Raw genomic sequence first — 222,433 nt, 5'->3', positions numbered from 1 at the left:
CCGAAACCACCGAAGGGCAGGAGGCCACCCTGGTCTGGTCCGGTGAACTCGGCCTGTCCGCGATCATCGTCGACGACCTGCCCGCCCTCGGCGACAACGAGGACTACCAGCTCTGGTACATCGGTGAGGGCGGACCGGTCTCCGCCGGCACGTTCGACTCCGATGGCTCCGGCCCCGTCTGGCGGGTGCTCGACGGCACCTTGAACGCCGGCGACGCCGTCGGTGTCACCGTCGAACCCGCCGGCGGCTCCGACCAGCCCACCACCGACCCGATCGTGGCCATCCAGAGCTAGACGGCGCTGCACGGCATGCCGACTTGCCGCAAAGTGCCCCTTCCGCCGCGCTGAAGGGGGACTTCGGCGGAACTCGCGGGCGGCGCGCATCCCGACTTGCCGCAAAGTTCCCCTTCCGCCGCGCTGAAGGGGCACTTTGGCTGAACTCGACGGCTGGCCCTGCCGTGAGTTGACAATTGAGGCCCCCATTGACCGCTCGAAGCGGCGCCAACTGGCAACTCGATGTCGGGCCCGGGCTGAGTTGCCAGTTCGGGCCCGCTCAGCGGGCCGTATGGGGCGCAACCTGGCAACTCGCGGGCGCGCAGCTGCATCGGCCGGGGCGGGCTCCGGGATGCGCCGGGCGGGGTGGGTAGGCTCGGTGCATGACCCTGCCTTTCACGCTGCTCATCGACCCGGAGCCCGCCGACTCCACCCGCACCGACTTCGTGGAGACGTTCCACGAGATCGACTCCGGCGCCCCGGCGCTGCGGGTGGCCGAGCTCAGCACCCAGCGCGGTGACGGCATCTTCGAGACCCTGAGCGTGGTCGACGGGCACCCGCAGGAGGTTGAGCCGCACATCAGCCGGCTCGTCAACTCGGCCCAGATCTGCGACCTGCCGGTGCCGAACCCGGCCCAGTGGCGGGCCGCGATCGCGTATGCGGTCGCCCGCATCCCGGGCGAGGGTGAGCTGGCGCTGAAATTCGTGCTCAGCCGCGGCGTCGAGCACGGCCCCGCGCCCACCGCGTGGCTGCACGCCACCAAGGCCGCCGATTTCACCGCGGTGCGGGAGAACGGCATCAAGGTGATCACGCTCGACCGCGGCTACCCGCGCGGCGTCGCCGAGCAGGCGCCGTGGCTGCTGATGGGCGCCAAGACCCTCAGCTACGCCATCAACATGGCCGCCCTGCGCGAGGCGAAGCGCCGTGGCGCCGACGACACCATCTTCCTCACCCACGACGGCTACGTCATGGAGGGCCCCACGTCGAGCGTGATCGTGCGCATCGACGGCCGCTACGTCACCCCGGCGCCGAGTGGCGCCATCCTGCACGGCACCACCCAGCAGAGCGTGTTCGAGTACCTCGAGGCGCACGGGGAGAGTGTCGAGTACCGCGACGTCACGATCGACGAGCTGCGGGCGGCGGATGCGGCCTGGCTGGTGTCCAGCGTGCGCCTCGCGGTCGCTGTGACCGCGCTGGACGGCGTGGAGTTCCCCCACGACGACGAGCTCACCCTCACCTTGAACGCGTCCCTGCTGGCCCGCACCGGCGCTTAAACGCCCGCGAGCCGTGAGCTGAGCACGTTTCCGGGCGTCCGGAAGGGGGCTCTGCTCACGGCTCGCGAGAGGCGCGCGTGCGGGGTTCAGCCGAAGCGGCCGGAGACGTAGTCCTCGGTGGCCTGCACGGTGGGGTTGGAGAAGATGGTGGTGGTGTCGTCGTACTCGATCAGCTTGCCCGGCTTGCCGGTGCCCGCGATGTTGAAGAACGCGGTGCGGTCGGAGACGCGGGAGGCCTGCTGCATGTTGTGCGTGACGATGACGATCGTGTAGTCCACCTTCATCTCCTCGATGAGGTCCTCGATCGCGAGGGTGGAGATCGGGTCCAGCGCCGAGCAGGGCTCGTCCATCAGGATCACGTCGGGTTGCACCGCGATTGCGCGGGCGATGCAGAGGCGCTGCTGCTGGCCGCCGGAGAGGCTGGAGCCGGGCTTGTCGAGACGGTCCTTGACCTCGTTCCAGAGGTTGGCGCCGCTGAGCGACTTCTCGATCAGGGCGTCGGCGTCGCTCTTGGCCATCCGCTTGTTGTTCAGCTTCACGCCGGCGAGCACGTTGTCGCCGATCGACATGGTGGGGAACGGGTTGGGGCGCTGGAACACCATGCCCACCTGGCGGCGCACGAGCACCGGGTCGACGCCGGGACCGTAGAGGTTGTTGCCGTCGATGAGCACCTCACCGTCGACGTGGGCGCCGGGGATGACCTCGTGCATGCGGTTGAGGGTGCGCAGGAACGTGGACTTGCCGCAGCCGGAGGGGCCGATCAGCGCGGTCACGGTGCGCGGTTCGATGGTCAGTGACACACCCTCGACGGCGAGGAATTTGCTGTAGTAGACGTCGAGGTCGTTGACTTCAATGCGCTTGGACATGTGTTCCTTCGAATCTGAGAATCAGGAGAGGCTGAGGTGGTGGCGGCGTCAGCGGCCGAGTTTGGGGGAGAAGGTGCGAGCGACGAGGCGGGCCACCAGGTTCAGCAGCATGACGATCACGATCAGGGTGAGCGCTCCGGCCCAGGCCCGGTCGATGTACGCCTGCGAGTCGGCGCCCTGGCTGGCGTACTGGTTGTACACGAACACCGGCAGGGTCATCATCCGCTCGCTGAACAGGTCGTAGTTCATGCTGGCGGTGAAGCCGGCGACGATCAACAGCGGCGCGGTCTCGCCGATCACGCGGGAGATCGAGATCATGATGCCCGTGACGATGCCGGCCAGCGACGTGGGCAGCACCACCTTCACGATGGTCAGCCACTTGGGCACACCGAGCGCGTAGGCGGCCTCGCGCAGCTCGTTGGGCACCAGCTTGAGCATCTCCTCGCTGGAGCGCACCACGACGGGGATCATCAGGACCGACAGCGCCACCGACCCGCCGAAGCCGAACCGGATGCCCGGGTCGTTGAACAGGAGCGAGAACAGCGCGTAGGCGAACAGGCCGGCCACGATCGAGGGGATGCCGGTCATCACGTCGACGAAGAAGGTGATTCCGCGGGCGAGCCGGCCGCGGCCGTATTCGGTGAGGTAGATCGCGGTGAGCAGGCCGATCGGCACCGAGATGATGGTGGCGAGCCCGGTGACGAAGAGGGTGCCCACGATCGCGTGCAGCGCCCCGCCGCCGGCGCCGACGACGTTGCGCTGGGATTCGGTGAAGAAGCTCGGGGTGAGGAACGCCGGCAGCCCGTTGACGATGGTGGTGCCGACGAGGGAGATCAGCGGGATCAGGGCCACGACGAAGGCGATGGTGACCAGGGCGGTGACCAGGCGGTCCTTGGCCCGGCGGATGCCTTCGACGAAGTAGGAGAACAGGAACAGGGCGATGCAGTACAGCACGGTGCCGAAGAACAGGGTGCCGGCCCAGTTGAAGGTCTCGGTGGCGCCGGCGAGGAAAATCACGACGAAGAAGGCGCCCGTGACGATCCAGCTGGCGGCGAGCACCATCATGGGCGAGTTCTTGGGCAGCTTGCCGGCGGTGAGGGAGTTGGTGACGGGAGTCGCGACAGTCATGGTGCTCATCAATTCGCTCCAGAGAAGGCCTTGCGGCGGTTGATGATCACGCGGGCGATCATGTTGACGATCAGCGTGATGACGAAGAGCACGAGGCCGGTGGCGAGCAGGATGTTGACCCCCACGCCGTGTGCCTCGGGGAAGTTTAGGGCGATGTTCGCGGCGATGGTGTTCGAGTTCTGCGAGGTGAGCAGCTGGAAGATCACCTCGGGGTTGGGGGAGAGCACCATGGCAACGGCCATGGTCTCACCGAGTGCCCGGCCGAGGCCCAGCATGGCGGCGGAGATGATCCCGGCGCGGCCGAACGGCAGCACGGCCATGGTGATCATTTCCCAGCGGGTGGCGCCGAGGGCCAGGGAGGCTTCCTCGTAGAGCACCGGGGTCTGCAGGAAGATCTCCCGGCAGATGGCGGTGATGATCGGCAGCACCATCACGGCCAGCACGATGGCGACGGTGAGGATGGTGCGGCCGGTGCCGGAGACGGGGCCGGCGAAGAGCGGGAACCAGCCGAACCACTCGACGAGGTTGGCGTAGAACGGCTGCACCAGGGGGGCGAGGACGCCGATGCCCCAGAGGCCGAACACCACGGACGGCACGGCGGCGAGCAGGTCGATGAGGTAGCCCAGGCCCTGCGCCAGCTTGCGGGGCGCGTAGTGCGAGATGAACAGCGCGACGGCGATGGCCACCGGCACGGCCATCAGGAGGGCCAGGAAGGCCGACCAGACGGTGCCGAAGGCGAGCGGCGCCACGTAGGACCAGAAGTTGGAGAAGTCTCCCTTGAAGGCATCCGCCGGCGCCACGAAGGCGGGGATGCTCTGCACGAACAGGAACAGGGCCACGGCGGCCAGTACGGCCAGGATCAGGCTGCCTGCCACCACCGTTGCGGTGGAGAAGATGCGGTCGCCCGGTCGTTCCTTGGCCTTGATCGCAATACGGTCAACTGCGGTCGTCATTCCGAGCGTCTCCCTGGAGGGGTGAGGTGATACCGGTAAGGGTGGATCGTGAGCCGGACCCCAAGCCTCAGTGTGCCCGACCGGGCGACCGCGTGCAACGCGATCGCCCTGCCGGGCAGTGTTACTGAAGCCGGAAGCTCAGCGGGTGTTGAGTTACTTGACGGTCTCGAGGACCGCGGCGACCTTGGACTGCAGGTCGGCGGACAGCGGAGCGGCACCGGCGGAGGTCGCGGCCTCTTCCTGGCCGGCCTCGCTGGCCATGTAGCTGACGTACTCCTTGACGAGGGCGCCCTGTTCGGCGTCGGCGTACTCGGTGCAGACCAGCGCGTAGCTCACGAGCACGAGCGGGTAGTGCGTCGCGTCGGTGGTGAGGCGGTCCAGCTTGATGGCCAGGTCGTTGTCCTCGCGGCCTTCGACCAGCGGCGAACCGTCGACGACGGCGGCAGCTGCTTCGGCGGTGTACTCGACGAACTCGTCGCCGACCTTGATCTTGGCGACTCCGAGGTCACCGGCGCGGGAGGCGTCGGCGTAGCCGATGGTGCCGGTGCCGTTGGTGACGGCGTCGACGACACCGGAGGTGCCCTGGGCGCCCTCACCGGTCTGGTACGGGAACGGGTCGGCCGGCTTCTCGGTCCACACGTCGGGTGCGGCCTGGAAGAGGTAGTCGGCGAAGTTCTTGGTGGTGCCGGAGTCGTCCGAGCGGTGCACGGCGGTGATCGCGGTGGCGGGCAGGTCGGCGTCCTCGTTCAACGCGGCGATGGCCGGGTCGTTCCAGGTGGTGATGGCGCCGGTGAAGATCTTCGCGAGGGTGTCGGCATCCAGGTTGAGGTCGGTGACGCCCTCGACGTTGAAGATGACGGCGATCGGGGAGATGTAGACCGGCAGGTCGACGGCGGTGGTGTCGGGGGCGCAGGCGGCGAACGTGCCGGCCAGCTCCTCGTCGCTCAGGTAGGAGTCCGAACCGGCGAAGTCGGTGCCGCCGGCGATGAAGGTCTCGCGACCGGCGCCGGAGCCCGACGGGTCGTAGTTGATGGTGACGTCGGGGTTGGCGATCTGGAAGGCGGAGATCCAGGCTTCCTGGGCGGAGCCCTGCGAGGAAGCGCCGGCGGCGTTGATCGTGCCGGAGAGGGTGCTTTCCTCGGCGCCGTCGGTGGGCGTGCTGGCGCCACCTTCGTTGGACGCGCAGGAGGAGAGAACGAGTGCTGCGGCAATGGCAATGACCGCCGGGCGGCCAAAACGCATGAGATTCACAAGGATCCTTTTCAGGTCGAATACAGGGAATGCGATCACAGGAGAATCCTGCAAACAAAGGCCGGTGCTGGCCCTTGAGAGACGCTAATCTCTGCGGTTAACGACACTCCCTCTCCCGGGTGAACGGGAGGTAAACGGAATCCGACGGCTCGGCCTCAACGACAACGCCCGCAACCGGGTCGGGTTGCGGGCGATCGAGTCGGTGGGTGGGACCGGCCTACACGCGCGGCGGGTGGCTCTCGATGGCCAGGATGCCGGCGCTCGGGTTGTCGCTGGAGAGGTGCACGACCGAGAACCCGCTGGGCGCGAGAGCGGCGGCGTTGGAGAGCTGGTGCGTCACCGGGGAGCCGGTGGCCAGGGCGATCTCCCGCAGGATGTCCGGCAGGACCGGTCCGTGGCTGCACAGCACCGCGGTCTTGCGGGCACGGATGCGCTTGCCGACGTTGTGCCGCACGTCGGAGGTGCCCTCTTCCCAGGCGTCCTGGCTGATCAGGTCGGTGCGCTTGAACGCCACACCGGTCGCCGCCGCCAGCGGTGCCACGGTGGTGACGCAGCGGGTGGCGGTGCTGGTGAAGATGCGTTGCGGCTGCCACGCGCTCACGGTGCCCACCAGGGCGGCGGCCTGCGCGACCCCGCGTTCGCTGAGCGGACGGGTGGCGTCGGGGCCGGACCAGTCGTTGGGCGCGGTGGCCTTGGCGTGCCGCAGCGCGATGATCGCGAAGGTGCGGGTGATGCCCTGCCCCACGAGACCCGCGAAGGCGTCGATGATCTCCACGTCCGGGGCGTAGCTGAGGTACGTCCTGGCCTTCTTGATGGTGACCCATTCCAGGGCCGCGACCTCGCCGTTGGGCACGAAGGTGGAGTGCAGGATGTGCTCCGGCAGCACCTCGGCCGCCCAGTAGTGCACGACCTTCAGCTTGCCGTTCGGCATCGGGTACTCGGAGACCCCGAGCGGAACCCCGAGCGCGATCGCCAGCCCGGTCTCCTCCTCGATCTCCCGCACCGCGGTGACCGGTAGCGTCTCGCCGGGGTCGACCTTGCCCTTGGGGATGGTGATGTCGCCGTGCACGGTGCGGTGGATCAGCAGCACGTGCATCTTGCCGTCGATCAGCCGCCAGCAGACCGCGCCGGCAGCGTAGACGATGCCAGGGTCACTCATCGGCGGCTCACCGGGCGCTTCCGCTGCCCGATCTGCTGCATCAGACGGTTCTGCATGTCGTCCAGCGGCTTGCCGTCCACGTCGAGGTGGTGACGCGTCCATTCGCCGGTGCCGTCCAGCCACCACGACGAGGTGCGTTCGTCCATCGCCCGGGTGAAGAGGGCGTCGACCTCGTTGAGGTGCCGCGGGTCCACCAGGCGCACCAGCGCCTCCACCCGGCGGTCGAGGTTGCGGTGCATCATGTCGGCGCTGCCGATGAACACCTGCGTCTCGCCGAGGGTGTGGAAGCAGAAGATCCGGGAGTGCTCGAGGTACCGGCCCAGGATCGACCGCACCCGGATGTTCTCGCTCAGGCCGGGCACGCCGGGCTTGAGGCTGCAGATGCCGCGCACCCACACGTCCACCGGCACGCCGGCCTGGCTGGCCCGGTAGAGCGCGTCGATGATGTCCTCGTCGACCATCGAGTTGACCTTGATCCGGATGCCCGCGGGCTTGCCGGCGGCCGCGTTGGCGGTCTCGTCGGCGATCCGCTTGAGCAGGGCCTTCCGCAGGTGCAGCGGGGCCACCAGCAGGCGTTTGAACTTCTTCTCGATGGCGTAGCCGGAGAGCTCGTTGAACAGCCGGGTGAGGTCCTTGCCGACCTGGTCATCCGCCGTCAGCAGGCCCATGTCTTCGTAGATCCGGCTGGTCTTGGGGTTGTAGTTGCCGGTGCCGATGTGGCTGTAGTGCCGCAGCACGCCCTTCTCGTAGCGCACCACGAGGGCGAGCTTGCAGTGGGTCTTGAGCCCGACGAGCCCGTAGACCACGTGCACGCCGGCCTTCTCCAGCTTGCGCGCCCAGGAGATGTTGGCCTGCTCGTCGAAGCGGGCCTTGATCTCCACCAGCGCGAGCACCTGCTTGCCGGATTCCGCGGCGGCGATGAGCGCCTCCACGATCGGGCTGTCACCGGAGGTGCGGTACAGGGTCTGCTTGATGGCGAGCACGTTCGGGTCCGCCGCGGCCTGCTCGAGGAACGCCTGCACACTGGTCGCGAACGATTCGTAGGGGTGGTGCAGCAGCACGTCGCCCCGGCCGATGGCCCGGAAGATGTCGGGTTCCTCGTTGGGTTCGCCGGTGAGCAGCTGCGCCGCGGTGGTGGGAACGTGCTTGGTGTAGTGCAGGTCGGGGCGGTCGATGCGCAGGTCGAACAGTCCGCCGAGGTCCAGCGGGGCGGGCAGGCGGTAGACCTCCTGCTCGGTGACGTCGAGTTCACGCACGAGCAGGCCCAGGGTCACCTCGTCCATGTCCTCGGTGACCTCGAGGCGGATGGGCGGGCCGAACCGGCGACGCAGCAGCTCCTTCTCGAGCGCCTTGATCAGGTTCTCGGTGTCGTCTTCCTCGATCACGACGTCCTCGTTGCGGGTGACCCGGAACACGTGGTGTTCGAGGATGTCCATGCCGGGGAAGAGGTCCTCGAGGTGGTTGGCGATGAGGTCCTCGAGGGTGATGAAGCGCACCTTGTCGACGGATTCGGTGCGGTCCACGCGCACGAAGCGCGGCAGCATCGAGGGCACCTTGAGCCGGGCGAATTCCTGCTTGCCGGTCTTGGAGCTGTGCAGCCGCACCGCCAGGTTGAGCGAGAGGCCGGAGATGTAGGGGAACGGGTGCGCCGGGTCGACGGCCAACGGCATCAGCACCGGGAAGATCTGGTTGGAGAAGTAGCCGCGCAACGACCGGCGGTCCACGTCGGAGAGGCTGTCCCAGGTGACGATGTCGACGCCGTGCTCGGCCAGGGCGGGGCGCACCAGCTCCTGGAAGGCGTGCGCGTGCCGGTCCTGCAGTACGTGGGCGGCCTTGGAGATGTCGGTGAGCACATCGTGCGGGGCCCGGCCGACATTGGTGGGCACGGCGAGGCCGGTGAGGATGCGGCGCTTGAGGCCGGCGACGCGCACCATGAAGAACTCGTCGAGGTTGCTGGCGAAGATTGCCAGGAAGTTCGCCCGCTCGAGCACCGGCAGGGCCGGGTCTTCGGCAAGTTCGAGTACCCGCTGGTTGAAGGCGAGCCAGCTCAGCTCGCGATCGAGGTACCGCTCGCTCGGTAGTGCGGGATCGTTTTTGCCGATCTGAGGGTCAAAATCGTCGTCGAGTTCGCTCTCGAGCCCTGAGGTGCCTGGGATGTTGTCGCCGTCCATCTGTCCATCTTGACACCCGGCGCCGAGCGGGCGCGACGATCACGGTGAACGGAACGTTAACGAGGGCTGCGGTGGTACTGCACATCGACCGTGCGGTCGGTGAATCCGAGGCTGCGGTAGAGGCCGACCGGGCCGGTGCTCTCGGCCTCCACGTACAGCTCGACGGCCGTGCAACCCCGTTCGCGGAGGCGCCCCAGGCCGGCCAGCATGAGGGCGCGGCCGAGGCCGGCGCCGGCCGCATCCGGGTGCACGCCGAGCACGTAGATCTCGCCGGTGGTGGAGCCGGGTTCGACCTTGAGCCAGTTGTAGCCGAGGACCGGCCCGGGCGCGGCGTCCGAGGTCGATCGGGCCAGGAGCAGGTCGCCGGCGTCGAACCAGGGTTCGTCCTGCCGGGCGGCGAGGTCGGCGTCGGTGATGGCGCCCTGTTCCGGGTGCTCGGCGAAAACGAGGGCGTTCAACCGCACCCACTCGGCGGCATCGCCGGGGTCGGTCGTGGTCGCCGGGCGGAACGGGGTGATGGCCACACCGTCCGGCAGCGCGGGGGAGTCGTCGGCGTCGGTGAGCGGCCGGTCCAGCTGCAGCAGGGTGCGGGCGGCGCTGAAGCCGAACCGGTCGGCGAGGGCCCGCGCGCCGGGGTGGTCGCCGTGCGCCCAGGCGGTGAGGTCGCCGGACATGCCGCCCTCGTCCTCGAACAGGCGGCGGAGCGCGGCGGTGGCGTGGCCGCGCCGGCGGTAGCGCGGGTGCATGACCAGGTCGACCTGGCCGCGGCCGAAGATCGCGGCGCCGACGGCGTCTTCGCCCTCGAGCAACAGCTGCGGCTGGCGGTGGCCGCTGCGCACGTCGAGCATGGCCTGTTCGTTGAACGGGCGGTAGCCGTCGGTGTGCGCGGCCGCGTCGGCGACGTCGTGGAACCGGGCCGCGAAGGCGGCGTCGGCCAGGTCAGGCGCCGACAGAGTGAGCGACACGCTCGCCGTCCTCTTCGTACACGTTGAACCGGTAGCCGACGTTGCGCACGGTGCCGATCAGGGATTCCTGGTCGCCGAGCTTGGCGCGCAGGCGCCGCACGTGCACGTCGACGGTGCGGGTGCCACCGAAGTAGTCGTAGCCCCAGACCTCGCTGAGCAGCTGCTCACGGGTGAACACCCGCGACGGGTGCGCGGCCAGGAAGCGCAGCAGCTCGAACTCCTTGTAGGTGAGATCGAGCGGCTTGCCGTGCACCTTGGCTGAGTAGCTGGCCTCGTCGATGACGACACCGGCGGCGCGGATGGTGGGGGAGGGTTCGTTGTGCGGAGTGCGGCCGGCGGCGAGTCGGATGCGCGCATCCACCTCGGCGGGACCGGCCGTGTTGAGCACAACATCGTCGACCCCCCAGTCCGGGCTGACGGCCGTGAGGCCGCCCTCGGTGATCACCAGAAGCAACGGAACGCTGCTCCCGGTGGTGCGCAGGATCTGGCAGAGCGACTTGGCGCCCATCAGGTTCGATCGCGCGTCGACCAGGATCAGGTCGGAATCGGGCGCGGTGATGAGCTGATCCGGCTGCGCCGGAATGAGTCGTGTGCTGTGTGACAGCAACGCCAGGGCTGGGAGAACTTCGTCGTTCACCGCCGAGGTCAGGATCAACAGCTGCGCCACGCAGGTCCTCCAAGTATCTTGCGACTCATACTAGCGTGCCACGGAATGCGACTCTGGCGTGCAGAATGGGTCTGTGAGCTGGAAGCGTTTGAGTGTTGTGATGATTTGGCTGGTCGCCGCGGTCTGTGCGGTACTGACCGGCGTGCTCGTCGCCCCGGAAAATCGGCTGGTGTGGACCAGCCTGTCCCTGGCCGGATGCACGATCCTCACCCTCGCAGCCCAACTGTCCACGGGGCAGAAAGAGGGATACGTGAGCCGGGTCACGCAGAGCTTGGTCGGCGCCGTTCTCGTGCTTGCCGCCGCGACCGGCATTTTCGCCGTGATCGGCCTTGCATAACGGTTCGGCGTTTCGGCCGCGCGGCGCGCGCCAGCGGCTAGAGTTGGGGCATGTCAACGCTCGCACTTGAAATCCTGTTCCTGGGCCTCCTCGCGCTGGCCAGCCTGTCGATCGCCTGGGTTTCCGGCGTTGTGCTGTTCAAGCTGTTCCGGGGCCAGCGGTAACCGAAGTGTACGAACTCCCGGTCGGCTTGCCGTCCGAGCTCGTTCCCTTGTCGTGGCTGCTCGGCGTCTGGGAAGGCTCGGGGATCCTCGACTACACCGTCGGCGGCACCACCGTCACCCGCGAATTCGGTCACCGCATCAGCTTCAGCCATGACGGCCTGCAGCACCTGAACTACAGCTCGTACACCTGGCTGGAGCCCGAGGCCGGCGACGCCGCCGCCTCTTCAACTCCCGCCGCATCCGCCGAGGGTGCCGCCGCCGGTGCGAGCACAGCCGCCGGTGCGGCCATCCCGCTGATGACCGAGACGGGCTACTGGCGGCTCAGCCGCCCGCAACAGGCCGGCGACCCTGGTCCCGGCCTGCTGCCCGGTGTCGGCGCCGCCCCGTTCCAGAGCGCCGAAGCCGTGGAGACCCTGCGGAACGCCGACGGCGGGTTCGACATCGAGGTGAGCCTGGTGCATCCGGGCGGCATCATCGAGCTCTACCTCGGCCAGGTGAAGGGCCCCCGCATCGACCTGGCCACCGACGCCATCGTGCGCACGAGCGGCGCCAAGCCGTACGCGGCCGCGACCCGGCTGTACGGCCTCGTCGACAAGCACCTGCTCTGGGCCTGGGATATCGCCGCCCTCGGCGAGGACCTGCGCACACACGCCTCCGGCAGGCTCAGCCGCGTGGCCTGACCGGCACCACCCCGACCAGCCGCACCCGGCTGAGGCCGAACACCAGGGCCCCGGCGGCGAGCACGGCGACGGCGATCAGCACCACGTAGCCCGACACCGCGCCATACCCGGTCACCGGGTTGAGGAACGGGTACGGCACCCAGCCATCCGTCGCCCCGCGCAGGAGCACCACGGCGCACCACAGCGTCGGGTAGATCAGCACCAGCCACAGCCGGCCCCACCGATGGCGGTCCCGGTCGGCGAAGACGAGCCAGTCGAGCAGGCAATAGACCGGGAACACGACGTGCAGCACGGTGTTCGCCCAGGCCAGGTCGACGCCGCCGGCCAGCCCAGCCAGCAGGGTGTTGTAGACGAGTCCGACGACGACCAGGTACGCCGTCGTCGCCGCCCGAGCCAGCTCCAGCCAGTCCGGGACCGCCCGGCCGAGCAGCACCAGCACCGCCGTGGCGAGGAGGACACCTGCCGCGAGCAGGTTGCTCTGGATGGTGAAGAAGCCGAAGAAGTTGAACGGGTTGATCGTGGCGCGGGCCGCGGTGGAGAAGAAGGTGGCGGCCACCGCGATCACGGTGAGCGCCCCGGCCGTGAGGCGGAGCGCGGCAGGCAGGGTGGCGGGAACAGTCATCGGTGACTCCTCGTCGGGGCGGGCAGCCGGCCTGGCGGGAATACCGGGTGCCCGGCAGGCCGTTGGGTTAGCATATGGGCCGGAGTTCCGGTTGTCGACTGCCCGGTCTTCGCGGCAGCGTTCCCGGAGCTTCCTTGAAGGAGAGCGCAATGACCAGCAGCACCGAACCACTCGTTCCGGCCGCCGCATCGCCCCTGCTCGAACTCGACGGTGCCGTGGAGGCCCTGGGCATCGACGCCGGCGTCGCCGCCCACTACGGGAGCCCGAACTCCGAACAGCGCAAGCTCCTCGCCGGCACGGCCATCGTCGACCTCTCCCACCGCGGGGTGCTGTCCATCTCCGGGCCCGACCGGCTCACCTGGCTGAACTCGATGTCCAGCCAGGAACTGCGCGGCCTCACCCCGGGCCAGTCCACCGAGACTCTGCTGCTCGACCCGGCCGGCCACCTCGAATACGCCATCGCCCTCGTCGACGACGGCGTCGAAAGCTGGCTGCTCGTCGAAGCCGCCGAACTGCCCGGCCTGCAGACCTTCCTCGACCGGATGCGCTTCACCCTGCGGGTGCAGGTCGTCGACCACACCCTCGCCTACGCCACCATCGGCACCATGGCCGCGGACCCCGCCGCCGTCGCGCTCGCCCCGGCCGCGCCCAACGGGGTGCCGCTGGTCTGGAACGACCCGTGGAACGCCGTCGCGCCCGGCGGCTGGCAGTACGCCACCACCGCCGGCCACCCCGGCGCCGGATGGCGGTGGACCGAGGTGCTGATCGACCGGTCGGCGCTGCCCACCCTGCGGGACACCGTCGCCGCCGGCACCGTGACCGCAGCCGGCCTGCTCGCCCTCGAAGCGTTGCGCATCGCCGCCTGGCGCCCGCGCGGCGCCCTCGACGCCGACGAGCGCACCATCCCGCACGAACTGGACTGGCTGCGCACCGCGGTGCACCTGAACAAGGGTTGCTACCGCGGCCAGGAGACCGTCGCCAAGGTGCACAACCTCGGCCACCCGCCGCGCCGGTTGGTGCTGCTGCACCTGGACGGTTCGGAGTCGGTGCTGCCCGCCCACGGCGACGAGGTACAGGGCGACCGGTTCGTGGCGAACGCGGAACCGGAACGCCGCACCGTCGGCACTATCACCTCCAGCGCCATCCACTACGAACTCGGACCGATCGCGCTCGCCGTCGTCAAGCGCACAGTGCCGGGAACGGTGACCCTGCACGTGCTCTCCCAGGGCCTGTCGATCACCGCCAGCCAGGAGGTCATCGTGCCGGAGTCGGCCGGGTCCGTCGCCGAGATCCCGCGGCTGCCGCGGCTGGGTGTGCGGGCGCCGCGCGGCTGAATCCCAGCCGGTCACAGGCATCCGCGGGACTTTCGTCACGCCCGCGGGTGCGGCAGGCCCACGCGCGCCTCGCTAGAGTTGGACCATGTCTGCTCCTTATACCCTCATCCTTCTCCGCCACGGCAACAGCACCTGGAACCAGCAAAACCTCTTCACCGGTTGGGTGGATGTGCGTCTGAGCGACCAGGGCCGGGCCGAGGCGCTGCGCGCCGGCGAGCTGCTGGCCGAGTCCGGCCTGCTGCCGGACATCCTGCACACCTCGCGCCTCACCCGCGCAATCCAGACCGCCGACATCGCCCTCGAAGAGGCCGACCGCCTGTGGATCGACGTCAAGCGCTCCTGGCGCCTCAACGAGCGCCACTACGGCGCCCTGCAGGGCCTGGACAAGGCCGAGACCCTCGCCAAGTACGGCCCCGAGCAGTTCCAGACCTGGCGCCGCTCGTTCGACGTGCCGCCGCCCCTGCTCGACGACACCTCCGAGTGGACCCAGGTGGGCGACGCCCGCTACGCCGACCTCGGCGACGAGGTGCCCCGCACCGAGAGCCTCAAGGACGTCATCGCCCGGATGCTGCCGTACTGGGAGTCCGACATCGCCGCCGACCTCCGCACCGGCAAGACCGTGCTCGTCACCGCACACGGCAACTCGCTGCGCGCGCTGGTCAAGCACCTCGACGGCATCTCCGACGCCGACATCGCCGAGCTGAACATCCCCACCGGCATCCCGCTGGTCTACCGCCTCGACGAGGACCTCAAGCCGATCGGTGCGGGCGAGTACCTCGACCCCGCCGCCGCTGCCGCCGGCGCCGCCGCCGTCGCGGCCCAGGGCAAGAAGTAACCCCAGCCCCACAAGGAAAAGCCCCCGTCTCCGACGGGGGCTTTTCTCGTTGATCGAGCGTGTCGAGATCCCCGTGCGGGGTCTCGACACGCTCGACCGGCGGTACTGGTTCGGGCGTTAGACCTCGATCGATGACGGCTGGTGCCAGTCGCCGGTGCCCAGGTACTGCACCTTCTTCGCGATCGACACCGCGTGGTCGGCGAACCGCTCGTGGTACCGGCTGGCGAGGGTCGCGTCGACGGTGTCCGCCGCCTGGCCCTTCCAGGTCTCGCCGAGCACGGCGTCGAACACGCTCAGGTGCAGCGCATCCACCTTGTCATCCTCGTTGCGGATGGCCTCGGCCAGCTTCATGTCCTCGGTGGTGAGCAGCTCGGCGAGCATGTTCGCGATCTTCACGTCGAGGGCGCCCATCTGGGCGAACGTGGGCCGCAGGCTCTTGGGGATCACCTTGTCGGGGAACCGGTACCTGGCCAGCTGGGAGATGTGCGTGGACATGTCACCCATCCGCTCCAGCGACGCGCTGATGCGCAGCGCGCTCACCACGATGCGCAGGTCCCGCGCCACCGGCTGCTGCCGGGCGAGGATGGTGATGGCCAGCTCGTCCAGCTCGACCGTGAGCGCGTCGATCTTGTCGTCGTCGGCGATGACCTCTTCGGCCAGCGCGACATCCGACTTATTGAAAGCCTTGGTGGCCTTCTCGATGGAGATGGCCACGAGGCGGGCGATCTCGGCGAGACGATCCTGCACCTCGGCAAGCTCCTGCTGAAATACTTCACGCATGTATCTGTGGTCCTTCCTGGTCGCGCCAAAGCGCGCGAACGCATGAGGCCCGCCTGGCCCCCACCAATACTGGCGAGCGGAGGTTAACGGCAGGTGCCCTGCGATTGAACAGTTCCTAAAGTAGCGTGTGCCCACCCTTGCCGCGCCGAACCGGCCATGGGATAGTCACTAATCTGGTCAAATGGAATCGACCTGGCTCGTGTTGCTGTCCCTGGCACTGGGCCTCGCTGTTGGCGGAGGGTTCGTGACCTTGCTCTATGTGGCGGAGCGGCACGGCAAACGGGCCGCCGAGGTGGTCAACCCGGCGGTGCCCGACGGTATCGACCAGGTGCTCGACGCCCTGGAAAGCGCCGGACTGGTGCTGGACCCGTCGAACAACGTGATCAAGACGTCCCCGGGCGCCGTGAGCATGGGACTGGTGGTCAACCAGCAACTCGCCCACCCTGAACTGCTCGACCTGGCCCGCGGCGTGCGGCGCACCGGCGACGCGGTGTCGGAGGACCTCGTCCTCTCCCGCGGTCCGTTCGGCGACGCGAGCATGCACCTGCGGGTGCGACTGGCCCGGCTCGGCTCCCGGTACGTGCTGCTGCTGGCCGAGGACCGCACCGAGGCGTTCCGGCTCGACGAGGTGCGCCGGGACTTCGTCGCCAACATCAGCCACGAACTCAAGACCCCGATCGCCGCCGTCGGCCTGCTCGCCGAGGCCCTCGGCCACGCCGCCGACGAACCCGTGCAGGTGCGCCGGTTCGCCGACCGCCTCACCACCGAGGCCGGTCGTCTGGCCCGGCTCACTCAGGAGATCATCGAACTGTCCCGGCTGCAGGCCCAGGATGCGCTCCGCGAGCCCGAACTGCTCTACATCGACGACATCGTCAGCGCCGGCGTCGACCAGAACCGGGTCGTGGCGGAGGCCGACCGCATCACCATCGCGGTAGGCCGGAAGTCCCGGGCGCGGGTCTACGGCGACGAGCGGCTGCTCGTCATGGCCGTGCACAACCTCGTCGCCAACGCCGTGCACTATTCGGCGCCGGGCTCCAGGGTGGGCGTCGGTGCCCGCGTCACCGACGGCGTGGTCGAGATCACCGTCACCGACCAGGGCGTCGGCATCCCCGAGGGCGACCTCGACCGCATCTTCGAACGGTTCTTCCGCGTCGACCAGGCTCGCGCCCGCAACACCGGCGGCACCGGTCTCGGCCTGTCCATCGTCAAGCACGTCGTGCAGATCCACGGCGGGGACATCCGGGTCTGGTCCCAGCCCGGCAGCGGCTCCACCTTCACCATTCGCCTGCCAGAGGCGAGCCAACCCGCGTTAGCGGCGACAGGAGACACCCCATGACCCGAATCCTTCTGGTTGAAGACGAGCAGGCGCTCAGCGAACCGTTGAGCTTCCTGCTCGAGCGGGAGGGCTACGAGGTAGCCGTGGCCGAGGACGGTCCGGGCGCCCTCGCCGAATTCGACCGTGCCGGCGCCGACCTGATCCTGCTCGACCTCATGCTGCCGGGCATCCCCGGCACCGAGGTGTGCCGGGAGATCCGCACCCGCTCGTCGGTGCCGATCATCATGCTCACGGCCAAGGACTCCGAGGTCGACATCGTGGTGGGGCTCGAGCTGGGCGCCGACGACTACGTCACCAAGCCGTACTCCACCCGGGAACTGCTCGCCCGCATCCGCGCCGTCTCGCGCCGGCACACCGAACCGGTCGAAGAGGATGACGGTGTGCTCACCGCGGGTACCGTGAGGATGGACATCGAACGGCACACCGTGTCGGTGTCCGGCGATGTGGTGAACATGCCCCTGAAGGAGTTCGAACTGCTGGAGTTCCTGCTGCGCAACGCCGGCCGGGTGCTCACCCGGGGCCAGCTGATCGACCGCGTCTGGGGCAGCGACTACTTCGGCGACACCAAAACGCTCGACGTGCACATCAAGCGCATCCGCTCACGCATCGAAGCGACCCCGTCCGAACCGACCATGCTCGTCACCGTGCGCGGCCTGGGCTACCGCTTCGAGGCCTGACCGGCGCACCCGCCCAGATACGCGAAATGCCCCTTGAGCGAAAGCCAAGGGGCATTGTGCGTGAAGCGACGCCGTTACGGTGCGGTGGTGGCTTCCGGGGTCGCGGTGGGAGCGGGCGTTTCCGTCGGCTCAGCGGTGGCCGCGGTGGTGGGCGTCGGCTTCTCGGTGGGCACCAGGGTGGAGTACTGCGACAGGGTGCCGTCGAGCACGGGCACCAGCAGCTCGGTGCCGGTGTAGTCGCCGTACTGGAAGAACACCGGGAACAGGGAGCCCGCAGCGACGTCGCCCTCGACGAGCACGCTGTCGCCGCCCTCGACGCCGATCTCGCCGGTCGAATTCGCGTCGATGGTCACGGTGGTGTCGACCTTGTCGTCGACGCCCTCGTACTGCACGAGCAGGTCGATGTCTTCATCGCTCGAGTTCACCACGTGCACGAGCAGGTTGGCGGTCTCGCCGTTCGCGGTGAGGAGCATGGCGTTGCGGATGGCCAGATCGCCGACGTTGCCGCTGACGCCGTCGCTGGCGTCGTAGTGGATCGTCGTCGCCTGGGGAGCGGACAGGTTGCAGCCCGTCGTTCCCAGCAGGATGCCGGCCGCCACAACGACGGTTGCCATGGTTCGCGCTCTCACAAGACCTCCACAAGAGTTCAGCGTTCAGCCGAAGTGGCGTGAACGCTGCAGATTTGGCTTGAGTTTACCTTACGGATTGAACCGGCCCGGGCGCGTCCGGGGGAGAGCCGTGATACCGCGCCGGAAGGGTGCCGGGGAGGGGTGGTATCATAGACGTTGCTGAAGGGATTTCAATACATGTTATTTGAAGTTGGCGAAACAGTCGTCTATCCCCACCACGGCGCTGCGACGATCACCGAGGTGAAAACTCGCATCATCAAGGGTGAAGAGAAACTCTATTTGAAGCTGAACGTCACCCAGGGTGACCTCACGATCGAAGTCCCGGCCGAGAACGTCGACCTGGTCGGAGTGCGTGATGTCATCGGCCAGGACGGCCTCGACAAGGTCTTCGAGGTACTCCGGGCGCCGTTCACCGAGGAACCTACCAACTGGTCACGGCGGTACAAGGCCAACCTGGAGAAACTGGCCAGTGGCGACGTGATCAAGGTGTCGGAGGTCGTTCGCGACCTGTGGCGCCGAGACCAGGACCGTGGCCTCTCGGCCGGGGAGAAGCGGATGCTCGCGAAGGCGCGGCAAATCCTCATCTCCGAACTGGCCTTGGCCGAAAAAACCGACGAGGACCGGGCATCGAGCGTGCTCGACGAGGTGCTCGCCTCATAACAACTCCTGTTCATGCGGCAGGCGGCGCCCAACGGCGCCGCCTTTCGCATGTTCACGGTCTCCGCTCCACCCCTTTCCAGCCCTCTTTCCACCCCGCTTCACCGCGCCCCACCAGATAGCCTCCAGACATGACTGAAATCCCGGTTCCCGCCGTCGCGGTCATCGTCGTCGCCGCCGGCAGCGGCAGCCGGCTCGGCCGCGACCAACCCAAGGCGTTCGTACCTCTGGGCGGCCGCGCCATCCTCGACCACGCCCTCACCGGCGTCTTCGGCCTGGCCGAGGCCGCGCAGGTCATCGTCGTGGCCCCCGACGCCCAGCTCGCCGAGGCCCGCACCATCGCCGGTCGTGTCGCCGGCACCGCCGACGGCTACCTCGATGTCGTCGCCGGGGGAGCCACCAGGCAGGACTCCGTGGCCCGCGGTCTCGCGCAGGTGCGCGCCGGGGTGAGTGTCGTGCTCGTGCACGACGCCGCCAGGGCGCTCACCCCGGCCGGCCTGATCGATGCCGTCGTCGCCGCCGTGCGCCGGACCGGCCACGGCATCGTGCCCGGCCTGCCCGTGGTTGACACGATCAAGAGCGTCGACGCCACCGGCACGATCCTCGGCACTGTCGACAGGTCGCTGCTGGCCGCGGTGCAGACCCCGCAGGGCTTCCCCCGCGACATGCTCGACGCCGCGTTCGCCTGGGCCGCCACCCTGCCGGCCACGGATGCCGCCGGCCGGGACCTCACCGACGACGCCGCCCTCGTTGCCGCGGCCGGCAACCCCGTCACCGTCATCCCCGGCGACCCGCTGGCGTTCAAGGTCACCACCGCCTGGGACCTGCGCCGGGCCGAACTCCTGCTCGGCGACACCGCACCCACCGCCGTACCCAGCGCCACCGCCGAGCCGCGCGTCGGCACCGGCGTCGACGTGCACGCGTTCGACGACACGAGCGCGCTCTGGCTGGCCGGTCTGCACTGGCCGGGGGAGCGCGGCCTGTCCGGGCACAGCGACGGCGACGCCGCCGTGCACGCCATCTGCGATGCTCTGCTCGCCGCTGCCGGGTTGGGCGACATCGGCCAGGTCTTCGGCACCGCCGACCCACGGCTCACCGACGCCCACGGCGAGGTGTTCCTCACCGAGACCCTGCGGCTGCTGACCGAGGCCGGCTACCGGGTCGGCAACGTGTCCGTGCAGATCATCGGCAACCGCCCCAAGCTCGCCCCGCGACGCCTCGAAGCACAGGAACTGCTCACCGGCATCCTGCGTGCACCGGTATCGGTGTCGGCCACCACCACCGACGCGCTGGGCTTCACCGGGCGCGGCGAGGGCATCGCCGCACTGGCCACCGCCGTCATCCACCCGAGCATCCGACCGGGCCTCGCCTAAACTGAACCAGTGAGCATGCGACTATACGACTCGAAGGCCCAGGCCCTTCGCGATTTCCTGCCGATCGTTCCGGGCAAGGTGGGAATCTACGTCTGCGGACCCACGGTGCAGTCGTCCCCTCACATCGGCCACCTGCGCAGCGCCCTGGTCTACGACCAGCTGCGCCGCTGGCTCAGCTACCGCGGCAACGACGTCACCTTCGTGCGCAACGTCACCGACATCGACGACAAGATCCTGATCAACGCGCAGGGCACCACCGAAGAGTGGTGGGCGCTGGCCTACCGCTACGAACTCGAGTTCACCGCCGGCTACCAGAAGCTGGGCATCCTCGCGCCCACCTATGAACCGCGGGCCACCGCGAGCGTGCACGAGATGCAGGACATCGTCGTGCGTCTGATCGACAACGGGCACGCCTACCCGGCCGAGGACGGCTCCGGCGACGTCTACTTCGACACCCGCAGCTGGCCCACCTACGGCGAACTCACCCGGCAGAACCCCGACAACATGGAAGCCGCCGCCGACGCCGACCCGCGCGGCAAGCGCGACCCGCGCGACTTCGCCCTGTGGAAGGGCCACAAGGAGGGCGAACCCGCCTCCGCCGCCTGGCGGTCCCCCTGGGGCGCCGGCCGGCCCGGCTGGCACATCGAGTGCTCCGCCATGGCCGCCCGCTACCTCGGCCCGCAGTTCGACATCCACGGCGGCGGCCTCGACCTGCGCTTCCCGCACCACGAGAACGAACTCGCGCAGTCCACCGCCGCCGGCGACGGTTTCGCGAACTTCTGGGTGCACAACGGCCTGGTCAACACCAACGGCCAGAAGATGTCCAAGTCGCTGGGCAACTCGGTGTACGCCGCGGAGCTGCTCGACCAGGCCCGTGCCATCGTCGTGCGCTACTACCTGGGTGCGGCGCACTACCGGTCCACCCTCGATTTCCATGAGGGCTCCCTCGCCGAGGCCGAAGCCGCCCTCGAACGCATCGAAAGCTTCCTCGACCGCGCCGACCGGCGCCTCGCCGACACCCGGTTCGCCGGGTCCGGGGTCGAGATCGTGCCGGATGACTTCGCCACGGCCATGGACGACGACCTCGCGGTACCGCAGGCGCTCGGCGTGCTGCACGAAACCGTGCGTGCGGGCAACGCCGCCCTCGACGCCGAAGACCTGCATGCCGCCGCGGCCGCCCGCGGCCAGGTGCTCGCCATGAGCGAGGTGCTCGGCATCAACCCGCTGTCACCGGGCTGGGCCGTGTCCACGGACGAACCCGCCATGGTGGCACTCACCGCCCTCGTCGAGCGCCTGCTCGACGACCGCGAGACCGCAAGGACCAGCCGCGACTACGCGGCCGCAGACCGTATCCGGGACGAGCTCGTCGCCGCCGGCATAACCATCGAAGACACCCCGTCGGGTGCACATTGGAGTTTTGACTGATGAAGAACACAGATCGCAAATCGCGCACCGGCGCGGTGCGCAAGGGCAGCAGGGGACCCCAGGTCGGCTCCGGCGGACAGGGTCGCCAGGCCCTCGAGGGCAAGAAGCCCACCCCCAAGGCCGAAGACCGTCCGTACCACCCCGCAGGCAAGGCCAAGGCTGCCAAGGACCGCTTCGCCGCGGCCGGCGGCGGCCGCAGCCGCGCGCCCGGCGGCTCCGGCTCCGGCGCCCCGCGCACCGGCCGCAACACCGGCACCGGCAACACCGGCGGCGGCGGTTCGTCCACCCGCAAGGCCAAGTCGGATGCCGAGTTCGAGGTCGTCACCGGCCGCAACTCGGTGCTCGAGGCGCTGCGCGCCAAGATCCCCGCATCCGCGCTGTACGTGGCCACCCGCATCGAAATGGATGACCGGGTCAAGGAAGTCCTCAAGCTCGCGACGACCCGCAACATCCCGGTGCTCGAGGTCATGCGCCCCGAGATCGACCGGCTCTCCGGTAAGGACGCCGTGCACCAGGGCCTCGCGCTCAAGGTGCCCGCGTACGAGTACGCGCACCCGATCGAGCTGCTCGACCTCACCATCAGCCGCGGCCACAAGCCGCTGTTCGTGGCGCTGGACGGCATCACCGACCCCCGCAACCTCGGTGCGATCATCCGTTCCACCGCCGCGTTCGGCGGCCACGGCATCATCGTGCCGCAGCGTCGCTCCGTGGGCGTCACCGCCTCCGCCTGGAAGACGTCGGCCGGTGCGGCCGCCCGCCTGCCCGTCGCGATGGCGAGCAACCTCACCCAGACGCTCAAGTTGCTCAAGGAGCGCGGCGTGCTCGTGATCGGCCTCGACGGCGGCGGCGACACCGAGCTGCCCGAGCTGGGCATCGGCTACGCCGAGCGCCCGATCGTCGTGGTTGTCGGCAGCGAGGGCAAGGGGCTGTCCCGCCTCGTCACCGAGACCTGCGACGCCATCGTGTCGATCCCGATCAACGCGAACACCGAGTCGCTGAACGCCGGAATCGCCGCCGGTGTGACGCTGTACGAGATTTCGAAGCTGCGGGCTGTTGCGGCTGCTGCCAAGGCGGCCACGAAGGCTGCGCAGGGATAGGTTTCCCTGCAACGCGTAAGTCACGGCGCGGATCGTTCCTGAGGGGAGGGTCTGCGCCGTTTCTTGTTGGGGCGGGGCTGTGGGCAGGCTCAGGGCCTGCTGATTATGGGATGCGGATGCCCGGGTGAGTGCCGCGGGTTTCCGTTGCAGAGGCTCCGGCGGTGCCGCTCCGTGGGGCGGGCCGGGTGAGTTGCCACGTGGGGCCCACTGCCGTGCCCTGAAGGGGCCTCAACTGGCAAGTCGTCGCCGGCGCCGATGGTGAGTTGCCAGTTGACGGCCATTGCGGCGCGCTGAGAGGGCCTCAACTGCCATCTCGCGTGGAGGAGCTTCCGCGAGTTGCCGCAAAGTGCCCCTTGCGGGCGTGCGAAGGGGGAACTTGGCGGAAGTGGGTGCATCCGGTTTTCGCGAGAACGCTCAAAGTGCCCCTTCAGCTCGGCTGAAGGGGCACTTTGCGGCACGTCAGGGGCGGCGGGTCAAACGTTGAGGCGCCAGTCGTCCACGTCGGCGTCCGCGGCGTCGATGTCCTCGTCGTCGAGCTCCGGCACGTCGATCGGCGTGGTCGGCGGGTCGATGACGGTGGCCTCGTCGCGGCGGTGACGGAGCACATCCTGCACATAGGAGGTGACGGCCTCGGCCAGGGGGATGTCCCGGTTGGCGTTCTGAGCCATGAACCAGCGGTGGTCGAGCAGCTGGTGGAAGACCTCGGCCGGCTCGAGCTTGCCCTTGAGCTCACGGGGGATCGCGCGCACCACGGGCTCGAAGACGCGCATCAGCCACTCGTGCGCCATCATCTCCTCATCGGCATCCGGGTTACCGTATGCGACGCCGTAGGAATCCAGGTCGTTGAGCAGGCGACGGGCCTGGTTTTCCTCGGCGTCCAGGCCCGCCAGGCGCAGCAGGCGGCGCTGGTGGTGACCGGCATCCACGACCTTGGGCTGGATGCGCACGGTCGTGCCGTTCTCGTCGGTCTTGATCGCGAGTTCCTCGATGTCGAAGCCGAGGTTGTTGAGGCGTTCGACGCGCTCGGTGATGCGCCACCGCTCACTGCTCGCGAAGGACTCGGAGCCGGTGAGCTCCTTCCAGAGCAGCCGGTAGGCGGCGACGATTCCGTTGCTCACGTTGATCGGGTCCAGCTCGTCGGCCACGCGGCCGCCGGCCTCGAGGTCCATCAGCTCGCCGGCGATGTTGACCCGGGCGATCTCGAGGTCGTTCTCGCGCTGGCCGTTGGAGAGGCCACCGGGGTAGAGCTGCCCGGTCTCGGCGTCGACGAGGTAGGCGGCGAAGGCGCCGGCGTCGCGTCGGAAGAGGGTGTTCGACAGCGACACGTCGCCCCAGAACAGGCCCACCATGTGCACCCGCACCAGCAGCAACGCCAGGGCGTCGACGAGGCGGGTGGCGGTGTCGGGCCGCAGGGCCTGCGAGTAGAGCGCCCGGTAGGGCAGCGAGAACTTGAGGTGCCGGGTGACCAGCACGGAGTTGAGCGGGTCGCCGTCTTCGTCGGTGCGGTTCGTGATCACGGCGAGCGGTTCGACGCAGGGGATCTCCAGGCCCTGCAGGGTACGGAGCATGTCGTACTCCCGCTTGGCCATCTCGCTGGTGGTCTCCTTGATGGCGACAACGCGGCCGCTCAGGTGCGCGAACCGCACGAGGTGGCGGGAGAGGCCCTTAGGCAGCGAGGCGATGTTCTCGTTCGGCCAGGCGTCGAGCGGAACGTTCCAGGGAAGGTCGAGCAGGGCCGGATCGGCCGTGGCGGAGGTGATGTTCAGGGAGCCGCTCATGTGGAGCCTAACTGTCGGCAGGGCAGCGAAGCCCCGCGGGTGGCCTCGGCCGGTAGCAGCCGGTGAGACGCGGATGTGCAGCGGCGCCGCCCAGAGGGAACTGGCGCCGATATGACAAACTCGACCGCCGAAAAGTACCGGCGGTCGAGTTTATCGGTGTGGAACCTAGTCGCTGACGGCGCCGCCGAGACGCGCGCCGGACTCGGCGTCGAACACGTGCAGGTGGTTCGGCGTCGGGGTCAGGTAGACGGTGTCGCCCGCGGACGGGTGCGAGCGGCCGTCGACGCGAGCGACGATGTCGGTGCGCTTGCCTTCGACGGTGGAGTGGCCGTACAGGTAACCGTCGGCGCCGAGCTCCTCGACCAGGTCGACGTCGACCGCGAGGCCTTCGCCCTGCGTGGTCGAGAGGTGGATGTCCTCCGGGCGAACGCCGATGGTGACCTTCGAGCCGGTGGCGCCGGCGAGGGTGTCGCGGGCGACGGGGACGGTTGCGGTACCGAACTTGATGCCACCGTCGACGGCGTCGGCCAGGAACAGGTTCATGGCCGGGCTGCCGATGAAGCCGGCAACGAAGACGTTGTTCGGCTTGGCGTACAGGTCCCGCGGGGTGCCGACCTGCTGCAGGACGCCATCCTTGAGCACGGCGATGCGGTCACCCATGGTGAGCGCCTCGGTCTGGTCGTGCGTGACGTAGACCGTGGTGACGCCCAGGCGACGCTGCAGCGACGCGATCTGGGTGCGGGTCTGAACGCGCAGCTTGGCGTCGAGGTTCGACAGCGGCTCGTCCATGAGGAACACCTGGGGCTGACGCACGATGGCACGACCCATGGCAACACGCTGACGCTGGCCACCGGAGAGGGCCTTCGGCTTGCGGCTGAGGTAGGGCTCGAGGTCGAGCAGCTTGGCGGCTTCGAGAACGCGGGTGGCGCGCTCGTCCTTGTTGACGCCGGCGATCTTGAGCGCGAAGCCCATGTTCTCGGCGACGGTCATGTGCGGGTACAGCGCGTAGTTCTGGAAGACCATCGCGATGTCGCGGTCCTTCGGGGGAACGTCGGTGACGTTGCGCTCACCAATGAAGATGTCGCCGTCGTTGACCTCTTCGAGGCCGGCGAGCATGCGCAGCGAGGTGGACTTTCCACAGCCGGACGGACCGACCAGGACGAGGAATTCACCATCGGCGACCGAAAGGTCGAGGTGATCGACTGCGGGGCGAGTGGAGCCCGGGTACAGACGGGTGGCCTTGTCAAAGGTTACTGAAGCCATTATTTCGTTATTCTCCTTCACCGGCAGGTACGTGCCGGACGATCCGTTGTGATGGGATTTATGCGTCCGGCTGGCGTAAGCACCAGCGCAAGACCTTCCTAGTATGGCACGCCGCGGAAGGGAAGCGCTGAGGCGCCCTCAGCGACGGCAGTGGACCGCCGGTGAGTCGGCAGTGAGGCGGCTGTGCTCCCGGTTGGTCATTTCCCAGACTCGGGTCCTAATATTTGGAGAGCTACCGCGCATTCCGCGAGCGCACCCCTCAACTCGGAGCGATCATCCATGACAACTGGCGGCCCAGGCGACTCTCGTCCCGCGAAGAACAAGCGACGTGACGCCGCACGCACCAAGGCCGCGAAGCTTCGAGTGGAGCAGAAGAAGCGGGACCGCCGCAACCGGGTATTCCTCCAGGGCGGCATCGCAGTCCTGGCGATCGCCGCGGTCACGGCCATCGTCCTGATCATCGTGAACTCCGTACAGCCCGCCGGCCCCGGCCCGAAGAACATGGCCAGTGACGGCCTGCTCCTCGGCGCCGGCCTCACCGCGGTCACCACCACCGCGCTGCAGCCCGACGACGACCCGATACCCTCCACCCCGGATGCGTCCGGCGCCGTCGCCGACATCCGGGTCTACCTCGACTACCTCTGCCCGTTCTGCGGCGAGTTCGAGAACACCAACAGCGACCAGATGTCGCAGTGGGTCGAGTCAGGGGCAGCCACCCTGGAGATCCACCCGATTTCCATCCTCACCAGCAAGTCGGCCGGAACCCAGTACTCGCTGCGCGCGGCCAACGCCGCCGCCTGCGTGGCGAACACGGCGCCGGAGAGCTTCTTAGCGGTCAACTCGGCCCTGTTCGCCGACCAGCCCGTCGAGGGCACCGCCGGACTCAGCGACACCGAGCTCAAGGCCCTGGTGAAGAAGGCGGGCGTCACGACCGGGCTCTCGTCGATCAACGAGTGCATCGACGACACCACCTTCAAGTCCTGGGTGAAGGCTGCCACCGACCGGGCGCTCAGCGGTCCCATCCCGAACTCCTCGCTCAAGGCGATCACCGGCACCCCCACCGTGCTCGTGAACGGCAAGCAGTACGTCGGAGCGCTGGATGATCCCAAGGAATTCGCCGCCTTCGTGCTGCAGGCCGCGAGCGAAACCTACTCCACCGCCACCCCGGCGCCCGTCGGATAGGATGAATGCTCGAGGCGGCTCGTTCGCCTCATGCCGGCCTGGCGCAATTGGTAGCGCACCACTCTTGTAAAGTGGGGGTTACGGGTTCAAGTCCCGTGGCCGGCCCCCTGAATCACGGCCGATCGCCCTGTCGTCTACAGCGAGGAGACAGCGTGACCGCGCTGCACGAATCGAATGAGCTCACCGACCGCACCGCCGTTTCGGATGCGGATGCCGCCCATCTCCTGCACGCCATCCGGGTCGCGCGCACGTCGCGCGAGGGCGGCAACCACCCGTTCGGCGCCATCCTCATCACCGTGGACGGCCGGGTCCTGGAGGCCGAGAACAGCGTCGTGACCACCGGTGACCCGACCGGACATGCCGAACTCAACCTCGTGCGGGCCTCCGGCACCACGTTGACGCGGGACGAGTTGACGGCGAGCACCCTGTACACGAGCACCGAACCGTGCGCGATGTGCTCCGGCGCCATCTACTGGGCTGGGATCGGCCGGGTGGTCTATGCCCTCCCCGAGGAGGCGCTGGCCGCGCTGGTGCCGTCCCAGGACGGTGCTCCCACCATGGACCTGCCCTGCCGGGAGGTGTTCGCGCGCGGCGGCACCCCGGTGATCGTGGCCGGCCCCGCGCTCCTCGACGAGGCGGCCGACGTGCACGCCGGGTTCTGGGACGCGCGGAACTGACGCCAGAGCTGGCGCTAGCGCCGGCTCACGCGGCCGGATGGGCCGGCACCGGCCGCTCCAACAGGCGGCTCAGTCGCCGGCCGGGCGCCTCCGGCAACCGGGCGGTCAGCACGTACGCGACCACCACCGCCACGATCACGAGCGGCATCACCGCGAATGCGTCGCTGGTGAGCAATACGGTCGCCAGCAGCACGCTGGTGAGCGGCAACCGCAGCATCGAGACGCTCATCGCGCCGATGCCCACCCCCACGGCGGGCACCAGTTCCATCCCGGGCAGGTGTGCGGCCGCGACGCCGATGGCCGCGCCGATGAACATGGCCGGAAACACCGGCCCGCCGCGGAACGCGCTCAGGGAGAGCCCGTAGGCCAGTGCTTTGCAGGCTACGAGCAGTACGACCGCGCCCACCGGCCAGGCCGCCCCGCCGCTGATCAGGGCGGGCATCGCGGACTGGCCGGAGAACAGCACCTGCGCGCTGTCCTCCCCGGTGACCATCGTGAAGCCGATGGCCAGGGCGGCGATGACCAGGCCGAGCAGCGGCGTGACGAGCAGCCGGTGCGTGTGCACCGCGGGGCGCACCACCCGGGCCACGGCGTTGATACCCCAGGTCAGCAGGGGGCAGGCGAGCCCGAGCAGCAGAGCCCAGCCGAACATGGCCAGCGTGGGGGTGGAGAACGCGGGCAGGTTGGGGAGCGCCAACGAGAACGTGCCCAGACCGGTCCAGGAATCCAGTCCGACGAACACCAACGAGCCGATGCCCGCCGCCAGCAGGCCGGGGAGCAGACCGATGCCCAGCATCGCACCGCCCAGCCCGGAGGCCTCCATCAGGAGGAACGCCCCGAGGAGAGGGGAGCCCAGCAGGGTGCTGACCGCGGCGAAGCTCCCCGCCGCCGCGATCACCCCGACCGCCGTGGGCGGCGAATCCTTCTTCACGAGCCGGATCGCCACCGCGCCCAGGCCGCCGCCGAGCGCGATGAGCGGAGCCTCCGGGCCGAGCACCGCGCCCAGCGCCAGGGTGGCAAGGGCGGCCAGGGCCACGCCGGGCAGGTCAGCGGGCTGCGGGAATCCACCTGCCTTGAATCCCTCCGACGGCGAGTGCCCGCTTGTGCCCGGCAGGGAGCGGATGCACACCGCCACCAGGAACCCCGACAGCGCGAGCAACGGCAGCGGCCACCAGAGCGGCGCCCCGTCGAACCCCAGGATGCGGGGCAGGTCGGTGTACAGATACTCCTGCAGCCAGTCGACCAGCGCCAGGAAGCCGTAGGCGATGGCCGAGACCGGGATGCCGATCAGCCCGGCCAGGAGCAGGATCCGCAGGTACCCGCGGGAGCGGATGACGGCTATGGGGTCGTGGGCGGGCTTCGGCTGTTCGGGCGGATCGGGGAGCGAGTGCATGTCGCGGTCCTCTTCGGTCCGGCGGACGGGTGGGCTGTGCAGCCCACGGTGGCCCGGTGAAAGCCGCGACGCAAGGCCGAACGGCTCTGTGCGCCGACACCTGACCGGCTATTCTGTTGTTTGTGGTTACAGACAACAAAACATCCCCAGTTCCCGTTCGCTCCGAATTCGACAAGATGGTGGCGGGGGAGTGGTACCGCTATCGCAACGGACCGGAGCTCGCCGACCTGACGACGAGTACGCAGCGCACCTGCCGGCAGATCACCGCGCTCTACGACGACGACCAGGCCGCCGCGCACGCCCTGTTCGTCGACCTGCTCGGAAGCGTCGGCGACGGCGTGGACTTCCGCCCGCCGATGTACTTGGACTACGGCTCCCGGCTGCACGTGGGCGAGAATACCTTCATCAACGCCGACTTCCTCACCCTGGGCGGAGGGGAGATCACCATCGGCGCGAACGTGCTCGTGGGCCCGAGCGCCCGCCTGTACACCCCCAGCCACGCCCTCGACATCGACGAACGCCGGGCCGGCTACGAACGGGTGTCCCCGATCACCATCGAGGACGACGTCTGGCTGGGCGGCAACGTGGTCGTCTGCCCCGGGGTGACCATCGGTGCGGGCAGCATCATCGGCGCCGGTTCGGTCGTGACCCGCGATGTGCCGCCCGGCGTCATCGCGACCGGCAACCCGGCCAGGGTCATCCGCGCCATCGGCCCGGACGACCGGATGGCCGGCCCGGACGACGGCAGGGCAAGCAGCTAGAGCACCCCAACGACCGCGCCTAGTGGTGGGGGACAATCGTGGCGCTCGCGTTCTGACCGCACCCGCCGGCACCGAGCGTACGCTGGAGCGATGACCACAACACCCCAGCACGCCCTGCCGTCCGGATTCAGCGCCAGTTCCACGGCGACGGAGGTACTCACGGGCATCGACCTGACCGGGAAGGCCGCCATCGTCACCGGCGGCTACTCGGGCCTGGGCATCGAGGCCGTCGCGGCGCTGACGGCCGCCGGCGCCCAGGTGATCGTCCCGGCCCGGCGCCCCGAGGTGGCGTGGGCCGCCCTGGACGCCCGTGGCCTGAACGCGGTGGAGGTCGAGACCCTGGACCTCGCCGACCTGGTCAGCGTGCGCGCCTTCGCCGAGCACTTCCTCGCCACCGGGAAGAGCCTCGACATCCTGATCAACAACGCGGCCATCATGGCCGCCCCGGAGGCCCGGGTCGGGGACGGCTGGGAGTCCCAGTTCGCCACGAACCACCTCGGCCACTACGTGCTCACCAACCTGCTCTGGCCGGCGCTCGTGGCCGACGGCGGTGCGCGCGTCGTGGCGCTGTCCTCCACCGGGCACAAGCTCAGCGGCATCCGCTTCGACGACCCGCAGTTCACCACCGGCTACGACAAGTGGCAGGCCTACGGGCAGGCCAAGACCGCCAACAGCCTGTTCGCGGTACAGCTGGATGCCCGCGGCGCCGACCACGGCGTGCGGGCATTCGCCGTGCATCCCGGCGGCATCATGACCGAGCTCCAGCGGCACCTGCCGCGGGAGGAGATGATCGCCGCAGGTTGGATGACCGAGGACGGCGTGGTCAACGCTCAGTTCAAGTCAGCGGAGCAGGGCGCCGCCACGTCGGTCTGGGCGGCGACGTCGGCCCAGCTGGACGGGATGGGCGGCGTGTACTGCGAGGACTGCGACATCGCCGAACCCACCGTGGCCGGCAGCGACACGGCGCGGGTGCGCGGCGTCAATGCGCACGCCGTCGATCCGGATGCGGCGGCCCGGCTCTGGGCGCTTTCCGCCGAACTCACCGGAGTGAACGCGTTCGCCTGACCCGCGAGCCCACGCAACTGTTCCCCATGCGGACTTCTGCACCCGGTGTGCCGGGACCAGTTGTCCGCACGGGGAACAGTTGGGGAGGGGTTACTCGCCCGGGGTGAAGTTGAGCGAGATCGAGTTCATGCAGTAGCGGTCCCCGGTGGGGGTGCCGAAACCGTCATCGAACACGTGGCCGAGGTGCGAGCCGCAGGCGGCACAGCGCACCTCGGTGCGCACGACACCGAGCGAACGGTCCTCGATGAGCTCGACGGCCTCGGGGCGCACCGACTCGTAGAAGCTCGGCCAGCCGCAGCCGGAGTCGAACTTCGTGCCGCTCTTGAACAGCTCGGCGTTGCAGGCGCCGCAGGTGTACACACCCGAGCGGCCCTCATCGAGGAGTTCGCCGGTCCAGGCGCGTTCGGTGGCCGCGCCGCGCAGCACGGCGTACTGCTCGGCGGAAAGCTCGGCCTTCCATTCGGCGTCAGACTTGGTGACCTCGTAGTCCATGGTGCGTCCTTTCGTCGTTCTTGTGCGGCAGGCGACTGCCTCCAGCTTAAACTCGCCCGGCACCCGGGGCATTCCCGGTTGCCGGGCATTGCACAGCCGATTCCCACTCTCGACCGTAGTGGGCGGTCCTCGCGACAGGCGGGCCCGGTCAGGGAAAACCCAGTCCCCGGCAAATAGGATGACGCGTATGGCGACCAGCGGGCACACCGAGAGCGAGCGGGAAGACGGCGCTGCTCGCGCCCTCGGCCCCCGCGACGAGGCCGTGCTCGCCTTCGAACGGCGGTGGTGGTCACAGCCCGGCGCCAAGGAGCAGGCCATCCGCTCCGAATTCGGTCTCTCGGCCGCCCGGTACTATCAAGTGCTGGGTGCCCTGCTCGACTCCCCGCTTGCCCTCGCCCACGATCCCATGCTGGTCAAACGCCTGCAGCGGATGCGTGACGCCAGGGCAGAGGCCCGGTCGCAGCGAGCCATCCGCCCCATCGAGTAACCAACCGAGGATCGAACCGAACTGACGATGCCCACTTCGTACCCGAAAGACCGCTTCGACGACCTCCCGCACCACCTCGACCGCGTGGGGGCGCACCGGGCTCCGGCGAAGAAGGGCCGCCGATGGGTGGCGTTCTGGTGGGCCCTGGCCGCCACTGCCGTGCTCATCGCAATCGGTGCCGTCGGCCTGACGGTGCTGAACAACCGGCTCAATTTCACGATCCCCGGCATCGACGCGATCAGCGAGAGTGCCGAGCCCACCGTCGAGCCGGTCCCGACCGCTGAACCCACCACTGACCCCAGTGCGAGTGTCACGGTCCTCAACGGCACCGCGGGAGCCGGGGTTGCCCGCTCGGTGGGAGACCTGCTCGGCGCGGCCGGCTGGTCCGTGGCCACCACGAGCAACGCCGACACCGAGGACGTCGTCACGACGACCGTGTACTACGCGGATGCCGCCCAGGAGGGCGCTGCCCGGGGTGTGGCGCTGCTGCTGCCGGGTTCGGCCATCCAGCTGGCCGACACCTTCGCGGGCTCTGGCGCCACCCTGACCGTTGTCGTGGGAACCGACTACGTGATGCCGGTGGGCTGACCTGCCCACACGCCGTGTTTCGTAGTGGGAACGCGGCCCCCAGTCAACCCCCTATTGAACTTCGTAGACCTAACTAATATCTGCAGTGGTCGCTCATTTTGTGCCGAGTGCTCTCAACCGGAGAGCGCTCTATTGCATACAGTGGACGCAGCTTCTGCGCCAGGCCCGGTAACACCAACGGGTGAGTGCCGTACTACAACACTGCATTAGGGGAGTTTCACATGGCGAACGGAACCGTCAAATGGTTCAACGCTGAAAAAGGTTTCGGCTTCATCACTGTTGATGGAGGTGGGCAGGACGTCTTCGTCCACTACTCCGCCATCGACATGCACGGCTACAAGGTTCTCGAAGAGGGACAGCACGTCATCTTCGAACTCGGTACCGGAGCCAAGGGCCCGCAGGCCGAGTCGGTTCGCCCGGCTTAGAGATCACGCGTCGAACAACTACATAACGCAAGGTGTCAGTCACGCCACCACCGCGCCCGCCAGGCAGACATACCGGGCGGTCGCGGTGCGTGGCGTGACTGCGTTAACGATCCGCTTCCGTCGGCGCGCGCAGGCCGCCCGCTGACTGGGAGACCCTCCCGTTCACTTGCACTCTCGACCCCAGAGTGCCAGAATCGATTTGGCACTCTGCTCTTACGAGTGCTAACCCATCATCGTTTTGGTAACGTCCGGGAGGGACGAGAAACACATATGGCAAAGATCATTGCTTTCAATGAAGAGGCCCGTCGCGGCCTTGAGCGCGGCCTCAACATCCTCGCTGACACGGTCAAGGTGACCCTCGGCCCGCGCGGACGCAACGTCGTGCTGGAGAAGAAGTGGGGCGCCCCCACGATCACCAACGACGGCGTGTCCATCGCCAAGGAGATCGAGCTCGACGACCCGTACGAGAAGATCGGTGCTGAGCTCGTCAAGGAGGTCGCCAAGAAGACCGACGACGTCGCCGGCGACGGTACCACCACCGCCACCGTCCTCGCCCAGGCCCTGGTTCGCGAAGGCCTGCGCAACGTCGCAGCCGGCGCCGACCCGATCAGCCTCAAGCGCGGCATCGAGAAGGCCACCGCAGCGGTCATCGCCGAGCTCATCTCCAGCGCCAAGGAGATCGAGACCAAGGAAGAGATCGCAGCCACGGCTTCCATCTCCGCCGGCGACGCCGAGATCGGCGCCATCATCGCCGAGGCCATCGACAAGGTCGGCAAGGAAGGTGTTGTCACCGTCGAGGAGTCGAACACCTTCGGCACCGAGCTGGAGCTCACCGAGGGCATGCGCTTCGACAAGGGTTTCCTGTCGGCATACTTCGTCACCGACCCCGACCGTCAGGAAGCGGTCTTCGAAGACCCCTACATCCTGATCGTCAACTCCAAGGTCTCCAACATCAAGGACCTGCTGCCGATCGTCGACAAGGTCATCCAGAGCGGCAAGCAGCTGCTCATCATTGCCGAGGACGTCGACGGCGAGGCCCTGGCCACGCTCGTTGTGAACAAGATCCGTGGCATCTTCAAGTCGGTTGCCGTCAAGGCTCCCGGTTTCGGTGACCGTCGCAAGGCGCAGCTGCAGGACATCGCCATCCTCACCGGTGGCCAGGTCATCTCCGAGGAGGTCGGCCTCAAGCTCGAGAACGTCACCCTCGACCTGCTCGGTAACGCCCGCAAGGTCGTCATCACCAAGGACGAGACCACCATCGTCGAGGGTGCCGGCGACGCCGAGGCCATCGCCGGTCGCGTGCAGCAGATCCGCAACGAGATCGAGAACACCGACTCGGACTACGACCGTGAGAAGCTCCAGGAGCGTCTCGCCAAGCTCGCCGGTGGCGTTGCCGTCATCAAGGCCGGCGCCGCGACGGAGGTTGAGCTCAAGGAGCGCAAGCACCGCATCGAGGACGCCGTTCGTAACGCGAAGGCAGCCGTGGAAGAGGGCATCGTCGCCGGTGGTGGCGTGGCCCTCATCCAGGCCGGCAAGACCGCATTCGAGAGCAAGGCAATCCTTGACCTCGTCGGCGACGAGGCAACGGGCGCGAACATCGTGCGCGTCGCCATCGACGCTCCGCTGAAGCAGATCGCCCTCAACGCCGGCATGGAGCCGGGCGTTGTCGCTGACAAGGTGCGCAACCTGCCCGTCGGATTCGGCCTCAACGCCGCGACCGGTGAGTACGTTGACATGATCGCTGCCGGCATCAATGACCCGGTGAAGGTCACCCGCTCCGCGCTGCTGAACGCATCGTCGATCGCCGGACTGTTCCTCACCACCGAGGCCGTTGTCGCCGACAAGCCCGAGAAGAACCCGGCCCCGGCCGGCGACCCCTCCGGTGGCATGGACTTCTAAGTCCAACCAGCAGCACCCGCACTACCTGCACTGACAGCTGGGCGTCTCCCTCGGGAGGCGCCCAGCTTTGTCGTATCCGGGCGACGGATGCCGGCGACGGCTACCGGGAGAACAGCCGGGCGTTGGCCTGCTCCACGTCGGCGTACTGCTGGCCGGCCTGCCCGAGCGCCTGGCCCAGCACATCCGCGCTCTGCTCCACGTGCTGCTGGGTCGTGCGCCAAGCCGAGACCGCCGCCTGGAACTGCGCGGATGCCTGCCCGGTCCACGAGCCCTCCAGCCCGGTGAGCTGCCCGAGCAGGGTGGCGACCTCCGCCTGGATGCGTCCCATGGTGGCGCGCGCCGCCCCGGTGGTGGTGATCAGCGCGTCGCTGTCTACCTGGAATTGGGTCATCGACTTCTCCCTTCGCTTGCGGCGTGCCGGTCGGACGCCCGCAGGCGACGCTACGGCGTCGGGGGAGCACCGGACGGCCCATCGTGCCCGGTGGGGAGAACCGGCCGCCCACCGGCCTGGGGAGGACGGGAGAGCCTGCGTCAGCGGGTCCGGCGCCGGGTCAGCCGCGGGTCAGGCGAGGCTGGAGGGGCCCAGCGCCTGCGGCGCTGCCGCGGAGTCGGCCAGTGGGAACCACACCCGGAAGGTGGCTCCGCCGCCCGGGGTCTCCAGCACCTCGACCGAGCCATTGTGGCTGGCCACGATGGATGCCACGATCGCCAGGCCCAGGCCGCTGCCGCCGGTTTCCCGCGCGCGGGAGGTGTCGGCGCGCCAGAAGCGCTGGAAGATCTTGTCCCGAATCTGCGGCGGAATGCCCTCGCCGTGGTCGATGACGGAGATCGAGGCGCGCTGGTTGCGGCGGTCGACGGCCACATCGAGTTCTACCGGGCTGTCGGCCGGGCTGAACCGGAGGGCGTTGCCCATCAGGTTCGTGATGACCTGGCGCACCTTGTTCTCCTCGGCCATGATCACGGCGTCGAGGGCCGGGGGCCCCAGCAGCGGCTCGGCGGCGGCGTCGGCGTCGAGGGCCGGCGCATCCGCACGCCGGGTCCGGCGCGGACGCAGCCGGGCCAGGGTGGCGCGGGCGTTGGCGACCGAGCCCGTTGTGGACCCGGACGGGTCCGGCTTGGTGACGGCGGGCTTCGCGGCGGCGGCGGCGGCCTTGGCGGCGGCGGCCACGGCCCTGGCCGTGGGAGCGGGCGCGGACGGGAGCGCCGGCGGCACCGGTGCGGGGCTGAGGACCTCACCGGTGGAGTGCGCCAGGTCGATCGGCGGCTCCCGGTCGGTGTCATCGAATTCGGCCAGGTGGCTGGTGAGCACCGTCACCCGGCGGCCGGGGGAGGAGGCCATGGCGTCCAGTGCGGCGTCCTGGGCGAGGGGAACCAGGTCGACCCGGGTGAGGGCGAGTGGCTTGGTCTCGTCGAGCCGGGCCAGTTCGAGCAGGTCCTCGACCAGGCCGCCCATGCGGATGGCTTCCTTCTCGATGCGCTGCATGGCCTGGGCGACCTCTTCGGGAGTCTGCAGCGCCCCCATCCGGTAGAGCTCGGCGTAGCCGCGCACCGACACGAGCGGGGTGCGCAGCTCGTGGCTGGCGTCGCCCACGAACCGGCGCATCTGGTCGATCGTGCGGGCGCGGTCCTTGAACGCCCGGTCGATCCGGCTGAGCATGGTGTTGAGCGAGCGGTTGAGCCGGCCGACCTCGGTATTGGGCGTGGCCCCGCCCAGGCGCTGGCTGAAGTCGCCGTCGGCGATGGCCGCGGCGGTGCGTTCGGCCTCACGCAGCGGCGCGAAGGTCGTGGTGACGAGCAGACGGGTGAGCATGGCGCCCACGACGACAACGCCGACACCGAAGCCGAGGAAGATGCTGAGGTACGTGTTGACGGTGTTCTGGGTCGGCTGCATCGACACTGCCATCAGCAGGGTGCCGTAGGTGCCGGTGGAGTTGATGGTGAACGGCACCGCGACGGCGTGGTATTCGGTGTCGCCATCCGCGTTGGAGAGTTTCTGCACCGCGCCGTCCAGCAGGATCACGCTGTGCAGGTCCAGCGGCATGGTGACCTCTGGCAGGGTGGCGCGCGGGCGGTCCCGCCAGGTGCGGTTCTTGAGCACGCCGTTCTGGTCGTAGACCGCGACGAAGTAGTCCGAGTCCGCTCGGATACGGCCGTCGTCGGCCGAGTTGAGGTACGTCAGCCCGTTGGTCTGCGCCTCGGTCTGCAGGCTGGCATCCACCTGCTGCACCACGTAGTTGCGCAGGATGACCATGGTGCCCACGCCGGAAACGAGCAGGCCGAGCGTGAGCATCAGCACGGTCACACCGGTGATCTTGGAGCGGAGCGAAATCCGGCTCCATCGGTCCATCAGGGCCACATGCATGGGTTCAGTCTAGGAAGTGAAACTGTGTGTCTACGCCTTCGCGGCCTTGAGCATGTACCCGAAGCCGCGCTTGGTCTGGATCAGCGGTTCGCTGGAGTGCATGTCGACCTTGCGGCGGAGGTAGGAGATGTAGGACTCCACGATGCCGGCGTCGCCGTTGAAGTCGTACTCCCAGACGTGGTCGAGGATCTGCGCCTTGGAGAGCACCCGGTTGGGGTTGAGCATCAGGTAGCGCAGCAGCTTGAACTCGGTGGGGCTGAGCTCGATGGGCTGGTCGCCGACGAGCACCTCGTGGGTGTCCTGGTCCATGGTGAGCTCACCGGCGCGGATGACCGCGTCTTCGTCGGCGTGCATCGTGCGGCGCAGAATGGCCTTGATCCGGGCCACGATCTCGTCAAGGCTGAACGGCTTGGTGACGTAGTCGTCGCCGCCGACGGTGAGGCCGGTGATCTTGTCCTCGGTGTCGTCCTTCGCGGTGAGGAAGAGGATCGGAGCGGTGTAGCCGGCCGACCGGAGGCGCTTGGTGACGCCGAAACCGTTCATGTCCGGCAGCATGACGTCCAGGATGATGAGGTCGGGCTCTTCTTCCAGGACAGCGGAAATCGCCTGGGCACCGTTGCCGACGGCACGCACGGCGAAGCCGGCGAAGCGGAGGCTGGTGGTGAGGAGATCCCTGATGTTGGGTTCGTCGTCAACGATAAGGATGCGGGGGCCGTCAGTCATGCACCCAGTATCTGCGCGTTAGCTGGTGCTTTCCTGAGAGCGGGCGGTGCGCAAGCAGATGAAGGCTGGGTAACCCTTCCGGTGCGGGCCGGATGCCGATACCGTCATCCCTGACAGGTCGTGCGGGACAGAAACCGGGGCGAGGGGTAGCCATGGTCGAGCGGGGAAATACGGAGCCGGCTCACCCCGGCGCACAGGGGGACGAGCCAGTCGTCATCGTGGGCGCCGGCCTGGCCGGTGCGCGGGCGGCGGAGGCCGTGCGCGCCGGCTCGACCGGTCGGGTGGTCCTCATCGGGGAGGAGATCGACGCACCGTACATCCGCCCGCCGTTGTCGAAGGAGTACCTGGCCGGCACCGCTGACCGTGACGTGGTGGATGTGCATCCGCTCGGCTGGTACGCCGACCAGGGGATCGAACGCATTGCCGGGCACCGCGCCGCCGTGCTGGACCGCGGGGCCCACCGGGTGACCCTCGACGACGGCCGCAGCCTGCGCTACTCGCGGCTGCTGCTGGCGACGGGGGCTTCGCCGCGGCCGTTTCCCGGCCCGGGGGCGAGCCTGCCCGGTGTGCACTACCTGCGCAGCATCGGCGACTCGACCCGGTTGCGGGCCGCGCTGTCACCGGGCGGACGTCGGGTGGTGGTCATCGGCACCGGCTGGATCGGGATGGAGGTCGCCGCCGCGGCCCGCGGGTACGGCAACGAGGTAATCGTGCTCGGCCGCGGCGCCGTGCCGCTGGCCTCCGCGATCGGCCCGGAGCTCGGCGCGGTGTTCGAGCGGTTGCACCGCGATCACGGGGTGCACGTGGGTAACCACACCGAGGTGGCGGAGCTGGAGGGGGAGACCCGCAGCGGCGGCACCCGGGTGACCGGGGTGCGGCTGACCGATCGCACCCTGGTACGGGCCGACCTGGTGGTAGTGGGCCTGGGGGCCACGCCGAACACGCAGCTGGCGCTCGGATCCGGGCTCGCCGTGGACAACGGCATCGCCGTGTCGGCGACGTTCGCCACGAGCGACCCCGACGTCTTCGCCGTCGGCGACGTCGCGAACGTCTATCACCCGCGGCTCGGGCACCGGCTGCGGGTGGAGCACTGGGCCAACGCCGACACCGCCGGCGCCGCGGCCGGCCGGGCGGTGCTGGGCGACAGCACGGAGTACGACGCGATCCCGTACTTCTACACCGACCAGTTCGACCTGGGGATGGAGTACTCGGGATTCGGCGACCTCGCCGGCGGGGCGGAGGTCGTGTTCCGCGGCGACCGGGCCGGACGTTCGTTCGTGGCCTTCTGGCTCGCCGGTGGGCAGGTGGTCGCCGGCATGAACGTGAACGTGTGGGACGTGAACGAGACCGTGCAACGTCTCATCCGTTCGGGCGTGCGGGTGGAGGCGAAACGGCTCGCGGATGAGACCATAGCCTTGGAAGACCTGCTCGCCCCGTCGCCGGGGTAGGTCTGGCAGAACTGCCCGCCGCCCGCGCGGCGTGGCCCAGCACGAGGAGTCAGATGCCCCGCTCGACCGCCGCCTCCGGGGTCATCCTGCCCCGGCTGGACACGCCGCTTCGCCGCATCAACGGGCGGGACTTCGACTTCGCCCGCGAGGTGGCGGTGATGGCGGTCATCAACCGCACCCCGGACTCGTTCTACGACCGCGGTGCCACCTTCGCCCTCGACGCGGCCGTCGCCGCCGCCCGCCAGGCCGTTGTCGACGGCGCCGACTGGGTCGACATCGGCGGGGCCAAGTTCGCCCCTGGGCCGGCGATTCCGGTGGCGGAGGAGATCGACCGGGTGGTGCCGGTGGTTGAGGCACTGCAGGGGGCGGGAGTGGTGATCTCGGTGGACACCTTCGACCCCGACGTGGCCAGGGCCAGCATCCGCGCCGGCGCCCACGTCATCAACGACACCACCGGCGTGCACGACCCGCGGATGGCGGAGGTCGTCGCCGACAGCGACGCCACGCTGGTGATCACCCACAGCCTGGCCCGGCCGCGGACGCCCTACCCCGCCCCGCAGTACGACGACGTCGTCGGCGAGGTCGCCACGTTCCTGCTGGCCCGGGTGGACCGGGCGGTCGCGCACGGGATGCCCGCCGACCGGCTGGTCATCGACCCCGGCCACGACCTGAATAAGAACACCCGGCACTCCCTCGAGCTCACCCGCCGGCTGGGCGAGATCACCACGCTGGGGCTGCCGACCCTGGTGGCGGTGTCGAACAAGGACTTCATCGGCGAGACCCTCGACCGGGAGCGGGACCAGCGGGTGGAGGGCACCCTCGCCGCGGCTGTCTTCTGCATCATGCAGGGCGCCCGGATCGTGCGGGTGCACAACGTGCCGGCCGCCGTCGACGCCGTGCGCATGGTCGAGGCCATCCTCGGCTTCCGCGAGCCCGCCTACCTGCGCCACAACCTCACCTGATGACCACCGACACCGGCGCGCCGGACCCCGCCGAGGTGCTCGACCGCTACCGGGTCGCCGACCGGAGCAGGCCGCACCTGCGGGTGAACTTCGTCAGCAGCCTTGACGGGGCGGCCACCCACGACGGCCTGAGCGGCGGGCTCGGCGACGACGCCGACCGACTCGTCTTCGACACCCTGCGGATGCTCACCGATGTGATCCTGGTCGGCGCCGGCACGGTGCGCGCCGAGGGGTACGGCGGCATCCGCTTCACCGACACCGCGGTGGCGTGGCGGTTGGCCAACGGCCTGCCGGAGCACCCGCCGGTGGCGATCGTGTCCGGCCGGCTCGACCTCGACCCGGTGCATCCGGTGTTCACCCGGGCGGCCACCCGTCCGCTCGTGGTCACTCACGCGCAGGCGCCGGCCGAGCGGCGCGCGGCGCTCGCCGCGGTGGCCGACGTGTTGGTGTGCGGGGACGCAGCCGTGGACCACGCGCTGATGGTGCGCACCCTGACGCAGCGCGGGTACCGGCAGGTGCTCTGCGAGGGCGGCCCCAGCCTGTTCGGCTCGCTGCTGGCCGCGGACGCCGTGGACGAGCTCTGCCTCACCCTGTCCCCGCTGCTCGAGTCCGGCCGGGCGCCGCGGATCGCCGCCGGCGACTCGGCGACCCCGCGCCGGATGCGCCTGGCCCACGCGCTCCCCGCCGGGGACACCCTGCTTCTGCGCTACCTGCGCGCCCCCGAGCCGTGAGTTCGGCACCGAAAATCCGGGATTTTCGGGTTCAGGTCACCGCTCGCGCGCCGGTTAGGGCGTGGGCGTCGAGAATTGTGTAGGAGTACCCCTGTTCGGCCAGGAACCTCTGGCGGTTTTGGGCGAAGTCCTGGTCGACCGTGTCCCGGGCCACGAGGGTGTAGAAGCTGGCGGTGAGGCCCGATTCCTTGGGGCGGAGCAGGCGGCCGAGGCGCTGGGCCTCTTCCTGGCGGGAGCCGTAGGAGCCGGAGACCTGGATGGCGACGGACGCCTCGGGCAGGTCGATGGAGAAATTCGCCACCTTCGACACCACGAGCAGGTTCTCCTCGCCCACCCGGAACGCCTGGTACAGCCGTTCGCGTTCGTCGACCGGGGTCGCCCCGGTGAGCTTGGGCGCCTGCAGCGCCTCGGCGAGCTCGTCGATCTGGTCGAGGTACTGGCCGATGACGAGGATGCGTTCGTCCGGGTGCATCGCGACCAGCTGCCGGACCACGTCGAGCTTGGCCGGCGCGGTGGCGGCCATCCGGTAGCGCTCGTCGTCGGGCGCGGCGGCGTAGCTGAGCCGCTCGGACTGGGGCAGGTCGATGCGCACCTCGAAGCAGGCGGCGGGGGAGATGAAGCCCTGGGCCTCGATCTCCTTCCACGGGGCGTCGAACCTTTTCGGACCGATCAGGCTGAACACGTCGCCCTCCCGGCCGTCTTCGCGCACCAGGGTGGCGGTGAGGCCGAGCCGGCGGCGGGCCTGCAGTTCGGCGGTGAGCTTGAACACCGGGGCGGGCAGCAGGTGTACCTCGTCGTAGATCACCAGGCCCCAGTCCATCGCGTCGAGCAGCTCCAGGTGCGCGTACTCGCCCTTCCGCTTGGCCGTGAGGATCTGGTACGTCGCGATGGTGACGGGCTTGACCTCTTTGACCTGGCCGGAGTACTCGCCGATCTCCTCCGCGGTGAGGGTGGTGCGCTTGAGCAGCTCGTCGCGCCATTGCCGTGCCGAGACCGTGTTGGTGACCAGGATCAGGGTGTTCGTCTTCGCGGTGGCCATCGCCCCGGCGCCGACGAGGGTCTTGCCGGCCCCGCAGGGCAGCACGACGACACCGGACCCGGCGTCGAAGAAGTTCGACACGGCCTTGTTCTGGTAGTCGCGCAGCGCCCAGCCGTCCTCGAGCAACGCGATGTCGTGCGGGGTGCCCGGGGTGTACCCGGCGAGGTCCTCCGCCGGCCAGCCGAGTTTGACCAGTTCCTGCTTGAGTTGTCCGCGCGCCCACGGCGCCACCAGGAACGAGTCCGGGGTGGGCTGGCCGATCAAGAGCGGCGCGATGCGGCGCGCGGCGGCCACCTCCGTGAGCACCGGCGCGTCGAGGCTGCGGAGGATCAGCTGGCCCTCGGCGTCCCGGTCGATGACCAGCCGGCCGTACCGGCCGACGGTCTCCTCCAGGTCGACGGTGACCGTCTGCGGGATCGCGAATTTGGAGTACTTCTCGAGCGTCGCCAGCATGTTCGCCGCATCATGTCCGGCGGCGCGAGCGTTCCACAGTCCGAGGCGGGTGATGCGGTAGGTGTGGATGTGCTCCGGCGCGCGTTCCAGCTCGGCGAAAACGGCCAGGTCGTGCCGGGCATCCTCGGCGAGAGGGTGCGCGACTTCGAGCAGAACCGTGCGGTCACTTTGGACGATCAGCGGGCCATCGGACATAAGCGTCAATGGTACGCCGGTGGGCCGCCGCTCTCAGCACCCGCGTTCCGGGGGTACGGCACGGTCACGGGGCGGGGGTGATGCTCACCACGCTGGAGAGCGGCAGGGTGCGTTCGATGTCCGCGTGCCGGTCCCGCGCCCGGAAGCGGCCGTTGCCGACGCTGGCCGGTTCGAGCACGTAGTCGATGACATCACCGCCGGGCATCTGCACGCTCACCAGCACGGTCTGACGGTGCTTGATCGCGGAATCGAGCTGCCGCGCAAGCCAGGCGTGGGCGGCCTTGGCCTCGCCCCCGTCGGTGGCGCGCAGCGTTTCCACGAGCGCGATGGCGGGGTCGGGCACCTCGACGCGAGTAGTCGTGCTGAAAGCGTGCCGGCGCGGGTGCACGATCGCGCCGTCGGCGTTCTCCGCGGCGACGGGGTAGCGGGCGTCGGTGAGGGCCCAGAACACCGTGTCCGCCGGCAGCGGGCTGGTCAACCGGGTCGCGGTGACCTGCCGCAATGCCAGTTGGGCGAAGGTCTGGTCGACCGCGATGGCGTCCAGAAGGGCCGTGTCGGACGAGGTGACGTAACTCGCCCCGGCCGGATCGCCGGGGTGCACGCTGCCCACCCGCACCCGGCCGTACCGGTCGGCGGCGTCGCGGATGAGGTAGTCCACCGGCTGCGGAACGCCGGTGACGGAGATCGACGCAAGGAAGGCCAGCAGGGAATCAGCGTCCTCGCCGATGGCCAGGGCGCGGTTCACCGACGCGCCGCTGAGCCGGTAGGTCGAGGCCAGTTCGCGGCTCTCGACATCCGCGAAGGTGCGCAGCCGCGCATCGATCCACGGTGACAGCGGTCCGGGGGCGACGATGGAGAGGTCGTGCTGGAGGTACACGGTGGCCACCTCGGCCGGCAGGGAGGCCGCGATGGTGGCCACGGCGGCATCGATGTCGCCGACCAGCACGGATGCGCCGGCCGCGCTTGTCGTCTGGCGGGCGGTGATCCCGATCAGTTCGGCGTCCCGGGCGAAGACGGCGATCCGTTCGTCCATCCAGGCGCCCCCGGCGGGGTAGAGCCAGGCGACGAAGCGGTGCATGGCGTCGCCCCAGGCAACCCCGGGGCGTTCCGCGAGGATCTGGCGGACGTCGGCGGGGAGGGCGCCGAGCCAGGACTCGGCCAGGACGGCCCAGCGGGCCGCCGCGCCGCCCACCAGCCACGCCTCACCGGCGGGGGACTCGCCCCAGTATCCGCCGCTGAGCACCACCAGGTCCGCCCGGGCGGCGACACTCACGATCGGGGCGACCTCGTCGACGTCGATGCCCATCACCATGGCCAACCGCTTGGTGTCGGGCAGGCCGAGGCCGCCGCGGCTGAGTTCGCGGGCGGGTTCCCGGCCCAGCTCGGCGAGCAGCTCGGCGATCGAGGACACCGCGCCGAACGCCCGCTCCGCGGCCAGCCGTTCGGTGAACCGGCTGTCGGTGGCCGACAGCGGGGCGAGCGGGGTGGGCGCCGGAACGCCGGCCAGCTCGGCGGCGCTGGGCAAGCCGCGCTCGGGCCAGCCGCGCAGCTGCGCGGTGACCGGGTCGTACGGCTGTACGGTGCCGTCCGCCGCGCGGACCAGCATCAGCTCGTCGAGGCGGTCGACGCGGGCCTGGATGTCGGCGGTGCCCTGGGTGTCGTGCCCGAGTTCGGCGAGGCCCTCAACCAACTCGGCGAGCGTGGGCGCACCGAGATCGCCCGCGACCGCGAGCACGGCGAGGGTGCTGCGGTCCAGGCGGGACAGGGTGGATTCGAGCGCATCCGGGTCGAGGAGCGCCTCGGCGAGGTCGAAGAAGTCGTGGATGCCGTGCGCGGAGATCCCACGGAGGCCGATCGTGCGGCGCAGTGCTGCGTCGTCCAGTGCGCGGAGGCGGGAGGCGAGCGTCAGCATCGGGGCTACTCCTGCTTCTGACGAGCCTCGCGTGCGCGGCGGAGTGCGCTGACGATCATCAGGGCGATGACCAGCAGGAAACCGATGGGGAGTCCGAACAGGGGCAGGGTGAGCACGGCCGGCCAGACTCCCTTGCTGAACCCGTCGTTGTCGCCGACACCGGCGGCGGTGCCGAGGATCACGGCGAGGAAGGCGAGGATCGACAGCCCGACGACGCCCGCAACCATGTACGCCAGGATCTTCTCGAGCCGGCCGGAGTCGTGTGGAGTTTGAGTGGTCACAGTCCAAGGATACGGGGCACGGTCAGCTACAACGGAATAAGCTGTGTCTGGTTGGCACGCATTCTGCGCGCCCCAAAATCACAGCGAGGTTCAGATGCCCACCGGCAAAGTCAAGTTCTACGACGAGGAGAAGGGTTTTGGCTTCATCAGTTCCGATGACGGCCACGAAGTCTTCCTGCACGCATCTGCGGTGCCCGCCGGCGTGACGGTGAAGGCGGGGATGAAACTCGAGTTCGGCATCGCCGATGGCAAGCGTGGCGCCCAGGCACTGTCTGTGCGGGTGCTCGAGGCTCCGCCGAGCCTGGCCAAGCTCAGCCGCAAGCCGGCCGACGACATGGCAATCATCGTCGAAGACCTGGTGAAGCTGCTCGACGGCATCGGTGCGAGCCTGCGCCGCGGCCGCTACCCCGACAGCTCGCACAGCAAGAAGATCGCGGCGATGCTGCGCAAGGTTGCCGAGGAACTGGATGCTTGATCCGTTCGATCCCACCCCGCCGAAGGCGCCGCCGGTCGAGAAGGTCCCCACCGAGCACGTCAACGCCGAGCCCGCCGTGGATGACGCTGCCGTCGACGCTGCCGCGGCCGACGAGCCGAGCCTGACCGGCCCGACCCCGGATGCCCCGGCCGCGACGGGCGAGCCCGTCGCCGAGGTGGATGACGACGAGGTCTGGGAGGCCGACGAGGTGCTCGCCGCCGCGACCGACCAGGCCAGGAGCGCACTCGAACTGATCACCCCGGCCGACACCATCGGCGAACCGCTCGGTTACATCGTCGAGGGCGAGCACGTGCTGTCGCTGCTCTTCGACTGCCTGATGACCGGGTACCCGGGCTGGCGCTGGACGGTCAGCCTGTCCAGGGTCGACGGCGACGCCGAGCCGCAGGTGCTCGAGACCGAGCTCACGCCCGGTGACGAGTCCCTGCTCGCTCCGGAGTGGGTGCCGTGGAGCGACCGGCTCGCCGACGCCAAGGTCGCCGAGGAACTGGCCGCCGTTGCTCTGTCGGACGATGACGACTACGACGACGACGAAGACGACGAGGAACGCGACGAGGACGAGGACGGCGAAGGGGACGACGCCGAAGACACTGACGACGCCGACGACGAGAGCGCCGAATCCGATGACGTCGCCGACGACGGCGTCGACGTTCTCGACGGCATCGACTTCGACGAGGCGCTCAGCGCCTCCGAATCGGCGGCCGAGCCGCTAACGGCGCCGGAGCAGGACGAAACCGAGACCGGCCAGGCCGAGTCCGAGACCGATGACGGCGCACCACAGCCACCAGTCCAGGCCCGCGGCATGCAGTTCAGCTCGGAACACGACAGCGCACACCAGGGCGACTAGCCACCCGACCGAACCCGCTGCCACCGCCTTCAACGCATTCGCGCGGGCGGGCAGCGGGTCTGGCCGGCGTTCGTCGTCCTTCAGCCAGAGCCGCATGGGGTGAGGTTATCCCAGGTTGGCGACGACGTACTCGATGGACGACACGAGCTTGCGGACATCCGCCGGCTCGATCGCGGTGAACGTCGCGACGCGCAGCTGGTTGCGGCCGAGCTTGCGGTACGGCTCGGTGTCGACGATGCCGTTGGCGCGCAGCACCTTGGCGATCGCGGCGGCGTCGATGCTGTCATCGAAGTCGATCGTGGCGACGACCTGCGAGCGGTGGCTCGGGTCGGTCACGAACGGGGTCGCGTAGTCGACGGTCGCTGCCCAGTCGTAGAGGACCGACGACGACTCCGTGGTGCGGGCGGATGCCCATGCCAGTCCGCCGTTGCCGTTGATCCAGTCGAGCTGGTTCTCCATCAGCAGCAGCGTGGACACGGCCGGCGTGTTCAGCGTCTGGTTGAGGCGGGAGTTGTCGATGGCGTTCTTCAGGCTGAGGAACTCCGGGATGTACCGGCCGCTGGCCGCGATGCGCTCGACCCGCTCGATGGCAGCGGGGGAGAACAGCGCCAACCAGATGCCGCCATCCGAGGCGAGGTTCTTCTGCGGGGCGAAGTAGTAGACATCCGCCTGGTCGGCCTCGAAGTCGATGCCGGCGGCGGCGCTGGTGGCGTCGATGACGGTGAGTGCACCGGCGTCGCCCTGCACCCGGGTGACCGGGGCCATGACACCGGTTGAGGTCTCGTTCTGCGGCCAGGCGTACACGTCGATGCCCTCGGTGGGAACGGCGGTGGCTCGCGAGCCCGGTGCGGACTTGATCACGTCGGGGGCGGTGAGGAACGGGGCGGCGGCCGCGGCGGCGAACTTGCCGCCGAACTCACCGAAGACGAGGTTCTGCGCGCGGGTTTCGATGAGCGAGAACGCGGCGGCGTCCCAGAACGCGGTCGACCCGCCGTTGCCCATGATCAGCTCGTATCCGGCCGGGGCGCGGAACAGGTCGGTCAGGCCGGTGCGCACACGCCCGACCAGGTTCTTCACCGGGGCCTGGCGGTGGGAGGTGCCGAGGATGCTGGCGCCGGAACCGGAGAGGTAGTCGAGCTGCTCCTGGCGGATCTTGGACGGGCCGCAGCCGAAACGTCCGTCTGCGGGCAGCAATTCAGTGGGGATCTGTATGTCCGGCATAACAGGATTCTAGTTGGCCGGGCCGCACGGGTAGTGTTGTGGCGTTGCACATATGGCCGAGCGGGAGGCTGCGGATGACTGACCTTATCGACACGACCGAAATGTATCTCCGCACGATCCTCGATCTGGAGGAGGAGAACATCGTTCCGCTCCGCGCCCGGATCTCGGAGCGGCTGGGCCACTCCGGTCCGACGGTGTCGCAGACCGTCGCGCGGATGGAGCGCGATGGCCTCGTGGTCGTCTCCGGCGACCGCCACCTCGAACTCACCCTCACGGGGCGCAGCAAGGCCGTGCACGTGATGCGCAAGCACCGCCTCGCCGAGCGGCTGCTCAGCGACGTGATCGGCCTGGAGTGGGAGTTCGTCCACGACGAAGCCTGCCGCTGGGAGCACGTGATGAGCGAGCAGGTGGAGCGCAAGATCCTCGAAATCCTCGGTCACCCCACCGAATCCCCGTACGGCAACCCGATCCCCGGCCTCGACGAACTGGGCGACTCGCCCGCGGTCGCGTTCATGGCCGGGGTGACCAACCTGCTTGACGTCGTGGCGGCGTCGCCGGAACCGGTGAGCGCGGTCATCCGTCGCATGGGCGAGCCCGTGCAGTTCGACCCCGAACTCCTGGCCCAGCTCAAGCAGTCCGGCGTGCTGCCGGGCAACACCGGCGTGTTCTCCGCCGTCGGCTCCTACGTGCTGGTGCGCGTGGACGGCTTCGGCGACGGCCTTGAACTGCCCAACGAGGTCGCCGGCCACATTTTCGTCACCACGCCCCCCGTCGGGGTGTGACGTACCCCCCAGATGTCTGGGGAAATTCACAGATTCGTTACCCATTCGTTAGATTTAGCGTTTTTGGGGTGACAAACGGGATCTCGTCACGTAGCGTCAAACCTGCCCACAGGTCAGAGATCGATCGACGGGCCCGCGCAAGACGTCTCTGCCAACCCGTCTCTTGTTGCGGTAATTTCACGCGGTCACCCGCATCGGACGGGGCAACTACCTAGTGTTGCCGAGGCGCCGGAGGTTAACTTTTGGCTGCATTAGGTAGAAGACTGTCCACTCGCGGTCGGCGTTCCACCGCCCTCGCGATTCGCCCCGCGTCCGCCGACCCGATGCGCGCGACGCAAACAGAGGTTCGCCCCCGCGTCGTGATGCCCCCGGGCACCCCGCCCAAACGCCCGGCGCGCCGCAGCCCGGTCGGCAGCATGGTGATGATGACCCTCGCCGCCGGACTCGTCGCGACGATGGCGCTGCCCGCCTACGCCTTCGCCCCGTCGGACGGCGAGGAGGGCTTCGCGGCCACCGAAGCCACCCAGCTCACCAAGGCCGGCGCCCAGAATGTGGCCGTCGACAACACCGCTGCCACCGTGACCGTGGCCGAGGACGGCTTCTCCTCCACACCGCAGGCCGATATCGATGCCGCGGAGGCCGCCGAAGCCGCTGCGGCGGCAGAAGCCGCCCGGGTGGCCGCCGCCGCCTCGATGACGAGCTACGCGGCCTCCTACTCCGGCCCGTCCGCCGCCGAGTACCTGGCCAGCCCGGCGCATCCGAACTTCGACCTCGCGTCGGTGTACAACGTGGCCCTGCAATACCAGGGGGTGCCGTACGTGTACGGCGGTGCCACCCCGGCCGGGTTCGACTGCTCCGGGTTCGTGATGTACGTCTACGCCCAGTTCGGCATCTCCCTGCCGCACTCCTCCACCGGACAGGGCGCCGCCGGCACCCGGATCTCCCTCGCCGACGCCCAGCCCGGCGACCTGGTGATCATGGACGGCCACGACGGCTTCTACGCCGGCAACGGCAACATCCTGCACGCCCCCTATGAAGGAGCGGCCGTGCGCGTTCAGCCGCTCTGGACCAGCGACTACTACATCGTGCGATTGGGTATCTGAGACCGGCGGTAGCCGGTTTTGGCCGTCCCCGGTAAACACTGGGTAACGCCTAGCACAAATGGTGCGCCACGTTTCGCGGCGCACCATTTTGTGGGTTAACCTGATGCCCTGATGTTCTACGGGATTTTGGGAGAGCCAATGCAGAAGCTACGCACGATCCACACCATGGATGTGCGCGGACACTTCGCGCTGCGGCACAGCAGTCAAATCTGTCTGGGAGTCGTGTGCCCCGAGCACACTGAAGCCCGCGGGGCGTTGTCATGATGACAACGCCCTTTTTGTTTGCCCGCATCTCCTCCCCGCGCACATCAGGAAGCAGTTCGAATGGCTGGAAGCCGTCCAGCCTTTTTCGAAAGGGAGCGCATGCGCACATTGGTCCTCAACGCCGGGTATGAACCCCTCGCGGTCGTTTCGTTCAAGCGTGCACTCGTGCTCGTCATGAACCAGAAGGCAACCATCATCCAAGCCGACCAGGGCCATCCGGTGTGGGCGGCGACGGGGTCGTGGGAGCGGCCCAGCGTCATCCTGCTCACCCGGTACGTGCGGCTGCCGCGCTCCCGCACGGTGCCGGTGAGCCGCCGGGGCGTGCTGCGGCGCGACGAGCACCGCTGCTGCTACTGCGGCAAGACCGCCAGCACCATCGACCACGTGCAGCCCCGGTCGCGGGGTGGCCGCGACACCTGGGACAACCTGGTGGCCTGCTGCCTGCGGTGCAACAACCTCAAGAGCGACCGCACGCCCGCCGAGATGGGCTGGGCCATGCATATCAACCCGCGGATGCCGCAGGGAACGACCTGGGTCATGAGCGGGGTGGAACGGCCGCTGCCGCAGTGGGACGAGTTCCTCGCCCCGGACGCGCAGAGCGCGGCGTGACCGGATGGTCACACCAATGTCGCGCCAATGTCACAAAAACGTAACGCTCAATGCGACAGGAGCGACCCGCATCCGTTAAGGTTGTGAAGTCCCCTCCCGGTTTTGGCCGTCAAAAGGAATATCTGTGACTTTTTCCGGCCCAGCCGGCTCGCCCGAGGGCGACGGCGCGCTTCCCACGCGCCGCGAGCTGCGCGCACGACGCGACGCCGAAGCGCTCGCCGCCGGATCCGTGACCCCGGTACCCGAGTCATCGGTACCCGAGTCGTCGGTAGCCGAGTCGTCGGTAGCCGTGCCTGTGCCGCCGGTGCAGATCGTTTCCGCGGCCCAGGTCCTGGCCGTCGTCGTCGAAACCGCACAGCCCGCGGCCGTGCCGTCGCCGGCCCGCCGGGCTCCCGTGCGTCCCGCCCGCGCCTACGCGCGCGCCACGCCGCCGCCCGTCGCTCCCCGGCCGCGCGCGACCGGTCGAATCCGGGCCGCCCGCAAACCGATGGCGAAGCTCCTGACCCTCGTGGCGATCCCCGCGATCTTCCTCACCACTGCGCTGCCCTCCTACGCCTTCGCACCCCAGGGCAGCATTGCCGTGGTCAGCGGCGCGACCGCCGAAGAGGCCCAGCGGGTCACCGTGGCGGCCGCGGCCGCGGCCGTGACCATCTCCGCCGACGGCTTCAGCGCCACCAGCCAGGCCGAGCTTGACGAGGCCGAGGCGGCCCTGCAGGCGGAGCTCGCCCAGAAGGCCGCCGCGGCCGCAGGCTTCGCCGTGTACGGCATCCGTGCCGAGGGCGACGACTACCCGTGGATGGGTGCGGCGACGGAATCGCAGGGCGGCGGGCTCTCCCCGCTCGGTTACTACTACCGCGAGTGCGTGGACTTTGTGGCGTGGCGCCTGAACCGCGACGCCGGCGCCTCCGGCAGCCCGTGGAAGTGGACTTGGGGCAACCTGACCCCCGGCGGCGGCAACGGCTCCGCCTGGGCCGGCAACTGGGCGGCCCAGGGCCGACCGACCGGCAAGACCCCCGTCGTGGGCGCCGTCGCCACCTTCAGCTACAACCACGTGGCCTACGTGCAGTCGGTGCCCGGCGACGGCACCGTCGTGCTCGAGGAGTACAACTGGATGGGTTCGCACGCGTACCACACGCGCACGATCCCGATCAGCGAGGTCAAGCTCTTCCTCTACCCGCCGACCTAGTCGGTCCCGGTCCTCCGCGACCTGCCCCGTTCCGGACGACTTGCCCCGGTGCGCCGGGGCAGCTCGACCGCATGGGGGCAACTCGGCGCCCCGTGGACCGGATTGCGGCTAAACTTTCCCGGTCAGCCTCTGTAGCTCAATGGAAGAGCAGTTCCGTCCTAAGGAAAGGGTTGGGGGTTCGAGTCCCTCCAGGGGCACCACTGGCCGCGATCGGCCGCGCGGGTTGGTAGCGTCGAGGGATGAAGACTACGCGGTGGGCGATCCTGGGACCGGGCGATATCGGCGGCTGGTTCGCGCGGGCGTTACCCGGCTCGGCGCATGGCGTGCTGCACGCCGTCGGCAGCACTAATCCCGCCCGGGCGGCCGCCTTCGCCGCCGAGCATGGCGCGGAGGTCACCGGGATCTACGAGGAGATTCTCGCCCGGGACGACGTCGACGCCGTCTACATCGCGACCGTGAACACCACCCACGCGCAGCTGGCCATCGCGGCGCTGGACGCCGGCAAGGCCGTCCTGTGCGAGAAGCCGGTCACCATGACGGCCGCCGGACTGGAGCAGATCCTGCAGCGGGCCGAGGCGGCCGGGCTGCCGTTCGTGGAGGCGTACAAGCACCGGTTCGGACCGTTCGCCCGGGCCTTGGACTCCGCCGTCGCCGATCCCAAGCTGGTCGGACCGCTGCACCTGGAGGCGTCGTTCGGATTCGCCGCCGGGCAGCGAACCGGGCGCCTGTTCGACCCTGAGCTGGCCGGAGGCGCGATCCTCGACGTCGGCGGCTACCCCGTCGCGCTGGCCGTCGGCCTGGCCGCGGCCGCGGGCCTCGACCTCGCCGAGCTCACCGTGACCGGTGTCACGGGCACCATCGGGGACACCGGCGTCGACGAGCAGGCCCGCGCGACGATCACGGCTGCGGGCTTCACCGCCGCTGTGGCCTGCGCCATCACCGTGGAGCTGCCGCGCTCCGGCTCGGTCACCGGCGGCAACGCGACCCTCGAACTGCCCAACGCGTTCGGCGGCCGGGATGCGTCGGCGGACTCCTTCATCCTGCACGCGGACGGCCGCGACATCGAGATCGAGCTACCGACCGTGGACCCGTTCGCCGCGGAGGCCGATGCCGTGTCACTGGCCCTCGCGGAGGGGCGCACCGAAGCGCCCGAGGTGCCGTGGGAGCACAGCCGCACCGTGGTGCGCCTGCTCGAGGAGTGGCGCGCCGGCCTCGACGGCTAAACGCTGCCGCCCGGTCGGCACCGGTCGGTCGGCGCGGCACGCGGGTGCCGCGCCGTTTCGCGGGCGGCGCGCCACCCGCGAAACGGCGCCACACCCGCGCTTCGGCGCGGCTGGGCGAGGGTCACCGGAACTGGGTGAGCTTGAGGACCAGGTACTGGTCCCTGACCCGGTCCAGTTCGCGGCGGGCCTCGATCGTCTCCGGGGCGAAGACGGGTCGGTTGCGGCGCCGTGCCTTCACGGGCCGGCGGCCCCAGTGGATGAGTGCCACGCCGAGGTGCATCGCGGCGCGGTCGAGCACGCCGACGCGGCGCACGGGGTGCGCCTCGGGGCCGCGCTCGGGTTGGGGTGGGTGGTCGTGACGGCCCGGAGTGGGCGCCAGTTGGGTATTCATGGTGGTGATTCCTTTGACATGGTCGCGAAACCGGGCGCACCAGAAGGCGCGGCCGGGGTCGCCGAATGAGAGATGGCCGCGGAGGCGGCGAGAAAGCGACGCGCGGGACGCGCGCGCTTACGGGGTGAATGACACCGGTCGCGAGCACACGAGTGCGGATGCGGCCTGGTCGGGCTTCGAGAGCGTCACCACCGTCTGGACCGGTGGGTTACCTACTGGCCGATCAGGCGGTGAAGACGCCGACGAAGCCGGCGGCGGTGCGGAATGCGAATGCAATCTTCTGAGTAATCACGCTGGGCTCCTTTCGTCTGTGGCGTAGGCATCACCGTAGTGGGGATCACAGTCGGTGCGCAAGACCCCAATTTTGCCTGTTCCGCGGAGGGGACGGGCTGGGTACCCTCGAAATATGTGTCGGAACATTCATCAGCTTCACAATTTCGAACCGGCCGCCACCGACGATGAGGTGTACGCGGCGTCGCTGCAGTTCGTGCGCAAGATCAGCGGATCCACCAAACCGTCGAAGGCCAATGAAGAGGCCTTCAACCGTGCGGTCGAGGAAATCGCCCACATCTCCAGGCACCTGCTGGAGGACCTGGTCACGTCCGCTCCGCCGAAGAACCGCGAGGTGGAGGCGGAGAAGGCCAAGGAGCGCTCGGCCAAACGGTTCGCGGCAGCCTGAGCGCAGCGCCTCGGCGGGCGCGGGTCAGGAGTCCTGCAGTTCCCGCGGCACGGTGATCGCGTCGACCAGTGCGCCGTTCCGCCACACCGTGATCTCGACGGGTTTGTCGATGGCGGTCTCCACCATCAGCTGCTGCACGGCCGTGGCGGTGACGACCGGCTGACCGGCGAGCTCCACCACGATGTCACCACGCAGCAACCCCGCCTCGGCGGCTGGGCTGCCCGGGGACACCCCGGCGACCTGCAGCCCGGTGGGGGAGCCGATCCGGGCCGCGAGCGCCGGCGGCAGCGGCACCTGCGCGCCGGCGATGCCCAGCCAGGCGCGGCGCATCCGCCCGGTGGTCATCAGCGCGGTGATGATCTCCCGGGTGGTCGCGTTGATCGGCACGGCCATGCCGACCCCGATGCCGGCCAGGGCGGTGTTCACGCCCACCATCCGGCCGGAACTGTCGGCGAGGACACCGCCGCTGTTGCCCGGGTTGAGGGCGGCGTCGGTCTGGATCACCTCGTCGATGACCCGGCCGGACCGGGTCGGCAGGGAGCGGCCGAGCGCCGACACGATGCCGGCGGTGACGCTGCCGGCCAGCCCGAGCGGGTTGCCGAGCGCCACCACCACCTGGCCGACGCGGAGTTTCGCGGCGTCGCCGAGCGGCACCGGATGCGGCGTGGCCCCGCGGGCGTGCAGCACGGCGAGGTCGGAGAGCGGGTCGCGGCCGACCACATCCACCCGGGTGCTGGTGCCGTCGGCGAACCCGACGTCGGCGCTCTCGGCCCCGTCGACCACGTGGGCGCTGGTGAGGAGGAAGCCGTCGGGCGTGATCACGCTCGCGCTGCCCGCGCCCTGGCCGCGGCGGCTCTGCACGGTGACGCTGGCCACGCTCGGCAGTACGCCGGCGGCCACCGCCATGACGGTACGCGAGTAGGCGTCGAGGAGCCCGTCGTCATCCTTCTCCGGAACATCGTTCATGGCACCAGAGCGTACGTCCGTCGACGCCGGTTGTGAGCCCCGTTCGCTGCCAGCAGACGGGCGCGTCACCGCGGGGTCTCGCGGCCCGCGTCGAGTGCGACGGCACGGGTTGCTACGCGTGCCGCGGGGACGAACTGGTGCCGCCGGGAGGAACTCGTGCCGCGGGTCAGCGGCGCCGGCGGCGGGTGCCGAAGATGCCCGTGACGATGCCGGTGAGGATGGTTTTCGTGGCGGGGGAGCCCAGCACTTCCTCGAGCACCGTCTTCTGCGGCCGGGCACGAGTGCGGGTGCGGGACCCGGTATCGGCCTGTCGCCGGAGCCGTTCGTAGTCGGCCTGCGCCTTCTTCTGGGCCTTGGCCTGTTGCGCATCCGCTGAGGCCTGCTGCTTGGCGAGTTCGGCGTCGGCCTTGGCCTGTTCGACCGCCCGCTGTTCGGCTTCGGCGACCCGGGTGGCCGCCTCCAACCGGGTGGCCAGCATCTCCCGGGCGGAGTCCCGGTCGACCGCCGCTCCGTAGCGTGCCAGCAGCGGTGACGCCGCGATCGTGGCCTCGATCTGCTCGGCCGGCGTGGGCGCCATCGACCCCAGCGGGGCCCGCAGCCGGGTCCAGGCCACGGGGCTGGGCGCACCCTTCTCGTTCATGACCGTGACCACGGCCTCGCCGATGCCGAGCCCGGTGAGCACCTCCGCGAGGTCGTAACCGGAGGTGGGGAACGTCGACACCGTCGCCCGCAACGCCTTGGCGTCATCCGGGGTGAACGCCCGCAGCTGGTGCTGCACCCGGGAGCCGAGCTGGGCGAGCACGTCACCGGGCACGTCCTTCGGCGTCTGGGTGACGAAGAAGATGCCCACCCCCTTCGAGCGGATGAGCCGCACGGTCTGGGTGATCGCGGCCAGGAAGTCCTTGGACGCGTCCCGGAACAGCAGATGCGCCTCGTCGAAGAAGAACACCAGCTTGGGCTTGTCGAGGTCGCCCACCTCCGGCAGGTCGTTGAACAGGTCGGCGAGCAGCCACATCAGGAAGGTGGAGTACAGCGCCGGCCGGTCCTGCACGCCGGGCACTTCGAGCAGGCTGACCAGCCCGCGGCCGTCGGCGGTGACGGAGAGGAACTCGGCGGTGTCGATCTCGGGCTCACCGAAGAAGACGTCGGCGCCCTGATCGGCGAAGGTGATCAGTTCCCGCAGGATGACCCCGACGGTGGCGCTGGACAGCCCGCCAAGGCCGGTGAGTTCGGCCTTGCCGGCGTCGCTGATCAGGTAGCCAAGCACCGCGCGCAGGTCGGTGAGGTCGAGCAACGGCAGACCGGCCTCGTCGGCGTAGTGGAACACCAGGCCGAGGCTGGACTCCTGGGTGTCGTTGAGCCCGAGCACCTTGCTGAGCAGCAGTGGACCGAACCCCGCCACCGTCGCCCGGATCGGGATGCCGTGGCCGATGCCGCCGAGGGAGAAGAACTCGGTGGGCGACGCGGCGCCGGCCCAATCCTGGCCGAGGGCCGTCGTGCGGGCGAGCAGCTTCTCGCTGGAGGTGCCGGCGGTGGCGATGCCGGACAGGTCGCCCTTGATGTCCGCGGCGAACACCGGCACACCGTGCGCCGACAACTGCTCGGCGAGCACCTGCAGGGTCTTGGTCTTGCCGGTGCCGGTCGCGCCGGCGACGAGGCCGTGCCGGTTGGTCATGGCCAGCGGGATGCGGACCTGCACGTCGGGGCGTGCGTCGCCGTTGACGAGGGCGCCCAGTTCCAGCGCCGGCCCGTCGAACGCGTAGCCGGACCGGATCGCCGCGACCTGGCCGTCATCCAGGGGACCGGCGGGCGGGGCGAACGGTTCGGCTGCTGCTTCGGCTGTGGCCGGCGCAGCGTCGGGTGCAGGGGCTTCTGCGGCGGCAGCGGAGGCCGCCTGCGCGTCCTGCTCCGCCTGACGCAGCTGGGCCTCCGCGTCCGCCGCGTCGGCCTGGGCGCGGGCTGCCGCGGCCCTGGCCGCATCCGCTTTCGCCTTGAGCTGGCTAACCGCATCGACTGCATCGCTGGGAGTCATGGCGGTATCCTAGCCGCCGCCCTGCGACGGGCGCGGGGCCTACGACGGGCGGGATCGGTCGGCGGTGTCGAGCGCGTCGGCGGCGTCCCTGGCGTCCCGGGCGCGGCCCCTGGCGTCCGCCACCGCGGCCTCGGCCCTTGCCCGGTCGTCGGCCAGGGCGCTGTCGTCGTCGGTGACGGCCGCGAGGGCCGCCTCTGCAGTGTCCAGCTGGTCACGAAGCTCCGCGATCTCCGCTTCGAGGCTGGCCCGGCGCAGCTCGAGCCGATGGGCCCGACGCTCCAGGGCGTCGAGTTCCTCGGTAGCGGCCTCGGCCTCGCGCTCCAGGCGGTCCGCGTCCCGTCGGGCCTCCTTGCGCCGGCGGACGTCGGCGAGGTGCACCGGGTCCGGTGGTGTGGAGGTGCCGGATGCGCCGGCGCTTGCCCGAACGGGCCAGGACTCCGGGTCCGGCACCGCGACGGCCCCGGCCAGGTCGACGGGTTCGTACCCTACGGAGCGCAGCGCCTTGACCAGCATCCCGCTGGCGACCGCGGTCGCCGCCGCCGGATCCGACGTCCCGGCCTGCAGGGTCTGTTCGACCTCGCCGAGCACGGCCGCGGTGGGCGGATGGCCGAGTTCGGCGGCGAGGTCGGCGCCGGCCCGGGCGAGCGCGGCGACGGCGCCCCGGCGCTCGCCGCCGAGGCTCCGGAGCGCCTCGCGGTCGAGCTGCTCCTGCGCGGTGCGCATCCGCTCGCCGAGGTCGAGGAGCGCGGAGAGGTCGTCGGTGTTCTCCCGGGCGAGGAGGTTCACCAGCCAGGCGGCGGGGGAGGGCTTCCGCAGCGCAGCGACCTGCTTGGCGAGCAGGGCATCCGAGCCCTTCAGCTCTTGCGCCCGGGTGTTGCGTGCGGCCGTGAAGTCCACTGGTTGCAAGCCGTAGAGCTCCCGGGCGACATCGGCAAGGGTGAGCACCATGGGACCATCCTCGCCCGCACCGGCGCCGGCCGCCAACATTCCGGCGTCGTGTCGGATGCGCCCCGGCCGGCCGGGGACGACACAGCGGCACAGCACCGCCGAAAGATTAGGTTAGGCTGCCCTTATGTCCCGAACCTCGGCGGATTCCCGCACCACCCGTCTCCTGACCGCTCTCGCCGCCTCAACGGCCACCATCGCCCTCCTCGCCGGCTGCACCAGCGCGGCCGCCGACAGCGACACCGCCGCCGGCCGCACCGTCGACACCATCCTCGGTGAAGTCACCGTGCCGGAACAGATCGATTCCGTCGTCGTGATCGAGGGCCGCCGGGACCTCGACATTGCCCTCGCCCTCGACCTCCCTGTCGTCGGCTTCCCGACCGAGGAGGAGGGCGCGCTGGAGCTGGAATCGCCGCTGGCGGATGCCCGCGCCGCCGTTGAGGCCACCGGCGCCACCGGCCTGTTCCTGGCCGACGAGATCAACATCGAGGCCATCGCTGCGGCAGCGCCGAGCCTGATCATCAGCCGCTCCGACGACGTCGAACCGATCTTCGAGGAGCTCAGCGCCATCGCGCCGGTGCTCGCGATCGGCGAACAGGACGTCTCCACCTGGCAGGACGACCTGCTGCTGGTCGGTGAGGCCACCGGCACCACCGACACCGCCGAAGCCCTCATCGCCGACTACGAGGCGCGCGTCGCCGAGGTCGCCACCACCTACGCCGACGTGGTAGCGATCAAGCTCGTCGTGCCGCTGGGTACCGACGCCGACGGCTCGCAGGTGCGCCCCAACCGCCTGCTCTCCACCGTGCTGCAGGATGTCGGGGCCCAGCCGAGCGCCGCGTTCGCCGAATCGATCGAGACCGGCGACGGTGTCGAGTACGGCCCGGAGCAGCTGCTGGATGCGCACCGCGACGCCGACGGCATCATCGCCCTGGTCAACGTGGCCGACGAGTGGGCCGCCACTCAGGCCAACCCGCTCTGGACCCAGCTGCCCGCCGTCGCCGCCGGTCACGTCGTGCGTTCCGACAAGTCCACGCACGAGGGCGGCCCGATCACGGCCATGCACGCCCTCGACGTCGTCGAAGCGCTCTACGCCACCTTCTAACCCGCCCCCGCACCAACTCTCTCCACAGGCACCTTCTGACCAGCACTAGCATGACCACGACGAGCACCCGGGCGCCGAGCATCCGCCGGGTGCTCGTCGTCGGCGTGCTCGCGTTGCTGGCCGTCGCGGCGGCCGCGGCGCTGAGCATCTTCGTGGGCACCCGGCAGTTCGACCCGGCCACGGTACTCGGCGCGCTCGCCGGCACGGCGGGTGAGGAGGCGCACGCGATCATCCTCGGCCAGCGGGTGCCGCGCACCGTGCTCGGCATCGTCGGCGGTGCCGCGCTGGCCGTGGGCGGCGCGCTGGTGCAGGCGCACACCCGCAACCCGCTCGCCGACCCTGGGCTGCTCGGCGTCACCGCCGGGTCGGCGCTGGCCGTGGTGCTGGCGATCTCGCTGCTGGGCGTCACCACGCCGCTGGGCTACCTGTGGTTCGCCTTCGCGGGCGCACTGCTGGGCACGGTGCTGGTAGCCGTGTTCGGTTCGGTCGCCACCCGGCGACGGGATGCCGGCCCCGCGTCGCTCGTGCTGGCCGGCGCCGCGGTCTCCGCCCTGCTCGGCGCCGTGACCGGGGTCATCCTGCTGCTGGACACCGCCACCCTCGACGTCTACCGGTTCTGGACCGTCGGCTCCCTCGCCGGCGGCCGGGGCGCCGAGGCGCTCGGGGTGGTGTGGCCGTTCCTGGTGCTGGGCCTGCTGCTGGCCCTCGTGCAGGCGCCCGCCCTCAACGCGCTCGCCCTCGGCGCCGACATCGCCCAGAGCCTCGGCCGCAACGTGGCCGGCACCCGGATGCTCGGCCTCGCCGCGGTTGTGCTCCTGGTCGGCGGGGCGGTGGCGTGCATCGGCTCGCTGGGCTTCGTGGGGCTGGTGGCCCCGCACCTGGTGCGCCGGTTCTGCCGGGACGACCAGCGGGCGCTGCTGCCGCTCGCGGCGGCCGCGGGCGCCCTGCTGGTGCTGGTCGCCGACATCATCGGCCGGGTCGTCGTGGCGCCCAACGAGATCCCCGTCGGCATCACCCTCGGTGTCCTCGGCGGCCCGGCATTCCTGATCCTCGTGGTCCGGTCCGCGCGGCGCCGCCGGCCCGCCCGCTCGCGGGGCCGCGCGCCCGCCCCGCGGGGCGCCGCCTCGTGAGCGTGCTCCGGTTCGGCCCGGTCTCGGCGCGGGTGCGGCCACGCGCCGCGGTCGTGACCCTGGCCGCTCTCGTCCTCGCGGTCGGCGTCACCATCGTGTCGCTGGGCATCGGCGACCTCGGCCTCACCCCGACCCGGGTGCTGCAGGTGCTCCTCGGCGGCGGCACCGCCGGGGAGGAGCTCATCGTGACCAACCTCCGCCTGCCGCGGGCCGCGCTGGCGCTCGTGGTGGGAGCCGCACTGGGGATCTCGGGCGCGATCGTGCAGACCACCGCCCGTAACGCCCTGGCCAGCCCCGACCTGCTCGGCATCACCTCGGGAGCCAGCGCCGGAGCGGTGGCCGTGATCGTGCTCGGCGGCAGCAGCGGTCAGGCGGCCGGGCTGCTCCGCGCGGTGGGGGTGCCCGCCGCGGCCGTGCTGGGCGGGCTGGTGGCAGCCGGAGTCGTCGCGCTCATCCTCCGGGTTGTCGACGCGAACGGTGTGCAGCCGCTGCTGGTCGGCGTCGGCGTCTCCGCCTTCTTCGGCGGGCTGGTGAGTTGGATGATGATCGCCGCGAGCATCGACGACGCCGCCCGCGCCAACGTCTGGCTCACCGGCTCGCTCAACAACCGCTCCTGGCCCGAACTCGCCGCCGCAGGAACGGTGACCGTCCTGGGCCTGGTCGCCCTGGTGCCGCTCGCACCCCGCCTGGCCACGCTCTCCCTCGGCCCGGAGACTGCGCGGTCCCTGGGGCTCCGCCCGCTGCCGGTCGTCACCGGCCTGCTGCTGATCTCGGTGGTCATGGTCTCCGCCGCCACCGCGGTCGCCGGCCCGGTCGCGTTCGTCGCCCTGGTCGCCCCGCACCTCGCCCGGATGGCCAGCCGGTCACCGACGTCCCCGCTGCTCGCCTCCGCCGTGATCGGGGCGCTCCTCGTGGTGGCCGGCGACCTCGTCGCCCGCACCCTGCTCGCCCCGATCATCCTGCCCGTCGGCGCGGTCACCGCCGCCGTCGGTGCCCCGTTCCTGCTCTGGCTGCTCGTGCGCGGCAGAAAGGCCTCCGCCTGATGACCGACCCCTCCACCGACCCGGCCAGCAGCGCCGCCACCGGCCCCGCCGGGAACGAATTCGTCGTCGAGGGGTTGAGCGTGCTCTACGGCGAGCGGGTCGCCGTAGACGCGGTCAGCACCGTGTTGCCGGCCGGCAGGATCACGGCCGTGATCGGCCCGAACGGCTGCGGCAAGTCCACCCTGCTGCGCGCCCTCGCCGGCCTCGTGCGACCCGACCGGGGCCGGATCTCGCTCGGCGGCACCGACATCGGCCGGATCCGCACCAAGGAGTATGCCCGCCGGGTGGCCGTTCTGCCGCAGTCCCCGGTCGCCCCCGACGGCCTCACCGTGGCCGACCTGGTCTCCCGGGGCCGCGACCCGTACCGGCGCTGGTACGACCAGTGGTCCCGAGCCGACGAATCCCTCGTGCACGACACCCTGCGCGCCACCGGGCTCGAACTCCTCGCCGACCGGCCCCTGGACAGCCTGTCCGGCGGGCAACGCCAACGCGCCTGGATCGCGATGGCCGTCGCCCAACGCACCGGCGTGCTGCTGCTGGACGAACCGACCAGCTTCCTCGATGTGGCGCATCAGCTCGAGGTGCTCGCCCTGGTCGAGGAGCTGCACGCGACCCTCGGCGTCACCGTGGTGATGGTGCTGCACGAACTCAGCCTCGCCGCCAAGCACGCCGACCACCTCGTGGCGATGAAGGACGGCCGGATCATCACCTCGGGGACCCCCGCCGAGGTCGTCACCGGCGCCGTGCTGGCAGAGGTGTTCGGGATCGAAGCCGACATCCTGACCGACCGGCAGACCGGCCGGCCGATCGTGATCCCGACCGGTCTGAGCCAACCGACACCGCAGGGGCAGCGCGTCAGCTGATGCGCACCCCGGAGGCCTTGAGCTCGAGCTGGGCCAGGGCCCGCATCACTTCGGGGTCGCCCCGCCGCCAGGCGGACACGGGGTCGGCGTCGACCGCGGCAAGCACCGTCAGCTTCTGGTTCGTCAGCGCACGCAACGCGAGCATGTCCACCGTGACCCCCGTGATGACCAGCCGGCGGGTCGTGCCCGCCCGGCGGGAGAACCGCAGGCGGGGCACGAGCCAGAACACCAGGATCGTCGCGACCGGAACGACGGCGATACCCCACCCCAGGCCGACGGCGAGATTGAGCACCGCCTCCTGCTGGCTGCGGCCGGCGGCCTCCAGGCTCTCGCCGACTCCGCCGGCGGCGTCGAACGGCCCGCTGATGCCGCCGCCGATCAATGGAACACCACCGAGGGTGTCGCCGATGTCACTCATCGTGCTGGAGAAGTCAGACCCGGCGGACTGCATCTGCACACCGAACCGGGCAAGGTCGATCACCAGCGAGTAGACGAACGCCCCCAGCGCGATCCACGCAGCGATGGCGGCGATCGCGAACACGTCGACCGCGATCTGGCGGGAGCGGTGCGCGGCGAAGTCGGAGTAAATCTGCATGCTTCACTATCGCGTAACCAGCCTGCGCCCGCGGACACCCGTCAGGAGAGCAGGTGGCTGGCCTGTTCGCCACTGAGGTGCAGGAGGTCGTACTGCCCCTCGAGGAGCGGAGCGACGCGCCGGCCGCGCCGCGCCTGCACCCGGGAATGACCGAGGTAGCCGACGGTCCAGCCGGCCACCCCGATCACCCCGAGCGGGATCGACACGAGCACCAGCCCGGCCTGCAGGCTGAACACCGAACCGGCCACGAAGGCGCAGCCGAGGATCCCGGCGGTGAGGGACACGACCAGTGCCGCCCGGCCGACGGAGCGCTCGAGTGCCGCGATCGTGGTCAACGCGGCTTCACCACGGTGCTCGTGCACCATCCTGGCCGGGCGGCGGGCGGGCGCCGTCGTGCAGGCGGACGGTCCGGCACTACTCCAGCCGCAGTACGCGCGGCGGTCCGCGGCTGGGAGGATGGTCACGTGACCCCCCAGACCCACCAGATCCGCGGCCCGCGCGCGCCGCTGTGGTCCCGGGGCGGCTCGGCCCTCGAGACCGTGACGACGGTCATCATGGTGGTGGCGATCCTCGTCGAGGCGGTCCTGGTCGTCCAGGCCGGTTTCCCGCTCGGCGGCGTCCTCGCCCTCCTCACGATCGCCGCGAGTGTCGGACTGATCGGGCGGTACCCCTACCTGGCCCTCGGCCTCGTCGCCGCGGCCCCGCTCATCGCCGCCGTGCTGGGTTGGGCGCCGATCTCCAACTGGACGATCGCGTGCTTCGCCGCTTTTCTCCTGGCGCTCCGTGGCCTGTCGGGGTTGCTGACCGGCGCCGTCATCGCCGCGGCGAACCTGGCGTCGGTGTGGCTCGTGTCCGGCACGGTGGACCCGACCGTGAACCCGGAGACCTCCGTGGCCGCCTTCGCCGCCGTCGCGACCGCCGCGGCGGGCAGCGCGGTGCGGGAGTCCCGGCGGTACTGGCAGGAACTGGAACGCCGCACCACCGACGCCATCGCCACCCGCGAGGCCGCGGTGGACCGCAGCGTCGCCGAGGAACGGCTGCGCATCGCCCGGGACCTGCACGACAGCATCGGCCACGAGATCGCGGTGGTGAACATGCACCTGGGGTCGGCCGAGGTGCACCTGCCGGCCGAAGCGGATGCCAGCCGGGCCGACCTCGCCGCGGCGCAACGCAGCGTGAAGGCCGTGCTGCGGGAGACGCAGCAGATCCTGCGGGTGCTACGGGTCGGCAGCGACGCCGACCTCCTGGCGCCGACGCCCGAGCACGGCCGGATTCCCGAACTCGTCGAGTCCTACCGACTGGCCGGCCTCGAAATCGAGGCCACCCTGCCCGACCTGACCCGTCCGCTGGATCCGCAGGTGAGCGCGGCCGCGTACCGCATCACCCAGGAAGCCCTGACCAACGCGCACAAGCACGGCACCGGTGTCATCTCCCTCCGTGTTGACGTCGACGACGACGGGGCCGTGGGCATCGAAGTGGTGAACATGCACCGCCCCGGCGTGGTCGACCCGACCGCGGTGGGCGGCGGGCACGGCCTCGTCGGCATGCAGGAACGGGCAGCCTCCACCGGCGGCCGGGTCGAGGTGAAGAGCGACCATAGCTTGTTCTGGATGACGGCGACCTTGCCGTCCAACGGAGGGAACGCATGATCCGGGTGATGATCGTCGACGATCAGGAGATGATCCGGGCCGGCCTGCACACCATGATCGATGCGCATCCGGACCTGTCGGTGGTGGCGGAGGTCGGCGACGGCCTCGCGGCGCTCGGGCTGCTGGAGTACACCGCGGTGGATGTGGTGCTGCTGGACATCCGCATGCCCGGGATCGACGGGGTGGAGACCACCCGCCGCATCCGCGCCGCGCACCCCGCCGGTACCGTGCGGATCCTGATCCTGACCACCTTCGAGCAGGACGAGTACGTGCTGAACGCCCTCCGTGCCGGGGCCGACGGGTTCCTCGGCAAGGGCGCCAGCCGGACCGAGCTCACCGACGGGATCCTGGCCGTGGCCGGCGGCGATCACGCTCTGTCCCCGGCCGCGATGAACGCGCTGGTGGACCACGTCGCCCTGCCGGTGACACCGCCGAGCGACCCGGCCGCCGTGGCCCGGTTCGACGGGCTCACCCAGCGGGAGCGGGAGGTGGTGGCGCTGATCGTCGAGGGCCTGGACAACGCCGACATCGCCGCGCGGATCTTCGTCTCCCCGTTCACCGTGAAGACCCACGCCAACCGGGCGATGATGAAGTCCGGCACCCAGAACCGGGCCCAGCTGGTGTCCCTGGCCGTGCAGGCCGGCATCCGCCCGTAGCGCCGCCAGACGGCGGGGCGCGGGAGGTTACGCGTTGCGGGGAGCGCGACTAGCCTGTGTGCCAGTGGGGCTGACCGGGCGACACGAACGACGGAGGATCTGATGGCGACGGATGGTCGGGGCCGCGTGATCGTGCGGGACGGCTCCTGGGGGTTCTTCTTCCTGCTGGCCTATATCGGGGCCGCGGTCTACTTCATCTCGGTCTCGGACGGCTCGTTCTGGGGCGTCATCCTCGGGCTGCTGCAGGCGATCGTGTGGCCGGCCTACGTGACCTACGAGACGCTGCTGCTGCTTCTCGGCGGCTGAGCGCCGGCTTGGCGCCCGTGTCGCTCAGGCGGCGTGGCCGGCCTGGGCGGTCTGGGCGGTCTGCGCCGCCCAGAGGGCGATGCTGTCGCGGGAGTGCGCGGGAGCGCGGTCGACGGTGACGGGCAGGTCCGCCGGTCCGTGCGCCCCGGCGGGCACGGCCACGACGGTTGCCGTCATGACGATGGGGCGGAGCGCCCGGTGGGCGGGAATGGTGCGCAGGATGGTGGTCATCTGGAATCCTCTCGGCCGAGCGGCACCCGAGCGCTCGAGCGAGGTCGGTGATTCCATGGTCGCGGCCGGGCCGCCCGGGAGCATCCTCCGGACGGATGAACCCGCCTACTGCGTTCGGCGTAGGTTGTGCGCCGGGAGTCAGCTCGAGGTCAGCCGCGGGACTGCAGGAAGACCATCACCAGGGTGCCCGCGCCGTAGAGGAGCAGTTTGCCGCGGTAGCCGGCCCACCAGGCGCGGGGCGGCGGCTGCTCGTCGTCGGCGGGGGCGGCATCCGGGTCGTCGAGGTCGTCGGGGGAGCGTGATTCGGTCGAACGGGCGCCGGACGGTTCGGCGCGGCCGGCGGGCGCGGCGGGCAGCGGTCGGCCGCCGAGGCGCTCGAACGGCCGGGCGATGAACTCCGGAATCATGATCCGGTCGAACTCGTCCCGTGGTTCGTCGTCGTTCTTCTTGTTTCGCATCCGCATTTTCTCCCCTGCTCTCGATTGTAGGGAATAACCTGAACTCCCGGTTGCTGCACGCCTGTGCGGCAGCGCCGCCCGACCCGAAAAAAGCGATGATCAGCCACGACACCTTCAGCCGCCGCATCCGTGACCAGCTGGCGGCGGCCGGGGCCGTCGCCCCGATCGCGTCGGCACCGGCCCCCCCCCCCCCCCCCCCCCCCCCCCCGCGGTGGCGTCCGCCGGGACCCGGCCGGCGGCATGGGCCGCCGACCCGATCCAGTCCGACGCGAAGATCCTGGAGAACACCGGGCACGGCTGGGACGAGTGGGCCGACCTGATCGCGGCCGGCCCCGGCCGGGACGCCGGGCACACCGCCATCGCCGCCTGGGTGCACGCCGAACACGGCCTGACGGGCTGGTGGGCGCAGGGCGTCACCGTGGGCTACGAACGCATCGCCGGCCTGCGGCTGCCCGGCCAGATGCCCGACGGCACCTTCAGCGTGAGCCGCACCCGGGTGCTGGCCCTGCCGGCGGAGCCGCTGCGCGCGGCCCTGCTGGACGAACTCTGCCGCGCCGACGTGTTCCCCGGCATCGACACCGTGTTGCGGTCCAAGCCGGCGGCCAAGGCGCTGCGCTTCGCGGCATCCGTTGCCGGCGCCCCGCTGGGTTCGCTGCTGGTGTCGACCGACCCGGTGCCCGACGGCCGGTTGCGGGTGGGTGTGACCCACGACAAGCTGCCGGGGTTCGACGAGGGCGAACGGTGGAAGGCCTTCTGGGGCGCGTGGCTGGATGCGGTAGCCCTAGCCGCCGAGACCGCCGGACCCGCACTCTCCGCCTGAGCGGCATAACTCCTGCAATTTTCGCCGGAGGATGCGGCGTGCCCGGTGTTTCCGGGCCGGCCGGCGGTGCCGGGGAAAAATAGCAGGAGTTGTGCTCAGCGGCGGCCGGGTGGGGCGCGGCTAGGGCAGCAGGCGGGCGAGGGTGGCCACCGCGCCCTCGAACAGCTCGGGGCGGGCGCGGGAGTAGTTGAGCCGGAAGAAGGACCCGGTGGGTTCGGCCGGGAACCAGTCGCCGCCGGGGGAGAAGAGCACACCCTCCGCGCGGCTCCGCCGGGCCAGGTCGGCCACGTCCACCCCGTCAATGGTACGCACCCAGAGGTTCAGCCCGCCGCGGGGCACCAGCTCCAACGCATCCGCGCCCAGCTGGCCGCGCACCTGCCGGGCCATTTCGTCACGGCGGCCGCGCAGCGACCCGCGCAACCGGGTGAGGTGGCCGCGCCAGCCCGGGTCGGTGAGCACGTCGACAGCGGCGGCCTGCAGGATCCCGCTCACGTAGAGGTCGTCAACGGTGCGGTCCACCTGGATGCGCACTAGAGCGGGACCGCGGGCCACGACGGCGGCCACCCGGATCGCGGGGGAGAGGCTCTTGGTGAGCGACCGCACATAGACGATGTGACCATCCGCGTCGTCGGCGGCGAGCGTGGCCACGTCGGCCTCGATACCGAAGTCGTGCGCCCAGTCGTCCTCGACCAGGTAGACCCCGCGCGCCTTGATGACGGCGCTGATGGCGCTGCGCTCGGCGCTCGACCACAGCGCCCCGGTGGGGTTGGCGAAGTGCGGTTGGGCGTAGAACAGCCGCGCCCCGCTCGCGCCGAGGGCGTCGTCGAGGTCGGCCGCGGTGGGCGCCGCCGCGCCCCGGGCGATCGGCACGATCCGCAGGCCCGCCTGCCGGGCGGCCGCCATGGCGCCCCAGTAGGTGGGCGATTCCATCACGATCGCGTCGCCGGGAACCGCCAGCGCCCGGAAGATCGACGACAGGGCGCTCTGTCCACCCGGGGTGATGACCACGTCATCGGCGGCCGGTGGGGCCGCTGCGGATGCGCCGGCCGGGGCGAGCTCCGCCGCGAACCAGCTGCGTAACTCCGGCAGCCCGGAGATGGGCGCACGCTCGACGGCCGTGCCGGTGCGCGCTGCCCGGACCAGGGCGCTCCGCACCAACCGGGTGGGCAGCAGATCCTCGGCGGGGTAGCCGGAGTGCAGGGCGATCACGCCGGGCCCGGCGCTCGCCATGGCGGTGCCGATGGCGTCAGCGCCGGTGCGGGCGGCGCCGAGGGCGGTGGTCTGCCAGCCGAAATCGGCGCGGTGCACGGCGTGCGGCCGGGCCACGAAGCTGCCCGCGCCCGGCCGGGTTTCCACGAGGCCCTCGAGCACCAGCCGTTGCAGGGCGCGCTGCACGGTAAGCGGGCTGGCGGCGTGTTCGAGCACCAGGGCGCGGGTGGAGGGCAACCGTTCCCCGACCGGCCGGGAGGCGACAAGGTCGCGCAGCCGGCGTTCGATGGCGAGGTGGGCGGATTCGCCGTCGACCGCGCCGGTCAGGCCGGTCGGGCCGGTGGACGTGGCGTTGGCTCGGGTGCTATCCTCTTCCATGAAAATACAGAATAGCGCTATCGCTACGCCGCCGCCAGCGCTATCCGGCCCGGCTGCCGTCGCTCCGGCGGTCGCACGAGCCTCGGCGGGCACTCCGCACGGCTCGGCCGCCGCCGGCCTGGTCTTCGGCCTGCTCGGCGTGCTGGCGTTCTCCTTCACCCTGCCGCTGACCCGCGTGGCCGTGGCGCAGCTCGACCCGCTCTTCGTCGGCGCCGGGCGGGCCGTGGTGGCCGGCGTGCTCGCGATCGTCGTGCTCGCGGTGTTGCGCCAGCGGTTTCCGCGCGGGCGGCAGTGGCTGCGGCTGGCCGTGGTGGGCGCCGGCGTCATCGCGGGGTTCCCGATCCTCACCTCGTTCGCGCTGCAGACCGTGCCGGCCGCACACGGCGCCGTCGTGATCGGGTTACTGCCCGCCGCCACGGCCGTGGTCGCGGTGCTGCGGGCGAGGGAACGGCCGTCCATGCGGTTCTGGCTGGCCAGCGGCCTCGGCGTGGCCGCCGTGATCGGCTTCGTGGCGCTCACCGCCGGCGGCCTGAGCAGCCTGCACCCGGCCGACCTGCTCCTGGTGGGCGCGGTGGCGCTCGCGGCGATCGGCTACGGCGAGGGCGCGCTGCTCTCCCGCGAGCTCGGCTCCTGGCAGACCATCTGCTGGGCGTTGATCGTGGCGCTGCCGGTGATGCTGCCCCTCATGCTGGTCGGGCTCGGCGCCGGCCGGCCCGAAGCGGATGCGCCGGCCTGGCTCGCGTTCGCCTACCTCGCCGGGGTGAGCATGTTCCTCGGCTTCTTCGCCTGGTACCGGGGCCTGGCCATCGGGCCGATCGCCCGGGTGAGCCAGATCCAGCTCGTGCAACCGGTGCTCACGATCGTCTGGGCAACCCTGCTCCTCGGCGAGCGGCTGGACCTGATCGTGCTGGTCGGCGCCCTCGCCGTGATCCTCTGCGCGGCCACCGCCGTGCGCGCCCGCATCCGCTGACCGGGCCCACAACCATCGGGTGATGCATAACTCCTGCAATTCGTCCGGCCGGGGTCGGCCCGCCCACGGAATCCTGCGGCCGCAGCGGCGGCGTGCCGAATTCTGCAGGAGTTGTGCACGGCGCAGCGCGGGAGGGGGACGGGCGAGCGGGGGAGGGGGAGAATGGCGGGGTGTGACGCGCGTTCACCCGCTGGTTACCTAATGGTTCTACGCTGGCGCCGTCGCGGTTTGTCGCGAAACCGGACAGGAGCGTGCGTGACCCCGATCCACCCAGAGCCCAGCAAGCGCTCCGTCGATTCCCTCGCCGAGACCGTCACCACGGCAGCGGCAACCGCTGCAGCGGCAACCGCTGCAGCGGCCGCATCCGCCCCGGCGCCGGGCAGTGCGACCGCACCCGGGCATGAGCAGGGTGTGCTGGATGCCGGCGGCCTGGTGCACCCGGAGCGCACCCTGGTCGACATCCTGCTCGCCACCGCCGAGGAGTACCCCACCGCGCTCGCGCTCGAAGACGCGGCCGGAGCGCTGAGCTACCGCCGGCTGGTGCGCCTGGTCAACGACCAGGCCGCCCAGCTGAGCCGGGCCGGTGTGCGCCGCGGCGACACCGTGGGGATCCGCATCCCGTCCGGCACCCGCGAGCTCTACCTCTCCATCCTCGCGACCCTGCGGGTGGGCGCCGCCTACGTGCCCGTCGACGCCGACGACCCGGAGGAACGCGCCCGGCTGGTGTTCGGCGAGGCCGCCGTGGTGGGTGTCATCGGCGCCGGCGGGGTCTTCGCCGTGCGCGCCGGCCTGGACGCCGGGGTGCTGGCCGAACGCCCGCTGCCGCCCGAGGAGGACCCCTCGCTCGCCCACTGGGCCGAGCCGATGCCGAGCCCCGACGACGACGCCTGGATCATCTTCACCTCCGGCTCCACCGGCGTGCCCAAGGGCGTTGCCGTCACGCACCGCTCCGCGGCCGCGTTCGTCGACGCCGAGGCCGGCCTGTTCCTGGCCAGCGACCCCATCATCCCCGGCGACCGGGTGCTGGCCGGGCTGTCGGTGGCATTCGACGCCTCCTGCGAGGAGATGTGGCTGGCCTGGCGGAACGGCGCCTGCCTGGTGCCCGCTCCCCGCTCCCTGGTGCGCAGCGGCGCCGACCTCGGCCCCTGGCTGATCGCGCACGGCATCACCGTGGTCTCCACCGTGCCCACCCTCGCCGGGCTCTGGCCCGAGGAGGCGCTGGAGAACGTGCGCCTGGTGATCTTCGGCGGTGAGGCCTGCCCGCCCGAGCTGGCCGCCCGCATCAGCGCCCGCGGCCGCGAGGTCTGGAACACGTACGGCCCCACCGAGGCCACCGTCGTGGCCTGCGGCGCCCTGCTCGACGGCAGCGACCCGGTGCGCATCGGCCTGCCGCTGGACGGCTGGCGGCTCGCCGTGGTCGACCCGGCCGGGCAGCGGGTGGCCGCCGGCGAAACCGGCGAACTCATCATCGGCGGCGTGGGCCTGGCCCGCTACCTCGACCCCGCCCAGGATGCGGTGAAATACGCCCCGCACGCCGGCCTCGGCTGGCAGCGCGCCTACCGCAGCGGCGACCTCGTGCGGTTCGACCCGGCCGGGCTCGTGTTCGTGGGCCGCGCCGACGACCAGATCAAGCTCGGCGGCCGGCGCATCGAACTCGGCGAGATCGACGCCGCCATGCAGGCCCTGCCCGGCGTGGCCGGTGCCGCCGCCGTGGTGCAGACCACCCCGGCCGGCAACCAGGTGCTGGTGGGCTACCTCGCCCTCACCGACACGGCAGCCACCGGGTTCGACCTTCCCGCCGCCTCCGACGCGCTCCGCACCGCGCTGCCCGCCGCGCTCGTGCCGCTGCTCACCGTCGTCGACACCATCCCCACCCGCACCTCCGGCAAGGTCGACCGCGGCGCCCTGCCCTGGCCGCTGCCGAGCCTGGCCGGCGGCGACAGCGGCGGCGCGGATGCCCTCAACGGCACGGCCGCCTGGCTCGCCGGGCACTGGGCTGCGATCCTCGGCGTGCCCGTCGTCGACGGCGACAGCGACTTCTTCGCCTACGGCGGCGGGTCGCTCTCCGCCGCGCAGTTCGTCTCCGCGATCCGCGAGCGCTACCCCGACACCCGGATCAGCGACATCTACGACCACCCCCGCATCGGCTCGCTGGCCGACGAACTCGACAGCCGCATCCCGCCCGTGGCCCGCCGCAGCCGGCAGGTGCTGCCCACCCCGGCGAGGTCAGGGCTGGTGCAGAGCCTGCTGGGCGTGCCCCTGCACCTGCTCGTGGGTGCCCGCTGGCTGGTCTACCTGATGGCGGCCAACAACGTCCTCGCCGCCGCCGGCGCATCCTTCGCCCCGACGGTGTCGTGGTGGTGGGTGCTGGCCGGATTCATCCTGCTGGTCACGCCGTTGGGCAAGATGGCGATCTCTGTCGCCTCCGCCCGGCTGCTGCTGCGCGGCGTGAAACCGGGCGCCTACCCGCGCGGCGGCTCGGTGCACCTGCGCCTCTGGCTGGCCGAACAGGTGGCCCACTTCGTCGACGCCGCCAGCCTGGCCGGGGCGCCCTGGATCAGCTACTACGCCCGCGCGCTCGGCGCCCGCATCGAACCCGGCGTCGACCTGCACTCCGTGCCGCCGGTCACCGGGATGCTCACGATCGGCGCCCGCGCCGCCATCGAACCCGAGGTGGACCTGGCCGGCTACTGGCTCGACGGCGACACCCTGCGGCTCGGCCAGGTGAAGATCGGCGCCGACGCCGTGATCGGCTCGCGCAGCACGGTACTCGGCGGCGCGAAGATCGGTGCCGGCAGCGAGATCGAACCCGGCTCCGCCATCTCCGGCCGCGTGCCCGCCGGTGAACGCTGGGCCGGATCACCCGCCGCCAGGGTCGGCTCCGCCCGGCACGCCTGGCCCGCCGAACGGCCGGCGAACAAGCGCCGCTGGCTGCTCGGCTACGGCGCCGGGTCGCTCGCGCTCACCGCCATCCCCGCCGCCGCCGTGCTCGTGGGCCTCGTGATCGTGGGCCTGGTCATCGGCGACGCCGGCACCCTGGGCGCCGCCCTGACGCGTGCCGCCGCCGCCGTGCCGCTGGCCGTGCTCGCGGCCGGACTCGTCTACGCCGGTGCCGTCGTCGGCGCGGTGCGGCTGCTCGGCCTCGCCCTGTCCGAGGGGCACCACGCGGTGCGCAGCCGGGTGGGCTGGCAGGTCTGGATGACCGAACGACTGCTCGACGGCGCCCGCACCCTGCTCTTCCCGCTCTACGCCAGCCTGCTCACCCCGGTCTGGCTGCGGCTGCTCGGCGCCAGGGTCGGCCCGGGCGTCGAAGCCTCCACCGTGCTGCTCGTGCCCTCCCTCACCACCATCGCACCGGGCGCATTCCTCGCCGACGACACCATGGTCGCCTGCTACGAACTCGGCGGCGGCTGGATGCGCATCGGCCGCGCCAAGATCGGCCGCCGGGCGTTCCTGGGCAACAGCGGCATCGCCGGCCCCGGCCGCACCGTGCCGCGCGACGGCCTCGTCGCCGTGCTCTCCTCCACCCCGCGGAAGGCCAAACGCGGCTCGTCCTGGCTGGGCAACCCGCCCACACGCCTCCGCCGCCGGGTCACCGACATCGACGAGGCCCGCACCTTCCACCCGCCGGCCCGGCTGCGGCTGGCCCGGTCGCTCTGGGAGGTGCTGCGCCTGGTGCCGGTGTTCGTGTCCGCCTGGATCGCGCTCGGGGTGCTCGGCGCCCTGGCGGCGCTGTGGCTGTGGGCGGGACCGTGGGTGGCGTTGCTGCTGTCGGCCGTCGTGCTCATGATCGCCGGCGTGGTCGCCGCCGGGCTGACCACCGCCGCCAAGTGGCTGCTGGTGGGGCGGATCAAGGCGATGGAGCATCCGCTCTGGTCATCGTTCATCTGGCGCAACGAGGTGTCGGACACCTTCGTGGAGATGGTCGCCCGGCCGTGGTTCGCGCAGAACGCCGCAGGCACGCCCGCACTGGCGCTGTGGCTGCGGTCGCTGGGAGCCCGGATCGGCCGGGGGGTGTGGTGCGAGTCCTACTGGCTGCCCGAAGCCGACCTCGTCACCCTGGAGGCCGGCAGCAGCGTCAACCGCGGCTGTGTCGTGCAGACGCACCTGTTCCACGACCGGATCATGCAGCTGGACACCGTGCTGATCGGCGCCGGCGGCACCCTCGGACCGAACAGCGTCATCCTGCCGGCGGCGCGGATCGACGCCAACGCCACCGTGGGACCGGGCTCGCTGGTGATGCGCGGCGAGCGGGTTCCCACCGATTCGCTGTGGTCCGGCAACCCGATTGCGCCGTGGCACCGGCCGCCGTGGAAGACTTGACCCCTTATGTTGCAGCCTTCCACCGCCGTGTTCGGGTCCGCGTCCGCGGGCGATCCCTACCTGCCCGCCAGCGGCAACGGCGGTTACAGCGTCGACCACTACGACCTGAACCTGGACTACCGGGTGGCCACCAACCGGTTGACCGCCACCGCCGTGATCCGGGCGCGCGCCCTCACCCGGCTGGACCGGTTCAGCCTGGACCTGGCCGGCCTGACCGTGGAGAAGGTCACCGTTGCCGGCGTCGCGCCGGCGAAGACGGTGCACTCGGCCCGCAAGCTCACCCTCACCCTCGCGGTGCCGCTCGCCGCGGGGGAGACGTTCGAGGTGTCGGTGCGCTACCGCGGGGCGCCGCGCCCGGTACGCAGCCACTGGGGTGAGGTGGGCTGGGAGGAACTCACCGACGGGGTGCTCGTCGCCGGCCAGCCGAGCGGCGCACCGTCGTGGTTCCCCTGCAACGACCACCCCAGCGACAAGGCGACCTTCCGCATCCAGGTCACCTGCGAGGCGCCGTATACGGTGGTGAGCAACGGCCCGGTCGTGGCCAGGAGCACCCGCTCCGGCCGCACCTCCTGGACCTTCGACGTCGCGGAGCCGATGGCCGCGTACCTGGCCAGCGTGCAGATCGGCCGTTACCGCCGGCACGACATCGCGGCAGCGCCGGTGGCGCACAGCCTGTTCTTCCCGCCCACGCTGTCCCGCCAGGTGGCCGTGGACTTCGCCCGGCTCGGCGACATGATCGCCGTGTTCAGCCAGGCCTTCGGCCCGTACCCGTTCCCCGCCTACTCGGTGATCGTGACGGATGACGACCTCGAGATCCCGTTGGAGGCGCACGGCATCGCCGTCTTCGGCCGCAACCACGTCGACGGGCTGCACGGTAGCGACCGGCTGATCGCGCACGAGCTGGCCCACCAGTGGTTCGGCAACAGTCTCACCCTCAGCCGCTGGGCCGACATCTGGCTGCACGAGGGCTTCGCCTGCTACTCCGAATGGATCTGGTCGGAGGCCAGCGGCGGACTCAGCGCGCATGCGAATGCCCTGCTGCACCGGGCGGAACTCGACACGCTGCCCAAGAACCTCGTCGTGGGCGACCCCGGACCGCAGGCGATGTTCGACGACCGGGTCTACAAGCGCGGGGCGCTGGCCCTGCACGCGGTGCGGCAGGCGATCGGCGACGAAGCGTTCTTCACCGCGCTGCGCGCCTACACCCGCACGCACCGGCACGGAAACGTCACCCCGGAGGACCTGCTCGGCTGCTTCGATGCCGCCTCCGGCACCCGCGTGGCCGACAAGATCGTGGCCCGCTGGGTGTCGAGCAAGAGCCTGCCACGGCTGGCCGCCGCGCCCCCGGCGCCGGCCTGACGCAACCCTCGCACCCGAGTTCGCCCAAAACGCCCCTTGGCAGGCCGCGAAGGGGGATTTTGCGGCAACTCGTTAAGGGGATCGTTTGCGAGTTCATCCAGAGTGCCCCTTGGCGTGCCGTGATGGGGGATTTTGCGGCAAGTCGAACGGGGGTCAGCTGAGCGGGGCCGGCAGGACCACCAGTGCCGGACGGGCGGCGCAGACGACCGCGACGGTCCCGACGGTTCCGGGCGGCGCGGTCAGCGGATGCAGGTGTACGGCGTCGAGCGGGAACGGCGCCGCGGGCCACTCGGCCACCACCGGCCAACGGACGCGGGGCCTGGCACTGGGGCCGGAGTCGCCAACGTCGCTGCGGCTGGCGCTGGAGTCGGCGGCCCGGTCGGCTGAGCCTCCCGCCGGCATGCTGTCCGGCGCCGGGAGAGCGATGGTGAGGTCGCGCGGATCGACCCGCAGACCCACGCCGGCGGCCTTCAGAACGGCCTCCTTGCTGGTCCAGAGGACGCCCGTCGCCGCCTCCGCCTCGGATGCGCCGAGGCCGGCCAGGGCCAGGGCTTCGGCTGCGGACACCAGCGCGTCTCCGACCGGCGCGCGGCGAAGGGCCGCCACCGACTCCAGGTCGATGCCCACCGGACCGGCCCCGGTGACGGCCAGGGCCACCAGCCCGCCGGCCCGGGCGAGGCTCACGTGCACGGCGGGGGACGGCGCGGCCGTTCCGACGAGTACCCGGAGCGGTCCGTGGCCGGGCTCCCCACAACTGGGGCACTCCTGGCTGACCGTCACGGATGCGGCATCCGCGCCGGTCACCCGGCCCACCAGCGCGGCCAGCAGCCGGTGGTCGCCGGCCTTCATCGGCGCCTGCCCGGCGAGCAGCACGACCACCGTGCCGGCCAGGTCCGTGCCGGCCAGGTCGATACCCGCCGGTTCGGTGTCCGCCGGGTCGCCGCCGGGGTGGCCGGCCCTGGCAGCGCGGGCGCTGGTCGCGGCGGTGCGCACCGGGTCGTCGGAGGGGAGGGGAGCATCGGGCACGCCATCACCCTAACCGCACCCGGCACCCGCCCACCCTGCGGATGCCGGCCGATGCCGGGCGGATGTGAGTGGCCACTTCCGGCCCCTTCCGGCGGCGGGATACGGCACCAACTGGCATCTCGCGGGAGCGTCGCCGGGTGAGACGCCAGTTGGGGCCCATTGAGCGGGAGGCAACGGGCGTCAACTGGCAACTGACCGCGCCCATCCGCTCTTGTCGGGCGGAACGGCGGGTGCGAGAATCGAACCAATCGGCCCCACCCACCCCACCGGCGTGCGGGAGCCGACGCTGCAGCGCAGTAGGTGAGGTTGTCGTGAAGAGATTCGAAGGCGTCGCGAAGCCCTCGACCCTCGCCGCCGGTTGCGTGTTCCTCCTCGGCGGAGTCCTCGACCAGGTGCTGCGCCTCAGCGCCGACCCGGCCAGCGAGATCGTGCAGACCCCGCTCTACGCGGTGCGCTCCGTGGCACTGCTGGGCGGCGCGCTGCTGCTCATCCTGGCGCTGGTGGCCATCTACGAACGCCGCGCCCGGCAGATCGGCCCCTTCGGGTTCTCGGCCGCGATCGTCGCCGGAACCGGCACCATCCTGATCAGCGGCCTGTTCTGGGCGGAGGCCTTCCTCTATCCCACCCTGGGCCGTCTCGCCCCCGACCTCATCGACGGCACCGCCCGGCCCGGTTCCTACTCCTTCGGCCTGCTGTTGACCGCCGCCGTGTTCGGGGTCGGCTGGATCCTGCTCGGCACCGCCATGCTGCGCGCCCGTGTGTACCGGGTCCTCCCCGCGGTGCTCATCGCCCTCGGCGGGGCCATCTCGCTGATCCCCGTTACGAATATCGGCCAGGCGGTGCTCGGAGCGGGCCTGATCCTGCTCGCGTTCAGCCCCACCTACCGCAAGCACGAGGGCCCGCAGCGCCACTGAGCTCGCCGTGTCCGCCGGCCCGCCCGGCCGGTGCCACACTTGTACCGCGAGTGAGGAGCAGCCGTGGCGCTGATTGATGACGCGATCTATGTGGATGGCCGCCGGGTGGCGACCCCGGAGACGTTGCAGGATGTCTTCACGGTGCTCAAGGAGAAGAAGGGCTTCGCCTGGATCGGCCTGTACCGTCCCACCGACGACGAGATCCGGAGCGTCGCCGACGAGTTCGGCCTGCACCACCTCGCGATCGAGGACGCCCTCAAGGGCCACCAGCGGGCCAAGATCGAACGCTTCGCCGACACCCAGTTCCTGGTGCTGCGCCCCGCCCGGTACCTCGACGAGGACGAGCGGGTGGAGTTCGGCGAGTTGCACGTCTTCGTCGGACCGGACTTCGTCGTCACCATCCGGCACGCCGAATCGCCCGACCTCGCCTCCGTGCGTCGCCGCCTCGAGGAGACGCCGGACCTGCTGGCCTTCGGCCCGCAGGCCGTGCTGTACGCGATCCTCGACCAGGTGATCGACGAGTACGCACCCGTCGTGGCGGGCCTGGAGAACGACATCGACGAGATCGAGGACCAGCTCTTCGACGGCGACCAGGCCGTTTCCCGGCGCATCTACGCGCTGTCGCGTGAGGTCATCGAGTTCCAGCGCGCCACCCAGCCGCTGATCGGGATGCTCGAATCCCTGCAGGAGGCGTTCGAGACCCACCACGTCGACGTCGAACTGCACCGGCACCTGCGCGATGTGCTCGACCACACCATCCGGGTCGTCGAACGGGTGGATGCGTTCCGGCAGCTGCTGCAGAACGCCCTCACCGTGCACAGCACCCTCGTCGCGCAACGGCAGAACGACGAGACCCGCCGGCTGTCCGAGACCGGGCTGGCGCAGAGCGAGGAAGTGAAGAAGATCTCCAGTTGGGCGGCGATTCTGTTCGCCCCCACCCTTGTGGGCACCATTTACGGGATGAATTTCACCCATATGCCGGAGTTAGACTGGCGGTTCGGCTACCCGTTCGCGATCGCGCTGATGTTCGCCATGGGTTTCGGGCTGTACGTGGCATTCAAGCGCAAGGGTTGGCTCTAGGCTGCGACGCCGGCGAAACCCTCCAGAAACCTGCGAATGCACGAAAACCCCGGGTGGCCTAACGGAGAACCGGCCGCCGGAGAAATAGGGTGTGGGTGTGTGGCGCCTCGATAGAAAACCAGAAGATGACGATTTCACGTCGGAGTACACCGACGTGCCGTCTGCCGACTCGCGACGTGCAACGTCTCCCGACTCGGTGAGCCTCGGTGATCCGGCGCTCGTCGCCGGCAACATCGCCGAACCCACCTGGCAGCGTTGGCGGGACGAACTCGCCGCCGTCGGCGGCCACTCCCCCCTGCTGCACTTCGGCGACAGTGCACGTTCGCGCATCGAGCTGTCCGCCACCCACCCCGGCGGGCTGCCCCAGTTCATCACCGGCAAGACCACCCTGCTGTCCAACCTCATCCGGGACGAGCTGGCGCTGCGCAACGCCCGCCTGGCCGCGAACGAGATAACCCAGAAGGGCATCGAGCTGCGGTCGATGCGCGGCATCGAATCGGTGCACCTCGCCATCGGCCTGGCCCAGTGGCGCCACAACGACGTCGAGTTCACCGCACCGGTGCTGCTGCGCCCCCTGGCCATCCGCCGCTACGGCCGCGACTTCGAACTCAAGCTCAAGGGCGCCCCGTTCCTCAACCCCGAACTCGCCCGGGCCCTGCACGACCAGTTCCAGATCACCCTCGACGCGGATGCGTTCGTCGCCCTGGCCGTGACCAACGGAGCGTTCAAGCCGCAGCCCGTGATCGACCGGCTGCGTGGGCTCACCTCGCACCTGCCCTGGTTCAACGTCTCCCCGCGCCTGGTGGCGTCGTCGTTCGCCGACGTCGGCCGCGCCATGGCCGTCGACGCGCACAAGCTCACCCACCCGGTGCTCGACGCCGTCGCCGGCAACCCCACCGCCAAGCGCGCCATCGAGATGGCGTACCACCCGGTCATGCCGATCGGGCAGGACGTGCGCCCGCCCGGCACCGACACGCTGCTGCTGGATGCCGACGCGGAGCAGGAGAACGTCGTCGCGCAGATCAGCGCCGGCAACTCCCTCGTCGTGAAGACCCTGCCCGGCACCGGTGGCACCCAGACCATCGTCAACGCCATCGGGTCGCTCATCGCGCAGCACAAGCGCGTGCTCGTGGTCAGCGCCCGCCGGTCCAGCCTCGACGGCATCGCCCACCGCCTCGTGCAGGTGGGCCTGCCCGGCGTGGCCGTGACCCCGCGCACCCTGCGCCGCGACCTGATCCAGTCGATCACCCGCAACGAGAAGTGCGTGCAGCCCAAGGTCGGCGACGTCGACGACGCCCTCGTGCGCCTGCGCAAGGTGCTGCTCGACTACCGGTCGGCGCTCACCCGCAAGGATTCGGTCCTGGGCGTGTCGGTGCTGGATGCACTCGGCGAACTCGCCCGGCTCGCCCAGCTGCCGTCCCCGCCGTCGACCACCGCCCGGCTCGATCGGGTCGCCCTCGAGCGCCTCGCCCACGACCGGGCCAGCGCCGCCGCGATCCTGATCAAGGCCGCGGTCCTCGGCCAGTTCCGCTACGGCCCCGGCGACTCGCCCTGGTACGGCGCCTCGTTCACCTCCACCGCGGATGCCGGTGCAGCGCACGAGCTCGCCAAGCGCCTGAACACGCCCGACCTGCCGCGCCTGCTCGAGCGGGCCACCCACCTGGTCGGCCAGACCCGGTTGCGCCCGTTCGAGACCGTGCACGAGCTCGGCATCTACCTGCGCCTACTGCTGGACATCCGCGAAACGCTCGACCGGTTCCAGCCCGCCGTCTTCGACCGGTCCCTGACCGAACTGATCGCCGCGACCTCCGCCCGCCGGGACTCGCCGGAGATGACCGGCGCGAACCGCCGCCGGCTGCGCAAGCTCGCCGACGAATACCTGCGCCCCGGCGTGCACGTGAGCGACATGAACGAGAGCCTGCGCCGCATCCAGCAGCAGCGCACCCTCTGGCAGCGCTACGCCGCCGCCGGCGTGACCCCCGAGGTGCCGGTCGGCATCAACGATGTGCACGTCGCGTTCCAGCGCGTCGCCGAAGACCTCGGCAAGCTCGACCTGCCGCTCGGCAACTCCGGCACGCCCCGCCAGCTGGTCTCCCAGCCCATCCGGGAACTGCTGCACACCATCAAGGGCCTCGCCGCCGACAGCGAGGTGCTCGCGAACCTGCACGAGCGCACCGCCCTGCTCGCCACGCTGCGCGAGCACAACCTCGACCCGCTGATGGCCGACCTGTCGCTGCGGCACGTGTCCGAGAGCGATGTCGCCGCTGAACTCGAACTGGCCTGGTGGCAGTCGGTGCTCGAGGTCATGCTGGGCGGCGACAAGGCCCTGCTGAACGCCAACACCCAGGTGCTGGACCGGCTCGAGGCCGACTTCAAGCTCGTCGACGAGGCGCACGCCTCCAGCACCGGCCAGATCCTGGCCTGGCTGCTCGCCGAGACCTGGAAGATCGGCGTCGTCGACTGGCCGGAGGAGGCAGACCAGCTGCGCCGCCTGCTGCGCGCCGACCGCGCCACCCCCAGCCGCATCAACGAAGTCTCCCCGCACCTGGGCCGCGTGCTCGCGCCCGTCTGGCTGGCCTCGCCCTACGAAGTCGCCGCCCTCGACGACAGCATGACCTTCGACGCCGTGCTGCTCGTCGACGCGGGCGCGACCACCCTCGCCGAGAACGTCGGCGCCATCCGCCGCGGCAAGCAGGTCGTGGCGTTCGGCGACCCGGTCACCCAGACCCCGTCCCCGTTCGAGACCGGCATCGTGGAACCGGCCGACGTGCCCATCCCGCAGGAGACCAACGTCGACGCCCTGCACGCCGACTCCGCCCTGGCCCGCCTCGGCGAGCTGCTGCCGACCCTCACCCTCACCCGCAGCTACCGGGCCGGCGGCGAGGACCTCGCCGAGCTGGTCAACCACCGCTTCTACGGCGGCCGGATCGACTCGCTGCCCTGGGCGGGCAGCTTCCTCGGTCACGGCAGCCTCACCCTCAACTACGTCGCCGGCGGCCACGGCATGCCCGACGTGGACAGCGGCGCGGTGGAGAGCGTGGACGCCGAGGTGGCCAAGGTCGTCGACCTGGTCATGGACCACGCCGTCAAGCGCCCGCGCGAATCCCTGATGGTCATCACCGCCAGCGCCCGGCACGCCGTGCGCGTGCACCAGGCCGTGCTCGCCGCGTTCGCCAAGCGCACCGACCTGAGCGACTTCATCCTCAAGGACCGCGCCGAACCGTTCACGGTGCTCACCCTCGAGCAGGCCGTGGCGCAGAGCCGCGACCGGGTGATCTTCTCGATCGGCTACGGCCGCACCCCGCACGGCCGACTGCTGAGCAACTTCGGGTCGCTCGGCGAGCCGGGCGGCGAACGCCTGCTCGCGATCGGCATGACCCGCGCCCGCCGGGCGATGGACATCGTCTCCTGCTTCCGTCCCATCGACATCGACGCCGACCGGCAGCGGCATGGCATCCTGGCCCTCTCGCAGGTGCTCACCGAGACCGAGGCGCGCCGCAACGAGGTGGCCGTGCCGGATGCCCGCGAGGCCATGCTCGTCGACCTGGCCCGCCGGCTCGAACGCAAGGGCCTCACCGTCTCCCTCGGGCACCGCGGCAAGCTCGCGCTGGCCGCCTCGCACGCCGGCCGCGCCGTGGTCGTGGAGACCGACGCCGTGGTCAACCGGGCGAGCCTGCGCGAATCCTTGCGCCTGCGCCCCGAGGTGCTGCGGCGCCTGGGCTGGCACTACCTGCGGGTGCATAGCTTCGAACTGTTCAGCAACCCGGACGCGGTCGCCGCCCGCGTCGCCGCCCTCGCCGGCATCACGCCGGCCGACGGGTCGGGCGGTCCGGCGCACCGTGCCTGACCCGGCCGCGGCTGACCCGGCCGCGCCCGCCGAGACCGTGTCGGCGGCCGAGCCGCGCCAGCGGGTGGTGCGGTCGACCGGTGCCCGTCGGGCGCGCCTGACCCCGGCCCCGGACACCGATCCGAACCCGGAGCCGGCTGCCCGTGAAGAGGGCGGCCAGACCTCCGGCGACGGCTCCTCCACGAGCGCCAACGACGCGAGGCTCCGCCAGGACAAGCCCCCGCACTGGTAGCGCACCGTCCGCTCGGCGGCTGTCCACCCATCGACTTGCATCAAAAGCCCCCGTGGAGTGCACCCAAGGGGCACTTCGAAGCAACTCGGCGAACCACCCCGTCGCGAGATGCGGCAAAACACCCCCTTGGTGCGCATCCATGGGGCACTTTGCCGCAAGTCGCGCTACGCCGGCGAGCCGGCCCGGCGGATGGTGCGGTTACAGCGTGTGCTTCGGGGTGCCGTCGCTGGGACGCGCGGCGGCGGCGGTTGCCGCAGCGGCGGGGACGGCAGAGGCACGGGCCGAGGCGGCCAGCAGGTCGCGGATCTCGCTGAGCAGGACGATGTCGGTGAGGGGTGCCGCTTCCTGGACGCCGGGGGCCTGGGCGGCCAGGCGGCGCTCCTGCGCCTCCTTCATACGGTTGATCGGCAGCACGAAGACGAAGTAGACCACGGCGGCGATGAGCAGGAAGTTGATGATGGCCGCGAGCACCGCGCCGAGCGCCAGGTCACCGCCTCCGGGCAGGCCGATCATGAACGAGGTCTTGAGGCTGTCGGCGTTGAAGATGGCGCCGATCAGGGGGTTGAACACATTCTCGACGATGGCGGTGACGACGGCGGTGAATGCGGCGCCGATGACGACGGCGACGGCGAGGTCGATGACGTTGCCCCGCATGATGAATGCTTTGAAGCCTTGGATCATGGTTCTTCCTTACGTATGGCGGGTGTGATCCGCGTCCTCGATATTAACGGAGGCTGTCGCCGTGCCGGAAGAGGGCGAAACCCGGATTCAGGACGACTTGGGGGCCGGCGTCGGGGACGAGCTGGAACCCGACCCACCCGACGAAGAGCTGGACGACGACGGCGCGGCCGGTGCTGACTTCTCGGCCGGCTTGGCGGCGGGGGTGGAGTCCGACTTCGACTCCGACTTGCCGGAGCCCTTCTCGGCCGACAGCGAGTTGGACTTGCCGGTCGACTCGGAGCGGGAGTCGTTGCGGTAGAAGCCGGAACCCGTGAAGCTGACTCCGATCGACGAGTACACCTTGCGCAGCTTGCCGCCACAGGTGGGGCACTCGGTCAGGGTGTTGTCGGTGAAAGCCTGCTGGATGTCGAAGGCCGTGTCGCACTCGGTGCAACGGTAAGAATAGGTAGGCACTGCGTCTTTTCGGTTCGTGGTTCGAGGGAGCTGGCCGGCAATCGCCGGTGGGGAAAGTCTAGAAGACGACGATCCGGGTGGGGGTGACGAGACCGTTCACCGGCTGGTCGTGCACCTCGCGCGGCACCTCGTCGACGTACTCGTTGTCGTAGACGACGGCGTACACCGGCGGACACTTCTCCATCGACCCGAGGGTCTTGTCGAAGTAGCCGCGACCCCAACCCATCCGGAGGCCCGTCTTGTCGATCGCCGCCGCCGGAACGATGATCAGGTCGACGTCGTTGATCGCGATCGGGCCGAGCAGTTCGCCCTTGGGCTCAGGGGCGCCGGAGAGTCCCTTGATCTCGGTTTCCTCCTCGCCGACGGTCCAGTCGAGCAGGCCGTCGTCGCGGGAGACGGGGAACAGCACCCGGATGCCGCGGGCCTCGGCCCAGTTCACGAACGGGCGGGTGTTCGGCTCGGTCGGCCCGGAGAGATAGCAGGAGATCGACCGGGCGGACAAGTCGAGCACGATGCTCTGCAGGTTCTCGGTGAACCCTGCCGTGGCGCTGTCGCGTTCCACAGCGGTCAGTGTGTGGCGGCGCTCCCGGAGCTCTGCGCGGAGCGCCCGCTTTCGGTGCTCAATATCAGAGTCCATACAAGTCATCCTAGGTGCGGAACAGGGCGGGGATGCCGCTAACCTAATGCCATGGTTACTCAGATTACTAAGGCCGTCATTCCCGCTGCTGGAATGGGAACCCGGTTCCTGCCCGCGACTAAGGCCATGCCGAAAGAGATGCTGCCCGTCGTCGACAAGCCGGCCATCCAGTATGTCGTCGAAGAAGCCGTCGCTGCCGGCCTCACCGATGTGCTGATGATCACCGGTCGTAACAAGAACGCCCTGGAGAACCACTTCGACCGCGTCACCGAGCTGGAGGCCGTGCTCATCCAGAAGGGTGACCGTGACCGTCTCGCCAAGGTGAACGAGTCCACCGACCTCGCCGACATGCACTATGTGCGCCAGGGTGACCCGCTGGGCCTGGGCCACGCGGTGCTCCGCGCCAAGATGCACGTGGGCAATGAGCCGTTCGCCGTGCTGCTCGGTGACGACATCATCGACGCCCGCGACCCGCTGCTCGACAAGATGCTCGCGGAGCAGATCAGCCGCAACACGAGCGTCGTCGCCCTCCTCGAGGTCGACCCGTCGCAGATCCACCTCTACGGTGCCGCCGCCATCGAGAAGACCGATGACCCCGACGTGGTGCGCATCACCGGCCTGGTCGAGAAGCCCTCCGCCGCGGATGCCCCGTCGAACCTGGCCATCATCGGCCGCTACGTGCTCCGCCCCGAGGTGTTCGAGGTGCTCGAGCACACCGCGCCGGGCAAGGGCAACGAGATCCAGCTCACCGACGCCCTGCAGGAGATGGCGGTGAACCCCGAGACCACCGGCGGTGTGTACGGTGTCATCTTCCGGGGCCGCCGCTACGACACGGGTGACCGGTTGGACTACATCAAGGCCATCATCCAGCTCGCCGTCGACCGCGACGACCTCGGCAAGGAACTGCGCCCGTGGCTGCAGGAGTTCACCGCCACCCTCGAGTAGCGCAACGCTCCATCGGGTCGGCTCCGGACTAGGATTCGGACATCACCGGGCTTCGGCCCCCAAGTAGACGGGTTCATCGTGCCGACCGCGATTCCTACGCTCCGTGACGGTGCCGTGACCCTGCGACCGATCCGGTTGCGCGATGCACGGGCCCTCGAGCGTGAGCTGATGGAGAACCGGTCCTGGCTGCGCACCTGGGAGGCCACCAGCCCCTACGCGCCGATGTCGTTCGACACCCGCGCCAGCATCCGCAGCCTGCTCGCGCACTCGCGCACCGGCAGCGGGCTGCCGTTCCTGGTGGAATACAACGGTGAACTGGCCGGCCAGCTGAACGTGTCGTCGATCACCTGGGGATCGCTGTCGAGCGCCTCGATCGGGTACTGGGTGGGCGAGTCCTTCGCGGGCCGCTCGATCACCCCGATCGCGGTCGCCCTGGCCACCGACTACTGCTTCGGCCAGCTCGGGCTGCACCGGATGGAAATCTGCATCCGGCCGGAGAACGGCCCGTCCCTGCGGGTGGTCGAGAAGCTCGGTTTCCGGTACGAGGGCCTGCGCCGCCGCTTCATCCACATCAACGGCGCCTGGCGCGACCACTTCGCCTTCGGCCTGGTGGCCGAGGAGGTGCGCGGAGGGGTGTTGCGCCGCTGGCAGGACGGCCTCGTTCCGCCCGGTCTGGCCACCGTGAATGAGTTCGACAAGGCGGCCGCGGCGCATCCGCTGCAGGTGGCCGACAAGTGACACACCCCCCGGTAATCAGGCACGGAAGGTCCCGCGACTCATACCGTAGGGAGCATGAGTAGCGAAGTCCTGGGTGGGGGAGTGATGGTGGCGGTTGCCGCCGCGCTCTGGGTGACGTACCTCATGCCGACATGGGCCCGGCGTCGGCAGTATCTCGCCACCGAACGCAACGCCGTGCGACTGCAGCAGACCCTGCGCATCCTGGCCGAGACGTCGGAAATCCCCCAGGAGGTTCGCGTGGAAACCAACGCCCGCGGTGTGTCCGCCCAGCAAAAACTGCTCGCCCAGGCCGAGGAAGACGCCCGGATCGCCGCGAAAACCGCCGGCGACGCCGCCACGGCCGCCCGCCGTGCCGCGGTGCTGCGCGCCGCCGCCGCCCGCCCCAAGGCACTCACCCCGGCGGGCAAGGCCAAGCGCCTGCGCGCCATGCGCGCCTTCGCCTCGCTCGTGCTGCTCATCGGGCTGGTCGTCGCCGTCGTCGGCGCCACCCTGCTCTCCGCGGGAACCTGGACCCTCCTCGCCGGCGGGCTCGTCGCCGCGGTTCTGGCCCTGACCACCCTCGGCCGGCTCGCCGCCGTGAGCCGCTCGGCCCGCGCACCGCGCACGGTTGAGAACCCGGATGCCGTCGCGACGGGCCGCCGCGCTCCCGCCACCGGGCAGCGCTTCGAACCGGTGCACTTCGATGAGGCGCCGGTCGCTCAGCCCAGTCCGTGGACCCCGCAGCCGCTGCCCAAGCCCCTGCACCTGTCGCCGGGCTCCATCGCCCAGGCGGCCATGGCGTCGGTGGATGCCGCAGCGGCGCTGCGTCAGGCCGCCACGGAAGCGGAACTGCAGCGCCGGGCCCTGGCCATGGCGGAGGCCATCGCGCCGTCCGAGGTCACCCCGATCACTCGCCCGGTGGTCGCCCGTGCCGCGGCCGCCAAGGCCGCGCCCCAGGCCGCGCCGAGCCGGTTCGCCAACATGGGCATCATCGGCGACACCGAGCCGGGCATGACCGACCTCGACGACGTGCTGCGCCGCCGCCGCTCGGTCGGCTGACCGGCGGCAACGGTTCGAAGCATCCGGCCCGCGTGATATTGTAAATACGCAGTTAGGGGCTATGGCGCAGTTGGTAGCGCGTCTCGTTCGCAATGAGAAGGTCAGGAGTTCGAATCTCCTTAGCTCCACCACTGAACAGATACTGGTCAGGTCGGGTTTCAACCCCGGACCTGGCCAGTATTTTTTTGCGCCCTGACCCCGGCGGGAGCGGCGCACTCCCACAGACGAATCGCGGACCCCAGGGCCCTGACGGGCATGGGATCCGCGACTCTGGTCGGGAGGGAACGTGGCCGTCGACGGGCGGCCAGTCCGGGGCCGGGATTAGGCGAGCTGTCGCTTCTCCTCGGCGACAAGGGCGTTGATCCGGGCGCGTTCGGCCCGACCGAAGGTCTCCTTGGTCACGAGGATGCCGACCAGTCCGACGACTGCCGCGCTCATGTAGAGCAGCGACGCGCCCTGCCAGCCGATCCAGCCGACGAGCAGTGCCGCCAGCAGCGGTGCGAAGCCGCCGATGGCCGCGGCGATCTGGTACCCGAGGGAAGCGCCGGAGGTGCGAGTCGAGGTGCCGAACTGCTCGGTGAGCAGGGAACCCTGCACTCCGGTGAGCGACGCGTGGATGACGCCGATGCCGAAGATGAAGACGGCGATGACGAGGGCCGGCGTGCCGTCGTTCGTGAGCAGATACATCGGGAACGCCCACAGGATCGCGACGAGGCAGGCGATGATGTAGATCGGTCTGCGGCCGACACGGTCGGTGAGCGAGCCCATGATGAAGGTCACGAAGATCGCGATCAGGCTGGCCGCGGTGATGGCGCCGAGGGCAGTGGGGCGGATGTCCGGGTAGCGCTCGGAGAGGTAGTTGAGCAGGTAGGTAGCGGTCGAGTAGTAGGCGAACGACTCAACGATGCGCAGGGCGATCACGCGGAGGATGCTCCTCCAGTCGCGGCGGAGGGTCGTGGTGAACGGGTTCTTCTCGATCTTTCCTTCGGCCTTGGCGGCTTCGAACTCGGGAGACTCGGACAGGCGCGAACGCACGACCAGGGCCACGACGACGAGAACGGCGCTGAGGAGGAACGGAATGCGCCAGGCCAGGTCGCCCTCGAGGTTCGCGCAGACGAGGAACATTCCGCTTGCCAGTGCGATGCCGAGCGGGTTGCCGGACTGGGGGATGGCGGCGTACATGCCGCGTCGGTTCCATGGCGCGTGCTCGTAGGCCATGGTGATGGCCCCGCCCCACTCCGCACCGAAGGCGAGTCCCTGGATCATACGGATGATGACCAGGAGAACCGGCGCAATGACGCCGATCTGGGCATAGGTGGGGAGGAGCCCGATCAGGAACGTCGCGCCGCCCATCACCAGCATCGCGCCGACAAGCACCGGTTTGCGACCGAACTTGTCGGCGAGGTAACCGCCGACCGCGCCGCCGAGGGGGCGCATCAGGAAGCCCACCGCGAGAGTGGCGAAGGAGAGCAACGTGCCGATGAATCGGTCGCTCTCGGGGAAGAAGACCGCACTGAAGTACAGGGCGGAGGCGGTGCCGTAGGCGATGAAGTCGTAGTTTTCTACGCTCGTGCCCAGTGCCGCGGCGATGGCCGTCTTGTTGCGGTCCTTCGATCCCAGCGCAGATTTCTGCGTTGCCGGGGGCGTGATGGTGGTTGTCATGGGTGGATCTCCTTTGATCAGGGTAAAACGAGTTGGTCTTAACGAACGGGGATGCGTGTGGGGCGGAGGAGGTCGAGGGCGTTCAACTTATCGACGCGGCGGCGGGTGTCCTCGTCGTCGTCGAAGGTTGCGGCGAGGAACTGCTGCACGATGTCGTCGATGAAGGCGGGCGGAACCAGCCAGGCGCCAAGGGCGATGACGTTCGCGTCGTCGTGCTCGACCGCCTGGTGGGCGGAGTACGACTCGTTGGCGAGGCCGCAGCGGATGCCGGGGATCTTGTTGGCGGCCATGATGGCCCCTGCGCCCGTTCCGCACACAAGAACGGCGCGGTCCGCTGTGCCGTCGAGCACGGGAGCGCAGGTGTCTTGTGTGACGTCGGGAAAATCGACCGGATCCGTGTTCGTGGCGCCACGTTCGATCACGGTATGGCCGAGTCGCTCGATGGCGTCGATGACGCGCTGTTTGACGGGGAAGCCGGCGTGGTCTGCTCCTACGGCAACGATCATGCGGGTGTCCTTTCGGTGAGGGCGACGAGCATCCGCTCGACGTCGGTGAGGTGGGGGATGGAAGAGGATGCGCCGGCCCGGGTGACGGTGAGGGCGCCGGCGCTGGCAGCGAGGTGGAGCCGTTCCTCCACGGGCAGCGCCGAGTGCGCGGCGAGGTAGCCGACCACAGTGTCGCCGGCAGCCGTCGTGTCGATGGCGCGTACCGTCGGAGCCGGAACCCGACCGACCTGCCCGGCGACGTCGTAGATCGCCCCGTCGGGACCGAGTGTGCAGATGGCATCAGCTTCCAGCGCCCCAGCAACCGCGGTGAGGAGCCCGGCCAGGTCGCCGCCGCCGGAACTGTCCTCGCTGGCGGTGAAGTTGAGGAGGCCGTGGATCTGCTTCAGTTCGTGTTCGTTCACCACGAGGAGGTCGATGTCCGTCACCAGGTCTGCAGCCGTGGCGGGGGCCGGCGCTGCGTTCCAGATGACGGTGGCGCCGGAAGCCTGGGCGTGACGGGCGGCCGCCCTGTTCGCCGCTGCGGGCACCTCGTTCTGCAGCACGAGCACATCGCCGTACGCGATCTCCTCGAGGCCGGTCCCGGCCACAGTTGCGTCGAGTGTGGTGTTGGCGCCGGACAGGACAACGATGGAGTTCTCACCGGAATCGTCGACGCACACAATCGCGCGGCCGGTGGCGAAGCCGGGGCGTGTCGCGATTGAGGCGGTGTCGATACCGCGCGCCGTGAGCGCGGCGAGCAGGGCGGCCGCCTCCGCGTCATCTCCGACCGCGCCGATCATGCGGGTCATGGCGCCGGCGGCCGCTGCCGCGATCGCCTGGTTGGCGCCTTTGCCGCCCGGCGAGGTGCTCGCTGTGGCTGCGATGACGGTCTCGCCGGGCATCGGGAGGGTCGTCATTCTGTAGCTGGTGTCGGCGTTGATGCTGCCGAAGACAAAAACCGTGCCGGGCATCGTCCACCTCCTTGTGTCGTTGATCGGTCCCGTGGAAACGTTTCCACGAGTGCAATGAGACCAATGATGCATGACGGCCCGGGCAATTGCAAGGTCGGAGTTCTGGACCCCACGGGGTCGTCGGGGCTCGGGCAGACCTTTGCTCCTATCGATTACGCGTGCCAAGATGGGAACGTTTCCGTCAAGGAGTGGGTCTGTGGCGACAATCAAGGATGTGGCGGCTCGGGCCGGGGTCGCGCTCGGCACTGCCTCGCGCGTACTCACGGGCAGCAGCCAAACGTCGCCGGATTCGCGGTCGCGGGTGCTGGCGGCGGCGGCCGAGCTGAACTACATCGCCAACGGGCCGGCCCGCTCGCTACGCCGTGCCCGGACCGATGTGCTCGGTCTCCTGGTGTCAGACATCCGCAACCCGTTCTTCTCCGAACTCGCCCACGCGGCCGAGCAGGAGGCTGGCCGGTTGGGCTACACCGTGCTGCTCGCGAACGCCAACGAAGACCAGGCTCAGGTCGACGAGTACCTGCGTATCTTTGCCTCACAGCGCATCGACGGGTTGCTGCTCTCCCCTCAGGGCGGTCTGTCACGGCAAGTCGCGGCCCAGCGCGCGAGCGGCCTGCCGCTCGTTCTCATGAACCGCACCGTTGCCGGACTCGATGCCCCCATGATTGGCACTGACAACGCTGGCGGAGTCGCGAGCGTGCTCGACTGGCTGCAGAAGCAGGGGCACCGCGATGTCGCGTTCGTCGGTGGGCCGTCGACGATCTCCACCGGAGCCGAACGCCTGGCCGCGTTCCGGGCGGGCCGTGAGGCGCATGGCCTCAGCATGGACGAGGCGCTGATCGACACCGGCGACTTCTTGCCCGGCGGCGCGGCGAAGGCGATGCACCGCATCCTCGATCGTGGCGTGCAGCCGACCATCGTCTTCGGCGCGAACGGTCCCACCACGCTGGGAGTCGTGCGCGCACTCCGGGAACGCCTCGGCAGCGAGTGGGCGAAGCAGATCGCGATCGTCTCCTTCGATGATCTCGACTGGTTCGAGTTCGCGTCGCCGCCGATCAGCGCGGTGCGGAATGATGCGACGACGATCGGACGCCTCGGCGTCGCCCGGCTCGTCGACCTGATCGAGGGGCGCGAGGCGCAGTCGCAGCGGGTCGCGACCGAGTTCGTCGACCGCTCCGCGGGACTCCCGTAGCCGCTGGCCCGGCGGGCCGTTCCCTCAGACCGACAGCAATCATGCCTTTACGTGGCTCGTCGAGGCGTTGATGTGCGAGACTCGCACACGCACCAGAATGGTGAGATGAGTCGAGCGCAGCTGATCGTAGACCGCCTTGTGGCCATCGCCGAGGAGGACGGCTTCGCCGCGCACGCCGTGCACGTCCTCATCGACGACGAGAGCGCCGAGTATCACTGGAGCGATGATGACCGCCGGGATGTTCACTCGGCTGCCAAGGGCGTCTGCGTTCTCGCGATCGGGATCGCAGCCGATGACGGGCGGCTCGATATTGATGCGCCGGTAGCGGCCTACCTGCCGGACTTCGAAGAACTCGGAGCGGGCGTCGAGGGTGTCACGCTGCGGCATCTGCTCACGATGACGAGCGGGATCGATTTCCCGTGGTCGGAGACGATGATGACGGACTGGCCCGACCTCGCGCGCGAGTTTCTCAGCCGTCCATCACGAGGACGGGTCTTCCAATACTCCAACGCGAGCACCTACACCGCGATGCGGGCGCTGCAGTCCGTTGTGGGTGACGTGCCCCAGTGGCTCGATCAGCGCTTGTTCGGACCGTTGGCGATCGATGCGCCTGCGTGGGAGCGCTGCCCGAACGGCTGGATCCTGGCAGGAGGGGGGCTTCACCTGCGCACGGCTGAGCTGGCACGGATCGGGCAGCTCATCCGCGACGACGGGGTATGGCAGTCACAGCGCATCGTATCCCCGCGCTGGGTGCAGGCGATGCACACCGACTGGTTTGAACGGGGGCCGGAAACTGGGCCCGCATACCGGCGCTATGCGCTCTCCGGCTGGGGTGGGCCCGGCGCTGCATGGCGTCTGCATGGTGCGTACGGACAGCTCCTGGTCTTCCTCGGCGACGCGGTGGTCACGATCACCGCCGACGATCATTTCAAGGCGGATCGGATGGCCGAGCGCGTTGTAACGACCCTGGAGCAGTCGGCGAGCTGATACCGGGGGCGAACCTAGGACGGACGCTTCATCGCTTCGATCTCAGCGACATGGTGCCGTCCGATCGGTGTGACCATCGGCTTGCCTGACACCGGGTCGGCGGTGATGCTGTTGGGGAGGCCGAAGACCTCTTCTATGAGCGTGCTCGTGACGACCTCGGATGGATCGCCCATGGCGAGCACCTTGCCGTCTTTGACCGCCACGATGGTGTCCGCGTAGCGGATCGCGAGGTTCACATCGTGCAGCACCATGACGATCGTCGTGCCTCGACGGTGGTTGAGGTCGGTAAGCAGGTCGAGGACCTCGACCTGGTGGGCGATGTCCAGGAACGTCGTCGGCTCGTCCAGCAGCAGGATATCGGTCTCCTGGGCGAGCGCCATAGCGATCCACACCCTCTGTCGCTGGCCACCGGAGAGCTCGTCGACGCTGCGGTCGGCGAGGTCGGCGACCCCGGTCGCCTCCAGCGCTTCCACGACCGCCCGGTCGTCGTCCGTGGTCCAGGAGCGGAACAGCTTCTGGTGCGGATGCCGTCCGCGCCCGACGAGGTCGGCGACGGCGATGCCCTCCGGCGCAATCGGCTGCTGGGGGAGCAAGCCGAGGGTGCGTGCCAGCTGCTTGGTGTGCAGCTGGCTGATCTGTTTGCCGTCGAGCACAACAGCACCGCTGGTCGGTTTGATGAGCCGCGCCAGCGTCTTCAGCAGCGTCGATTTTCCGCACGCGTTCGCCCCGACGATCACGGTGATGCGGCCGGCCGGCAGTTCGAGGTCGACGCCGTCGATGATGGTCGTACTGCCGTAGCCCGACACCAGGGCTTCGGCGGTCAGTCGATGCTGTGCACTCATGAGGATCCTCCGCGGCGGGATGTGCGAATCAGTAAGAAGAGCAGATAGGGGGCACCGAGGATGCCGGTGATCACCCCGACCGGGAACCGGGTGTCGAAGGCGAACTGGCCGATGAGATCGGAGGTGAGAACCAGGCAGGCCCCCATCAGAGCTGCGGGAATGGTCAGCGAGGAGCCGTGACCGACCAGCCTGCTCACGATGGGGCCCGCAAGGAACGCCACGAATGCGATCGGCCCGGTGGTCGCGGTCGCGAAGCAGGTGAGGGCGACAGCGGCGAGGATGAGCAGGATGCGGACGTGGTCAACCCGCACGCCCAGCGACGTCGCGGCGGCGTCGCCGAGTTCCAGCGCTCGCAATTGTCGCGAGAGCAGGGCGAGCACGGGCAGCAGCACTGCCACGGCGATGCCGAGCGGGAGGACGCTCTCCCAGCGGGAACCGTTGAGGCTGCCGGTGAGCCAACGCATGGCGACGGCGACATCCCATTCCGCCGCCCGCTGGATCGCGTAGTTGACGACCGCGTCCAGCATCGCGCCGATGCCGATACCGATGAGAATGAGCCGGCCGCCGGTTGACTCGCCGCCACGTGCGGCCAAGTAGATGGCCGCGGCCGTGGCAACGCCCGCAATGAGAGCGGCGAACATGGTGGCGGTGCCGCTCCAGTGCAGCACAACGAGGCACACGACGGCGGCCGCGCTGGCGCCGGCACTGATGCCGATCACATCCGGGCTGGCGAGGGGGTTGCGCAGCATTGTCTGAAATGTCGTGCCGGCTGCGCCGAAGGCGAGTCCGGCAAGCGCGCCGATGAGCGCCCGCGGGATGCGCAGGGTGCCGACGGTGAAGGATGCTCCGGGCACGCTCTCTCCGCGTAGGACGGCGAGTACGTCGGAGACCGGGTAGATCGTGTTGCCGAGCATCATCATGGCGGCCAGGAGCGCCAGTACCGCGACGGCGAGAAGGACGATGACGATGACACGACGACGGGAGCGGCGGATGCGGCCGGCACGGACCAGTGCCATGCGCGCAGCGAGATCGGGCGTTGCGGGGAGAGAGGTCATGTCAGAGCGCCCTCATCCGGCTGCGGCGGGCGATGAGGACGAGGACCGGAGCGCCGATGAAGGCGGTGACGATGCCCGCTTCCGTCTCGCCGGGGTAGCCGATGAGACGCCCGATCGTGTCGGCGAGCGTCAGCAGCATCGCGCCGCCCAGTGCCGAGAGCGGCAGCATCCAGCGCTGATCGGGGCCGACGAGCATCCGCACCACGTGCGGGACCATGAGGCCGACGAAGGCGATGGGACCGGCGACCGCGGTGACAGCGGCGCAGAGCACCACACCCGCGACAGCGGCGAGCAGCCGGGTGCGGCCGATGCGCACGCCGAGCCCCACGGCGACGTCGTCACCGAGGGCAAGTGCGTTCAACGCGGGTGCGCAGATGAATGCGACCAGGGTCCCCGCCACGAGCAGGGGGGAGATGACCGCCATCGTGCCCCAGTCGGCTCCGCCGACGCCGCCGACCTGCCAGAAGCGGAAGGTGTCCATCGCTGCGGTGCGGGGCAGCAGGACCGCGCTGACCAGGGAGGACAGCGCTGCCGTGGTCGCCGCTCCCGCGAGCGCCAGTTTGATGGGCGTAGAGCCGCCGGGTCCGACCGAGCCGACGTTGTAGACGAAGATCGCGGTCAGGACGGCGCCACCCAGGGCGAGCCAGAGGTACTGGTACGGCGAGGTGATCCCGAAGAATGCGATTCCGCAGACGACCGCGAGCGCGGCGCCGGTGTTCACTCCGAGGATGCCGGGGTCGGCGATGGGGTTGCGGGTGATCGCCTGCATCAGCGCCCCCGACAGTGCGAGCGCTGCGCCGGCCATGATGGCGAGCACCGTGCGTGGGATGCGCCCCTGCACCGCGATCGCTCCGATGTCCGCGGGCGTCCGCCCCTGCGCCCAGGAGGTCAATCCGTCGACAATCTCCGCCAGCGAGACGGTTCGCGACCCGAAGGCCAGGGAGAGCAGGATGGCGATGCCGACGCCGACGATCAAGCCGGCGATCGTCACAGTGCGCCGCCGCGCCCCCACCTGAATGGCGGGGGCGCGGCGGCGGTCACCAACCGTTGCGTGCACTGAGGTCACTTCGCGAGTGCGACGGCACCGTCCAGGAGGGCGACGTAGTCCTTCAGCATCCACGGGATCGACAGCGCGGTCGGCGTGACGGCGCCGCTGAGTGCATCGCCGGATCCGACCGAGACGACAGCGCCGTTCTGCACGGCCGTCAGCGTGTTCCACAGCGGGTCGGCCTGCAGCGCCTTGAGGAGCTCATCACTGTCGCCGTAGCTCACGATCACGTCGATGTCGGCCAGCTGATCGGCGTTCTCCGCGCTGACGTCCTGGTAGAAGGTGTCGCCGTCACCGGCAAGGTCGGGAAGGTCGAAGCCGAGATCGGCGAGGAAGGCCGTGCGCGAGTCGCCCTGACCATAGATCGAAATGGTGGAGAGGTCGGCTGCGGTCATGTAGAAGAACGCCGCCTTCTTGCCCGCGAATGCGGAGTCTGCCGTGGCGTCCGCGATCTGCTGGTCGAGGTCGTCGACGAGCGCCTGGCCCTTGTCGGCGAGCCCGAGAGCAGCGGAGTCGGTGAGGATGACGTCGCGCCACGGGGTGAGCCAGGCGGCATCGGGGTAGGCGACGGTCGGCGCGATCTCGCTCAGAGTGGCGTAGTCCTCCTCGGTGACGCCGGAGTAGCCCGCGAGAATGGCATCGGGCTGGGTGTCGGCGATCGCTTCGAAGTCGGTGCCGTCCACGGTGGAGAACACCACCGGCTCCTCAGCGCCGAGCGCCTCGTAGGCGTCGAGGGTCCAGTCGTAGACGCCGAGCCCATCGCTGCCGTCCATCGACCAGGTCTGGTCGTCGACGCCGACGGGAGCGACGCCGAGTGCGAGCGCAACGTCCTGGTTGCCCCAGCCGATCGTGGTGACCCGTTCGGGCTGCTTCTCGATCACGGTCTCTCCGAGCGCGTGCTCGACGGTCACGGGGAAGTCGCCGCTGGCTGTCGAATCCGAGTCGGAATTCTCCGCAGCGGAGGGGGAGCAGGCGGCAAGCCCGATGGTCATAACTGTGGCCACGCTGAGGCCGAGAAGGCGGGGGATCGACATAGGATTCCAAATTCTGTGTTCGGGACGGTGAGGGCGGACGAGAGAGCGTCGAGACTTTGGTTAGCCTACCCTAATGTGCAGCACTGTTCGTTCGCCACAACCGTCCAGGCATTCGTGGGGGAGCCCGGAGCCGCGGTTAGACTTGACTAATTCACCAGAACCGGCAGGCCGATGGCTTGGCGGTTCTTCTGTTCGAGACACCGGGGGACGAGCATGACAGGGCGCGCGGAAGACCAGGCGACCGGACCGTCCACTGCGGTGATTGAGGGCGTCTTCGCGTTGGCCCGAGACGGCCGCACCGGCCCGTTGGGCGAGATGATCGATGCCGGGGTGCCGCTCGACCTGGTCAACGGGCGCGGCGACAGCCTGCTGATCGTGGCCGCGTACGGGCAGCACCGTGAAGCCGTGCAGGAGCTGCTCCGCCGCGGCGCCGACACCGGCATCGTCAACGGAATGGGCCAGACCGCGCTTGCCTGCGCGGTGTTCCGGGGCAACGAGGCGATCCTGCTCGACCTATTACAGGCCGGCGCCGACCCCGACCTCGGCAGCCACACCGGCATCCAGATCGCCGACCAGTTCGCAATGCCGCGGATGCGCGAGGTCATCGAGGCGTACACCGGCGCGTGACGGCGCCCCGTGTGGCCCGCCGCGCCCGCTGTAGCGGGCGCATCCGGCCAGAGGAGGCGCGCTGACGGCCCGACAGTCGTCGCGGCCACTGCCACCGGACGCCAGCGCCTCGGCGCGAGGGTATAACGGATGGCATGAGCCTGGAGCAGATCGTTGACCTCGTGCGCTCCTTCGACGGGGCTGTGGTGCTGGCCCCCGAAAAGGCAGCGGGGTTCCCGAGATCGCGTGGGGCGACTTCTTCTTCTACTCCGTCCCGGACGGCGAGGTGCCGCCGCGCGCGCAGCCCTACGCGACGATCATCACCAAGGACTACCCGGATGACTCCGGGTCCCACCTGGACCCGCCGGGCCGCTGGCGCCTGAACATCCACGTCGGGCCGGCAAGGCTTCTCGAGCTGGCGGGGGCCGGACCGCACGATCTGGCAGCGGCGGACGCGTTCCTGCCCCATCCGGTCTACGGTGCGCTCGGTTGGGTCGCCGTCGTGAACCCGGGGGAGAGAACGCTGGCCGCCGCCAGCGACCTGCTCCGCGCTGCGCACGCCGACGAGCAACGCCGGCACGCCCGTCGGCACAGTCCCGGCCACTGAGTTACGGACTTTCGGCCTTCGTTTCGGAAACGAAGGCCGAATCTCCGTAACTGAACGCGTTGAACCGTGTCGGCGGTCGTGGGTAGCGTGGCCGGGGATGACCGGAGCGAAGGGCAGGGGCGTCAGGATGGGTGACACGACACCGGCGGGCACCTCCGTGCGGTTCCGGTGCGGGCACGGTGCCGCGGCCGAGGACGCCCGCATCACCCTGCAGCGGGACTGCCCGCTCTGCATGCTGCTGCGGGAGACCAAACGCAGCCGGGAGCAGTTGCTGCACCGGGTGGCCCCGAACGGCCGGGACGCCCTCGCACAGGAGACCCGCATCGGCACCAACTTCGAGTGGATCTGCACCCGTGGGCACTCCCGCTACTCGGCGAGCGTGCTGGAGACCCTCACCGGGCCGGGCTGCCCCAAGTGCCAGAAGAACGCGCAGGCCCCCGCGGCCCGGTTCGAGGGCGGCGTGCCCTTCATGAAGCCCGGGCTGAAAACGCGCACCTCCCAGGCCGAACAGAAGCTGCGGATGCTGCTGGGCGAACGCATCCGCCTGCCGCACCGGGTGAACGCCATCCGGATCAACCGCAGTTTCTACGGCAAACCGGAGGTATGGCCGGACATCATCATCCCCGCCCTCAAGGTCGCGATCGAATACGACTCACCCGGCCGGGACAAGACCTCCCACCGCGGACTCAAGGAGGTCTCCGACCGGGAGAAGGACGCCGCCCTCGAGGAGGTCGGCTGGGCGGTGATCCGGGTGCGCGCCGACGGCCTGGACCCCGTCGGGCGGTACAGCATCGCCTGCAGCGGGGTGACCGCCGGGCTCGTCGAGGAGGTCCTCACGATGCTCGCCGCGATCCGCGGGGAGCAGGCGCTGGCCGCCCTTATGAGATCAGACCCGAGTGGATAGAGTGGCCGGGTAAGAGGCTCACTGTCGAGCAGGGGGTCGGCATTCGTGAGACGCCCGGAGCAAAGGAGCTCGTGCCGTGTTGCACACAGACATACCCACCCGAGACGACGTCGACACCCTCGCGGCAGTGCGCAGGCATCCGTGCGTCTCGATCTACCTGAGCACCAGTCCGCTGCCACAGGACTCGGAGAAGGCCAGGGTCGAACTCAAGAACCGGCTGACCGAAGCGGTGCAACAGCTGCGGGACGCGGACACCGACAAGGGCCCGATCGAGGAGTTGCAGGAGACCCTCGACGACCTGATCGAGGACTCCGACTTCTGGCGGTCGCTGTCGTACAGCCTGGCCATCTTCGCCACCCCCGACAGCGTGCGCACCTTCCGGCTGCCCAACCGGCTCAGCGGAGCCGTGGAGGTCTCCGACCGGTTCTACCTCAAGCCGTTGCTGCGCGCGGTGACCTTCCCGCAGGCCGCGTTCGTGCTCGCCCTCGCGCAGAACTCGGTGCGGCTGCTGGAGATCAGCGCGGACAGCCCGGTGTACGCCGTGTCCGTGCCGGGGCTGCCCAGCGACGTCGCGGACGCCGTCGGCCTGCCCTCGATTAACGGCCGCACCCAGGACAGTCACATCATGGGCGGCCGCATCCAGGGTGCGGAGGGTCAGAAGGTGCGGATGCGCCAGTACGCGCGGGCGATCGACCGGGCGTTGCGGCCGGTGCTCAGCGGTCTCGATCTGCCCCTGATCCTCGCCGCCGCTGAGCCCCTCGCCGGCATCTACCGGTCGGTGAATAGCTACCCGAACCTGACCGAGGCGATCATCCCCGGCAACCCGGAGGAGACCGCCGACGAGGACCTCGGCGGGTCGGCACGCGGCATCCTGGACGACCTCTACGCCGCCGAGCTGGACGGACTGAAGGACCGGATGGCACGCCGGGCCGCGCACGGGCGGGCGGTCACCGACCTCAGCGACGTGGCCAGGGCCGCGACCTACGGGGCGGTGGAGACCCTGTTCGTGGACATCGACCAGAGCGTGCCCGGGCTGGTCGACGAGGAGACCGGGGCGGTGACCCTGAGTGACGGAGACGACGCCGTCACCTACGGCGTTGTGGACGAGATCCTCCGGCGGGCGCTCCTGTCCGGCGCGGAGATCTTCGCCGTGCGCGCCGACGACATGCCCGGCGGCGGGGCCGTCGCGGCGGGCGTGCGGTTCATGGTCTAGAAATGCAAGAACCGGTGCCGCCTGCGGACAGGTGACACCGGTGAGTCATGCGCAACAGGCGAATCACGCCCGGGCTGAAGCGAGTTAGCGCTTGCGGGCCTTCTCGGTCTCAGCGGACTTCGCCTGCTTGTCAGCGCGCTTTTCCTTGAGTGACTTGCCGGCGACCTTCTTGGTCGCATCCTTCTTGGGTGATTTGTCAGCCATGTGTACTCCTTCGACCTGAGCCCGTGCGGCACCGATGATCTGACCCTACGCGGGTTCGGCAGAAAGGGCATCTTGAGCCGGCCGGCCCCCGCCGGCCTGACCTATTCGGGGGCCGAATGGTGCCCTGTGCCTTTCGCGGGTGTCGACGTAGGCTGTCTGCGATGAGGCGCCTCGTCAGTGGGACGGGAAGGCGCAGGAGAGCCGGGAGAACATGAGCGAACAGGGAACCTATAAGGCAGTGCTATTCGGCCCGAACGTGATCGGCTCGGGTACCGAGGTGGAACTGCACTACACCAACGGTGAATACCAGGACGTGGTGGTGCTCGAAGCCGTCGAGGAAGGGCAGACCATCACCCGCACGTACCGCAAGGGACGTGAAACCGAAGAGCCCATCCCGTACCGGTTCGTCGACGAAGACGTCTCGGACGAAACCGTGGAGGGAGAGGTTCCCAATTAGCCTCCCGACACGGTGCAGCGGCGGCAGCGCGGGATGCGCTGCCGCCGCTGCGTCGGGTCCGGCTAGATGCGGGTGCCCGGCTTGGAGCTGCGGCTCAGCCGCACGGGCAGGGCCATCAGCGGCCCGACGAACCGGCGCTGCAGGCTGCGGCCGGGGCCCCAGACGTACTGCACGATCAGCTGGGCCAGGATGGCGCTGGCCGCCAGGGCCACCGCGATCGCGCCCGCGGTGAGCAGGTTGAGCAACCCGTTGATGTCACCGTCGGACATCTGCAGCAGCCCGCGGAACAACGCCAGGCCCGGCACCAGCGGCACCAGGGCGCACACGATGATCACCAGCGGCGGGGTGCGCACGATGCGCGCGCCGACCGCGGCCAGGAGCCCCGCCCCCATCGCCGCGGCGCCGGAGGACCAGACCAGGCCGAAGCCGGAGTTCGTGGCGCCGAGGTAGATCGCCTCCGCCACCGCGCCGAGCAGGCACAGCACCCAGAACGCCCGCCAGGGCACCTGGGTGGCGAGGCCGAAGCCCACCACGATGACCACGGCCGCGACCAGCTGGATCGCCAGGATGCCCAGGGTAGGGGTGAGATCGGCGTTGATGCGCAGGTCGAGGCCGAACCGGGAGAGCAGCAGTGAGGACCCGGCCACCCCGGCGACGAGCCCACCGGTAATCAAAAGCGCCTCGATCAGCCGTGCGGTGCCGGTGAGATAAAAGCCGGAGAGGGTGTCGTGCACCGCACCGAAGGTGGTCACCCCGGCCAGGAGCATGATGATGGTCGCGACGACGACGAGGGACGGGGTGGCGGTGGGGTCGACCAGGGGCACGAACGCCGCGAACAACGGGCCGATGGCGCCGCCGACGACGGTCTGGTAGAACAGCGGCACCCTCCGCTTGTCGAGCGCGGTGGTGAGAAAGTCGATGACGAACGCCGCGACGAACGCGGCCAGGACCACGATCGGGCCACCGCCGATGAGCGCGGCGGCGCCAGCGCCGACGAGGCTCCAGCCGACCCGCCGGTACAGCAGGGTGACCTGGGGCTTGGAGGAGACGATGGTGGCCAGGCGTTTGCGGGCCTCCGCCACATCCGTGGGCTCGTCGATGAGGTCGGCGATCAGCTCGGAGGTGGCGGTGAGCTTGGCGTAGTTGAGGGTGCGGTACTTCACGTCGCGGCTGCGCGAGATGGCCTCGTGGGTGGACTGGTCCTCATGGGTGAGGGTGATGATCGTGTGGGTGATGTTCGCCTCGGTGCCGCGCAGGCCGTACGCGCGGGTGAGGGCGAGCATGGCCGCGGTGGCGTCTTCGGCGCCGGCGCCGGAGGAGAAGATCACTTCGGCCAGCCGCATGGTGAGGTCGAGCACCGACCGCGTGTACGCGGCGATGTCGATGACCGGGACGGCGATGGTGGAGGTGCTCGGCGCGTCCTCGTAGGCGCGCACCGCCGCGATCCCGCTGGCGTCGGCGCGCAGGATCGGGATGCTGGTGGTGACCGGGCGCGGCGTGGTGGGATGCGGCGCCCGGTACGGCTGCTTGGGAATCGGGGCGGTCGCGGTGACCGGCTCGGTGGTGATCGGCGCGGTGGTGATCGGCGCGGCGTTCATCGGCGCGGCGTTCGCCGGGGAGTTCGTGATCGGGGGAGTCGGGGGCACGGCAGTCAACTGGACAACTTCAACACTTCGGGGGTCGGTCTTGCGGATGGGGATCGGACGGGTGCGTTCAGACATCGAGCGGGCCGAGCCAGGCGGCGGCGACGGTGGCATGCGCGGAGTCGGCATTGGAGGGATGGAACAGCCCGGCCAACACGTCGCGGTACAGCCGGCCGAGTTCGTCGCCGGTGAAATAGCTGGCGCCGCCGTTCACGCGCAGCATCAGGTCGACGACCGCCTTGGCGTTCTCGACGCTGGTGTGCTTGAGGCCGGCGAGCCGGGCGAACCAGAACGCTCCGTGATCGACGAGGTCGTCGACGTCGCGGGCGAGGGCGTCGATAGGCGGGTACGCGGCCGCCAGCAGCATCGCCGCCTCCGCGATCCGGCGGCGGATGTCGGGGTCCTGGGCGAGCGGACGGCCGTCGTGCTTGGCCGAGCGGCGCCATTTCGCGGCGGCGACGCCGAGCTCCAGCGCCCGCTGGGCGATGCCGGTGTACACGCTCGAGAGCAGGATCTCGAAGGTGGCGAAGATACCGAAGATCAACGGGTCGTTCACCGGCCCCGGCGGCAGCCGCCGCACCACCCGGTCGGCGGGCGCGTGGGCGCCATCGAGCAGGGTGGTCTGGCTCTGGCTGCCGCGCATGCCCAGCGTGTCCCAGTCATCGACCCGGGTGATGCCCGGGTCGGCGCGGTCGAGGAACGCCCAGACGATCAGCGGCCGGTCCGGGTCGGAGGTGTCCAGGCCCATGGTGCCCAGCTGGGTCCAGACCGGGGAGAGGGAGGTGAAGATCTTGGTGCCGGTGAAGGTGTAGCCGCCGTCCGGCTGCGGGGACGCATCCGTGCCGGAGCCGAACAGGACCAGGTCGTTGCCGGGTTCGCTGACGCCGAAGCCGAAGATCGCGCCCTGCGCGGCCTCGGTGAGGAGGAAGTCGAGGGCGCCGTCGCCGCGGTCGTGCATGGCCTTTGCAACGCCGGTCCAGACCAGGTGCATGTTCACGGCGAGGGCGGTGGCCGGCGCGTGCGCGGCGAGGCGGGACTGCTCGACCGCGAGCTGCGCCAGGGTGAGGCCGAGACCACCGAACCGCACCGGCACGAGGGCGCGCAGATACCCGGCCTCGGCCAGCTCGGTGACGTCCTGGAACGGGAAGGTGTTGTCGGCATCGTGGGCCGCCGCGCGCGAGCGGATGCGAGCCAGCAGGTCGTCGCCGAGCACCCCCGGTGAGGGTGCAGGGGAGGGCGTTACGGCGCGGGAGGACTCGGTCACACCTGCAAGCCTACGTAGCCTTTCCCTTTCGTGTGCTCAGGCGCACGATGAGGAGCACGATCCCGCCGACGACGGCCGCGATCGCCAGCCACGGAAGGGCGAACCCGATGCCCACCAGGACCGCGCCGAGCACCGTCACCAGGGTGTTCCAGCCCGCCACGATGCCGGTCCAGAAGTTGTCCGGCGCGCCGGGCGCGACGGTGCCGGTGGCGTACAACTCCAGGTTGATGGTGGAGTATTCGACCTGGTCGGCGAGGTAATCCCGCTGGGACTTCATGCTCTCCAGCTCCGCCTGGCGGGTGGAGAGTTCACCCTCGATGGCGATCAGGTCGGTGGTGTTCGTCGCCTGGGTCATCAGGGCGAGCAGACGATCGACCGAGGTGGTGAGGGCGGTGACCCTGGCGTTGAGGTCGGCGCTTTGCTGGGTGACGTCGGAGGCGTTCAGGGAGACGTAGTTCACCGTGCCGAGGGCCCGCAGCTCGTCCAGGGTGCGGTCCAGGTCACCGGCCGGGATGCGCAGGGTCAGGTTCGCGCTCGCGGCCTGGTTGTCGGTCTCCGGGTTCTCGGTGCGGCTGTCCACCCGGCCGCCGGCCTGCTCGACGATGGTGACCGCATCCTGCGCGGTCTTGATCGGGTCGGTCACCGTCACCGAGACCGAACCGGTGGTGATCACCGAACGGTCGGCGATGGCGGTGTCCCCGGCGGAGCCCTCGGCGGTCGCGGCATCCGGTTGGCCCTGCATCTCGCTGGAATCCCCGCCGGAGGTGGCGGACTGCTCGTTCACGCTGTCGGAATTGGCCGCGGTGCAGCCGGCCAGCAGGAGCGCGGCGAGGGCGATTCCCGCCGCCCAGCCGGTGCGACGGGCGGCGCGTTCGCGCGGGGCGCCGCTGCCAGGCCGGATGGTGCCGCTGTGCTCGCTGCTGTGGTTCATGGCCTCACTGTAGGGCTGGTCCGGGGCCCAAATCTGGGTGAAATCTGGGAGTCGGATCACAATCGAGTCTCGGCGCCGGGCCGGGCCGTACGCTCGAAATGGTGCCGCTGACGCGGTGCCGCCGCCCGAAGAACCAATCAGTTCGTGCTTGAGGAGGAACCCATGGGATTCGCAGACGATGCCAAGGACGCGCTCGACGCAACCGGCCAGAAGATCGGCCGTGCCGCCGAGGACGCGAAAGAACGTGTTTCGGACAAGATCGATGAGGTCAAGGCCGACGCCGAGGTGAAGAAGGCCGAGGGTGACGTGAAGCGCGCGGAAGCGGAGCGGGACTCCACCAAGGCCAAGAACGAGTACAAAGAAGGATTGCGCTAGCTCGTCGGAGCAGCGCTGCGACCCGTGGACCAGTCCCCGGGTCGGTCGTGGGGCACGGCGGTGACGGAACGATTCCGTCGGCGCCGGGCCCCACGTTTGCATGTCGACACCGACACTGGCAGCGGCCCGGTCGTGATCCTGGTGCACGGCATCGCCTCCACCTCCGCCACCTTCCACAAGGTCGTGCCGCTGCTCGCACCGGCGCACCGCGTGATCGCGATCGACATCCTCGGCCACGGCGCGTCGCCGGCGCCGGAGGACTGCGACTACACCCTCGACGACCACGTCGCTGCCCTCGCCGCCACCATCCGTGCGTTGCGGCTGCGGGAACCGTTCGTGCTGGTGGGGCATTCTCTGGGCAGCCTCATCGCCACCCGGTACGCCGCCGAGCGGCGCTGGTTCTCCGCGCCGGGCACGCGGGTGTCCCGCCTGGTGCTGGTGGGACCGCCGATCTACCTGTCGCCGTCGGACATCGGTGATCCGTGGGTGCGGGCTCGGGTGTCGGCGTACCTCCGGGCGTACGAATTCCTGCGCTCGAACAAGGACTTCACCCTCGCGAACGCCGCGGTGATCTCCCGGATGCTGCCCAAGGGCATCCTCGAACTCACCGCCTCGTCCTGGACGCCGTTCGTGAAGTCGCTCAAGAACTGCATCGAGTCGCAGACCATGGTCAGCGACATCGCCGTGCTGCGCATTCCGGTCGACCTCATCTACGGGGCGTTGGACGCTTTCGTCACGCCCGGCAGCCTGCGGGTGGTCGAGCGGATGCGGCACGTGACCACCCACCGGGTCGAGGCCAACGACCACATCGTGCGCAGCCGCATCGCGCGGGTGCTGGTGCGGGTGATCGACGGCGCCGCCGGGGATGGGGCGGTCCCGGACGAGCGCACCGGGCGGCCCGCCCGCCGGTAGCCGGCGCAGCGGTTCGCGACGCGAGTTGCCATCGGCGGGGCGCCGCTGCCAGCATGAACCCGATGACTAACCCCGAGCAGTACCTCCAGGCCTACGACGACCAGCTGCGCACCGACGCGGAGACCCCCAGCGCGACCAGCGTGACGCGGCTCGGGCCGCTGCGGCTCGTGACCTTCGCCGGCCGGCGCGGCTTCGTCACCTACCGCGACCTCGACGGAGCCGACGAGCACACGATCGGACAGCTGGTCGCGGGCGCCCTGGCGTTTTTCCGTGCCGACCCGGAGATCGCCCACGTGGAGTGGAAGAGCCGCGGGCACGACCACGCCCCCGGGCTGCACGCGGCGCTGCTGGCGAACGGGTTCGCACCCGACGACGCCGAATCGATCATGATCGGGCCGCTCGAAGCGCTGTGCGCCGACGTCGCCACCCCGGCCGGGGTCATCGTGCGCCGGGTCACCGCCGAAGCCGAGGTGCGTGCGATGAGCGCAACCGTTGACGAGGCGTTCGGCGACCCGGTCGACACCCGCATGGCCGACGCCCTGCTCGCCCGCCTCGCCCGCGGTGACGGCATGGAACTCTGGGCCGCGGAGGCGGACGGTCGTTTTGTCTGCGGCGGCCGGCTCGAACCGGTGCCCGGCACCGAGTTCGTCGGCATCTGGGGTGGCGCCACCCTCGAGGCGTACCGGGGCCGGGGGATCTACCGCGCCGTGACGGCCGCCCGCGCCCGCTCCGCGCTCGCCCAGGGGAAGACGCTCGTGCACAGCGACTCCACCGAGTACTCCCGCCCCATCCTGGAGCGGGCCGGCCTCGTGAAGGTGTCGACGACGACGCCGTACAACTGGAGTCGATGACCCAGCACGGCCGCCGCGAACCTGTGGATCACCCGGTCGTCGGGCGCCTACCCGCTGTTGTCGGGCCGCGTGGATAGGCTAGTCAAATGGACACTAGAACACTGGGCAGAACCGGCCGCACCGTCTCCGTCATCGGACTGGGCACCTGGCAGCTGGGCGCGGACTGGGGCGACGTCAGCGAAGCCGACGCCACCAACGTGCTCGCCGCATCCGTCGACGCCGGCGTCACCTTCTTCGACACCGCGGACGTCTATGGCGACGGCCGCAGCGAGCAAATCATCGGGCACTTCCTCGAGCACGACGCCCCGGGCGTCGACATCACCGTGGCCACCAAGATGGGCCGCCGCGTCGACCAGCTGCCCGAGAACTACGTTCTCGACAACTTCCGGGCCTGGACCGAGCGCTCCCGCCGGAACCTGGGCACCGAGACCCTCGACCTGGTGCAGCTGCACTGCCCGCCGAGCGCCGTGATCGACTCCGGCGAGGTCTACGACGCCCTCGACACCCTGGTGGACGACGGTGTGATCGCCAACTACGGCGTGAGCGTGGAGACCTGCGATCAGGCCCTCGCGGCCATCGCCCGGCCCGGCATCGCCACGGTGCAGATCATCCTCAACGCGTTCCGGCTCAAGCCGCTCGACGAGGTCGTACCGGCCGCGCGAGCCGCCGGGGTGGGGATCATCGCCCGGGTGCCGCTGGCCAGCGGTCTGCTCACCGGCAAGTACACCCGTGAGACGGTCTTCGCCGAGAACGACCACCGTAACTACAACCGCGACGGCAGCTCGTTCGACGTGGGCGAGACGTTCTCCGGTGTGGACTTCGAGACCGGCCTGGCCGCCGCCGCGGAATTCGCCGCGCTGGTGCCGGAGGGTCTCAGCCCGGCGCAGGCCGCGCTGGCCTGGGTCGCGCAGATCGACGGCGTCAGCTCCGTGATCCCGGGTGCACGGTCGGTGAAGCAGGCGCTGGGCAACGCCTCCGCCGGCGCCCTGCCGCAGCTGCCCGACGAGTTCATGGTCGGTGTGCAGTCGATCTACGATCGCCTCCTGCGCGAGGACATCCACCCGCGCTGGTAAGCCTCTCCGTGTGCGGGCTCAGTCGAGGTCGTCGGGGTCCTTGCCGGTGCGCTCACCCGCGTCGAGCGCGGAGACCGCGGCGACGTCGGCAGCCGTCAGGGTGAAGTCGAAGACGTCGAGGTTCTCCCGGATGCGCGCGGGGGTGACCGACTTGGGGATCACAACGTTGCCCACCTGCAGGTGCCAGCGCAGCACCACCTGCGCCGCCGACTTGTCGTAGCGGGCGCCGATGGCGTCCAGGGTGGGGTCGCCGATCGCCCGTCCGCGGGCCAACGGCGACCACGCCTCGGTGAGGATGCCGTGGGCCGCGTTGTACGCGCGCACCTCGGTCTGCACCAGCCACGGATGCAGCTCCACCTGGTTGACCGCCGGAACGATGTCGGTCTCGGCCAGCAACCGGTCGAGGTGATGGGTGTGGAAGTTCGACACCCCGATCGACCGGGCCCGGCCGTCGGCCCGCAGGGCCTCGAGGGCGCGATAGGTGTCGACATAGCGGTCCTGCCGCGGTGCCGGCCAGTGGATCAGGTACAGGTCGACGTAGTCCAGGCCGAGCTTGGTCAGGCTCTCGTCGAACGCGCGCAAGGTTGCGTCGTAGCCGTGCCGGTCGTTCCAGACCTTGGTGGTGACGAAGACCTCCTCGCGGGGCAGGCCGACCCGGGCAAGGCCCCTGCCGACGCCGCGCTCGTTGGCGTACAGCGCGGCGGTGTCGACATGCCGATAGCCGGCCTCCAACGCGAACTGGACGGTGTCCGCGGCGAGGGCATCCGGAACCTTGTACACGCCCAGCCCCAGCTGCGGGATGCGGTGGCCGTCGTTGAGTTCCAGGGTGTGATTCATGCCACTCATTAAACCAAGTCGAGGGGTCAGCGCGCGGCGTCGGAGAGCTCGGTGAGCATCGACAGCCCGAGCCGGTCGACCGACCGTGCGGTCGCGGAGACGACCGCGACACCCGTGCCCGCGGCGCGGTCGATCCCGATCCACGAGCGGAACCCGCCCGTGCCGCCGTTGTGCCAGACCACCTGCCGGCCACGCCGATCGAGCGTGATCCAGGCCGCCCCGATGCGCACCGCCGGGCCCGCCAGCGGCGCGACCGGGTCGAGCGCGGCGATGCCCGGCGCCGACCCGTCGAGCAGGGCGAGGGCGAATCGGCCCAGGTCGCCGATCGACGCGCGGATGCCGCCGGCGGGCGCGAGGGCCTCACCCGTCCATGGTTGCTGCGGTCGGCCGAGCCGGCTGGTGCCGAGGAGCGCACCGGGGCGCAGGTCGCCGGCGGAGTGTGGGGCATAAACGCTGGGCAGCTCGAGTGGCCGGGCGAGCCTGGCCGCCAGCAGCTCGCCGTAACCGGTGCCCGCCGCGGCGGCGACCGCGTGGCCGAGCAATTCGAAACCGAGGTTGGAATAGGCGGGGCGCGGCTTGCCGAGCTTCACCTGCGCCACCTGTTCGAGCAGCTGCGGCAGGTCTTCCCCGTACGGGTTCGCGCCGTGCAGCCACATCTCGCGCATCGTGCGGAGCGTCACGGTGCCCGGTGCGAGCTGGGGCAGCCCGGACGAGTGGGTGCTCACATCCCGCAGGGTCAAGGATGCCGCCGCGCTCGGCCCCAGGGGCAGGAAGTCGCCGAGCGTCGACTCTGCTCCGATCTCGCCCCGTTCGAGCGCGTCGACATAGAGCAGGCCGGTGAAGCCCTTCGAGATCGAGCCGATTTCGAAGTCAGCGTCCGGGTCGGCGCCGAGGGCCGCCGTGGCGACCTGGCCCGACGTCACCGTCGCCGCGGCGATCACGCGATGGCGTCTGCCCGCTCGCTCGTGCAGGCGGGCGGCGAGCGTGGTGGCGCTGGTGTCGGCAGTCATGGGCCAACCGTAGCCATGAGGCCCCCGGTTCGAAAGGGACAGCCCGGGCCGGGGGTTGGTTCGCGGGCTATTCTCGGTGACGTACCCCCGCGCTCCACTTCCGCACGAGGAGTCCAAATGAGCACCGACCGAGCGTCCCTGCAGGGTAAGACTGCACTCGTGACCGGGGTGTCGCGGCGGAAGGGCATCGGCTATGCGGTGGCGTGCCGGCTGGCCGAGCAGGGCGCCAACGTCTTCGTGCAACATTTCGCGCCGCACGACGCCGAGCAACCCTGGGGCGGCGACGACCTCGAGGCGGTGCCGTCGGGCATCCGCTCGGCGCTGATCGACGACGCCGGGTTCGGTGACCTGAGCGCCGACCTGACCGAGCCGGATGCCGCGGCCGACACCATGCGCGCCGCGACCGAGCTGACCGGTCGGGTCGACATCCTGGTGGCCAACCACGCCCGCAGCGGCGGCGACGGCACCATCTTCGACCTGACCGCCGACATGCTCGACGGCCACTGGCAGGTCAACGCCCGGTCCACCCTGCTGCTCACCCGCGCCTTCGCGGAGCAGTTCGGCGATGCGGCCCGGCGGGTGGAGGAAGCGCCGACCGACATCCCCCTGCCGCCGGCGGGGGCGATCGGAGTGCTCCCCGCCGCCATCGACGAGTTCGCCACCGGGCGGGTGATCTGGCTGACCTCCGGGCAGATGCGCGGGCCGATGCCCGGGGAGGTCGCGTACGCGGCCAGCAAGGCGGTGCTGGCCGGTCTCACCCCCACGGTCGCCGGTGAGCTGCTCACCCACGGGATCATTCTCAACACCGTCAATCCGGGCCCGGTGGACACCGGCTACCTGGACCCGCACAGCACGGACCGGCCCCTGGCGGGGATGCTGGAGTACCTGCGTACCATTCCGTTCGGCCGGTTCGGCGACCCGACGGACCCTGCCCGGCTGATCGGCTGGCTCTGCAGCACGGACGCCCGCTGGCTGGTGGGCCAGGTGCTGACCAGCGACGGCGGGTTCGCGCTGGCAGGTTAGGGGTTCGCGTTCTCGCGGGTCAGGAGACCTGGATGCTGATGGGCTCGGTGTCGGGGATCGGGCTGACGTCGCGGCCGCGCAGGTCGGGGTGCCAGCGGCGGCCGAGCGCGGGGATGATCGTGCCCAGCGCGGCGAAGCCGGCGGCGACGTAGATCGCCGCGGCGGCGCCGGAATGGTCGATCGCGAAGCCGGCCAGTGCCGAGCCGAGCGCGGCGCCGATGAGCTGCCCGGTGCCGATCCAGCCGTAGGCCTCGGCGGTGTCACTGAACTTGACGCTCGCCGAGACGATGCCGAACAGCACCGCGAACGACGGGGCGATGCCGATGCCGGCGAGCAGCAGCGCTCCGGAGAGCCACCAGAAGTTCAGCCAGACGGCGGCGATGGCCAGGCCGATCGTGACGATGAGCATCCGGCTGGCCAGCGCCCACGGGCCGATCGGCAGGTGACCGAGCGCGAGCCCGCCGATGAGGGAGCCCACCGCGAAGATGCCCAGCACCCAGCCGGCGTTGGAGCTGCCGTGACCGAACACTGCCACCACCCCGGCCTCGACGGCGGAGCAGGCGGCGACGAGCATGAAGCCCACGACGGTGCTCAGCAGCACGGCAGGTTTCTTGAGCACCACGCCGAGTTTGCGGCGGCTGCGGGGGATGCGCACCCGGCCGACCTCGGGCAGCGCCACGAACCAGACGCCGCCGGCGACGAGGAAGAACGCGGCGAGCAGGATGCCCGCGGTGCTGCTGACCTGGATGGCGACGAAGGTCGCGATGACCGGTCCGAGCACCCAGATGATCTCCTGCGCGGAGGCGTCCAGGGAGAACAACGGCGCCAGCTGGCGGGAGTTGACGACCTTGGGGTAGATGGTGCGCACGGCCGGCTGGATGGGCGGCATCGACAGGCCGGCGACGAAACCGACGATCATCAGGCCCACGATCGGCAGCGGCACCAGGGCCATCACGATGATCGCCGCGGTGCAGACCACCATGGTCGCGATGAGCACCGGGCGCATGCCAAGCCGGCCCATCAGCCGGGAGGTGAGCGGGCCGGCGATGGCCTGGCCGATGCTCATGGCGCCGAGCACGAGGCCGGCGGCGCCGTACGAATCGAAGATGCCCTCGATGTGGATCAGGAACGCGAGCGAGAGCATCCCGAACGGGAATCGGGCGGTGAGCTGGGCTCCGATGAGTCGGGCGACGCCCGGGGTTTTCAGAAGGGTCCAGTAGCTGCTCACAACCGTCCAGTCTACGGCCGGGGCGACTCCCGCCGCACTGCCGGGCTACCCGTCCGGGCGCTAACGTGAACGGATGCGCACACTGATCTCGGCGGCCGATCTGGCCGCCCTCCTCGTCGCCGGCCCCGCACCGCGCCTCCTCGATGTGCGGTGGAAGCTCGGCGGCCCTCCCGGCCGCGCCGAGTTCCGCCTCGGCCACCTGCCCGGGGCCGTGTACGTGGACCTGGACACCGAGCTCGCCGGGCACGGCGTCGCTGCCGACGGCCGGCATCCGCTGCCCACCCCGGCCGACCTGCAGGCCGCCGCCCGCGGCTGGGGCCTGAACGACGGCGACACCGTGGTGGTCTACGACGACCTGGGCAACATGTCGGCCGCCCGCGCCTGGTGGTTGCTCCGGAACGCCGGAGTGCGCGACGTGCGCCTGCTCGACGGCGGCCTGGCCGCGTGGCGCGCCGAGGGCCTGCCCGTGGTGACGGGGGAGGAGCCCGTGCGGCCCGGCACCGTGACGCTGACGCCCGGCTCCCTGCCGGCCCTCGACGCGGATGCCGCGGCCGCGGTGGCGCGGGACGGCGTGCTGCTCGACGCCCGGGCCGCCGAACGCTACCGCGGCGACACCGAACCGATCGACCCGCGTGCCGGCCACATCCCCGGCGCGATCAGCGCCCCCACCGGCGGCAACCTCGCCGCCGACGGCCGCTTCCTGACCGCGGCCGAGCTGCGCGCCCGGTTCGAGGCGCTTGGCGTGCGGGCGGGCGCACGCGGTGTGGCCGGGTCGGCCGTGCCGAACGCCGGCCCGGATGCCGGAGCGGATGTCGCTGGGCCCGGTTTCGACGTCGGTGTGTACTGCGGCTCTGGTGTCACGGCCGCGCACGAAGCCGTGGCGCTCACCCTGGCCGGGTTCACCCCGGCGCTCTACCCCGGCTCCTGGTCGCAATGGTCCAACCTGCCCGACCGGCCGGTCGCCACCGGCGACGAGCCCGGCACCCCGGCCTGACCCCGGCCCCGGCGGTCGCGCGTCGTCGGCGCATAGGCACCCTCGCTGCACCTCCTGTGGCCCGCCGCGCCTGCTATAGCGGGCGCGGCGCGCCATACGGGGCGCAGTGAACCCCCGCGGGGGCGAGGGGGCGAGTGAGCAGGGAACCCATGCGGGCGAAGGGCGGGCGCGGGCGGGGCGGCTAGTCGATCTCGACCGCGGTGCCGGACACCACGATGCCGCCGCTGACGGGCACGTCCACGAGCAGCAGGCTCGGCCGGCCGACGTGCCGGCCCTGGCGGATGACCACCCGAGCCGGCGGCGCCACCAACCCGAGTTCCCGCAGGTACCCGCCCACCGAGGCCGCGGCCGACCCGGTGGCCGGGTCCTCGCTCATCGTGCCGATCGGGAACAGGTTGCGCGCCTCGAACTCGTTCGGGCCCCGCACCACGAGGGTGGTGACGGTGCCCGCCCAGCCCTCGGCATCCATCAGCGCGCGCATCGCCGCCGGGTCGAAGGTGAAGGCGTCGAACTCGGCGAGGCCGGCGAACACCAGCACCGGATGCCAGTTGCCGGCGAAGGCCAGCCGGGGCGGGTAGTCGGGGTGCAGCGCCGCGGCGGGAACCCCGAGCAGGCCGAGCAGGGTGCTGAGAACCCCGGGCGCGATGGCCCGCAGCTGCGGCTGGACGCTGGTGAACGAGGCCGTGATGCCGGACTCCCCGCGGCGGGTCTCGATCGTGATCGGGCCGACGTTGGTCTCGAAGGTGAGCGCGCCCGCACCGGCCCGGCCGGCCACCGCTACCGCGGTGGCGACGGTGGCGTGCCCGCAGAACGGCACCTCGGCGATGGGGGAGAAGTATCGCAGCCGGCTGTGCCGCGGCTCCCCGTCGATCTCCGGTTCGACGACGAACGCCGTCTCCGCGTAGCCGACCCGGGCGGCGATGGCTCGCATCGCGGCGTCGTCGAGGCCGCTCGCGTCGAGCACGACGCCGGCGGGGTTGCCCCCGGGGTTGCCCGCGGCGGAGGCCTCGGCGTGGTCGGGGTCGGTGAAGGCGGCGTAGCGCAGCACGGTCACGGTCATGCGTCCATGCTGGCAGAGGTAGCTCGCGCATCCGACAGGCCAATTCGGGGGTCGTGGACGCTTATCAACCCAGACTGGCCCGGATTTGCTAGTGCGGAGGGGCATCCGACTAGCGAAAGTGGGCCAGTCACGGGGTGGGGTGCCCGCGATGCTCTCGCTGACCTGGGGCATCGACGACTACGTCGACCCGCTCTCCACGGCAACGCTGGCGGCCGATGCCGCGAAGTAGACGCGGCCGGGAGCGGGGGCTGCCGGGAGCACGATAACCTTGAGTTGCGTCCGTTTCGATTGATCCCGAAGCCGATTTCGGCCGAGCCGCACCCCAGCGCAGGGGTGTTCAGGCTCGCTCCAGTCGTACCATCCACGGACCGCTCAGTCGACTCGATCCCTTGTGGCCTCGAGACCCATGAAAAGGTTGTGCCATGCGCGCTAGATACGTGTTCCCCGCCCTCGCTGCCGTTACGGCGCTGATGCTCACCGGATGCGTCGACAACTCGACTCCGGCGGAGTCAGGTTCGCCCGAAGGCAGCGCCGCTGCGATCACGAAAGACGACGCGGCAGCAGCGCTGGTCCCGGCGGAGGTCGCCGATCGTGGCACCCTCATCATCGGCACCGAACCGACCTATGCGCCGAACGAGTTCAAGAACGAGGCCGGAGACCCGATCGGCTGGGACATCGAACTCGCCAGCGGCCTCGCCGCCAAGCTCGGCCTGACGCCGACGTTCCAGGTCGCAAAGTTCGACAACATCATCCCGAGCGTGGCCGGCGGCAAGGCCGACATCGGGGCGTCCTCGTTCACCTACACTCCGGAGCGCGCTGAGCAGGTCGACTTCGTCAACTACTACAACGCCGGCATCCAGTGGGCGTCGGCGACGGGCACCGACGTCGACCCCGACAACGCCTGTGGCCTGAAGGTGGCGGTGCAGGCCGCCACCTACGAGGACACCGATGATGTGCCCGCCAAGAGCGAGGCCTGCGTGGCCGCCGGCAAGCCGCCGATCGATAAGTTGAAGTTCGACACCCAGGCCGACGTGGCCAACGCCGTTGTGCTCGGCCAGGCCGACGCGCTCAGCGCCGACTCCCCGGTCACGCTGTACGCGATCGACCAGACCGGCGACAAGTTGCAGCCGGCCGGCGACACGTTCGATGAGGCCCCGTACGGCATGGTCGTCGCCAGCGGTTCCGAGCTCACCACCGCCGTGCAGGCCGCCCTGCAGTCGATGGTGGATGACGGCAGCTACGAGGCCATCCTCGATTCCTGGGGTGTCACAGACGGTGGCGTGGACGAGATCACGATCAACACGGCCGCGAACGGCTGACCCCGCCAGCCGGGCCAGAGGGCGGGACGGAACCGCTGGAGTGCCGCCGTCGCGGAACACGGTAACCTTGGCGGGCGTCGGTCGGGCTGTTCCCGAACCGATATCGCAGGCCCATTCCCCCAGCGCAGGGGTGTATTAGGCTCACTGCAGTCGTACCGTTCCCTGCAATTCGGTCGAACCGAACCCTCGACGCCCTACGAAGAAGGTTGTGCCATGCGCGCTAGATACGTACTCCCCGCCCTCGCCGCCACAGCGGCCCTGTTGCTCACCGGCTGTGTCGACAACTCGACACCCGCCACGGGTGGCTCTGAAACCTCGGCGCCCGCCATCGAGCAGGATGACGCGGCCACCGCCTTGGTGCCCGCCGAGGTCGCCGACACCGGCACCCTGGTCATCGGCACCGACCCCACCTACGCGCCCAACGAGTTCAAGAACGAAGCCGGCGACCCGATCGGCTGGGGCATCGAGATCGCCAACGGGATTGCCGCCAAGCTCGGCCTCGAGCCGAAGTTCCAGGTCGCGAAGTTCGACAACATCATCCCCAGCGTCACCGGCGGCAAGGCCGACATCGGCGAGTCCTCCTTCACCGACACCGTCGAGCGCGAGCAGCAGGTCGACTTCGTCAACTACTACACCGCCGGCATCCAGTGGGCCTCGGCCAAGGGCAAGGACGTCGACCCCGACAACGCCTGCGGCCTCAAGGTCGCCGTGCAGGCCACCACCTACGAGGACACCGACGAGGTTCCCGCCAAGAGCGACGCCTGCGTCGCCGCCGGCAAGCCCCCGATCGAGAAGCTGAAGTTCGACACCCAGGATGCCGCGACCAACGCCGTCGTGCTCGGCCAGGCCGACGCGCTCAGCGCCGACTCCCCGGTCACCCTGTACGCGATCGACCAGACCGGCGACAAGCTGCAGCTGGCCGGCGAGACCTTCGACGTGGCTCCGTACGGCATCGTCGTCGCCAAGGGCTCCGAGCTCACCGCGGCCGTGCAGGCCGCGCTCCAGTCCATGGTCGATGACGGCAGCTACCAGGCCATCCTCGACGAGTGGGGCGTCGCCGACGGCGGCATCGACGAGATCACGATCAACGCAGCCGCGAACGGTTAGACCATGAGCGCCACGAACGTAAGCGGCACAGCGGCGGGCTCGACCCCGCCGCTGGGCGAGACGGGCGCGTCGGAGCCGATCAAGGCCATCCGGTTGCGGCACCCGTGGCGGATGGTGTTCGCGGTCCTGCTGATCCTGGTCTTCGCCTTCTTCGTCATCGACGCGGCCTTCCGCCCGGCCTACGACTGGCCGTCGGTGGGCAAGTACCTCTTCGACCGGCGCATCTCCATGGCCGCGGTGGTCACCATCGAACTGACCGTGTTCTCCATGGTCATCGCGATCGTCCTCGGCGTGATCCTGGCCGTGATGCGGCTCTCACCCAACCCGGTGGTGAAGAGCGTCGCCTGGTTCTACCTCTGGATCTTCCGCGGTACCCCGGTGTACGTGCAGCTGACCATCTGGGGCCTGATCTCGCTGATCTACACCAGCATCGACATCGGCCTGCCGTTCATGACCCCGTGGATCTCGTTCAGCACCAACGCCGCCCTGAACACCTTCACCCTGGCCGTGATCGGCCTGGCGCTGAACGAGGCCGCGTATATGGCCGAGATTGTGCGCGCCGGCCTGCTGTCGGTCGACAAGGGCCAGGAAGAGGCCTCGATCGCGCTCGGCATGAGCTGGTCGCAGACGATGACCCGGGTCATCCTGCCGCAGTCGATGCGGGTGATCATCCCGCCGACCGGCAACGAGGTGATCTCGATGCTGAAAACCACCTCCCTGGTCACCGCCGTGCCGTTCAGTCTCGAGCTGTTCACCCGGTCCCGGGACATCTCCGCGGAGACCTTCAACCCGATCCCGCTCCTGATCGTGGCGTCGATCTGGTACCTGTTCTTCACCTCGATCCTGATGGTGGGGCAGTACTTCCTCGAGAAGCGCTTCTCCCGCGGCGTGGGCGACCGGCAGGCGAACAAGTCGGATGCGGGTAACGCGGCCGCGCTCACCGGGGCACTGCCCGTGGTCGGAGCGGGGCAGCCGACCGTGGTGTTGCCGCCGAAGCCAGACCAGCCGGGCACGCCCGGAACCGGAGGAGCACGATGAGCGGCACAAGCGTGACCGGCGCCACATCCGTCGAGCCCCCGATGGTGCTCGCGGAACAGGTGACCAAGAGCTTCGGCTCGAACGAGGTGCTCAAGGGCATCAGCCTCGAGGTCAAGCGCGGCGAGGTGATGTGCCTGGTCGGGCCCTCCGGCTCCGGCAAGTCCACGTTCCTGCGCTGCATCAACCACCTCGAGGTGCTCTCGGCCGGCCGGCTGAGCGTGGACGGTGAGCTGATCGGCTACCGCGAGGCCAACGGCAAGCTCTACGAGATGGCGCCGAAGGAAGCCGCGAAGCAGCGCCGCGACATCGGCATGGTGTTCCAGCGGTTCAACCTGTTCCCGCACATGACGGCCCTCCAGAACGTGATGGAGGCCCCGCTGCGGGTGAAGGGACTGCCCAAGTCGAAAGTTGAGTCGACCGCACGCGACCTGCTCGCCCGGGTGGGCCTGGCCGACCGGGCCGACTATTACCCGGCGCACCTCTCCGGTGGTCAGCAGCAGCGGGTCGCGATCGCCCGGGCGCTGGCAATGGAGCCCAAGCTGATGCTCTTCGACGAGCCCACCAGCGCGCTCGACCCCGAACTCGTCGGCGAGGTGCTCGACGTGATGAAGGGCCTGGCCAAGGAGGGCATGACCATGATCGTGGTCACCCACGAGATGGGCTTCGCCCGCGAGGTCGCCGACTCCCTGGTCTTCATGGACGCCGGCGTGGTGGTCGAGTCGGGTCTTCCCTCGGAGGTCCTGGCCAACCCGCAGCACCAGCGCACCCAGGCCTTCCTCTCCAAGGTGCTCTAACCCCCGGGACCGAACCATCTCGCTGATCGAGCTTGTCGAGATCCCGTGAGCCGACCCACGAACGTGGGCAAGGTCACCGGGTCTCGACAAGCTCGACCAACGATGGGTAGCGATATCGACTGAGGGTTAGAACGCCCAGGGGCCGAAGCGGGTGATGGCCACGACGAGAGCCAGGACGCCGAGGATCACGCTGGGCATGGTCTCCTTCGCGCCATCGCCGGCACGCACGTGCCAGACGACCGCGCCGATCATGATCACGGTGAGTGCGGCCGCGGCGATCGGCACCAGAATCGGGGCGATGCCGGTGATCGCGGGCAGGATGAGGCCCAGGCCGCCGAGCAGCTCGGCGAGGCCGACCAGCTTGACGCCGGCATCCGAATAGTCGTTGGTCCAGGCCATGCCGTTGGCAGCGAGCTTGGCGCGGGGCTGGGCGACCTTCATCAGGCCGGCGCCGATGAAGGCAACGGCGATGAGGCCGGTGATGATCCAGATGGCGATGTTCATGGGGACTCCTGTTGTGGTCACGGCCCCTGAGGACGCCGCACGCCGTTGATTGCGACGGAAGTAGTTGCCGCGTCAAATAATCTAGAGTGAACTACTTTCTGTGTCAAGTAAATCTCGCTAGAGTGGGCAGATGGACGAACCGAACTGGCTCACCGCCGATGAGCTGGATGCCTGGAAGGCCCTGGCGGGTGTGCTGTTCCTCCTGCCCGCCGCGCTCGACTCACAGCTGCAACGCGACTCCGACCTGACCATGGCGGACTACATGGTGCTGGTGATGCTGTCGGAGCGGGAGGATCACTGCATGCGGATGAGCGAGCTCGCGGCATCCGCCAACACGTCACAGTCGCGGCTGTCACGCATCGTGGCCCGTCTCGAGGCGTCGGGCTACGCCACCCGCCAGATGGCGCCGGATGACCGCCGAGCCGTGTTGACCACCCTGACCGAGGCCGGCATGGCCAAGCTGGTCGCCGCAGCGCCCGGGCACGTCGCCCAGGTTCGCCGCCTGGTCTTCGACCACCTCACCCCCGCCCAGGTGACCTCCCTCAACGAGGTCGCCCGCGCCCTCACCGACCCCGACGACCCCGCGATCTGTGAGGCCTCTTAACGTCCAGTCCCGGGGTCTCGACAAGCTCGACCGGCGTTCGGTCGCGGGGTCTCGACAGACTCGACCGGCCAGGCGACGTCAGGAGGCCAGGACCTTCTGGATGCGTTGGAGCGAGACGCTCTCCGCCGCGCGCAGTTCCTGGGCGAAGAGGCTGATGCGCAGCTCCTCGATCATCCAGCGGGCGCGCACCAGGTTCGGCGCGGCATCCGCCGCAAGCGGGATGCGGCCACCGGCGTCGGTGAACCTGGCGGTGGCGGACTGCACCTCGTTCATCCAGACCCGGTCGCGGTTGGGGTTGTCGAGAAGCTTCTCGATGCGCGCGCTGATGCCGCCGAGGTAGCGCGGCACGTGCCGCAGCTGGGCGAGCCCGGTGGCGCTGACGAAACCGGGGTAGACCAGCCCGTTCAGCTGCTCGCGGGCATCCGTGAGCGCCGCCAGCAGGGCCATGCTCGTGGAGCCCTTGAGCGCCTTGTCGGCGGCCCGGGAGGCGGTGAGCACCCGAGCGACGAGCCCGACGGTCTCGAACATCGAGTCCATCACCACGCCGGAGACCCGGTCGCGGATGCTGTCGAACTCGGCCTTCATGAACACCAGGCCGTCCGGGCGCACCCGGTAGAGCACGTCGTCCACGGCCGCGGCGAGGCAATCGTCGAACAGAGCCTGGGTGGACCGGTACGGGCTCGTGGCCAGGGAGAGCTTCTCGCCGCCCTTGAGGTGCTGCTGCACGTAGGCCACCGGGGACGCGGTCGCGAGTAACAGCAACCGGCGCACTCCGCCGGGCAGGGTGCGGGCCTGCTCCTCCGCGGTGCTCATCATACGGATGCTCACCGACGTGCCGTCGTCGATCAGGGTGGGGTAGCCGCGGATGGTGTTGTCGCCCTGCTTGGTGTCGATGAACCGGGGCAGCTCGACGAAGTCCCAGGTGGTGAGGCCGGGGCGCTCGATCGCGTTCTTCGGGGTGGCGGCGGAGGCCTTGGCGACGGACTCGCGCACCTTGTTGCCCAGCCGGCGTTGCAGCTCGCCGAGGTCCTTGCCGGAGGCGACGCTCTTGCCGCGTTCGTCGACGACCCGGAAGGTCATGCGCAGGTGCGCGGGGACCCGGGAGAGGTCGAAGTCGCGCACCGTGACCGGCACGTAGGTGAGGCGCTGGATGAGGGCGGCGAGGGTTTCGGCGAAGGACGGGTCGGTCGGCTCGGCGCCGGCGCCGGTGGCGGCACCGCTCGTGGGACCCACCACACCGGGAGCGGGCGGCAGCTCGGCGAGCAGGCGCACCGCCCAGTCGGCGGCGGGCACGACGTTGCGGCGGATGGCCTTGGGCAGTGACTTGATCAGCGAGGTGACGAGGTCGGCGCGGAGGCCCGGCACCTGCCAGTCGAAACCGGTGGGGGAGACCCGCGCCAGCAGAGCGAGGGGCACCTGCACGGTCACGCCGTCGTCCTCGGCGCCGGGCTCGAACCGGTAGCTGAGCGCGAAGCGCTGGTCGCGCTGCTGCCAGGACGGCGGGAACAGGGACTCGTCGATCTCCGGCGCATCCTCGGGCACGAGCGCCTCGGCGGTCATCGTGAGCAGGTCGGGCGTCTGGGCGCGGGCAACGCGCCACCAGGTCTCGAAGGTGCGGGTGCTGTGCACCTCGGCGGGGATGCGCCGGTGGTAGAACTCGAAGACGGCCTCGTCGTCGAAGAGGATGTCCCGGCGCCGGGTGCGCTCCTCGAGCTCGGCGAGCTCCTTGCGGAGCGCCGTGTTGGCCCGGTCGAACGCGGTGACCCGCTGGTCGACCCGGTCGAGGTCCCACTCGCCGTCGACGAGGGCGTGGCGGATGAACAGCTCACGCGCGTAGGCCGGGTCCACCCGGGAGAACTGCACCCGGCGGCGCGGCACGATCGGCACCCCGTACAGGGTGACCCGTTCGTAGGCGACCACGGCGCCCTGCTTCTTCTCCCAGTGCGGCTCGGAATACGACCGCTTGCAGAGGTCGCCGGCGAGCTGCTCGGCCCAGGCCGGGTCGACGACGGCGTTCATCCGGGCGAACAGCCGGCTGGTCTCCACCAGCTCGGCGCTCATCACGGCGTTGGGCTGCTTCTTGGCCAGCGCGGAGCCGGGGAACAACACGAACCGCTGCTGCCGGGCGCCGATGTAGTCCTTCTTGGCCACATCCTTGAGGCCGATGTGCGAGAGCAGGCCGGAGAGCATCGACCGGTGGATGCCGTCGGGATTCACGGCCGGGTCGCCGATATGCAGGCCGAGCGGCTTGGCCAGCTGACGGAGCTGCTTGTAGACGTCCTGCCACTCGCGCACCCGCAGGTAGTTGAGGTACTCGTTCTTGCACAGCCGGCGGAACGCGCTCGAGCCGAGCTCCTTCTGCTGCGTCTCGAGGTAGTTCCAGAGGTTGAGCAGCGAGAGGAAGTCGCTGGTGGGGTCGGCGAACCGGGCGTGCTTCTCGTCCGCGGACCCGCGGCGCTCCAGCGGCCGCTCGCGCACGTCCTGGATGGTGAGCCCGGCGACGATGGCCATCACCTCCCGGCTGGTGCCCTGCACCTTGGACTCGATCACCATCCGGCCGAACCGGGGGTCGATGGGCAGCTGGGCGAGCTGCTGGCCCACCCGGGTGAGGCTGTGCGTGCCGGCCGTGACGGCCATCCGCCCGCTGCCGCGAGGACCGCGACCGCCGCGCCCGCGACCGCCACCGCCGGACCGACCGCCGTCGCGCCCGCCGCCGGCCTGGCTCGGGTCCTCGGTGGGGGTGCCGGTGGGCGCCACGACGGCCTTGACCGCACCGAGCTCGGTGAGCAGGTCGAGGCCGTCCTTGATGTTGCGGGAGTCCGGCGGGGTGAGGAACGGGAACTGGGCGATGTCGCCGAGGCCAAGCGAGATCATCTGCAGGATCACCGCGGCCAGGTTGGTGCGCAGGATCTCCGGTTCGGTGTACTCGGGCCGGCGGGTGAAGTCCTCTTCGCTGTACAGGCGGATGGCGATGCCGTCGCTGGTGCGGCCGCTTCGGCCGGAGCGCTGGTTGGCGGACGCCTGCGCGATGGCCTCGATCGGCAGCCGCTGCACCTTGGAACGCACGCTGTACCGGCTGATCCTTGCGGTGCCGGCGTCGATGACGTAGCGGATGCCCGGCACGGTGAGGCTGGTCTCGGCCACGTTGGTGGCCAGCACGATGCGGCGGCGCACCCCCGCCACGGTGGAGGGCTGGAACACCTTGTGCTGGTCGGCGGAGGAGAGCCGGCCGTAGAGCGGCAGCACCTCGGTGGGGCTGGTCCGGTCGCCGCCGGCGAACTTGCCCTGCAGGGCGTCCGCGGCGTCGCGGATCTCGGTCTCGCCGGAGAGGAAGACCAGCACGTCGCCGTTGGACTCCCGCTCGAGCTCGTCGAGTGCGGCGGAGATGCCCTCGATGTAGTCGCGGTCCACGCTGGGCGCGGCATCCGAGATCTCGTCGTCGTCGTCGATCGCGGCCTCGGCCACGAGCGGGCGGTAGCGGATCTCGACGGGATAGGTGCGGCCGGAGACCTCGATGATGGGCGCCGGGGTGCCGTCGGCCGCGGCGAAGTGCTTGGCGAAGCTGGCCGGGTCGATGGTGGCGCTGGTGATGATGAGCTTGAGCTCGGGGCGCTGGGGGAGCAGCTGCTGCAGGTAGCCGAGCAGGAAGTCGATGTTGAGGCTGCGCTCGTGGGCCTCGTCGATGATGATCGTGTCGTACTTCCGCAGCATCCGGTCGCGGTGGATCTCGTTGAGCAGGATGCCGTCGGTCATCAGCTTGATGCGGGTGTCGGCGCCGACGCGGTCGGTGAAGCGCACCTGGTAGCCGACGAGTTCGCCGACCTCCTGGCCGAGTTCCTCGGCGATGCGCTCGGCGATGGTCCGCGCGGCGAGCCGGCGCGGCTGGGTGTGGCCGATCGATTCCCGGCCGAGCTCCAGGCAGATCTTGGGCAGCTGGGTGGTCTTGCCCGAGCCGGTCGATCCGGCGACGATCACGACCTGGTTGTCGCGGATGGCGCGCGCGATGTCGTCGCGGCGCTGGCTGATCGGCAACTCGGGCGGGAAGGTGATTTTCACGGGAATCATTAGCCCTCCATGTTATTGCTTCCCGGCGCCACCCCATTTCGGGCCGAATCGTTGTGGCGCAAAGTACTTTGTGTTACAAAGTAGACATGAACGACAACGCGACGGATGCCGACCAGCCGCTGGGCGACCCGCGGGCCACCCTCGCCCTGCTCGAGGCGCAGCAACGGCAGGTCCTGAACGCCCAGCAGCAGCCGGTGATCTGGATGTACCTCATCTGGGGCATCACCTGGTTCGTCGGTTTCCTGGCCCTCTGGTCGGGCGACGCCGACGGCAACCCCTGGTTCACCATCCCGGCGTTTGTGGCCACGCCGGTGTTCATCGTGATGCTGGTGGTCTCGATCGTGGCGTCGGCGGTGCTCGGCATCCGCATCAATCGCGGCGTGCGCGGCGCCTCGGTGTTCTCCGGCGCGGTCTACGGGCTCTCCTGGACGGCCTGCGGCACCGCCTTCGCCGTCCTCGGCACCGGCCTGATCAGCCAGGGCCTCTCGCCGGAGCTCGCCAACCTGTACTTCCCGGCCGCTTACGCGCTGATGTGCGGCACCATCTACCTCGGCGGCGCAGCGCTCTGGCGCGACGTCTCCCAGTTGGTGCTCGGCCTGGTGCTGCTCGCGGTCGGGTCGGCGTCCGCCTTCGCCGGGTCACCCGGCAACGACCTCGTGCTCGCCCTCGGCGTTGGCGGGGCCTTCCTGGTGGCCGCCGCGACCCTCACGGTGCGGCGCCGGGCGGGGAGCTGACGATGGACGAACTCGACCCGGTGATCCACGCATCCGCCCGGCTCAAGATCACGGCCACGTTGGCCACGCTGCCGGTGGGCGACCAGATCGCCTTTCCCCGCCTGCAGGAACTGCTCGGCATGACCGCCGGCAACCTGTCCACGCATCTGCGCAAGCTCGAAGACGCCGGTTACGTCGACGTCGTGAAGTCGCACCAGGGCCGCACCCCGGCCACGTACCTCGCGCTGTCCCGCTCGGGCCGGCGCGCCTTCGAGGACTACCTGGAAGCCCTCCGTGCACTGTTGGGAGAATCCGCATGACCGTTCTGGCCCGGCTCGATCAGGTCACCCGTCGTTTCGGCGAGGTGCTCGCCGTCGACGACGTCACCCTCGACATCCACTCCGGCAGCATCCTGGGCCTGCTCGGGCCCAATGGGGCGGGCAAGTCCACCGTGCTCACCATGTTGCAGGGGCTGCGGAAGCCGAGCTCGGGCACCGTCTCCCTGTTCGGCGGGTCGCCCGGCGACTACCGGATGCGCCAGAAGCTCGGCGGCACCCCGCAGGAGACCGCGCTGCCGCCGACCCTGCGGGTGGGAGAGGTGATCGACTTCGTCGGCCGGCACTTCGAGGAGCCGCTGACGACCGCGGCGGTGGCCGAGGAGTTCGGCCTTACGGACCTGCTCAGGCGGCAAACCGGGGCGCTCTCCGGCGGGCAGAAGCGCCGGCTCAGCGTGGCGCTCGCGTTCGTGGGCCAGCCGCGGCTGGTGCTGCTGGACGAACCCACCACCGGGCTCGACGTGGATGCCCGCCGCACCCTGTGGGATGCCGTGCGCCGGCAGCATGACTGCGGCGCCACCGTGGTGGTGACCAGCCACTACCTCGAGGAGATCGAGGCGCTCGCCGAACGCGTGGTGGTGATGAGCCACGGGCGGGTGATCGCCGACGACACCGTCGCGGCCGTGATCAACCAGGTCTCCCTGCGGCAGGTGCGGATGGTGACCGACCAGCCCGACCGGGTCAGCGGGTTGCCCGGCGTGGTGGGCCGCGACCTCGGCGACGACGGCAGCACCACCTTCTATGCCAACGACAGCGACCGTTTGATCGTGGAACTGGTGCGGTCCGGTATCCCCTTCGACGATCTCACCGTGCGCGGCGCCACCCTCGAGGAGGCGTTCCTCACCCTCACCGGGGCGACGGATGCGCCCGGTTCCGCAACCCTCCCCGCCCAGAAGGAGATGAACCGATGAGCACTCTCACCCCCACACCGGCCGGCGCCGCTCCGGCCGCGCCCGGCCGCAGCCGGGTTCTCGGCGGGCGCACGGGCATCCTCGCCCTCACGTTCGTGCACGCGCGGATCATCCTCGTCGAGACATTCCGCATCCCGGCCGCCCTGATCGGGTCGCTGGTGTTTCCCGGGCTGTCGCTGCTGTTCTTCGTGGTGCCGCAGCGCACCGTCGCCGACAACCCGGAGTTCGCCACCCAGGCCGTGATCGCGCTGAGCGTGTTCGCGCTGATGTCGAACTCGCTGTTCAGCTTCGGCCTGAATATCTCGGCCAACCGGGAACAGCCGTGGGACCCGTACTTGCGCACCCTGCCGGTGCCGGGCATCTCCCGCGTGCTCGGCCAGATCTTCTCCACCGGGCTGATGGGCCTGGTGTCGATCCTGCCGGTGATCGCGATCGGTGCGTTGTTCACGGCGGCGGAGGCATCCGTGCGGGGCCTTCTCGCGGGGATCGTGGCGCTGGGCATCTCGGCCCTGCCGTTCATGTTCATCGGCATCTCGATCGGCTACTCGATGTCGTCCAAGGCCGCGATCGCGGTGGTGCAGATCGTGATGTTCGGCCTCGCGTTCGCGGGCGGCCTGTTCCTGCCGCCGTACCTCTTCGCGGACTGGCTCGACACCCTGTCGAAGTTCCTGCCGTCGCGGCAGGCTCGGGAGTTCGTGATTTGGGCCGTGCAGGGCGGCGAGCTCGAGCCCTGGGTCTGGATCGGCATCCTGGTCTGGACCGCGGCGACATTCGCCCTGGCCCTGCTGCTCTTCCGACGCGACGAGGGCCGCCGCTACCGCTGACCCGCTGCCCCACGCGGCGCGCGATTCATGACTGGCCCACTTTCGCTAGTGCCGGGCCCTGCCCGACTAGCAAAAGTGGGCCAGTCATGTGGGGAGCGCCGATTACGCTGTCGGCACGCGTGACGTGCGCCGGGCGGGACCAGTCCCTAGGCTCGGGGGATGACAAAATCTGTACCCACCCTCACTCTGAACGACGGCCACACCATCCCGCAGCTCGGCTTCGGGGTCTTCAAGGTGGAGCCGACCGAGACCACCCGCATCGTCTCCGACGCGCTCGACGTGGGCTACCGCCACATCGACACCGCCGCGATCTACGGCAACGAGGAGGGCGTCGGCCAGGCGCTGGCCACCTCCGGCATCGACCGTTCCGAACTGTTCATCACCACAAAGCTGTGGAATGACAACCAGGGCACCCAGTCGGCGCTGGACGCGTTCGACGAGAGCCTGGAGAAGCTCGGCCTGGACTACGTCGACCTCTACCTGATCCACTGGCCGACGCCCGCCAAGGACACCTACGTGGAGAGCTGGAAGACACTCGCGAAGATCCGCGAGTCCGGCCGCGCCCGCTCCATCGGGGTCTCGAACTTCCTGGTGCCGCACCTGGAGCGGGTCATCAGCGAGACCGACGTCGTGCCCGCGGTCAACCAGATCGAACTGCACCCGGCCGGCCAGCAGGCCGAAGTCGCGGCGTTCTCCCGCCAGCACGGCATCCAGGTCGAGGCCTGGGGCCCGCTCGGCCAGGGCAAGTACCCGCTGCTCGAGGAGACGGTGGTGACCGCCGCGGCCGAGGCGCACGACAAGACGCCGGCGCAGGTGATCATCCGCTGGCACCTGCAGTCCGGCAACATCGTCTTCCCCAAGTCGAACCGCCGCGAGCGCATGGCCGAGAACTTCGACGTCTTCGACTTCGAGCTCAGCAACACCGAGCTCGCCACCATCACGGCCCTCGAGCGCGGCGGCCGGGTGGGCTCGCACCCCAACGAGGTCAACTAGCCCGCAGCCGGGCCGCTCAGTTGCCGCAAACGGTCCCTTCCGCACGCTCGAAGGGGCCGTTTGCCGTATCTCGGCGGATGCGGTGGGCGGCGGGCCCGCGCGCGTCTTACGCCGTGTGTCGGCGGGAGTGGCGGCATCCGGCAAGCGGCCTTAGCGTCGGAACATGTCGTACACCCTGAATGTCGTCGCCGTCTCCGGCAGCCTGCACGCGCCCTCGAAAACGACCGCCCTGGTGCGGGCGATCCTGGACGCCCTCGAGCGCGAACTGTCGATCTCCGTGCACCTGATCGAGCTCAGCCAGGTGGGCCGCGAATTCAGTGGCGCGCTCCGCCGCGACGAACTCTCACCCGCGGCCGAGGCCGACCTTGTGCGCATCGAGGGTGCCGACCTGCTCATCGTGGCGTCCCCGGTCTACCGGGCCTCGTTCACCGGCCTGTTCAAGCACGTCTTCGACTTCGTCGAGCAGTACTCGCTCGTGGACAAGCCGGTGCTGCTGGCAGCGACCGGCGGCAGCGACCGGCACGCTCTCATCCTCGAGCACCAGTTCCGGCCGCTGTTCAGCTTCTTCCAGGCGCTCACCCTGCCGCTCGGCGTGTACGCCAAGGACAGCGACTTCACCAACTACCAGGTGACCAACGTCGACCTCAGCGACCGCATCGACCAGGCCATCCGCCGCGGCTTGCCGCTCGTGCGCGCCAGCCTGCCGGCCAACCTGTCCGCCGACTCCGCCGCCATCGTCTGGTGACACCCGCGGAATAGAGTGCGGCCCGCACGCCTTACATTGGGACGTGCACGGATGCGAACCATCCGGGAGAGAAGTAACTTGTGTCCCTGATCGACTGGCTTTTCGACGCCCAGCTGCAGATCGGTACCCAGACCATCCTCTGGCGGGAGATCATCGGCAACGTCTTCGGCATCGCCAGCGCCGTCGGTGGCATGCGCCGCAAGCTCTGGGCCTGGCCCGTCGGCATCATCGGCAACGCCCTGCTCTTCACGGTGTTCCTCGGCGCCGTGTTCGGCACCCCCAACCCCGTCAACCTGCTCGGCCAGGCCGGCCGGCAGATCATGTTCATCGTCGTGTCGATCTACGGCTGGGTGCAGTGGTCCCGCAGCCGCTCGAGCGGCCACGTCGCCGTGGCCCCGCACTGGGCCGGAACCCGGGCCCGGATCGGCCTCGGCGTCGGCCTCGTCGCCGGCACGCTCATCCTCACCCCGATCTTCCGCGCCCTCGGCTCCTTCGAACCGGTCTGGGCCGATGCCTGGATCTTCACCGGTTCGCTGCTGGCCACCTACGGGATGGCGCGCGGCTGGACCGAGTTCTGGCTGATCTGGGTGGCCGTTGACATCGTCGGCGTTCCGCTGCTGATCAGCGCCGGCTACTATGCCTCGGCCGTGCTGTACCTCTTCTATGGCGCGTTCACCATCACCGGGTTCGTGATCTGGACCCGGGTGCAACGCCGCCGCCAGGCGCTGCTCGAGCACGCCCCGGCCTAGCCTTCGGCGCTAGCGGTGGGTGAGCCGGTACCGGCCGAGGGCCACCAGCCCGAGCACGGGAGCGGCGAGCATGATCATCGACACCAGCGGGCCGAATGACGCGAACGCGATGGTGAGGGCCGCGGTGGCGCCGCCCAGGGCCACCACGACGGCGAGGAATCCCTGCCGTCCAGTGCGGGCGTAGGCCGCGGCGGCCAGCCCGAGCGGCAGCAGGCGCAGCCACAGGTCGAGCCCGGAGTACGGCAGCGGGCCGCCGAGGAACGAGACCAGTGCCGCAACGACGTACAACACCAGCCACACCCAGAACAGCCAGGGACTCGGCGGGGCCACCGGCTCGTACGGCACGTCCGCCGCCCAGATCGGGCCCGCCCACGACTCCTCTGCTGCGGGCCGACCACGGGAGGCGCGCGGTGCCGCGGATCCGCCCGGCGTGGCCGTCGGCCCGGCCGGGTCGGGAGTGGGGGAGCGGTGCCGCCGTTCGTCATCCGCTTCGCGCAGCACGGAGCGCGCGAGGGTGAACCGGTCGAACCGGGCGGCCGCGGCGGCCAGTTCGGAGGGCGTCGCCGACGCCATCCGGTCGGGATGCGACCGCTGCGCCTGGTACCGGAAGGCCCGTTCGACCTGCTCGAGTTCGGCGTCGACCGCCACTTCGAGGAGGGCCGCCGCTTCGGCGGGGGTCATCGTGCGTTCGGTCATGGGCAGGGCCCGTTCACGAGGTCACATCACTGTGGGTCACTCTGCCTCCGGCTGCAGGTGGTGGGGCCGGCCGGCCGTGTCCTGTCACGGCGCTGCCGGCTGCGCCCGGTTGACTATCAAGTCTCACAGCCACCCTCCACCACGGCAAGCCTTCGGCCGATGCCGCGGCCGCAAATCCCAGGACGACCAGCCGGAACGGAGGCTCTCGCGGCACAATGGGACGCATGACGAATCGCCTCGCCGATGCCATCAGCCCCTACCTGCGCTCACACGCCGAGAACCCGGTCGACTGGCAACCCTGGAGCGAGGCCGCGTTCGCCGAGGCCCGGGACCGGGACGTTCCCGTGCTCGTGTCGATCGGCTACTCCACCTGCCACTGGTGCCACGTGATGGCCAGGGAGAGCTTCAGCGATCCGGCGATCGCCGACTACCTGAACCAGAACTTTGTCAGCATCAAGGTAGACCGCGAAGAACACCCCGACGTCGACGCCAGCTACCTCACCGCCGCCGGCGCGTTCACCGAGAACCTCGGCTGGCCGCTGAACGTGTTCGTCACCCCGGCCGGCCGGCCGTTCTACGCCGGCACCTACTCCCCGCCCGCGCCGATGCCGGGGCATCCGGCGTTTCGCCAGGTGCTCGACGCGGTGACGGATGCGTGGACCAGCCGCCGCGATGCCGTGGAAGAAAGCGCCGCGGGACTGGCCGAGGCGCTGGCCCAACCCGCCCCCGACCCGGCGGCCCGGCGCCTGCCCGACCAGGCCCAGCTCGCCGACATCGTCGCCACCCTGGCGACCGCCGAAGACCCGGTCTACGGCGGCTTCGGCGGCGCGCCGAAGTTCCCGGCCTCGCCGGCGCTCGCCCTGCTACTGGATCGAGCCGACGGACGTGACCTCGCCCTGCGCACCCTCAAGCGGATGGGCGCGTCACCGTTGCGCGACCCCGTCGAGGGCGGTTTCTTCCGCTACGCCGTGAACCGGGACTGGAGCGACCCGCACTACGAGCGGATGCTCTACGACAACGCCCAGCTGCTCGAGCTGTACACCACGGCCTGGATGCTCACCGGGGAACGGTGGGCTCGGATCGTGGCCGAGGGGCTGGTGCGGTTCCTCGGCCTGGTGCTGGCGCTGCCCGCCGGCGGCTTCGCCAGCGCCCAGGACTCGGAGAGCACCGTAGACGGCGCCCGGGTCGAGGGCGGCTACTACGCCCTCGACGAGGACGCCCGCAAGGCCCAGGTTCCGCCGGCCCTCGACGCCAAGGTGCTCACCGGCTGGAACGGGCTGGCGATCGGGGCGCTCGCCACCGCCGGGCTCGCGTTCGCCGACGTCACCGCGCTGGGCCTCGCTCGCCGAGCCGCCGATCAGCTGCTCGAGGCCCACCGGCGCGATGACGGCGCGCTGGTGCGCGCATCCATCGACGGGCGGCTCTCCTCCGCCGTGGCCACGCTCGAGGACTACGGCATGTTCGCCGGCGGGCTGCTCGACCTCGCCGCCGCCACCGGGGAGGTGCGGTACGCGGAGGCGGCCCGGGACCTCGTCGACCGCACGCTGCCTCCCGCCGACCCGGCCGACCCGGCTGTGCCGCCGGCCGACCCGGCTGTGCCCACTGCCGGCACGACCTTCACCGCACCGGAAGGGGCCGACCCGGTCCTCACCGGCCAGCGCCTCGACCTGGCCACCGACCCGTCCGAGGGCGCCTACCCGTCGGGCCTCTCCGCCATCGCGGCGGCGGCCTGGCGGCTGCACCAGCTCGGCGCCGGCGACCGGTACCGCGAGACCGCGACGGCCGGCATGGTGCGCCTGGTGGGAGCCGGCAGCCCCAACCCGCTCGCGTTCGGAGCCGCGCTGCGGCTCACCAACGCCCTCACCTCTCCCAACGAGCAGCTCGTCGTGGTGACCCCGGACCCCGGGGCCGCCCAGGCGCCCGGCCCGGCGGCTGATAATGCGGCCGACGGCGAGTCTGCAGCGGCACGCGCATCTGCAGCAGCCGACTCGCGTGCCCTCGTGGACGCGGCTCGCCGCCGCACCGGCCTGGTCGCCGTGGTCACCGAGCAGCAGGGGGCAGCGTTCGCCGAGGCCGGCTTCGAGCTCTTCGCCGAACGCCGCACCCGTGACGGCCTCCCCACCGCCTACCTCTGCCGCGACTTCGTCTGCCGCCTGCCCACCACGGACGCCGCCGCCCTCGCCTAGCTCCGCCCCGCCCCGCCGCGCCCCACCAACTGGACCCCGTGCGGACAAATGGTCCCGGCACACCGGGACCACTTGTCCGCAGCGGGAACAGTTGCGCGGCGCGGGCGGCGCATCCGTTACCGAGCGGGGCCCCGGCGCTAGCATCGGAACCAACACCGACGGCAGCGCCGTCGCCGGAAGGAGACCATCATGATCCCCGAAGTGAACATCTGGGCCGTGCTGCTCGCGACAGCGTCGAGCATGGTCATCGGCGCGATCTGGTACGCGAAACCGGTCTTCGGTCGGTACTGGATGAGGGCCGCCGGGCACACCGACGAAACCACCCAGTCCGGGGCCACCCTCGCCATCGTGGTCACGGTGATCGTGAGCTTCATCACCGCGTGGGTGCTCGCCGGCGCGGCGGCCATCGCGCAGGCCTTCTACGGCGGCAATTTCCTGGCCAACACCCTGCTCACCGGCCTGATTCTCTGGGCCGGGTTCACCGCGGCCCGGATGATCACCCACGACGCCTTCGACCGTCGCCCCCGCGGCCTCACCGTTCTCAATCTCGCCCACGAGCTCGTCACGATCCTGGTGATGGCCCTGATCATCGGCCTATTCGGCATCAACGCCGCCTGACCGCCCGCCGCCGGACCACACCCCGCAGCGACGGCCGGTAGGCGCCGCCAGCCCGCCGTTCCGGGCGCACCCTCGCGGCCACGTACACTAGGACCAACGTCACTGTTACCCGCGGGCTCACCGCCCGGTCTGGACCAGTGCGTGACTGCCCGAATCATCGGGCGCATCCTCCGGGGCCTGGCGCAACGCTGCCCGCCACGCGGAGACTATCTGACGCATCATTCGAACAGCCGCATTCGCACCCGCAGCCGCACTGCACCGTTACCGCTCCACGCAATTTGCTCCAAGGAGGACCATGGCACGCTTTGACCGCACCGACTCCACCCGACACTCCCGCACCGCTGCCGGCAGTGGCTTCTCCGAGGCCGCCCCGACCGTCGTCGACGAGCCGGCCCCCGACACCGGATCGATGCCGATCCTCTCGCTGAGCAGCGAACCCGAGCTGGTCCTGCTCTCCCTTGACGACCGCACCCGCCGGTTCGACCGCGATGACGTCGTCGTGCGCAAGGGCGAGATCGCCCTGATCAACGGCCACTTCACCCCGCACGAGTCCCGGGTCAGCGACCTGCTCGCCCTCGCCGAGGCGCTCGACGAAGCCGGCATCGACTACCTGCTCGTGCGCGGCGACCGTGACCGTCCCGTCATCGCCGTCAACCGCAAGCGTCGCAAGAAGATCAGCCGGGTCCTCGCCCAGGCGTTCTCCAACACCCCCTTCTACCTCAAGCCGCTCGACGGCGACCCGGCCCGCCCCGCGCTCGTCGCCGACGGCGCCCTCGCCTCGCTGGCCACCTCCGACGTCTTCCGGGTCTACCAGCCGCGCATCGAACCGATCGGCCGCCTCCGCTACGGCGCCGAGACCGCGTTCCAGCTCGAACTGTGGCGCTTCGGCGAGGACGAGATCGTCGCCCCGGTCGAGAACGTGCTGATGCGCAAGCGCCTGCCCCGCGCCGAAGCCCGCGAGACCACGGTCGAACTCTTCGGCCGCAGCTGGCGCACCCTGCAGAACATGTTCGACGACCTCGTCAGCGACATCAGCTTCGACATCGACCTGGTCTTCTCCTGGGTCGACGGCTCTTCCACCGACTTCCAGAAGGCCCGTGCGGCACGCATGAAGTCTTACGTGGTCGGCGAGGGTGACGACTCGGATGCCCGGTTCCGGCAGATCGACGAACTCAAGTACGCCCTCCGCAGCGTCTACATGTTCGCCCCGTGGGTGCGCCGAATCTTCATCGCCACCGACTCGCCCGCCCCCGAATGGCTGGTCGACCACCCCCGGGTGACGATCATGAACAGCGAAGACTTCTTCCCCGACACGAGCGGGCTGCCCACCCACAACTCGCACGCCGTGGAGAGCCAGCTGCACCACATCCCGGGGCTCGCCGAGCACTTCCTCTACTCCAACGACGACATGTTCTTCGGCCGTCCGATCGGCCCGGAGCTGTTCTTCTCGCCCGGCGGGATCACCAAGTTCATCGAGGCGCCCACCCGCATCGGCCTGGGTGAGAACGACCCGACCCGCAGCGGTTTCGAGAACGCGGCCCGGGTGAACCGGGCGCTGCTGCGGGAACGTTTCGGCAAGGTCACCACCCGGCACCTCGAGCACACCGCGGCTCCGCTGCGGAAGAGCGTCATGCACGAGATGGAGGCGGAGTTCCCCGAGGACTTCGACCGCACCATGAAGAGCCGGTTCCGTTCGGCGACCGACATCTCGGTCACCAACTCGCTGTACCACTACTACGCGCTGGCCACCGGCCGGGCCGTCGAGCAGACCCAGGCCCGCTCGCTCTACGTGGAGACCACGCTCAAGCTGGCGCTGCGCCAGATGAACAAGCTGCTCAAGCGCCGCGACCAGGATATGTTCTGCCTCAACGACGGCAGCTTCCCCGAGATCAGCGACGAGGTGCGCACCGAGGCCGTCACCGACTTCCTCGAGCGCTACTTCCCGATCGTGGCCCCGTGGGAACGCGAAAGCGTGATCGCGGAAAGCCAGCACGGCGAGGACACCCTCATTGAGAGCGCCCTCGGCTCGGGCTCACACCTGATGAACGGTGACGTTATCGCAGAACCGGGATCGGCCTGGTCATTGGCGGCTCGCGGTACGCGGGGAGAGAACCCGCCGGCATGATCTCGATGCCGGAAGCGCTCAACCGACGAGCGCTTTCGGCGGCGTCGATGTAATCCAGCGCCTCGTAGTCGCCCAGCGGCACCACCGAGTGCAGCACGGTGTCGGAGTAGACGTGCACAAGATTGAATGCCCGGGCACCGTCCCGGCCGCGGGTGCCGCCGACCGGCACATTGAGGTCCTGGGTGTAGCAGGTGGCCGAGGCCACTGACACCGGGATGCCGGCGAAGGTCGCGGTGGACGAGTAGTGCAGGTGTCCGGCCAGGATGCTGCGCACATCCGTGCCGCGCAGCACCTGCGCGAGGCTGGCCTGGTCGCGCAGCTCCACCGCCACCGACAGGTCGAGCATGCTCGGCACCGGCGGGTGGTGCATGGCGAGGATGGTGCCGTCGGGCGCCGGGAAGCTGAGCTGCTCGCTGAGCCACTCGAGCTGGCGCTCGGAGATCTCGCCGTGGTGGCTGCCGGGCACCGTCGTGTCGAAGGTGATGATGCGCAGCCCGCCGACGTAGTCGACGTGGTCGATCGGCGCCAGGCTGGGCTCCTGGCCGAGCAACTCGGTGCGGAAGTTCGCCCGGTTGTCGTGGTTGCCCATCACCCAGAGCAGTTTGGCGCCCATGCGCTCAGCGGCCGGCTCGATGATGCTGCGCAGCTGTGCGTAGGCGTGCGGCTCGCCCTTGTCGGCGAGGTCGCCGGTGATGATGATGGCGTCGGGTCTACCGCCGGACGCCTCGACGTCACGGATCAACCGTTCGACGTGTTTGGCACTATCCACACTGCCGTAGAGGCGATTGCCGTCTGCGAGCAGGTGAGTGTCACTGAGGTGGAGAAGGAAATAATCCGGCCTGGAATATTCGGCCGTTCGAACGCTCACGGAGCTTCCATTCGTTTGGTACTCATGCACTTTACGGGGATTACGCTGCGGATGCTACAAAACCAGTCGATCAGAGAATTATGAACATAGCGTGTACAACACGCGAAATGACGGGACCCGAGAGATTTTTTCCGTCGGGTCCCGTCATTCCTCGCATCCTGGCGCTACTTCTCCAGATGCTTCTCGCCTTCCTTCAGCGTGAGCGTCTCCTGCTTTTCGGTGCTCACCTCGATCTTGCGCGGCTTGGCCGCCTCTGACACGGGGATGGTCACCGACAGCACGCCGTTGGCGTACGTGGCGCTGATGTTGTCAAGGTCGATGCCCTGGCCCAGGTTCAACTGGCGCAGGAACGACCCCGCGGTGCGCTCCCGGGTCAACCACTTCACATTGTCGTGGTTGGCGAGGGTGCGTTCTCCCCGGATGGTGAGCAGCTGGCCATCCACGTCGATGTCGACGGAGCCCGGGTCGATGCCCGGCATGTCGGCGTTGAGCACGTAGACATCGCCGGCCCGGTAGAGGTCCATCGGCATCAGGCGCGGGCCGCGCGTCTCGAAGAGGGCGCCGGCGACACGGTCCAGCTCGCGGAAGGGGTCGTAGTTCATTGCCATTTTCAACTCACTTTCTGCACTATCGTCGGCGCGAGCCCGTCGCCCGGCCGCTGGTTCCAAACTTGAGTCGACTCGACTCAACTGTTAATATTTTGACTCACTTGGGCGGACGTCGCAACCTCATCCATGCCGTGTTTCGCCGTCAGCGAAGCGGATGGCGAGGGGCCGCCAGGGTGCTGGTTTCGACGGGCTCAGGGGTGGGTGAGGCCGGGAGCGGAGGACGGCAGAACCGGGGTTTCTCCCTCGCCGTGCTCGTACGGGGCGCCGGTCTCGTCACTGGCCGAGGCGGCCCGGCGACGCTCCGACTCGAAATCACCCTCGAGGCCCGGGTAGCCGCCGCGATCGAACGAGCGGTCGGCCGCTCGCTCTCGTTCGGGGCGCCGGCGCCTCGCCTTCCAGCTGAACATATTCCGACGCTACGCCGCGCCGCCTCGAAGTCAAGTCACTTTTCGGACACGAACGGCCCGGTGCCCGGCGCCGCGCTCACACCCCTCGTTCACGGTTCACCCATACTCGCGTGGGAAGGTAGAGGGTGCACTCGATTTCCCGTCTCACCCCCACCCGATACATCGGCGCAGCACTGCTCTGCGTCGTGGCCTTCGTTGCGCTGTACCTGTACTTCGTGCGGGACGAAACCGGCCAGGTCATCGACCAGCTGGCCTTCAACGGGGCGGAAGACGGCACCACCGGAATGGCGCTGACGCAGCGTCTGCTCGACCTCATCCCCTCGGTGATGGTCGCGGTCGGGGCGATCGTGAGCATCGTCATCGCCGTCGTCCGGCGGGCCTGGTTCGCCCTCGTCGTGGCGGTGGCCAGCGCCACGGCCGCCGTGATCACCACCCAGTTGCTCAAGAACATCGTCCTCACCCGGCCGGACCTCGGTGTGGACGGCTACGTCTCCAACTCATTCCCGTCCGGGCATACGACGGTGGCCGCAGCATCCGCACTCGTCGTGTTCCTCGTCGCCAGCCCGCACAGCCGCTGGCTGGCCGGCACCATCGGCGCCGCCTTCGCGGTCGCGGCCGGGGTGTCGACCCTGGTGAGCCTGTGGCACCGGCCGAGCGACGTGATCGCCGCGCTGCTGGTGGTGTCGTTCTGGGGGTGTGTCGGCGGCGCCGTGCTCACCCGCTCCGGCGGGCGGCAACGTGCCGCGCGCCGGCCCGGCCCGGCCCGGGTGGGACTGCGGTTGCAAACCTGGATCGCCGTGCTGGCGGCGATCGTCACCGCGGTCGCCGTGGGCATGGGGGCGACGGGGGCGTTCGGAACCTCCGCGGCACCGCTGGCCTACCTCGGCGCCGTCACCGCGATCGTCGCGGTCGGGTTCGCGCTCGCCATCACCGCCACGCGCCTGTTCGACCGACTGCCGTAACCACCGGCGCGCCCCGGCGCAGGGGGTGTGCCCGTGACCGTGTGCGTGTCACACTGGGGCATGGCCGTCACGCTGAGAGCGCTCCAGACCGTTGTACCGCCCACCGTCCTTGTGCAGGAGCAAGTGCGGGACATCTTCGCTGTGCAACCCGGCCTCAGCCGGTTGGCCCAGCGGCTGGTGACCGCCTCGTTCAATCTCTCCGGCATCGACACCCGCCACACCGTGATCGAGGAACTCACCCTCGACTCCACGGCGACGGACCCGCAGTTCTTCGACGCCGCCAGCCAGCGGCTGCTCGTGCCCGGCACCCGCGCGCGCAACGAGCTCTACATCGAGCAGGCCACGAAGCTGTTCGTGGAGGCCGGCCGCCGTGCCCTCGCCGCCTGCCCCGGGCTGGACGCCGCCGACATCACCCACGTGGTGACGGTCTCCTGCACCGGGTTCTACGCGCCGGGCCCGGACTACATGCTCGTGCGGGAACTCGGGCTGGCCCCGTCCACCCAGCGTTACCACCTCGGTTTCATGGGCTGCTACGCCGCGATGCCGGCGCTCCGCACGGCGAAGCAGTTCGTCGAGGCCGACCCGAGCGCCGTGGTGCTCGTCGTCAGCGCGGAGCTGTGCTCGCTGCACCTGCGCACCTCCAGCGACCCGGACACGATCGTGGCCTCGTCGCTGTTCTCGGATGGCGCGGCCGCCGGCATCGTCAGCGCCCGCCCGCCGGTGCCCGGCGAGGCCGCCCTCGTGCTCGACCACTTCGAGACCGTGATCACGCCCGTCGGCGAGAGCGACATGGCCTGGAAGATCGGCGACGAGGGCTTCGAGATGATCCTCAGCTCCTACGTTCCGCACATTATCGACGAGCACATCGAGTCCGCCCTCGCCCCGCTGTTCGGCCGCGACGAGTCCCTCACCCGGGCCCTCGCCGCCGGTGTCGTGGCCGAGGCCGGCGCCGTGACCGCCGACGCCGACGGCACCGCCGCGGCCACGTCCGGGCAGGTGCTCACCGCGACGGCGCCCGGGTCACCGCTCAGCACCGCGATCGCCCATTGGGCGATCCATCCGGGCGGGCGGAGCATCCTCGACAAGACCGAGGCGAAGCTGGGCCTCACCGAGGCGCAGCTGGTGCCGTCGCGGGAGACCCTCCGCACCAACGGCAACATGTCCAGCGCCACCATCCTCTTCGTCATGAAGGCCATCCTCGACGGCGAGGCCACCGCCGACGGCGAGCGCGTCTGCGCGATGGCGTTCGGCCCCGGCCTCACCGTCGAATCCGGCCTGATGACCGTGACGCGCGGCTGAGGCCGTGCTTCCCACGCTCCGCGACCGGGCGGTCGACGCCGTCGAGATCATGGACGACCCGGCGTGCGACCCCGAGGCGCTCCGGCGCACCTACGCCGACTTCCGGCTCGTCAACGCCGTGGTGTCGGGCCTTCGGCACAGCTACCGGCGCGACATCCGGCCGCGCCTGTCGGCCAGTCGCCCGCACGCGCTGCTGGACATCGGCTCCGGCGGGGGCGACGTGGCCCGGGCGCTGGCCCGGTGGGCCGCGCGCGACGGCCTGCGCCTGACCGTCACGGCCATCGACCCGGATGCCCGGGCGCACGAATACGCCACCGGCCAGCCACCGCTGCCCGGGCTGGAATTCCGTCGTGCGCACAGTGGCGACCTGGTGAGCGCGGGGGAGCGCTACGACACCGTTCTCTCCAACCACGTGCTGCACCACCTCGGCGCCGCCGACCTCGGCGCGCTGCTGGCGGATTCCGAACGGCTCAGCCGCGGCCTGGTGCTGCACGGCGACATCGAACGGGCCCCGCTCGCGTACCTCGGCTTCGGCCTGGGCACCTGGCCGTTCTTCCGCGACTCCTATATCCGCGCCGACGGGCTCACCTCGATCCGGCGCAGCTTCACCTTCGCCGAGCTCGAGGCCGCCGCGCCGCCGGGCTGGACAGTGCGCCGGGAGCGGCCCTACCGGCTGGTGCTGCGCTGGAGTGCGCCGGGCGCCGCGGCCGCCGGGATCAAGCAGGACGGGGCAGCGCGTGCGTGACGTGATCATTGTGGGCGGCGGCCCGGTCGGCATCCTGCTGGCCTGCCTGCTGGCCGAGCACGGCCTGGACGTGGAGGTGTTCGAACGCCGCACGGAACCGTCGATGCAGGCGCGGGCGATCGGCATCCACCCGCCGTCGATGAAGGTGCTGCGCCAGGTGGGCGTGGCCGACAAAGTGCTGGCAAAGGCGGTGCGCATCGAAGCGGGCAGCGTGCGCTGCGGCGGGCGCACGCTCGGGCGGTTGTCATTCAGCCGGGTCGCCGAGCGGTTCCCGTTCGTGGTGGCACTGCCGCAGTACGAGACCGAGGCCGTGCTGCGCGAACGGTTCGGTCAGCTGAAGCCCGGCCGTCTGCGCTCGGGCGTGCTGGTCGGCTCGCTGCAAGACCGCGGCGACCACGTGAACGTGTACGCGGAGCACCCCGACCCGGACCGCACGGACGCAGGCGCGCTCCTGGGCATCGCCCGCTACGTAGTGGTGGCCGACGGCGCACGCGGGCACCTGCGCCGGGCCACCGGGATCTCGACCCGGCCGGTCGGCAGCAGCAACACCTACCTGATGGCCGACTACCCCGACACCGGCGAGCACGGCAGCGAGGCGGTGCTGTTCTTCGAGGCCGGCGGGGTCGTCGAGTCATTCCCGCTGCCGAGCGGCCGCCGACGCTGGGTGGCCATGACGCCCACCCTGATGACGGATGCGTCGATCGCCGAGTTGAGCGCGCTCATCCACGACCGCACCGGCGTGCTGCTGCCGCCGTCGGATGCCACCCCGAGCTCGTTCGCGGTTCGGCAGCGGCTGGCGACGGAGATGGTGCGCGGCCGGGTCGTGCTGGTGGGCGACGCCGCGCACGAGATCAGCCCGATCGGCGGACAGGGCATGAACCTGGGCTGGCTCGACGCGCTGGCGCTGGCGCCCGCGCTCAAGCACGCGCTCGCCCTGCCGATCGAGGCCAGGGCCACCCTCGGCGACTACGACCGGGTGCGCCGGCGCAGCGCCCGTCGCGCCGCCCGGCAGGCCGGGTTCAACATGGCGATGGGCAGCCCGGCGCAGGGGCACCGGCTGCGGCTGCGGAACGCCGCCGTGCGTATCCTGGCCATGCCGCCGCTGAACGGCCTGCTCGCCCGCGCCTTCACCATGCGCTGGCTCTGACCGCCCAGCCTCGGTCTCCCCGAGCAACTGTTCCCCGTGCGGACAATTGGGCCCGGCACACCGGGTGCAATTGTCCGCATCGGGAACAGTTGCGCCGTGGGGTGCACCCGGCGCCGTGCAGTTGAACCAGCGCAGTGCAGTTGAACCGGCGCCGTGCAGTTGAACCGCCGTGCAGTCGAACCAGCTCAGTGCAGTTGAATGGGAGGGTGACCGCACCCCTGATCGACCTGCTCCGCGCCGACCTCGCCGCCGCCAACTTCTCCGTGACGGCCCTGACCGGGCTGTGGGGCATCGAGGCGGATGCCGCGCTGCACCGCAACCAGCGGGTGCCGGCCCTGCGGGCGCTCGCCCGGCTGCGCGCCACCCTCACCGTGCCCGAACCCAATGTGGCGCTCGCCCAGCTGTTCGTGCTCGGGATGCCCGTGGCGCGGGCCGAGATCGACGCCGCCCTGCCCACGCTCGGTGTGGCGGGCGCCGAGCGCCTCGGCCTGCTCGGCGCGCACCACGCGCACGGCGGCACCCCCGAAGAACCCACGCTCGACACCGGGCCGGCGCAGGTGCATCCGCTCGTTGACCTGCGACCGTACAGCTTCGTCGACGCCCACGGCGCCGGCAGCTGGTGGATCACCTCCGACCTCGGCGAACTGGCGCTGGGCCACGCCCTCGGCGAGAACCACGTGCTCGGCGTCGGCGGCGCATCGCTCACCCTCAGCGCCCTGATGATCCCCACCCCGGTCGACAGCGCCCTGGACCTCGGCACCGGCTGCGGCATTCAGGCGCTGCACGCCGCCCGGCACGCCCGCCGCGTGGTCGCCACCGACATCTCCGAACGGGCCCTCGAGCTGGCGGCCCTGAACGCACGGCTCAACGGCGTTGAGAACATCGAGTTCCGGCTCGGCAGCCTGTTCGACCCGGTGGTGGGCGAGCGCTTCGACCACATCATCTCCAACCCGCCGTTCGTGATCACCCCGCGGGTGGAGGGCGTGCCCAGCTACGAGTACCGGGACGGCGGCCTCGTCGGCGACGCCCTGGTGGAGGCCGTGGTGCGCGGCGCGGCCGAGCACCTCACCGCGGGCGGCGTCGCCCAGCTGCTGGGCAACTGGGAGTACCACGACGGCGCGGAGGCCTTCGACCGGCTCGCCGGCTGGGTGGACCGGCCGGCCGCCGGCGACGAGGCGCCGCTGGACGCCTGGATCATCGAACGCGAGGTGCAGCTGCCCACCGGTTATGCCGAAACCTGGATCCGCGACGGCGGGACCCGCCCCGACACCCCCGACTTCGACCGGCTGTACGGCGCCTGGCTCGACGACTTCGAGGCCCGCGGGGTACGCCAGGTGGGCTTCGGCTACATGCTGCTGCGCCGCCCCGGTACGGATGCCCGTGCCCGCCGGTCCGCACCGGCCCGCCCCCGCCTGCTGCGCCTGGAGCGCCTTCCTGAGGCCCTCGGCCACAACGCGGCCGGCATCGGCAGCCACCTCGCGGACTGCCTGGCCGCGCACGACTGGCACGCCGGGCTGGACGACGACGCCCTGGCCCGCGCCACCCTCACGGTGGCCTCCGACGTCACCGAGGAGCGGCACTTCTGGCCCGGCCAGGAGGACCCCACCCTGATGACCCTGCACCAGGGCGGCGGGTTCGGCCGGTCGGTGCCGTTGGATACCGCCCAGGCCGCCCTGATCGGCGCCTGCGACGGGGAACTGCCGGTGGGCGCGATCATCGACGCGATCGCCCAGCTGCTCGACGCCGACGCCGGCGCCCTCCGCGCCGAGCTGCTGCCGCGGGTGCGCGCGCTGCTCGACGACGGCTTCCTGCAGCCGCCCACGGCCTGACCCGGCGCATCCGCCCGCCCGGCGCGCCCACCCGGCCGGGAGCCGGCGGCCGCGCGCTGAGGTAGCGTGAGGGATACCACTTCGAGGGGCCGAGAGGAGTGCGTCACCTGACGCGAGTGAACGATGGAACGTCGGACCTTCTTGATCGGCTCCCTGTCCGGGCTGTCCGTGCTCGCGCTCAGCGGATGCGTGCCCTCCCGGCCCACCCCGACGGGAACGCCCACCCCGACCACCACGCCGGCGCCGTCCCTCGTGCCGCAGCCGGCCGCCATGCTCCGCACCTCCTGGTCGGAGGACCCGTTCGCCCGCGGTTCCTACAGCTTCGCGGCGGTCTCCTCCACCCCGCAGCAGCGTGAAGACCTCGCCGAACCCATCCTGGACCGGCTCTTCCTGACCGGCGAAGCGGTCTCGGCCGACGCCCCCGGCACCGTGCAGGGCGCCCGCGGGGCGGGCCAACGGGCCGCCAGGGAACTGGAAGACCTCGCCGAACCGGGGGAGCGGGTCGCCGTGATCGGCGCCGGCATCGCCGGACTCGCCGCCGCCCGCCAACTCGCCGACGCCGGCTTCACCGTGATGGTGATCGAGGCCCGCGACCGGTTGGGCGGCCGCATCCAGACCGTCACGACCGACGCCTGGCCGATCCCGGTCGAACTCGGCCCGTCGTTCATCGTCTCCGCCAGCACCACCTCCCTCGACGAGGAACTGACCGGCCTGGAGGTCTCGCACGCCGAGTTCCAGCCGGTCACCGAGGTGCGCACCCCCGACGGCACGCCCACCGAGGTCTCCCCGGTCGGCGCGGAGGCCGTGACCGCTGCGCTGGCCTGGGCGGCCGAACAGGCCCAGGACACCGCCCTGGCCAAGGCACTCATCGCCACCGGCTCCGCCACCATCTCCCAATCGGATGGCGACGCCGGCGTCTCGAACGCCGACTGGCTGGACTACCAGCTCGCCACCGCCACCACCCTCGAATCCGGTGCGCCGACCGAGGAGATGTCCAGCTGGTACGCCCCGACACCGGCCACATCGCCCGCGGACGACACCCGGATCGTGCTCGGCGGCTACAGCGCGCTGATCGACGACGCCGCCACCGACCTCGAGGTGCTCTACTCCAGCGTGGTGACCCGCATCGCGTACACCGACGCATCCGTGAGCCTGCGCCTGGGCACCGGGGAGTCGCTCACCGTGGACCGCGCCATCGTGACCGTGCCGTTGGGCGTGCTGCAGGGCGACGTGATCGAGTTCGTGCCGGCGCTGCCGTTCGCGCACCGCGGTGCGATCGCCGCGCTGGGGATGGGCACGCTCGACAAGATCTGGCTGCGCTTCGACGAGCCGTTCTGGGACACCGACGCGACTGTGTGGACCACCGTCGGGGACGACACCTTCGACTTCCGGGTGTGGGTCAACATGCTGCCGCTAACCGGCCAGCCGATCCTGGTGGGCTTCGTCAGCGGAGAGCACGCGCTTGCACTGGCGAAGGCCGATGACACCGAATTCACCGACGCCGCACTGCGCAGTCTCGAGCCATTCGCGGTGCTCGCCACCGCCACTCCTGTGCCCTGACCAGGGTTTTTTCATTGCGACGGCGGCCCGGACGCATCCGCGATAATTAACGAGCAAAACTCAGAGTTCCGGTGTAAGCTCCTGGAAACGTCTAGTCGGTGAAGGGGCCGTCCAATAAGGGACACCCCTGTGGGGAGGTCCAGTCGTTTCCCGACTGGTCGTGCCGACGGAGTCCGGTTGGGGTAATCGTGTACCGCCGTCGGCCACCGGGTGCGGTCGCGATCCCGGTGTCCCACTTGCTCCGCGGCCAATGCCTCTGCTGATTGACCGTGAACCATGTACATCCTGACTAATCTCGATCCCGTGTCTCTGCTCGATTTCGACGCCGCCCTGCCCTGTGAGGGCAGCCACCACCACCGCAGCCTCAGCGGCCATGCGGCCGCCGAGCCGGGCGCCTTCATGGTGATCTCGCCGTGCTGTGGCCCCAAGGTCATCCAGTGCTCGCCCCGGGTCTCGGCCATGCAGGCCTCCGGCGTGCTCTACTGCGGCACCTGCGAGTCCGAGCACCTCACCAGCCAGTACACCTTCGTGCCGGTCGAGTAGCCGGGCCTAGTTCGGCACCGAGCTGCCGGAGCCGCGCGTGCGCGGCCGCCAGCTCAGCCGGGATGTGGCCACCAGCACCGCCGCTATGCCCAGGAACAGGACGACCGCGACCAGGCAATACGCCACGGTCTCCAGCGGACCGCTCACCTGCGCCGGGTCGAGGAAGAAGTACGGGTACCAGCCCACGACGGAGCCGCGCACCAGCGTGAAGACGCCCCAGGCCAGCGGGTACGGCAGGATCCAGCGCAGGAAGCGCCAGGACAGCCGGGCCTTGCCGGTGTCGGTCAACCAGTCCAGCACGGCGATCGTGGGGATGTAGAAGTGCAGCACCTGGCTGGGCCAGGGCACCTCCATCGAGTAGTCCCGTGACGATGACTGGATGACGATGGTCAGGAAGACGATGCCCGAGACCAGGATGTACGTCGTGATCAGGGCCCGGAACAGGTCGAGCCACTGCGGGTCGCGCTCCCGCCGGAACGCCACGATCGCACCGAGGACGAACGCGACCACCGCCGCGATCGCGCTCTGCACCGTGAAATAGGTGAAGACGTTGTACGCCGCGAAGGTCGGGAACAGCAGCACATACTCGTAATTGCCGATCAGTCCGACGATGCCGGCGGCGGCGAGCAGCAGCCGGCCGACACCGTAGCCGTGCCGCACGGTGAAGCGTCCGCGCGCGCGCAACGGCTCGCGCGCCTCCGCTTCCTCCCGCGGCCGGGAGGATTCGCGCACGGTTGGTCCAGTCCGGTCGGGACCGGATGCCTGCGCGCCCATACTTCCACGGTACGCCAGAGTGCCCCCGGCCCGGTCCACGGCCCGGAACGGGCGGTGCCGCCGGTGTTCTAGGCGGTGCCGAATGCGCCGGTCAGAGGCGGATGCTGAAGCTCGCCTCGCCGTGTTCCGCGAGGTCGGTCACCTGCACCGATTGCACGTTCGCCGACCGCGGTCCCGTGTGCAGCCAGGCCAGCATCCGCTCGACGGCGGCGTCATCGCCCTCGATCTCGGCCTCGACCGCCCCGTCGGACCGGTTGCGCACGTATCCGCCCAGCCCCAGCGTGCTCGCCTGCGCCTCGGTGTAGTACCGAAAGCCCACGCCCTGCACCATCCCGTTCACAATCACCCGTTTGCGACTCACGCTCCCCATTGTGTGCGTCCGCCGCCGCCCCGACAACCCGCAGCCCGCAATCCGGCTCGCCTCGCCGCAACAGTTCCCCGTGCGGACAAATGCACCCGGTGTGCCGGGACCACTTGCCCGGTGCGGGACCAATTGCCGGCTGCCGCGGTCGTCGGAGTCTCGTGGCGGGCGGGTTGCTTAGGCGGGGACGGGCGTCGGGGCGTACCGTCGGGGCATGACCTCTTACGCCTGGGCGCGGGCCGAGTCGGCGGATGCGCCCGTCGCCGTGCTGCTACCCGGGGTGAACTACTCGGTGCAGGCGCCGCTGCTGTACTGGTGCGCCACCCTGCTCGCCGAGCGCGGCTGGCACGTGCAGGCCGTGGACTGGACGGTGGACGACGACGCCCAGGCGCATCCGCTGCCGTTCGTGGAGGCGGCCGTGGCCGAGGCGTTCGCGGCCAGCCCGCCGAGCCCGCGTCGGCTCGTGGTGGCCAAATCGTTCGGCACCTATGCGCTGCCCTGGGCCCGACGGGCCGGCATCCCCGGCGTCTGGCTGACGCCGCTGCTGACCGAGGCGCCGGTCGCCCGGGCGTTGCGCGACGGGACGCCCGCGGACCTGGCCGTCGGCGGCGGGCTGGATGCGTTCTGGCAACCGGACCGAGTCGGCACCACGGACGCGCGCCTGCATTCGGTGCCGGGCGCGGGCCACGCGCTGACCCTCCCGGGGGACTGGCGGGGATCCCTGGGCTTGCAGTCGGGCGTCCTCGCGGAGGTCGCGCGCCACCTCGACGACCAGTAGCTGCAGCCAGGGCCGTGAGCCGCCGCAACTGTTCCCCGTGCGGACAAATGCACCCGGTGTGCCGAGACCTTTTGTCCGCACGGGGAACAGTTAGGCGGAGTCGCGCCAGACGATTTCGGTGTCGAGCAGGATGCCGCCGAGCTCGGCGGGTTCTCCGCGGAGCTGGCTGAGCACCGACTCGGCCGCCCGCTGGCCGAGGCCGTTGGCGGGCTGGCGCACCGTGGACAGCAACGGCTGGCAGCGGAGGGCCCAGGCGCTGTCGTCGAAGCCGACGATGCCCACGTCCTCCGGCACCCGGCGACCCGCCTCGCGGAGCGCGTTCAGGGCCCCGGCGGCGATGACGTCGGACGCCGCGAACACCCCGTCGATGAGCGGGTCGCGGGCCAGCAGGGCGCGCATCCCGTCGCGGCCGTCGGCGTAGGTGTAGAGCGGCACCGGGGCCACCAGGGCGGGGTCGAACCGGTCGCCGAGCGCATCCGTGAAGCCGGCCAGCCGGTCGGAGCCGGAGTCCCGGTCCAGGGCCGCGGCGATCATGCCGATGCGGCGGCGGCCGGTGCCGATCAGGCGCTCGGTGATGCCGCGCGCCGCGGCCCGGTTGTTGATTCCCACGTAGGGCAGCTCGCGCAGGTCCTGCGGATGCCCGACGAATGCGGCCGGCAGGTCTAGCCGCTCGATTACCCGGGTGATCGGGTCTTGTTCCCGCGCTGACACCACGACGACGCCGTCGACGAAACCGCCGCTGAGGTACCGGGCCACCCGCTCGGTATCGCGGTCGGACTCGATCACGAGGCTGACCAGCTGGTAGTCGGCGCGGGAGAGCGCGGAGTTGGCGCCGAGCAGGATCTCGCCGATGTTGGGGTCTTCGAGGAACAGGGAATGCGGTTCGTGCACGATGAGGCCCACGGCCTGGGAGCGTTGCATCACCAGGTTGCGCGCGGCGGTGTTCGGCACGTAGCCGACCTTCTCGATGGCGGCCTCGATGGCGATGCGGGCCTCGGCCGAGACGTAGGGTTCGTTGTTCACCACCCGGCTCACGGTGCCGCGGGAGACGCCGGCCTCCGCGGCGACGTCGTGGATCGTCGCGCGCTTGCGCCGCCCCGGATTTGTCACCATTCGATAACTGTACCGGTCGTCCGGCTTGACACGGCGGCCGCGCTGTACCTACTCTGTGTACGTTCACAGACACTCAATGAGGAGTCTTTCACTCCTCGATCTGTGCACGTTCACAGAACGTCGTATCGAGGCCGGCCGGTTGAGGCCGGTGCACAGAAGCAGGAGCAGATGAACACCCCAGTAGCCACCCCGGCCGTGACGCACCAGGTCACCCCGGCGACCCCGTTCGTGCAGAACGGCATCGCCTACGGCTGCGACTACAACCCCGAGCAGTGGGGCCCCGACGTGTGGGCCGAGGACGTGCTCCTCATGCAGCAGGCCGGCGTCGACCTCGTCGCGATCAACATCTTCGGCTGGTCCGCCCTCGAGCCCGCACCGGGGGAGTACGACTTCACCCTGCTGGACACCATCATCGACCTGCTGCACGACCACGGCATCCGGGTGAACCTCGGCACCGGCACCTCCTCCCCGCCGCCGTGGCTCACCACGCTGTACCCCGAGATCCTGCCCGAAACCGAAGACGGCACCACCCGCTACTCGGGCGGACGCCAGGCCTGGTGCCCGAGCTCGCCGGTGTTCCGCGAGCACGCGCTGCGCCTGGTGGAGCAGGTCGCGATCCGCTACGGCAGCCACCCTGCCGTGGTTCTCTGGCACGTCTCCAACGAACTCGGCTGCCACAACGCGCTCTGCTACGACGACGACACCGCCGCCGCCTTCCGCGGCTGGCTCGAGACCAAGTACGGCAGCATCGCCGCCCTCAACGCGGCCTGGGGCACGAGCTTCTGGAGCCAGCGCTACACCGCCTGGGCCGAGGTGCACACCCCCCGGCTCACCCTCTCCAGCCGCAACCCCGGCCAGGTGCTCGACTTCCAGCGCTTCAGCTCCGACGAGCTGCTCGGCTACTACCGCGCCGAAGAGGCCGTGCTCCGCCGCCACAGCACCGTGCCCGTCACGACGAACTTCATGGTCGCCGCGCACATCAAGAACCTCGACTACTGGCGCTGGGCGTCCGCCGTCGACGTCGTCGCCAACGACCACTACCTCGACCACCGCCTCGCCGACCCCACCACCGAGCTGGCCTTCGCCGCCGACCTCACCCGCGGGCTCGCCGGCGGCAACGCCTGGCTGCTGATGGAGCAGTCCACCAGCGCCGTCAACTGGCAGCCGCTGAACCTGGCCAAGGCGCCGGGGGAGATGACCCGCAACTCGCTGGCGCACGTGGCCCGCGGCGCCGAGGCGATCTGCTTCTTCCAGTGGCGCGCGTCGCAGCAGGGGTCGGAGAAGTTCCATTCCGCCCTGGTGCCGCACGCCGGCACCGACACCGTGCTCTGGCGTGAGGTCGTCGAACTCGGCGCCACCCTCGACCGGCTCGACGAGATCATCGGCACCCGGGTCGTGGCGGATGCCGCGATCCTGTTCAGCTGGGAAGCCTGGTGGGCCGGCGACGGCGAATCCCGGCCGTCCCAGTCGGTGAAGTACCTCGAGCAGGTGCACGCCGGCTACGCCGCGCTGCACCGCCTGGGTGTCACCGTCGATGTCGTCTCCCCGGATGCCGACCTCAGCGGCTACCGCCTCGTCGTGGCGCCCGCCCTGTACCTGGTAACCGACGCCCAGGCCGACAACCTCGCCGGTTTCGTCGCCGACGGCGGCCACGCCCTGGTCACCTTCTTCAGCGGCATCGTCGACGAAGACGACCGGGTGCGGCTCGGCGGCTACCCCGGCGCGTTCCGCGACCTGCTCGGCGTGCGGGTGGAGGAATTCGTGCCGCTCGCCCCCGGCACCACCGTGGGCCTGCACGCCGCAATCGGCCTGGCCGGCGACGCCGCCGGCACCCTCTGGACCGAACGGCTGCACCTGGCCGGCGCGGACGCCGTGGCGCACTACACCGACGGCGCCCTGCCCGGCGTGCCCGCCCTCACCCGCAACCGGCACGGCGCCGGCACCGCCTGGTACCTCGCCACCGCCCCGACCGCCGACACCTACCGCGACCTGCTGCGCACCATCGCCGGGCAGGCCCGCGTCACCGCCGCCGGCCCGGAGGGCGACGGCCTCGTCGAGGTCATCCGCCGCGCCGCACCCGACCGTTCCTACCGCTTCATCATCAACCACGGCGACACCGACGTGGAGGTGAGCGCGGCGGGGGTCGAGCTCGTCACCGGCGCCGACGTCGCCCGCACCCTGCGCGTACCGGCCGGAGCCGTACGCGTACTCAGAGAGGACACCGCATCATGAGCGCACCAGCCATTCCGGCCGCGGATGCCCGGAGCTCGGCACCCCGCCGCCCGGATCCGAAGCCCCGCAAGACCAAGGTGGCGCACCCGAAGGCGATCGCGATCTTCATCGTGCCCTTCGCCATCCTGTTCACCCTGTTCTACCTGGTGCCGATCGGCTACGCGATCTACCAGTCCCTGCTCGTCGTGGAGCGGGACGGCACCTTCGGCAAGGCCACCGAGGTGTTCGGCGGCCTGACCCAGTACATCCTGGTGTTCCAGAACGGCCCGTTCTGGGAGTCGATCACCCGGGTGCTCGCCTTCGGTGTGGTGCAGGTGCCGGTGATGCTCGGCCTGGCGCTGATCTTCGCGCTGCTGCTGGACTCGCCGCTGCTCCGCGGCAAGCGCTTCTTCCGGCTCGCGTTCTTCGTGCCGTATGCGGTGCCCGGCGTCATCGCCGCCATCATGTGGGGCTTCCTCTACTCACCCAACCTGTCGCCGTTCACGGCCATCACGAGCAACGTCAGCTTCCTCTCCGCCGACCTGGTGCTCTGGGCGATCGCGAACGTCGTCACCTGGGTCTACGTGGGCTACAACATGCTCATCATCTACTCGGCCCTGCTGGCCATCCCCACCGAGATCTACGAGGCCGCCCGCCTCGACGGCGCCGGGCAGCTGCGCATCGCCTGGTCGATCAAGATCCCGCTGATCATGCCCGCGATCGTGCTCACCGGCATCTTCTCCATCATCGGCACCCTGCAGCTGCTCGCCGAGCCGCAGGTGTTCCGCTCCTTCAGCTCCGCGGTGACCAGCACGTTCACCCCGAACCTGATGGTCTACTCCACCTCCTCGATCCCCAACGTGAACCTCGCCGCCGCGTTCAGCGTCGTGCTGGCCCTGGCCACGTTCGCGTTGTCGTTCTCGTTCCTCAAGTTCACCCAGCGGAAGGAAGGCAAATGAGCGCCCTCACCGAGTCGCCCACCGTCGCCCGCACGCCGAAGCGGCCCAGGGCATCCGCCGCCCCCGCCCCGAAGGGACCCAAGGAGAGCCCGCTCTCCCGGGTCGGCGCCATGACCGTGATGCTCGTCTTCACGCTCTACTTCCTCATCCCGATCTGGTGGCTGTTCATCGCCGGCACCAAGTCCAGCAGCCAGTTCACGAGCACCAACCCGCTCTGGTTCGCCGACTTCAACCTGTTCGCGAACATCGGCAACCTGGTCGCCTACCGCGACGGCGTCTTCCTCAAGTGGATGCTCAACAGCGCGCTGTACGCCGGCGCCGGCGCCCTGCTGGCCACCCTGTTCGCCGCCATGGCCGGCTACGCCCTGGCCAAGTACCGCTTCCCGGGCCGGGAACTGCTCTTCAACATCGTGCTCGGCGGGGTCCTCGTGCCCGCCACCGCGCTGGCGCTGCCGCTGTTCCTCATCTTCAGCCAGGTCAGCCTCACCAACACCTTCTGGGCCGTGTTCCTGCCCAGCCTGGTCAGCCCGTTCGGGGTGTACCTCACCCGCATCTTCGCCTCGGCGAGCGTGCCCGACGAACTGATCGAGGCCGCCCGGCTCGACGGTGCCGGCGAGCTGCGCACCTTCTTCACCGTCTCGGTGAAGCTGATGTTCCCCGCCCTGGTCACGGTGTTCCTGTTCCAGTTCGTGGCCATCTGGAACAACTTCTTCCTGCCGCTGATCATGCTGCGCGACGAGACGCTGTTCCCGGTCACGCTCGGCCTCTACGCCTGGAACTCGCAGGTGAACCAGATCCCCGAGCTCCGCGGCTACGTGCTCATCGGCGCGCTGCTGTCGATCATCCCGCTGATCATCCTCTTCCTGCTGCTGCAGCGCTTCTGGCGCAACGGCCTCGGCGCCGGCAGCGTCAAGTAACCCTCTTCTTCCCGACCGTTCCAACCCGCCCTACCCGCACCATCCCAGCACCATTTCATTCAGCACACCCTCCAACGAAGGAAAATAATGCGAATCACGAAACGAGCGGCCACTGTTGCCCTGCTCACCGCGGCCACGGTCGCACTGACCGGATGCTCCGCTGCCGGCACCACCTCGGCCGGCGGCGACGACGCAGCCGAGTGCGCTCCCGCCGACGGCAAGGTGGAGCTGAGCTTCACCTCCTGGATCCCCGGCATCGAGGATGTCGTCGCCGTCTGGAACGAGGCGAACCCCGACATCCAGGTTGCCGTGCAGACCGGCCCGAACGGCAACGGCGGCACCTACGCCAACTTCTTCAACCAGCTCGAGGCCGGCAACGCGCCCGACCTCGGCCAGATCGAGTACGACGCGCTGCCCAACTTCCGCGTGCAGGACGGCCTGGTCAACCTGGCCTCCTGCGAGGGTGTCATGGAAGCCAAGAACGACTTCGTGGACTGGACCTGGGGACAGGTCAGCTTCAACGAGGACGACGCCGTCTACGCCATCCCGCAGGACTCCGGCCCCATGGCCATGTTCTACCGGGCCGACCTCTTCGAGGCCAACGGCATCGCGATCCCCACCACGTGGGAGGAATACGCCACCGCTGCCGAGCAGGTTCGGGCCACCGGCGCGTACATCACCAACTTCTCGCAGGGTGACATCAACCAGTTCGCCGGACTCGTCTGGCAGGCCGGCGGCACCTGGTTCGGCAACGACGGCGACAACTGGAACGTCGACCTCACCGGCGACGAGTCGATCATGGTCGCCGACTACTGGCAGGACCTGATCGACCGCGACCTGGTGTCGACGGTTCCGGCGTGGACCACCGAGTGGGACAACGCCTACAACACCGGCGCGGCCTGGACCTGGAACTCCGCGGCCTGGGGTGCGAACTCCATCGCCAGCGGCGCACCCGACACCGCCGGCAAATGGGCGGTGGCCGAGTCCCCTAAGTGGGAAGCCGGCGACGAGGCCAGCGGCAACTGGGGTGGCTCGTCCACCGCGGTGTTCACCGGTTCTGAGCACCCGTACGAGGCCGCCCAGTTCGCCCTGTGGCTGAACAGCTCCAGCGAGTCGCTCACCATGCTCAACGAGGCAGCCAACCTGTACCCGGCCGCCAAGGACGGACTCGAACTGCCCGTGCTCAAGGAGGGCGTGGAGTTCTACGGCGACCAGCCGATCTACGACGTCTTCGCGAAGGCGTCCGGCGAGGTCTCGGCTGACTTCGTCTGGGGTCCGACCATGACCCAGACGTACAACGACGTCTCGGACGGCTTCAAGGCAGCGGTCAGCGGCAACGGCACCCTCGGTGAGGCCCTCACCACCGGCCAGGCCGCCACGATCGACGCGCTCAAGGCGCAGTCCATTCCCGTCGCGGAGTAGACCAGCCGCGTCACCGCGTCACCCGTACCGCCCGGCGCATCCGCCCGGGCGGTACGGTCATGTCACCACCCACACCCAGACTGGCCCATTTTTGCTAGTTCGCGGGCCACTCGCACTAGCGAATGTGGGCCAGTCATGCGCTGGGCGGGCGGGATGGCCGTTCGAGTTCGTTCGATAGTCGAAGAAAGTTGCCCCATGATCCACCACCTCCGTGCCGCCGGCACCAGCCTCGTCCTTGACGCCAGCGGCCCCGGCACCCCGGTGATCCTGCACTGGGGAGCCGACCTCGGCGACCTGTCCCCGGCCGACCTGGCCGCGCTGGCCGCCGCGAGCGTTCCGCCGGTCGGCCCGAGCTCCATCGACGTGCCGCTGCGGCTCAGCCTGCTGCCCGCCCTCGCCGAGGGCTGGAGCGGCCGGCCGGCCCTGGGCGGGTTCCGCACCGGCGCCGGCACCCTCGACCCGGCCCTCACCCTGGTGGCGGTGCGCGAGCTCGGCGACAACACGCTGGCCATCGAGCTGGCGGATGCGCAGGCATCCATCACCGTGACAACCGACGTCGAGCTCACCGAACACGGAGTCCTGCGGCTGCGGCACACGGTCAGCAACACCGGCGCGGGCACCCTCGAACTCGCCGGCCTCGACGCGATCCTGCCCGTGCCCGACCGGGCCGCGGAGATCCTCGACTTCACCGGGCTGTGGAGCCACGAACGCCGGCCGCAGCGCAGCCTGCTCGGCCAGGGCGTCTGGAGCCGGGAGTCCCGGCACGGCCGGCCCGGCCACGACGACTCCTACCTCACCGTGGCCGGCACCCCCGGCTTCGGTTTCCGCAGCGGCGAGGTCTGGGCGGTGCACCTGGCCTGGAGCGGTGACAAGCGGGTCTGGGCGGAACGCAGCGCCCTCGGCTACGCAATTCTCGGCGCCGGCGAACTGCTCGCGCCCGGAGAACTGAGCCTGACCGCCGGAGCGAGCTACACCAGCCCGTGGACCGTCGCGGTGTACTCCGCCGCGGGGCTGGACGGCCTCAGCGCCAGGCTGCATCCGTGGATCCGGTCGTGGTCGACCATCACCGCTCCACGGAAGGTGCTGCTCAACACCTGGGAGGCCGTGTACTTCGACCACGACCTCGCCACCCTCGGCCGGCTCGTCGACGCCGCCGCCCAGGTGGGCGTGGAGCGGTTCGTGCTTGATGACGGCTGGTTCTCCGGCCGCACCGACGACCAGCGCGCGCTCGGCGACTGGTTCGTCGACGCCGCGAAGTGGCCGGACGGGCTGCACCCTCTGATCGAAAAGGTGCACGCCGCGGGCCTCGACTTCGGCCTGTGGGTGGAACCGGAGATGGTCAACCCCGACTCCGACCTGGCCCGGGCGCACCCGGACTGGCTGCTCGGCTCACCGACCGCCCCCACCTGGCGTGGCCAGCGGGTGCTCGACCTGGCCAACCCGGATGCCTACGCCTGGCTGCTCAGCCGGCTCACCGCGCTGCTGTCCGAGTACCCGATCGCCTACCTCAAGTGGGACCACAACCGCGACCTGCTCGGCGGCTCCGTGCACCGGCAGACCGCCGCGCTGTACCGGCTGATCGACGACGTGCGCGCCGCCCAGCCGGGCCTGGAGATCGAGTCCTGCGCCTCCGGCGGCGGCCGCATCGACCTTGGCATCCTCGAACGGGTCGACCGGGTCTGGACCAGCGACACCAACGACCCGCTTGAGCGGCAGCAGATCCAGCGCTACACGAGCGTGCTCGTGCCGCCGGAATACCTCGGCGGGCACCTCGGCGCCGCGACCGCGCACACCACCGGGCGCACCTCGGCGCTGGGCTTCCGGCTGGCCACGGCGTTGTTCGGCAGCGCCGGCATCGAGTGGGACCTCACCCAGGCCACTCCGGCCGAGCTCGACCAGATCGGCGCCTGGATCACGGTCTACACGGAGCGCCGGGCGCTGCTGCACGGCGGTGTGATCGTGCACGCCGACGGGTCCGACCCGGCGCTCGAACTGTACGGCGTGGTGGCACTGGATGCAGCCTCCGCGGTGTTCGCGCAGGTCGCGCTGGCCGCGCCGCGCACCGCGCTGCCCGCCCCGATCCGGTTCCCCGGCCTCGACCGCGACCGCCGCTACCGGGTGCGCCCGCTGCTCGTGGGCCCGGCGCCGCACACCGTGCAGACCGTGCCGCCGGCCTGGCTCGCCGCCGACGCGGCCGAGCTGGTGCTGACCGGTGCGGTGCTCGCCGACGTGGGGCTGCCCGCCCCGCTGCTCACCCCCGAGCAGGCCGCCCTGTTCACTTTCGACGCCGTCTGACCCTCGCCCGGTGTCGCGAAAGCGGCCGTGCGGCCGCTTCGGGGGAGCGGAGGCGGCCACACGCCCGCTTTCGCGGCCCCGGTGCGCGGCCGCGGCACTAACGTTGGGGGCATGACCGACCAGACCCCGCCCCGACGCCCGGCGCCGACCGGCGGGATCCTGGTCACCGGCGCATCCGGCACCGTCGGACGGGCCGTGGTGGATGCCCTCGCCGCCGCCGGCGAGACCGTGGTGGCGGGCATGCGGGACCCGCGCGCCTGGATCGCCGAGGGCGCACGGCGCGCCAGCGGCACCGCGGCCGGACAACAGCACGACGGGCCGGGCGGAGCACGCCCCAGCGGCAAGCCGTCGCGGGCGCCCAACACGAAGCCCGACCGGAACCCCGCCCACAAGCCGGCCGGCCTGGCCTCGGCACCGGCCAACCGCACGGCGGCCCGGCCCGGCGCCGGCTCTCTGGCCGGTGCGGCCCGGCGGCCCCAGTCGGCCTCCGGCGCGTCAGGCGCCTCCGGGTCCGCGGACGTCGCATCCGGCAGCACCGCCGTCGTGCGCGCCTTCGACTTCTCCGACCGCGGCACCTGGGCCCGCGCCCTGGCCGGTGTCGACCGGGTCTTTCTGATCGTGCCGCCCACCGTCGCCGACGTGGGCCGCACCCTCATCCCGTTCATCGACCATGCGATGGAACAGGGCGGCGTGCGCCAGATCGTCTTCCTGTCCGCGCCGGGCGTGCGGTTCGACACCCGGCGGCCGCAGCACCTGGTGGAGCAGTACCTCAAGCGCACCCGCAGCCCGTACACGATCCTGCGGCCGAACGTCTTCCTGCAGACCCTGTCGACCCTGTACCGGGACGACATCCGGCTGCGCGGGGAGATCGTGCTGCCCGCGGCCGGGGCCACGGCCGCGTTCGTCGATGCGGATGACGTGGGCCGGGTCGCCGCCCGGGTGCTCACCGAACCGGGGCACCTGCGGAAGGTCTACACCCTCGCGGGGGAGCAGGCGCTGGGCTACGCGCAGGTGGCCGAGGTCTTCACCGAGGTGCTCGGCCGGCCCGTGCGGTACACCGCCACGAGCGAGGCCGAGTTCGCGGAGCTGGCCGCGAAACAGGGCGAGGCCGCCGCGGACATCGCCGCGCAGGCCGGCTGGTACCGAGCCATGCGGCGCCGGCTGACCGCGCTGCCGAACCGGAGCATCCAGAAGCTCACCGGCCGGCCGGCCACCGGACTGCGCAGCTTCGTGGAGGAACACCGGCAGACCTGGCTGTGACCGGCCGCTGCCGGCCGCCTGCGCGTTACGCCGCGGGGACACCGTCGACAGTGAGCACGGCGAAGGCCTCGTCGAGCTCGACGTCGATGTCCTCGCCGTTCTCCAGGGTGATCTCCACCTCGTAGGCGTGGTCGAAGTCGTCACTGCGCTCGACCTCGGTCACGGTTCCGATGGTGCCGGCGGGCACGGCGGCCAGGGCGGCGGCGGAGGCGGCGGCCGTGTCCTCCTCGGTGAGGGCGGGGAGGGCGTCATCCGTGGGCTGGCTGCTGGGCTCGGTGCTGGCGCCGGGGGTGGCATCGCCGGACGGTGCGGTGGCCCCGGCGGTGCCGCCGTCGACGCGCACGACGCTGAACGTGTCATCCAGCAGCACGTCGGTGTCCTCACCATTGGGCAGGGTGACCTCCACCTCGTAGGCGTGGCCGGCGTCGTCGCTGGTCTCGGAGTCGGTCACGGTGCCGCTGCCGACGGCGTCGAGGGCGGCCTCGCTGGCCCGGTCCAGGGTGGTGCCGGTGAGCTGGTCGTCCCCGTCGAACGGGTCGGTGACGGCGACGGCGATGCCGGCTCCGCCGAGCACGAGCACCGCTCCGACGGCGGCAGAGGTGATCCAGATGGTCTTCTTCTTCATGGTGTGTCCCTAATGTCGTTGGCGGTTCCGGGAGGGGCACGGTGTGCCGTGCCCGAGGACATCAGTGTGCCGGGACGTCGCTGAAGCCAGACTGAAGCCGGCTGAAGGCGCCTTCAGAAATGAATCGAGCTGCCGGTCAGGCGTCGGTGTCGGCCGGGTCGGCGTGCGCGGGCAGCCGCACCTCGAACCGGGCGCCGCCGAGGGCGCCGTCCAGCACCCGCACGGTGCCGCCGTGCGCCTGCATGGCCTCCCGCACGATCGCCAGGCCCAGGCCGGTTCCGCCGGATGCGCGGGCGCGGGACGCGTCCAGACGCACGAACCGCTCGAACACGCGGTCGCGCTCCTCGGCGGGCACACCGTGCCCGTCGTCCTCCACCGCGAGCAGCGCGTCGCCGCCGTCGACCGTGAGGGACAGGGTGACCCGGCCGGAGGCGTGCTGGGCGGCGTTGTCGACGAGGTTGCGCACCACCTGGCCGAGCAGGCCCTCGTCGCCGTGCACCCGCGCCGGGCCCACCCCGGTGGCGTCGATCGTGAGCGCCATGGTGTCGCGAAGCCGGCGCGCCTCGGCGAGCAACAGGTCGTCGAGGTCTACGGCCCGGCCGGTGGCCTGCAGCGACCGTTCGCTCACCTGGGCGAGCAGCAGCATGCCGCGCACGAGCCGCTCGAGCCGGGCGCCCTCGTCGAGCACCGCCTCGGAGAGGTCCTCGAGGCTCATCCGGTCGGGGTGCGCCTGGGCCACCTCGGCGTACTGGCGGAGCGACGCGAGCGGGGAGCGCAACTCGTGCGAGGCATCCGAGACGAACTGCTTCTGCGCGCGCTGCGAGGTGTCGAGCCGGTCGAGCATGCTGTTCATGGTGCGGGCCAGCCGGCCGATCTCGTCGGCCCGGCCGGGGTCGGCGATCCGGCGGTCGAGGTTGGTGGCGGTGACGGCGTCGACCTCGCGGCGCATCCGCTCGACCGGGGTGAGCGCCCGGCCCACGACGATCCAGGTGAGCACGGCCACGACGCCGATCAGCAGCGGCACGGCGCCGGCGAGCAGCCAGCCCACCGTGCCCACCGACTCGTCGACGGTCTCCAGGGTGCGGCCGGCCGCGATGGTGATGTCGTCGGTCTCCTCGGCCGCCACCAGGTAGGCGGCGTCCTCGTCGGGCAGGCGCACGACCTGGCTGTCGCCGTCTTCGGTGATTTCCACCGGCCGGCCGTCGAGGGCGTCGCTGCCGGCGAGCAGGGCGCCGGATGCGTCGGTGACCTGCACGAGGATCTCGTCGTCGTCGGCGTCGAACCCGTCGAGGGCGCCGCTCTGGTCGTACTCGCTCTCGATCTGCTGCAGGTCGCGTTCGGCGGCGGTGCTCACCTCGGCCAGCAGCACGGTGCGCAGCACCAGCACGAACACGAGGGCGCCGAGCACCAGAGTGATGGCCACGATCGCGGTGGACACCAGGGTGATCCGGCCGCGTAGCGACCGGCCGCGCGGGCCGCGCCGCTCAGCCACCGTTGGCCGCCAACCGGTAACCGGCACCGCGGAGGGTCTCGATCGCGGCCCGGTCGAACGGCCGGTCCACCTTGTTGCGCAGGTGTCGCACGTACACCTCCACGATGTTGGGGTCGCCCTCGAAGTCGAAATCCCAGACGTTGTCGAGCACGTCGCGTTTGGACACGACGCTGCCGCGGTTGCGCATCAGGTACTCGAGCACGGCGAACTCCCGGGCGGTGACGTCCACGGATGTCTCACCCCGGGTGACCGTGTGCGTCGCGGGGTCGAGGTGCAGGTCGCCGGCCCGCAGCACGGTGGGCCGCGCACTGGTGCCGCGGCGGATGAGCGCGCGCATCCGCGCCAGCAGCACCGCCGAGGAGAACGGCTTGGTGAGGTAGTCGTCGGCGCCGGTGTCGAGGGCCTCGATCTGGTCCCACTCGCCGTCCTTGGCGGTGAGCATGAGGATCGGGGTCCAATTCTGCTCGGCGCGCAGGGTCTCGCAGACCCGGTAGCCGCTCATACCGGGGAGCATGATGTCGAGCAGGATGACCGAATACTCGTTCTCGCGGGCGAGCCAGAGGCCGTCCGGTCCGGTGGCGGCGATGTCGACCGCGAAGCCCTCGGCTTCGAGGCCGCGTTTCAGCCCCGTGGCCAGCCGCACCTCATCTTCCACCACCAGCACGCGCATCCGGCCCCCATCGTCGGTCTGTTTGGCCAGGTGGCCGCGGCCCCAGTCTGCCGGACCCCGCTGAAGGCAAGCTGAAACTGCCGTGACCAGCGAGAACGTGGTCCCGGCAGCGCTCGGTGCCCTTCGTTCGCACACTTCCGGCCTTCGTTGCGCCGCTGAAGGGGGGAAGTCTGCAATCGAGAGCGGCCCGGATGCGCGGGATGGCGTCGAGGGGCCCGCGGGTCAGCGGCGGCGCAGCAACAGCCGGGCGAGCATGAGGTTCGACAGGAGGAGCAGGCCCACGATGACCAGGATCGCCGGCCAGAGTCCGGTGCTGTCGTAGACGGCCAGCGCTACGAGAGGGCCGGCGACGGCGCCGAGGTCGCCGGCGGTGCGGGTGATGCCCACCACGAGTCCGCTCTGCCGGGCGGGCACGGCCTCGCTCATCAGCACCGTCGGCACGATGCCGGCCACGCTCGTGGCCAGACCGTAGAGCACGATCGCGACGGCGAACAGCCACGGCCCGTCGGCGACCGGGAAGAGCAGCAACGCGGCGGCGGATGCGAGCACCCCGGGCAGGAGCACCGCCAGCCGGTAGCCCCGGTCGATGAGGGAGCCGACCACCGGCAACGCGGCGAGGGAGATCAGGGTCGCCGCGGCCAGCGCCAGGCCGAGGGTGAACGGGGTGAGGCCGCCGGTGTCGTAGCCGGCCAGGGGCACGAGCCCCTGCTCCCCGCCGAACCGGGCGAAGAAGGTCGCGAACGAGCTCAGCGCCATCGCGACGACAACAGCGACCACGCCCGCCCCCGCGTAGGCGGGCGCCGCCGCGCGCGAGTCGGATGCGGCGGCAACCGGGGTCTCGACAGGCTCGACCAGCGTGTGGGGCGTTGTCGAGAACGCTCGCGGGGTCTCGACAGGCTCGACCAGCGACGCTCGCGGGGTCTCGACAAGCTCGACCAGCGGGGCGGTCGAGGCCGTTCCGTCGGTCGAGCTTGTCGACGCCGTACTGAGCTTGTCGAAGTAGACCCCGTGAGGAGTCTCGGGAACGTCACCATTCCGGCCGCGGGGGAGCCAGTAGTGCACGGCGGGACGCACCGCGTCCCATACCAGCACCAGGGCGAGCGGCACGCTGGCGACCAGGAACACCACCTCGAGCGGGAACCAGGTGAGCACCAGCCCGCCGAGGAAGGACCCGGCCGCTCCCGCGGACATCTGCACGGCGGTGACCGTGGCCATCACCCGGCCCCGACGGGCGGGCGGGGCGCCGGAGACGAGGATCGCGAAACCGATGGTGATCGCAGCACCGCCGAGCACCCCGGCGAGCACCCGCGCGGCGATCAACGTTTCGGCGTCAGGGGCCAGCCCGGTCAGTCCGGTGACCACGATGAGCAGCAGGCTCACCGCCCAGAGGTACGGGCGTGGTTTCCACCAGCGCAGCAGGATGCCCGCCGGGATGTTGGCGAGCACCCGGCCGAAACCGAACGCGGCGATGATCGGGCCGAGCACCAGGGCGGTGGCGCCGAATCGGTCGGGGTAGAGCGGAAGCGCGGGCACGATCGTGCCCCAGGTCATCTGCGTGGCGCCGATCAGGCAGCACAACAGCAGGGTCTGCTCGCCGAGCGACGGGCCGCCGCGAGCGGCCGGAGCGGTCGTCGCATCCGCCTCCTCGACCGTCGCCCGGCCCGCGCGCCGGCTCACCGTGCGAGGTTCTCGCGCAGCGTGGAGCCCGGGTAGGCCGGGCCCATGGTGCCGCGACGGCGGAGCTCCGGCACGAGCAGCTCGATGATGTCGGTGTACGACGCGGGCATGCTCAGCGGGTTGCCGATCATGTAACCGCCGCGCGACCCGGTGGCCTCGAAGTTCTCCTCGAGCTGGTCGGCGAGCTGCGCCGCGGTGCCGCTGAGGGTGTGGTCGAAGCCCACCGCGTGCCGCCAGCCGCGCTCGAAGAACTCGTCGCGGGAGAGCGAGTGGTCAGCGCCGAGCTCCTGCACCAGCTGGCCGACGAACCCCGACGGCGACGCGTGCCCGGCCACGATCTCCGCCTGCAGCTCGCCGAGCACGATGCTCCGGCCGACGGTGGAGAAGTCGTAGCCGGAGTTGTACGACAGGTACGCGCCCACCGCCTCGTCGCCCCAGTACGCCAGCATCTCCTGCTTGCGCGCGTTGGCCTCGTCCTCGGTGCGGCCGATCACCAACTGGGTGGCCCAGAGGATGCCGACGTCGGCCGGGTTCCGCCCGTTCGCGGCGAGTTCCACGTCAAGCAGCGACCGGTGCCGCTGCTGGCCGGCCAGGTTGCCGCCGAACCCGAAGATCAGGTCGGCGAACTTGGCGCTGGTGGCGATGCCCTGCGGCGAGTTGCCGGCCTGCACCAGCACCGGGTGCCCCTGCGGGCTGGGCACGCTGGTGAGCGGTCCGCGCACGTCGAAGAAGTCGCCGTGGTGGTCGATGGCGTGCACCTTGGCCGGGTCGGCGAACCGTCCCGTTTCCCGGTCCATCACGATCGCGTCCGGCTCCACCGAGTCCCAGAGCTGCTGGCAGACCGAGATGAACTCGTCCATCCGCTCGTACCGTTTGCTGTGCTCGAGCAGTTCGTCGAAGCCGTAGTTGGCCGCATCTGCCCGCCGTGTCGACGCCACGACGTTGAACGCGATGCGCCCGCTGGTGACGTGGTCGAGCGAGTTGAGCAGCCGGGCCACGTAGAACGGATGCATGAACGTGGACGAATACGTCAGGCCGAAGCCGATGTGCTCGGTGACGGCGCTCATCGCCGCGATGAACGGGCTCATGTCGTGCCGGGGCCATTGCACGCCCCACTCGACGGCGGCGTCGGGGGAGCCGCGCCAGGTGTCGGGCAGGCCGGTGCCGTCGCCGAAGAAGAGCATGTCGATGCCGCCGCGCTCGGCGGTGATCGCCAGCTCCTGGAACATCTTCACGTCGGGGAAGGTGCGGCCGGTCCACGAGCCCGGCCGGGCCCAACGGCCCTCGGTGTGCGTGAACGAGAGGTCGAAGGCCAGGTGCAGGTGGTTCGGGTCGCGCTCGGCGCCGGTCATGCCGACACCGCCGCGTCGGTCGCCGCGTCGGTCGCTGCGTCGGCCGAGGTGCCGGTGACGGATGCGGCGGCGCCCGGCGCGGGGAAGAACCCGGCCAGCTCCGTGGTGGTCACCAGCTGCGCCGTGGTGAGCGCGAGGATCTCCAGGGCGTTCTCGTGCACCCGCACCTCGTACGCTGCCGTGGCGTCGGAGGCGATGAGCACCGGGTAGTCGAGCTGGAACGCGTCGGTGGCGGTCGCGGCGATGCAGCACTCGGTGGTGAGGCCGGCCACGACCACCCACACCACGCCGAGCGCCTGCAGCCGGGCGTGCAGGTCGGTGCCCTGGAAGCCGCTGTAGTGGCGCTTGGGCACCCGCGGTTCGTCGGCGGCGGGGGTGAGGCCGTACCAGTCGGCGCCCGGGGTGCCGATGACGCAGGGTTCGTCGTCGCCCATCGGCTCGTCGAAGCCCTTGCCGCGCAGCCAGTTGCTGGCACCCCAGAGCCGATCGGGGTCGGAGGCCAGTTCGATCCAGATCACGGGCACACCGGCGGCGCGGGCGGTGCCGACGAGCTCCGCGGTGGCGCGGATGGCCGCGGCGATGGCCTCCTCGGCGGCGGTGTCGAGACCGTAGTCGCCGAGGTAGTCCAGGTCTGCGAAGGAGCGCTGCACGTCGACGACGAGCAGGGCGCCGGCACGGTTGTCCAGGCCGGCGAATGGGCTGACAGCCGGGCTGGCGGTGCTCATGAGGTGACCAGTCCGCTGGTCGCGCGGGCGGCATCCTGCGCACGCAGGGTGGGCAGCACGGCCTCGCCGAAGGCGGGCAGGTCGGTGTGGTAATCGGGGAAGATCAGCATCAGGCCGTCCAGTTCGGCGCCCTCGACGACGGTGTTGATGTGGCCCAGCACGGTGTCGGGGGAGCCGACGACGTAGGGGGTCTGAAAGGCGTCCTGGCCGGTGGCGGACTGGGTCCAGGAGGTGGCGCGGTCGCGCGGCATGCCCCAGGACACCCGCATGTTGGCGAGGGCTTCCACGTCCACACCGGCGCCGATCACGTCCACGCGGTCCTGCGCCGCCGCATCCGTGTCACCCATGACGACGGTGAGCATGGCGTAGGTCTTGACGGTGCGGCCGAGCGCGGCGGCCTGGTCGTGCACGTCGCGGGAGGAGTCGCGCAGCTCCTCCATGGTGTCGCCGGAGAGGAACGCTCCGTCGCAGAGTTCGGCCTGGAAGGTGCGGCCGCGCGGAGACCGGCCGGCGCTGATCAGGGTGGGCTGCACCCGCGGGTGCGGCCGGGAGACGCAGTCGGTGAGGGTGAAGGTGTCGCTCTGCATGGTCACGGAGTCTTCGGTCCACAGCCGGGTGACGGCGCGGGTCCAGTCCTCCACCATCTGGTAGCGGGCCTCCTTGGACATGTCGGCGTCCCAGAGCCCCATCTGCTCGAACTCGTCGGCGTAGGAGCCGGAGACGATGTTCATGCCGGCGCGGCCGTTGGAGATCTGGTCGAGGGTGACGAACATCTTCGCGGCGATGGCGGGGCTGTGGATGTTGGCGTGCACGGTGGCCCAGATCTTCACCTTCTCGGTGGCTTCGGCCAGGCCCGCCATCATGGTCATCGACTCGAGGGTGTTGCCCCAGTGGTCGGTCGAGCCGCCGAAGCCGCGCCATTTGGCCATCGACATGACGAAGTCGAGGCCGGCCTGCTCGGCGAGGACTGCAGTGGTCTTGTTGTACTCGTAGCTGCCGTCGGGATGCGGCGCGGTGGTGGACACCAACCAGCCGCCGTTGCCGATCGGGAGGAAAACGCCGTACTCGCGTGCTGACATGAAAAGACTCTTTCTCTGATTTCTCTGGTGCTGACGAGATTGTGGAGGCTGTGACGGAGTCGAGAACGAGGCGGAAACGAGCCGGGAAGAGGGGGTGCTGACCCCGGGGCGCCCACGACGGGCGCCCCGGGGATGGCCGAGCGTTAGGGCGCCGGCCAGATCAGGGTGGTGCCGTCGTAGATCGCCTCGATGAAGCTGTTGTCGAAGTACGCGGTGGGGTCGGCGGGGGCTTCGGCGATCTGCTCGCTCTCGACGAGGAACTCGGACTCTGCGGTGACGTTGTCGAAGTCGATCAGGCCGATCGGGGCATCCGCCGGCTGGTTGTCGGTGACAATGTCGTACTCGGTGGTCCAGACCTTGAGGTTGTGCTCGGCGTCGTAGCCCTCACCGGAGAGGTCGGAGGCGAACGCGACGCACTCTTCGCCGTTCTCGCCGCAGTAGTCGAAGGCGTGCTGGCTGGCGCGGAGGAAGTCCTCGACGGCGGTGGCGTTGTCGGCGGCGAACTCCTTGTTCACGGCCAGGCTGCCCAGCGACCCGGCGACGCCGAAGTCGTACGGGCGCCACACGGTGACGTCCTCACCGGCGGCCTCGAGCAGGTTGGGCTCGTTGGAGATGAAGCCGGTGAGCGAGTCGACCTGGCCGCGCGGCAGGATGGTGGGGTCGTAACCCACGACGACCTGCTGGATGCTCGACAGGTCGGCGCCGGCGTTTGTGAGCATGGCGCCCACGGCGGGCGGCAGGTTGCCCTTCTGGCCGAGGATGGTGCCGTCCAGCTCGCTGAGGTCGGTCACGTCGGTGCCGGTCATCAGGATCTCCAGGCCCACGTTGGAGTAGGTGGCGATGCCGGTGACGTCGATGCCGTTGTCCTGCGCGGTGATGAGGTTCTGCTCGTCGACGCTGGTGATGGTGACGGTGCCTGCGGCGAGCAGCTGCGCGTTCTGGCTGGTGTCGCCGGTGCCGGGCTGGATGTCGACGTCGAGGCAGAGGGCGTCGAAGTAGCCCAGCTCGTCGGCGGCGATGATGTTGAGGATCGACACCGACGCCTGGTACTGGTACCCGGTGAGGAAGTTGATCGTGCCGGCGGCCTCGTTCAGCGCGCAACGCTCGTCGGAGATGGCGCTCGCCGCCGCGGCGGTGTCGGTGTCGGGGGCGTCGTCTGCGGCGGGGCTACAGGCGGTGAGGCCGAGGGTGAGGGCGGCGATGGCAACGGCGGCCAACGCGTGGACGGGGCGGGTGGGCATAGCGGTCTCCTGGTGCGGTGGGGTGCGAATGGTGCGGGGGATGGGGACGAGCGGATTGTTAGTTTTTGGAGCCCTGCCGGGATTCGTGCCAGTGCAGCACCCGGTCCTCGATGGCGGTGATGATGAGCAGCAGCAGCGAGCCCATGATCGCCAGGCAGAAGATGGCGGCGTAGACCACGGCGAGGCGGTTGTTCGACGACGCGACGCTGATCACGGTGCCCAGGCCGTCGGCGGCGCCGGGGGCGGAGAGCTCGGCGACGACGGCACCGATGATCGAGAGCGGGAACACGACGCGGAGGGCGGTGAAGAGGTACGGCAGGGCGCTGGGCATCCGCACGTGCCACAGCATCTCGAGGCGGGAGGCGTGCAGGGTGGTGAAGACCTGCAGTACCGCCGGGGAGACCGAGCGGAGGCCGGTGGCGACGTTGATGAGGATGGGGAAGAAGCAGATCAGCGCGGTGACGATGAGCTTGGGCTCCGGGCCGAAACCGAACGCCACGACCAGGGCCGGGGCGATGGCGACCAGCGGGGTGACGCTGAGCACCACGGCAATGGGCATGATGGCCCGCCGGGCGATGGGCAATTCGGAGACGAGCACCGCAAGGATGAACGAGGCGACGAAGCCGATGGCCAGTCCCACCAGCGCCACGGCCAGGGTGGCCCAGGCGTTGGCGAGGTAGAAGCCGGGGTTGGCGGCGAGGGCCTCGCCGACCGCGGCGAGCGGAGGCAGCAGGTAGGGGCTGTCCCTGGCGGTGACGCTCCAGAGGATGCCGAGGCCCACCAGCAGCACCGCGAGCGGCAGCCAGTAGGCGGGGCGGAGGAAACCGAGCCGTTTGGGCAGGCCGGTGCGGGTCTTCGTTGCCGGCGGCGCCGCGTGTTCGGTCACGGGGGTCTCCTGGATCGTGGCGGGTTCGGGGGTGATGACGCTCACAGGGCGGCTCCTGCCGGGATGGGGGTGGACCCGGTCATCGGGTTCTCCTGCCAGGCGGTCTGCAGGTGGTCGCGGATGACGTCTTCGAAGTGGTGGAACTCAGCGGTCTTGAGCATCGCCTGGCTGCGCGGGCGGGGCAGGGTGATGTCAACGGATGCCGTGATCCGGCCGGGGCGGGCCGACATCACGAGCACCTTGTCGGAGAGCCGCACCGCCTCGGAGACGGAGTGGGTGACGAAGACCACGGTGGTCTTGTTCTCGTCCCAGATGTCGAGCAGCTGTTCCTGGATCGACTCGCGGGTGAACTCGTCGAGCGCGGAAAAGGGTTCGTCCATGAGCAGCACGTCGGGCTGCACGCCGAACGCCCGCACGATCGCGGCGCGCTGCTGCATGCCGCCGCTGAGCTGGGCGGGCAGCTTGTGCACCGCATCCGTCAGCCCGGCCTTGGCCAGAAGGTCGAGCATGTCGGGGGCGGGGCGGGCGAGGTGACCGTGGATGCGGCTGCGCAGCTTGTCGGCGCGGCGGTTGACCTTGGCGGGCATGCTCACGTTGCCGAGCACGTCCTTCCACGGCAGCAGGGCGGGGGCCTGCGGCACCAGGCCGATCATCTTCGCCGCGCAGGCGCGCTCGGGGGTGACGCCGAACACCTCGGCGGTGCCGGCGTCGGCGTCTTCGAGGCCGGCGATGAGGCGCAGCAGGGTGGACTTGCCGCATCCGGACGGGCCGATGATGCTCACGAACTGGCCGCGCTTGATGTCGACGTCAACGTTCTGCAGGGCCACGTGCTGGCTGGCGCCGGAGCCGTAGATCTTGACGGCGCCGCGGATCGAGATCGAATCGGCGGTGCTGCTGGGGGCGGGGGCGGTGAGGGTCATGGGTCAGACCAGCTTCCTGAACTCGCGGTTCTGGTAGACGAGCGGGGTGAGCTCGGAGCGGATGACCTCGTCGACGTGCACGATGATCATGAGGTGGTCGCCGACGGTCCAGCGCTCGTGCACCTGGCCGAGGAGCGAGGCCTGCGCGCCGGTGACGACGGGAACGCGGTCGTAGTCGCCGTGCAGGGTGACGGCGGAGAACTTGTCGATGCCCTTGGTGGCGAAGTGCCGGGCGACGTCGCCCTGGTCGGCGGCGAGGATGTTGACGGCCACGTGGTCGGTGCGGGCGAACGCCGGGTAGCTCTCGGCGGTCTCGGCCAGGAACACGGCCACCAGCGGCGGGCTCACCGACACGCTGGTGAAGCTGTTGGCGGTGAAGCCGTACGCGACACCGTTCACGTTGGTGGTGACGAGGGTTACCGAGGTGGCCATGCCGGCCAGGGCCCGGCGCAGTTCCGCGGCGTCGAACGCGGCGGATGCGACGGGCGCGGGTGCGGGGGCGGCCGCCGGTTCGGCGGAACGGGGATCGGTCTTCTGCACGCTAGCCTCCAAGGCGCAATACGAGTGGTCGAGAGGAGGAGAGCGAGCGGGTGAAGTGCACGGCTGGCTGTTTCAGTCAGGTGGCAAATGGCCCGCGGAGGTCCGTTGGGTTTCACAGTAGGTGGCGCAGATTTCGCGAAAGTCAGCCTCCTGTTTCGCGCAGGTAAACTCCGGGGCGGTCCCGGAGGTGCCCGTCGCGCCCACCTCGCTGGTCGAGCTTGTCGAGACCCCGTGACCTGCGCGAGCGTCGCGGCACGTCGTTCGTTCGCAAACTTCCGCCCTTCGTCGCGACGACGAAGGCGGGAAGTCTGCACATCAGTTCGCGGTAAGGAGGTCGACGAGCACGTCGAGCGCGCGGCCGAGCTCGAGGTCGGCCGGCGAGCCGTAGCCGAGCACCAGGCCGTGCTGGCCGCGTTCGAGAACCGCGTAGTCGGCCAGCGTCGCGACCCGCACCCCGCGGGCGGCGGCCTGCGTGACGAGAGCGGATGCATCCGCCCCGCCGGCAACGTCAACGTGCACGACCACGTGCAGCCCGCCGTCGAGGCCGGCCAGTCGCACGCCGGGCAGCGCGCCCAACCTGCTGATCACCAGGGCGCGGCGGTGGGCGTACTCGCGGCGCACCCGGGTGACATTGCGGGCCAGGCCGCCGCTCTCGAGGTAACGCGCGAGGGCCGCCTGCTGCACCCCGGACACGGACGGGCCGAGGTCGTGCCGAACCTCGCGCAGCGCCGCGCCGAGGTCGCCGGTCGCCACGATGTAGCCGCAGCGGATCCAGGGGGTGACGGTCTTGGAGAAGCTGCCGACCAGCGCGACCCGGCCCGACGTGTCGAGGGTCGCCAGCGCCGGCAAGGGAGAGGTGCCGAATCGGAACTCGCTGTCGTAGTCGTCTTCGATGACGACGGCGCCGGATGCGCGCGCCCAGTCGAGCAGGTCGAGCCGGCTCTGCACCGACAGGCTGCTGCCGAGCGGGTACTGGTGGCTCGGGGTGACGAGCACCGCGTGCGGGGCGGGGGAAAGTGCGGCGAGTTCCGCGAGGTCGATGCCGTCGTCGCCGGTGCGGATCGGCTCGAGGTGGGCGCCGACCCTGCGCAGCACGCGCCGGGCGGTGGGGTAGCCGGGGTCCTCGACGGCGATGTGCGGGGTGCGCGGCGGAACGTCGGTCGAGCCGGCCAGGGCGGCGAGCGCCAGCCCGATCCCGGCGAGCGCGTCGCTGGTGCCTGCGGTGACGATCACGTCGTCGGGCCGGCAGGCCAGGCCGCGCGCTCGCCGCACGTGCTCGGCGATAGCCGCCCGCAGTTCCGGGGTGCCGGTGTCGGGTGGTGAGTCGCTGCGGCCCGACGCGGACACGGCTGACCGCCAGGCCGCGGTCCAGGCCGGGTCGACGAGGGTGCGGGTGGACGGATGCCCTGGCGCCAGGTCGATCACCGGCCCGGTAGCCCGGTCAGCCCGGCGTGCGGCGGTCGGCTCTGACGGCGGTGCGGCCGCGGGCTCCCGGCTGGCCGGGTGGGCGCCCGTATTCCGGCCGGGCGTGGATAGGCCGGTGACCGTCCCCGCACTGTGTCGCTCCACCATGACCCGTGTCGCCGAGCCGGGCGTCGCCTGCAGGTAGCCCTCCCCGGCGAGCTGGTCATACGCGGCGACGACGGTGCCGCGCGACACCCGCACCGAGCCGGCGAGGGCGCGGGTGGACGGCAGCGGCTCGTCGTGCCGCAGCGTTCCGTTGAGGATCGCCAGTCTCAGCGCGCCGGCGAGCTGGGCCGCGAGGGGAAGGGGGGAGGCGCGGTCGAGCAGGATGGGCAACTCGTGTGCGTTCATCGGGCTCCTCGCCGTTCAACTGGTCCATTCAAACTTGACCGAAGTGGTTCTGGTGCTGGTCCAGTCTGCGCTTGATCCTAGTAGTATGCCCACAGAAACCCCGTCCCAGAACGACGCATCCGCCGGCCCGACCGACCTGCCCGTCACCGACCGCACCCGCATCACCCGCATGCCGGAGCGCCAGCGCACCGACCGGGCCGAGCTCTACGGCATCCTCGACGACGCGCTCGTCGCCCACGTGGCGATCGTGCGCGACGGCCTGCCGCTGGTGCTGCCGATGGGCTTCGGCCGCGGCGGCGACGCCATCTACCTGCACGGCTCGACCGGCAGCGGCATCTTCCGGGCCATGGCAGCCGGCACCCCGATCTCGGTCACCGTGACGCACCTCGACGGCCTGGTCTACGCCCGGTCGCTGTTCGACAGCTCGATGAACTACCGCAGCGCCGTCGTGTTCGGCGTGCCGACCGTGGTCGCGGCCGCCGACAAGGAAGAGGCCATGCGCGCCGTCTCCGACCACCTGATGCCGGGCCGCTGGGACGAGGTGCGCCCGATGACCAAGCGTGAGCTGGCCGCGACCCTCGTGCTGCGGCTGTCGCTGGAGGAGGCCAGCGTGAAGGTGCGCGCACACGGTGCCTCCGAGGCGGCGGATGACGGCGAGGACCGCGCGGTCTGGGCCGGGGTGCTGCCCCTTCGGGTGACGGCTCTGGCGCCGGAGACCTCCGCGCTCACCCCGCCCGGCACCCCGCTGTCCGCGGCGGCGCTCGCGTACGCGGCCCGTGTGGCACCCGTGGCGTCCGAGTCGGGGAGCGCTGCCGGATGATCGTCGTCGCCTGCGCGGGCCTGGTCGCCCTGACTGCCGTCGGCGTCGTCTGCACGCTCAAGGCGGTCGCGACCGACGGTTACCGCCGCATCCCACACCGCTGAGCGCATCCGCCCGCTGCCCGTGCGCTCAATTACGAACTTCGCACAGTGTGATGCCCCCAGGAGGGTGCTGTGTCCGTAATTGAGCTCCGCACCGGAGGGCGGCGCGGCGCGCGGGGAGGTCGCGGGCTCAGCGGGTGAGCAGCTCCAGCGGCGCATCCGGCCGGAAGATGTAGACATCCACGTGCATGTCGGCGGCCGCGGCGCTGGGCCAGGAGGCCGGGGTGAAGAAGCGGGCCAGCGGCTCGCTGATGCAGATCACCAGGCGCGGCCGGGTGGGTAGCACGCCGCGCAGCCAAACCAGCTTGAGCATGTCGGCGATGGCCTTGTTGCGGTGCGACGATTTGGGGGCGCCGGTGTTGGCCACCAGCTGCACGAGCACGCTCGCGGCGGCGTCGATGCCCTCCACCTCCACTCGCAGGCCGCCCGGCACGGTGAGGGTGCGCGACTCGAGGTCGACGCCGAGGCGCTCGCCGAGGGCGCGCAGCATGGCGTGTTCGGTCGATTCGGGCTGGATGCGCCCGGTGGCCTCCACGTTCGTCATGCCGGTGTTCCTCTCGCTGCTGCCCCGATGGCCCGTGCTCTCTCGCTGGCCCAGTGCTCCCGATGGCTCAGTGCTCCCGATGGCTCAGTGCTCCCGATGGCTCAGTGCTCCCGATGGCTCAGTGTACGGCCCGCGCCGCCCGCCCAACTGGTCCCCGTGCGGACAAATGGTCCCGGCACACCGGGACCACGTGTCCGCAGCGGTAACAGTTGTGGAGCACGGGCGGCAGCGGGAGCGGATGCGCCGGGCAACCCGGGGACCCCACCCGGGCCCACAGACACGGCCGTCGCACGGGCCCGTGCGGCGGGTTCACGGCGCCCGGTGACATAGTCTGTGACTCATGAGCGCAGGCCACGCAACAAGCTATGACGTGGCACGCGCGGCCGGCGTCTCCCAGTCCACGGTGTCCCGCGCCCTGCGCGACGACCCGCGGGTGTCCCTGGCCACGCGGGAACGCATCCGCTCGATCGCCACCACCATCAACTACTCGCCCAACCTGATGGCGCAGAGCCTGATCACCGGCGTCAGCCGCTCCATCGCGGTGCTCGTGGCCGACCTGCAGAACCCGGTCTACCCGCAGCTGGTCGACTCGGTGCAGACCGCCCTCAACGAACGCGGCTACCGGATGCTGCTGCTCAGCGACCGCTCGGAGGGCGAGCGCGAGCGCGACGTCGACGCCCTCCGCGGCGGGCTCGTGGCCGGCGCCATGTTCATGCAGGCCCGCGTCGGCTCCACCCTCGCCGAAGACCTCGTGGCCCGGGGCCTGCCGCTCGTGGTGATCGGCCGCGACGTCACCTCGCCCAACGCCGGCGCCATCGACCGGTTCGTCGCCGACGGCAGCCACGGGGGAGTGCTCATCGCCGACTACCTCTACGGTCTCGGCCACCGCCGCATCGCCATGGTCGGCGGCCCGGAGAACAACCCGAGCATCAACTTCCGTGAGGTCGCCTTCCGCGCCCGACTTGTCGAGCTGGGCATCCCGCTGCAGCCCGAGCTGGTGCGCCGTGGCCTGATCGAACACGAGACCGGCCTGGCCATGGGCACCGAGCTGCTCACCCTGCCCGAGCGGCCCAGCGTGGTGTACTGCGGCACCGACTACATCGCCTACGGCGTGATCGACGCGGCGAACCGCCTCGGCCTGCGCATCCCCGAGGACGTGCAGGTGATCGGCTACGACGACCTGAGGATGTCGAGCTGGTCGATGTTCGACCTCACCACCGTGCGCCAGCCGCTGCTGGAGATCGCCACCGCCGGCACGCACCGGCTGCTCGACCGCATCGAGGGCCTCTTCGTGGACGAACCCGAGCGCACGGTCTTCCCCGTGCGCCTCGTCGAGCGCGGCACCACCGGCCCCTGGCCCACCCCCGCCGCGTAGCCCGCCCCGCGCCCCCGCGCATCCGCCCCGCGTCCGTCTCGGGCCGCAACTGTTCCCCGTGCGGACAATTGCACCCGGTGTGCCGGGACCATTTGTCCGCACGGGGAACAGTTAGACGGCTCCCTTTCGGCGCCAACGGGCCCGCCTTAACGCGGCCGTAACACTACCGACCAGAGACCGTTACCCCGGGGCCCCTTTCGTGCGATTTCGCGTAATTTACGTCGGCTACATTCGAATGCATTCGGTATCCATTCGAATGCATCATCTCCGATGGGCGACACCCACCGTCTGACGGAAGCTTGCTTTTCCTTACCCGCATCGCCCTTCCCGCACTGCCCACAGCATCCTCAAGACGTGCCCGCACCTAGGAGAAACACATGCACACCCGTTCCCGTCACTTCCTCACCTGGTCCGCGTTGGGGGTGAGCGCAGCCCTCATGCTCACCGGCTGCTCCGCCACCACCGCGGCCTCCTCCACCACCGACTCAAGCGGCACCGCGGACGGCCTCGCCTACGCCACCGCGCAGATCGAGAAGTTCAGCGCCGACCCCGAGTTCACCTTCGACGCCGAGCCGTTCGCGATGGCCGACATCGCCGGCAAGACCATCTTCAACATCCCCAACACCAGCGCCATCCCGTTCATCGTCACGGTGAGCGAGGAGACCCAGAAGGTGGCCGAACGTTACGGCGCCACCTGGGTGGAGTACACCAACCAGGGCAGCCCCACCGAGCACACCGCCGGCATCGACCAGGCCATCAGCCAGAAGGCCGACGTCATTTTGCTCTCCCAGGGCATCAACGGCGAACTGCTGGTCCCCGCCCTCGAGCGGGCCAAGGCCGCCGGCATCCCCGTGGTCGTCACCCACACCATCCAGGACGGCGAGCCGATCCCCGACTCGATCAAGGACCTCATCGCCGGGCAGGTCACCGCCCCGTTCAACGAGTCCGGCCGGCTCAGCGCCGACTGGGCCATCCAGGAGACCGAGGGCAAGGGCAACATCCTCCTCGTCAACACCGCGGAGGTCCCCGTCGCCGGCGGCATCATCGACGCGATGAAGGACGAGATCGCCACGAACTGCCCCGAGTGCACCGTCAAGGAGGTCAACGTTCCGCTGGCCGACTGGGCCACCAAGATCTCCACCAGCGTGCAGTCCGAGATCCAGATCAACCCCGAACTCGACTACGTGCTGCCGGTCTTCGACTCGATGGCCCTGTTCGTCGAGGCCGGAGTCGTGGCCGCGGGCAAGGTGGGCCAGGTGAAGGCAGCGTCCTTCAACGGCACCCCCGCCGTGCTCAAGATCATGCAGGAGGGCGACGTGCTCGCCATGGACGTGGGCGAGTCGATGCCGTGGCTCGGTTGGGCCACCATGGACCAGGTCGGCCGCGTGCTGACCGGCGCCCCGGTCGTCGAAGACGGCTTCGCGCAGACCCCGCTCAAGGTGTTCACCAAGGAGAACGTCGACGAGACCGGCACCCCGCCCGGCTCGACCGAAGGCTACGGCGACGCCTACGTCACCGGCTACGAAGCACTGTGGGGCCAGCCGTAGTGATTCCCTCCATGTCGACACCGTCTGAGCGCACCCCCGAGGCGCTCGCGCCCCTGCTGAAAATCGAGAACCTGTCGAAGACCTTCGGCGGCCTCACCGCGCTCTCTCACGTCGACCTCGACGTTTTCCCCGGGCAGATCCATGGTCTGCTCGGGGAGAACGGCTCGGGGAAGTCGACGCTGATCAAGATCCTCAGCGGCTTCTACACCCCGGATGCGGGTGCCAGCGCCTGGCTGCGCGGCACCCCGATCACCCTCCCCATCGCCCCCGGCTACTTCCGCCGCCTCGGCATCAGCTTCGTGCACCAGGACCTCGGCCTCGTGCCCGAGCTCAGCGTCGTGGAGAACCTGCGGATCAGCAACATCGTGGCCGGCCACGGCCCGCTGATCAACTGGAAGAAGGAACAGGCCCTGGCGAGCGAGACCTTCGCCCGGTTCGGCCTGGACATCGACCCCCGCGAAACCGTCGACCGGCTCGGCGACACCGACCGGGCCCTGATCGCCATCCTCCGCGCCGTCAGCGAGCTCGGCGACCACCGCGCCCTGCTCGTGCTCGACGAACCCACCGTGTTCCTGCCCAAGGAAGACACCGACCTGCTCTTCCGGGTGGTGAAGGAACTCGTCGCCGACGGCGGCATGAGCGCCCTGCTCGTCTCACACGACATGACCGAGGTGCTCGAACACACCGACCGGGTCACCGTGCTGCGGGCCGGCGAAGTGCAGGCCCACCTGGAGACCCGCGACACCACCGACGAGCAGCTCGTGCAGCTGATCGTCGGCCGCAGCCTCCGCCCCGCCAAGCAGGCCATCGACCTCAGCACCGACACCGCCGACACCCACCACGCCGGCGCCGTCGCCCGGGTCGACGACCTCGTCACCGGCCACGTCGACGGCCTCAGCTTCGACGTCGCCGCCGGCGAGATCGTGGGCCTGACCGGCCTGGCCGGCTCCGGCTTCGAAGACGCCCTCGCCGGCATCTACGGCGCCCACACCGGCACCGGCCAGCTCACCGTGCGCGGCACCCGCACTGACATCGCGGATGCCACCCCCCGCTCCTCCCTGAAGGCCGGCATCGTCTACGTGCCGGCCGACCGCAAGACCCAGGGCGGCGTGGGCGAACTGACCGTGGAACAGAACATCACCCTCCCGGTGATCAACCGGTTCCGCACCTGGTTCGGCCTGTCCGCCCGCGGCCTCAGCCGCCGCGCCGAGGAGATCAGCGAGAGCTATGACATCCGGCCGCGGAACCCGCAGGCCCTGTTCAGCACCCTCAGCGGCGGCAACCAGCAGAAGGCCGTCCTCGGCAAGTGGCTGCAGGACGACCCGCAGCTGATCCTCTTGCAGGAACCCACCCAGGGCGTCGACATCGGGGCCCGCAGCATCATCTTCGAACTGCTCCGTTCCACCGCCGCCGGGGGAGTGCCGATCATCTGCGCCTCCAGCGACTACGACCAGCTCGCCGCGGTCTGTGACCGCGTCATCGTGCTCGCCCACGGGCGCCCGCACGCCGAATTGACCGGCGCGCTCCTCACCCACGAGGCCATCGCCGCATCCGTCATCACGAGCCTGACCGAGTCCCCGGTCCTGCTGAAAGAGAGTGTTTCATGACCACCACGACGACCGCACCGGTCTCCACGACGGATGCCGCGCCCGGCAGCACCGGCGGCCCCACCCCCACCGGCCGGCGCGGCCGCCCTGCGCTGCCCGCCCGTGCGTTCTGGTTGCAGACCGAGCGCTACGCCCTGCTGATCGCCTGGCTCGTGGTGATCATCGCGTTCAGCATCACCCTGCCGAACACCTTCTTCACCGTCGGCAACCTGCAGAACGTGCTCGGCTCCCAGGCCGTGCTGCTGATCCTCGCCCTCGGCCTGCTCTTCCCGCTCACCGCGGGCGAGTTCGACCTGTCGGTGGCGTCGACCCTGTCGATGTCGTCGATGACCGTGGCCGTGCTCAACGCCCAGATGGGCGTGCCGCTGCTGCCCAGCCTGGCCGCCGCCCTCGGCGTGGGCCTGGCCGTGGGCCTCCTCAACGGGGTGCTCGTGGTGGTGTTCAAGATCGACTCGTTCATCGTCACCCTCGGCTCCGCCACGGTGATGCTCGGCCTGGTGCAGTGGATGAGCAACTCCTCATCGGTCACCGGCATCGACTCGGCGCTGGTGCAGGCCACCGTGGGCTTCCGCGGCATCCTCGGCATGCCGCTGCAGTTCTTCTACGGCCTGATCGCCGCCGTGATCATCCTCGTCATCCTCACCTCCACCCCGATCGGCCGCCGGCTGCTGTTCGTGGGCCGCGGCCGGCAGGTCGCCGAGCTCAGCGGCTTGAATGTGAACCGGCTCCGGATCGGCGCGTTCGTCGGCTCCGGACTGGTCGCCAGCATCGCCGGCATCGTCTACGCCGGCAGCCTCGGCGGGGCCGACCCGTCCAGCGGGCAGTCGTTCCTGCTGCCGGCCTTCGCCGCCTGCTACCTCGGCGCCACCGCCATCGTGCCCGGCCGGTTCAACGCCGTGGGCACCTTCATCGCCGTCTTCTTCCTCTTCACCGGGGTCGTCGGCCTGCAGATGCTCGGCGCGCAGAGCTACGTGCAGCAGCTCTTCTACGGCGGCGCCCTGATCGTGGCCGTCGCGCTCTCCCAGGCGATCCGCCGGCAATCCGCCAAGGCGCACACATAACCCCAGATTTCTCGACCGCTCGACCCGCACCATCCACCCGCACCTACCCGCATCTCCACCCGCACCCACGAAGAAAAGGACTCCCTCATGGACATCGGCGTATTCATCCCGATCGGCAACAACGGCTGGCTCATCTCCAACACCTCGCCGCAGTACAAGCCCAGCTATGACTTCAACCTCGAGATCGTGAAGAAGGCCGAGGACTACGGCTTCGAATTCGCCCTCTCCATGATCAAGTTCCGCGGCTTCGGCGGCGACAGCGAGTTCTGGGACTACAACCTGGAGTCCTTCACCCTGATGGCCGGCCTCGCCGCCGCCACCGAGAAGATCAAGCTCTACGCCTCTGCCGCCGTTCTGGCCCTGCCGCCGGCGGTCGCCGCCCGGATGGCCACCACGGTCGATTCCATCTCGCACGGCCGGTTCGGCGTGAACCTGGTCTCCGGCTGGGCGAAGGACGAATACGCGCAGATGGGCATCTGGCCCGGCGACGTGCACTTCGAGCGCCGCTACCGGTACTCCGAGGAGTACGTGCGCGTGATGCAGGACCTCTGGACCACCGGCGTCAGCGACTTCAAGGGTGAGTTCTTCACCATGGAAGACTGCAAGATGCTGCCGATGCCGGAGAAGCACATCCCCGTCGTGTCGGCCGGCCAGAGCGCCGTGGGCATCGAGTTCGCCGCCAAGTACGCCGACTACAACTTCGTGATGGGCCTGGGCATCAACACCCCCACCGCGCACGCCCCCGGCGTGACCGCGCTGGCCGTGGCCGCCGAGAAGACCGGCCGCGACGTGGGCGCCTACGTGCTGTTCATGATCATCTCCGGCGAGACCGACGAGGAGGCCCAGGCCCTCTGGAAGTCCTACAACGATGGCATTGACATGACCGCCATCGGCTGGATGATCGGTCAGGCCGCCAGCGACACCGGCGACGAGACGAGCACCGCCAAGACCATCGCCGCTCCCGAGGGCGCCGTCAACCTCAACATGGGCACTCTGGTCGGCTCCTACGAGACCGTCGCGCGCCTGCTCGACGAGGCCGCCGAGGTGCACGGCACCAAGGGCATAATGCTGGTCTTCGACGACTTCATCAAGGGCATGGACGACTACGGCACCAAGATCCAGCCGCTGATGGCCTCCCGCGCCGACGTGATGGCCGACCTGTCGGTGTCGTGACCGAGCGCACCCTGTCCGTCGCCGTGGTGCAGTCGGGCGGATGCTCGCCCGACCGCGCCACGGCCGTGGCCGGCCTGCTCGAGCTGTTCGAGCAGGCCGCCCGGCCCGGCGTGGACGTGGTGCTGTTCCCCGAACTGGCCACCACCCCGTACTTCTGCGGCAGCACCGATGGCAGCTACGACGACGGCTATAAGGACTGGGCGCAGACGATTCCCGGTCCCGACACGGATGCCTTCGCTGCGGCCGCGAAACGGCTCGGCACCGGCGTGATCTTCGGGCTCTACGAGCGGGCGGCCGACGGCAAGCTGTACAACGCCGCCGTCGTGATCGACGCGCAGGGCACCCTGGTGCCCGGCACCACCTTTCGCGGCACCACGGTGTCGTCCTACCGCAAGGCATCGATCCCGATGTCCCTCGTGGGTGAGGTGGCGATCAACGAGAAGCACTTCTTCGAGCCCGGCGAGGGCACCGTCGTCTTCGAGGCGTTCGGCACCCGCATTGCCTGCCTGATCTGTTACGACCGCAGCTTTCCGGAGTACTGGCTGGCCGCCCGTGCCGCGGGCGCCGAAGTGGTCGTGGCGCTGGTGTCCTCCCTCGGCACCCGGGAGACCCTGTTCACCCCGGAGCTGCAGGTGCGCGCGATGGAAACCCAGGTCTGGGTGATCGCGCCCAACCGCGGCGGCGCCGAGACCCTGAACGGCCGGGAGACCAGCTACTTCGGGCTCTCCTGCGTGGTCGCGCCCGACGGCGCGCTCCTGGCCAGCGCCCCCGCGCACACCAATCCGGAGCTTCTGCACACCGTGATCGACCTCGCCGAGGTCGACCGGGTGCGCGCCGCCTTCCCACTCAACCGGGACCGACGCCCGCAGCTGTTCCACTACCTCGCCGAGCAGGCCGACCACCTGCAGGCAACCAACCTTTCGGCCGCGTCGCACTGACCCGGCTGGACAGAACGGCTTCCACCATGAGCACCACCAGCACTCCCACCGGCACCACCTCCAGTGTCGAAACCAGCGCCGAGCAGAACGCTGCAACCGGCGCCGAGCAGAACGACGCCCAGGTGCGCCGCACCATCACGCCGCTGCTGGAGGCCGGGCTGGCGGCCAGTCGCGCCCGCCCGCTGCCGGCGTCGCCCTCCGCCGCACAAAACGAACCGGCCCACGCCGACCTGCTCTTCCGGCGGTTGCTGGGCGTGACCGGCGGCCAGGTGTTCGCCGACTCACCGTTCGCGGAGGTCGCCGCCGCCCTCGCGGACACCGAGCTCGGCCCGTTCCCCGGCGACCTCGCCGGTGAGGTGCCCGCCGTCCCGGCTGCCCCGACCGCGCCGGCGGCTGCGACCTCGGCCCCGTTCGCGGTTCCCACCGCCACCGTCACCGAGCTGCTCGCCGCCTACCGGGCCGGCACCCTCACGCCGTCCGCCGCAATCGCGCTGCTCGAGCCGCGCTGGGCACCCGACGGGCCCGCCCCGGCCGCGATCCTCATCGGCATAACCGGCATCCGCTCGGCCGCCGCCGCCAGCGACGCCCGCTACCGCGCCGGCACCGCCCGCCCCCTGGAGGGCGTGCCGTTCGCGGTGAAGGACATCATCGACGTGGCGGACACCCGAGTCACCGCCGGGTCGAACCAGACCGGCGACCGGATCGCGCCCGCCGACGCCACCGTCGTCAGTCGGCTGCGCGCCGCCGGGGCGATCCCGGTGTTCATGGCGGCCACCACCGAGTTCGCCTGCGGCGCCCCCGACAACGACCGGTACGGCCCGGTGCCCAACCCCTGGGACGAGGCCCGCTGGACCGGCGGCTCGTCCACCGGGTCGGCCGCCGCGCTGGCCGCCGGTCTCGTGCCGTTCGCGCTCGGCAGCGACACCGGCGGGTCCATCCGGGTGCCGTCGGCGCTCTGCGGCCTCACCGGCCTCAAGCCCACCTACGGCCTGGTGCCGCGCACCGGGGTGGCCGGGCTGTCCTGGACGATGGACCATGTGGGCCCGATGGCCCGCTCCGCCGCCGACCTCGCCCTGCTGCTGCCGCTGATGGCCGGCCCCGACGGGGAGGACCCCACCGCAGCCGCCAGCGTGCCCGACCTCGGCATCGACCCGGCCGGCATCGCCGGGATGCGCATCGGCGTGCCCCGCGGCTGGTTCACCGAACGCTCCGACGCCGCCGTGCTGGCCGCCCATGAGAGCGCGATCGAGGTGTTCACCGGGCTCGGCGCCGAGATCGTGGCCGTGGAGTTCGACGGCCTCGAGGACGTGCACGACGAGTCGTGGAACGTCTTCTACGGCGAACTCGCCTCCAGCCAGGAGGCCAACAACGACCGGCGCGACCTGTTCGACGCCGGCACCAACGCCCGGCTCGACTGCGGCTTCGTGCCGCTGGCCGTGGACTACCTGCGGGCGCTCCGCCGCCGGCCCCTGGTGCAGCAGCACCTGCTCGACCGGATGGATGCGGCCGGCGTCGACCTGCTGCTCACCCCCGGCGTCGGAGCCACCGCCCCGCGGCTGGACGACCTCACCATGAGCGTGGACGGGCAGGTCTTCAACCTGCACGACGTCATCCCGCGCAACACCCGGCTGTGGGACTACACCGGCTTCCCGGCGTTGATGGCGCCGGCCGGCCTGGCACCCGACGGCCTGCCGGTGGGCATCCAGCTCATCGCCCGGCCCTGGCAGGACCGGCTCTGCCTGGCCGCCGCGATCGGGTTCCAGTCCGTCACCGAGCACCACCGGAAGCTGCCGGCGATCGCCACGACCTGGGCGCCCGAGCGCCCGACGGTATGACCGCGGCGACGGACGCACGCCGGGCCTGGCAGATCCTCTTCGCCACCAGCCTCAGCGTCGTCCTCGTCTTCATCAACTCCAGCGGCCTGGCCATCGCGCTGCCCAGCCTCACCCGCGACCTCGACGCGTCGAGCACCCAGACCACCTGGGTGCTGCTGGTGTACATGCTCGCCACCACCACCCTGATCCTGGTGTTCGGCCGGGTCGCCGACATCCTCGGCCGGCGCCGGCTCTACCTCGCCGGGATCGTGGTGTTCATGCTCGCCACCCTGGGCTGCGGCCTCGCCGCCGACCCCGGTTTCCTCATCGGCATGCGCCTGGTGCAGGGCGTGGGCGCCGCGGCGATCATCACCAACACCACCGCCCTGCTCACGGATGTCTTCCCCGCGCACATCCTCTCCAGCGCCCTGGGAATCAACGCCACCGTCGCCGCCGTGGGGCAGGTGGTCGGCCCGCTGCTCGGCGGTGTCGTCACCGATGTCGTCGGCTGGCGCTGGATCTTCCTCGGCGGCCTGCCGATCAGCCTGATCGGCCTGCTGTTCTCGACGAAACTCATCCCGCGCGCCGGTCCCCGGGTGCGGCACGAGAGCATGGACTACCTCGGCAGTGTGCTGTCGGTGCTCGGCATCGCCCTGCTCGTGATGGTCGTCTCCTTCGGCGGCGAGCTCGGCTGGTCCAGCCCCGGCATCCTGGCCATGGTGGCGGCGGCCGTGGGGGTGTGGACCTGGTTCGTGCTGCTGCAGAAGCGGCGAGAACATCCGCTGATCGACGTGAACCTGTTCAAGAGCCGCACCATCTCGTACCTCTACCTGGCCGCGTTCTTCAACGCGATCAGCAACTTCGCGATCGTGCTGCTCGCCTCGCTGTACCTGCAGGGTGTGCAGGGGCTCAGCGCCATCGACGCCGGCCTGATGATCCTGCCCGCCCCGGTGGGCACCATGCTCGCCGCCGGGTTCGCCGGCCGGCTGGTGCGCACCGTGAACCCGCGCTGGCTCACCTCCACCGGCATGCTCATGATCTGCGCCGGGGCGCTGCTGTTCGCGGCCACCCTCGGTGCGCACACCGCCTACCCGTTCATCGCCGCGGCGCTGTTCCTGGTGGGGCTCGGGGTGGGCCTGTTCATGACCCCGAACACCTCGGCGCTGATGTCGCGGGTGCCGGCCACCCGGCGCGGCATCGCCAACGCCATCCGCTCGACCCTGCAGAACGCCGGGTACCTGTTCAGCACCGCGATCGCGCTGGCCATCGCCACCGGCGGGCTCAGCGCGTCGGAGCGGCTGGCCGCCTACAACGGCACCCTGTTCGGCATGGATCCGGCCGGCCTGAACTCGTTCGTCACCGGCGTTCAGTGGGCGCTCGTCTTGTTCGCGGTACTCGCCCTGGTCGGCGGGATCCTCAGCGTGGTCGGGCCCCGCCCGGGCCGGCCGCGTACCCTGCCGATCATCGTGATCACCGACCCGTGATGCGTTCCGTTACGGCGGCGACCGCCACCATCCACCGCGTTTCACCAGATCAACAGCCCGAACCGACAGCCCAGGAGCAGCCATGAGCACCATCCCCGACGCCACCCCCGAAGCCACCCCAGATGCCACCACGGATGCCACCGCCGGTGCCGTGGCCGAGAATGCCGCGGCCGACTACGCCGCCGCCGGCTACACCGGCGGGCTCGAGCCCGGCGCGCGGCCGGCGCTGATCATCGTCGACCCGGTGCGCGCCTACATCGACAGGTCCTGCGGCCTGTACGCGGGCGTGGAGGCGCCGGTCGAGCAGATGAAGGTGCTCGCCGCCGCGGCCCGCGCCGCCGGGGTGCCGGTGTACATCACCACGGTCGTGCTCGCGCCCGACGGGTCGGATGCCGGGGTATTCTTCCGCAAGGTCCCCGCGCTGGCCGCGTTCCTGCCCGGCAGCCCGTTCGGGGAGTTCATCGATGGCCTGGCGCCTCTGCCGGGGGACACCCTGATCACCAAGCAGTACCCGAGCGCGTTCTTCGGCACCAGCCTGGCCGCGAACCTGGTGGCGCGCGGCATCGACACCGCCGTGATCGCGGGGTTGAGCACCAGCGGGTGCGTGCGGGCATCCGCCATCGACGCCATGCAGAACGGGTTCATCCCGCTCATCGTGGAGGACGCCGTGGGCGACCGGCTGCCCGAGGTGCACGCCGCCAACATCTTCGACCTCGGCATGAAGACCGGCGAAATCTACTCCACCGCCGAGGTCCTCGCCTACTGGAAGTCCCTCTAACCCACTCCCAACTGTTCCCGATGCGGACAAATGGGCCCGGCGCACCGGGTGCATTTGTCCGCACGGGAAACAGTTGCGCGGCGGATGCGGGCCAACGGGCGCCCGATGCGCACCCATTGACGCACATCAATATCCTCGGCATACTGAACACATCGACATCCGTCGATGTAATGCAGGAGTGGATCACCAGATGACCGACCAGACCGCACCCGAGAAGACCGCACCAGAGAAGACCGCGTCCGAGAAGTCGGCGATCACCGAACTGGTGCGCGAGCGCTACGCCGCCCAGGCCCTGCAGGTCACCGACGTGAGCGGCGGCTCCTGCTGCGTCACACCGCTGGAGACGAGCGGCGAGTTCGGTTCGGCGCTGTACCGCGGCACCGAGTCCGCCGAGGTGCCCGACGAGGCGATACTGGCCAGCCTGGGCTGCGGCAACCCCACCGCGGTCGCCGACCTGCTCCCCGGCGAGACCGTGCTCGACCTCGGCTCCGGCGGCGGCATCGATGTGCTGCTCTCCGCCCGCCGGGTGGGCCCCACCGGGTTCGCCTACGGCCTGGACATGACCGACGAGATGCTGGCCCTGGCCCGCGCGAACGCCGCGAAGGCCGGAGCCACGAACGTCGAGTTCCTCAAGGGCTTCATCGAAGAGATCCCGATGGCGGATGCGACGGTGAACGTGATCATCTCCAACTGCGTGATCAACCTCTCGGCCGACAAGAACGCGGTCGTGCGCGAGATGTTCCGGGTGCTCACGCCGGGCGGCCGGCTCGGCCTCTCCGATGTCGTGGCCGAGAACCAGCTCAACGAGGGCGAGCGGATCGAGCGCGGGTCGTATGCGGGCTGCATCGCCGGGGCGCTCTCCGAGGAGGAGTACCGCATGTCCCTGGCCGCGGCGGGCTTCACCGACGTCAGCGTCGAGTTCACCCACGAGGTGGCCGCGCAGATGCACGGAGCGATCATCAAGGCCGTCAAGCCCAGCTGAGCGGCGGTCGGTCACGAGGCGAGGACGTCTTGCGGGGTCTCGACAAGCTCGACCGGCGGGATGGTTGCGACGTGCGCGTGTGTCGCGGCCGGGGCCTAGTCGGAGCCGGGCAGGCCCAGGAACTCGATCGCGGCATCCCGGAACGCCCGGGAGGTGGGCGCGTTGAAGTGGTTGCGGCCGGGGATCTCGAAAAACGCCGCCCGCGGGGTCGCCTCGGCCAGGGCCCGAGAGGCCTCGAGAATACGGTCCTCGCTGCCGGTGGCGAAGAGCACCCGTTGCTCGGGCGCGTTCGCCGCGTGCGGCTGCGGTCCGCCGCGCATGCCCTCGACGAGCGCAATCAGCGCCTCGAGGTCGTTGTCGCGGATGGCGCCGGCCATCTTCAGGTACGCGGCGGTGAGCGGATCCTCCACCGGAACCCCGTCCCGCACGAACGCCCGGGCCTGATCGACGCGGAACCGGGTGAGCGGATCGCCATCCGGGATGCCGCCGAAGACCGCACGGTTGATGCGGGTGGGCATGAACCGGGCGGCGTGCCAGCCGACCCGGGCGCCGAGCGAGTAGCCCACGAAGTCGACCTCGTCGAGCAGGAAGGTGTCGAGCACCGTGAGCACGTCGGTGACGAGCAGGTCCATCGAGTAGCCGTCGGGGGAGTGCGGCTTGTCGCTCTGCCCGTGGCCGCGCTGGTCGATCGCGATGACGTGGTAGCCCTCGCGCACCAGGTCGCGCACCCAGCCGGTGGCGTGGAAGTTCGCCAGCGCGCTGGAGGCGAAGCCGTGCACCGCGAGCACGGTGGGGGCGTCGGGGTCGCCGAATTCGTAGGTGGCGATCTGCACGTTATCGGGAGAGATGACGGTGCGGGCGGGCGGGGCTGAGGGAGTTGGCATCCCTACTATTCGACCACACGGCCGGGCCCCGCGTCTCCTGTCGAGCGGGCCGCGGGCGGCGCCGACTGGTTTAGAGCTCGTCCACGAACATCTGGGTCGCGAGCGGCACGTACTCAGCGCTGGTCTCCGGGTCCCAGCCGACGAGCGCGATGACGTTGCCGCCGACGCGGGCCGTGGTGCCCACCAGCGTGAACGGCGAGCCGCCGACGTCGCCGGTGACCCGGAAGGCGACGGCTTCGTCGGTGCCGGTGAGGCCGGCGTCGGTCTGCTCCACCTGGGTCTGCACCGCGACGCCCTGCATCTCGAACAGGCCCGTGCCGGTGGCGCAACGTTCGAGGGCGTCGACCGAGGCGGCCACGAGGTCGGAGGCGACATCCGCATCACCCGAACTGCTGATCACCGCGGTCATCGAGCGGTCGTTACTGGTGCCGAACTCCAGCGACGCACCCGCCAGCGTCGGGTCGGTGTCCCAGCCCGCACCGAACGGGGTGAGGCAGGTCACGTCCGACGTGGTCAGGCCGGGGTAGATCGAGTCGATCATCTCGCCGGTGTCGGCGTACTGGTCGGGGATGAACTGCAGGCCGGTGAAGACGCCCGCGAGGTCGGCGTCGGTGAGCTGGGTCAGGGCCGCCGCGGTTTCCGTCGGTTCCGCGGATTCCGCAACCTCCGGCGCGAGCGTCGTCGACGCGGATGGCGTGGCCTCCGCGCCGGCGGAGGGGGTGCCGGATGCGTCGCCGCCGGCGCATCCGACCAGCCCGATCAGCAGGATTCCGGCAATCCCGACCCCGAATGTCTTCTGCACCATGTCACGTCCCCCGTGGTTGTGCCCGCCTCGAAGTGTGGCGGGCGAATGGGGGAGAGGTTAGCAGACCCGAATTTCCCGGTCAGGCCCCGGCCCGGGGTGGAGGCTCACGCCCCGACGTCGGTGAGGACCTCCTCGACCAGGTCGACGGCCCGGCCGGTGCCGCCCAGCGCGTGCAGCTCGGCGGCCACGTCACCGGCCCGCGCCCGGTAGCGGGGATGCCCCACCACCTCGTCGTAGCCGGCCCGAACCGCCCGCGCGGAGGGCCGCCCGGTGTGCAGGCTGAGGCCGGCGCCGCTGTGGTGCACCCGCGCGGCCACCTCGGGTTTGTCGCGGTCACCGCCGGCCACGATGATCGGCACGCCGCGCGCCAGCGTCTGTACGGTGCCGCCCCAACCGCCGTTGCTGATCACGACGTCGGCCAGCGCCAGCGCCGCATCGAACGGCACGAAGTCGGCCACGAGCGCGTTCGCCGGCGCCGGGAACGGCAGCGGCACCCCGCCGGTGGTCGCCAGCACGGTCACGTCCACGTCCGCCAGCGCCTCCAGGGCGGGGCGCACCAGCTGCCGCGCATTGATGTTGAGGGTGCCCTGGGTCACCAACACCACCGGCCTCTCGCCCAGCCCGGCCCACCAGTCGGGCAGCGGATGCTCGCCGCCCACCGTGGGCAGCCAGCCCACGAACCGCACGGTGTCGGGCAGGTCGGTGCGTTGGAAGTCGAGGGAGGCGCATCCGCTGGCCAGGGTGAGGCGCGGCGAATACAGCACCATGTTCAGCGGCGTGGACCGGGGCGGCAGGCCCAGCCCGGCGCGTTGTTCGCCGAGGACCCGGTCGAGGCGGCGGGAGAAGAGCGCGAACACCTGCCTCAGCGCCGCGTCCCGGGCCCGGCCCGCGCCGCCCTGGCCCGGGCTCAACCCCAGGCCCGGTAGCGGCAGCGACGGGGTCGGGTAGCTCAGCGGCACGAACGACATCGTCACCCACGGCACGTCGAGCAGTTCGGAGGCCGGCCCGGTGCCGAAGGACATCACGTCGCCGAGCAGCAGGTCGATCGGATGCTCCCGGTGCAGCTCCACCAGGTCCCGCGCCTGGCCACCCAGGGTGCGCACGAAGACGTGCTCGATATCGGCCCGCACGGCCAGCCGGCCGGGCTTGTCGGTGCCGGGGAAGGTGGCCGGCAGGTTGTGTTCGTCGAAGTCGGGAGCGGCCCGCCAGGTGTGCACCGCGGCGCCGAGGGCCTCGAACCGGGGCCGGTAGTGCGCCCCGGTGTACACGGTGACCTGGTGCCCGCGGGCGACCAGTTCGGCGACGAGTCCCGTCGCGGGAGCAACGTGCCCGGCGAACGGCATAATCGAGAGCACGATGTGCGCCATCGCCCCATGGTCGCCCGGTGTTCTCGGCGGCGCAAGGCGTCGCATCCGCAGTCATCGACTGGCTCCGGGGTGGCGAAACACAGTTGTAATAACCGGGACACGCAGGCGCAACGGGGCGAGCACAGAATATGAGTGCGACGTAAGCCGTTGCTCACCATCTGAGACACCAATCCTCAGTGGCTCACTCATCGAATTCGATGACGAAGCTATGCATGTCCGCGCCGACAGGTGTGCACCCCACGCACACAACGAGGCGCTCTCGATTGGTAGCCCGGCATCGAATTCGTGACCTGATCCAGTGGTTCGATGGAGGAACACGATGCTGAAAATAACCATTCTGGTGGGCAACCCCAAGCCCCAGAGCCGCACCCTCAAGCTTGCGGAAACGCTGGTCGACGAGCTGCTCGTCGCCGGCACCTACGACCTGCGGGTCATCGACCTGGCCGAGCACTCGAGCCACATTTTCCAGTGGCCGTCGCCGGAAATGTCCGAGCTCAACCAGGCCGTCGCCGACAGCGACCTGCTCGTTGTCGCCAGCCCCACCTACAAGGCCACCTACACGGGCCTGCTCAAGGGCTTCCTCGACCGCTATGCGGCGAACGGCCTGCGCGGCGTCACCGCGATCCCGGTCATGACCGGCGCCGACCTCAGCCACTCGATGGGTGTCGACGTGAACCTGCGCCCGCTGCTCGTCGAGCTCGGCGCGAGCGTGCCGACCAAGGGGCTGTACTTCGTCACCGGCCAGATGGAGAAGATGGAGGAGATCGTGGCCGCCTGGGCCGCCGAGAACCTCGCTGTGCTCCGACTGTTGCAACCTCTGGTGATGGGCATGTTGGGCAAGAACCCCGAGACGGATGTGCAGACCGCGTCCGACGCATCCGCCACCGTCTCGACGGGAGCCGGCGCATGAGCCCCCGCGACCGCACCGACGCCCCGGTCGACCTCGACCTGGCCACGGCCCTCGAGCCGACCGACCAGCACGGCCTGGAAACCATCAGCAGCAACCCGAGCGACATCCGCGGGGCGTTTGGCAAGTTCCCCTCCGGCGTGGCCGCGTTGTGCGCCGAGATCGACGGCGAACCGACCGGCCTGGTGGCCTCGTCGTTCTCCGTCGGGGTCTCCTATGAGCCGCCGCTGGTGCTGTTCTCGGTACAGAACAGCTCCACCACCTGGCCGGTGCTGCGCCAGGGCGCCCGGATCGGCGTCTCGATCCTCGGCAGCGAGCACGCCCGCGAGTGCTACCAGCTGGCCTCCCGCAAGGGCGACCGGTTCGCCGGACTGGACACCCGCACCACCGACCTGGGTGCGCTGTTCATCGAGGGCTCCTCGCTCTGGCTGGACTGCGAGATCTACTCGGAGACCCCGGCCGGCGACCACACCATCGTGCTGCTCGAGGTGAAGTCGCTCAAGGTGATCGACGACCACGACCCGCTGATCTACCACTCGGCCGCCTTCCGCAGCCTGCTGCCCGCCGAGCCCAAGGCCGCGTAACCCGCGCCTCGGATCCAGCATCGCCGGCGTGGCACGTCTCGTGCCACGCCGGTTCCCCTTTCGCGCCGGTGTCGTGCCAGCGCCGCGCCACCGACGTCGCGGTTTCAGCACCGGCGTGAATGCGCGTGCCCGGCGCATCCGCGTGTCGTCACAGACCGGATGCGCCGGGTGCCAGCGCGGCAACGGCCTCTCCGCCCAATCGGAGGGGCCGTTCCTGCGTTCGCCACCCGCGCGTCACCCGCGCGCCACCCGCGCGTCTCAGTGCATAACTCCTGCAATTTCTGCCGCGGCGGGTGGCGGATGCCGGAAACACGGGGGAGTGCGCCGCGACCACAGAATTCTGCAGGAGTTATGCCTCCGCCACCCCGAGTCGGGCTACCGGTCAGAGGTGGTCGTGCTCGGCGTCGGCGCGGGGCACGACGGGCACGGCGAGCGCCGGGAACACCGCGGCAACGGCGAAGGTGAGCGGGTAGCCGACCACGCCGATCAGGGCGCCCATCAGCGGACCCACCATCGACGCGGCGATGAACTGGCCGGTGTTCTGCACGCCGAGGGCCTTGCCCGACCAGCCCGGCCCCGCCATCTCCGCCACCGACGTGAACGCCAGTCCGTTCGGTGCCACGGTGCAGGTGGTCGCGAGCACGAACACCACCGCGGCGGCGCCCCAGTGCGCGGCATCCACCGCGGCCAGCAGGAGCAGCACGCTCGCCACGCTCACCGCCACCCAGCGGAGCGGCCGCACCCGGCTGCCGACCCGGTCGCTCACCACGCCGATCACGATGCGGCCGATCGCGCCGACGAATTGCGCGGCGCCCACGAGCACCCCGGCGGCCAGGGGCTCCCAGCGCTGCTCGCTCACCAGCCAGACCAGGCCGAAGGTGGAGATCGTGAACTGCGGCACCACCAACAGGACGGATGCGGCGTGGATCCGCCAGAGGAACCCGCTGGTGCGGTACGGGTTGCGCGGCGCCGCGACCGGGGCCCCGGCCGGGACGGCCACCCGGGGCGGGTTGGCGAGCCCGATCGCGCACGCCACGGCCAGCACGGCGGTGAGGGCGAACGGCACGAACAGGGCGGCGCCGACCCCGGCATCCGCGGCGATCACCGGGATGGTGACGGCCGCGACGGTGACGCCCAGCGGCTGCGACATCTGCCGGATGCCCATGGCCAGGCCGCGTTTGTGCTTGGGGAACCAGCCCACCACGATGCGCCCGCTGGCGGAGTTGGTGCTCGCCGACGCCATGCCGCCCAGCAGCAGGAACACCCCAAGCCAGACGTAGCCCTCGGCGAGCATCGCGCCGCCGGCGGCGATCGCGGTGAGCAGCAGCCCGCCGGCGATCACCCATTTCTCGCCGATCCGGTCGGCCAGGGCGCCCCAGAGGATGAGGGTGAGCACCATGCCGAAGGTGGGGATCGCGGCCAGCAGCCCGGCCTGTGCGAGTGAGAGGCCCCGTTCGGTGTGCAGCAGGGGGATGAGGAACGCCGGCGCACTGACGAAGACGGTGCCGGCGGTCTGCGCGGCCACGCCGAGGGCGAGCACGACCCAGGCACGGGTGCTAACGGTCGGCGCTGCGGCGGTGGCGGTGGCCATTGGTATTCTCCTCGGTCTCACTGCTAATCTACTGGTACACCGCTTTGGTATACCAACTGGTATGACGAGGCAGACCCGGGCAAGATCCTCCCGTAAGCCGTGAGCAAAGCCCCGAAATATCGCGTTTCTTGGGGTTTTGCTCACGGCTCGCGGGATGTTGAGGGATGGATTGAGGATGACCAACGTGCTTGTCTCGCAGACCGTGCAGCTCTACGACCGGCTGCGGGCAGCCATCCTGTCGCTCGACCTGGCACCGGGGGAGCGGCTCACCGAGCGCGGCCTGGAGGCCAGCTTCGACGCGTCCCGCACGCCCGTGCGCGCCGCCCTCGGACGCCTCGACACCGAGGGCCTCGTGCAGAGGGACGGCCGCGGCTGGATTGTCTCGCCGATCGACCTCGCCGAGATCGGCGCGCTCGCCGAGCTGCGCGAAGCCGTGGAGGGCGCCGCCATCCGCCTGGCCGTGCACCGTGCGTCGGCCGAGGACATCGCCGCGGTGGCCGTGCTGCTCGACGCCGCCCACCCCGTCGACGGCGCCGACGATGCGGATGCTGCGGAGGAGCAGGGCGTTCGCGCCGGCGGTGACTTCCACGAGCAGCTCACCCGGCTTTCCGGCAACCCCGCCATGGTCGACACCGTGCGTGGCGCCATGACCCGCCTGGCCCGCACCCGCTGGCTCGAGGTGCGCACCCCGGCCGCCCGCGAGCAGGCCTGGCAGGAGCACCGCGCGGTGCTCGACGCCCTCGCCGCCGGTGACGTCGACACCGCGGCACGCCTGCTCACCAACCACATCCGCGGCACCAACGAGCGCCTGCTCGAGGCGCTCGCCGCCGACAGCCGCCGCCTGCGCGGCCACGGCCTCGCCATCGTCCCGGACACCCCGCACCCGGCCGCGCCAACCCCCGCCGCCCCGAGCCCCTAACTGTTCCCCGTGCGGACAATTGCACCCGGTGCGCCGGGCCCAATTGTCCGGAAAGGGAACAGTTGCCGCACCCATCTACCGCCCCCACCGACCCGCTGATCCACTTACCGACCCGCACACCACCCACGCCGAGGAGCCCCGATGACCACGCCAGAGACCGGCCAGCCGGCAGCGTCCGCACCTGCTGCAGCACCCGTACCCGCAGGAGCACCCGCATCCGCCCCCGACACGCACCTGCCCCGCGTCGCCGTGCTGCTCACCGGCGGCACCATCGGCAGCGGCGGCCACGACGCCCAGGACCGCCTCGACTACGTCGACCTCGCCAAGGTACTCACCGACGAGGAGGCCCTCCCGCTCTACACGTTCCCCGACGGCATCACCGTGTACACCCGCCGGTTCTCCCGCATCCGCAGCAACGATGCCTCCGTCGACTTCTGGCTGCGGCTGCGCCAGTCGATCCTCGACACCATCGCCGACGACGCGGATGTCGCCGGCATCGTGGTCGCGCACGGCACCGCCACGCTCGAGGAGACCGCTTACTTCCTGCACCTCACCGTGCCCACCGAGGTACCGATCGTGGTCGTCGGCGCGCAACGCCCGCCCACCGCGATGGGGTCGGATGCGCAGCTCAACCTGGCCAACGCGGTGCGGGTCGCCGCGTCGCCGGCATCCGTCGGGCACGGGGTGCTCGTGGCCATGGACGACGAGATCCTCTCCGCCCGCGACGTCACCAAGTCCGACAACCACCGCCTGCACACCTTCCAGGCCCGCGACCACGGCCGGCTCGGCGACATCGACCCCTACGGCCAGGTCTGGTTCTACCGCAAACTGCTGCGCCGGCACACCACGACCAGCCGCTTCGCCACGGAGCTGCCCGGCTACGACACCCCGCTGCCGCGGGTGGACATCGTCACCATGTACTCCGGCTCCGACGAGCTCGCCTTCACCGCGGCCCTCGCCAACGGCGCCCGGGGCGTGGTCGTCGCGTCACTGCCGCCGAGCATGAACCCCACCGCGGTGGATGCGGCGATCGACGCCGCCAGCGCATCCGGAGTCACTGTCGTGCAGTCCAGCCGCGCTAGCAGCGGCCGGGTCGCTCAGCGGCGCGGCCTGAGCGAGCGTGGCGTGATCGCCAGCGACACCCTCTCGCCCCAGGCGGCACGGCTGTTGCTGATGCTCTGCCTGGCCGCGGGCCTGACCCACCCAGAGATCATCGCCGCCTTCGCCGCCTACTGAGCCCCGGCCATCCGCAAACCGGCGGTGGGACTCGAACCCACACGTCCCCCCCTCGTCCCCCCCCGGGCCCAGCCAACTGTTCCCGAAACGGACAATTGGGCCCGGTGTGCCGGGTGCAATTGTCCGCACGGGCAACAGTTGTGCGTTCCGGCGCCGGTTTGCCGCGCCCCAGCACCGGCCACGGCCATCCGCTGTGCGGCGTCACTCGTTGTGGGGGTGCCGCCGGGTACCCGCGGCTCGCTAACCTCAAACCACCGAACGCGGTGGGCGGCTCGCCCGCACTGCTCCCCGGATGGTCTGCACGCCCCGAAGCGGCGCACATCCGAGTGGCGGTCCCAGCACGACCGCCCCGTCTGCACGGTCTTCCGAGCGCAACCGCGTCTGGTCGCGTCCAAAGGAGCCACGTGACCCTGAACCCACCCGCCATGCGCAATCGCATCGCTGCTCAGCTGGTCATCGAACACCTCCTTTCGCGCCAGACCGCGGTGCCGCCGCGCACCCGGGTGGCCCGCCTGTTCGGCAAGTCCCCGCTCTGCCCCGAGAGCCTGAGCTGGTACCTCGGCGCGCAGGGCGAGATCACCGTGGGCAAGCTCCTCACCACCCTGCCGGTGGACTGGACCGCCTTCCACGCCGTGCCGATCGGCAAGAACGCCACCGACATCGACCACATCCTGGTCGGCCCCGGCGGCATCTTCACCATCAACACCCAGCACCCCTGCGGCAAACACATCTGGGTGGGCGCCCGCGCCGTCATCGTCTCCGGGCACAAGAAGGCCTACCTGCCCGCTGCCGAGCACGAGGCCGAACGGGTCACCACCGTGCTGCGCGAGCGGATGCCGCTGGTCGCGCCCGCACAACCGGTGGTCGTTCTGGTCGATGCCAAGCAGATCAGCTTCCGCGCCAAGCCCGCGCAGGTGAAGGTGCTCGACGCCCGCGGCCTGGTGGACTGGCTGGAGAAATTGCAGCCGGTGCTCAGCGACGAGGAGATCGCCGAGGCCGTGGTGATCCTCGACAGCCCCGCCACCTGGCACGAGCGACCGAGCCCGGCCGATGCCGACGTCATGACCCGGTTCGACGCCCTCGACGGGCAGGTGCGGCGTGCGCGCATCCGCCGGGTGCTGTGGACCACCGCCGGGGTTCTCAGCGTGGGCGGCGGCGCGGTAGGCGCGGCGCTGCTGCTCGAGAAGGCGCTGCTCGGCGCCCTCGCCGGCTGACCCCACGCGCGCACGCGCGCGAGCTGTCTCGCCGGCTCAGCTGACGCGTCAGGCTGACGAGCCAGAACCCTCAGTCCAGCGGCCGCCAGCTGGTCACCAGCGTGGCGCCGAGCGCGCCGACCAGGTACGCCACCAGATCCACCGCGGTGAAGGTCGTGCCCAGCAGCAGCCGGCTGGGCGGGAATACCTCGGCTAGGCCGGCGGGCACCCCGGTGAGCTGGAACAGCTCGATGCCGGCGCACAGTAAGAACGTGACCAGGCCGATCCGCCAGCCGGAGGCCCGCACGAAGACGAACGCCAACACGACGAAGAGCATGACCGCATACAGCGCATCGGCCACGAAGTCGCCGGCCGGTCCTTTAATGGCAAAGTGCACAACCAGGCCGGTCACCAGGATCAGCCCGGCGGTCGCGGCCAGCAGCCATCGATGGTGAGTCGACGGAGGCCGCAGGGACATCTCGCCGGTGACCTCGAGGAGGTCACGCTTGCCTTGCACCTGCAACGCGGCGGCGTCGGAGGCCGGGTAGCCCGACGGGAAAACCCGGTTGAGTTGCGTCATAACGAAAACATACCTTGTGACGTGGCCGCGACGACGCAGTCGATGCGTTCGAATGCGCTTGCGCGGAGGCGGGATGCCGCCGGGTCACGCCCGGCCAGCGGCCACAAGTTCCTTGGCCGCCGGCAACACGGTGTCGCCGATCCGGGCGATGACGGATGCGTTGTCGCCGGACACGATGAACGTGTCGATGCCATGGAGCAGCGCCATGTCGGCCAGCTGCGCCGGATGGGTGTCCGCCGGTCCGATATTCAGCAGCCGGCGGATGCTCGCCGGTTCCCGCCCCGCCGCCAAGGCGGCCTCGTCGATGCGGGCATTGCCCTCGTCGAGCTGCTCCAGCGACTCAAGCCGGCTCAGCGTGGGCAGCCAGCCGTCGGCCGCGCTGCCGACCAATTCGAGCATCCGCAGGCCGTACGCGCCCAACCAGATCGGGATCGGGTGCGCCGGGGCGGGCCCGCGGGTGGCGCCGTCGAGCCGGTAGAACTCGCCGTCGAGGAAGATGCCGCCGCGGGTGTCGGTGTCCCAGATCTCCCGGATCACCCCGATCGCCTCCGAGAGTGCCATCACCGCCTCACCCGGCACCCGCCGGTCGGCGCCCATGGCCACGATCGCGTCCCAGAAACCACCGGTGCCCAGGCCCAGCGCCATCCGCCCGTTGGTGAGCCGGTCCAGCGACGCGGCCGACCGGGCGAGCACAGCCGGCGGACGCATCGGCAGGTTGTGCACGTTGCCGGCCAGCTGCACCCGGTCGGTGCGGGCGCCCACCCAGGACAGCAGCGTCCAGGTGTCGAGAAACTCCGGCTGATACGGATGATCCTGGAACGTCACCAGGTCGAACCCGGCTCGTTCGCTGGCGACCGCCAACGCGACCGTCGACGATGGGTCCGCCGCCAGTGGGGTGATGAACGTGCCGAAACTGAGCGCGGTGCCGTAGTCGCCCCCGGTCATCACGCGCCCCCGCGCGAACGCGACAACATTGTCGGCACGAGACCACCTCCTTTTGTGCACAGGCACCCTAGCGCGCCCCCGCGCCGCCCAACAGTCGACCCCTCGCCGTAGTCGGCGGCCGCTGCTACCGTGCTGGCATGACCACCAATCCCGACCCGGTCGGCGGGCCCGCCGCGTTGATCGGCTGCGTCTTCGTCGGCACCAGCCTCGACGGCTTCATCGCTCGGGAGAACGGCGATTTCGACTGGCTCACCGCCGCGGGCGATGCGCTGGGGGAGACCGGCTACGACGAGTTCTTCGCCAGCGTCGACGCCATGGTGCTCGGCCGCGGCACCTTCGACACCGTGAGCATGTTCCCCGAGTGGCCGTACGCCGGCAAACGGGTGTTCGTGCTCAGCCGTACCCTGCTGCGCAGCCACACCGGCCTCACCCAGCCGGACACCACCATGCACGCCACCCTCGGCGATGTGCTCGACGCACTCCGCGCCGAGGGCCGCCGCCGGGTATACGTCGACGGCGGCCGCACCATCCAGAGTTTCCTGCGCGCCGGGCTGATTCGCGAGATCACCATCACCCGGGCGCCCGTGCTGCTGGGCTCCGGCATCCCCTTGTTCGGCCCCCTCTCGGGCGACGTGCACCTGCGCCACGTAGGCACCCGCGAGCTGGGCGCCGGCTTCACCCAGTCCAGCTACGAGGTGCTGCCGTCCTGATCGATCCGGATGCGTATCAGCCGATGGCGGCGCGGTCCGCCAGCGCCAACCACTCCACCAGCTGCTCCGTCGGCAGGGCCCTGCAGTACAGGTGTCCCTGCGCCGAGTCCGCGCCCATCTGCGCCAGCAGCTCCTGCTGGTCGGGCCGCTCCACACCCTCGGCGATGGTGGTGATGCCCAGCTTGGCGCTCATCTGCACGATCGCCTCCACCACGCTGCGGTCGACCGGGTTGCTGAGCGCCCCGGCCACGAAGCTCGCGTCGAGTTTCACCACCGTGATCGGCAGCATCCGCAACGTCGACAGCGACGCATAGCCCGTGCCGAAGTCGTCGATGGCGATGTGGATGCCGTGGTCGGCGAGGGTCTTCAGTCGCTCCACCGCCGCCAGCGATTCCAGCACCACCGTCTCGGTGAGCTCGAGCACCAGCTGGCTGGCGGGCAGGCCGCTGTCGGCCAGGCACCAGAGCACCGAGTCCACGAAGTGGTCGCTGTCCAGCTCCCGGGCGGAGACGTTCACCTGCACCCGCATCGGCTCGCCCGCCCGCGCCTCCGGCCAGGTCACCGCATCCATGCACGCCTGACGCAGCACGAACGCACCCATGCCCACGATGGCGCCGGAACTCTCGGCCAGGCCCACGAACTCCTCGGGCTGCAGCAGACCCCGGTCCGGATGCTGCCACCTCACGAGCGCCTCGGCGCCGGTGCAGCGCAGGTCGGTGAGCGACACCACCGGCTGGTAGTGCACCACGAGCTCGCCGCTGCCGGCGGCCCGGCCCAGCTGCCGCTCGAGCGACACCAGCGACGGTTCGCCCTGCAGTAGCCCGGGCGTGTACGAGCGCACCCGGCCCTTGCCCTGTGCTTTCGCGGAGTACATGGCCACATCGGCCTGATGCACAAGCTCGTCCAGGTCGCTGCCCGGTCCGGCGGATGCGACGCCCACGCTGGCGCCGATCCGCACGGGGCGCCCGTCCACGAGGATGGGCGCGGCCAAGGAGCCCACCATGCGCTGCCCGATCGCCTCGGCGGCGGCATCCGTGGTGCCGGTGAGCACCACCGCGAACTCGTCGCCGCCGAGTCGCGCGCACACGTCTTGCGGGCGGGTGCAGTGCCGCAGCCGGTCGGCCACCTCGGTGAGTACGGCGTCGCCGGCCTGGTGCCCGAGCTGGTCGTTTACATCCTTGAAGTCGTCCAGGTCGAGGAACAACACGTGCACCCCGGCCGAATCGCCGTGCCTGGCGAGTTCGTCGGCGAGCTTGGCGGTGAACGAGGCCCGGTTGTCGAGCCCCGTGAGCGGGTCGCTCTTGGCCTGCGCCGTGAGCTGCCGGTGGGCATCGCTGTTGCGCAGGGCCAGGTTCACCTGGTTCACCAGACTGCGCACCGACAGGATGGTGCCCTCGGGGATGCGCTTGGGCGCTCCGACCAGCAACCAGGCGTCCTCGTCCTCCTCGGTGAGGGCCACGCAGTCCCACTCCAGGGCGCTGCCAACGGCGTCATTGAGCGGGGCGGCGTTGCCGATACGGGCCTGGTCCAGGGCGCCGGGGGAGTCCACAACAGTGCCGGGCATCGTGCCGGGCAGGTCGGCGAACTGCCCGGTGCTGGCGGAGATGACCAGCAGGTCCCCGTCGCGGGTAGCCTTGAGCACTCGCAGCCCCGGCGTGGTCGAGCCCAGCTCGTTGGCCGTGGCCCAGGCCAGTCCCCGGATGCGATCCGGGTCGGTGAGGCCCAGCAGCTTGGCGCCGGTCTCGTTGAGGGCCTTATCCCGCTCAATCGCCCAGTCGTGCGCCTGCAGCCCGGCGCGCAGCTGCCCGGCTACCAGGATGGTGAGCAGCATGATCGACACCACCCCGACCAGCTGAACCGGAGCCATCGCACCGGTGTGCCCGGGGAACAGAGGCCACAGCATCGTGGCGGCGATCAACACCATCGTGTAGAGCGCGCCGCGCGCCGCCGAGCGCCAGGACGAGCCGTACAGGGTGCGTGCCCACACGCAGGAGATGATGAGGGGAGTGACCGCCGAAGGGTTGGTGCAGGCCAGGGCGAACGCCGTGAGGGCGACAGCGTCGAGCACCTCGAGGCTGAACGGCACCCGTTGACGCAGATAACCGAAGATCTGCGAGCCCCAGAGGGTGAACGCGGCGACCGTCGCGAGCAGCAGTGCGGCCGGGTTGACGCTGACTGTAGCCAGGGCCTCGGGCAAGGTGAACAACACCGACAGCATCGCGAGCCAGGTGAACAGCCATCGGGTTCCGTGCAGGATGCCGGTCGGCCGACGTACGAGCGTCGGCAGAGCGTCTCGCAATCCGATTCGAACGGGTTTCCCGGGCGTGGACCATTCCCCGACTGCGACCATCTGACTGCGTTCCCTCACCGTGTGTTCCCGGCGAGAAGCCACCCAGAGGTGACAGCGTCGACACGTAGTTTGAACTTAGCAGTGAGTTGTTCTCAGTCTGACCGCCGAAGGTCCTGCCGCGTGGGCCGGACTACGCCGACGGGATGAGCCCCCAGCGTGAGCGGCTCGCCGCGGCCGACGAGGCGAATCTGGTGCTCGACCATGGCGCCACCTTTGCACGCGCCCTGGCCGACGAACTGGCATGCCTCAGCGAGTGACCGGTCGCCAGAGGGCCGGAGTGGCGGCTACGCGGCTCCGTTGGCGCGGTGTCCCTTGGGCGGGCGCCACTTCTGCGCCGGATCGAGCCAGACCGGGCCCTTCACCTCGGGCATCCCGTTCCGCATCCGGATCTGCCAGCCCGATGAGTTGATGGTCTGGTGGTGGTACCAGCACAGCAGCACCCCATTGGTGATTTCGGTCTTGCCGCCGTATTGCCAGGGGATGACGTGGTGCACCTCGGTCCACTGTGGCGGGCACTCGCAGCCGTCGTACACGCAGCCGCCGTCCCTGGCGGTGATGGCCTTGCGTTGCTGTGGGGTGAAGCACCGGCTCTTGCTGCCCAGCCCCAGCACGGCGCCGTTGGCTCCGATGTAGACGGGTTGCATTCCGCCGTTGTCGATCATTTGCTGAACGGTTTTCATCGAGATCGGTGCATCCACGCCATCGATCCAGCCGACTGCGGTGAGATCGACCCCGTTCGGACCGAGGAGGTCCGTGGCATTCACGTGCACCATCACGGTGGGTGGCATTCCACCCATGGTGGGTGTGGTCGGATCCTGTGCGACCTGGGTGAAGACGCCCCGGAGGATGTCGGCCTGCTTCTGCCCTCCGGTGCGGTCGTCGAGGGCGTCGCCCGGCACGAGCTCGCCGGCGTCGATGCGTGCCTGCTCCTCCGCCGAGGGGAAGGAGGGCCGCGAACGGGCGGAGAGGAAGGTATTGAAAACGTTGGAGATGATGCCTTTGAGGTCTGGGGTGACCGCGCCGCGCAACGGGAAGAGGCCGTCCTTGAGCTTGCCGAAGCCGAAAGTGGATTTGACGTCGGGGGTGGCATGATTCGGCACGACCCCGTCGGGGCTCAGCACCGCTTGCCATTCCCGTCCCATGCCCGGCAGCAGGTCGGCCGGAAAGGTGAACCCGGCGGAATCGCCCAACCGGCAGATCGGGTCGGCGCCGTTTCCGCTCACCACGGCATCCGGGTCGGTATCGGCGCCGGACGTGCGACCGAACACCGAGCCGGTGGCCGATTCCACCAGTGCGGTCTCGCCGTTGTCGACCTGCACGGGGTCGGCATCGAACCGACCTTGAGGCTTGTAATCAGCGAGCGCCTCCACGATGTTCGCGGCCGACTCAAAGCCCAATTCGCCGGCTGCCATGGCCGCCGCCACAACGGGAAACACCGGGTCCAACCTCGTTCCCCCGCTGATCCTCGGGGCGACCTTGTCGCCGAGCTTGACCCGGCGGTTCATCTCCCAGGCAGACGCATTGGTCAGCCGGGTGAGCAGCTCCGACGGGGTGGCGGCGCCCATCCGCCAGGCGAGGGACTCGCGACCCAGACCCCGGCGGGCCCGGTCGGCGACGACGGCGGCGGTGCCGACCTTGGCGGCATCCACCGGGCGGCCCAGGGCCTCGACCGCCTGCATCAGGGCGACGGCTTCCGGGTCGGCCAGCCCCACGATGTCAATGGATGCGAGTGCCGCCAGAAAGGTCTGTCTGGCGTGGTCGATGGTGCGCAGCTTCTCACCGAAGGTGCCGGTGTGGGCCCGTTGCACGGCGGGCAACTCTGAGGGGTCGCGCCAGACCGGCCGGGGCGGCCGTGCGGCAGCCGGCTGACGCGGCCCGGCGTTGTCGGGGGTCGCCGCGACGCTTGAGGCGCCCGACTGCGCCGCGTCGGGTGCGGGTACCGCGAGGCTGGTGTTCCAGTCAGCCGAAACGGGCCTAGCGGGAGGTTTTCCTGCTTTGCCGGTGGATCCATCTGAACTGCCGATCAGCTCTTCATCCATGCACCCATTCTGACACGATTACAGATTAAATGTGAATGTTTCTCATGTTATCCACACGGTAATTTCGTGAGTGCATTCGAGCACGGGCGGGCGCGCCTAGCCCCGCCCCGACGGCCGGGTGTACTTTCTTGGCTGTGGAAGGCTTCACGAATTCGGAGGCCGACCGCGAGCTAGAGGAACTGCGCGCGAGGGCCTACGGTCCGCATCCCGACATCGGTTTTGATCCTGCGGCTCTCGCGAGGTTGCGCGAACTCGAGGCGGCGCACCGCCCCGACGCAGAGCGTCGGGCGGATGACTCCACGAGCGACAGCGCATCCGCTGCGGCTGCCGGGCCGGAGGCTGCCCGGCTGTCGCGACCAGCGAAGGCGGGCACGTTGCGGTCGTTGCTGCACCGCGCGACGGCGACGTGGTGGAGTCGCCTCGCCTGGGCGGTTGGCGCACTGGTCGTCGCGACCGGGATCATCGCGGCGGTGTTCCTCGCGTCCGCACCGCGTCCGGTCGAGGCCCTCCGCCCGGCCGCGTCCGTCACCCTGCAGCCCACCCCGGGGGAGCCCGACCAGGAGTTGCAGAGGATGGTGGACGAGGGAGCGCCCTGGTTCGCGATCGACACCTCAACCCTCCGCGCCTATGGGTCCTATCTCGGCCTCGAAGTCTGGACCGGCGTAAACGCGTACGGTTCGCCGTGTCTGCTGGCGGCGCACCGGGCCAACAAGAACCTCGCGGAAGCGCGCTGCGCTCCGCCTGCGGCAGACCTCATCCTGGACATCGAATCGGCCGGGGACGGGTTCGTCGGGTTCGAAGGTCTCCCCGGCGACGGCATCGTCCGGTTCATTCAGCGTGACAACACGGTGCGGGGTGACGTCTACCTCATGCCGGAGGCGGACTGATGGACTCGCCCGTGCTCCCGCCGGATGCCGAACGCGAACTGGATGACCTCCGCCGGAGGGCATACGGTCCGCATCCCGATATCCAGTCCGACCCTGCTGCGCTGGCACGGCTGACGGAACTGGAAGCGGCACACGCCGGGAAGACACTCGGCGGCGGCCACGTCACTGAACCCGCGGACGGCGCGCGGCCGGCCGACTCCGCCCGTCCGTCCGCAGCAGATCAAGCGGACCCGACCGACGGCACCGACCCCGAGGAGGAGGACAGCGAGGCAGCGACGCGGACGCTGTGGCATCGACTCACAGGTTCCCGCATCGGGCGTGGCCTGGCCCTGGCCGGTGCGCTGGCGGTCATCATCGCCCTGGCATTCGGCCTGGCGCGACTGCTCGTACCCCAGCCCGATGCCACCCTGCATCAACTCGCTGACGAGGCGGACGACGCCGTGATGTCGGTGCTGGATTTCCTCGGAACGGATGCCGACCTCTCCACCGTCCGCGGCTTCGAAGAATATCGGGGCGTCGAACCCTGGTTCGTGGTGGAAAACACTGGGGAGCACTGCTTCATGATCATCCAACGGTCCAGTCGCACGGTCGACGGCGCCAATTGCGTGCCTCCCGGGGTCGAGCAGTTCGCGGACATCGGTGAGTGGCCCCTCATCGGGCCCAGCTTCACGGAAAACCTCCCGGACGGGAGCGTCATCCGGTTCCACTACCGCGGCGACTCGGTGGATGTCTACGTCTATCCCACGACCGCGGGCGACTGAGCTCGGGGCCAAGCGCTCCCACCGGTCTAAAGAATGTTCGACACGATGACCGCGACGATCAGTGCCGTGGCCCCCAGAATCCACAGGAACAGGCCCGGCGCAACGTTCATCCGCAGTCGCCGGCCCCGCTTGGCGACCCGTCCCGAGGTCGTCCGGGCAGCCGTCGCCGGGAATACCGCGGCGGCGGTCGTCGCCGCACGAGGTTGCACCGGCACGCGATCGTCCCGCCAGCGCTCCCACCGACCGATCTTGTCGGTCAGGGCGGATGTCGCATCCAGCAGCCCCTGCCAGGCCGTCGGGTCGAGCGTCACCACGTCGCGGGCCGTGACGAAGAACAGCCAGTCGTCGACGATCTCCACATCGAAGCCGTGCACCCGGTCGATCAGGCGGGCCATCACATCCGGCGTAAAGAGGTAGAGCGCATCCCGCTCGTACTCCGCCGGGCAGTACAACGTGAAGTGCTCGTTGAAGTCGCCCTCGAGAGTGAGCCGTTGGGCCCGGTCGGGAGTCGCCGCCGCCGTGAGCGCCCGGCCGTTGCGGGCGTGCAGCACGATGTGCGGCAGCCGCGTCGACAGCCGGATCGCGCACAGGCCGCCGAATTGGCTGGTCTGATTGCCGTTCGTTCCGGGTCTCAGCTCGTAGTTGGCGAACTCGACCCGTCGAGGCGAGATCGGTCGCATGATGCGGGTGAGCACCAGCTGCCCGCGCTCGGTCCAGGGTGTGAGGTGGGTGCCCGGTTTTGGTCCCGGGTCGTAACTCATCCCGTTCTCGGTCGCGAACCGGGACAGCCGGTAGTGCCGGGTAGGGGTGCCCCGGCGGGCTGCGGTGCGCAGGTGCAACCAGAGCATCAGGATGGCTGCGAACAACAGGAGCGCCACGAACGCGGCCATGCCCCACAATTGCCCGACCATGTCCGGGGCGCCTTCGCTGATCTCCTGCGAGATTCCGAAGACCATGGTGAGAACGCCGAGCGCCCCGGCCGTACCGCCCACCAAGGCAATCGTGCGCCGAACCGGGGTGAGCTTGCTCCGAACCGCCGGATATTTCTCGGCGAACGGCCGGTAGAACCTGCGGACCGCGCGCCGCGTCACCCGAGCGGTGAGCGCTCCGGTGCGCAACCCCGTGTCCTCGACCGGTGCCCCGGCACCTGGTCCGCTCATGAGATTCCCCGTGAATTCAATTGACGCCGCTCATCGAATCACTGAGCATTCCGATCACCCACACGATGAAGGCGCCGAGGGCGAAGAGCCCCACGGTGACCGCCAGCCAGCCCAGCACGATGTTGGCCAGCGCCACCCACAGCGGAACCGACCCACGAATCGTGTTGCCCCGCAACACGACGGCGCGGGCGATCAGATACGCCGGAGCCCCCAACACCGACCAGGCCCAGTGCGGCACCCGCGGATGCTGCCACTCGCGCAAGCGCCGCGAATCCAGAACCGCCAGTCCCGCGGTCAGCGCGTGCGGAACCAGAAGGATCAGCACCCAGTAGTAGCTGGTTTCCGAGATGGCCACGGCCGACCAGAAGGCCGCAATCACCGACACCATCGTCAGCCACGGTGAGAAGGCGAGGAGCCACACCGACACGGTGCCCCAGCGCAGGCCCGGATTCACCGTCGGGGTCGCGTCGTAGGCGTACACGTTCACCACGGCCTCGTCCGGGTGCGGCTGGCCGTAGACATCCGGTGCGGCGGCATACGCGGCATCCGGACCGTAGGCAGGCGCGGTGTCCACGTCATCGGCCCTGGGAGCGAACTGGTCGGTCCAGCCCTCGCCGTCCCACCAGCGCAGCAGCGTTCCGCCGTCCGCATGGTCGTACCAGCCGGCTTCCGACGTCACCCCAGGTCGCTGTTCGCTCACTACTTCCCCCAGATCGAGCCGCAAAACCACGTCAACGGGCCGCTCCCGCCGGCGGCTCCAGAGCCCCAGTGTATTGGCCCGCCGCGACTGGATCACGACAACGCCCATCCCGCTGGTCGAGCCTGTCGAGACCTCGCGACCCGACCTCGACAACGCGCCCACCGCGCTGGTCGAGCCTGTCGAGACCCCACGACCCGACCTCGACAACGCGCCCCCCTCGCTGGTCGAGCTTGTCGAGACCCCGCGACCCGCCTTCGACAACGCGCCCCCCGCGCTGGTCGAGCCTGTCGAGACCCCGCGACCCGCCGCGATCAGGCGTGCAGTGGCGGCTGAGGCGCCGGCGGTTCCGCTTCGGTTCTGAAGCCGATGGCCTTATGGCTGCCGTCGCAGAACGGCTTGAGCGTGGAGACCCCGCACCGGCACAGGGCCACGGTCTTCCGCCGCGGCGGAATCACCTCACCAGTGGGCGTGAGAATTTCGAAGGGCCCGCGCACCAGCAGCGGGCCGTTCGGGTACGCCGTGATGCTCACCAGCTCGTCCGAACCCACCGGGGCCTGGTCGTCCAATTGGTCGTCCCACCGTTGTGCGGGCCGGTCGTCGGGCTCGGTCACGCCGGCAGCTCCGCGAATTCCGGAACCCGCAACGCGGACTCGCCCGCGGTCCACGCATCGATCTGCTGCGCGCCGGCCAGGCCGTCCACGTACAGGCCGGCGGCCGCGCCGAAGAAGATGTCCTCCAGCAGCTCGGGTTCGTCGGCGGCGAGGGAACCAGCCAGGTCGCGGGCCGCGATCTGCTCGTGCACCGCATCCGCTTCGACGTGCTCATCGAAGTAAAAGGTGACGTTCGAGTCGTAGCCGAGGCGCCGGAAGCCGTTGCCGTACATCCGGTTGGGCTGCGACGACGTCATCTCAAACGCGGCGAGATGCCCCGCGATCGCGCCCCGCAGCCGGCGGTGGGTACCGAACATGGTCATCATGTTGCTCGACGCCAGGGTGATCGCCGGAACGGAGTTGATGAAGTGGCCGTAGGTGGCGTCCAGGCCCACACCGCGCATCGTGCGCGCGAACAGCTCGGAATGCATCCGGTCGAACCGGCCGCCGCCGTACTCGTCGGCCTGAATCTCCACGAGCGCGGCCTTTGCCCGGCTGCGGATGCGGGGGATGGCCCAGGTGTGCGGGTCGGCTTCCTTGAGCTGGTAGATCGAGCGCAGGATGAGGAACTCCCGGGCCTGCTCGTCGGTGGCCTTCTTCGCCAGGTACCGGGAGACGCTCGGCCCCGAGTCCGCACCGGTCAGGTCGAACAGTGCGGCGGCGACGCTCTCCACGTCCGGGGTCGGCAGCGCGGGCATCGACACCCGCTCCCGCAGCGCCGCTTCGAACCGGCGTTCAATGGAGGCGCAGAGGGCGAGCACCTGGGGGTGCCACTCCCAGTCGTCGTCGATGCCGGTCAGGCCGCTGTAGCGCAGTTCATACGCCATGAAGAGGGCGATCTGCAGGTCATCGTCCTGCAGGATGTCGTCGGTGTTCCGCAACGCGGCGTCCAGATCCACCAGGAAGTGGCTGTGGTCGTTCGAGATTAGATCGCGGAAGTTCGAGCTGACCGGACCGCGGGCATGGGGCATTCTCACGTGTTGTTTCCTCGCTTTGTGTACCGGCTGGCGCGCCTGATCGGCGCCGAAGCCAGGGAGAGAGCGTAACAGCGCCGCCCTGCGGGAAGGACGGGATTGACGCAGCTCGGGGGAGCGAGTAGGGCTGTTCGTCACCGTGTTGAGCGCCGAGATGGAGCCGACCGAGTCCCTACCTGGCACATGCGCAAGACTGGTCCCCTGGCAAAAGGGGGCTCTTCATGGCCAAGAACACAAGCGACCAGAAGGCAAGTACCGCCGCTCGCCCAACTGACAAACAAGGCAGACGGACCACCGGGTCCATCGCCCGCACCCGGCGAATCGTCGGCATCCTCGGCAACCTCGTCGGCGTCGTCGCGCTGCTCGTCTGCGTCGGAGCCATCGCCTGGCTGCTCAACCTCACCGCCGCCGGCAACTCCATCAGCTCGGTGGTGGAAGACGACGTCGCCGGCACCAGCACCATCGCCTTCCCCACCCTGATGGCCCTGCTGTCGATGACCGGGTTCTTCTTCGGCCAGTTCGCCGTGCGCGGCCGGTGGGGCATGGGCGGCGACCCCTCCCGCTCCGGCGGGAGCTTCAAGGTGGACCTGCGCCCCATCAGCGTCGGCCTGCACGCCGTCCTACTCGCAGCGGCCGTGCTCGCCTGGGTCCTGGTGATGGTCCTGCCGGTCGTCGCGGATGCCCGGGGCGCGATCGACATTCCCGACGGCTCATCCGCGGCTGAGCAGTTCTGGTTCACTGTGACCGTGTACGGCGCCATCACCGGTGTGCTCGCCGCGATGGTGAAGAAGCTCACCTACAACACGGCTCTGCGTGCCCACCAATCGAGCATCACGAAGGGCTCCCACTCGCAAGAGTGGTGGCGCCGGTTCTCCCACATCTGGCGCACGGAGCTAGGCATCGCCGGGTTCGGCGGGGCCGCACTCGGGCTCAGCCCGCTCGGCGTGCACCTCGGCAGCGCGACGTACGGCTTCGGCGCCCTCGCCATCGGTGTCGCCCTCCTCGCGGTGGCGACGCTCGCTGCCCTGAACTCCTGGCGATCGGGCCTACCCGTGGAACGCGTCGAGTCCTATACCTAGAGGGGCTCCGCCTATCGCGTCGTGACCCACCAGTAGGCCGCAGCGGCCACACCAAACCACCCGAGTGCCGGCACCAGCCTCTTGCCCAGGCCCACCCAATATGCGCGCCGGCGGATGTGTGCATCCATCACCGCCACGCCGTCATGGAGCGCTTCGAACGCGGTGTTGATCGCAAGACCGTCCTCGGCTGGTGCCGGCGTCTTGTGCCAGGTTGCCGGCAGCACCGCAACATCCACGATTCGCTGCACCTGCTCAATACTGAAGACCGGCCGAGTCGAGATGGTCCGCAGTAGCCGGCGTTCAGTCACGATGTGCAGCTCGATGTTGCCGCCGTCCGGTGCACGCTTCGTCACGATATCCGTGACGGCAACGAGTGTGATCACGGAGCTCACCGGCACGGTCATGCCGCTGGCAGCCGAGAGGAGGGCTGCGGCACGCTCCGCCTCGTGCGTGGCGTTGCGGATGTACGGCACCTTGTGGCCGCCGATGCGCATGCCCTTCCCGCCGATCCACACCGACTTGCCCGGGTGGTGCTTGGTGTTGATCGTGAAGACACCCGCCTGGCCGATCACGACATGATCGATATCGCTCGTCCCGCTGCCCACCGGCACCGAGTGGAGCACCGTCCACTCGGGGCCGAGCTCGGCGAGCACCTGCCCCACGCGCCGCTCGCCGATCGCCCCGGTGTACCAAGGCCGGGCCTCTTCGCTGAGGGCGATCATGCCCGGCCGTGGCGCTAGCTCAACCTCACCGCGCTCGTGGGCGCTGAGCACCATGGCCATCAGTCCTTGCGCCGGCACACGACTGCGTAGATCTGTCAACGGATGTTCCCCCCAGAGCCGGCACGAGTGCGCCACCTCTGATCATGCAGCATCCGGGTCGCGGGTGACGTAAAGGCGGAGAAAATCGGGACGCGCCGTATTTCCGGGCGGCGGATGCGGCGAGTCACGAAAATCTCCGCCTTTACGTTCGCGGGGTGGGCGTCCAACTCGCCCGTACCGCAGTCCCCGCTCCCGCCGCAATGGCTTGCACCCGCGCATCCGCCCGCGTAGCGTCGAGGGAATGAAAATCGGATACAAGCTGATCGCAGAGGGTTTCGGCCCGCAAGAACTCGTTCGCCAAGCCGTCCGCGCCGAACAGGCCGGCTTCGATTTTGTGGAGATGAGTGATCACTTCCACCCTTGGGTCGAGGCCCAGGGCCACTCGCCGTTCGTGTGGAACGTGCTCAGCACCATCGCCGCCAAGACCACCACCCTCGAGCTCGCCACCGGGGTCACCTGCCCGAGCGTGCGGTACCACCCGGCCATCATCGCCCAGGCCGCCGCCACCCTCGCGCTGCTCTCCGACAACCGATTCACCCTCGGAGTCGGCTCCGGCGAACGCCTCAACGAGCACATCGTGGGCCGCGGCTTCCCCGGCATCCACGAGCGGCACGCCACCTTCAACGAGGCACTGGAGATCATCCGGCTGCTCTGGCAGGGCGGCTACCAGAACTACGACGGCAAGTACCTCAAGCTCGAAGACGCCCGGGTCTTCGACCTGCCCGACGTTCTGCCCACCATGGCCGTGGCCGTCAGCGGCCCCAGCTCCATTGCCCTCGCGGCCGAGCACGGGGATGGCCTCTTCTCGACCGAGCCCAACGCCGACCTGGTCACCGGCTACCGCGACGCCGGCGGCACCGGCCCGCTCTACGCCGAGGCCCCACTGGCCTGGGCCCGCACCGAGAAGGAGGCCGTGACGGCCGCGCACACCACCAACGCCTGGGCGCTGGGCGGCTGGAAGGTGATGAGCGAGCTGCCCAACCCGGTCAACTTCGAAGCCGCCGCCGCCACGGTGCGCGAGGACGACATCCGCGAGCAGTTCGCCTGCGGCCCCGACGTCGAGCGCCACCTCGAGGTGATCGGCCAGTTCACGGATGCCGGCTTCGATCACATCGCTCTCATGAACGCCGGCCCCGACCAGGACGGCTTCTTCAACTTCTTCGAAAACGACCTGCGCCCCCGACTGCTCGCCGAAAGAGCCCAATGATCACGCCCACTCCGGCACCCAAGGCGGTGCTCTTCGACATCGACGGCACCCTCGTCGACTCCAACTACCTGCACGTCGACGCCTGGCACCAGGCCTTCCAGACCCTGGGTGTCGACGTCGAGGCCTGGCGCATCCATCGCTCCATCGGTCAGGATGCCGGTGAGCTGCTGACGTCGTTGGTGGGGGCGAAGGACGAGGCCTGGGTCACCCGCGCCAAGGACCTGCACTCGAAGAACTACACAGCACTCGCCCCGCGGTTGCGGCTGCTCCCCGGCGCCCGGGAGCTGCTCAACATCCTGGATGAAGAGGGCATCATCGTGGTGCTCGCCACATCCGCGCCCCAGGAGGAGCTGGACATCCTGCTCGAACTGCTCGACTCCGACGACGTCATCCACGCCACCACCAACGCCGACGACGTGGATGTGGCCAAGCCCAGCCCCGACATCGTGCGAGTGGCCCTCGACCGTGCCGGTGTCGCGGCCCACGATGCCGTCTTCGTCGGCGACTCAGAGTGGGATGTCAAAGCCGCCTCCCGCGCGGGTGTGCGCTCGTTCGGGGTGCTTACCGGCGGCATCGCCGGCGAGCTGCTCATGCAGGCCGGCGCCGAGAGGGTCTTCGCGAGCCCGGCGGACTTCCTCGACCGGCTTGATGACCTGGGCTGGATCGATTGAGCTGGTCGACCCGGTCGCGCGCATGTCCGGCTTTTGGTAGCGCGGCCTAGAAGAAGAGTGAGACAACACCGCCGGCCAGCAACAGTGCGAGCGCGACAATCCCGATCAGCTCACCGGCGCCGAGGCGCATCCGCAACCGCCGGCCAGGACGGGCAACCCGGCGCGACCCTGCCGGGGAGGGCTTCACGCCCCGAGCGATCAGACCGGCGGCGTTCTGGGCAACAGCTTCCGCACTGGGTACGACCCGCGGTACCGACGCGTGCCGGTCGTCCCGCCAGCGCTCCCACCGGCCGATCTTGTCGCTCAGGGCGTTCACCGCGTCGAAGAGTCCCTGCCACGTGCGCGGGTTGAGGGTGACCAGGTCCCGGCTGCTCACCAAGAACAGCCAATCGTCGATGATCTCCACATCGAACCCGCGTACCCGATCGATCAGGCGCGCCATCACATCCGGAGTGAACAGGTACAGCGCATCTCGCTCATACCCGGTGGGGCAATACAGGGTGAAGTGGTCGTCGAAGTCGACCTCCAGCGAGAGCCGCTGGGTGCTGTCAGGCAGCGACGCCATGGTGAAAGTGTCCGCTGGGCCTCCCTGGGCCTTCAGTACGATGTGGGGCAGTCGGGTCGACAGCCGAACGGCGCAGAAGCCACCGAACTGGGCATTGCCGCTCCCGGTCGCCCCGGCCCGGAGTTCGTAATTGGCGAACTCGATCGAGCGCTCTGACACGGGCCGCATCACCCGGGTGAGCGTGAGCACACCGCGCTCCGCCCAGGGCTTGACGTGCGTGCCGGTGACCGGCCCGGGCTCGTAGCTCAGGCCATTGTCGGCCGCGAATCGGGCGAGCCGGTAGTGCCGTTTCGGGGTGCCCCGCTGCGCCGAGGTGCGCCGAAAGAACCACACCAACACAATTCCCGCGCCAAGCAGTAACAGGCAGATGGCGATCATGGGCACCAGCTCGCCGTCACCGTCGGGCCCGCCCCGGCTGACCTCGTATGTGATGCCGAAGACCATGGTGAGCGCGCCGACGAGACCAGCCCCACCGCCGATGAACATGGCCACCCGCCGAACCGGGGTGAACGGGTTCCGCACCGACGGATACCGTTCGGCGAACGGGCGGTAGAACTCGCGCACGGCCTTGCGCTTCACTCGGTCGGTGAGCGCCCCGGTGCGCAGGCTCGTCTTGCTGTACTCCATCGTCGGCATCCGCCCACCCCCGCGCGTGCTGTGTTCACCGGCTCTCGGCCCCGTACCGAGGGTACCGTCCGCAGAAGGATGCAGGTCGTGAGCTCAGGTCTGCCCCCTGCAGCGCCCAGGCCGCCTTCTCCACGATCGCCTCGGCGGCGAACGCCTGCGCGGACACCTCGCCCACCACCTGCAGAATCTGCGGGTCGGTGGCGAAAGACTGCGAGTTGCCGTGCGTGAAGATCCGGGTGCGGGCCTTCACCTCGGCGGCGATCTCCCGCTCGGCGGCCTTCACCGTACCGGCCAGCACAGCCAGCAGCACCGCCTGGGCGATGTTCGACGGGGCAACGGGGGAGGAGGTGAGCGTGGTCATGGGAAGGACCCTAGGGCAGTGGCTCCTGACGCCGGGCGAGGTTACGGTTCGCGTCTGCCCACGGTGAGGTGGCTATGCGCCGGCCAGGAGAGCGAAATATCCCGGAACCTGCTGCGAGTGGCCGCTCGCGTTCATGGGAGTCACTTCGATGTGCGCCGGGCCATCCGCAATCAATTGCCAGTCCGCGTCCGGGAACGTGTTCTGCCGTTCCTGTACACCAAAATGGCCCGGGCGGGGCAGGTTCTCCAGGGCCCTTTGCAACTGCCGTGGCATGCTTTGCCGGGTGGCGCCCAGCTGTTGCAGGTAGGCAAGACTGCTTCCGGGGAAGTTGGTTTCGGCAAGGAATACCCGACCGCTACTCCCTACAACGGTGCGTAGGTTGGCAGCCAATCTGGATTGCTTGTCGGGCTTGAGCACATGAAAAACTCCGCGGACAAACACATTGGCGGGCCCCACCAATTCCAGCAGGTGCTCTCCCACGCCTGCCTCCGTTGCATCCATAACCATGAAGTCAACGTTGTGGAGGCCTGCTGCTTCGCGTCTCGCTAGCTCGATCGCGCCGGCGGAGACGTCGATCCCGACAACGCTGGGGAACAGGCCAGCAAGCCAGCGGGTATTGGTTCCGTTGCCACACCCAACGTCGATGACGGGAAGAGCCGGATTGAAATGGCCCAGGAGGGCGTCGGTGTACTGCTCGTGCTCGGTCTGGGACCCGGAGTCCCACAGCACGTCGCCCGAACGTCCGGTGGTGTGGATCCCGCGCCAGTACCCGTCCCACGCCGCTGACGGGTCCTTCGGTGCCCGGGAGGTGAGGCGTACTACCGTCGGGACGAGTAGCATCCGGTCCCAAAGCTTTGACATACGCTCACTCTACTGACGGTGCGCGCGCCTCTTGAGCCTTCCCATAACCGTCTCGGGCGGGAGCGGGCGGTCATAGAAGTAGCCTTGCCCGTACAGGCAGCCCAGGGTCTGCAAGAGAACCGCCTGTTCGGCGGTCTCAATACCTTCCACGATCGCCTTCAGCCCCGCCGAGTGAATCAGTTGAAGAATGGCGGCGACGAATTTTTGCTGCTGAGGGTCCGACACCATGTCCTCAATGAGGGAACGGTCGACCTTCACCGTGTCTGCTGGAAGCGTTCGAAGATAGCTGATGGACGAATAGCCGGTGCCGAAGTCGTCGATTTGCAGACCCACTCCGAGATCCCGCAGCTCGCCCAAAACCTGTTCTTCCGCGGTTCCCTTCGACATCAACACGGTCTCGGTGATCTCCAGAACCAAACGCTGCGGAGGCACGTGATTCCGAGCGAGCGTCTCCGTGACATCTTCCAGCAGGTCACTGCGAAGCAGTTCGGCGGCGGAGAGATTGATGTGAAGAGAGAAGTCGGTGAGCTCAGGCTCGGTTTCGCTCCAGCGCCGTAGCTGGGCGACTCCTTCGTGCAGCACCCACCGTCCCACCTCCAGGATCAGACCGGTTTCTTCCGCGATGCGGATGAAGCTATCCGGCATGATGAGTCCGCGTACCGGATGGTGCCACCGAAGGAGTGCTTCGAAACCGATGACCATTCCTGTGCCCAGTTCGACCACCGGCTGATAACACAGGGCCAGTTCGCCGCCGGCAACGGCCGAACGAAGTTCGGCTGTGATGCGGGCGCGTTCACGAACGCTTTCGAGCATGTCGGGGTGGAAGAGCTGGATGTTGTTGCGGCCCTGCGCCTTCGCCTGGTACATGGCGATGTCAGCATCCCGAATCAGCGACTCAGCTGAAAGGCCCGGCGTGCCGATGCGCACCCCGATGCTGGCCATCGCCCAGACGGTTTCGGTTCCAACCTGCACGCTGTCCTGGAGCTGCGCCGACGCCCGGTGCGCGATAGTGAGCACTTCCTCTTCCGTCGCCGCGGTGACGAGGATGGCGAACTCATCCCCACCCAGACGTGCCACGGTATCGACGGCCCGTACGGCGCACTTGAGGCGCCGGGCAACCTCGATCAAGACTGCGTCACCGGCCCCATGGCCCAGAGCGTCATTGACGGCTTTGAAGGAATCCACGTCCAGCACCAGCACAGCCGGGGGTTTTCCACTGTCCGTGCTGGCCAGGATTGCCTCGTTGATTCGCTCGTTGAGCAAGGTCCTATTCGCAAGGCCCGTCAAGTCGTCAGTCTTTGCCATCTGTTCCAGCTCGGCCTGAGTTTGCCGCAGCATGGCGGTACGGTCAGAAACCTGCTGCTCCAGATTCGAGTAGATGTAACTGAGTTCCTCGGCGAGTAGGTTGACGCCGGTGATCACAGCGTCGATGTCATCCCTCAAGTCAGACGGCTCTATCCGCGCGTCCAGGTCGCCGGCAGCCAACCGGACAACACCCTCCACCAACTGCTGCAAACGAGGGTCATCGGCGTCGTCTCCCAAGTTCACATCACCCAAAGACGCACTCTGCGCAGCGCTCCTGCACGCTTAGACACCGGCAGTAAGCCATTCCATGGCTTCGCTGCGCGAGGTAAAGAATTTAGTCGGACACGGCGGAATGTGCACACCGAGAAAGAAATTCGCCAAGACTCGGTCAACAGGTGATTTGCCCAGAAGAGCAATGCGCGAGGCGCTGCAGGGAATAGACCACACGGACCTGGCCTCTCGGCTCACCGACCCGACCGCTGCCATATCGACGAGCATGCCCCGCCGTTCGTTCCCGCACGCGTCGTTAACTTTCGCCATCGCGACGTGGGCATCTTCGATCTCAATGTGAACCCCGGGCTGCCAGCGCAGATGGAGAATTCCATCGACCGTTTCGAGAGTCTCTTTTGCGCCGTCTGCAGCGACCGGACCCATTGCAACGTCCTCCCCCGAGCACGCAGCCGAACCGTTCAGCCACTTCTCAAAGCTACTCGTGTTCAGGTGCTTATCAAATCAATCGCCGATGCGGATTTCACCTCCCTGGCCCAGTGGTTCGGGGCGGCCGATCGGTTCACCACCGCCATCGTGGCAGGAGCCGTCGCCAGCGCCTACCGCAGCACGGCCGAACCAGTCAAGCGGCACCAACCCCCAGCCGGGGCCAACGCCGGCGATGGCGCCACGGACGATCGCGGGCGTTGCGCCCGCCCTTACAACCACTCCCGCCGCTTGAAAATCCCCCACAGCCCGTACCCCATCAAGCCCATGGCGGCCACCGCCAACGGATACCCATACGCCCAGTGCAGCTCCGGCATGCTGTCGAAGTTCATCCCGTAGATCGTGCCCACCAGCGTCGGCGCGAACAGGATCGCCGCCCAGGAAGAGATCTTCTTCACCTCCTCGTTCTGCGCCAGACCCACCTCCGACAACCGCCGGGTCTCCTCGTTCTGTGCCAGGCCGGCCTCCGAGAGTCGGCGCATCTCGTCGTTCTGCTGTTGCGTCACCAGTGTGGCGTGCACAGTGAGCGCGTTCTCCAGCAGCGCCCGGAACGATGCGGCGTGCTCGGTGACGAGCAGGACGTGGTCGAGCACGTCCCGGAAGGAGCGCTGCAACTCCACGTCGACCTGGTACTTCTCCGAGCCGCGCAGCAGCGCCTCGAGCATGCCGCGCAGCGGCCCGGTGGCGCGCTGGAAGTCGATCACCTCGCTGAGCAGCTCGTAGATGCGCCGCGACACCGACGGGTCGCCGCCGAAGAGCTGATTCTTGATCTCGTCGATATCGTTCTCCAGCCCGGCGATCACGGGGGAGTAGGCATCGACGACCTCGTCGAGCACGGCGTACAGCACGGCCTCGGGCCCGAGCGCGAGCATGGCCGGGTTATCTTCCATCCGCCGGCGCACGTTGGCCAGGTCGGGGTTCTGGGCGTGCCGCACCGTGACGACGAAGCCCGGCTCGATGAACACGTTCACCTCACCGAACTCCACCCGTTCTTCGGCATCGAGGTACCGGGCCGGACGCAGCACCACGAAGAGGGTCTCGCCGAACCGTTCCAGCTTGGCCCGCTGGTGGCCCTTCAAGGCGTCTTCCACGGCCAGCGGATGCAGCGAAAACTCGTCGGCAACGCTGCGGATCTCGTCCGCATCGGGCCGGTACAGCCCGATCCAGGCCATCCCTCCGCACTCGCGTAACTGCTGGTAGGTCTCGTCGAGGCTTTGCGGGCTGGAGGTGCGCTGCCCGGTCACGTAGATGCCGTTGTCGATGAGTGCCATGGTCCTACTCCGTCGTTCGGTCGACGAGAGCGCATGAGGAAGCCCAAGGCGACCACGGGCACGTCAGGAATCGACGGCACACCACAGGCCACCTCGCACAGGAGGTTCAGTAGAGCGCCGCCCCCGGCGCGACGCCCGACCTAGAAGGTCAGGGCGCATACGACAACCGCGGAGGGAGTGGAGCGCGGACTGTCACCAGCCATGGCTACTCACCCGCCTTCGATCGAAGTGTGTCGTGGCCCTGCCTGGGCCTCGGGTACCGTACCACCCCGCTGTGAACGGTTCACGTGGTGTAGGCGTCGCCGCCGCCCCAGCCGATACCGGCGTGCAGCAGTGGGCCTAAAGCGACAGCGCGATCGCACCGCCGATCAGCACCACTGCAAAGATGAGCAGCCCGATCCGCTCACCCCAGCCCAGGCGCATCCGGAGCCGTCGGCCGCGCGTGGCCACCTGCCCCGCCGGCGCGGCATGCTTCGCCCCGACCAAGCCCGCACCAGTGTCCACGGCAGCAACACCGACCGGCGGCACCGTCGGCAGCCGGTCGTCGCGCCAGCGCTCCCACCGGTCGATCTTGTCGCTCAGGGCGCCCACTGCATCGTAAAGTTTCTGCCAAGATTCTGGGTCGAGGGTCACCACGTCGCGGCTGCTCACCAACAACAGCCAATCGTCGACGATCTCCACATCGAATCCGCGCACTCGATCGATCAGGCGCGCCATCACATCCGGCGTAAAGAGGTACAGCGCGTCCCGCTCGTGCTCCTCGGGGCAATACAGGGTGAAGTGGTCGTCGAAGTCGCCCTCGAGGGAGAGCCGCTGCGCGCCGTCGGGCAGTGCCGCGAATGCGAACGGGCCGTGTTGAGCGCGCAACAGAATGTGCGGCAGGCTCGTGCGCAGTTGCATGGCGCAGAAGCCACCGAACTGGGCGTTGGGGCTGCGCAGCGTGTCAACCCGCAGCTCGTAGTTGGCGAACTCAATCGTGCGCTGTGATGCGGGCCGCATCACCCGCGTGAGCCTGAGATAGCCTCGCGCAGCCCACGGTTTCAGGTGCTTGCCGGAGACAGGCCCGGGCTTGTAGCTCAGGCCGTTGGCGGCGGCAAACCGGGCCAACCGGTAGTGCCGCTTGGGGGTGTCCCGGCGCTTGAACGTGCGCACGAAGAACCACGCCAACATGATTCCGGTGCTCAGCATCAGAACGCCGACACCCGCCGGCGCGACGATATCGGCGGCCGGTGCGCCTCCTCTTGCCACCTCCGCCGCGGCGTAGGCCAGGGCGAAGACTCCGATGGGGGCGCAGCCGATACCCATGAACGTGATCGCTCGCCGTATGAGCATTTCCGGGTTTCGCACCGACTGGTACCGCGACGCGAACGCCCGGTAGAACTCCCGCACGTCCCTGCGCTTCACCCGGTCGGTGAGCGCCGCGGTGTCCAGGCTCGTCGTGCTGTGCTCCGTTGTGTGCATCCGTCCACCCCACGTGTGCTTCGGCCACAAATTGGCCCCACCCGAGAGTAGCGGTCGAGCCCACCCGTCCCAATGACCGGTGCCCGCGGGCTCTGGCGCCTGGACTACTGACTCGGCGGAGTCGCTCAGCGGCTCAGTCGCTGGATCGAAGAGTCGGCAGGATGGTCGCATACCGAAGCAGAAACGAGCGCTCGTCGAGTTTCTTGCGGCGGAGCCACCCCGTGACCTCGTTGTTGTGTTTGCTCGCGTTGCACGACGCGCACGCGGGCACCACGTTCTCGAGGGTGTACCGGCCGCCCCGGGAGATTGGCATGACGCAGTCCCGCTGGAGGGCCGGGCTCTGTTCTTGGCAATAGGCGCACCCGCCCCAGGCGGCGAGGAGGTCGGCCCACTGGGCCGCGGTGAGGTCATTGTCTACGCGGGCGAGTCGTCCTTGCCGTCGCTTCGCGTAGCGCGCGCGTGCTGCCGGTGAAGCGGCGGAGAACTTGCGGCGAGTGGGCACCACCCAACGGTACTATCCCCCTGCCGGGCGCCCTAGGTGCGGAGGAACGTCATCCGCCAGTTCGTCTCCCACGATGCGCCGGCATCGTTCGAGAACGCCTGCTCCCAGGTGGGCTGCGCGCCGGTGGCGTCCCAGATGAAGCGCACGCGGATGGGCACCCCGTTCAACACGTCCTCCGCCACGAAGGTGCCGATCCCGTCGGTGAACGCGCCGCGCACCGGCGTATCGAGCGCGGTCGGATTCCGGCCGTCGAGCCACCAGATCGACCACTCAGCATCCGCCGCGGAGTACGAGCGCAGGGCAGCGGCCCGGAAGTCGCCCGCCGGATGCTGGAGCAAGTTGTCTTCGAGATTGCCGAAACCGCCGAGAATCGTTCGCGTTGAGGACAGCCCATCGAACGCGGTCCATGTGGCGGCGCCGCTGAAGATGCCGTCCAACCGTTCGTGCCGAACCGTCCAGTCGCCGAGGATGAAGTCGAAGTCGGCGGTCTACCTCACCGCCTCGAATCGGCTCGCCGCACACGCGAGTCGAATGCCCACTCTCCGGCCGCTCTCGCCCGCCTCCTAAGATCAGCACATGGACACCTTCACGCTCTACTCAGCGGTTTACGTGATCTTTGTGGCGGCGGTGATCGCGCTGCTGGTGCTCGTCTTCATCGTGCTGCTCGCCGCGTTGCGCGCGCTCAAGACCTACGTGCGGATGCAAGAACTCAAGATCGACGTGCTCCTCGCCGACGACGAGTAACCCCTCACAGCGCCGCGATGTCTGCATCGGTGCCGAACTCCGAGATGGTGCTCAGCATGAGGCAACCGCGCCGGTCGGGATGGGCGGCTAGGGCCGGTTGTATGACGGAGCGCCGGACCGGTTCCGGTAGCGCGTCAACACTGCCCGCATAGACGAGACTTGCCTGATGAACTCCGCCTTCCCGCTCGATGTTCCCCACAGCGACGTCGACGACCTGCGCGACCGCCTCCGCCGCACCCGCTGGTCGCCCGACTGGCCCGTGACTGGCTGGACAGCCGGCACCGACCAGCAGGAGTTGCGCCGCCTAGTGGCCTACTGGGCCGACGGCTTCGATTGGCCGGCGCAGCAGCGCCAGATCACCGCCCTGCCCTGGCACCGCGCCACGATCTCCGGCACGCCGGTCAGCTACCTGCGTTTCGAGGCGGAGACCGCGGGCGCGCTCCCGATCATCCTCACCAACGGCTGGCCCAGCACCGCGTTCGAACTCGTCGATCTCGCCCGGCGCCTGGCCACCCCGTCGGAGTTCGGGGGAGAGGCGTCGGATGCGTTTACTGTCATCGTGCCCGCCCTGCCCGGGTTCCCGTTCTCGCCGCAGCGCCCGACCCACGACGAGCAGACCCACGAAATCTGGCACCAGCTCATGACCGAGGAGCTGGGCTTCGGGCGGTACGCCGCTCACGGCGGTGACCTGGGCGCAGGTATCACGTCGCGCCTGGCGGAGGCACACCCGGACGCCGTCGTCGGCATCCACCTCCTCGCCGTGGCTGCCCCGCTTACGCACGACCCGGCGACACTCACGGGAGCCGAGCGCGACTACTTGGCAGCGGTGCAGGCTTGGGTCGCCGAGGAGGGCGGTTACCAGCACCAGCAGCAGACCCGCCCGCTCAGCCTGGCCCCGGCGCTATCCGATTCCCCGGCCGGCCTGCTGGCATGGATCCTGGAGAAGTACCGGGCCTGGAGCGACTGCAACGGTGACCTGTCGACCCGCTTCAGCGACGACTTCCTGCTCACCCAGGCCTCGCTCTACTGGTTCACGAACTCGATCTCCACGTCTTTCCGGCCCTACTGGGAGTTCGGCGCCGGGTTCACCACGCGCGTGGGCCGGGTGGATGTGCCCACCGCGGTGGCCGTCTTCCCGCACGACCTCACGCGTCCGCCACGCACCTGGGTCGAGCGCGTCTACAACGTGACCAGATACATGGAGATGCCGAGCGGCGGCCACTTCGCCCCTCATGAGGAGCCCGACCTGCTGGCCGCCGACCTGCGGGCGTTTCTGCGGCCGCTGCGGTGACCCGAGCACGTCTCGCAATAGACTCCCTCTCACGGCAAGTCAAGGAAGCCCATGACTTCAGGCGCAGACACGTTTAGAGTGACCGTAATCGAACTCTTGCGCGTCTGGAACCCGGCGTTACTTACCGAACCCACGAAGGTGACCGGGTGATCAAAGCGGTGCAGGCTCTCTTCACCTGCGCGCAGCTCAAACGGCCGCGCAGTGTTGTGCTCTCCTCGCTCGCCAAGGGGCAGCACGCGCCCGAGGAATCCGGCATGACGCCGCAGCCCGACGCTGCCCTCGAGATGCTCATTGAACTGCGTGCTCCTCAGGCGTCTTCCGCGATTCTTCTTTCGAGTTCTGAGTCCGAGAGTGGATCGTATTTGCGGCCTATCTCGGCTGAATAGTTCTCGACGAGGCTTCGCCCATCTCGGTGGAATATTCGCATCGTTTGAGAGGTGTTCGTGGGGCGAATCGCTCTTAGATCGGGACGTTTCTTCAATGTCTCCTTCGTGGTCGTCGGACGAAGGATGCCTCTCTTGTCCGGGCGGCAATCATCCATCTGGATCGCCGTCAGCGCTTCCATGCCCCAGAACCCGCGTGGGTTCAGGCGTAGTCCGAGGTGAACCGCTTTCTTGGGTACCAACAACAGAGGCTTGAGCACCCCTTCGGCGTTGGGCGCGAAGGGAAGCGTGGTTATCCGGGGGATCCACAAAGCGGTTGGTGCGTCCCATACCTCTACGGGGTGGAACTCCGCGCCTACGTTGAGCCCCGGGTGAATAGCCATCTGATCGTGGGTAAAAGCTATGAGTTCCTCTACCGTAATTCGCGTCGTCAGGTCCGAAATGCGATCGTTCGACACATCATCCACGTAGATCGCGATGTGCTCGATGAGACGAAGAACTTCAACCCCGGGTGCACAAAGCGGACTGCCTAGCAAGGCGCGCCACATCCGCTGACCAATTATCGGCCCAGTACCGGAGCCTGAGAAGCCCTTTTCCGCCATGCCAAGCCGCGTTTCCTTGGGCTCGGCAAACGTTGACAAGGATCTTTCGCCTTCCGCATGAAGATCTGGGTCTGCGATGCAATCTAATACCCGATCAAAGAACGAATTAAGTTTGCGGTGGGCAGTGGTAGCCCAAGGGACGCCGCTAGACGCGTGCATAGCGACCGCGAACGGATCCACGAACAAGGAACTATCCGTCGTCACATTCACATTAAGAAAATCGACTTCTGATTGAGTCTTGTCGAGATTGAAATGACTGATGACGGTAGTTTTCAATAGATCCCCTTGTTTGAGCCCAGACTACGAGTCCTCGACTAGCAATCGAGTTCTTTGTCGGTAGTTGCACCTACTACTGGGGGTGCTCAGCATCGAAGGAATCATTCGTCGACTCCCGCGAGTGTCACTTACCGAGGCGAGGTTCCGCTACTCCTCATCACGACTAAGGTGCGGCCCGGTGTTGTCATTTCCCGTTTCCCAGCGGCCGCGTGGGTCGCAGGGCCTGGACATCTAATGCCTACCTACCCTGCGCATCTGGTGCATCAACCAGCAATTCTTCTCAGCAAAAGGCGGCCGTTACGGAGCCGTCGTCGCGCTCGTCGACGGCTCAGAAAGCCTCAATTTGTTCGACGGCGCACCGTTCGACCGGCCCGCGCCCGCGCCGACCTCGTGCAGTCCCTGGCTTGGGCTTATACGGTTCGGACCCCTCGCGCGCGCGCGAACCTGCGGTTGCGCGAGGCCGGCGCCATCCCCGGGCGCTCGCGGCCACCGTCCAATTATCGACGCCTTTACGGCGCGGGGCCGCCCGAATCAACCTGCAGCCGGACTGGTTTTAGCAACCTGCGTTTCATCCACCTAAGCGACCGTTACGCCTGCTTTATCCCGAAGGAAGTGCCCAACCGGGTCGTCGTGCGCATCGGCCCGGATAGCGCGAGCAAAATCGCCGGCTTCATCTCGACGAAGAAGCGTCTCGACCTCATGGAGATCCAGCTCTTTTCTGGTGACCGCTCGTCTTTGTTCGCTCATCGCGTGAGCTGGTAGCGTGCACCTCGACTGGGCAAAGGGGGCGCCGCGCAGTGGAAAATTAGTTCTTTGATAAGCAGATGGTGGGGAGCAGGAACATTTCAGCGGCTCGGTTTTCCAGCCTGTACTCGTCGAGGTCAGCTGTCTTCAAGGGGACGCCGTTCACCTGATTCATTGACTCGTCGACGTACCAATAGAGTCTCCTCGTTCCGCCATTCGTGTGCTGCTGTGCAATCCTTCGTGCTTCCCCCAAGGTGAACATCCAAACCTCGTCCGTCGAGAGAAGGGTGAGGGCGAGCAAGTCGGCTTTGCAGTCATCGGGGAAGTTCCAGCCGACGGCAACCTTGCCTGTCCCGCCGGCGGGAGAGGGCGAGCGCATTGTTTTGACCTGCACGGTATTTGCGGTGCCATTCAAGGGTGAGTAGACCACAAGGTCCACCCCCGAGTCGGTGGTTAGGCGCGCACTGTCAATCTCGAGTTTGAGCAGCTGGTACTGAACCAAGATTTCGCCGGCGGCGCCGATGTGTTGAGTGGTCACCTGCAAACTCTAGGCCTCTTCACGGATGACACCTTGCGTTGTGGCAGGCCTACAACCACTACTGCCATCCGACACGGGCCAAACCACGTCAGCCCCGCCGCTGCATTCGCCAGCGGATGCCCAGTTCAGCTCTTGCGTTGGGCCGAAGGTCGTCCCGTAGGTCGTGCCGACCAGCGTCGACTGAAGTGTCCTGATCCTTTACTGGGTCTCGGCTAATGCGGCACTAATGACAGCGGCCCCCTTGGTTCTGCAAGGTCCAGCACGAGCCGCCGAATTTGGCCATCGTCTAGCACCTCTAGGTCGCGAAAGGCATACACAAGTGTTATTTCCTTCATCAAATTCTTGATGTATTGGCCGGTTGCGCGAGTATCGTCAGCTGCAAGATGCTCGAGGACAGCACGAGCTAGTTTGGGAACGGACCCCGACTCCCGCTCGAATAGTGCAACCACACGGTCCTCATTTTGTAGAACGTAGGCAGTGTAGGCAAATGGATTCTGTGATTCGGCGGCCAACGGATGCGCGCACTTGGCGTCATAGGTGAGCGAAGTGATCCACCATAGTCGCGCAATCCCATGGCGCATCAAATTCGGGCGGCTTGCATTGCTGATGAGCCAGCGGCTCATCACCCTATTTTTCCACCGTTTATCTGCGATGAGGGGCCATCGAACCAGCATGTAGTCGCGATACGAGACGAACGCTGCGTAGGTCCATAGCCGTGGATCGGATGCGTTGGAAGGGTCAATCGCGCCAAGCCATCCATATACCCGGGGGGCATTCTTGTCATCTTGGCTGTCGTGCTTAGTTGTTGTCAGTGGATCCGGTTGACCGGTTTCGAAGGGCATTTTCAGCAGGTTGCCCGGGTCCGAGACGATCACGTCTACCTCAGCGAGAAAATCCTCGGGCGTCGTAGCGCGAGTGAGTGCTTCACCGATTGCGCTCAAGGCGTCGTACTTTAATGCGCACGCGCTAGCGGGTTCCATCAGTCATCCTCTTCGAGTGTTAACTGCAGTCTTAGTGATCGGTCTAGGGGGTTGCCTAGGATCTTCTGAGCGAGGTCCAGAGAGCGATCTTCGAACGAGCCAACTTGGTTAACGAGCTCCAAAAGCGCTGGATACCATTGGCGGCTACCGAGGTCTTCTCCGTCGGTCGTTGTGTTCTCTTTTATGTACTGAATTGTTTCAACTAGCGCGGGAAGTACAACCAAGCTAATTTGCAAGTCTGGTCGAGACGCTAGACCGGCAAGCCCCGGCATCAACTCGGTCGGGATGAGTACGTTGACAAACTCGTCGTCGTTCCATCGCACTCGGATGCCACGCTTATTTTGGGTGTCGGAGACGAAACGGAAGCAGGAGCCGATCGGAGGATGAAGAGGATCGAAGAGTTTTCCCGCCTCAAAAGTTGCGTATCCGCCGTCAGCTAGAACAGAACCACACTGAACATTGAACGCAGTATCGCCGTAGTCGGAGTGCTGATGATCAAGCCGATAATCGGGAATGTCAGCTGTTGCCACGACCTTCACCTCTACGGTGACCGTACGACGTACGCGTTCTTGGGGAATCCAAGCGATGAATGCTGTGCTGTCCGCGTGGTGCTGATCGATCCTGGGTTCCAGTTCGTCGCTTGACAAGGTGGCGCCGCATTTCCAGCGGAAGCTGAAGCGGGCCAAACCGTCATCAATCAATTGAGTGATGGTTGGATCGTCCATTCGCACTTGGAACCGTATCTCGATGTCATCGACGGTCGGGGCTACGGACAGATTGAAGAAATTGATGTGTGACGCTACGTCATCCGAATCGTCGAGTACGGGATACGGATACGAACCACGGGCGGAGACCACTTTTACTTCACATCCAAACGGTATCGATGGTCGGAATTGAGCGTGAGCCTCAAGTGGGTCGGCGTGTTGGCTTGCAGAGCGAGATCTTGAAGGACATTTCCGGACCACGCAATGGTTTGCGGAGCGTTCGGTTCTGCCAATATCACGTCGTTGATGGGTAATAGGTAATCGGACTCGACGGAGCCTCCTTGACCGAGTGCTACCAATTCCAAGTCACCTTGGACGTCATCATTTGCCGTGAGCACGATGTGGAGGACGCTATTTTGATCAGACCAGCTGCGGAATCGCACGTTGCCACTGTTTATGACGGCTCTTCCATCTCCACTCGTTCCGGCCCCTGGGAGCCCGATCCCATGGGATTTTCTCTTGCCCTGTCCACCGCGATTTTTCCCTCTTGCAGTCGGGGTGACACCCGTTCCTGTCCCGGGAGTTTGCACGTGCACGTTCACCGATTTGCGCGCGTTCAAGGAGGCAGTGAAAGGCTCGTTTGCGGAACCATGCACGGTGGCGCTCTCGCGCGACTCACCATCGTCCCCGGCTGGCACTGATCCCTCGTCATTGTGCGAGACGATGAGGCTCGGCGCGGGAAGATATCTCGAAAGACCTTTGATCTCGATCGTGTCGCCGAGCTGCTCACCTACGCGAGCGCGCAATCCGTCTCGCACGAAGCTCTTTAGCTCCGCTAGCGCCAGGGCCCCGTCCTGCCCGCGGCCTGGATCCCAGCGGTCATGCTGAGGAGGCTCTAAATCACGGAGGAACTTATTCCCGATCTCGTCCGAGCACTCCAGGATTGCAGCGTACTTCGCCGGGATAGAGGTGTGCTTGAACGTATCAATTTTGATGAGTGGTTTACGCATGGTCACGGTGTGCAGGGATTTGTCGAGCGAGTCGTCTACATTGACGTAAAGGGCCAATCGACCGAACCGATTGCTATCAGCGGTCACAGGGTTCGGATCGCAGATCGCTCGGTAGAAGGCGGTGGTATCACTGTTGGCATTGCTGAAGCGCTCGAGTGTGGTCGTGTTCAGCTGCCACGTGCTG

Annotated in this window: 214 protein-coding genes, 3 tRNA genes and 1 pseudogene (2 of these 218 only partly in view); 119 read left to right on the top strand and 99 right to left on the bottom strand. The window is 69.6% G+C overall.

Going from position 1 to position 222,433, the window contains the following annotated elements; all coding sequences use genetic code 11:
- A protein-coding gene (locus ACU5E9_RS08340; RefSeq protein WP_456813151.1) for an anti-sigma factor crosses the window boundary here: on the top strand, nucleotides 1–293 show its 3' end. 670 nt of this gene lie to the left of the window's left edge; only the last 293 of its 963 coding nucleotides appear in the window; its start codon lies off the left edge, out of view; it ends in the stop codon at nucleotides 291–293.
- A 362-nt stretch (nucleotides 294–655) separates the two neighbouring features.
- Nucleotides 656–1,546 carry an aminodeoxychorismate lyase gene (locus tag ACU5E9_RS08335; RefSeq protein WP_456813150.1) on the top strand — a complete coding sequence of 297 codons (891 nt, stop codon included), beginning with the start codon at nucleotides 656–658 and terminating at the stop codon, nucleotides 1,544–1,546.
- Between the two features lie 86 nt (nucleotides 1,547–1,632).
- On the opposite strand, the gene pstB is transcribed toward ACU5E9_RS08335, so the two are convergent.
- The 8 genes from pstB to ACU5E9_RS08295 all read right to left on the bottom strand — a co-directional run bounded on the left by pstB (nucleotide 1,633) and on the right by ACU5E9_RS08295 (nucleotide 10,706).
- Entirely contained in the window at nucleotides 1,633–2,412 is a 780-nt protein-coding gene (pstB, locus tag ACU5E9_RS08330) for a phosphate ABC transporter ATP-binding protein PstB (protein WP_456813149.1), read from the bottom strand.
- A gap of 48 nt (nucleotides 2,413–2,460) precedes the next feature.
- On the bottom strand, nucleotides 2,461–3,549 hold the full coding sequence (pstA, locus tag ACU5E9_RS08325; RefSeq protein ID WP_456813148.1) for a phosphate ABC transporter permease PstA: 1,089 nt from the start codon (nucleotides 3,547–3,549) through the stop codon (nucleotides 2,461–2,463).
- Nucleotides 3,549–4,493 (bottom strand): phosphate ABC transporter permease subunit PstC, encoded by a 945-nt coding sequence (gene pstC, locus ACU5E9_RS08320; protein ID WP_456813147.1) that lies wholly within the window; start codon nucleotides 4,491–4,493, stop codon nucleotides 3,549–3,551. The genes pstA and pstC overlap by 1 nt, the downstream gene beginning before the upstream one ends.
- A 153-nt stretch (nucleotides 4,494–4,646) precedes the next feature.
- Nucleotides 4,647–5,744: a phosphate ABC transporter substrate-binding protein PstS gene (pstS, locus tag ACU5E9_RS08315; protein WP_456813146.1), complete on the bottom strand. Its 1,098-nt coding sequence runs from the start codon at nucleotides 5,742–5,744 to the stop codon at nucleotides 4,647–4,649.
- A 217-nt stretch (nucleotides 5,745–5,961) separates the two neighbouring features.
- Entirely contained in the window at nucleotides 5,962–6,903 is a 942-nt protein-coding gene (locus tag ACU5E9_RS08310; RefSeq protein WP_456813145.1) for an NUDIX hydrolase, read from the bottom strand.
- A complete protein-coding gene (locus tag ACU5E9_RS08305; RefSeq protein ID WP_456813144.1) occupies nucleotides 6,900–9,074 on the bottom strand; it encodes an RNA degradosome polyphosphate kinase in 2,175 nt (724 codons plus the stop codon). Before ACU5E9_RS08305 ends, ACU5E9_RS08310 begins: the two co-directional genes overlap by 4 nt.
- 56 nt (nucleotides 9,075–9,130) lie before the next feature.
- Nucleotides 9,131–10,039, bottom strand: coding sequence for a mycothiol synthase (gene mshD / locus ACU5E9_RS08300; protein WP_456813143.1), 909 nt, complete (start codon nucleotides 10,037–10,039; stop codon nucleotides 9,131–9,133).
- Nucleotides 10,014–10,706: a winged helix-turn-helix transcriptional regulator gene (locus ACU5E9_RS08295; protein WP_456813142.1), complete on the bottom strand. Its 693-nt coding sequence runs from the start codon at nucleotides 10,704–10,706 to the stop codon at nucleotides 10,014–10,016. Before ACU5E9_RS08295 ends, mshD begins: the two co-directional genes overlap by 26 nt.
- A gap of 100 nt (nucleotides 10,707–10,806) precedes the next feature.
- Between ACU5E9_RS08295 and ACU5E9_RS08290 the strand changes: the two genes are divergently transcribed.
- Both ACU5E9_RS08290 and ACU5E9_RS08285 read left to right on the top strand, forming a co-directional pair.
- On the top strand, nucleotides 10,807–11,043 hold the full coding sequence (locus ACU5E9_RS08290) for a hypothetical protein (RefSeq protein WP_456813141.1): 237 nt from the start codon (nucleotides 10,807–10,809) through the stop codon (nucleotides 11,041–11,043).
- 169 nt (nucleotides 11,044–11,212) lie between these two features.
- A complete protein-coding gene (locus ACU5E9_RS08285) occupies nucleotides 11,213–11,887 on the top strand; it encodes an FABP family protein (RefSeq protein WP_456813140.1) in 675 nt (224 codons plus the stop codon).
- Here ACU5E9_RS08285 and ACU5E9_RS08280 read toward each other — a convergent pair.
- Nucleotides 11,871–12,509: a Pr6Pr family membrane protein gene (locus ACU5E9_RS08280; RefSeq protein WP_456813139.1), complete on the bottom strand. Its 639-nt coding sequence runs from the start codon at nucleotides 12,507–12,509 to the stop codon at nucleotides 11,871–11,873. The two genes, ACU5E9_RS08285 and ACU5E9_RS08280, sit on opposite strands and share 17 nt — an antisense overlap.
- A 149-nt stretch (nucleotides 12,510–12,658) precedes the next feature.
- On the opposite strand from ACU5E9_RS08280, the gene ygfZ reads away from it, so the two are divergent.
- Nucleotides 12,659–13,843, top strand: coding sequence for a CAF17-like 4Fe-4S cluster assembly/insertion protein YgfZ (ygfZ, locus tag ACU5E9_RS08275; protein WP_456813138.1), 1,185 nt, complete (start codon nucleotides 12,659–12,661; stop codon nucleotides 13,841–13,843).
- Between the two features lie 85 nt (nucleotides 13,844–13,928).
- Nucleotides 13,929–14,678, top strand: coding sequence for a phosphoglyceromutase (locus tag ACU5E9_RS08270; protein WP_456813137.1), 750 nt, complete (start codon nucleotides 13,929–13,931; stop codon nucleotides 14,676–14,678).
- A 117-nt stretch (nucleotides 14,679–14,795) separates the two neighbouring features.
- Here ACU5E9_RS08270 and phoU read toward each other — a convergent pair whose 3' ends face one another.
- A complete protein-coding gene (gene phoU, locus ACU5E9_RS08265; protein WP_456813136.1) occupies nucleotides 14,796–15,458 on the bottom strand; it encodes a phosphate signaling complex protein PhoU in 663 nt (220 codons plus the stop codon).
- Between the two features lie 181 nt (nucleotides 15,459–15,639).
- Here phoU and ACU5E9_RS08260 point away from each other — a divergent pair, with 181 nt between their 5' ends.
- Nucleotides 15,640–16,794, top strand: coding sequence for a sensor histidine kinase (locus tag ACU5E9_RS08260; RefSeq protein ID WP_456813135.1), 1,155 nt, complete (start codon nucleotides 15,640–15,642; stop codon nucleotides 16,792–16,794).
- The gene (locus ACU5E9_RS08255; protein ID WP_456813134.1) at nucleotides 16,791–17,471 is read left to right on the top strand and encodes a response regulator; all 681 of its coding nucleotides are present in this window, start codon (nucleotides 16,791–16,793) and stop codon (nucleotides 17,469–17,471) included. The genes ACU5E9_RS08260 and ACU5E9_RS08255 overlap by 4 nt, the downstream gene beginning before the upstream one ends.
- A 74-nt stretch (nucleotides 17,472–17,545) precedes the next feature.
- On the opposite strand, the gene ACU5E9_RS08250 is transcribed toward ACU5E9_RS08255, so the two are convergent.
- Nucleotides 17,546–18,085 carry a hypothetical protein gene (locus ACU5E9_RS08250; protein WP_456813133.1) on the bottom strand — a complete coding sequence of 180 codons (540 nt, stop codon included), beginning with the start codon at nucleotides 18,083–18,085 and terminating at the stop codon, nucleotides 17,546–17,548.
- Nucleotides 18,086–18,277: 192 nt separating this feature from the next.
- Between ACU5E9_RS08250 and ACU5E9_RS08245 the strand changes: the two genes are divergently transcribed.
- The 4 genes from ACU5E9_RS08245 to rlmB all read left to right on the top strand — a co-directional run bounded on the left by ACU5E9_RS08245 (nucleotide 18,278) and on the right by rlmB (nucleotide 22,652).
- Entirely contained in the window at nucleotides 18,278–18,760 is a 483-nt protein-coding gene (locus ACU5E9_RS08245) for a CarD family transcriptional regulator (protein ID WP_456813132.1), read from the top strand.
- A 128-nt stretch (nucleotides 18,761–18,888) separates the two neighbouring features.
- Nucleotides 18,889–20,130 carry a 2-C-methyl-D-erythritol 4-phosphate cytidylyltransferase gene (ispD, locus tag ACU5E9_RS08240; RefSeq protein ID WP_456813131.1) on the top strand — a complete coding sequence of 414 codons (1,242 nt, stop codon included), beginning with the start codon at nucleotides 18,889–18,891 and terminating at the stop codon, nucleotides 20,128–20,130.
- Between the two features lie 9 nt (nucleotides 20,131–20,139).
- The gene (cysS, locus tag ACU5E9_RS08235; RefSeq protein ID WP_456813130.1) at nucleotides 20,140–21,555 is read left to right on the top strand and encodes a cysteine--tRNA ligase; all 1,416 of its coding nucleotides are present in this window, start codon (nucleotides 20,140–20,142) and stop codon (nucleotides 21,553–21,555) included.
- Nucleotides 21,555–22,652, top strand: coding sequence for a 23S rRNA (guanosine(2251)-2'-O)-methyltransferase RlmB (rlmB, locus tag ACU5E9_RS08230; RefSeq protein ID WP_456813129.1), 1,098 nt, complete (start codon nucleotides 21,555–21,557; stop codon nucleotides 22,650–22,652). Before cysS ends, rlmB begins: the two co-directional genes overlap by 1 nt.
- Before the next feature lie 473 nt (nucleotides 22,653–23,125).
- Here the strand turns inward: rlmB and ACU5E9_RS08225 are convergent, their stop codons facing one another.
- Together ACU5E9_RS08225 and ACU5E9_RS08220 are read right to left on the bottom strand one after the other, a co-directional pair.
- The gene (locus ACU5E9_RS08225) at nucleotides 23,126–24,430 is read right to left on the bottom strand and encodes a DUF4032 domain-containing protein (protein WP_456813128.1); all 1,305 of its coding nucleotides are present in this window, start codon (nucleotides 24,428–24,430) and stop codon (nucleotides 23,126–23,128) included.
- A 165-nt stretch (nucleotides 24,431–24,595) separates the two neighbouring features.
- The gene (locus ACU5E9_RS08220) at nucleotides 24,596–25,693 is read right to left on the bottom strand and encodes an ABC transporter ATP-binding protein (protein WP_456813127.1); all 1,098 of its coding nucleotides are present in this window, start codon (nucleotides 25,691–25,693) and stop codon (nucleotides 24,596–24,598) included.
- Between the two features lie 279 nt (nucleotides 25,694–25,972).
- On the opposite strand from ACU5E9_RS08220, the gene ACU5E9_RS08215 reads away from it, so the two are divergent.
- From ACU5E9_RS08215 to ACU5E9_RS08205, 3 genes are all read left to right on the top strand, one after another.
- Nucleotides 25,973–26,875, top strand: coding sequence for a DsbA family protein (locus ACU5E9_RS08215; RefSeq protein ID WP_456813126.1), 903 nt, complete (start codon nucleotides 25,973–25,975; stop codon nucleotides 26,873–26,875).
- Between the two features lie 32 nt (nucleotides 26,876–26,907).
- Nucleotides 26,908–26,980: transfer RNA gene (locus ACU5E9_RS08210), tRNA-Thr, on the top strand.
- Between the two features lie 47 nt (nucleotides 26,981–27,027).
- Nucleotides 27,028–27,552, top strand: coding sequence for a nucleoside deaminase (locus ACU5E9_RS08205; protein WP_456813125.1), 525 nt, complete (start codon nucleotides 27,028–27,030; stop codon nucleotides 27,550–27,552).
- 25 nt (nucleotides 27,553–27,577) lie between these two features.
- On the opposite strand, the gene ACU5E9_RS08200 is transcribed toward ACU5E9_RS08205, so the two are convergent.
- Entirely contained in the window at nucleotides 27,578–28,945 is a 1,368-nt protein-coding gene (locus ACU5E9_RS08200) for a chloride channel protein (RefSeq protein ID WP_456813124.1), read from the bottom strand.
- Between the two features lie 122 nt (nucleotides 28,946–29,067).
- Here ACU5E9_RS08200 and ACU5E9_RS08195 point away from each other — a divergent pair, with 122 nt between their 5' ends.
- Nucleotides 29,068–29,706 carry a sugar O-acetyltransferase gene (locus ACU5E9_RS08195; protein WP_456813123.1) on the top strand — a complete coding sequence of 213 codons (639 nt, stop codon included), beginning with the start codon at nucleotides 29,068–29,070 and terminating at the stop codon, nucleotides 29,704–29,706.
- Nucleotides 29,707–29,796: 90 nt separating this feature from the next.
- Nucleotides 29,797–30,771, top strand: coding sequence for an SDR family NAD(P)-dependent oxidoreductase (locus ACU5E9_RS08190; protein ID WP_456813122.1), 975 nt, complete (start codon nucleotides 29,797–29,799; stop codon nucleotides 30,769–30,771).
- A 90-nt stretch (nucleotides 30,772–30,861) separates the two neighbouring features.
- On the opposite strand, the gene msrB is transcribed toward ACU5E9_RS08190, so the two are convergent.
- A complete protein-coding gene (msrB, locus tag ACU5E9_RS08185; protein WP_456813121.1) occupies nucleotides 30,862–31,263 on the bottom strand; it encodes a peptide-methionine (R)-S-oxide reductase MsrB in 402 nt (133 codons plus the stop codon).
- Nucleotides 31,264–31,450: 187 nt separating this feature from the next.
- Here msrB and ACU5E9_RS08180 point away from each other — a divergent pair, with 187 nt between their 5' ends.
- The 4 genes from ACU5E9_RS08180 to groL all read left to right on the top strand — a co-directional run bounded on the left by ACU5E9_RS08180 (nucleotide 31,451) and on the right by groL (nucleotide 34,662).
- Complete coding sequence (locus ACU5E9_RS08180) at nucleotides 31,451–31,750, top strand: DUF3263 domain-containing protein (RefSeq protein WP_456813120.1); 300 nt, start codon at nucleotides 31,451–31,453, stop codon at nucleotides 31,748–31,750.
- A gap of 27 nt (nucleotides 31,751–31,777) precedes the next feature.
- The gene (locus ACU5E9_RS08175) at nucleotides 31,778–32,338 is read left to right on the top strand and encodes a LytR C-terminal domain-containing protein (RefSeq protein ID WP_456813119.1); all 561 of its coding nucleotides are present in this window, start codon (nucleotides 31,778–31,780) and stop codon (nucleotides 32,336–32,338) included.
- Nucleotides 32,339–32,559: 221 nt separating this feature from the next.
- Nucleotides 32,560–32,763 carry a cold-shock protein gene (locus tag ACU5E9_RS08170; protein ID WP_088457037.1) on the top strand — a complete coding sequence of 68 codons (204 nt, stop codon included), beginning with the start codon at nucleotides 32,560–32,562 and terminating at the stop codon, nucleotides 32,761–32,763.
- A gap of 270 nt (nucleotides 32,764–33,033) precedes the next feature.
- Nucleotides 33,034–34,662: a chaperonin GroEL gene (gene groL / locus ACU5E9_RS08165; RefSeq protein ID WP_441649246.1), complete on the top strand. Its 1,629-nt coding sequence runs from the start codon at nucleotides 33,034–33,036 to the stop codon at nucleotides 34,660–34,662.
- A 100-nt stretch (nucleotides 34,663–34,762) separates the two neighbouring features.
- Here groL and ACU5E9_RS08160 read toward each other — a convergent pair whose 3' ends face one another.
- The 3 genes from ACU5E9_RS08160 to ACU5E9_RS08150 form a co-directional block, all read right to left on the bottom strand.
- Nucleotides 34,763–35,053: a WXG100 family type VII secretion target gene (locus ACU5E9_RS08160; RefSeq protein WP_456813118.1), complete on the bottom strand. Its 291-nt coding sequence runs from the start codon at nucleotides 35,051–35,053 to the stop codon at nucleotides 34,763–34,765.
- A gap of 171 nt (nucleotides 35,054–35,224) precedes the next feature.
- Nucleotides 35,225–37,024: a sensor histidine kinase gene (locus ACU5E9_RS08155; RefSeq protein WP_456813117.1), complete on the bottom strand. Its 1,800-nt coding sequence runs from the start codon at nucleotides 37,022–37,024 to the stop codon at nucleotides 35,225–35,227.
- Between the two features lie 30 nt (nucleotides 37,025–37,054).
- Nucleotides 37,055–37,747: a response regulator transcription factor gene (locus ACU5E9_RS08150; RefSeq protein ID WP_066597326.1), complete on the bottom strand. Its 693-nt coding sequence runs from the start codon at nucleotides 37,745–37,747 to the stop codon at nucleotides 37,055–37,057.
- A gap of 152 nt (nucleotides 37,748–37,899) precedes the next feature.
- Here ACU5E9_RS08150 and ACU5E9_RS08145 point away from each other — a divergent pair, with 152 nt between their 5' ends.
- Genes ACU5E9_RS08145 through ACU5E9_RS08135 form a run of 3 tightly spaced genes read left to right on the top strand, consistent with a single transcriptional unit; the run spans nucleotide 37,900 to nucleotide 40,888 of the window.
- Nucleotides 37,900–39,195, top strand: a complete 1,296-nt coding sequence (locus tag ACU5E9_RS08145) for an NAD(P)/FAD-dependent oxidoreductase (protein WP_456813116.1) — start codon at nucleotides 37,900–37,902, stop codon at nucleotides 39,193–39,195.
- Between the two features lie 53 nt (nucleotides 39,196–39,248).
- Nucleotides 39,249–40,157 (top strand): dihydropteroate synthase, encoded by a 909-nt coding sequence (folP, locus tag ACU5E9_RS08140; protein ID WP_456813115.1) that lies wholly within the window; start codon nucleotides 39,249–39,251, stop codon nucleotides 40,155–40,157.
- The gene (locus ACU5E9_RS08135; protein WP_456813114.1) at nucleotides 40,157–40,888 is read left to right on the top strand and encodes a pyrimidine reductase family protein; all 732 of its coding nucleotides are present in this window, start codon (nucleotides 40,157–40,159) and stop codon (nucleotides 40,886–40,888) included. The genes folP and ACU5E9_RS08135 overlap by 1 nt, the downstream gene beginning before the upstream one ends.
- Nucleotides 40,889–40,919: 31 nt before the next feature.
- Here the strand turns inward: ACU5E9_RS08135 and ACU5E9_RS08130 are convergent, their stop codons facing one another.
- From ACU5E9_RS08130 to ACU5E9_RS08120, 3 genes are all read right to left on the bottom strand, one after another.
- On the bottom strand, nucleotides 40,920–42,575 hold the full coding sequence (locus ACU5E9_RS08130; RefSeq protein WP_456813113.1) for a DNA repair helicase XPB: 1,656 nt from the start codon (nucleotides 42,573–42,575) through the stop codon (nucleotides 40,920–40,922).
- Between the two features lie 64 nt (nucleotides 42,576–42,639).
- Nucleotides 42,640–44,487 (bottom strand): helicase-associated domain-containing protein, encoded by a 1,848-nt coding sequence (locus ACU5E9_RS08125; protein ID WP_456813112.1) that lies wholly within the window; start codon nucleotides 44,485–44,487, stop codon nucleotides 42,640–42,642.
- Nucleotides 44,488–44,492: 5 nt separating this feature from the next.
- Nucleotides 44,493–44,768: a hypothetical protein gene (locus ACU5E9_RS08120; RefSeq protein ID WP_456813111.1), complete on the bottom strand. Its 276-nt coding sequence runs from the start codon at nucleotides 44,766–44,768 to the stop codon at nucleotides 44,493–44,495.
- A gap of 94 nt (nucleotides 44,769–44,862) precedes the next feature.
- On the opposite strand from ACU5E9_RS08120, the gene ACU5E9_RS08115 reads away from it, so the two are divergent.
- The gene (locus tag ACU5E9_RS08115) at nucleotides 44,863–45,243 is read left to right on the top strand and encodes a cold-shock protein (RefSeq protein WP_265401236.1); all 381 of its coding nucleotides are present in this window, start codon (nucleotides 44,863–44,865) and stop codon (nucleotides 45,241–45,243) included.
- Nucleotides 45,236–45,808, top strand: a pseudogene (locus ACU5E9_RS08110) (DUF3027 domain-containing protein); the annotation flags it as partial. The gene ACU5E9_RS08115 and the pseudogene ACU5E9_RS08110, both read left to right, overlap by 8 nt.
- Before the next feature lie 162 nt (nucleotides 45,809–45,970).
- Here the strand turns inward: ACU5E9_RS08110 and ACU5E9_RS08105 are convergent.
- Nucleotides 45,971–46,204: a DUF2530 domain-containing protein gene (locus tag ACU5E9_RS08105; protein ID WP_456813110.1), complete on the bottom strand. Its 234-nt coding sequence runs from the start codon at nucleotides 46,202–46,204 to the stop codon at nucleotides 45,971–45,973.
- A 9-nt stretch (nucleotides 46,205–46,213) separates the two neighbouring features.
- On the bottom strand, nucleotides 46,214–47,329 hold the full coding sequence (serC, locus tag ACU5E9_RS08100) for a phosphoserine transaminase (RefSeq protein WP_456813109.1): 1,116 nt from the start codon (nucleotides 47,327–47,329) through the stop codon (nucleotides 46,214–46,216).
- A gap of 74 nt (nucleotides 47,330–47,403) precedes the next feature.
- Here serC and ACU5E9_RS08095 point away from each other — a divergent pair, with 74 nt between their 5' ends.
- The 6 genes from ACU5E9_RS08095 to ACU5E9_RS08070 all read left to right on the top strand — a co-directional run bounded on the left by ACU5E9_RS08095 (nucleotide 47,404) and on the right by ACU5E9_RS08070 (nucleotide 52,496).
- The gene (locus tag ACU5E9_RS08095) at nucleotides 47,404–48,111 is read left to right on the top strand and encodes a metal-dependent transcriptional regulator (RefSeq protein ID WP_456813108.1); all 708 of its coding nucleotides are present in this window, start codon (nucleotides 47,404–47,406) and stop codon (nucleotides 48,109–48,111) included.
- 323 nt (nucleotides 48,112–48,434) lie between these two features.
- Complete coding sequence (locus ACU5E9_RS08090; RefSeq protein ID WP_456813107.1) at nucleotides 48,435–49,214, top strand: C40 family peptidase; 780 nt, start codon at nucleotides 48,435–48,437, stop codon at nucleotides 49,212–49,214.
- A gap of 363 nt (nucleotides 49,215–49,577) precedes the next feature.
- Nucleotides 49,578–50,087 carry an HNH endonuclease gene (locus ACU5E9_RS08085; RefSeq protein WP_456813106.1) on the top strand — a complete coding sequence of 170 codons (510 nt, stop codon included), beginning with the start codon at nucleotides 49,578–49,580 and terminating at the stop codon, nucleotides 50,085–50,087.
- Nucleotides 50,088–50,211: 124 nt separating this feature from the next.
- Nucleotides 50,212–51,273, top strand: coding sequence for a CHAP domain-containing protein (locus ACU5E9_RS08080; protein ID WP_456813105.1), 1,062 nt, complete (start codon nucleotides 50,212–50,214; stop codon nucleotides 51,271–51,273).
- 125 nt (nucleotides 51,274–51,398) lie between these two features.
- A tRNA-Arg gene (locus ACU5E9_RS08075) sits at nucleotides 51,399–51,473 on the top strand.
- Nucleotides 51,474–51,512: 39 nt separating this feature from the next.
- Nucleotides 51,513–52,496 carry a Gfo/Idh/MocA family protein gene (locus ACU5E9_RS08070; RefSeq protein ID WP_456813104.1) on the top strand — a complete coding sequence of 328 codons (984 nt, stop codon included), beginning with the start codon at nucleotides 51,513–51,515 and terminating at the stop codon, nucleotides 52,494–52,496.
- Nucleotides 52,497–52,617: 121 nt separating this feature from the next.
- On the opposite strand, the gene ACU5E9_RS08065 is transcribed toward ACU5E9_RS08070, so the two are convergent.
- A complete protein-coding gene (locus ACU5E9_RS08065; RefSeq protein WP_456813103.1) occupies nucleotides 52,618–52,887 on the bottom strand; it encodes a hypothetical protein in 270 nt (89 codons plus the stop codon).
- A gap of 406 nt (nucleotides 52,888–53,293) precedes the next feature.
- Here ACU5E9_RS08065 and ACU5E9_RS08060 point away from each other — a divergent pair, with 406 nt between their 5' ends.
- Nucleotides 53,294–53,566 (top strand): DUF2277 domain-containing protein, encoded by a 273-nt coding sequence (locus ACU5E9_RS08060; protein WP_456813102.1) that lies wholly within the window; start codon nucleotides 53,294–53,296, stop codon nucleotides 53,564–53,566.
- 24 nt (nucleotides 53,567–53,590) lie between these two features.
- Here ACU5E9_RS08060 and ACU5E9_RS08055 read toward each other — a convergent pair whose 3' ends face one another.
- The 3 genes from ACU5E9_RS08055 to ACU5E9_RS08045 all read right to left on the bottom strand — a co-directional run bounded on the left by ACU5E9_RS08055 (nucleotide 53,591) and on the right by ACU5E9_RS08045 (nucleotide 57,512).
- Nucleotides 53,591–54,532 carry a S1C family serine protease gene (locus ACU5E9_RS08055; protein ID WP_456813101.1) on the bottom strand — a complete coding sequence of 314 codons (942 nt, stop codon included), beginning with the start codon at nucleotides 54,530–54,532 and terminating at the stop codon, nucleotides 53,591–53,593.
- Nucleotides 54,533–54,698: 166 nt separating this feature from the next.
- Complete coding sequence (locus ACU5E9_RS08050; RefSeq protein ID WP_456813100.1) at nucleotides 54,699–56,564, bottom strand: helicase HerA-like domain-containing protein; 1,866 nt, start codon at nucleotides 56,562–56,564, stop codon at nucleotides 54,699–54,701.
- A 39-nt stretch (nucleotides 56,565–56,603) separates the two neighbouring features.
- Complete coding sequence (locus ACU5E9_RS08045; protein ID WP_456813099.1) at nucleotides 56,604–57,512, bottom strand: hypothetical protein; 909 nt, start codon at nucleotides 57,510–57,512, stop codon at nucleotides 56,604–56,606.
- A gap of 124 nt (nucleotides 57,513–57,636) precedes the next feature.
- On the opposite strand from ACU5E9_RS08045, the gene ACU5E9_RS08040 reads away from it, so the two are divergent.
- Genes ACU5E9_RS08040 through ACU5E9_RS08025 form a run of 4 tightly spaced genes read left to right on the top strand, consistent with a single transcriptional unit; the run spans nucleotide 57,637 to nucleotide 61,650 of the window.
- On the top strand, nucleotides 57,637–58,614 hold the full coding sequence (locus tag ACU5E9_RS08040; RefSeq protein ID WP_456813098.1) for an ABC transporter substrate-binding protein: 978 nt from the start codon (nucleotides 57,637–57,639) through the stop codon (nucleotides 58,612–58,614).
- Nucleotides 58,615–58,664: 50 nt separating this feature from the next.
- The gene (locus tag ACU5E9_RS08035) at nucleotides 58,665–59,744 is read left to right on the top strand and encodes a FecCD family ABC transporter permease (protein WP_456813097.1); all 1,080 of its coding nucleotides are present in this window, start codon (nucleotides 58,665–58,667) and stop codon (nucleotides 59,742–59,744) included.
- Entirely contained in the window at nucleotides 59,741–60,787 is a 1,047-nt protein-coding gene (locus ACU5E9_RS08030; protein WP_456813096.1) for a FecCD family ABC transporter permease, read from the top strand. The genes ACU5E9_RS08035 and ACU5E9_RS08030 overlap by 4 nt, the downstream gene beginning before the upstream one ends.
- The gene (locus ACU5E9_RS08025; RefSeq protein WP_456813095.1) at nucleotides 60,787–61,650 is read left to right on the top strand and encodes an ABC transporter ATP-binding protein; all 864 of its coding nucleotides are present in this window, start codon (nucleotides 60,787–60,789) and stop codon (nucleotides 61,648–61,650) included. The genes ACU5E9_RS08030 and ACU5E9_RS08025 overlap by 1 nt, the downstream gene beginning before the upstream one ends.
- Here the strand turns inward: ACU5E9_RS08025 and ACU5E9_RS08020 are convergent.
- Nucleotides 61,643–62,245, bottom strand: coding sequence for a hypothetical protein (locus ACU5E9_RS08020; RefSeq protein ID WP_456813094.1), 603 nt, complete (start codon nucleotides 62,243–62,245; stop codon nucleotides 61,643–61,645). The two genes, ACU5E9_RS08025 and ACU5E9_RS08020, sit on opposite strands and share 8 nt — an antisense overlap.
- A 41-nt stretch (nucleotides 62,246–62,286) precedes the next feature.
- Nucleotides 62,287–62,709, bottom strand: a complete 423-nt coding sequence (locus ACU5E9_RS08015; RefSeq protein ID WP_456813093.1) for a hypothetical protein — start codon at nucleotides 62,707–62,709, stop codon at nucleotides 62,287–62,289.
- On the opposite strand from ACU5E9_RS08015, the gene ACU5E9_RS08010 reads away from it, so the two are divergent.
- From ACU5E9_RS08010 to ACU5E9_RS08000, 3 genes are all read left to right on the top strand, one after another.
- Entirely contained in the window at nucleotides 62,710–63,894 is a 1,185-nt protein-coding gene (locus tag ACU5E9_RS08010; protein ID WP_456813092.1) for a sensor histidine kinase, read from the top strand.
- Nucleotides 63,891–64,550: a response regulator transcription factor gene (locus tag ACU5E9_RS08005; protein ID WP_456813091.1), complete on the top strand. Its 660-nt coding sequence runs from the start codon at nucleotides 63,891–63,893 to the stop codon at nucleotides 64,548–64,550. The genes ACU5E9_RS08010 and ACU5E9_RS08005 overlap by 4 nt, the downstream gene beginning before the upstream one ends.
- A 102-nt stretch (nucleotides 64,551–64,652) precedes the next feature.
- Nucleotides 64,653–64,856 carry a hypothetical protein gene (locus ACU5E9_RS08000; RefSeq protein WP_456813090.1) on the top strand — a complete coding sequence of 68 codons (204 nt, stop codon included), beginning with the start codon at nucleotides 64,653–64,655 and terminating at the stop codon, nucleotides 64,854–64,856.
- 24 nt (nucleotides 64,857–64,880) lie between these two features.
- On the opposite strand, the gene ACU5E9_RS07995 is transcribed toward ACU5E9_RS08000, so the two are convergent.
- Together ACU5E9_RS07995 and ACU5E9_RS07990 are read right to left on the bottom strand one after the other, a co-directional pair.
- Nucleotides 64,881–65,087 (bottom strand): hypothetical protein, encoded by a 207-nt coding sequence (locus ACU5E9_RS07995; RefSeq protein ID WP_456813089.1) that lies wholly within the window; start codon nucleotides 65,085–65,087, stop codon nucleotides 64,881–64,883.
- Nucleotides 65,088–65,236: 149 nt separating this feature from the next.
- Nucleotides 65,237–65,545 carry a hypothetical protein gene (locus ACU5E9_RS07990; RefSeq protein ID WP_456813088.1) on the bottom strand — a complete coding sequence of 103 codons (309 nt, stop codon included), beginning with the start codon at nucleotides 65,543–65,545 and terminating at the stop codon, nucleotides 65,237–65,239.
- 211 nt (nucleotides 65,546–65,756) lie between these two features.
- Between ACU5E9_RS07990 and ACU5E9_RS07985 the strand changes: the two genes are divergently transcribed.
- Nucleotides 65,757–66,365 (top strand): DUF4287 domain-containing protein, encoded by a 609-nt coding sequence (locus tag ACU5E9_RS07985; RefSeq protein WP_456813087.1) that lies wholly within the window; start codon nucleotides 65,757–65,759, stop codon nucleotides 66,363–66,365.
- Nucleotides 66,366–66,485: 120 nt separating this feature from the next.
- Here the strand turns inward: ACU5E9_RS07985 and ACU5E9_RS07980 are convergent, their stop codons facing one another.
- Nucleotides 66,486–67,952 carry an aminotransferase-like domain-containing protein gene (locus tag ACU5E9_RS07980; protein WP_456813086.1) on the bottom strand — a complete coding sequence of 489 codons (1,467 nt, stop codon included), beginning with the start codon at nucleotides 67,950–67,952 and terminating at the stop codon, nucleotides 66,486–66,488.
- Here ACU5E9_RS07980 and ACU5E9_RS07975 point away from each other — a divergent pair.
- The 3 genes from ACU5E9_RS07975 (at nucleotide 67,951) to ACU5E9_RS07965 (ending at nucleotide 74,604) form a co-directional block, all read left to right on the top strand.
- Nucleotides 67,951–68,922 (top strand): DMT family transporter, encoded by a 972-nt coding sequence (locus ACU5E9_RS07975; RefSeq protein ID WP_456813085.1) that lies wholly within the window; start codon nucleotides 67,951–67,953, stop codon nucleotides 68,920–68,922. The two genes, ACU5E9_RS07980 and ACU5E9_RS07975, sit on opposite strands and share 2 nt — an antisense overlap.
- A 264-nt stretch (nucleotides 68,923–69,186) precedes the next feature.
- Nucleotides 69,187–73,245 (top strand): Pls/PosA family non-ribosomal peptide synthetase, encoded by a 4,059-nt coding sequence (locus ACU5E9_RS07970; protein ID WP_456813513.1) that lies wholly within the window; start codon nucleotides 69,187–69,189, stop codon nucleotides 73,243–73,245.
- 6 nt (nucleotides 73,246–73,251) lie between these two features.
- The gene (locus tag ACU5E9_RS07965; RefSeq protein WP_456813084.1) at nucleotides 73,252–74,604 is read left to right on the top strand and encodes a M1 family metallopeptidase; all 1,353 of its coding nucleotides are present in this window, start codon (nucleotides 73,252–73,254) and stop codon (nucleotides 74,602–74,604) included.
- A 153-nt stretch (nucleotides 74,605–74,757) separates the two neighbouring features.
- Here the strand turns inward: ACU5E9_RS07965 and ACU5E9_RS07960 are convergent, their stop codons facing one another.
- Complete coding sequence (locus tag ACU5E9_RS07960) at nucleotides 74,758–75,630, bottom strand: 4'-phosphopantetheinyl transferase family protein (RefSeq protein WP_456813083.1); 873 nt, start codon at nucleotides 75,628–75,630, stop codon at nucleotides 74,758–74,760.
- A gap of 311 nt (nucleotides 75,631–75,941) precedes the next feature.
- Between ACU5E9_RS07960 and ACU5E9_RS07955 the strand changes: the two genes are divergently transcribed.
- The 4 genes from ACU5E9_RS07955 to ACU5E9_RS07940 all read left to right on the top strand — a co-directional run bounded on the left by ACU5E9_RS07955 (nucleotide 75,942) and on the right by ACU5E9_RS07940 (nucleotide 81,703).
- Entirely contained in the window at nucleotides 75,942–76,544 is a 603-nt protein-coding gene (locus tag ACU5E9_RS07955) for a hypothetical protein (protein WP_456813082.1), read from the top strand.
- Nucleotides 76,545–76,607: 63 nt separating this feature from the next.
- Nucleotides 76,608–77,624 (top strand): magnesium and cobalt transport protein CorA, encoded by a 1,017-nt coding sequence (locus ACU5E9_RS07950; RefSeq protein WP_456813081.1) that lies wholly within the window; start codon nucleotides 76,608–76,610, stop codon nucleotides 77,622–77,624.
- A 97-nt stretch (nucleotides 77,625–77,721) separates the two neighbouring features.
- On the top strand, nucleotides 77,722–81,471 hold the full coding sequence (locus ACU5E9_RS07945) for an AAA family ATPase (RefSeq protein WP_456813080.1): 3,750 nt from the start codon (nucleotides 77,722–77,724) through the stop codon (nucleotides 81,469–81,471).
- On the top strand, nucleotides 81,464–81,703 hold the full coding sequence (locus ACU5E9_RS07940; RefSeq protein WP_456813079.1) for a hypothetical protein: 240 nt from the start codon (nucleotides 81,464–81,466) through the stop codon (nucleotides 81,701–81,703). Before ACU5E9_RS07945 ends, ACU5E9_RS07940 begins: the two co-directional genes overlap by 8 nt.
- A gap of 198 nt (nucleotides 81,704–81,901) precedes the next feature.
- Here ACU5E9_RS07940 and mscL read toward each other — a convergent pair whose 3' ends face one another.
- The 3 genes from mscL to ACU5E9_RS07925 form a co-directional block, all read right to left on the bottom strand.
- On the bottom strand, nucleotides 81,902–82,384 hold the full coding sequence (gene mscL / locus ACU5E9_RS07935) for a large conductance mechanosensitive channel protein MscL (RefSeq protein WP_456813078.1): 483 nt from the start codon (nucleotides 82,382–82,384) through the stop codon (nucleotides 81,902–81,904).
- Nucleotides 82,385–82,471: 87 nt separating this feature from the next.
- The gene (locus ACU5E9_RS07930; protein ID WP_456813077.1) at nucleotides 82,472–82,837 is read right to left on the bottom strand and encodes an FmdB family zinc ribbon protein; all 366 of its coding nucleotides are present in this window, start codon (nucleotides 82,835–82,837) and stop codon (nucleotides 82,472–82,474) included.
- A 58-nt stretch (nucleotides 82,838–82,895) separates the two neighbouring features.
- Complete coding sequence (locus ACU5E9_RS07925; RefSeq protein ID WP_456813076.1) at nucleotides 82,896–83,474, bottom strand: 5-formyltetrahydrofolate cyclo-ligase; 579 nt, start codon at nucleotides 83,472–83,474, stop codon at nucleotides 82,896–82,898.
- A 51-nt stretch (nucleotides 83,475–83,525) separates the two neighbouring features.
- Here ACU5E9_RS07925 and galU point away from each other — a divergent pair, with 51 nt between their 5' ends.
- The 4 genes from galU to ACU5E9_RS07905 all read left to right on the top strand — a co-directional run bounded on the left by galU (nucleotide 83,526) and on the right by ACU5E9_RS07905 (nucleotide 86,326).
- Nucleotides 83,526–84,419: a UTP--glucose-1-phosphate uridylyltransferase GalU gene (gene galU, locus ACU5E9_RS07920; RefSeq protein WP_456813075.1), complete on the top strand. Its 894-nt coding sequence runs from the start codon at nucleotides 83,526–83,528 to the stop codon at nucleotides 84,417–84,419.
- A gap of 114 nt (nucleotides 84,420–84,533) precedes the next feature.
- Nucleotides 84,534–85,157, top strand: coding sequence for a GNAT family N-acetyltransferase (locus ACU5E9_RS07915; protein WP_456813074.1), 624 nt, complete (start codon nucleotides 84,534–84,536; stop codon nucleotides 85,155–85,157).
- Between the two features lie 54 nt (nucleotides 85,158–85,211).
- A complete protein-coding gene (locus tag ACU5E9_RS07910; protein ID WP_456813073.1) occupies nucleotides 85,212–86,195 on the top strand; it encodes a hypothetical protein in 984 nt (327 codons plus the stop codon).
- A gap of 55 nt (nucleotides 86,196–86,250) precedes the next feature.
- Nucleotides 86,251–86,326 (top strand) — tRNA-Ala (locus ACU5E9_RS07905).
- Between the two features lie 190 nt (nucleotides 86,327–86,516).
- On the opposite strand, the gene ACU5E9_RS07900 is transcribed toward ACU5E9_RS07905, so the two are convergent.
- Genes ACU5E9_RS07900 through ACU5E9_RS07890 form a run of 3 tightly spaced genes read right to left on the bottom strand, consistent with a single transcriptional unit; the run spans nucleotide 86,517 to nucleotide 89,313 of the window.
- The gene (locus ACU5E9_RS07900; protein WP_456813072.1) at nucleotides 86,517–87,857 is read right to left on the bottom strand and encodes an MFS transporter; all 1,341 of its coding nucleotides are present in this window, start codon (nucleotides 87,855–87,857) and stop codon (nucleotides 86,517–86,519) included.
- Between the two features lie 38 nt (nucleotides 87,858–87,895).
- Complete coding sequence (locus ACU5E9_RS07895; protein ID WP_456813071.1) at nucleotides 87,896–88,363, bottom strand: RpiB/LacA/LacB family sugar-phosphate isomerase; 468 nt, start codon at nucleotides 88,361–88,363, stop codon at nucleotides 87,896–87,898.
- The gene (locus tag ACU5E9_RS07890) at nucleotides 88,360–89,313 is read right to left on the bottom strand and encodes a PfkB family carbohydrate kinase (protein WP_456813070.1); all 954 of its coding nucleotides are present in this window, start codon (nucleotides 89,311–89,313) and stop codon (nucleotides 88,360–88,362) included. The genes ACU5E9_RS07895 and ACU5E9_RS07890 overlap by 4 nt, the downstream gene beginning before the upstream one ends.
- 196 nt (nucleotides 89,314–89,509) lie before the next feature.
- Between ACU5E9_RS07890 and ACU5E9_RS07885 the strand changes: the two genes are divergently transcribed.
- Both ACU5E9_RS07885 and ACU5E9_RS07880 read left to right on the top strand, forming a co-directional pair.
- The gene (locus ACU5E9_RS07885; RefSeq protein ID WP_456813069.1) at nucleotides 89,510–90,502 is read left to right on the top strand and encodes a LacI family DNA-binding transcriptional regulator; all 993 of its coding nucleotides are present in this window, start codon (nucleotides 89,510–89,512) and stop codon (nucleotides 90,500–90,502) included.
- Nucleotides 90,503–90,607: 105 nt separating this feature from the next.
- Nucleotides 90,608–91,489, top strand: coding sequence for a serine hydrolase domain-containing protein (locus ACU5E9_RS07880; protein ID WP_456813068.1), 882 nt, complete (start codon nucleotides 90,608–90,610; stop codon nucleotides 91,487–91,489).
- A gap of 14 nt (nucleotides 91,490–91,503) precedes the next feature.
- Here the strand turns inward: ACU5E9_RS07880 and ACU5E9_RS07875 are convergent, their stop codons facing one another.
- The 4 genes from ACU5E9_RS07875 to ACU5E9_RS07860 all read right to left on the bottom strand — a co-directional run bounded on the left by ACU5E9_RS07875 (nucleotide 91,504) and on the right by ACU5E9_RS07860 (nucleotide 95,468).
- Nucleotides 91,504–92,331 (bottom strand): ABC transporter ATP-binding protein, encoded by an 828-nt coding sequence (locus ACU5E9_RS07875; RefSeq protein ID WP_456813067.1) that lies wholly within the window; start codon nucleotides 92,329–92,331, stop codon nucleotides 91,504–91,506.
- A complete protein-coding gene (locus ACU5E9_RS07870) occupies nucleotides 92,328–93,347 on the bottom strand; it encodes a FecCD family ABC transporter permease (RefSeq protein WP_456813066.1) in 1,020 nt (339 codons plus the stop codon). Before ACU5E9_RS07870 ends, ACU5E9_RS07875 begins: the two co-directional genes overlap by 4 nt.
- A 40-nt stretch (nucleotides 93,348–93,387) precedes the next feature.
- The gene (locus ACU5E9_RS07865) at nucleotides 93,388–94,377 is read right to left on the bottom strand and encodes a FecCD family ABC transporter permease (RefSeq protein WP_456813065.1); all 990 of its coding nucleotides are present in this window, start codon (nucleotides 94,375–94,377) and stop codon (nucleotides 93,388–93,390) included.
- A 71-nt stretch (nucleotides 94,378–94,448) separates the two neighbouring features.
- Nucleotides 94,449–95,468, bottom strand: a complete 1,020-nt coding sequence (locus tag ACU5E9_RS07860; RefSeq protein WP_456813064.1) for an iron-siderophore ABC transporter substrate-binding protein — start codon at nucleotides 95,466–95,468, stop codon at nucleotides 94,449–94,451.
- A gap of 213 nt (nucleotides 95,469–95,681) precedes the next feature.
- Between ACU5E9_RS07860 and ACU5E9_RS07855 the strand changes: the two genes are divergently transcribed.
- From ACU5E9_RS07855 to ACU5E9_RS07835, 5 genes are all read left to right on the top strand, one after another.
- The gene (locus tag ACU5E9_RS07855; protein WP_456813063.1) at nucleotides 95,682–96,095 is read left to right on the top strand and encodes an ankyrin repeat domain-containing protein; all 414 of its coding nucleotides are present in this window, start codon (nucleotides 95,682–95,684) and stop codon (nucleotides 96,093–96,095) included.
- 265 nt (nucleotides 96,096–96,360) lie between these two features.
- Nucleotides 96,361–96,681, top strand: a complete 321-nt coding sequence (locus ACU5E9_RS07850; RefSeq protein ID WP_456813062.1) for a DUF6194 family protein — start codon at nucleotides 96,361–96,363, stop codon at nucleotides 96,679–96,681.
- 127 nt (nucleotides 96,682–96,808) lie between these two features.
- Nucleotides 96,809–97,585, top strand: coding sequence for a hypothetical protein (locus ACU5E9_RS07845; protein ID WP_456813061.1), 777 nt, complete (start codon nucleotides 96,809–96,811; stop codon nucleotides 97,583–97,585).
- Nucleotides 97,586–97,661: 76 nt separating this feature from the next.
- On the top strand, nucleotides 97,662–98,798 hold the full coding sequence (locus ACU5E9_RS07840) for a baeRF11 domain-containing protein (RefSeq protein WP_456813060.1): 1,137 nt from the start codon (nucleotides 97,662–97,664) through the stop codon (nucleotides 98,796–98,798).
- A 415-nt stretch (nucleotides 98,799–99,213) separates the two neighbouring features.
- The gene (locus tag ACU5E9_RS07835; protein ID WP_456813059.1) at nucleotides 99,214–99,459 is read left to right on the top strand and encodes a hypothetical protein; all 246 of its coding nucleotides are present in this window, start codon (nucleotides 99,214–99,216) and stop codon (nucleotides 99,457–99,459) included.
- A 62-nt stretch (nucleotides 99,460–99,521) separates the two neighbouring features.
- On the opposite strand, the gene ACU5E9_RS07830 is transcribed toward ACU5E9_RS07835, so the two are convergent.
- The 3 genes from ACU5E9_RS07830 to ACU5E9_RS07820 all read right to left on the bottom strand — a co-directional run bounded on the left by ACU5E9_RS07830 (nucleotide 99,522) and on the right by ACU5E9_RS07820 (nucleotide 103,297).
- On the bottom strand, nucleotides 99,522–101,105 hold the full coding sequence (locus tag ACU5E9_RS07830; protein ID WP_456813058.1) for a threonine/serine ThrE exporter family protein: 1,584 nt from the start codon (nucleotides 101,103–101,105) through the stop codon (nucleotides 99,522–99,524).
- Between the two features lie 67 nt (nucleotides 101,106–101,172).
- Nucleotides 101,173–102,366 carry an acyl-CoA dehydrogenase family protein gene (locus tag ACU5E9_RS07825; RefSeq protein ID WP_456813057.1) on the bottom strand — a complete coding sequence of 398 codons (1,194 nt, stop codon included), beginning with the start codon at nucleotides 102,364–102,366 and terminating at the stop codon, nucleotides 101,173–101,175.
- 10 nt (nucleotides 102,367–102,376) lie between these two features.
- Nucleotides 102,377–103,297 (bottom strand): DUF4349 domain-containing protein, encoded by a 921-nt coding sequence (locus tag ACU5E9_RS07820; protein WP_456813056.1) that lies wholly within the window; start codon nucleotides 103,295–103,297, stop codon nucleotides 102,377–102,379.
- A gap of 162 nt (nucleotides 103,298–103,459) precedes the next feature.
- On the opposite strand from ACU5E9_RS07820, the gene ACU5E9_RS07815 reads away from it, so the two are divergent.
- The 4 genes from ACU5E9_RS07815 (at nucleotide 103,460) to ACU5E9_RS07800 (ending at nucleotide 106,508) form a co-directional block, all read left to right on the top strand.
- Nucleotides 103,460–103,672 carry a hypothetical protein gene (locus tag ACU5E9_RS07815; protein WP_456813055.1) on the top strand — a complete coding sequence of 71 codons (213 nt, stop codon included), beginning with the start codon at nucleotides 103,460–103,462 and terminating at the stop codon, nucleotides 103,670–103,672.
- Nucleotides 103,673–103,768: 96 nt separating this feature from the next.
- The gene (locus ACU5E9_RS07810; protein WP_456813054.1) at nucleotides 103,769–104,584 is read left to right on the top strand and encodes an alpha/beta fold hydrolase; all 816 of its coding nucleotides are present in this window, start codon (nucleotides 103,769–103,771) and stop codon (nucleotides 104,582–104,584) included.
- A gap of 62 nt (nucleotides 104,585–104,646) precedes the next feature.
- A complete protein-coding gene (locus ACU5E9_RS07805; RefSeq protein WP_456813053.1) occupies nucleotides 104,647–105,435 on the top strand; it encodes a GNAT family N-acetyltransferase in 789 nt (262 codons plus the stop codon).
- Between the two features lie 86 nt (nucleotides 105,436–105,521).
- On the top strand, nucleotides 105,522–106,508 hold the full coding sequence (locus ACU5E9_RS07800; RefSeq protein ID WP_456813052.1) for an aldo/keto reductase: 987 nt from the start codon (nucleotides 105,522–105,524) through the stop codon (nucleotides 106,506–106,508).
- A gap of 18 nt (nucleotides 106,509–106,526) precedes the next feature.
- On the opposite strand, the gene ACU5E9_RS07795 is transcribed toward ACU5E9_RS07800, so the two are convergent.
- Nucleotides 106,527–107,345, bottom strand: coding sequence for an aldo/keto reductase (locus tag ACU5E9_RS07795; RefSeq protein WP_456813051.1), 819 nt, complete (start codon nucleotides 107,343–107,345; stop codon nucleotides 106,527–106,529).
- Between the two features lie 26 nt (nucleotides 107,346–107,371).
- Nucleotides 107,372–108,355, bottom strand: coding sequence for a serine hydrolase domain-containing protein (locus tag ACU5E9_RS07790; RefSeq protein ID WP_456813050.1), 984 nt, complete (start codon nucleotides 108,353–108,355; stop codon nucleotides 107,372–107,374).
- A gap of 117 nt (nucleotides 108,356–108,472) precedes the next feature.
- Here ACU5E9_RS07790 and ACU5E9_RS07785 point away from each other — a divergent pair, with 117 nt between their 5' ends.
- Nucleotides 108,473–109,378, top strand: a complete 906-nt coding sequence (locus ACU5E9_RS07785) for an SDR family oxidoreductase (protein WP_456813049.1) — start codon at nucleotides 108,473–108,475, stop codon at nucleotides 109,376–109,378.
- Nucleotides 109,379–109,397: 19 nt separating this feature from the next.
- On the opposite strand, the gene ACU5E9_RS07780 is transcribed toward ACU5E9_RS07785, so the two are convergent.
- Nucleotides 109,398–110,606, bottom strand: a complete 1,209-nt coding sequence (locus ACU5E9_RS07780) for an MFS transporter (protein ID WP_456813048.1) — start codon at nucleotides 110,604–110,606, stop codon at nucleotides 109,398–109,400.
- 73 nt (nucleotides 110,607–110,679) lie between these two features.
- Here ACU5E9_RS07780 and ACU5E9_RS07775 point away from each other — a divergent pair, with 73 nt between their 5' ends.
- Nucleotides 110,680–111,600, top strand: coding sequence for a sulfurtransferase (locus ACU5E9_RS07775; protein WP_456813047.1), 921 nt, complete (start codon nucleotides 110,680–110,682; stop codon nucleotides 111,598–111,600).
- Nucleotides 111,601–111,781: 181 nt separating this feature from the next.
- On the opposite strand, the gene ACU5E9_RS07770 is transcribed toward ACU5E9_RS07775, so the two are convergent.
- The gene (locus ACU5E9_RS07770) at nucleotides 111,782–112,660 is read right to left on the bottom strand and encodes a PhzF family phenazine biosynthesis protein (protein WP_456813046.1); all 879 of its coding nucleotides are present in this window, start codon (nucleotides 112,658–112,660) and stop codon (nucleotides 111,782–111,784) included.
- A 422-nt stretch (nucleotides 112,661–113,082) separates the two neighbouring features.
- Between ACU5E9_RS07770 and ACU5E9_RS07765 the strand changes: the two genes are divergently transcribed.
- The 4 genes from ACU5E9_RS07765 (at nucleotide 113,083) to ACU5E9_RS07750 (ending at nucleotide 116,918) form a co-directional block, all read left to right on the top strand.
- The gene (locus ACU5E9_RS07765) at nucleotides 113,083–113,979 is read left to right on the top strand and encodes an ABC transporter substrate-binding protein (RefSeq protein ID WP_456813045.1); all 897 of its coding nucleotides are present in this window, start codon (nucleotides 113,083–113,085) and stop codon (nucleotides 113,977–113,979) included.
- Between the two features lie 213 nt (nucleotides 113,980–114,192).
- Entirely contained in the window at nucleotides 114,193–115,086 is an 894-nt protein-coding gene (locus ACU5E9_RS07760) for an ABC transporter substrate-binding protein (RefSeq protein WP_456813044.1), read from the top strand.
- A gap of 3 nt (nucleotides 115,087–115,089) precedes the next feature.
- Nucleotides 115,090–116,124 carry an amino acid ABC transporter permease gene (locus tag ACU5E9_RS07755; protein WP_456813043.1) on the top strand — a complete coding sequence of 345 codons (1,035 nt, stop codon included), beginning with the start codon at nucleotides 115,090–115,092 and terminating at the stop codon, nucleotides 116,122–116,124.
- Nucleotides 116,121–116,918 (top strand): amino acid ABC transporter ATP-binding protein, encoded by a 798-nt coding sequence (locus ACU5E9_RS07750; protein ID WP_456813042.1) that lies wholly within the window; start codon nucleotides 116,121–116,123, stop codon nucleotides 116,916–116,918. The genes ACU5E9_RS07755 and ACU5E9_RS07750 overlap by 4 nt, the downstream gene beginning before the upstream one ends.
- Before the next feature lie 126 nt (nucleotides 116,919–117,044).
- Here ACU5E9_RS07750 and ACU5E9_RS07745 read toward each other — a convergent pair whose 3' ends face one another.
- Nucleotides 117,045–117,422 carry a DoxX family protein gene (locus tag ACU5E9_RS07745; protein ID WP_456813041.1) on the bottom strand — a complete coding sequence of 126 codons (378 nt, stop codon included), beginning with the start codon at nucleotides 117,420–117,422 and terminating at the stop codon, nucleotides 117,045–117,047.
- Between the two features lie 130 nt (nucleotides 117,423–117,552).
- Between ACU5E9_RS07745 and ACU5E9_RS07740 the strand changes: the two genes are divergently transcribed.
- Nucleotides 117,553–118,026, top strand: coding sequence for a MarR family winged helix-turn-helix transcriptional regulator (locus ACU5E9_RS07740; protein WP_456813040.1), 474 nt, complete (start codon nucleotides 117,553–117,555; stop codon nucleotides 118,024–118,026).
- A gap of 78 nt (nucleotides 118,027–118,104) precedes the next feature.
- Here the strand turns inward: ACU5E9_RS07740 and hrpA are convergent, their stop codons facing one another.
- Nucleotides 118,105–122,091, bottom strand: a complete 3,987-nt coding sequence (gene hrpA / locus ACU5E9_RS07735; protein WP_456813039.1) for an ATP-dependent RNA helicase HrpA — start codon at nucleotides 122,089–122,091, stop codon at nucleotides 118,105–118,107.
- 86 nt (nucleotides 122,092–122,177) lie between these two features.
- On the opposite strand from hrpA, the gene ACU5E9_RS07730 reads away from it, so the two are divergent.
- The 7 genes from ACU5E9_RS07730 (at nucleotide 122,178) to pnuC (ending at nucleotide 127,361) form a co-directional block, all read left to right on the top strand.
- Nucleotides 122,178–122,825, top strand: coding sequence for a hypothetical protein (locus ACU5E9_RS07730; protein ID WP_456813038.1), 648 nt, complete (start codon nucleotides 122,178–122,180; stop codon nucleotides 122,823–122,825).
- Between the two features lie 2 nt (nucleotides 122,826–122,827).
- Nucleotides 122,828–123,124: a transcriptional regulator gene (locus ACU5E9_RS07725; RefSeq protein ID WP_265401172.1), complete on the top strand. Its 297-nt coding sequence runs from the start codon at nucleotides 122,828–122,830 to the stop codon at nucleotides 123,122–123,124.
- Nucleotides 123,121–124,050 carry an ABC transporter ATP-binding protein gene (locus ACU5E9_RS07720; RefSeq protein WP_456813037.1) on the top strand — a complete coding sequence of 310 codons (930 nt, stop codon included), beginning with the start codon at nucleotides 123,121–123,123 and terminating at the stop codon, nucleotides 124,048–124,050. The genes ACU5E9_RS07725 and ACU5E9_RS07720 overlap by 4 nt, the downstream gene beginning before the upstream one ends.
- Complete coding sequence (locus tag ACU5E9_RS07715; protein WP_456813036.1) at nucleotides 124,047–124,874, top strand: ABC transporter permease; 828 nt, start codon at nucleotides 124,047–124,049, stop codon at nucleotides 124,872–124,874. Before ACU5E9_RS07720 ends, ACU5E9_RS07715 begins: the two co-directional genes overlap by 4 nt.
- Nucleotides 124,875–125,033: 159 nt before the next feature.
- A complete protein-coding gene (locus ACU5E9_RS07710) occupies nucleotides 125,034–125,867 on the top strand; it encodes an aldo/keto reductase (RefSeq protein WP_456813035.1) in 834 nt (277 codons plus the stop codon).
- Between the two features lie 163 nt (nucleotides 125,868–126,030).
- Nucleotides 126,031–126,612 carry an FMN reductase gene (gene msuE / locus ACU5E9_RS07705; RefSeq protein WP_456813034.1) on the top strand — a complete coding sequence of 194 codons (582 nt, stop codon included), beginning with the start codon at nucleotides 126,031–126,033 and terminating at the stop codon, nucleotides 126,610–126,612.
- Nucleotides 126,613–126,692: 80 nt separating this feature from the next.
- Complete coding sequence (pnuC, locus tag ACU5E9_RS07700; protein WP_456813033.1) at nucleotides 126,693–127,361, top strand: nicotinamide riboside transporter PnuC; 669 nt, start codon at nucleotides 126,693–126,695, stop codon at nucleotides 127,359–127,361.
- Between the two features lie 9 nt (nucleotides 127,362–127,370).
- Here the strand turns inward: pnuC and ACU5E9_RS07695 are convergent, their stop codons facing one another.
- Entirely contained in the window at nucleotides 127,371–128,057 is a 687-nt protein-coding gene (locus tag ACU5E9_RS07695; protein WP_456813032.1) for a hypothetical protein, read from the bottom strand.
- Between the two features lie 224 nt (nucleotides 128,058–128,281).
- On the opposite strand from ACU5E9_RS07695, the gene ACU5E9_RS07690 reads away from it, so the two are divergent.
- From ACU5E9_RS07690 to ACU5E9_RS07680, 3 genes are all read left to right on the top strand, one after another.
- The gene (locus ACU5E9_RS07690; RefSeq protein WP_456813031.1) at nucleotides 128,282–130,243 is read left to right on the top strand and encodes a thioredoxin domain-containing protein; all 1,962 of its coding nucleotides are present in this window, start codon (nucleotides 128,282–128,284) and stop codon (nucleotides 130,241–130,243) included.
- A 189-nt stretch (nucleotides 130,244–130,432) separates the two neighbouring features.
- Nucleotides 130,433–130,861, top strand: a complete 429-nt coding sequence (locus ACU5E9_RS07685) for a DUF1761 domain-containing protein (RefSeq protein WP_456813030.1) — start codon at nucleotides 130,433–130,435, stop codon at nucleotides 130,859–130,861.
- Nucleotides 130,862–131,270: 409 nt separating this feature from the next.
- A complete protein-coding gene (locus tag ACU5E9_RS07680; RefSeq protein ID WP_456813512.1) occupies nucleotides 131,271–132,986 on the top strand; it encodes a stealth family protein in 1,716 nt (571 codons plus the stop codon).
- Here the strand turns inward: ACU5E9_RS07680 and ACU5E9_RS07675 are convergent.
- The 3 genes from ACU5E9_RS07675 to ACU5E9_RS07665 all read right to left on the bottom strand — a co-directional run bounded on the left by ACU5E9_RS07675 (nucleotide 132,916) and on the right by ACU5E9_RS07665 (nucleotide 134,869).
- On the bottom strand, nucleotides 132,916–133,854 hold the full coding sequence (locus ACU5E9_RS07675) for a phosphodiesterase (protein WP_456813029.1): 939 nt from the start codon (nucleotides 133,852–133,854) through the stop codon (nucleotides 132,916–132,918). The two genes, ACU5E9_RS07680 and ACU5E9_RS07675, sit on opposite strands and share 71 nt — an antisense overlap.
- Before the next feature lie 164 nt (nucleotides 133,855–134,018).
- Nucleotides 134,019–134,462 carry an Hsp20/alpha crystallin family protein gene (locus ACU5E9_RS07670; RefSeq protein ID WP_456813028.1) on the bottom strand — a complete coding sequence of 148 codons (444 nt, stop codon included), beginning with the start codon at nucleotides 134,460–134,462 and terminating at the stop codon, nucleotides 134,019–134,021.
- A gap of 191 nt (nucleotides 134,463–134,653) precedes the next feature.
- The gene (locus ACU5E9_RS07665; RefSeq protein WP_456813027.1) at nucleotides 134,654–134,869 is read right to left on the bottom strand and encodes a hypothetical protein; all 216 of its coding nucleotides are present in this window, start codon (nucleotides 134,867–134,869) and stop codon (nucleotides 134,654–134,656) included.
- A 125-nt stretch (nucleotides 134,870–134,994) separates the two neighbouring features.
- Here ACU5E9_RS07665 and ACU5E9_RS07660 point away from each other — a divergent pair, with 125 nt between their 5' ends.
- The 7 genes from ACU5E9_RS07660 (at nucleotide 134,995) to ACU5E9_RS07630 (ending at nucleotide 142,954) form a co-directional block, all read left to right on the top strand.
- A complete protein-coding gene (locus tag ACU5E9_RS07660; RefSeq protein WP_456813026.1) occupies nucleotides 134,995–135,831 on the top strand; it encodes a phosphatase PAP2 family protein in 837 nt (278 codons plus the stop codon).
- A gap of 60 nt (nucleotides 135,832–135,891) precedes the next feature.
- Complete coding sequence (locus ACU5E9_RS07655) at nucleotides 135,892–137,130, top strand: type III polyketide synthase (RefSeq protein ID WP_456813025.1); 1,239 nt, start codon at nucleotides 135,892–135,894, stop codon at nucleotides 137,128–137,130.
- 4 nt (nucleotides 137,131–137,134) lie between these two features.
- Nucleotides 137,135–137,875, top strand: coding sequence for a class I SAM-dependent methyltransferase (locus ACU5E9_RS07650; RefSeq protein WP_456813024.1), 741 nt, complete (start codon nucleotides 137,135–137,137; stop codon nucleotides 137,873–137,875).
- The gene (locus ACU5E9_RS07645; protein WP_456813023.1) at nucleotides 137,868–139,022 is read left to right on the top strand and encodes an FAD-dependent oxidoreductase; all 1,155 of its coding nucleotides are present in this window, start codon (nucleotides 137,868–137,870) and stop codon (nucleotides 139,020–139,022) included. The genes ACU5E9_RS07650 and ACU5E9_RS07645 overlap by 8 nt, the downstream gene beginning before the upstream one ends.
- A gap of 206 nt (nucleotides 139,023–139,228) precedes the next feature.
- The gene (locus ACU5E9_RS07640) at nucleotides 139,229–140,851 is read left to right on the top strand and encodes a DUF7059 domain-containing protein (RefSeq protein ID WP_456813022.1); all 1,623 of its coding nucleotides are present in this window, start codon (nucleotides 139,229–139,231) and stop codon (nucleotides 140,849–140,851) included.
- Nucleotides 140,852–140,974: 123 nt separating this feature from the next.
- Entirely contained in the window at nucleotides 140,975–142,411 is a 1,437-nt protein-coding gene (locus ACU5E9_RS07635) for an FAD-dependent oxidoreductase (protein ID WP_456813021.1), read from the top strand.
- 303 nt (nucleotides 142,412–142,714) lie between these two features.
- Nucleotides 142,715–142,954: a hypothetical protein gene (locus ACU5E9_RS07630; RefSeq protein ID WP_456813020.1), complete on the top strand. Its 240-nt coding sequence runs from the start codon at nucleotides 142,715–142,717 to the stop codon at nucleotides 142,952–142,954.
- 6 nt (nucleotides 142,955–142,960) lie between these two features.
- On the opposite strand, the gene ACU5E9_RS07625 is transcribed toward ACU5E9_RS07630, so the two are convergent.
- Nucleotides 142,961–143,728, bottom strand: coding sequence for a Pr6Pr family membrane protein (locus tag ACU5E9_RS07625; protein WP_456813019.1), 768 nt, complete (start codon nucleotides 143,726–143,728; stop codon nucleotides 142,961–142,963).
- Nucleotides 143,729–143,819: 91 nt separating this feature from the next.
- Nucleotides 143,820–144,089, bottom strand: a complete 270-nt coding sequence (locus ACU5E9_RS07620) for an acylphosphatase (protein WP_456813018.1) — start codon at nucleotides 144,087–144,089, stop codon at nucleotides 143,820–143,822.
- Nucleotides 144,090–144,303: 214 nt separating this feature from the next.
- Between ACU5E9_RS07620 and ACU5E9_RS07615 the strand changes: the two genes are divergently transcribed.
- On the top strand, nucleotides 144,304–144,867 hold the full coding sequence (locus ACU5E9_RS07615; RefSeq protein WP_456813017.1) for a hypothetical protein: 564 nt from the start codon (nucleotides 144,304–144,306) through the stop codon (nucleotides 144,865–144,867).
- 90 nt (nucleotides 144,868–144,957) lie between these two features.
- Here ACU5E9_RS07615 and ACU5E9_RS07610 read toward each other — a convergent pair whose 3' ends face one another.
- Nucleotides 144,958–145,980 (bottom strand): LacI family DNA-binding transcriptional regulator, encoded by a 1,023-nt coding sequence (locus ACU5E9_RS07610; RefSeq protein ID WP_456813016.1) that lies wholly within the window; start codon nucleotides 145,978–145,980, stop codon nucleotides 144,958–144,960.
- 168 nt (nucleotides 145,981–146,148) lie between these two features.
- On the opposite strand from ACU5E9_RS07610, the gene ACU5E9_RS07605 reads away from it, so the two are divergent.
- The 6 genes from ACU5E9_RS07605 (at nucleotide 146,149) to ACU5E9_RS07580 (ending at nucleotide 155,044) form a co-directional block, all read left to right on the top strand.
- On the top strand, nucleotides 146,149–148,212 hold the full coding sequence (locus tag ACU5E9_RS07605) for a beta-galactosidase (protein WP_456813015.1): 2,064 nt from the start codon (nucleotides 146,149–146,151) through the stop codon (nucleotides 148,210–148,212).
- Nucleotides 148,209–149,150, top strand: coding sequence for a carbohydrate ABC transporter permease (locus ACU5E9_RS07600; RefSeq protein WP_456813014.1), 942 nt, complete (start codon nucleotides 148,209–148,211; stop codon nucleotides 149,148–149,150). The genes ACU5E9_RS07605 and ACU5E9_RS07600 overlap by 4 nt, the downstream gene beginning before the upstream one ends.
- A complete protein-coding gene (locus ACU5E9_RS07595) occupies nucleotides 149,147–150,067 on the top strand; it encodes a carbohydrate ABC transporter permease (RefSeq protein ID WP_456813013.1) in 921 nt (306 codons plus the stop codon). The genes ACU5E9_RS07600 and ACU5E9_RS07595 overlap by 4 nt, the downstream gene beginning before the upstream one ends.
- Before the next feature lie 87 nt (nucleotides 150,068–150,154).
- Nucleotides 150,155–151,489 carry an ABC transporter substrate-binding protein gene (locus tag ACU5E9_RS07590; RefSeq protein WP_456813012.1) on the top strand — a complete coding sequence of 445 codons (1,335 nt, stop codon included), beginning with the start codon at nucleotides 150,155–150,157 and terminating at the stop codon, nucleotides 151,487–151,489.
- Nucleotides 151,490–151,684: 195 nt separating this feature from the next.
- The gene (locus ACU5E9_RS07585; RefSeq protein WP_456813011.1) at nucleotides 151,685–153,784 is read left to right on the top strand and encodes an alpha-galactosidase; all 2,100 of its coding nucleotides are present in this window, start codon (nucleotides 151,685–151,687) and stop codon (nucleotides 153,782–153,784) included.
- 111 nt (nucleotides 153,785–153,895) lie between these two features.
- On the top strand, nucleotides 153,896–155,044 hold the full coding sequence (locus tag ACU5E9_RS07580; protein WP_456813010.1) for an NmrA family NAD(P)-binding protein: 1,149 nt from the start codon (nucleotides 153,896–153,898) through the stop codon (nucleotides 155,042–155,044).
- Between the two features lie 25 nt (nucleotides 155,045–155,069).
- On the opposite strand, the gene ACU5E9_RS07575 is transcribed toward ACU5E9_RS07580, so the two are convergent.
- From ACU5E9_RS07575 to pdxR, 12 genes are all read right to left on the bottom strand, one after another.
- Complete coding sequence (locus ACU5E9_RS07575; RefSeq protein ID WP_456813009.1) at nucleotides 155,070–155,669, bottom strand: PepSY domain-containing protein; 600 nt, start codon at nucleotides 155,667–155,669, stop codon at nucleotides 155,070–155,072.
- 136 nt (nucleotides 155,670–155,805) lie between these two features.
- The gene (locus ACU5E9_RS07570; RefSeq protein WP_456813008.1) at nucleotides 155,806–157,161 is read right to left on the bottom strand and encodes a sensor histidine kinase; all 1,356 of its coding nucleotides are present in this window, start codon (nucleotides 157,159–157,161) and stop codon (nucleotides 155,806–155,808) included.
- A complete protein-coding gene (locus ACU5E9_RS07565) occupies nucleotides 157,154–157,831 on the bottom strand; it encodes a response regulator transcription factor (protein WP_456813007.1) in 678 nt (225 codons plus the stop codon). Before ACU5E9_RS07565 ends, ACU5E9_RS07570 begins: the two co-directional genes overlap by 8 nt.
- 222 nt (nucleotides 157,832–158,053) lie before the next feature.
- Nucleotides 158,054–159,508, bottom strand: coding sequence for an MFS transporter (locus ACU5E9_RS07560; protein WP_456813006.1), 1,455 nt, complete (start codon nucleotides 159,506–159,508; stop codon nucleotides 158,054–158,056).
- Nucleotides 159,505–160,860: an NtaA/DmoA family FMN-dependent monooxygenase gene (locus ACU5E9_RS07555; RefSeq protein WP_456813005.1), complete on the bottom strand. Its 1,356-nt coding sequence runs from the start codon at nucleotides 160,858–160,860 to the stop codon at nucleotides 159,505–159,507. Before ACU5E9_RS07555 ends, ACU5E9_RS07560 begins: the two co-directional genes overlap by 4 nt.
- Nucleotides 160,857–161,585 (bottom strand): cysteine hydrolase family protein, encoded by a 729-nt coding sequence (locus ACU5E9_RS07550; RefSeq protein WP_456813004.1) that lies wholly within the window; start codon nucleotides 161,583–161,585, stop codon nucleotides 160,857–160,859. Before ACU5E9_RS07550 ends, ACU5E9_RS07555 begins: the two co-directional genes overlap by 4 nt.
- The gene (locus ACU5E9_RS07545) at nucleotides 161,582–162,664 is read right to left on the bottom strand and encodes an LLM class flavin-dependent oxidoreductase (protein ID WP_456813003.1); all 1,083 of its coding nucleotides are present in this window, start codon (nucleotides 162,662–162,664) and stop codon (nucleotides 161,582–161,584) included. The genes ACU5E9_RS07550 and ACU5E9_RS07545 overlap by 4 nt, the downstream gene beginning before the upstream one ends.
- Nucleotides 162,665–162,807: 143 nt before the next feature.
- A complete protein-coding gene (locus ACU5E9_RS07540; RefSeq protein ID WP_456813002.1) occupies nucleotides 162,808–163,905 on the bottom strand; it encodes an ABC transporter substrate-binding protein in 1,098 nt (365 codons plus the stop codon).
- Between the two features lie 58 nt (nucleotides 163,906–163,963).
- Nucleotides 163,964–164,836: an ABC transporter permease gene (locus ACU5E9_RS07535; RefSeq protein WP_456813001.1), complete on the bottom strand. Its 873-nt coding sequence runs from the start codon at nucleotides 164,834–164,836 to the stop codon at nucleotides 163,964–163,966.
- On the bottom strand, nucleotides 164,833–165,711 hold the full coding sequence (locus ACU5E9_RS07530) for an ABC transporter ATP-binding protein (protein ID WP_456813000.1): 879 nt from the start codon (nucleotides 165,709–165,711) through the stop codon (nucleotides 164,833–164,835). The genes ACU5E9_RS07535 and ACU5E9_RS07530 overlap by 4 nt, the downstream gene beginning before the upstream one ends.
- Nucleotides 165,712–165,714: 3 nt before the next feature.
- The gene (locus tag ACU5E9_RS07525) at nucleotides 165,715–166,251 is read right to left on the bottom strand and encodes a flavin reductase family protein (RefSeq protein ID WP_456812999.1); all 537 of its coding nucleotides are present in this window, start codon (nucleotides 166,249–166,251) and stop codon (nucleotides 165,715–165,717) included.
- A 315-nt stretch (nucleotides 166,252–166,566) separates the two neighbouring features.
- The gene (gene pdxR, locus ACU5E9_RS07520; protein WP_456812998.1) at nucleotides 166,567–168,066 is read right to left on the bottom strand and encodes a MocR-like pyridoxine biosynthesis transcription factor PdxR; all 1,500 of its coding nucleotides are present in this window, start codon (nucleotides 168,064–168,066) and stop codon (nucleotides 166,567–166,569) included.
- An 85-nt stretch (nucleotides 168,067–168,151) separates the two neighbouring features.
- On the opposite strand from pdxR, the gene ACU5E9_RS07515 reads away from it, so the two are divergent.
- Nucleotides 168,152–168,886: a pyridoxamine 5'-phosphate oxidase family protein gene (locus ACU5E9_RS07515; RefSeq protein ID WP_456812997.1), complete on the top strand. Its 735-nt coding sequence runs from the start codon at nucleotides 168,152–168,154 to the stop codon at nucleotides 168,884–168,886.
- Between the two features lie 231 nt (nucleotides 168,887–169,117).
- On the opposite strand, the gene ACU5E9_RS07510 is transcribed toward ACU5E9_RS07515, so the two are convergent.
- Nucleotides 169,118–169,531, bottom strand: a complete 414-nt coding sequence (locus tag ACU5E9_RS07510) for a hypothetical protein (protein ID WP_456812996.1) — start codon at nucleotides 169,529–169,531, stop codon at nucleotides 169,118–169,120.
- 340 nt (nucleotides 169,532–169,871) lie between these two features.
- On the opposite strand from ACU5E9_RS07510, the gene ACU5E9_RS07505 reads away from it, so the two are divergent.
- From ACU5E9_RS07505 to arsM, 10 genes are all read left to right on the top strand, one after another.
- Nucleotides 169,872–170,906 (top strand): LacI family DNA-binding transcriptional regulator, encoded by a 1,035-nt coding sequence (locus tag ACU5E9_RS07505; protein ID WP_456812995.1) that lies wholly within the window; start codon nucleotides 169,872–169,874, stop codon nucleotides 170,904–170,906.
- A 377-nt stretch (nucleotides 170,907–171,283) separates the two neighbouring features.
- A complete protein-coding gene (locus ACU5E9_RS07500) occupies nucleotides 171,284–172,453 on the top strand; it encodes a sugar ABC transporter substrate-binding protein (protein ID WP_456812994.1) in 1,170 nt (389 codons plus the stop codon).
- A gap of 11 nt (nucleotides 172,454–172,464) precedes the next feature.
- Nucleotides 172,465–174,060: a sugar ABC transporter ATP-binding protein gene (locus ACU5E9_RS07495; RefSeq protein WP_456812993.1), complete on the top strand. Its 1,596-nt coding sequence runs from the start codon at nucleotides 172,465–172,467 to the stop codon at nucleotides 174,058–174,060.
- Nucleotides 174,057–175,121 (top strand): ABC transporter permease, encoded by a 1,065-nt coding sequence (locus ACU5E9_RS07490; protein ID WP_456812992.1) that lies wholly within the window; start codon nucleotides 174,057–174,059, stop codon nucleotides 175,119–175,121. Before ACU5E9_RS07495 ends, ACU5E9_RS07490 begins: the two co-directional genes overlap by 4 nt.
- A gap of 87 nt (nucleotides 175,122–175,208) precedes the next feature.
- The gene (rutA, locus tag ACU5E9_RS07485; protein WP_456812991.1) at nucleotides 175,209–176,294 is read left to right on the top strand and encodes a pyrimidine utilization protein A; all 1,086 of its coding nucleotides are present in this window, start codon (nucleotides 175,209–175,211) and stop codon (nucleotides 176,292–176,294) included.
- Entirely contained in the window at nucleotides 176,291–177,232 is a 942-nt protein-coding gene (locus ACU5E9_RS07480) for a carbon-nitrogen hydrolase family protein (protein ID WP_456812990.1), read from the top strand. Before rutA ends, ACU5E9_RS07480 begins: the two co-directional genes overlap by 4 nt.
- Nucleotides 177,233–177,258: 26 nt before the next feature.
- The gene (locus ACU5E9_RS07475) at nucleotides 177,259–179,067 is read left to right on the top strand and encodes an amidase (RefSeq protein WP_456812989.1); all 1,809 of its coding nucleotides are present in this window, start codon (nucleotides 177,259–177,261) and stop codon (nucleotides 179,065–179,067) included.
- Nucleotides 179,064–180,530 carry an MFS transporter gene (locus ACU5E9_RS07470; protein ID WP_456812988.1) on the top strand — a complete coding sequence of 489 codons (1,467 nt, stop codon included), beginning with the start codon at nucleotides 179,064–179,066 and terminating at the stop codon, nucleotides 180,528–180,530. Before ACU5E9_RS07475 ends, ACU5E9_RS07470 begins: the two co-directional genes overlap by 4 nt.
- Nucleotides 180,531–180,612: 82 nt before the next feature.
- Nucleotides 180,613–181,308, top strand: coding sequence for an isochorismatase family protein (locus ACU5E9_RS07465; protein ID WP_456812987.1), 696 nt, complete (start codon nucleotides 180,613–180,615; stop codon nucleotides 181,306–181,308).
- A gap of 190 nt (nucleotides 181,309–181,498) precedes the next feature.
- The gene (arsM, locus tag ACU5E9_RS07460) at nucleotides 181,499–182,290 is read left to right on the top strand and encodes an arsenite methyltransferase (protein ID WP_456812986.1); all 792 of its coding nucleotides are present in this window, start codon (nucleotides 181,499–181,501) and stop codon (nucleotides 182,288–182,290) included.
- 95 nt (nucleotides 182,291–182,385) lie between these two features.
- On the opposite strand, the gene ACU5E9_RS07455 is transcribed toward arsM, so the two are convergent.
- From ACU5E9_RS07455 to ACU5E9_RS07445, 3 genes are all read right to left on the bottom strand, one after another.
- Nucleotides 182,386–183,174 (bottom strand): alpha/beta fold hydrolase, encoded by a 789-nt coding sequence (locus tag ACU5E9_RS07455; RefSeq protein WP_456812985.1) that lies wholly within the window; start codon nucleotides 183,172–183,174, stop codon nucleotides 182,386–182,388.
- Nucleotides 183,175–183,244: 70 nt separating this feature from the next.
- Nucleotides 183,245–183,979 (bottom strand): hypothetical protein, encoded by a 735-nt coding sequence (locus ACU5E9_RS07450; RefSeq protein WP_456812984.1) that lies wholly within the window; start codon nucleotides 183,977–183,979, stop codon nucleotides 183,245–183,247.
- 104 nt (nucleotides 183,980–184,083) lie between these two features.
- Complete coding sequence (locus tag ACU5E9_RS07445) at nucleotides 184,084–185,346, bottom strand: glycosyltransferase (RefSeq protein ID WP_456812983.1); 1,263 nt, start codon at nucleotides 185,344–185,346, stop codon at nucleotides 184,084–184,086.
- 319 nt (nucleotides 185,347–185,665) lie between these two features.
- On the opposite strand from ACU5E9_RS07445, the gene ACU5E9_RS07440 reads away from it, so the two are divergent.
- Together ACU5E9_RS07440 and ACU5E9_RS07435 are read left to right on the top strand one after the other, a co-directional pair.
- On the top strand, nucleotides 185,666–186,256 hold the full coding sequence (locus tag ACU5E9_RS07440; RefSeq protein ID WP_456812982.1) for an NADPH-dependent FMN reductase: 591 nt from the start codon (nucleotides 185,666–185,668) through the stop codon (nucleotides 186,254–186,256).
- Complete coding sequence (locus ACU5E9_RS07435; RefSeq protein WP_456812981.1) at nucleotides 186,253–186,837, top strand: flavin reductase family protein; 585 nt, start codon at nucleotides 186,253–186,255, stop codon at nucleotides 186,835–186,837. Before ACU5E9_RS07440 ends, ACU5E9_RS07435 begins: the two co-directional genes overlap by 4 nt.
- A gap of 382 nt (nucleotides 186,838–187,219) precedes the next feature.
- Here ACU5E9_RS07435 and ACU5E9_RS07430 read toward each other — a convergent pair whose 3' ends face one another.
- The gene (locus ACU5E9_RS07430; RefSeq protein ID WP_456812980.1) at nucleotides 187,220–188,428 is read right to left on the bottom strand and encodes an MFS transporter; all 1,209 of its coding nucleotides are present in this window, start codon (nucleotides 188,426–188,428) and stop codon (nucleotides 187,220–187,222) included.
- A gap of 175 nt (nucleotides 188,429–188,603) precedes the next feature.
- Between ACU5E9_RS07430 and ACU5E9_RS07425 the strand changes: the two genes are divergently transcribed.
- From ACU5E9_RS07425 to ACU5E9_RS07415, 3 genes are all read left to right on the top strand, one after another.
- Nucleotides 188,604–189,347 carry a GntR family transcriptional regulator gene (locus tag ACU5E9_RS07425; protein WP_456812979.1) on the top strand — a complete coding sequence of 248 codons (744 nt, stop codon included), beginning with the start codon at nucleotides 188,604–188,606 and terminating at the stop codon, nucleotides 189,345–189,347.
- Nucleotides 189,348–189,488: 141 nt separating this feature from the next.
- Entirely contained in the window at nucleotides 189,489–190,583 is a 1,095-nt protein-coding gene (locus tag ACU5E9_RS07420; RefSeq protein ID WP_456812978.1) for an asparaginase, read from the top strand.
- A gap of 404 nt (nucleotides 190,584–190,987) precedes the next feature.
- Nucleotides 190,988–191,797, top strand: a complete 810-nt coding sequence (locus ACU5E9_RS07415; protein WP_456812977.1) for a nuclease-related domain-containing protein — start codon at nucleotides 190,988–190,990, stop codon at nucleotides 191,795–191,797.
- A gap of 70 nt (nucleotides 191,798–191,867) precedes the next feature.
- Here the strand turns inward: ACU5E9_RS07415 and ACU5E9_RS07410 are convergent, their stop codons facing one another.
- Together ACU5E9_RS07410 and ACU5E9_RS07405 are read right to left on the bottom strand one after the other, a co-directional pair.
- Nucleotides 191,868–192,356: a ribosomal maturation YjgA family protein gene (locus ACU5E9_RS07410; protein ID WP_456812976.1), complete on the bottom strand. Its 489-nt coding sequence runs from the start codon at nucleotides 192,354–192,356 to the stop codon at nucleotides 191,868–191,870.
- A gap of 84 nt (nucleotides 192,357–192,440) precedes the next feature.
- Nucleotides 192,441–193,301, bottom strand: a complete 861-nt coding sequence (locus ACU5E9_RS07405) for an LLM class flavin-dependent oxidoreductase (RefSeq protein WP_456812975.1) — start codon at nucleotides 193,299–193,301, stop codon at nucleotides 192,441–192,443.
- Between the two features lie 137 nt (nucleotides 193,302–193,438).
- Between ACU5E9_RS07405 and ACU5E9_RS07400 the strand changes: the two genes are divergently transcribed.
- Complete coding sequence (locus ACU5E9_RS07400; protein WP_456812974.1) at nucleotides 193,439–194,011, top strand: dihydrofolate reductase family protein; 573 nt, start codon at nucleotides 193,439–193,441, stop codon at nucleotides 194,009–194,011.
- A gap of 16 nt (nucleotides 194,012–194,027) precedes the next feature.
- Here ACU5E9_RS07400 and ACU5E9_RS07395 read toward each other — a convergent pair whose 3' ends face one another.
- Nucleotides 194,028–196,310, bottom strand: a complete 2,283-nt coding sequence (locus ACU5E9_RS07395; RefSeq protein WP_456812973.1) for a putative bifunctional diguanylate cyclase/phosphodiesterase — start codon at nucleotides 196,308–196,310, stop codon at nucleotides 194,028–194,030.
- Between the two features lie 335 nt (nucleotides 196,311–196,645).
- Nucleotides 196,646–198,400: a DUF222 domain-containing protein gene (locus ACU5E9_RS07390; protein WP_456812972.1), complete on the bottom strand. Its 1,755-nt coding sequence runs from the start codon at nucleotides 198,398–198,400 to the stop codon at nucleotides 196,646–196,648.
- 134 nt (nucleotides 198,401–198,534) lie between these two features.
- Here ACU5E9_RS07390 and ACU5E9_RS07385 point away from each other — a divergent pair, with 134 nt between their 5' ends.
- Entirely contained in the window at nucleotides 198,535–199,287 is a 753-nt protein-coding gene (locus tag ACU5E9_RS07385; RefSeq protein WP_456812971.1) for a hypothetical protein, read from the top strand.
- Complete coding sequence (locus ACU5E9_RS07380; protein ID WP_456812970.1) at nucleotides 199,287–200,048, top strand: hypothetical protein; 762 nt, start codon at nucleotides 199,287–199,289, stop codon at nucleotides 200,046–200,048. The genes ACU5E9_RS07385 and ACU5E9_RS07380 overlap by 1 nt, the downstream gene beginning before the upstream one ends.
- 26 nt (nucleotides 200,049–200,074) lie before the next feature.
- Here the strand turns inward: ACU5E9_RS07380 and ACU5E9_RS07375 are convergent, their stop codons facing one another.
- The 4 genes from ACU5E9_RS07375 to ACU5E9_RS07360 all read right to left on the bottom strand — a co-directional run bounded on the left by ACU5E9_RS07375 (nucleotide 200,075) and on the right by ACU5E9_RS07360 (nucleotide 203,529).
- A complete protein-coding gene (locus tag ACU5E9_RS07375; RefSeq protein WP_456812969.1) occupies nucleotides 200,075–201,208 on the bottom strand; it encodes a hypothetical protein in 1,134 nt (377 codons plus the stop codon).
- Between the two features lie 16 nt (nucleotides 201,209–201,224).
- Entirely contained in the window at nucleotides 201,225–201,887 is a 663-nt protein-coding gene (locus tag ACU5E9_RS07370) for a DUF2510 domain-containing protein (protein WP_456812968.1), read from the bottom strand.
- Between the two features lie 332 nt (nucleotides 201,888–202,219).
- Nucleotides 202,220–202,519 carry a CDGSH iron-sulfur domain-containing protein gene (locus tag ACU5E9_RS07365; protein ID WP_456812967.1) on the bottom strand — a complete coding sequence of 100 codons (300 nt, stop codon included), beginning with the start codon at nucleotides 202,517–202,519 and terminating at the stop codon, nucleotides 202,220–202,222.
- On the bottom strand, nucleotides 202,516–203,529 hold the full coding sequence (locus ACU5E9_RS07360; RefSeq protein WP_456813511.1) for an iron-containing redox enzyme family protein: 1,014 nt from the start codon (nucleotides 203,527–203,529) through the stop codon (nucleotides 202,516–202,518). Before ACU5E9_RS07360 ends, ACU5E9_RS07365 begins: the two co-directional genes overlap by 4 nt.
- Nucleotides 203,530–203,753: 224 nt before the next feature.
- Here ACU5E9_RS07360 and ACU5E9_RS07355 point away from each other — a divergent pair, with 224 nt between their 5' ends.
- Nucleotides 203,754–204,611 (top strand): hypothetical protein, encoded by an 858-nt coding sequence (locus tag ACU5E9_RS07355; RefSeq protein WP_456812966.1) that lies wholly within the window; start codon nucleotides 203,754–203,756, stop codon nucleotides 204,609–204,611.
- An 11-nt stretch (nucleotides 204,612–204,622) separates the two neighbouring features.
- On the opposite strand, the gene ACU5E9_RS07350 is transcribed toward ACU5E9_RS07355, so the two are convergent.
- Nucleotides 204,623–205,387 carry a nuclease-related domain-containing protein gene (locus ACU5E9_RS07350; RefSeq protein ID WP_456812965.1) on the bottom strand — a complete coding sequence of 255 codons (765 nt, stop codon included), beginning with the start codon at nucleotides 205,385–205,387 and terminating at the stop codon, nucleotides 204,623–204,625.
- Nucleotides 205,388–205,673: 286 nt separating this feature from the next.
- Here ACU5E9_RS07350 and ACU5E9_RS07345 point away from each other — a divergent pair, with 286 nt between their 5' ends.
- Both ACU5E9_RS07345 and ACU5E9_RS07340 read left to right on the top strand, forming a co-directional pair.
- The gene (locus ACU5E9_RS07345; protein ID WP_456812964.1) at nucleotides 205,674–206,639 is read left to right on the top strand and encodes a TIGR03557 family F420-dependent LLM class oxidoreductase; all 966 of its coding nucleotides are present in this window, start codon (nucleotides 205,674–205,676) and stop codon (nucleotides 206,637–206,639) included.
- Nucleotides 206,636–207,310 (top strand): HAD family hydrolase, encoded by a 675-nt coding sequence (locus ACU5E9_RS07340; RefSeq protein ID WP_456812963.1) that lies wholly within the window; start codon nucleotides 206,636–206,638, stop codon nucleotides 207,308–207,310. The genes ACU5E9_RS07345 and ACU5E9_RS07340 overlap by 4 nt, the downstream gene beginning before the upstream one ends.
- A 46-nt stretch (nucleotides 207,311–207,356) precedes the next feature.
- Here ACU5E9_RS07340 and ACU5E9_RS07335 read toward each other — a convergent pair whose 3' ends face one another.
- The 9 genes from ACU5E9_RS07335 to ACU5E9_RS07295 all read right to left on the bottom strand — a co-directional run bounded on the left by ACU5E9_RS07335 (nucleotide 207,357) and on the right by ACU5E9_RS07295 (nucleotide 215,414).
- A complete protein-coding gene (locus ACU5E9_RS07335) occupies nucleotides 207,357–208,502 on the bottom strand; it encodes a hypothetical protein (protein ID WP_456812962.1) in 1,146 nt (381 codons plus the stop codon).
- Nucleotides 208,503–208,536: 34 nt separating this feature from the next.
- Entirely contained in the window at nucleotides 208,537–208,863 is a 327-nt protein-coding gene (locus ACU5E9_RS07330) for a hypothetical protein (RefSeq protein WP_456812961.1), read from the bottom strand.
- A 72-nt stretch (nucleotides 208,864–208,935) separates the two neighbouring features.
- On the bottom strand, nucleotides 208,936–209,724 hold the full coding sequence (locus ACU5E9_RS07325; RefSeq protein WP_456812960.1) for a class I SAM-dependent methyltransferase: 789 nt from the start codon (nucleotides 209,722–209,724) through the stop codon (nucleotides 208,936–208,938).
- A 9-nt stretch (nucleotides 209,725–209,733) separates the two neighbouring features.
- Nucleotides 209,734–211,272: a putative bifunctional diguanylate cyclase/phosphodiesterase gene (locus ACU5E9_RS07320; protein ID WP_456813510.1), complete on the bottom strand. Its 1,539-nt coding sequence runs from the start codon at nucleotides 211,270–211,272 to the stop codon at nucleotides 209,734–209,736.
- Nucleotides 211,273–211,311: 39 nt separating this feature from the next.
- Complete coding sequence (locus ACU5E9_RS07315) at nucleotides 211,312–211,683, bottom strand: DUF7793 family protein (RefSeq protein ID WP_456812959.1); 372 nt, start codon at nucleotides 211,681–211,683, stop codon at nucleotides 211,312–211,314.
- 272 nt (nucleotides 211,684–211,955) lie between these two features.
- Entirely contained in the window at nucleotides 211,956–213,014 is a 1,059-nt protein-coding gene (locus ACU5E9_RS07310) for a magnesium and cobalt transport protein CorA (protein ID WP_456812958.1), read from the bottom strand.
- Between the two features lie 339 nt (nucleotides 213,015–213,353).
- Nucleotides 213,354–214,475 carry a hypothetical protein gene (locus tag ACU5E9_RS07305; protein WP_456812957.1) on the bottom strand — a complete coding sequence of 374 codons (1,122 nt, stop codon included), beginning with the start codon at nucleotides 214,473–214,475 and terminating at the stop codon, nucleotides 213,354–213,356.
- Between the two features lie 133 nt (nucleotides 214,476–214,608).
- Nucleotides 214,609–214,788 carry an HNH endonuclease gene (locus tag ACU5E9_RS07300; RefSeq protein WP_456812956.1) on the bottom strand — a complete coding sequence of 60 codons (180 nt, stop codon included), beginning with the start codon at nucleotides 214,786–214,788 and terminating at the stop codon, nucleotides 214,609–214,611.
- Between the two features lie 221 nt (nucleotides 214,789–215,009).
- The gene (locus ACU5E9_RS07295; protein ID WP_456812955.1) at nucleotides 215,010–215,414 is read right to left on the bottom strand and encodes a hypothetical protein; all 405 of its coding nucleotides are present in this window, start codon (nucleotides 215,412–215,414) and stop codon (nucleotides 215,010–215,012) included.
- Nucleotides 215,415–215,553: 139 nt separating this feature from the next.
- Here ACU5E9_RS07295 and ACU5E9_RS07290 point away from each other — a divergent pair, with 139 nt between their 5' ends.
- Entirely contained in the window at nucleotides 215,554–215,721 is a 168-nt protein-coding gene (locus ACU5E9_RS07290) for a hypothetical protein (RefSeq protein WP_456812954.1), read from the top strand.
- A 166-nt stretch (nucleotides 215,722–215,887) separates the two neighbouring features.
- On the top strand, nucleotides 215,888–217,012 hold the full coding sequence (locus ACU5E9_RS07285; RefSeq protein WP_456812953.1) for an epoxide hydrolase family protein: 1,125 nt from the start codon (nucleotides 215,888–215,890) through the stop codon (nucleotides 217,010–217,012).
- Nucleotides 217,013–217,319: 307 nt separating this feature from the next.
- Here the strand turns inward: ACU5E9_RS07285 and ACU5E9_RS07280 are convergent, their stop codons facing one another.
- Complete coding sequence (locus ACU5E9_RS07280; RefSeq protein ID WP_456812952.1) at nucleotides 217,320–218,273, bottom strand: hypothetical protein; 954 nt, start codon at nucleotides 218,271–218,273, stop codon at nucleotides 217,320–217,322.
- Between the two features lie 450 nt (nucleotides 218,274–218,723).
- Between ACU5E9_RS07280 and ACU5E9_RS07275 the strand changes: the two genes are divergently transcribed.
- A complete protein-coding gene (locus ACU5E9_RS07275) occupies nucleotides 218,724–219,035 on the top strand; it encodes a hypothetical protein (RefSeq protein ID WP_456812951.1) in 312 nt (103 codons plus the stop codon).
- A 43-nt stretch (nucleotides 219,036–219,078) separates the two neighbouring features.
- Here the strand turns inward: ACU5E9_RS07275 and ACU5E9_RS07270 are convergent, their stop codons facing one another.
- From ACU5E9_RS07270 to ACU5E9_RS07255, 4 genes are all read right to left on the bottom strand, one after another.
- Nucleotides 219,079–219,555 (bottom strand): hypothetical protein, encoded by a 477-nt coding sequence (locus ACU5E9_RS07270; protein WP_456812950.1) that lies wholly within the window; start codon nucleotides 219,553–219,555, stop codon nucleotides 219,079–219,081.
- A 212-nt stretch (nucleotides 219,556–219,767) separates the two neighbouring features.
- Nucleotides 219,768–220,535, bottom strand: a complete 768-nt coding sequence (locus tag ACU5E9_RS07265) for a DUF6339 family protein (RefSeq protein WP_456812949.1) — start codon at nucleotides 220,533–220,535, stop codon at nucleotides 219,768–219,770.
- Nucleotides 220,535–221,260, bottom strand: coding sequence for a hypothetical protein (locus ACU5E9_RS07260; RefSeq protein ID WP_456812948.1), 726 nt, complete (start codon nucleotides 221,258–221,260; stop codon nucleotides 220,535–220,537). Before ACU5E9_RS07260 ends, ACU5E9_RS07265 begins: the two co-directional genes overlap by 1 nt.
- 134 nt (nucleotides 221,261–221,394) lie before the next feature.
- Nucleotides 221,395–222,433, bottom strand: partial view of a hypothetical protein gene (locus ACU5E9_RS07255; RefSeq protein ID WP_456812947.1) — the 3' portion only. The gene runs 839 nt beyond the window's last position; only the last 1,039 of its 1,878 coding nucleotides appear in the window; its start codon lies off the right edge, out of view; its stop codon occupies nucleotides 221,395–221,397.

The organism is Cryobacterium sp. AP23 (assembly GCF_054075385.1).
The sequence above is the reverse complement of the archived record's forward strand: the minus strand, read 5'-3'. Positions and strand labels throughout refer to the sequence as shown.

Excerpts from the sequence above, each read along its gene's own strand:
- ACU5E9_RS08335 (WP_456813150.1), top strand. The coding sequence starts at position 656 with ATGACCCTGCCTTTCACGCTGCTCATCGACCCGGAGCCCGCCGACTCC.
- pstB (WP_456813149.1), bottom strand. The coding sequence starts at position 2,412 with ATGTCCAAGCGCATTGAAGTCAACGACCTCGACGTCTACTACAGCAAA.
- pstA (WP_456813148.1), bottom strand. The coding sequence starts at position 3,549 with ATGAGCACCATGACTGTCGCGACTCCCGTCACCAACTCCCTCACCGCC.
- pstC (WP_456813147.1), bottom strand. The coding sequence starts at position 4,493 with ATGACGACCGCAGTTGACCGTATTGCGATCAAGGCCAAGGAACGACCG.
- ACU5E9_RS08310 (WP_456813145.1), bottom strand. The coding sequence starts at position 6,903 with ATGAGTGACCCTGGCATCGTCTACGCTGCCGGCGCGGTCTGCTGGCGG.
- ACU5E9_RS08305 (WP_456813144.1), bottom strand. The coding sequence starts at position 9,074 with ATGGACGGCGACAACATCCCAGGCACCTCAGGGCTCGAGAGCGAACTC.
- ACU5E9_RS08290 (WP_456813141.1), top strand. The coding sequence starts at position 10,807 with ATGATTTGGCTGGTCGCCGCGGTCTGTGCGGTACTGACCGGCGTGCTC.
- ACU5E9_RS08280 (WP_456813139.1), bottom strand. The coding sequence starts at position 12,509 with ATGACTGTTCCCGCCACCCTGCCTGCCGCGCTCCGCCTCACGGCCGGG.
- ygfZ (WP_456813138.1), top strand. The coding sequence starts at position 12,659 with ATGACCAGCAGCACCGAACCACTCGTTCCGGCCGCCGCATCGCCCCTG.
- ACU5E9_RS08270 (WP_456813137.1), top strand. The coding sequence starts at position 13,929 with ATGTCTGCTCCTTATACCCTCATCCTTCTCCGCCACGGCAACAGCACC.
- phoU (WP_456813136.1), bottom strand. The coding sequence starts at position 15,458 with ATGCGTGAAGTATTTCAGCAGGAGCTTGCCGAGGTGCAGGATCGTCTC.
- ACU5E9_RS08260 (WP_456813135.1), top strand. The coding sequence starts at position 15,640 with ATGGAATCGACCTGGCTCGTGTTGCTGTCCCTGGCACTGGGCCTCGCT.
- ACU5E9_RS08255 (WP_456813134.1), top strand. The coding sequence starts at position 16,791 with ATGACCCGAATCCTTCTGGTTGAAGACGAGCAGGCGCTCAGCGAACCG.
- ACU5E9_RS08250 (WP_456813133.1), bottom strand. The coding sequence starts at position 18,085 with ATGGCAACCGTCGTTGTGGCGGCCGGCATCCTGCTGGGAACGACGGGC.
- ACU5E9_RS08245 (WP_456813132.1), top strand. The coding sequence starts at position 18,278 with ATGTTATTTGAAGTTGGCGAAACAGTCGTCTATCCCCACCACGGCGCT.
- ispD (WP_456813131.1), top strand. The coding sequence starts at position 18,889 with ATGACTGAAATCCCGGTTCCCGCCGTCGCGGTCATCGTCGTCGCCGCC.
- rlmB (WP_456813129.1), top strand. The coding sequence starts at position 21,555 with ATGAAGAACACAGATCGCAAATCGCGCACCGGCGCGGTGCGCAAGGGC.
- ACU5E9_RS08225 (WP_456813128.1), bottom strand. The coding sequence starts at position 24,430 with ATGAGCGGCTCCCTGAACATCACCTCCGCCACGGCCGATCCGGCCCTG.
- ACU5E9_RS08220 (WP_456813127.1), bottom strand. The coding sequence starts at position 25,693 with ATGGCTTCAGTAACCTTTGACAAGGCCACCCGTCTGTACCCGGGCTCC.
- ACU5E9_RS08215 (WP_456813126.1), top strand. The coding sequence starts at position 25,973 with ATGACAACTGGCGGCCCAGGCGACTCTCGTCCCGCGAAGAACAAGCGA.
- ACU5E9_RS08200 (WP_456813124.1), bottom strand. The coding sequence starts at position 28,945 with ATGCACTCGCTCCCCGATCCGCCCGAACAGCCGAAGCCCGCCCACGAC.
- ACU5E9_RS08190 (WP_456813122.1), top strand. The coding sequence starts at position 29,797 with ATGACCACAACACCCCAGCACGCCCTGCCGTCCGGATTCAGCGCCAGT.
- msrB (WP_456813121.1), bottom strand. The coding sequence starts at position 31,263 with ATGGACTACGAGGTCACCAAGTCTGACGCCGAATGGAAGGCCGAGCTT.
- ACU5E9_RS08180 (WP_456813120.1), top strand. The coding sequence starts at position 31,451 with ATGGCGACCAGCGGGCACACCGAGAGCGAGCGGGAAGACGGCGCTGCT.
- ACU5E9_RS08175 (WP_456813119.1), top strand. The coding sequence starts at position 31,778 with ATGCCCACTTCGTACCCGAAAGACCGCTTCGACGACCTCCCGCACCAC.
- ACU5E9_RS08170 (WP_088457037.1), top strand. The coding sequence starts at position 32,560 with ATGGCGAACGGAACCGTCAAATGGTTCAACGCTGAAAAAGGTTTCGGC.
- groL (WP_441649246.1), top strand. The coding sequence starts at position 33,034 with ATGGCAAAGATCATTGCTTTCAATGAAGAGGCCCGTCGCGGCCTTGAG.
- ACU5E9_RS08160 (WP_456813118.1), bottom strand. The coding sequence starts at position 35,053 with ATGACCCAATTCCAGGTAGACAGCGACGCGCTGATCACCACCACCGGG.
- ACU5E9_RS08155 (WP_456813117.1), bottom strand. The coding sequence starts at position 37,024 with ATGCATGTGGCCCTGATGGACCGATGGAGCCGGATTTCGCTCCGCTCC.
- ACU5E9_RS08150 (WP_066597326.1), bottom strand. The coding sequence starts at position 37,747 with ATGACTGACGGCCCCCGCATCCTTATCGTTGACGACGAACCCAACATC.
- ACU5E9_RS08145 (WP_456813116.1), top strand. The coding sequence starts at position 37,900 with ATGGTCGAGCGGGGAAATACGGAGCCGGCTCACCCCGGCGCACAGGGG.
- folP (WP_456813115.1), top strand. The coding sequence starts at position 39,249 with ATGCCCCGCTCGACCGCCGCCTCCGGGGTCATCCTGCCCCGGCTGGAC.
- ACU5E9_RS08135 (WP_456813114.1), top strand. The coding sequence starts at position 40,157 with ATGACCACCGACACCGGCGCGCCGGACCCCGCCGAGGTGCTCGACCGC.
- ACU5E9_RS08130 (WP_456813113.1), bottom strand. The coding sequence starts at position 42,575 with ATGTCCGATGGCCCGCTGATCGTCCAAAGTGACCGCACGGTTCTGCTC.
- ACU5E9_RS08125 (WP_456813112.1), bottom strand. The coding sequence starts at position 44,487 with ATGCTGACGCTCGCCTCCCGCCTCCGCGCACTGGACGACGCAGCACTG.
- ACU5E9_RS08115 (WP_265401236.1), top strand. The coding sequence starts at position 44,863 with ATGCCCACCGGCAAAGTCAAGTTCTACGACGAGGAGAAGGGTTTTGGC.
- ACU5E9_RS08105 (WP_456813110.1), bottom strand. The coding sequence starts at position 46,204 with ATGCGGCTCTGGCTGAAGGACGACGAACGCCGGCCAGACCCGCTGCCC.
- serC (WP_456813109.1), bottom strand. The coding sequence starts at position 47,329 with ATGCCGGACATACAGATCCCCACTGAATTGCTGCCCGCAGACGGACGT.
- ACU5E9_RS08095 (WP_456813108.1), top strand. The coding sequence starts at position 47,404 with ATGACTGACCTTATCGACACGACCGAAATGTATCTCCGCACGATCCTC.
- ACU5E9_RS08090 (WP_456813107.1), top strand. The coding sequence starts at position 48,435 with ATGCGCGCGACGCAAACAGAGGTTCGCCCCCGCGTCGTGATGCCCCCG.
- ACU5E9_RS08085 (WP_456813106.1), top strand. The coding sequence starts at position 49,578 with ATGCGCACATTGGTCCTCAACGCCGGGTATGAACCCCTCGCGGTCGTT.
- ACU5E9_RS08070 (WP_456813104.1), top strand. The coding sequence starts at position 51,513 with ATGAAGACTACGCGGTGGGCGATCCTGGGACCGGGCGATATCGGCGGC.
- ACU5E9_RS08065 (WP_456813103.1), bottom strand. The coding sequence starts at position 52,887 with ATGAATACCCAACTGGCGCCCACTCCGGGCCGTCACGACCACCCACCC.
- ACU5E9_RS08060 (WP_456813102.1), top strand. The coding sequence starts at position 53,294 with ATGTGTCGGAACATTCATCAGCTTCACAATTTCGAACCGGCCGCCACC.
- ACU5E9_RS08055 (WP_456813101.1), bottom strand. The coding sequence starts at position 54,532 with ATGAACGATGTTCCGGAGAAGGATGACGACGGGCTCCTCGACGCCTAC.
- ACU5E9_RS08050 (WP_456813100.1), bottom strand. The coding sequence starts at position 56,564 with ATGACTCCCAGCGATGCAGTCGATGCGGTTAGCCAGCTCAAGGCGAAA.
- ACU5E9_RS08045 (WP_456813099.1), bottom strand. The coding sequence starts at position 57,512 with ATGGTGCTCACCCTTGCCGATGTCGCCCGGGAGCTCTACGGCTTGCAA.
- ACU5E9_RS08040 (WP_456813098.1), top strand. The coding sequence starts at position 57,637 with ATGTCCCGAACCTCGGCGGATTCCCGCACCACCCGTCTCCTGACCGCT.
- ACU5E9_RS08035 (WP_456813097.1), top strand. The coding sequence starts at position 58,665 with ATGACCACGACGAGCACCCGGGCGCCGAGCATCCGCCGGGTGCTCGTC.
- ACU5E9_RS08025 (WP_456813095.1), top strand. The coding sequence starts at position 60,787 with ATGACCGACCCCTCCACCGACCCGGCCAGCAGCGCCGCCACCGGCCCC.
- ACU5E9_RS08020 (WP_456813094.1), bottom strand. The coding sequence starts at position 62,245 with ATGCAGATTTACTCCGACTTCGCCGCGCACCGCTCCCGCCAGATCGCG.
- ACU5E9_RS08005 (WP_456813091.1), top strand. The coding sequence starts at position 63,891 with ATGATCCGGGTGATGATCGTCGACGATCAGGAGATGATCCGGGCCGGC.
- ACU5E9_RS08000 (WP_456813090.1), top strand. The coding sequence starts at position 64,653 with ATGGCGACGGATGGTCGGGGCCGCGTGATCGTGCGGGACGGCTCCTGG.
- ACU5E9_RS07995 (WP_456813089.1), bottom strand. The coding sequence starts at position 65,087 with ATGACCACCATCCTGCGCACCATTCCCGCCCACCGGGCGCTCCGCCCC.
- ACU5E9_RS07990 (WP_456813088.1), bottom strand. The coding sequence starts at position 65,545 with ATGCGAAACAAGAAGAACGACGACGAACCACGGGACGAGTTCGACCGG.
- ACU5E9_RS07975 (WP_456813085.1), top strand. The coding sequence starts at position 67,951 with ATGAAAATACAGAATAGCGCTATCGCTACGCCGCCGCCAGCGCTATCC.
- ACU5E9_RS07980 (WP_456813086.1), bottom strand. The coding sequence starts at position 67,952 with ATGGAAGAGGATAGCACCCGAGCCAACGCCACGTCCACCGGCCCGACC.
- ACU5E9_RS07965 (WP_456813084.1), top strand. The coding sequence starts at position 73,252 with ATGTTGCAGCCTTCCACCGCCGTGTTCGGGTCCGCGTCCGCGGGCGAT.
- mscL (WP_456813078.1), bottom strand. The coding sequence starts at position 82,384 with ATGATCCAAGGCTTCAAAGCATTCATCATGCGGGGCAACGTCATCGAC.
- ACU5E9_RS07925 (WP_456813076.1), bottom strand. The coding sequence starts at position 83,474 with ATGGACTCTGATATTGAGCACCGAAAGCGGGCGCTCCGCGCAGAGCTC.
- galU (WP_456813075.1), top strand. The coding sequence starts at position 83,526 with ATGGTTACTCAGATTACTAAGGCCGTCATTCCCGCTGCTGGAATGGGA.
- ACU5E9_RS07910 (WP_456813073.1), top strand. The coding sequence starts at position 85,212 with ATGAGTAGCGAAGTCCTGGGTGGGGGAGTGATGGTGGCGGTTGCCGCC.
- ACU5E9_RS07900 (WP_456813072.1), bottom strand. The coding sequence starts at position 87,857 with ATGACAACCACCATCACGCCCCCGGCAACGCAGAAATCTGCGCTGGGA.
- ACU5E9_RS07895 (WP_456813071.1), bottom strand. The coding sequence starts at position 88,363 with ATGATCGTTGCCGTAGGAGCAGACCACGCCGGCTTCCCCGTCAAACAG.
- ACU5E9_RS07890 (WP_456813070.1), bottom strand. The coding sequence starts at position 89,313 with ATGCCCGGCACGGTTTTTGTCTTCGGCAGCATCAACGCCGACACCAGC.
- ACU5E9_RS07880 (WP_456813068.1), top strand. The coding sequence starts at position 90,608 with ATGAGTCGAGCGCAGCTGATCGTAGACCGCCTTGTGGCCATCGCCGAG.
- ACU5E9_RS07875 (WP_456813067.1), bottom strand. The coding sequence starts at position 92,331 with ATGAGTGCACAGCATCGACTGACCGCCGAAGCCCTGGTGTCGGGCTAC.
- ACU5E9_RS07870 (WP_456813066.1), bottom strand. The coding sequence starts at position 93,347 with ATGGCACTGGTCCGTGCCGGCCGCATCCGCCGCTCCCGTCGTCGTGTC.
- ACU5E9_RS07860 (WP_456813064.1), bottom strand. The coding sequence starts at position 95,468 with ATGTCGATCCCCCGCCTTCTCGGCCTCAGCGTGGCCACAGTTATGACC.
- ACU5E9_RS07855 (WP_456813063.1), top strand. The coding sequence starts at position 95,682 with ATGACAGGGCGCGCGGAAGACCAGGCGACCGGACCGTCCACTGCGGTG.
- ACU5E9_RS07845 (WP_456813061.1), top strand. The coding sequence starts at position 96,809 with ATGGGTGACACGACACCGGCGGGCACCTCCGTGCGGTTCCGGTGCGGG.
- ACU5E9_RS07835 (WP_456813059.1), top strand. The coding sequence starts at position 99,214 with ATGAGCGAACAGGGAACCTATAAGGCAGTGCTATTCGGCCCGAACGTG.
- ACU5E9_RS07820 (WP_456813056.1), bottom strand. The coding sequence starts at position 103,297 with ATGAACCACAGCAGCGAGCACAGCGGCACCATCCGGCCTGGCAGCGGC.
- ACU5E9_RS07815 (WP_456813055.1), top strand. The coding sequence starts at position 103,460 with ATGGGATTCGCAGACGATGCCAAGGACGCGCTCGACGCAACCGGCCAG.
- ACU5E9_RS07805 (WP_456813053.1), top strand. The coding sequence starts at position 104,647 with ATGACTAACCCCGAGCAGTACCTCCAGGCCTACGACGACCAGCTGCGC.
- ACU5E9_RS07800 (WP_456813052.1), top strand. The coding sequence starts at position 105,522 with ATGGACACTAGAACACTGGGCAGAACCGGCCGCACCGTCTCCGTCATC.
- ACU5E9_RS07795 (WP_456813051.1), bottom strand. The coding sequence starts at position 107,345 with ATGAATCACACCCTGGAACTCAACGACGGCCACCGCATCCCGCAGCTG.
- ACU5E9_RS07790 (WP_456813050.1), bottom strand. The coding sequence starts at position 108,355 with ATGACTGCCGACACCAGCGCCACCACGCTCGCCGCCCGCCTGCACGAG.
- ACU5E9_RS07785 (WP_456813049.1), top strand. The coding sequence starts at position 108,473 with ATGAGCACCGACCGAGCGTCCCTGCAGGGTAAGACTGCACTCGTGACC.
- ACU5E9_RS07775 (WP_456813047.1), top strand. The coding sequence starts at position 110,680 with ATGCGCACACTGATCTCGGCGGCCGATCTGGCCGCCCTCCTCGTCGCC.
- ACU5E9_RS07770 (WP_456813046.1), bottom strand. The coding sequence starts at position 112,660 with ATGACCGTGACCGTGCTGCGCTACGCCGCCTTCACCGACCCCGACCAC.
- ACU5E9_RS07765 (WP_456813045.1), top strand. The coding sequence starts at position 113,083 with ATGCGCGCTAGATACGTGTTCCCCGCCCTCGCTGCCGTTACGGCGCTG.
- ACU5E9_RS07760 (WP_456813044.1), top strand. The coding sequence starts at position 114,193 with ATGCGCGCTAGATACGTACTCCCCGCCCTCGCCGCCACAGCGGCCCTG.
- ACU5E9_RS07755 (WP_456813043.1), top strand. The coding sequence starts at position 115,090 with ATGAGCGCCACGAACGTAAGCGGCACAGCGGCGGGCTCGACCCCGCCG.
- ACU5E9_RS07750 (WP_456813042.1), top strand. The coding sequence starts at position 116,121 with ATGAGCGGCACAAGCGTGACCGGCGCCACATCCGTCGAGCCCCCGATG.
- ACU5E9_RS07745 (WP_456813041.1), bottom strand. The coding sequence starts at position 117,422 with ATGAACATCGCCATCTGGATCATCACCGGCCTCATCGCCGTTGCCTTC.
- ACU5E9_RS07740 (WP_456813040.1), top strand. The coding sequence starts at position 117,553 with ATGGACGAACCGAACTGGCTCACCGCCGATGAGCTGGATGCCTGGAAG.
- hrpA (WP_456813039.1), bottom strand. The coding sequence starts at position 122,091 with ATGATTCCCGTGAAAATCACCTTCCCGCCCGAGTTGCCGATCAGCCAG.
- ACU5E9_RS07730 (WP_456813038.1), top strand. The coding sequence starts at position 122,178 with ATGAACGACAACGCGACGGATGCCGACCAGCCGCTGGGCGACCCGCGG.
- ACU5E9_RS07725 (WP_265401172.1), top strand. The coding sequence starts at position 122,828 with ATGGACGAACTCGACCCGGTGATCCACGCATCCGCCCGGCTCAAGATC.
- ACU5E9_RS07720 (WP_456813037.1), top strand. The coding sequence starts at position 123,121 with ATGACCGTTCTGGCCCGGCTCGATCAGGTCACCCGTCGTTTCGGCGAG.
- ACU5E9_RS07715 (WP_456813036.1), top strand. The coding sequence starts at position 124,047 with ATGAGCACTCTCACCCCCACACCGGCCGGCGCCGCTCCGGCCGCGCCC.
- ACU5E9_RS07710 (WP_456813035.1), top strand. The coding sequence starts at position 125,034 with ATGACAAAATCTGTACCCACCCTCACTCTGAACGACGGCCACACCATC.
- msuE (WP_456813034.1), top strand. The coding sequence starts at position 126,031 with ATGTCGTACACCCTGAATGTCGTCGCCGTCTCCGGCAGCCTGCACGCG.
- ACU5E9_RS07695 (WP_456813032.1), bottom strand. The coding sequence starts at position 128,057 with ATGACCGAACGCACGATGACCCCCGCCGAAGCGGCGGCCCTCCTCGAA.
- ACU5E9_RS07690 (WP_456813031.1), top strand. The coding sequence starts at position 128,282 with ATGACGAATCGCCTCGCCGATGCCATCAGCCCCTACCTGCGCTCACAC.
- ACU5E9_RS07685 (WP_456813030.1), top strand. The coding sequence starts at position 130,433 with ATGATCCCCGAAGTGAACATCTGGGCCGTGCTGCTCGCGACAGCGTCG.
- ACU5E9_RS07680 (WP_456813512.1), top strand. The coding sequence starts at position 131,271 with ATGCCGATCCTCTCGCTGAGCAGCGAACCCGAGCTGGTCCTGCTCTCC.
- ACU5E9_RS07670 (WP_456813028.1), bottom strand. The coding sequence starts at position 134,462 with ATGGCAATGAACTACGACCCCTTCCGCGAGCTGGACCGTGTCGCCGGC.
- ACU5E9_RS07665 (WP_456813027.1), bottom strand. The coding sequence starts at position 134,869 with ATGTTCAGCTGGAAGGCGAGGCGCCGGCGCCCCGAACGAGAGCGAGCG.
- ACU5E9_RS07655 (WP_456813025.1), top strand. The coding sequence starts at position 135,892 with ATGGCCGTCACGCTGAGAGCGCTCCAGACCGTTGTACCGCCCACCGTC.
- ACU5E9_RS07635 (WP_456813021.1), top strand. The coding sequence starts at position 140,975 with ATGGAACGTCGGACCTTCTTGATCGGCTCCCTGTCCGGGCTGTCCGTG.
- ACU5E9_RS07625 (WP_456813019.1), bottom strand. The coding sequence starts at position 143,728 with ATGGGCGCGCAGGCATCCGGTCCCGACCGGACTGGACCAACCGTGCGC.
- ACU5E9_RS07615 (WP_456813017.1), top strand. The coding sequence starts at position 144,304 with ATGACCTCTTACGCCTGGGCGCGGGCCGAGTCGGCGGATGCGCCCGTC.
- ACU5E9_RS07610 (WP_456813016.1), bottom strand. The coding sequence starts at position 145,980 with ATGGTGACAAATCCGGGGCGGCGCAAGCGCGCGACGATCCACGACGTC.
- ACU5E9_RS07605 (WP_456813015.1), top strand. The coding sequence starts at position 146,149 with ATGAACACCCCAGTAGCCACCCCGGCCGTGACGCACCAGGTCACCCCG.
- ACU5E9_RS07600 (WP_456813014.1), top strand. The coding sequence starts at position 148,209 with ATGAGCGCACCAGCCATTCCGGCCGCGGATGCCCGGAGCTCGGCACCC.
- ACU5E9_RS07595 (WP_456813013.1), top strand. The coding sequence starts at position 149,147 with ATGAGCGCCCTCACCGAGTCGCCCACCGTCGCCCGCACGCCGAAGCGG.
- ACU5E9_RS07590 (WP_456813012.1), top strand. The coding sequence starts at position 150,155 with ATGCGAATCACGAAACGAGCGGCCACTGTTGCCCTGCTCACCGCGGCC.
- ACU5E9_RS07585 (WP_456813011.1), top strand. The coding sequence starts at position 151,685 with ATGATCCACCACCTCCGTGCCGCCGGCACCAGCCTCGTCCTTGACGCC.
- ACU5E9_RS07580 (WP_456813010.1), top strand. The coding sequence starts at position 153,896 with ATGACCGACCAGACCCCGCCCCGACGCCCGGCGCCGACCGGCGGGATC.
- ACU5E9_RS07575 (WP_456813009.1), bottom strand. The coding sequence starts at position 155,669 with ATGAAGAAGAAGACCATCTGGATCACCTCTGCCGCCGTCGGAGCGGTG.
- ACU5E9_RS07565 (WP_456813007.1), bottom strand. The coding sequence starts at position 157,831 with ATGCGCGTGCTGGTGGTGGAAGATGAGGTGCGGCTGGCCACGGGGCTG.
- ACU5E9_RS07555 (WP_456813005.1), bottom strand. The coding sequence starts at position 160,860 with ATGACCGGCGCCGAGCGCGACCCGAACCACCTGCACCTGGCCTTCGAC.
- ACU5E9_RS07550 (WP_456813004.1), bottom strand. The coding sequence starts at position 161,585 with ATGAGCACCGCCAGCCCGGCTGTCAGCCCATTCGCCGGCCTGGACAAC.
- ACU5E9_RS07545 (WP_456813003.1), bottom strand. The coding sequence starts at position 162,664 with ATGTCAGCACGCGAGTACGGCGTTTTCCTCCCGATCGGCAACGGCGGC.
- ACU5E9_RS07540 (WP_456813002.1), bottom strand. The coding sequence starts at position 163,905 with ATGCCCACCCGCCCCGTCCACGCGTTGGCCGCCGTTGCCATCGCCGCC.
- ACU5E9_RS07530 (WP_456813000.1), bottom strand. The coding sequence starts at position 165,711 with ATGACCCTCACCGCCCCCGCCCCCAGCAGCACCGCCGATTCGATCTCG.
- pdxR (WP_456812998.1), bottom strand. The coding sequence starts at position 168,066 with ATGAACGCACACGAGTTGCCCATCCTGCTCGACCGCGCCTCCCCCCTT.
- ACU5E9_RS07515 (WP_456812997.1), top strand. The coding sequence starts at position 168,152 with ATGCCCACAGAAACCCCGTCCCAGAACGACGCATCCGCCGGCCCGACC.
- ACU5E9_RS07510 (WP_456812996.1), bottom strand. The coding sequence starts at position 169,531 with ATGACGAACGTGGAGGCCACCGGGCGCATCCAGCCCGAATCGACCGAA.
- ACU5E9_RS07505 (WP_456812995.1), top strand. The coding sequence starts at position 169,872 with ATGAGCGCAGGCCACGCAACAAGCTATGACGTGGCACGCGCGGCCGGC.
- ACU5E9_RS07500 (WP_456812994.1), top strand. The coding sequence starts at position 171,284 with ATGCACACCCGTTCCCGTCACTTCCTCACCTGGTCCGCGTTGGGGGTG.
- ACU5E9_RS07495 (WP_456812993.1), top strand. The coding sequence starts at position 172,465 with ATGTCGACACCGTCTGAGCGCACCCCCGAGGCGCTCGCGCCCCTGCTG.
- ACU5E9_RS07490 (WP_456812992.1), top strand. The coding sequence starts at position 174,057 with ATGACCACCACGACGACCGCACCGGTCTCCACGACGGATGCCGCGCCC.
- rutA (WP_456812991.1), top strand. The coding sequence starts at position 175,209 with ATGGACATCGGCGTATTCATCCCGATCGGCAACAACGGCTGGCTCATC.
- ACU5E9_RS07475 (WP_456812989.1), top strand. The coding sequence starts at position 177,259 with ATGAGCACCACCAGCACTCCCACCGGCACCACCTCCAGTGTCGAAACC.
- ACU5E9_RS07470 (WP_456812988.1), top strand. The coding sequence starts at position 179,064 with ATGACCGCGGCGACGGACGCACGCCGGGCCTGGCAGATCCTCTTCGCC.
- ACU5E9_RS07465 (WP_456812987.1), top strand. The coding sequence starts at position 180,613 with ATGAGCACCATCCCCGACGCCACCCCCGAAGCCACCCCAGATGCCACC.
- arsM (WP_456812986.1), top strand. The coding sequence starts at position 181,499 with ATGACCGACCAGACCGCACCCGAGAAGACCGCACCAGAGAAGACCGCG.
- ACU5E9_RS07455 (WP_456812985.1), bottom strand. The coding sequence starts at position 183,174 with ATGCCAACTCCCTCAGCCCCGCCCGCCCGCACCGTCATCTCTCCCGAT.
- ACU5E9_RS07450 (WP_456812984.1), bottom strand. The coding sequence starts at position 183,979 with ATGGTGCAGAAGACATTCGGGGTCGGGATTGCCGGAATCCTGCTGATC.
- ACU5E9_RS07445 (WP_456812983.1), bottom strand. The coding sequence starts at position 185,346 with ATGGCGCACATCGTGCTCTCGATTATGCCGTTCGCCGGGCACGTTGCT.
- ACU5E9_RS07440 (WP_456812982.1), top strand. The coding sequence starts at position 185,666 with ATGCTGAAAATAACCATTCTGGTGGGCAACCCCAAGCCCCAGAGCCGC.
- ACU5E9_RS07435 (WP_456812981.1), top strand. The coding sequence starts at position 186,253 with ATGAGCCCCCGCGACCGCACCGACGCCCCGGTCGACCTCGACCTGGCC.
- ACU5E9_RS07430 (WP_456812980.1), bottom strand. The coding sequence starts at position 188,428 with ATGGCCACCGCCACCGCCGCAGCGCCGACCGTTAGCACCCGTGCCTGG.
- ACU5E9_RS07425 (WP_456812979.1), top strand. The coding sequence starts at position 188,604 with ATGACCAACGTGCTTGTCTCGCAGACCGTGCAGCTCTACGACCGGCTG.
- ACU5E9_RS07420 (WP_456812978.1), top strand. The coding sequence starts at position 189,489 with ATGACCACGCCAGAGACCGGCCAGCCGGCAGCGTCCGCACCTGCTGCA.
- ACU5E9_RS07410 (WP_456812976.1), bottom strand. The coding sequence starts at position 192,356 with ATGACGCAACTCAACCGGGTTTTCCCGTCGGGCTACCCGGCCTCCGAC.
- ACU5E9_RS07405 (WP_456812975.1), bottom strand. The coding sequence starts at position 193,301 with ATGACCGGGGGCGACTACGGCACCGCGCTCAGTTTCGGCACGTTCATC.
- ACU5E9_RS07400 (WP_456812974.1), top strand. The coding sequence starts at position 193,439 with ATGACCACCAATCCCGACCCGGTCGGCGGGCCCGCCGCGTTGATCGGC.
- ACU5E9_RS07390 (WP_456812972.1), bottom strand. The coding sequence starts at position 198,400 with ATGGATGAAGAGCTGATCGGCAGTTCAGATGGATCCACCGGCAAAGCA.
- ACU5E9_RS07380 (WP_456812970.1), top strand. The coding sequence starts at position 199,287 with ATGGACTCGCCCGTGCTCCCGCCGGATGCCGAACGCGAACTGGATGAC.
- ACU5E9_RS07375 (WP_456812969.1), bottom strand. The coding sequence starts at position 201,208 with ATGAGCGGACCAGGTGCCGGGGCACCGGTCGAGGACACGGGGTTGCGC.
- ACU5E9_RS07360 (WP_456813511.1), bottom strand. The coding sequence starts at position 203,529 with ATGCCCCATGCCCGCGGTCCGGTCAGCTCGAACTTCCGCGATCTAATC.
- ACU5E9_RS07355 (WP_456812966.1), top strand. The coding sequence starts at position 203,754 with ATGGCCAAGAACACAAGCGACCAGAAGGCAAGTACCGCCGCTCGCCCA.
- ACU5E9_RS07350 (WP_456812965.1), bottom strand. The coding sequence starts at position 205,387 with ATGGTGCTCAGCGCCCACGAGCGCGGTGAGGTTGAGCTAGCGCCACGG.
- ACU5E9_RS07345 (WP_456812964.1), top strand. The coding sequence starts at position 205,674 with ATGAAAATCGGATACAAGCTGATCGCAGAGGGTTTCGGCCCGCAAGAA.
- ACU5E9_RS07340 (WP_456812963.1), top strand. The coding sequence starts at position 206,636 with ATGATCACGCCCACTCCGGCACCCAAGGCGGTGCTCTTCGACATCGAC.
- ACU5E9_RS07335 (WP_456812962.1), bottom strand. The coding sequence starts at position 208,502 with ATGGAGTACAGCAAGACGAGCCTGCGCACCGGGGCGCTCACCGACCGA.
- ACU5E9_RS07330 (WP_456812961.1), bottom strand. The coding sequence starts at position 208,863 with ATGACCACGCTCACCTCCTCCCCCGTTGCCCCGTCGAACATCGCCCAG.
- ACU5E9_RS07325 (WP_456812960.1), bottom strand. The coding sequence starts at position 209,724 with ATGTCAAAGCTTTGGGACCGGATGCTACTCGTCCCGACGGTAGTACGC.
- ACU5E9_RS07315 (WP_456812959.1), bottom strand. The coding sequence starts at position 211,683 with ATGGGTCCGGTCGCTGCAGACGGCGCAAAAGAGACTCTCGAAACGGTC.
- ACU5E9_RS07310 (WP_456812958.1), bottom strand. The coding sequence starts at position 213,014 with ATGGCACTCATCGACAACGGCATCTACGTGACCGGGCAGCGCACCTCC.
- ACU5E9_RS07305 (WP_456812957.1), bottom strand. The coding sequence starts at position 214,475 with ATGCACACAACGGAGCACAGCACGACGAGCCTGGACACCGCGGCGCTC.
- ACU5E9_RS07300 (WP_456812956.1), bottom strand. The coding sequence starts at position 214,788 with ATGCCAATCTCCCGGGGCGGCCGGTACACCCTCGAGAACGTGGTGCCC.
- ACU5E9_RS07290 (WP_456812954.1), top strand. The coding sequence starts at position 215,554 with ATGGACACCTTCACGCTCTACTCAGCGGTTTACGTGATCTTTGTGGCG.
- ACU5E9_RS07285 (WP_456812953.1), top strand. The coding sequence starts at position 215,888 with ATGAACTCCGCCTTCCCGCTCGATGTTCCCCACAGCGACGTCGACGAC.
- ACU5E9_RS07265 (WP_456812949.1), bottom strand. The coding sequence starts at position 220,535 with ATGGAACCCGCTAGCGCGTGCGCATTAAAGTACGACGCCTTGAGCGCA.
- ACU5E9_RS07260 (WP_456812948.1), bottom strand. The coding sequence starts at position 221,260 with ATGGACGATCCAACCATCACTCAATTGATTGATGACGGTTTGGCCCGC.